201 protein-coding genes (2 of these 201 only partly in view) are annotated in these 225,194 nt (G+C 62.9%); 124 read left to right on the top strand and 77 right to left on the bottom strand.

Features of this window, described 5'->3' with window-relative positions:
• Positions 1–487: the 5' portion of a tRNA uridine-5-carboxymethylaminomethyl(34) synthesis enzyme MnmG gene (mnmG, locus tag F3J24_RS14350; protein WP_167007532.1), read on the bottom strand. It extends 1,478 nt beyond the left edge of the window; only the first 487 of its 1,965 coding nucleotides appear in the window; it begins with the start codon at positions 485–487; its stop codon lies off the left edge, out of view.
• A 255-nt stretch (positions 488–742) separates the two neighbouring features.
• Between mnmG and F3J24_RS14355 the strand changes: the two genes are divergently transcribed.
• The 3 genes from F3J24_RS14355 (at position 743) to F3J24_RS14365 (ending at position 3,222) form a co-directional block, all read left to right on the top strand.
• Positions 743–1,318, top strand: coding sequence for an NADPH-dependent FMN reductase (locus F3J24_RS14355; protein WP_167007534.1), 576 nt, complete (start codon positions 743–745; stop codon positions 1,316–1,318).
• A 108-nt stretch (positions 1,319–1,426) separates the two neighbouring features.
• Complete coding sequence (gstA, locus tag F3J24_RS14360) at positions 1,427–2,035, top strand: glutathione transferase GstA (RefSeq protein ID WP_167007536.1); 609 nt, start codon at positions 1,427–1,429, stop codon at positions 2,033–2,035.
• A 68-nt stretch (positions 2,036–2,103) separates the two neighbouring features.
• Positions 2,104–3,222: an alkene reductase gene (locus tag F3J24_RS14365; protein ID WP_167007538.1), complete on the top strand. Its 1,119-nt coding sequence runs from the start codon at positions 2,104–2,106 to the stop codon at positions 3,220–3,222.
• Between the two features lie 135 nt (positions 3,223–3,357).
• Here the strand turns inward: F3J24_RS14365 and F3J24_RS14370 are convergent, their stop codons facing one another.
• Positions 3,358–5,046, bottom strand: a complete 1,689-nt coding sequence (locus tag F3J24_RS14370; protein ID WP_167007540.1) for a methyl-accepting chemotaxis protein — start codon at positions 5,044–5,046, stop codon at positions 3,358–3,360.
• 273 nt (positions 5,047–5,319) lie between these two features.
• Between F3J24_RS14370 and F3J24_RS14375 the strand changes: the two genes are divergently transcribed.
• The 3 genes from F3J24_RS14375 (at position 5,320) to F3J24_RS14385 (ending at position 7,451) form a co-directional block, all read left to right on the top strand.
• Complete coding sequence (locus tag F3J24_RS14375; RefSeq protein ID WP_003059978.1) at positions 5,320–5,514, top strand: heavy-metal-associated domain-containing protein; 195 nt, start codon at positions 5,320–5,322, stop codon at positions 5,512–5,514.
• A gap of 75 nt (positions 5,515–5,589) precedes the next feature.
• Complete coding sequence (cueR, locus tag F3J24_RS14380; protein ID WP_167007543.1) at positions 5,590–6,084, top strand: Cu(I)-responsive transcriptional regulator; 495 nt, start codon at positions 5,590–5,592, stop codon at positions 6,082–6,084.
• 179 nt (positions 6,085–6,263) lie between these two features.
• Positions 6,264–7,451, top strand: coding sequence for an acetyl-CoA C-acyltransferase family protein (locus tag F3J24_RS14385; RefSeq protein WP_167007545.1), 1,188 nt, complete (start codon positions 6,264–6,266; stop codon positions 7,449–7,451).
• Between the two features lie 163 nt (positions 7,452–7,614).
• Here the strand turns inward: F3J24_RS14385 and F3J24_RS14390 are convergent, their stop codons facing one another.
• A complete protein-coding gene (locus F3J24_RS14390) occupies positions 7,615–8,652 on the bottom strand; it encodes a recombination-associated protein RdgC (protein WP_167007547.1) in 1,038 nt (345 codons plus the stop codon).
• 259 nt (positions 8,653–8,911) lie between these two features.
• Between F3J24_RS14390 and F3J24_RS14395 the strand changes: the two genes are divergently transcribed.
• Together F3J24_RS14395 and F3J24_RS14400 are read left to right on the top strand one after the other, a co-directional pair.
• Positions 8,912–9,457, top strand: a complete 546-nt coding sequence (locus F3J24_RS14395) for a Spy/CpxP family protein refolding chaperone (RefSeq protein ID WP_167007549.1) — start codon at positions 8,912–8,914, stop codon at positions 9,455–9,457.
• A 217-nt stretch (positions 9,458–9,674) separates the two neighbouring features.
• Positions 9,675–10,238 carry an acyloxyacyl hydrolase gene (locus tag F3J24_RS14400; protein ID WP_167007552.1) on the top strand — a complete coding sequence of 188 codons (564 nt, stop codon included), beginning with the start codon at positions 9,675–9,677 and terminating at the stop codon, positions 10,236–10,238.
• 1,471 nt (positions 10,239–11,709) lie between these two features.
• On the opposite strand, the gene dinG is transcribed toward F3J24_RS14400, so the two are convergent.
• Positions 11,710–13,881, bottom strand: a complete 2,172-nt coding sequence (gene dinG / locus F3J24_RS14405) for an ATP-dependent DNA helicase DinG (protein ID WP_167007555.1) — start codon at positions 13,879–13,881, stop codon at positions 11,710–11,712.
• Between the two features lie 681 nt (positions 13,882–14,562).
• Between dinG and F3J24_RS14410 the strand changes: the two genes are divergently transcribed.
• The 6 genes from F3J24_RS14410 (at position 14,563) to F3J24_RS14435 (ending at position 22,714) form a co-directional block, all read left to right on the top strand.
• The gene (locus tag F3J24_RS14410) at positions 14,563–14,709 is read left to right on the top strand and encodes a hypothetical protein (protein WP_167007558.1); all 147 of its coding nucleotides are present in this window, start codon (positions 14,563–14,565) and stop codon (positions 14,707–14,709) included.
• 211 nt (positions 14,710–14,920) lie between these two features.
• Entirely contained in the window at positions 14,921–16,084 is a 1,164-nt protein-coding gene (locus F3J24_RS14415; RefSeq protein WP_370527733.1) for an efflux RND transporter periplasmic adaptor subunit, read from the top strand.
• A 19-nt stretch (positions 16,085–16,103) separates the two neighbouring features.
• The gene (locus tag F3J24_RS14420; RefSeq protein ID WP_167007564.1) at positions 16,104–19,217 is read left to right on the top strand and encodes an efflux RND transporter permease subunit; all 3,114 of its coding nucleotides are present in this window, start codon (positions 16,104–16,106) and stop codon (positions 19,215–19,217) included.
• A complete protein-coding gene (locus F3J24_RS14425; protein WP_019042908.1) occupies positions 19,195–20,490 on the top strand; it encodes a TolC family protein in 1,296 nt (431 codons plus the stop codon). The genes F3J24_RS14420 and F3J24_RS14425 overlap by 23 nt, the downstream gene beginning before the upstream one ends.
• Before the next feature lie 122 nt (positions 20,491–20,612).
• A complete protein-coding gene (locus tag F3J24_RS14430; RefSeq protein WP_167007567.1) occupies positions 20,613–21,317 on the top strand; it encodes a response regulator transcription factor in 705 nt (234 codons plus the stop codon).
• Entirely contained in the window at positions 21,317–22,714 is a 1,398-nt protein-coding gene (locus F3J24_RS14435) for a HAMP domain-containing sensor histidine kinase (protein ID WP_167007570.1), read from the top strand. Before F3J24_RS14430 ends, F3J24_RS14435 begins: the two co-directional genes overlap by 1 nt.
• A gap of 18 nt (positions 22,715–22,732) precedes the next feature.
• Here the strand turns inward: F3J24_RS14435 and F3J24_RS14440 are convergent, their stop codons facing one another.
• Positions 22,733–23,140, bottom strand: coding sequence for a YkgJ family cysteine cluster protein (locus F3J24_RS14440; RefSeq protein WP_167007572.1), 408 nt, complete (start codon positions 23,138–23,140; stop codon positions 22,733–22,735).
• Positions 23,141–23,296: 156 nt separating this feature from the next.
• Between F3J24_RS14440 and F3J24_RS14445 the strand changes: the two genes are divergently transcribed.
• Positions 23,297–23,914 (top strand): glutathione S-transferase family protein, encoded by a 618-nt coding sequence (locus tag F3J24_RS14445; protein ID WP_167007574.1) that lies wholly within the window; start codon positions 23,297–23,299, stop codon positions 23,912–23,914.
• Between the two features lie 2 nt (positions 23,915–23,916).
• Positions 23,917–24,798: a hypothetical protein gene (locus F3J24_RS14450; protein WP_167007576.1), complete on the top strand. Its 882-nt coding sequence runs from the start codon at positions 23,917–23,919 to the stop codon at positions 24,796–24,798.
• Positions 24,799–24,923: 125 nt separating this feature from the next.
• Here F3J24_RS14450 and gyrB read toward each other — a convergent pair whose 3' ends face one another.
• The 3 genes from gyrB to dnaA all read right to left on the bottom strand — a co-directional run bounded on the left by gyrB (position 24,924) and on the right by dnaA (position 30,350).
• A complete protein-coding gene (gene gyrB, locus F3J24_RS14455) occupies positions 24,924–27,491 on the bottom strand; it encodes a DNA topoisomerase (ATP-hydrolyzing) subunit B (protein WP_167007579.1) in 2,568 nt (855 codons plus the stop codon).
• Positions 27,492–27,639: 148 nt separating this feature from the next.
• A complete protein-coding gene (gene dnaN, locus F3J24_RS14460) occupies positions 27,640–28,761 on the bottom strand; it encodes a DNA polymerase III subunit beta (RefSeq protein ID WP_003064798.1) in 1,122 nt (373 codons plus the stop codon).
• 182 nt (positions 28,762–28,943) lie between these two features.
• Positions 28,944–30,350: a chromosomal replication initiator protein DnaA gene (dnaA, locus tag F3J24_RS14465; protein WP_003060009.1), complete on the bottom strand. Its 1,407-nt coding sequence runs from the start codon at positions 30,348–30,350 to the stop codon at positions 28,944–28,946.
• Between the two features lie 516 nt (positions 30,351–30,866).
• Between dnaA and rpmH the strand changes: the two genes are divergently transcribed.
• From rpmH to yidC, 4 genes are all read left to right on the top strand, one after another.
• On the top strand, positions 30,867–31,001 hold the full coding sequence (rpmH, locus tag F3J24_RS14470) for a 50S ribosomal protein L34 (protein WP_003060014.1): 135 nt from the start codon (positions 30,867–30,869) through the stop codon (positions 30,999–31,001).
• 64 nt (positions 31,002–31,065) lie between these two features.
• Positions 31,066–31,623 (top strand): ribonuclease P protein component, encoded by a 558-nt coding sequence (locus F3J24_RS14475; RefSeq protein WP_167007582.1) that lies wholly within the window; start codon positions 31,066–31,068, stop codon positions 31,621–31,623.
• Positions 31,620–31,919: a membrane protein insertion efficiency factor YidD gene (gene yidD, locus F3J24_RS14480; protein ID WP_167007584.1), complete on the top strand. Its 300-nt coding sequence runs from the start codon at positions 31,620–31,622 to the stop codon at positions 31,917–31,919. Before F3J24_RS14475 ends, yidD begins: the two co-directional genes overlap by 4 nt.
• Positions 31,916–33,628 carry a membrane protein insertase YidC gene (yidC, locus tag F3J24_RS14485; RefSeq protein WP_019042631.1) on the top strand — a complete coding sequence of 571 codons (1,713 nt, stop codon included), beginning with the start codon at positions 31,916–31,918 and terminating at the stop codon, positions 33,626–33,628. Before yidD ends, yidC begins: the two co-directional genes overlap by 4 nt.
• A gap of 89 nt (positions 33,629–33,717) precedes the next feature.
• Here yidC and mnmE read toward each other — a convergent pair whose 3' ends face one another.
• Entirely contained in the window at positions 33,718–35,145 is a 1,428-nt protein-coding gene (gene mnmE, locus F3J24_RS14490; protein ID WP_167007587.1) for a tRNA uridine-5-carboxymethylaminomethyl(34) synthesis GTPase MnmE, read from the bottom strand.
• Between the two features lie 281 nt (positions 35,146–35,426).
• Between mnmE and F3J24_RS14495 the strand changes: the two genes are divergently transcribed.
• A complete protein-coding gene (locus tag F3J24_RS14495) occupies positions 35,427–37,736 on the top strand; it encodes an NADP-dependent malic enzyme (RefSeq protein ID WP_167007590.1) in 2,310 nt (769 codons plus the stop codon).
• A 69-nt stretch (positions 37,737–37,805) separates the two neighbouring features.
• Here F3J24_RS14495 and F3J24_RS14500 read toward each other — a convergent pair whose 3' ends face one another.
• The 5 genes from F3J24_RS14500 to F3J24_RS14520 form a co-directional block, all read right to left on the bottom strand.
• Positions 37,806–37,997 carry a hypothetical protein gene (locus tag F3J24_RS14500; protein WP_205244811.1) on the bottom strand — a complete coding sequence of 64 codons (192 nt, stop codon included), beginning with the start codon at positions 37,995–37,997 and terminating at the stop codon, positions 37,806–37,808.
• 95 nt (positions 37,998–38,092) lie between these two features.
• Entirely contained in the window at positions 38,093–38,860 is a 768-nt protein-coding gene (locus tag F3J24_RS14505; protein WP_167007593.1) for a tyrosine-protein phosphatase, read from the bottom strand.
• Between the two features lie 155 nt (positions 38,861–39,015).
• Positions 39,016–40,557 carry a class I adenylate-forming enzyme family protein gene (locus F3J24_RS14510; protein WP_167007596.1) on the bottom strand — a complete coding sequence of 514 codons (1,542 nt, stop codon included), beginning with the start codon at positions 40,555–40,557 and terminating at the stop codon, positions 39,016–39,018.
• A 13-nt stretch (positions 40,558–40,570) separates the two neighbouring features.
• Positions 40,571–42,220: an acyl-CoA dehydrogenase family protein gene (locus F3J24_RS14515; RefSeq protein WP_167007599.1), complete on the bottom strand. Its 1,650-nt coding sequence runs from the start codon at positions 42,218–42,220 to the stop codon at positions 40,571–40,573.
• 84 nt (positions 42,221–42,304) lie between these two features.
• Positions 42,305–43,549 (bottom strand): branched-chain amino acid ABC transporter substrate-binding protein, encoded by a 1,245-nt coding sequence (locus tag F3J24_RS14520; RefSeq protein WP_167007603.1) that lies wholly within the window; start codon positions 43,547–43,549, stop codon positions 42,305–42,307.
• A gap of 168 nt (positions 43,550–43,717) precedes the next feature.
• Between F3J24_RS14520 and F3J24_RS14525 the strand changes: the two genes are divergently transcribed.
• Positions 43,718–44,311 carry a TetR/AcrR family transcriptional regulator gene (locus tag F3J24_RS14525; RefSeq protein WP_167008233.1) on the top strand — a complete coding sequence of 198 codons (594 nt, stop codon included), beginning with the start codon at positions 43,718–43,720 and terminating at the stop codon, positions 44,309–44,311.
• Between the two features lie 64 nt (positions 44,312–44,375).
• Here the strand turns inward: F3J24_RS14525 and F3J24_RS14530 are convergent, their stop codons facing one another.
• A complete protein-coding gene (locus tag F3J24_RS14530) occupies positions 44,376–47,312 on the bottom strand; it encodes a DNA topoisomerase III (protein ID WP_167007606.1) in 2,937 nt (978 codons plus the stop codon).
• 117 nt (positions 47,313–47,429) lie between these two features.
• Between F3J24_RS14530 and F3J24_RS14535 the strand changes: the two genes are divergently transcribed.
• The 3 genes from F3J24_RS14535 to F3J24_RS14545 all read left to right on the top strand — a co-directional run bounded on the left by F3J24_RS14535 (position 47,430) and on the right by F3J24_RS14545 (position 49,880).
• Positions 47,430–47,936, top strand: coding sequence for an SET domain-containing protein (locus F3J24_RS14535; RefSeq protein ID WP_003060037.1), 507 nt, complete (start codon positions 47,430–47,432; stop codon positions 47,934–47,936).
• A 151-nt stretch (positions 47,937–48,087) separates the two neighbouring features.
• Complete coding sequence (locus tag F3J24_RS14540) at positions 48,088–48,921, top strand: biotin--[acetyl-CoA-carboxylase] ligase (RefSeq protein WP_167007609.1); 834 nt, start codon at positions 48,088–48,090, stop codon at positions 48,919–48,921.
• 164 nt (positions 48,922–49,085) lie between these two features.
• Complete coding sequence (locus F3J24_RS14545) at positions 49,086–49,880, top strand: SPOR domain-containing protein (protein ID WP_167007613.1); 795 nt, start codon at positions 49,086–49,088, stop codon at positions 49,878–49,880.
• A gap of 90 nt (positions 49,881–49,970) precedes the next feature.
• Here F3J24_RS14545 and F3J24_RS14550 read toward each other — a convergent pair whose 3' ends face one another.
• The 4 genes from F3J24_RS14550 to F3J24_RS14565 form a co-directional block, all read right to left on the bottom strand.
• Positions 49,971–50,948, bottom strand: coding sequence for a tripartite tricarboxylate transporter substrate-binding protein (locus F3J24_RS14550; protein ID WP_003060043.1), 978 nt, complete (start codon positions 50,946–50,948; stop codon positions 49,971–49,973).
• Positions 50,949–51,168: 220 nt separating this feature from the next.
• Positions 51,169–52,611: a sensor histidine kinase gene (locus F3J24_RS14555; protein WP_167007616.1), complete on the bottom strand. Its 1,443-nt coding sequence runs from the start codon at positions 52,609–52,611 to the stop codon at positions 51,169–51,171.
• A 97-nt stretch (positions 52,612–52,708) separates the two neighbouring features.
• The gene (locus F3J24_RS14560; protein WP_003064757.1) at positions 52,709–53,386 is read right to left on the bottom strand and encodes a response regulator transcription factor; all 678 of its coding nucleotides are present in this window, start codon (positions 53,384–53,386) and stop codon (positions 52,709–52,711) included.
• Between the two features lie 109 nt (positions 53,387–53,495).
• Positions 53,496–53,987, bottom strand: coding sequence for a MarR family winged helix-turn-helix transcriptional regulator (locus F3J24_RS14565; protein WP_167007619.1), 492 nt, complete (start codon positions 53,985–53,987; stop codon positions 53,496–53,498).
• Positions 53,988–54,125: 138 nt separating this feature from the next.
• Between F3J24_RS14565 and recA the strand changes: the two genes are divergently transcribed.
• From recA to F3J24_RS14580, 3 genes are all read left to right on the top strand, one after another.
• Positions 54,126–55,235 carry a recombinase RecA gene (recA, locus tag F3J24_RS14570; RefSeq protein ID WP_167007622.1) on the top strand — a complete coding sequence of 370 codons (1,110 nt, stop codon included), beginning with the start codon at positions 54,126–54,128 and terminating at the stop codon, positions 55,233–55,235.
• Positions 55,236–55,425: 190 nt separating this feature from the next.
• Complete coding sequence (recX, locus tag F3J24_RS14575) at positions 55,426–55,896, top strand: recombination regulator RecX (RefSeq protein ID WP_167007625.1); 471 nt, start codon at positions 55,426–55,428, stop codon at positions 55,894–55,896.
• Between the two features lie 59 nt (positions 55,897–55,955).
• A complete protein-coding gene (locus tag F3J24_RS14580; RefSeq protein ID WP_167007628.1) occupies positions 55,956–56,690 on the top strand; it encodes a hypothetical protein in 735 nt (244 codons plus the stop codon).
• A gap of 25 nt (positions 56,691–56,715) precedes the next feature.
• Here the strand turns inward: F3J24_RS14580 and yddG are convergent, their stop codons facing one another.
• From yddG to argC, 3 genes are all read right to left on the bottom strand, one after another.
• The gene (yddG, locus tag F3J24_RS14585) at positions 56,716–57,636 is read right to left on the bottom strand and encodes an aromatic amino acid DMT transporter YddG (protein WP_167007646.1); all 921 of its coding nucleotides are present in this window, start codon (positions 57,634–57,636) and stop codon (positions 56,716–56,718) included.
• Positions 57,637–57,773: 137 nt separating this feature from the next.
• Positions 57,774–59,186: a D-serine/D-alanine/glycine transporter gene (gene cycA / locus F3J24_RS14590; RefSeq protein ID WP_167007649.1), complete on the bottom strand. Its 1,413-nt coding sequence runs from the start codon at positions 59,184–59,186 to the stop codon at positions 57,774–57,776.
• Between the two features lie 337 nt (positions 59,187–59,523).
• Entirely contained in the window at positions 59,524–60,456 is a 933-nt protein-coding gene (argC, locus tag F3J24_RS14595; protein WP_167007653.1) for an N-acetyl-gamma-glutamyl-phosphate reductase, read from the bottom strand.
• 472 nt (positions 60,457–60,928) lie between these two features.
• Here argC and sucC point away from each other — a divergent pair, with 472 nt between their 5' ends.
• From sucC to F3J24_RS14625, 6 genes are all read left to right on the top strand, one after another.
• Positions 60,929–62,089, top strand: coding sequence for an ADP-forming succinate--CoA ligase subunit beta (gene sucC / locus F3J24_RS14600; RefSeq protein WP_003060063.1), 1,161 nt, complete (start codon positions 60,929–60,931; stop codon positions 62,087–62,089).
• 20 nt (positions 62,090–62,109) lie between these two features.
• Positions 62,110–63,009, top strand: coding sequence for a succinate--CoA ligase subunit alpha (gene sucD, locus F3J24_RS14605; RefSeq protein ID WP_167007656.1), 900 nt, complete (start codon positions 62,110–62,112; stop codon positions 63,007–63,009).
• A gap of 141 nt (positions 63,010–63,150) precedes the next feature.
• A complete protein-coding gene (locus F3J24_RS14610; RefSeq protein ID WP_087085599.1) occupies positions 63,151–63,843 on the top strand; it encodes a TerC family protein in 693 nt (230 codons plus the stop codon).
• A gap of 138 nt (positions 63,844–63,981) precedes the next feature.
• Positions 63,982–64,416, top strand: coding sequence for a MerR family transcriptional regulator (locus tag F3J24_RS14615; RefSeq protein WP_167007660.1), 435 nt, complete (start codon positions 63,982–63,984; stop codon positions 64,414–64,416).
• The gene (locus F3J24_RS14620) at positions 64,416–64,856 is read left to right on the top strand and encodes a PaaI family thioesterase (protein WP_167007663.1); all 441 of its coding nucleotides are present in this window, start codon (positions 64,416–64,418) and stop codon (positions 64,854–64,856) included. Before F3J24_RS14615 ends, F3J24_RS14620 begins: the two co-directional genes overlap by 1 nt.
• A gap of 89 nt (positions 64,857–64,945) precedes the next feature.
• A complete protein-coding gene (locus F3J24_RS14625; protein ID WP_167007666.1) occupies positions 64,946–65,515 on the top strand; it encodes a dihydrofolate reductase family protein in 570 nt (189 codons plus the stop codon).
• Here the strand turns inward: F3J24_RS14625 and F3J24_RS14630 are convergent.
• A complete protein-coding gene (locus F3J24_RS14630; RefSeq protein WP_167007669.1) occupies positions 65,512–66,396 on the bottom strand; it encodes a DMT family transporter in 885 nt (294 codons plus the stop codon). The genes F3J24_RS14625 and F3J24_RS14630 overlap by 4 nt on opposite strands.
• A 211-nt stretch (positions 66,397–66,607) precedes the next feature.
• On the opposite strand from F3J24_RS14630, the gene pyrF reads away from it, so the two are divergent.
• The 3 genes from pyrF to F3J24_RS14645 all read left to right on the top strand — a co-directional run bounded on the left by pyrF (position 66,608) and on the right by F3J24_RS14645 (position 69,550).
• Positions 66,608–67,435 (top strand): orotidine-5'-phosphate decarboxylase, encoded by an 828-nt coding sequence (gene pyrF / locus F3J24_RS14635; protein ID WP_167007672.1) that lies wholly within the window; start codon positions 66,608–66,610, stop codon positions 67,433–67,435.
• A gap of 17 nt (positions 67,436–67,452) precedes the next feature.
• On the top strand, positions 67,453–68,361 hold the full coding sequence (locus F3J24_RS14640; RefSeq protein ID WP_167007675.1) for a LysR family transcriptional regulator: 909 nt from the start codon (positions 67,453–67,455) through the stop codon (positions 68,359–68,361).
• Positions 68,362–68,566: 205 nt separating this feature from the next.
• Positions 68,567–69,550 carry a tripartite tricarboxylate transporter substrate binding protein gene (locus F3J24_RS14645; RefSeq protein ID WP_003060082.1) on the top strand — a complete coding sequence of 328 codons (984 nt, stop codon included), beginning with the start codon at positions 68,567–68,569 and terminating at the stop codon, positions 69,548–69,550.
• Between the two features lie 506 nt (positions 69,551–70,056).
• Here F3J24_RS14645 and F3J24_RS14650 read toward each other — a convergent pair.
• Positions 70,057–71,229 carry an FAD-binding oxidoreductase gene (locus F3J24_RS14650; RefSeq protein ID WP_167007678.1) on the bottom strand — a complete coding sequence of 391 codons (1,173 nt, stop codon included), beginning with the start codon at positions 71,227–71,229 and terminating at the stop codon, positions 70,057–70,059.
• Between the two features lie 53 nt (positions 71,230–71,282).
• The gene (uvrA, locus tag F3J24_RS14655) at positions 71,283–74,351 is read right to left on the bottom strand and encodes an excinuclease ABC subunit UvrA (RefSeq protein ID WP_167007681.1); all 3,069 of its coding nucleotides are present in this window, start codon (positions 74,349–74,351) and stop codon (positions 71,283–71,285) included.
• Between the two features lie 226 nt (positions 74,352–74,577).
• Here uvrA and F3J24_RS14660 point away from each other — a divergent pair, with 226 nt between their 5' ends.
• The 5 genes from F3J24_RS14660 (at position 74,578) to F3J24_RS14680 (ending at position 80,009) form a co-directional block, all read left to right on the top strand.
• The gene (locus F3J24_RS14660) at positions 74,578–75,750 is read left to right on the top strand and encodes an MFS transporter (protein ID WP_167008236.1); all 1,173 of its coding nucleotides are present in this window, start codon (positions 74,578–74,580) and stop codon (positions 75,748–75,750) included.
• Positions 75,751–76,022: 272 nt separating this feature from the next.
• Complete coding sequence (gene ssb / locus F3J24_RS14665; RefSeq protein ID WP_167007684.1) at positions 76,023–76,571, top strand: single-stranded DNA-binding protein; 549 nt, start codon at positions 76,023–76,025, stop codon at positions 76,569–76,571.
• Positions 76,572–76,884: 313 nt separating this feature from the next.
• Complete coding sequence (locus F3J24_RS14670; protein ID WP_167007687.1) at positions 76,885–77,604, top strand: FHA domain-containing protein; 720 nt, start codon at positions 76,885–76,887, stop codon at positions 77,602–77,604.
• Between the two features lie 188 nt (positions 77,605–77,792).
• Positions 77,793–78,299 (top strand): pilin, encoded by a 507-nt coding sequence (locus tag F3J24_RS14675; protein ID WP_167007690.1) that lies wholly within the window; start codon positions 77,793–77,795, stop codon positions 78,297–78,299.
• A 324-nt stretch (positions 78,300–78,623) separates the two neighbouring features.
• Complete coding sequence (locus F3J24_RS14680) at positions 78,624–80,009, top strand: PglL family O-oligosaccharyltransferase (protein WP_167007693.1); 1,386 nt, start codon at positions 78,624–78,626, stop codon at positions 80,007–80,009.
• Between the two features lie 9 nt (positions 80,010–80,018).
• On the opposite strand, the gene moaC is transcribed toward F3J24_RS14680, so the two are convergent.
• Positions 80,019–80,489 carry a cyclic pyranopterin monophosphate synthase MoaC gene (gene moaC, locus F3J24_RS14685; protein ID WP_167007696.1) on the bottom strand — a complete coding sequence of 157 codons (471 nt, stop codon included), beginning with the start codon at positions 80,487–80,489 and terminating at the stop codon, positions 80,019–80,021.
• Between the two features lie 199 nt (positions 80,490–80,688).
• Between moaC and F3J24_RS14690 the strand changes: the two genes are divergently transcribed.
• Positions 80,689–82,350 (top strand): M48 family metalloprotease, encoded by a 1,662-nt coding sequence (locus tag F3J24_RS14690; RefSeq protein WP_167007699.1) that lies wholly within the window; start codon positions 80,689–80,691, stop codon positions 82,348–82,350.
• On the opposite strand, the gene F3J24_RS14695 is transcribed toward F3J24_RS14690, so the two are convergent.
• The 3 genes from F3J24_RS14695 to F3J24_RS14705 form a co-directional block, all read right to left on the bottom strand.
• Positions 82,309–82,659, bottom strand: a complete 351-nt coding sequence (locus F3J24_RS14695; RefSeq protein ID WP_167007702.1) for a phage holin family protein — start codon at positions 82,657–82,659, stop codon at positions 82,309–82,311. The genes F3J24_RS14690 and F3J24_RS14695 overlap by 42 nt on opposite strands.
• A gap of 112 nt (positions 82,660–82,771) precedes the next feature.
• Positions 82,772–83,239, bottom strand: coding sequence for a hypothetical protein (locus F3J24_RS14700; protein WP_167007705.1), 468 nt, complete (start codon positions 83,237–83,239; stop codon positions 82,772–82,774).
• Between the two features lie 133 nt (positions 83,240–83,372).
• Positions 83,373–84,128: a TerC family protein gene (locus F3J24_RS14705; RefSeq protein ID WP_003060114.1), complete on the bottom strand. Its 756-nt coding sequence runs from the start codon at positions 84,126–84,128 to the stop codon at positions 83,373–83,375.
• Positions 84,129–84,553: 425 nt separating this feature from the next.
• Here F3J24_RS14705 and F3J24_RS14710 point away from each other — a divergent pair, with 425 nt between their 5' ends.
• On the top strand, positions 84,554–85,003 hold the full coding sequence (locus F3J24_RS14710; protein WP_003060116.1) for a DUF3717 domain-containing protein: 450 nt from the start codon (positions 84,554–84,556) through the stop codon (positions 85,001–85,003).
• 3 nt (positions 85,004–85,006) lie between these two features.
• On the opposite strand, the gene F3J24_RS14715 is transcribed toward F3J24_RS14710, so the two are convergent.
• Together F3J24_RS14715 and purB are read right to left on the bottom strand one after the other, a co-directional pair.
• Positions 85,007–85,567 (bottom strand): YaeQ family protein, encoded by a 561-nt coding sequence (locus F3J24_RS14715; protein WP_003066781.1) that lies wholly within the window; start codon positions 85,565–85,567, stop codon positions 85,007–85,009.
• A gap of 152 nt (positions 85,568–85,719) precedes the next feature.
• Positions 85,720–87,099, bottom strand: a complete 1,380-nt coding sequence (gene purB, locus F3J24_RS14720) for an adenylosuccinate lyase (RefSeq protein ID WP_167007708.1) — start codon at positions 87,097–87,099, stop codon at positions 85,720–85,722.
• A gap of 170 nt (positions 87,100–87,269) precedes the next feature.
• Between purB and F3J24_RS14725 the strand changes: the two genes are divergently transcribed.
• Positions 87,270–87,887, top strand: a complete 618-nt coding sequence (locus F3J24_RS14725; RefSeq protein WP_167007711.1) for a glutathione S-transferase C-terminal domain-containing protein — start codon at positions 87,270–87,272, stop codon at positions 87,885–87,887.
• Between the two features lie 351 nt (positions 87,888–88,238).
• Here F3J24_RS14725 and glnE read toward each other — a convergent pair whose 3' ends face one another.
• Positions 88,239–91,022: a bifunctional [glutamate--ammonia ligase]-adenylyl-L-tyrosine phosphorylase/[glutamate--ammonia-ligase] adenylyltransferase gene (glnE, locus tag F3J24_RS14730; protein ID WP_167007714.1), complete on the bottom strand. Its 2,784-nt coding sequence runs from the start codon at positions 91,020–91,022 to the stop codon at positions 88,239–88,241.
• Between the two features lie 183 nt (positions 91,023–91,205).
• Here glnE and F3J24_RS14735 point away from each other — a divergent pair, with 183 nt between their 5' ends.
• The 4 genes from F3J24_RS14735 to F3J24_RS14750 are packed head-to-tail and all read left to right on the top strand — an operon-like array spanning position 91,206 to position 98,783.
• The gene (locus tag F3J24_RS14735) at positions 91,206–95,264 is read left to right on the top strand and encodes a YhdP family protein (RefSeq protein ID WP_167007717.1); all 4,059 of its coding nucleotides are present in this window, start codon (positions 91,206–91,208) and stop codon (positions 95,262–95,264) included.
• Entirely contained in the window at positions 95,261–96,076 is an 816-nt protein-coding gene (locus tag F3J24_RS14740) for a carbon-nitrogen hydrolase family protein (protein ID WP_167007720.1), read from the top strand. The genes F3J24_RS14735 and F3J24_RS14740 overlap by 4 nt, the downstream gene beginning before the upstream one ends.
• Positions 96,073–98,148: a PAS domain S-box protein gene (locus F3J24_RS14745; protein WP_167007722.1), complete on the top strand. Its 2,076-nt coding sequence runs from the start codon at positions 96,073–96,075 to the stop codon at positions 98,146–98,148. The genes F3J24_RS14740 and F3J24_RS14745 overlap by 4 nt, the downstream gene beginning before the upstream one ends.
• A gap of 5 nt (positions 98,149–98,153) precedes the next feature.
• A complete protein-coding gene (locus tag F3J24_RS14750) occupies positions 98,154–98,783 on the top strand; it encodes a response regulator transcription factor (RefSeq protein WP_167007725.1) in 630 nt (209 codons plus the stop codon).
• A gap of 76 nt (positions 98,784–98,859) precedes the next feature.
• On the opposite strand, the gene F3J24_RS14755 is transcribed toward F3J24_RS14750, so the two are convergent.
• Together F3J24_RS14755 and F3J24_RS14760 are read right to left on the bottom strand one after the other, a co-directional pair.
• Positions 98,860–99,519: an OmpA family protein gene (locus F3J24_RS14755; RefSeq protein WP_167007728.1), complete on the bottom strand. Its 660-nt coding sequence runs from the start codon at positions 99,517–99,519 to the stop codon at positions 98,860–98,862.
• A gap of 184 nt (positions 99,520–99,703) precedes the next feature.
• Positions 99,704–99,874: a hypothetical protein gene (locus F3J24_RS14760; protein WP_167007731.1), complete on the bottom strand. Its 171-nt coding sequence runs from the start codon at positions 99,872–99,874 to the stop codon at positions 99,704–99,706.
• Between F3J24_RS14760 and F3J24_RS14765 the strand changes: the two genes are divergently transcribed.
• Positions 99,873–101,048, top strand: coding sequence for a murein transglycosylase A (locus tag F3J24_RS14765; RefSeq protein WP_167007734.1), 1,176 nt, complete (start codon positions 99,873–99,875; stop codon positions 101,046–101,048). The two genes, F3J24_RS14760 and F3J24_RS14765, sit on opposite strands and share 2 nt — an antisense overlap.
• 93 nt (positions 101,049–101,141) lie before the next feature.
• Here F3J24_RS14765 and F3J24_RS14770 read toward each other — a convergent pair whose 3' ends face one another.
• Together F3J24_RS14770 and F3J24_RS14775 are read right to left on the bottom strand one after the other, a co-directional pair.
• Positions 101,142–102,848 carry an MFS transporter gene (locus F3J24_RS14770; protein WP_167007737.1) on the bottom strand — a complete coding sequence of 569 codons (1,707 nt, stop codon included), beginning with the start codon at positions 102,846–102,848 and terminating at the stop codon, positions 101,142–101,144.
• A gap of 211 nt (positions 102,849–103,059) precedes the next feature.
• Positions 103,060–103,542 carry an Lrp/AsnC family transcriptional regulator gene (locus tag F3J24_RS14775; RefSeq protein ID WP_003072240.1) on the bottom strand — a complete coding sequence of 161 codons (483 nt, stop codon included), beginning with the start codon at positions 103,540–103,542 and terminating at the stop codon, positions 103,060–103,062.
• 198 nt (positions 103,543–103,740) lie between these two features.
• Between F3J24_RS14775 and F3J24_RS14780 the strand changes: the two genes are divergently transcribed.
• From F3J24_RS14780 to F3J24_RS14800, 5 genes are all read left to right on the top strand, one after another.
• Entirely contained in the window at positions 103,741–107,319 is a 3,579-nt protein-coding gene (locus F3J24_RS14780; RefSeq protein WP_167007740.1) for an indolepyruvate ferredoxin oxidoreductase family protein, read from the top strand.
• Positions 107,320–107,685: 366 nt separating this feature from the next.
• Positions 107,686–108,018, top strand: coding sequence for a preprotein translocase subunit YajC (yajC, locus tag F3J24_RS14785; protein WP_003066810.1), 333 nt, complete (start codon positions 107,686–107,688; stop codon positions 108,016–108,018).
• Between the two features lie 88 nt (positions 108,019–108,106).
• Entirely contained in the window at positions 108,107–110,005 is a 1,899-nt protein-coding gene (gene secD, locus F3J24_RS14790; protein ID WP_167007743.1) for a protein translocase subunit SecD, read from the top strand.
• A gap of 11 nt (positions 110,006–110,016) precedes the next feature.
• Positions 110,017–110,973 (top strand): protein translocase subunit SecF, encoded by a 957-nt coding sequence (gene secF / locus F3J24_RS14795; protein ID WP_003060159.1) that lies wholly within the window; start codon positions 110,017–110,019, stop codon positions 110,971–110,973.
• Between the two features lie 55 nt (positions 110,974–111,028).
• Positions 111,029–113,419: a DUF1631 domain-containing protein gene (locus F3J24_RS14800; protein WP_167007745.1), complete on the top strand. Its 2,391-nt coding sequence runs from the start codon at positions 111,029–111,031 to the stop codon at positions 113,417–113,419.
• Positions 113,420–113,481: 62 nt separating this feature from the next.
• Here the strand turns inward: F3J24_RS14800 and dprA are convergent, their stop codons facing one another.
• Positions 113,482–114,675, bottom strand: coding sequence for a DNA-processing protein DprA (dprA, locus tag F3J24_RS14805; RefSeq protein ID WP_167007747.1), 1,194 nt, complete (start codon positions 114,673–114,675; stop codon positions 113,482–113,484).
• A 14-nt stretch (positions 114,676–114,689) separates the two neighbouring features.
• On the bottom strand, positions 114,690–115,877 hold the full coding sequence (locus tag F3J24_RS14810; RefSeq protein ID WP_167007749.1) for a LysM peptidoglycan-binding domain-containing protein: 1,188 nt from the start codon (positions 115,875–115,877) through the stop codon (positions 114,690–114,692).
• A gap of 203 nt (positions 115,878–116,080) precedes the next feature.
• Here F3J24_RS14810 and def point away from each other — a divergent pair, with 203 nt between their 5' ends.
• From def to F3J24_RS14850, 8 genes are all read left to right on the top strand, one after another.
• Entirely contained in the window at positions 116,081–116,593 is a 513-nt protein-coding gene (gene def, locus F3J24_RS14815) for a peptide deformylase (protein WP_003060164.1), read from the top strand.
• Between the two features lie 11 nt (positions 116,594–116,604).
• On the top strand, positions 116,605–117,102 hold the full coding sequence (locus F3J24_RS14820; RefSeq protein ID WP_167007752.1) for a hypothetical protein: 498 nt from the start codon (positions 116,605–116,607) through the stop codon (positions 117,100–117,102).
• Between the two features lie 42 nt (positions 117,103–117,144).
• A complete protein-coding gene (fmt, locus tag F3J24_RS14825; protein ID WP_167007755.1) occupies positions 117,145–118,110 on the top strand; it encodes a methionyl-tRNA formyltransferase in 966 nt (321 codons plus the stop codon).
• Positions 118,107–118,877: an AzlC family ABC transporter permease gene (locus F3J24_RS14830; protein WP_167007758.1), complete on the top strand. Its 771-nt coding sequence runs from the start codon at positions 118,107–118,109 to the stop codon at positions 118,875–118,877. Before fmt ends, F3J24_RS14830 begins: the two co-directional genes overlap by 4 nt.
• Positions 118,874–119,206: an AzlD domain-containing protein gene (locus tag F3J24_RS14835; protein WP_003060173.1), complete on the top strand. Its 333-nt coding sequence runs from the start codon at positions 118,874–118,876 to the stop codon at positions 119,204–119,206. Before F3J24_RS14830 ends, F3J24_RS14835 begins: the two co-directional genes overlap by 4 nt.
• Before the next feature lie 222 nt (positions 119,207–119,428).
• On the top strand, positions 119,429–120,622 hold the full coding sequence (locus F3J24_RS14840; protein WP_167007761.1) for a phosphoglycerate kinase: 1,194 nt from the start codon (positions 119,429–119,431) through the stop codon (positions 120,620–120,622).
• 294 nt (positions 120,623–120,916) lie between these two features.
• Positions 120,917–121,396, top strand: a complete 480-nt coding sequence (locus F3J24_RS14845) for a Crp/Fnr family transcriptional regulator (protein WP_167007764.1) — start codon at positions 120,917–120,919, stop codon at positions 121,394–121,396.
• Positions 121,397–121,539: 143 nt separating this feature from the next.
• Positions 121,540–122,214 (top strand): hypothetical protein, encoded by a 675-nt coding sequence (locus tag F3J24_RS14850; protein ID WP_167007767.1) that lies wholly within the window; start codon positions 121,540–121,542, stop codon positions 122,212–122,214.
• A gap of 6 nt (positions 122,215–122,220) precedes the next feature.
• On the opposite strand, the gene F3J24_RS14855 is transcribed toward F3J24_RS14850, so the two are convergent.
• Positions 122,221–122,778, bottom strand: coding sequence for an adenine phosphoribosyltransferase (locus F3J24_RS14855; protein WP_003060181.1), 558 nt, complete (start codon positions 122,776–122,778; stop codon positions 122,221–122,223).
• Positions 122,779–122,889: 111 nt separating this feature from the next.
• Here F3J24_RS14855 and F3J24_RS14860 point away from each other — a divergent pair, with 111 nt between their 5' ends.
• The 4 genes from F3J24_RS14860 to F3J24_RS14875 are packed head-to-tail and all read left to right on the top strand — an operon-like array spanning position 122,890 to position 125,863.
• Positions 122,890–123,891 carry an SIS domain-containing protein gene (locus F3J24_RS14860; RefSeq protein WP_167007770.1) on the top strand — a complete coding sequence of 334 codons (1,002 nt, stop codon included), beginning with the start codon at positions 122,890–122,892 and terminating at the stop codon, positions 123,889–123,891.
• Positions 123,891–124,451, top strand: a complete 561-nt coding sequence (locus F3J24_RS14865; protein ID WP_167007773.1) for an HAD family hydrolase — start codon at positions 123,891–123,893, stop codon at positions 124,449–124,451. The genes F3J24_RS14860 and F3J24_RS14865 overlap by 1 nt, the downstream gene beginning before the upstream one ends.
• Positions 124,448–125,068 carry an LPS export ABC transporter periplasmic protein LptC gene (lptC, locus tag F3J24_RS14870; RefSeq protein ID WP_167007776.1) on the top strand — a complete coding sequence of 207 codons (621 nt, stop codon included), beginning with the start codon at positions 124,448–124,450 and terminating at the stop codon, positions 125,066–125,068. Before F3J24_RS14865 ends, lptC begins: the two co-directional genes overlap by 4 nt.
• A gap of 3 nt (positions 125,069–125,071) precedes the next feature.
• On the top strand, positions 125,072–125,863 hold the full coding sequence (locus F3J24_RS14875; protein WP_167007779.1) for an SDR family oxidoreductase: 792 nt from the start codon (positions 125,072–125,074) through the stop codon (positions 125,861–125,863).
• Between the two features lie 102 nt (positions 125,864–125,965).
• Here the strand turns inward: F3J24_RS14875 and F3J24_RS14880 are convergent, their stop codons facing one another.
• Together F3J24_RS14880 and F3J24_RS14885 are read right to left on the bottom strand one after the other, a co-directional pair.
• Positions 125,966–126,457, bottom strand: coding sequence for an RNA-binding protein (locus tag F3J24_RS14880; RefSeq protein ID WP_167007782.1), 492 nt, complete (start codon positions 126,455–126,457; stop codon positions 125,966–125,968).
• Between the two features lie 242 nt (positions 126,458–126,699).
• Complete coding sequence (locus tag F3J24_RS14885; RefSeq protein WP_003072279.1) at positions 126,700–127,092, bottom strand: RNA-binding protein; 393 nt, start codon at positions 127,090–127,092, stop codon at positions 126,700–126,702.
• Positions 127,093–127,588: 496 nt separating this feature from the next.
• Here F3J24_RS14885 and F3J24_RS14890 point away from each other — a divergent pair, with 496 nt between their 5' ends.
• The 5 genes from F3J24_RS14890 to F3J24_RS14910 all read left to right on the top strand — a co-directional run bounded on the left by F3J24_RS14890 (position 127,589) and on the right by F3J24_RS14910 (position 133,018).
• Positions 127,589–128,158, top strand: coding sequence for a TMEM165/GDT1 family protein (locus tag F3J24_RS14890; RefSeq protein ID WP_167007785.1), 570 nt, complete (start codon positions 127,589–127,591; stop codon positions 128,156–128,158).
• Between the two features lie 218 nt (positions 128,159–128,376).
• A complete protein-coding gene (locus F3J24_RS14895; protein WP_167007787.1) occupies positions 128,377–129,531 on the top strand; it encodes a homoserine O-acetyltransferase in 1,155 nt (384 codons plus the stop codon).
• Complete coding sequence (metW, locus tag F3J24_RS14900) at positions 129,528–130,112, top strand: methionine biosynthesis protein MetW (protein ID WP_043004586.1); 585 nt, start codon at positions 129,528–129,530, stop codon at positions 130,110–130,112. The genes F3J24_RS14895 and metW overlap by 4 nt, the downstream gene beginning before the upstream one ends.
• A gap of 367 nt (positions 130,113–130,479) precedes the next feature.
• Positions 130,480–131,973, top strand: a complete 1,494-nt coding sequence (locus tag F3J24_RS14905) for a M20 family metallopeptidase (protein WP_167007790.1) — start codon at positions 130,480–130,482, stop codon at positions 131,971–131,973.
• 169 nt (positions 131,974–132,142) lie between these two features.
• Positions 132,143–133,018 carry an alpha/beta hydrolase gene (locus tag F3J24_RS14910; RefSeq protein WP_167007794.1) on the top strand — a complete coding sequence of 292 codons (876 nt, stop codon included), beginning with the start codon at positions 132,143–132,145 and terminating at the stop codon, positions 133,016–133,018.
• On the opposite strand, the gene F3J24_RS14915 is transcribed toward F3J24_RS14910, so the two are convergent.
• The 3 genes from F3J24_RS14915 to F3J24_RS14925 all read right to left on the bottom strand — a co-directional run bounded on the left by F3J24_RS14915 (position 133,019) and on the right by F3J24_RS14925 (position 135,800).
• On the bottom strand, positions 133,019–133,753 hold the full coding sequence (locus F3J24_RS14915; protein ID WP_167007798.1) for an SOS response-associated peptidase: 735 nt from the start codon (positions 133,751–133,753) through the stop codon (positions 133,019–133,021). It lies immediately after the preceding gene.
• Positions 133,754–133,757: 4 nt separating this feature from the next.
• A complete protein-coding gene (locus F3J24_RS14920) occupies positions 133,758–134,498 on the bottom strand; it encodes a 16S rRNA (uracil(1498)-N(3))-methyltransferase (protein ID WP_167007801.1) in 741 nt (246 codons plus the stop codon).
• A gap of 195 nt (positions 134,499–134,693) precedes the next feature.
• On the bottom strand, positions 134,694–135,800 hold the full coding sequence (locus F3J24_RS14925; RefSeq protein WP_167007804.1) for an aminoglycoside phosphotransferase family protein: 1,107 nt from the start codon (positions 135,798–135,800) through the stop codon (positions 134,694–134,696).
• Positions 135,801–135,968: 168 nt separating this feature from the next.
• Between F3J24_RS14925 and F3J24_RS14930 the strand changes: the two genes are divergently transcribed.
• The 3 genes from F3J24_RS14930 to rsmA all read left to right on the top strand — a co-directional run bounded on the left by F3J24_RS14930 (position 135,969) and on the right by rsmA (position 140,693).
• Complete coding sequence (locus F3J24_RS14930; RefSeq protein ID WP_205244788.1) at positions 135,969–138,389, top strand: LPS-assembly protein LptD; 2,421 nt, start codon at positions 135,969–135,971, stop codon at positions 138,387–138,389.
• A 14-nt stretch (positions 138,390–138,403) separates the two neighbouring features.
• Complete coding sequence (locus tag F3J24_RS14935; RefSeq protein ID WP_167007807.1) at positions 138,404–139,831, top strand: peptidylprolyl isomerase; 1,428 nt, start codon at positions 138,404–138,406, stop codon at positions 139,829–139,831.
• Positions 139,832–139,931: 100 nt separating this feature from the next.
• Entirely contained in the window at positions 139,932–140,693 is a 762-nt protein-coding gene (rsmA, locus tag F3J24_RS14940; protein WP_167007810.1) for a 16S rRNA (adenine(1518)-N(6)/adenine(1519)-N(6))-dimethyltransferase RsmA, read from the top strand.
• Between the two features lie 62 nt (positions 140,694–140,755).
• Here the strand turns inward: rsmA and F3J24_RS14945 are convergent, their stop codons facing one another.
• Positions 140,756–142,111, bottom strand: coding sequence for an aspartate aminotransferase family protein (locus F3J24_RS14945; RefSeq protein ID WP_167007812.1), 1,356 nt, complete (start codon positions 142,109–142,111; stop codon positions 140,756–140,758).
• Between the two features lie 337 nt (positions 142,112–142,448).
• Positions 142,449–142,703: a DUF2061 domain-containing protein gene (locus F3J24_RS14950; protein WP_167007815.1), complete on the bottom strand. Its 255-nt coding sequence runs from the start codon at positions 142,701–142,703 to the stop codon at positions 142,449–142,451.
• 197 nt (positions 142,704–142,900) lie between these two features.
• On the opposite strand from F3J24_RS14950, the gene F3J24_RS14955 reads away from it, so the two are divergent.
• Genes F3J24_RS14955 through F3J24_RS14965 form a run of 3 tightly spaced genes read left to right on the top strand, consistent with a single transcriptional unit; the run spans position 142,901 to position 144,952 of the window.
• Positions 142,901–143,413, top strand: coding sequence for a GNAT family N-acetyltransferase (locus F3J24_RS14955; RefSeq protein ID WP_167007818.1), 513 nt, complete (start codon positions 142,901–142,903; stop codon positions 143,411–143,413).
• A 26-nt stretch (positions 143,414–143,439) separates the two neighbouring features.
• A complete protein-coding gene (locus F3J24_RS14960) occupies positions 143,440–143,997 on the top strand; it encodes an NUDIX hydrolase (protein WP_059440011.1) in 558 nt (185 codons plus the stop codon).
• 58 nt (positions 143,998–144,055) lie between these two features.
• Positions 144,056–144,952: a DMT family transporter gene (locus tag F3J24_RS14965; protein WP_167007821.1), complete on the top strand. Its 897-nt coding sequence runs from the start codon at positions 144,056–144,058 to the stop codon at positions 144,950–144,952.
• Positions 144,953–144,974: 22 nt separating this feature from the next.
• Here the strand turns inward: F3J24_RS14965 and F3J24_RS14970 are convergent, their stop codons facing one another.
• On the bottom strand, positions 144,975–145,895 hold the full coding sequence (locus tag F3J24_RS14970; RefSeq protein WP_167007824.1) for a LysR family transcriptional regulator: 921 nt from the start codon (positions 145,893–145,895) through the stop codon (positions 144,975–144,977).
• A 171-nt stretch (positions 145,896–146,066) separates the two neighbouring features.
• Between F3J24_RS14970 and F3J24_RS14975 the strand changes: the two genes are divergently transcribed.
• From F3J24_RS14975 to F3J24_RS14990, 4 genes are all read left to right on the top strand, one after another.
• Positions 146,067–147,077, top strand: coding sequence for a tripartite tricarboxylate transporter substrate binding protein (locus F3J24_RS14975; RefSeq protein WP_167007827.1), 1,011 nt, complete (start codon positions 146,067–146,069; stop codon positions 147,075–147,077).
• A 178-nt stretch (positions 147,078–147,255) separates the two neighbouring features.
• Positions 147,256–148,872 carry a gamma-glutamyltransferase family protein gene (locus F3J24_RS14980; protein ID WP_167007830.1) on the top strand — a complete coding sequence of 539 codons (1,617 nt, stop codon included), beginning with the start codon at positions 147,256–147,258 and terminating at the stop codon, positions 148,870–148,872.
• A gap of 187 nt (positions 148,873–149,059) precedes the next feature.
• Positions 149,060–149,983, top strand: coding sequence for an RNA polymerase sigma-70 factor (locus F3J24_RS14985; RefSeq protein ID WP_167007833.1), 924 nt, complete (start codon positions 149,060–149,062; stop codon positions 149,981–149,983).
• Positions 149,984–150,226: 243 nt separating this feature from the next.
• Positions 150,227–150,724, top strand: a complete 498-nt coding sequence (locus F3J24_RS14990; protein WP_167007836.1) for a carboxymuconolactone decarboxylase family protein — start codon at positions 150,227–150,229, stop codon at positions 150,722–150,724.
• Positions 150,725–150,832: 108 nt separating this feature from the next.
• Here the strand turns inward: F3J24_RS14990 and F3J24_RS14995 are convergent, their stop codons facing one another.
• The 5 genes from F3J24_RS14995 to F3J24_RS15015 all read right to left on the bottom strand — a co-directional run bounded on the left by F3J24_RS14995 (position 150,833) and on the right by F3J24_RS15015 (position 157,544).
• Complete coding sequence (locus tag F3J24_RS14995; RefSeq protein WP_205244789.1) at positions 150,833–151,816, bottom strand: tripartite tricarboxylate transporter substrate binding protein; 984 nt, start codon at positions 151,814–151,816, stop codon at positions 150,833–150,835.
• 133 nt (positions 151,817–151,949) lie between these two features.
• A complete protein-coding gene (tcuB, locus tag F3J24_RS15000; RefSeq protein WP_205244790.1) occupies positions 151,950–153,158 on the bottom strand; it encodes a tricarballylate utilization 4Fe-4S protein TcuB in 1,209 nt (402 codons plus the stop codon).
• A gap of 3 nt (positions 153,159–153,161) precedes the next feature.
• On the bottom strand, positions 153,162–154,613 hold the full coding sequence (gene tcuA, locus F3J24_RS15005; RefSeq protein WP_167007838.1) for an FAD-dependent tricarballylate dehydrogenase TcuA: 1,452 nt from the start codon (positions 154,611–154,613) through the stop codon (positions 153,162–153,164).
• Between the two features lie 292 nt (positions 154,614–154,905).
• Positions 154,906–156,291: a GntP family permease gene (locus F3J24_RS15010; protein WP_167007841.1), complete on the bottom strand. Its 1,386-nt coding sequence runs from the start codon at positions 156,289–156,291 to the stop codon at positions 154,906–154,908.
• Between the two features lie 314 nt (positions 156,292–156,605).
• Complete coding sequence (locus F3J24_RS15015; protein ID WP_167007843.1) at positions 156,606–157,544, bottom strand: LysR substrate-binding domain-containing protein; 939 nt, start codon at positions 157,542–157,544, stop codon at positions 156,606–156,608.
• Positions 157,545–157,597: 53 nt separating this feature from the next.
• Here F3J24_RS15015 and mnmA point away from each other — a divergent pair, with 53 nt between their 5' ends.
• Positions 157,598–158,728, top strand: a complete 1,131-nt coding sequence (gene mnmA, locus F3J24_RS15020) for a tRNA 2-thiouridine(34) synthase MnmA (RefSeq protein ID WP_167007846.1) — start codon at positions 157,598–157,600, stop codon at positions 158,726–158,728.
• Between the two features lie 3 nt (positions 158,729–158,731).
• Here mnmA and F3J24_RS15025 read toward each other — a convergent pair whose 3' ends face one another.
• From F3J24_RS15025 to F3J24_RS15035, 3 genes are read right to left on the bottom strand one after another with little or no spacing between them, the layout of a single operon-like run.
• Positions 158,732–159,928: a transcriptional regulator gene (locus F3J24_RS15025; protein ID WP_167007848.1), complete on the bottom strand. Its 1,197-nt coding sequence runs from the start codon at positions 159,926–159,928 to the stop codon at positions 158,732–158,734.
• A gap of 18 nt (positions 159,929–159,946) precedes the next feature.
• Positions 159,947–161,887: an ATP-binding protein gene (locus F3J24_RS15030; protein WP_167007850.1), complete on the bottom strand. Its 1,941-nt coding sequence runs from the start codon at positions 161,885–161,887 to the stop codon at positions 159,947–159,949.
• Positions 161,888–162,580 (bottom strand): response regulator transcription factor, encoded by a 693-nt coding sequence (locus tag F3J24_RS15035; RefSeq protein WP_043004610.1) that lies wholly within the window; start codon positions 162,578–162,580, stop codon positions 161,888–161,890. It lies immediately after the preceding gene.
• A 258-nt stretch (positions 162,581–162,838) separates the two neighbouring features.
• On the opposite strand from F3J24_RS15035, the gene F3J24_RS15040 reads away from it, so the two are divergent.
• A complete protein-coding gene (locus F3J24_RS15040; RefSeq protein WP_167007853.1) occupies positions 162,839–163,531 on the top strand; it encodes a TerC family protein in 693 nt (230 codons plus the stop codon).
• Positions 163,532–163,603: 72 nt separating this feature from the next.
• On the opposite strand, the gene F3J24_RS15045 is transcribed toward F3J24_RS15040, so the two are convergent.
• From F3J24_RS15045 to F3J24_RS15060, 4 genes are all read right to left on the bottom strand, one after another.
• Positions 163,604–164,029: a barstar family protein gene (locus F3J24_RS15045; protein ID WP_029158432.1), complete on the bottom strand. Its 426-nt coding sequence runs from the start codon at positions 164,027–164,029 to the stop codon at positions 163,604–163,606.
• Between the two features lie 142 nt (positions 164,030–164,171).
• The gene (locus F3J24_RS15050; protein WP_167007855.1) at positions 164,172–164,591 is read right to left on the bottom strand and encodes a ribonuclease domain-containing protein; all 420 of its coding nucleotides are present in this window, start codon (positions 164,589–164,591) and stop codon (positions 164,172–164,174) included.
• Between the two features lie 213 nt (positions 164,592–164,804).
• The gene (gene putP, locus F3J24_RS15055; protein WP_167007859.1) at positions 164,805–166,328 is read right to left on the bottom strand and encodes a sodium/proline symporter PutP; all 1,524 of its coding nucleotides are present in this window, start codon (positions 166,326–166,328) and stop codon (positions 164,805–164,807) included.
• A 131-nt stretch (positions 166,329–166,459) separates the two neighbouring features.
• Complete coding sequence (locus tag F3J24_RS15060) at positions 166,460–168,976, bottom strand: penicillin-binding protein 1A (protein WP_370527734.1); 2,517 nt, start codon at positions 168,974–168,976, stop codon at positions 166,460–166,462.
• A 206-nt stretch (positions 168,977–169,182) separates the two neighbouring features.
• Between F3J24_RS15060 and F3J24_RS15065 the strand changes: the two genes are divergently transcribed.
• The gene (locus F3J24_RS15065; RefSeq protein ID WP_043004613.1) at positions 169,183–169,668 is read left to right on the top strand and encodes a glutathione peroxidase; all 486 of its coding nucleotides are present in this window, start codon (positions 169,183–169,185) and stop codon (positions 169,666–169,668) included.
• Positions 169,669–169,734: 66 nt separating this feature from the next.
• Here F3J24_RS15065 and F3J24_RS15070 read toward each other — a convergent pair whose 3' ends face one another.
• Positions 169,735–170,646, bottom strand: coding sequence for a LysR family transcriptional regulator (locus tag F3J24_RS15070; protein WP_167007864.1), 912 nt, complete (start codon positions 170,644–170,646; stop codon positions 169,735–169,737).
• Positions 170,647–170,777: 131 nt separating this feature from the next.
• Between F3J24_RS15070 and F3J24_RS15075 the strand changes: the two genes are divergently transcribed.
• Together F3J24_RS15075 and ycaC are read left to right on the top strand one after the other, a co-directional pair.
• Positions 170,778–171,686: a pirin family protein gene (locus tag F3J24_RS15075; protein ID WP_167007866.1), complete on the top strand. Its 909-nt coding sequence runs from the start codon at positions 170,778–170,780 to the stop codon at positions 171,684–171,686.
• Between the two features lie 85 nt (positions 171,687–171,771).
• Complete coding sequence (ycaC, locus tag F3J24_RS15080; protein WP_167007868.1) at positions 171,772–172,401, top strand: isochorismate family cysteine hydrolase YcaC; 630 nt, start codon at positions 171,772–171,774, stop codon at positions 172,399–172,401.
• Positions 172,402–172,504: 103 nt separating this feature from the next.
• Here the strand turns inward: ycaC and F3J24_RS15085 are convergent, their stop codons facing one another.
• On the bottom strand, positions 172,505–172,903 hold the full coding sequence (locus F3J24_RS15085) for a helix-turn-helix domain-containing protein (protein WP_167007870.1): 399 nt from the start codon (positions 172,901–172,903) through the stop codon (positions 172,505–172,507).
• Positions 172,904–173,065: 162 nt separating this feature from the next.
• On the opposite strand from F3J24_RS15085, the gene F3J24_RS15090 reads away from it, so the two are divergent.
• From F3J24_RS15090 to F3J24_RS15145, 12 genes are all read left to right on the top strand, one after another.
• On the top strand, positions 173,066–174,073 hold the full coding sequence (locus F3J24_RS15090) for an NAD(P)-dependent alcohol dehydrogenase (RefSeq protein ID WP_167007872.1): 1,008 nt from the start codon (positions 173,066–173,068) through the stop codon (positions 174,071–174,073).
• A 1,173-nt stretch (positions 174,074–175,246) separates the two neighbouring features.
• Positions 175,247–176,506 carry a nitrate/nitrite transporter gene (locus F3J24_RS15095; protein WP_050873325.1) on the top strand — a complete coding sequence of 420 codons (1,260 nt, stop codon included), beginning with the start codon at positions 175,247–175,249 and terminating at the stop codon, positions 176,504–176,506.
• 27 nt (positions 176,507–176,533) lie between these two features.
• Positions 176,534–177,919, top strand: coding sequence for a NarK family nitrate/nitrite MFS transporter (locus F3J24_RS15100; protein ID WP_167007874.1), 1,386 nt, complete (start codon positions 176,534–176,536; stop codon positions 177,917–177,919).
• Positions 177,920–178,066: 147 nt separating this feature from the next.
• Positions 178,067–181,813 (top strand): nitrate reductase subunit alpha, encoded by a 3,747-nt coding sequence (locus tag F3J24_RS15105; RefSeq protein ID WP_167007877.1) that lies wholly within the window; start codon positions 178,067–178,069, stop codon positions 181,811–181,813.
• Complete coding sequence (narH, locus tag F3J24_RS15110; protein WP_167007880.1) at positions 181,810–183,378, top strand: nitrate reductase subunit beta; 1,569 nt, start codon at positions 181,810–181,812, stop codon at positions 183,376–183,378. Before F3J24_RS15105 ends, narH begins: the two co-directional genes overlap by 4 nt.
• 14 nt (positions 183,379–183,392) lie before the next feature.
• Complete coding sequence (gene narJ, locus F3J24_RS15115) at positions 183,393–184,043, top strand: nitrate reductase molybdenum cofactor assembly chaperone (protein WP_167007883.1); 651 nt, start codon at positions 183,393–183,395, stop codon at positions 184,041–184,043.
• An 18-nt stretch (positions 184,044–184,061) separates the two neighbouring features.
• The gene (narI, locus tag F3J24_RS15120) at positions 184,062–184,745 is read left to right on the top strand and encodes a respiratory nitrate reductase subunit gamma (protein WP_167007886.1); all 684 of its coding nucleotides are present in this window, start codon (positions 184,062–184,064) and stop codon (positions 184,743–184,745) included.
• A 38-nt stretch (positions 184,746–184,783) separates the two neighbouring features.
• Complete coding sequence (locus F3J24_RS15125) at positions 184,784–185,545, top strand: peptidylprolyl isomerase (RefSeq protein ID WP_167007889.1); 762 nt, start codon at positions 184,784–184,786, stop codon at positions 185,543–185,545.
• On the top strand, positions 185,542–186,540 hold the full coding sequence (gene moaA, locus F3J24_RS15130) for a GTP 3',8-cyclase MoaA (protein ID WP_167007892.1): 999 nt from the start codon (positions 185,542–185,544) through the stop codon (positions 186,538–186,540). The genes F3J24_RS15125 and moaA overlap by 4 nt, the downstream gene beginning before the upstream one ends.
• A 1-nt stretch (position 186,541) precedes the next feature.
• Positions 186,542–187,201 (top strand): carbonic anhydrase, encoded by a 660-nt coding sequence (locus tag F3J24_RS15135; RefSeq protein WP_050873235.1) that lies wholly within the window; start codon positions 186,542–186,544, stop codon positions 187,199–187,201.
• A gap of 235 nt (positions 187,202–187,436) precedes the next feature.
• Positions 187,437–189,398, top strand: coding sequence for a type IV pili methyl-accepting chemotaxis transducer N-terminal domain-containing protein (locus F3J24_RS15140; protein ID WP_167007896.1), 1,962 nt, complete (start codon positions 187,437–187,439; stop codon positions 189,396–189,398).
• A 12-nt stretch (positions 189,399–189,410) separates the two neighbouring features.
• Complete coding sequence (locus tag F3J24_RS15145; RefSeq protein WP_050873236.1) at positions 189,411–190,076, top strand: response regulator transcription factor; 666 nt, start codon at positions 189,411–189,413, stop codon at positions 190,074–190,076.
• Positions 190,077–190,168: 92 nt separating this feature from the next.
• Here F3J24_RS15145 and F3J24_RS15150 read toward each other — a convergent pair whose 3' ends face one another.
• The 3 genes from F3J24_RS15150 to F3J24_RS15160 all read right to left on the bottom strand — a co-directional run bounded on the left by F3J24_RS15150 (position 190,169) and on the right by F3J24_RS15160 (position 192,857).
• Positions 190,169–191,233 (bottom strand): PAS domain-containing protein, encoded by a 1,065-nt coding sequence (locus F3J24_RS15150; protein ID WP_167007899.1) that lies wholly within the window; start codon positions 191,231–191,233, stop codon positions 190,169–190,171.
• Entirely contained in the window at positions 191,226–192,044 is an 819-nt protein-coding gene (locus F3J24_RS15155) for a hypothetical protein (RefSeq protein ID WP_167007902.1), read from the bottom strand. Before F3J24_RS15155 ends, F3J24_RS15150 begins: the two co-directional genes overlap by 8 nt.
• Positions 192,045–192,281: 237 nt before the next feature.
• On the bottom strand, positions 192,282–192,857 hold the full coding sequence (locus F3J24_RS15160) for a flavin reductase family protein (protein ID WP_167007905.1): 576 nt from the start codon (positions 192,855–192,857) through the stop codon (positions 192,282–192,284).
• A gap of 103 nt (positions 192,858–192,960) precedes the next feature.
• On the opposite strand from F3J24_RS15160, the gene F3J24_RS15165 reads away from it, so the two are divergent.
• Positions 192,961–193,335 carry a VOC family protein gene (locus F3J24_RS15165; RefSeq protein WP_167007922.1) on the top strand — a complete coding sequence of 125 codons (375 nt, stop codon included), beginning with the start codon at positions 192,961–192,963 and terminating at the stop codon, positions 193,333–193,335.
• Here the strand turns inward: F3J24_RS15165 and F3J24_RS15170 are convergent.
• A complete protein-coding gene (locus F3J24_RS15170; protein ID WP_167007926.1) occupies positions 193,314–193,589 on the bottom strand; it encodes a hypothetical protein in 276 nt (91 codons plus the stop codon). The genes F3J24_RS15165 and F3J24_RS15170 overlap by 22 nt on opposite strands.
• Here F3J24_RS15170 and F3J24_RS15175 point away from each other — a divergent pair.
• From F3J24_RS15175 to F3J24_RS15205, 7 genes are all read left to right on the top strand, one after another.
• On the top strand, positions 193,588–193,830 hold the full coding sequence (locus F3J24_RS15175; protein ID WP_019042688.1) for a hypothetical protein: 243 nt from the start codon (positions 193,588–193,590) through the stop codon (positions 193,828–193,830). The two genes, F3J24_RS15170 and F3J24_RS15175, sit on opposite strands and share 2 nt — an antisense overlap.
• A 134-nt stretch (positions 193,831–193,964) precedes the next feature.
• Positions 193,965–194,576, top strand: coding sequence for a class I SAM-dependent methyltransferase (locus F3J24_RS15180; RefSeq protein WP_167007929.1), 612 nt, complete (start codon positions 193,965–193,967; stop codon positions 194,574–194,576).
• A 72-nt stretch (positions 194,577–194,648) separates the two neighbouring features.
• A complete protein-coding gene (locus F3J24_RS15185) occupies positions 194,649–195,431 on the top strand; it encodes a hypothetical protein (RefSeq protein ID WP_167007932.1) in 783 nt (260 codons plus the stop codon).
• Positions 195,432–195,512: 81 nt separating this feature from the next.
• Complete coding sequence (locus F3J24_RS15190; protein ID WP_167008248.1) at positions 195,513–196,349, top strand: tRNA-uridine aminocarboxypropyltransferase; 837 nt, start codon at positions 195,513–195,515, stop codon at positions 196,347–196,349.
• A gap of 156 nt (positions 196,350–196,505) precedes the next feature.
• Entirely contained in the window at positions 196,506–197,468 is a 963-nt protein-coding gene (locus F3J24_RS15195; RefSeq protein ID WP_167007935.1) for a transporter substrate-binding domain-containing protein, read from the top strand.
• Between the two features lie 59 nt (positions 197,469–197,527).
• A complete protein-coding gene (locus tag F3J24_RS15200; protein ID WP_370527735.1) occupies positions 197,528–198,289 on the top strand; it encodes a sterol desaturase family protein in 762 nt (253 codons plus the stop codon).
• A 436-nt stretch (positions 198,290–198,725) separates the two neighbouring features.
• Positions 198,726–199,829, top strand: coding sequence for an acyltransferase (locus F3J24_RS15205; protein WP_167007941.1), 1,104 nt, complete (start codon positions 198,726–198,728; stop codon positions 199,827–199,829).
• A gap of 5 nt (positions 199,830–199,834) precedes the next feature.
• Here the strand turns inward: F3J24_RS15205 and F3J24_RS15210 are convergent, their stop codons facing one another.
• A complete protein-coding gene (locus F3J24_RS15210) occupies positions 199,835–200,497 on the bottom strand; it encodes a DUF924 family protein (protein ID WP_167007944.1) in 663 nt (220 codons plus the stop codon).
• Positions 200,498–200,784: 287 nt separating this feature from the next.
• Between F3J24_RS15210 and F3J24_RS15215 the strand changes: the two genes are divergently transcribed.
• Positions 200,785–201,315, top strand: coding sequence for a DUF1439 domain-containing protein (locus F3J24_RS15215; RefSeq protein WP_114863766.1), 531 nt, complete (start codon positions 200,785–200,787; stop codon positions 201,313–201,315).
• Positions 201,316–201,382: 67 nt separating this feature from the next.
• On the opposite strand, the gene F3J24_RS15220 is transcribed toward F3J24_RS15215, so the two are convergent.
• Complete coding sequence (locus F3J24_RS15220) at positions 201,383–202,192, bottom strand: substrate-binding domain-containing protein (protein ID WP_167007948.1); 810 nt, start codon at positions 202,190–202,192, stop codon at positions 201,383–201,385.
• Between the two features lie 164 nt (positions 202,193–202,356).
• Between F3J24_RS15220 and F3J24_RS15225 the strand changes: the two genes are divergently transcribed.
• Complete coding sequence (locus tag F3J24_RS15225; RefSeq protein WP_167007951.1) at positions 202,357–203,241, top strand: LysR family transcriptional regulator; 885 nt, start codon at positions 202,357–202,359, stop codon at positions 203,239–203,241.
• Between the two features lie 16 nt (positions 203,242–203,257).
• Here the strand turns inward: F3J24_RS15225 and F3J24_RS15230 are convergent, their stop codons facing one another.
• Positions 203,258–204,295, bottom strand: a complete 1,038-nt coding sequence (locus F3J24_RS15230; protein ID WP_167007954.1) for a tripartite tricarboxylate transporter substrate binding protein — start codon at positions 204,293–204,295, stop codon at positions 203,258–203,260.
• Positions 204,296–204,530: 235 nt separating this feature from the next.
• Between F3J24_RS15230 and F3J24_RS15235 the strand changes: the two genes are divergently transcribed.
• Together F3J24_RS15235 and F3J24_RS15240 are read left to right on the top strand one after the other, a co-directional pair.
• Positions 204,531–205,253 (top strand): glutathione binding-like protein, encoded by a 723-nt coding sequence (locus F3J24_RS15235; RefSeq protein ID WP_167007956.1) that lies wholly within the window; start codon positions 204,531–204,533, stop codon positions 205,251–205,253.
• 146 nt (positions 205,254–205,399) lie between these two features.
• On the top strand, positions 205,400–206,449 hold the full coding sequence (locus tag F3J24_RS15240; protein ID WP_167007958.1) for a pirin family protein: 1,050 nt from the start codon (positions 205,400–205,402) through the stop codon (positions 206,447–206,449).
• Positions 206,450–206,457: 8 nt separating this feature from the next.
• Here the strand turns inward: F3J24_RS15240 and F3J24_RS15245 are convergent, their stop codons facing one another.
• The 3 genes from F3J24_RS15245 to F3J24_RS15255 are packed head-to-tail and all read right to left on the bottom strand — an operon-like array spanning position 206,458 to position 209,297.
• Positions 206,458–206,913, bottom strand: a complete 456-nt coding sequence (locus F3J24_RS15245; RefSeq protein ID WP_167007960.1) for a carboxymuconolactone decarboxylase family protein — start codon at positions 206,911–206,913, stop codon at positions 206,458–206,460.
• A complete protein-coding gene (locus F3J24_RS15250; RefSeq protein WP_167007963.1) occupies positions 206,885–208,294 on the bottom strand; it encodes a lyase family protein in 1,410 nt (469 codons plus the stop codon). Before F3J24_RS15250 ends, F3J24_RS15245 begins: the two co-directional genes overlap by 29 nt.
• Before the next feature lie 16 nt (positions 208,295–208,310).
• Positions 208,311–209,297 (bottom strand): tripartite tricarboxylate transporter substrate binding protein, encoded by a 987-nt coding sequence (locus F3J24_RS15255; protein WP_167007966.1) that lies wholly within the window; start codon positions 209,295–209,297, stop codon positions 208,311–208,313.
• 89 nt (positions 209,298–209,386) lie between these two features.
• Between F3J24_RS15255 and F3J24_RS15260 the strand changes: the two genes are divergently transcribed.
• Positions 209,387–210,298 (top strand): LysR family transcriptional regulator, encoded by a 912-nt coding sequence (locus F3J24_RS15260; protein ID WP_167007969.1) that lies wholly within the window; start codon positions 209,387–209,389, stop codon positions 210,296–210,298.
• A 7-nt stretch (positions 210,299–210,305) separates the two neighbouring features.
• Here F3J24_RS15260 and F3J24_RS15265 read toward each other — a convergent pair whose 3' ends face one another.
• Entirely contained in the window at positions 210,306–211,193 is an 888-nt protein-coding gene (locus F3J24_RS15265) for a LysR family transcriptional regulator (RefSeq protein ID WP_167007972.1), read from the bottom strand.
• 126 nt (positions 211,194–211,319) lie between these two features.
• On the opposite strand from F3J24_RS15265, the gene F3J24_RS15270 reads away from it, so the two are divergent.
• From F3J24_RS15270 to F3J24_RS15285, 4 genes are all read left to right on the top strand, one after another.
• The gene (locus tag F3J24_RS15270; protein ID WP_167007975.1) at positions 211,320–212,681 is read left to right on the top strand and encodes an acyclic terpene utilization AtuA family protein; all 1,362 of its coding nucleotides are present in this window, start codon (positions 211,320–211,322) and stop codon (positions 212,679–212,681) included.
• A gap of 16 nt (positions 212,682–212,697) precedes the next feature.
• A complete protein-coding gene (locus F3J24_RS15275) occupies positions 212,698–213,072 on the top strand; it encodes a hypothetical protein (protein ID WP_167007979.1) in 375 nt (124 codons plus the stop codon).
• A gap of 68 nt (positions 213,073–213,140) precedes the next feature.
• Positions 213,141–214,124, top strand: coding sequence for a tripartite tricarboxylate transporter substrate binding protein (locus tag F3J24_RS15280; protein WP_167007982.1), 984 nt, complete (start codon positions 213,141–213,143; stop codon positions 214,122–214,124).
• 77 nt (positions 214,125–214,201) lie between these two features.
• On the top strand, positions 214,202–214,687 hold the full coding sequence (locus tag F3J24_RS15285) for a peptidylprolyl isomerase (RefSeq protein WP_043004638.1): 486 nt from the start codon (positions 214,202–214,204) through the stop codon (positions 214,685–214,687).
• A gap of 146 nt (positions 214,688–214,833) precedes the next feature.
• Here F3J24_RS15285 and F3J24_RS15290 read toward each other — a convergent pair whose 3' ends face one another.
• Complete coding sequence (locus tag F3J24_RS15290; RefSeq protein ID WP_167007986.1) at positions 214,834–215,751, bottom strand: phosphoribosylaminoimidazolesuccinocarboxamide synthase; 918 nt, start codon at positions 215,749–215,751, stop codon at positions 214,834–214,836.
• Positions 215,752–216,193: 442 nt separating this feature from the next.
• On the opposite strand from F3J24_RS15290, the gene hpf reads away from it, so the two are divergent.
• The 3 genes from hpf (at position 216,194) to hprK (ending at position 218,177) form a co-directional block, all read left to right on the top strand.
• The gene (gene hpf, locus F3J24_RS15295) at positions 216,194–216,553 is read left to right on the top strand and encodes a ribosome hibernation-promoting factor, HPF/YfiA family (RefSeq protein WP_034374682.1); all 360 of its coding nucleotides are present in this window, start codon (positions 216,194–216,196) and stop codon (positions 216,551–216,553) included.
• 156 nt (positions 216,554–216,709) lie between these two features.
• Positions 216,710–217,183 (top strand): PTS sugar transporter subunit IIA, encoded by a 474-nt coding sequence (locus tag F3J24_RS15300; RefSeq protein ID WP_003060344.1) that lies wholly within the window; start codon positions 216,710–216,712, stop codon positions 217,181–217,183.
• Between the two features lie 34 nt (positions 217,184–217,217).
• Positions 217,218–218,177 (top strand): HPr(Ser) kinase/phosphatase, encoded by a 960-nt coding sequence (gene hprK, locus F3J24_RS15305; RefSeq protein WP_003060345.1) that lies wholly within the window; start codon positions 217,218–217,220, stop codon positions 218,175–218,177.
• Here hprK and F3J24_RS15310 read toward each other — a convergent pair.
• From F3J24_RS15310 to fur, 3 genes are all read right to left on the bottom strand, one after another.
• Positions 218,174–219,394 carry a DUF1501 domain-containing protein gene (locus F3J24_RS15310; RefSeq protein ID WP_167007989.1) on the bottom strand — a complete coding sequence of 407 codons (1,221 nt, stop codon included), beginning with the start codon at positions 219,392–219,394 and terminating at the stop codon, positions 218,174–218,176. The two genes, hprK and F3J24_RS15310, sit on opposite strands and share 4 nt — an antisense overlap.
• A gap of 11 nt (positions 219,395–219,405) precedes the next feature.
• On the bottom strand, positions 219,406–221,001 hold the full coding sequence (locus F3J24_RS15315; protein WP_167007992.1) for a DUF1800 domain-containing protein: 1,596 nt from the start codon (positions 220,999–221,001) through the stop codon (positions 219,406–219,408).
• Between the two features lie 154 nt (positions 221,002–221,155).
• Positions 221,156–221,581 (bottom strand): ferric iron uptake transcriptional regulator, encoded by a 426-nt coding sequence (fur, locus tag F3J24_RS15320; protein ID WP_003060349.1) that lies wholly within the window; start codon positions 221,579–221,581, stop codon positions 221,156–221,158.
• A 145-nt stretch (positions 221,582–221,726) separates the two neighbouring features.
• On the opposite strand from fur, the gene F3J24_RS15325 reads away from it, so the two are divergent.
• The 5 genes from F3J24_RS15325 (at position 221,727) to F3J24_RS15345 (ending at position 225,046) form a co-directional block, all read left to right on the top strand.
• The gene (locus F3J24_RS15325) at positions 221,727–222,272 is read left to right on the top strand and encodes an outer membrane protein assembly factor BamE (protein WP_167007996.1); all 546 of its coding nucleotides are present in this window, start codon (positions 221,727–221,729) and stop codon (positions 222,270–222,272) included.
• Between the two features lie 107 nt (positions 222,273–222,379).
• On the top strand, positions 222,380–223,213 hold the full coding sequence (gene dapB, locus F3J24_RS15330; RefSeq protein ID WP_167007999.1) for a 4-hydroxy-tetrahydrodipicolinate reductase: 834 nt from the start codon (positions 222,380–222,382) through the stop codon (positions 223,211–223,213).
• Between the two features lie 60 nt (positions 223,214–223,273).
• On the top strand, positions 223,274–223,933 hold the full coding sequence (locus F3J24_RS15335; protein ID WP_167008002.1) for a MotA/TolQ/ExbB proton channel family protein: 660 nt from the start codon (positions 223,274–223,276) through the stop codon (positions 223,931–223,933).
• A gap of 11 nt (positions 223,934–223,944) precedes the next feature.
• Positions 223,945–224,388: a biopolymer transporter ExbD gene (locus F3J24_RS15340; protein WP_167008005.1), complete on the top strand. Its 444-nt coding sequence runs from the start codon at positions 223,945–223,947 to the stop codon at positions 224,386–224,388.
• Positions 224,389–224,668: 280 nt separating this feature from the next.
• Positions 224,669–225,046, top strand: a complete 378-nt coding sequence (locus F3J24_RS15345) for an HPF/RaiA family ribosome-associated protein (protein ID WP_003060358.1) — start codon at positions 224,669–224,671, stop codon at positions 225,044–225,046.
• A gap of 119 nt (positions 225,047–225,165) precedes the next feature.
• Here F3J24_RS15345 and F3J24_RS15350 read toward each other — a convergent pair whose 3' ends face one another.
• Positions 225,166–225,194, bottom strand: partial view of an aspartate ammonia-lyase gene (locus tag F3J24_RS15350; RefSeq protein ID WP_167008008.1) — the 3' end only. 1,372 nt of this gene lie beyond the right edge of the window; the window shows 29 of its 1,401 coding nt (coding positions 1,373–1,401); its start codon lies off the right edge, out of view; it ends in the stop codon at positions 225,166–225,168.

Below are 225,194 nucleotides of genomic sequence, written 5' to 3' on the forward strand. Positions count from 1 at the left end.
TTTTTCCGTCGAGGAAAGTGCCCGCGGTCAGCACCACGGTGCGGCTGCGGAACTTGAGGCCCACCTGGGTGACGGCACCGACCACGCGGTCGCCCTCCACCATCAGATCATCCACGGCCTGCTGGAAGAGCCAGAGATTGGGCTGGTTTTCCAGCATCTCGCGAATCGCGGCCTTGTACAGAATGCGGTCGGCCTGGGCACGCGTGGCACGCACGGCCGGGCCCTTGGAGCTGTTCAGGATGCGGAACTGGATGCCGCCCTTGTCGGTCGCCAAGGCCATGGCACCGCCCAGGGCATCAACCTCCTTGACCAGGTGGCCCTTGCCGATGCCGCCGATGCTGGGATTGCAGCTCATCTGCCCCAGGGTTTCGATATTGTGGGTCAGCAGCAATGTCTTGCTGCCCATGCGTGCAGCGGCCAACGCGGCCTCGGTGCCGGCGTGGCCGCCACCGACCACGATCACGTCAAATTCCTGTGGGTACAACATATTTCTGCTCCGGGCCAAGCCCGGCCCTTGCCCCTGCACGAGGCAACCATGCCTCGGCTCTCATGGCAGGCGGACATGTTTTCGCGCCATGTCCAGCCCTGCGGGGAACCTGCAATTTTCCCACCATTGGCGCAACAATGCCTTGACAGGGGGGTTTCACGTGAAACATGGCAGCCAGAGCCAGGGCCTAGATGTTTGCCCTGATGGCCCTGCCTACGCATGAAAAATGCAATCGCTCTGTGCTGCAATGACTGCATGCAAATCCTCATTTTTGCGGGCAGCACCCGCCAAGACTCCTACAACCGCAAGCTGGCCACGGTGGCCGCCTCCATCACCCGGCAGCAAGGTGCAGAGCCCAGCCTGCTGGAGTTGTCGGACTACGACATCCCGCTCTACAACGCCGACCTCGAAGCGCAGGGCACACCTGCCGATGTCATTCGCCTCAAGCAGGCCATGCACAGCCATGCAGCCTGGATTGTCTGCAGCCCCGAGTACAACGGCAGCTACCCTGCCCTGCTCAAGAACGCGATCGACTGGGCCTCCAGCCCGGTCAAGGGCGACGCGCAGTGGTCCGATGGCGTCCTGCCCTTTCGCAACAAGGTCGTCGGCATGGCCAGTGCCTCGCCTGGCGGTCTTGGCGGACTGAGAGCGCAGTCACACCTCGCTGCGCTGCTATTGAATCTGGAATGCTGGGTGGCACCGCGCAGCCATGCCGTGAGCCATGCGGGCGAGGCCTTCGATGCCCAGGGTCATCTGGTGCGCGCACAGAACCAGCAAGGCATGGAGGCATTGGTGCAGCAGGTGCTGTGGGCTGCGGGGCGCCTGGGCTGAGCAATCCCCCACGGATACGGACTACTTGCTGTCGACTGCGTATGCATATGACATGCAACCGGTTTAGCATGGGCGCTTGTCTTTTCATTGCATAGAGAGCCACTCACCATGAAGCTTTACTACAGCCCCGGCGCCTGCTCCCTGTCTCCGCACATCGTGCTGCACGAAGCAGAGCTGCAGCATGAAACCGTGATGGTCAGCACCAAGAGCCACAAGCTCCAGGATGGAACGGATTACTACGGCATCAATCCGTTGGGCTATGTGCCCTTTCTGGTGCTGGACAGCGGCGACACCTTGCGCGAAGGTCCTGCCATTGTTCAATACCTGGCCGACCTGGCCCCGGAGAAAAACCTGGCGCCTGCCAACGGCACCGTGGCCCGCTACCACCTGCAGGAATGGCTGAACTTCATCGGCACCGAGGTGCACAAGGGCTTCGGCCCCTTGTTCAACCCGGCAACGCCGGAAGACTACAAGCCCTTGGCGCGCGCCAATCTGATCAAGCGCCTGAGCTGGGTCAATGAACAGCTCGCCAACAAGACCTATCTGATGGGCGACCAGTTCACCGTGGCCGATGCCTACTTTTTCACGGTCACGGGCTGGGCCCAGTTTGTGGGCCTGGACATCTCCGAACTCCAGCATATTCAGGCCTACCGCGAGCGCATTCTGGCGCGTCCCGCCGTGCAGGCCGCCATGAAGGCAGAAGGCTTGCTGAAGTAAGTTTTTTGACACCCATGCAAACTCAAAAGCTCGGTACCCGCCGAGCTTTTTTTCATCTGGAGTTCTGCATGACCTCATTGTTCGACCCGATTGAAGCGGGCAGCCTGCACCTGCCCAACCGCATTGCCATGGCCCCGCTGACGCGCAACCGTGCACCCGACGCGGTCCCCACGCCGCTGATGCAGACCTACTACGTCCAGCGCGCCTCTGCCGGGCTGCTGATCAGCGAAGGCACGGCCATCAGCCACCAGGGACAAGGCTATGCCGATGTACCCGGTCTCTATGGACAGGAGCAGTTGCAGGCCTGGAAGAAAGTCACCGATGCCGTGCATGCCAAGGGCGGGCGAATCGTCACGCAGCTCTGGCATGTGGGCCGCATCTCCCATACCGTGCTGCAGCCCGACCTGCAGGCGCCCGTCGCACCCTCGGCACTGACGGCCCGCTCCAAGACCTTTGTGATCGACCGCGAGACGGGACAAGGCCAGTTCGTCGCCACCTCGGCGCCGCGTGCACTCGAGCAGCAGGAGCTGCCGGATATCGTTCGCAGCTTCGCCACCGCAGCGCGCGAGGCCGTACAGTCGGCAGGTTTCGATGGCGTGGAACTGCATGCTGCCAATGGCTATCTGCTCGATCAGTTCCTCAAGACCGGCACCAACCAGCGCAGCGACGACTACGGCGGCAGCATCGAGAACCGTGCCCGTCTGGTGCTGGAATGCGTGCGCTCCGTGGCCGATGCCATCGGTGCCAGCAAGGTCGGCATCCGCATCTCTCCGGTCACGCCAGCCAACGACATCGTGGACGCAGACCCGCAGGCGCTGTTCGAGTATCTGGTGCGCCAGCTCGCGCAGTTGGGCCTGTCCTATATCCATGTGATCGAAGGCGCAACGGGCGGTCCGCGCGAGCTTGCAGATCGCCCCTTCGACTATCAGGCACTCAAGCAGGCCTATCGCTCTGCGGGCGGCAAGGGCGCCTGGATGGTCAACAACGGCTATGACCGCGAGCTGGCCATGCGCGCCGTGGAAAGCGGCTATGCCGATGTCGTGGCCTTCGGCAAGGCCTATATCTCCAACCCCGACCTGGTGCACCGCCTGCACGACGACCTGCCGCTCAATGCCTGGAACAGCGAACGCTTCTACGGGGGCGGTGCCGACGGCTATACCGACTACCCTGCACTCGCCAGCCAGTAAGCAATCCATCCGGCTGCGGCCCGTCTCCGATCGCGCCTGCAGCCATTGCGTGAAAAACAAAAAGCCCGGTGCATCGCTGCAACCGGGCTTTTTTGACGGAGCAAGCCGCTTAGAACGCGCTTACGCTCTGAAGGCTCAGGCCTGTTCGAGCAACTGCTGCTTCTGGCCGGGCAAGGCCGCCTGAGCGGAAGCCAGTGCCGCCGGCGCCATGCCGGGATGAGCCGCAGCCCTGGGGCTGCGCTGGGCGGCATGCAGCGCGCCGCCGGCCAGCTTGAACTGGCTGACCAGCTGGGCCAGCCGCGCCGCCTGCTCGCGTAGCGACTCGGCGGCGGCAGCCGACTCTTCCACCAGGGCCGCGTTCTGCTGGGTCATGCGGTCGATGTCGCCCACCGCCTGGTTGACCTGGCTGATGCCCAGCGACTGCTCGCTGGATGCCGCCGTGATCTCACCGATGATGTCACCCACACGCTGTGCGCTGTCCACGGTCTCCTGCATGGCCTTGCCGGCACTTTCCACCTGACGCGCGCCCACATCCACGGTCTGCACGCTGGTGTTGATCAGCGATTTGATCTCGTTGGCGGCCTGGGCCGAACGTTGGGCCAGGCTGCGCACCTCCGCCGCCACCACGGCAAAACCACGTCCCTGCTCGCCCGCACGGGCCGCTTCCACGGCCGCATTCAGCGCCAGGATATTGGTCTGGAAAGCGATGGAATCGATCAGGCCGATGATGTCGCCGATCTTGCGGCTGGAGGCCGAGATCTCCTGCATGCTGTTGACGGCCTGGCCGACGATCTCGCCGCCCTGCACGGCCGTCGAAGAGGCCGAGGCTGCCAGCTGGTTGGCCAGCTGCGACGACGATGCGGTCTGCTGCACCGTGGCCGTCAGCTGGGCCAGCGACGCGACGGTTTCCTGCAGATTGCTGGCCGTCTGTTCGGTACGCGCAGACAGGTCCTGGTTGCCCGTGGCAATTTCCTGGCTGGCCGTGGCGATGTTGCCGCTGGCATCGCGCACCTGGGCCACCGTGGTGCCCAGCGACTGCTGCATCTGATCCAGCGCGCGCTGCAGATCCGTCAGCTCGTCCTTGCCGCTGACCTCGGCCTTGAGCGACAGATCGCCGCCAGCAATCGTCAGTGCCATCTGGCGGGCCACTTCAAGCGGGCGGCAGATGGACAGCATATTGAGCAAGGTCAGCGGAATCACCACCACCAGCGCCAGGATCACGGCCACCACAAACATCCAGCGTGTCTGGTCGGCCACGTCGCGCTCGGCCGCAGCCAGTGCGTCGGCCTGCTCGCGCAGCAGCTTGTCCAGTTGCGCCAGCAGCTTGTCGACTTCAATGATTTCGGCCAGGGCCTTTCCGCTCATGCGGTTGGCCGTGGTCGCCGAGTCATAGCCGCCGGCTTCCAGCTGACGCGCAACGGGCTCGAACAGCTTTCGATAGCTGTCGAGGTGGCCAATGATGCTCTTGGCCAGCTGCGCATCCTGCGCGTTCTGGTCGGTCACGAACTTGCCCAGCGTTGCCTTGGACTTGTCGATGTTCGTGACCCATTGCTGATAGGCCTTGCGCACCTCTTCAGGCTTTTCGTACTGGATGACCATGTCCTTCTCGCTGGAGCGGACGCCACCCAGCTCGGTGCGCAGTTGCGCCATATGGCCCGATTTGACAAAGGCGTTGCTCAGAAACTCCTGGCTCATGTCCTGGATGCGGAACATGCCCAGCATCCCTGCGCCCCCCAGCAAACCCAGCAGCACCATCACCACACCAATGGCGCCCATCATGCGCGTGCGGATGGTGAAGCCCCGCATCATTTCCAACAGACTCATGAATCTCTCTCCACTTTGAACGACTGGCATTGTCGGGCCAGAACTTGCAAATTGTTTCAGATTGTCACCGACGCCGAGAAAAACCCGCGACTGCGATGCCCAAGCCATGGCGATCTGCAAGATGACAACGTCTTATCGGCAGACTTTGCGGCTTTTCAACCCTGCCCGGACCCAAGTCTTGTCAAAGGCTTGACCTTGTCATGATGTTAGGGTTGACCATTCAAGGCATCGAGTCCGCCAGCCCGGTCGACTCACTTTCTGAAGGAGCCATCCATGCAACAAGTTTTTGAAGTTCAAGGCATGACCTGCGGCCACTGCGAGCGTGCCGTCAGCAACGCCATCCAGGGCGTCGATGCCCAGGCACAGATCAAGATCGACCGCGCCGCCAACCGCGTGGAAGTCGAAACCGGCGCCAGCCGCGAAGCCGTGGCGGCGGCCATTGCCGAAGAAGGCTACAAGGTCGCCTGAACGCTGCCCACCCACCGCGCCAGCACCTCACGCAAGGCATCAGAAGGCCGCTGGCGCGTTTTTTCAGGACTAGCCATGCCAACCCACCCACCGACACAAAAAATCGCTCAGAACTGGCCTGTCGTCATCGGCGAGGCCGCGCGCCGCGCCGGGGTCTCTGCGCGCATGGTGCGTCACTACGAAGCGCTGGGCCTGCTACCGCCCGTGCACCGCACCGACAGCGGCTATCGTCAGTACACCGAAGCCGATGTGCATGCGCTGCGCTTCATCCGTCGTGGGCGCGATCTGGGCTTTTCCATGGACGAGATCGCCACCCTGCTCGGCCTGTGGCAGGACCAGGGCCGCGCCAGCAGCCAGGTCAAGGCCATTGCGCAAAAGCACATCGCCACGCTGACCGAGCGCATTGCCGCCATGCAGTCCATGCAGCGCACGCTGCAGACGCTGGTGCATTGCTGCCACGGCGACGACAGGCCGGACTGCCCCATCCTCGACGACCTGGCCAGCGCCGACACCGACCTGACGCCGACGCACCATGAACCCACGGCGCCCAGGCGCAGGACAGCGGCCTGAGACGGTTTGCGGGTTTCACGTGAAACCCTCGTGGCCCCATGAGGACAGCGTCAACAACGAGACATGTTGCACTGCAGCAAATACTGCAGAATACTCTGTGCGATGAATGCGGTTGCTCTCATTCATCCTTTCAAATCATTCAAGCACAAGCATTGCCGACGCGATGCAGGAGACAAACCATGAGCACCAGAGACATCTTCGTTGTCAGCGCCGCGCGCACGGCCATCGGCACTTTTGGCGGCAGCCTCAAGGACGTTCCCAACGCCCAGTTGGCCACCACCGTGGTCAAGGCCGCCATTGCGCGTGCTGGTATCGCCGCCGACACAGTGGGCCATGTGGTGATGGGCAACGTGATCCCCACCGACACACGCGATGCCTACCTGTCACGCGTGGCGGCCGTGGACGCTGGTTGTTCCATCGAAACCCCCGCCTACAACGTCAACCGCCTGTGCGGCTCGGGCCTGCAAGCCATCGTCTCGGCGGCGCAATCCATTGCGCTGGGCGACTGCGAAGTGGCGATCGGCGCCGGCTCCGAATCCATGAGCCGCGGCCCCTACTTCGACATGGCCTCGCGCTGGGGCGCACGCATGGGCGACGCGAAAAGCATCGACTATATGCTGGGCATCCTGCACGATCCCTGGCAAAAAATGCATATGGGCATCACCGCTGAAAACGTGGCCGAGCGCTACAAGATCAGCCGCGTGATGCAGGACGAGCTGGCGGTCATCAGCCAGCAGCGCGCCGCTGCCGCCATCGAGGCCGGCCGCTTCAAGGAACAGATCGTTCCCGTGGAAATTGCCAGCCGCAAGGGCGTGGTGCTGTTCGACACCGACGAACATGTGCGCGCCGCCACCACGCTGGACACCCTGGCCGGCATGAAGCCCGCTTTCAAGAAAGATGGCGGCACGGTCACTGCCGGCAACGCCTCCGGCATCAACGACGGCGCGGCTGCCGTGCTGATGATGAGCGAGCAGGCGCTGAAGTCTTCCGGTGCCAAGCCCATTGCCCGCCTGGTCGACTACGCCCACGCCGGCGTCGATCCCGCATACATGGGCATCGGCCCGGTACCCGCCACGCAGAAGGTGCTGGCACGCACCGGTCTGAAGATCGAGCAGATGGACGTGATCGAAGCCAACGAAGCCTTCGCCGCCCAGGCCTGCGCCGTGATTCAGGAGCTCGCTCTGGACCCTGCCAAGGTCAACCCCAACGGCTCCGGCATCTCCCTGGGTCACCCCGTGGGTGCCACCGGCGCCATCATCACCACCAAGGCCTTGTACGAGTTGCAGCGCACCGGCGGCCGCTATGCGCTGGTGACCATGTGCATCGGCGGCGGCCAGGGTATCGCCGCGATTTTCGAGCGCGTCTGATATCGCGTTTCAGGGCACCTGAAGCGCCCATGCAAAAGGCCTGCCGGATCACTCTGGCAGGCCTTTTTTGATAGCTTCTAGCGCTTGCTGTCAGTTGATTTCAGCATCAATAAATACTGAAATCCTGGATTGAAAAGCGCAAGCAGCTACATCATCCATAGCATCAGAACGGCGCCTCTTCAGGGGCGCTATCGGCGGGTGCCGTGGCCGGGCCGGTGAACGTGCCCTGACCGCGTCCCTGTGCCAGACGCACGGGCAGAGTCTCTGCCGCAGGCGCCGACGACAGCGATGCCGGCAGGCCGTCGCCCAGACCCGTGCGCCCTTCCCCACCCAGCGCCTCGATCAGATCGGGAATCAGGCGCGACAGCTCGCCCGTGGCAATCGTCACATCGGTATCGAAACCGCCGTCATCCTGGGACTGGCCATCCATCACCGCATCGAGCAGCGCGATCTTCTTGATCTGCAAACCTTCGCTGAGCACAAAGCTCACGCGGTCATCCCAGGTCATGGCCAGCTTGGTCGGCAGCTTGCCATGCTCGATATGCTGGCGCACCTCGTCGATATCGAGCGGATGGCGTGCATAACGCACCACGGCCTTGGACTCATCGGCGGCCTTGAGCTCGCACTCGCGGTCGATGGAAAAACCAGCGGGCGGCTCCTGCGTCATCAGCCAGTGCGCCATGGCTGCCTGCGGACTGGTCTGCGTATCCAGCAGCGCTAACGCAAAGCCCGGCAGACCTTCGACCAGCAGCGTCACGATCTCGTCGGCACGACCTTGCGCACTGGTATCAAGCACCAGCGTGCGCGCCTGCGGATCGATCCAGACCCACATGCTGCCCTGCTTGGTGAAGGCCATGGGCAACAGGTCCAGCTTGGCCTCGTCCTTGAGCTCCTTCTTCTCCTTCTTGCCGGGCTTGCGGCCCTCGGTCTTTTCGATGTGCTCAGCCTTCTCGTTGACCTTGCGGTTGAGCACGCTGGCCGGCAGCATCTTGGACTCGCTCATGAAGCGCATCACCCATTGACCGGCCACGCTTTCCGCCAGCGGGCCATGGGGCTCGCCGCGCGGCGGCACCCAGCCCACAGAGCGCTCCTGGGTCGCGCCGCACTCCTCAAACACCGTCTTTTGCAGTGCATCTTCCAGCAGCTGCAGATCGCCCTGCCAGCTCTCGGCAATGCGATAAACAATCATGTTCTTGAACATCAAAAACCTTTGCTAAACCTTCAATCGTCGCCAGCTCCTGCAGCTGGATCTCGCGGAAAAAAATCGGCCGCCAACGCAGCCCATGCATCCATTGTTGCGCAGTCGCAGCCACTCAAACTTATCAATACTTTACAGAGCGGCTGCAAAACCTCACGTCTCAGAAACATGGGGGGTCCACACTTCAGTCATCCGCTACCGAATGCCCATTCAGGAGCAAGACCAGGCGGCCTCTTCCACTTTCACAGAAAAGGAAACAGACATGACCCGCTTTCGCCAGACACTGACCGGCGCCGCCGTGGCAACCGCCCTGCTCGCCTCGCTGAGCCTGCCCAGCTTTGCCCAGACAGGCCCCGCAGAGCAGCCTGCAGCCGCCCAGAAAGCACCCGACTCGCACAAACACCAGCGTGGTGACAAGCGCGGCGACCGCATGGAGCATATGAAGCAGCGCATGGAAAAACTCAAGGCCGACCTGAAGCTGACGCCTGCACAGGAAGCCGCCTGGACCACCTACACCCAGGCCATGAAGCCCGGCGAACGCCCTGCCCGCGGCGACCGCGAAGCCTTTGCCAAGCTGACCACACCCGAGCGCATCGACAAGATGCGTGAAATGCGCGGCAAGCACATGGCCGAGATGGACCGCCGCGCCGAAGCCACCAAGGCCTTCTACGCCCAGCTTAATGCCGAGCAGAAAAAGACCTTCGATGCAGCCACCCTGCGCATGCATCATCCGCATGGCCCCCATGGTCACCATGGCGGCAAACCCGGTCAGGATCGCCCTGCAGCCCCTGCCCCGGCAGCCAAATAAGCCGGCTTCCATCACCATCCCATCCAAGCCCCCGGTCATGATGACCGGGGGCTTTTTTACATTTCGATGTCAATTGGCTGACTACCAACGCAAGCGCTTGCCGACAGCGCATCTATTCACAAGCTTTTAGATTCATATCCACAGAGGGAGCGAAATCAAGGCATTGTCATAGCATCGATATCGCGACCAGATTCCAAGCATTTAGATGGCAATTGACATGAAAAAACTGCAATTAGCAACAAATCTTGTAGTCCCTATGCTGATCAGCCTGGCAAGTCCCATGCTTCATGCACAGCCTGTGCAATCCTCGACCAGCGCCCTCTATCTGCAATACGGCTCGGCAGAGCACGGCACCGACAGCTGGGCGGGCGGCATCATGCTCCCCTGGAACTGGAGCTACGCCCTGGGCCCGGGACGGATGACGGGTTACTGGGATCTCTCGGTCAGCCGCTGGTCCTCCGACTACCAGGGCGGCAATCGCTCGACCTGGGTTCTGGGAGCACAACCCACATTGCGCTGGCGCCCCGCACAAGGCCTGTCGCCCTGGTTCCTGCAAGCCGGACTGGGTCTGAGCTATGCCACCAATCACCGCTACATCAGCGACCACAAGGAATTCTCGACCCGTTACAACTTTGCCAGCCATATCGGCATCGGCTACCTGTTTGGCGAGCAACTGAAAAACGAAATCAGTCTGCGCTTTGAGCACCACTCCAATGCAGGCATCAAGCGCCCCAACCCGGGAGAGAACTTTCTTCAGCTGCGATACGCACGCCACTTCTGAATTTTTGAGCCCGCGATATCGGGACCGACCAGGCCGCCCAACGGGCGGCTTTTTTCATGTTTTGCAGCGACCACGAAAGCTGTGAATAAACATGGTGATAAAGCGCGATGAATTTTTCTGTTTTCCACAACCATGAAAGCTTCTGAAAAGTTGTTCCCAAATCCAGGACATCGGCAGCCCGTGTCGGGACACAGACTTTGCCAAAGTTCAAGTAGTTGATTTTTAAGTAAATTAATTACTTATCAACAATTAAGTGGGCTACTTACTATTACTACTAAGTAAAAAGATAGGACTAGAAATAACAACTTTGCCCGAAGTTTACACAGCAATCCTGGATGGTCTGGATAAAAAAAATGTCGATCAGATCAGTTGGCAAGCAGTTCTTGCGACATCACACCCATGGAATGCAATGTGCCCAATCCTGTTCTCCACAGTTATTAACTATGAAAAACATAGCTAAGAATTCTTATATATCAATGGGTACAGGCAATTTATAAAGAATTAATGCGCATATGAATTTCTGTGGATAAGCCAATATCAACTTCCATGTTTTCCACAAAAATGCGCAGAAGAGCAAAGTTGTTCATGGATAGCGGACAGCAGCAACCGTCATTTGTCTCCATGTTTGTCATTCCTGAAGATGCTTGATTTGTCTTGGCTTTTGGAAGTTATCAACAGAAGATGCCAAGTCTTACTACTACGACTATATTTTTATAAGACTTCTAAAGAACAACTGAAGCAGAAGTCGCAAGCAAGATCTGGGAGCACACAAAATCGAGGCTGATCAGGTGCGTCAATCCCTTTGCTTCAGAGGGAAGTACAGAAAAAAATGGCTTTGGGAAGATTGACGCGCCAGGTTCCGAAAAATTGGCGTAAGATGCGCCTCCTCAGTGACAGGAGGTGGGGATAAATTCCCATTCAAGAGTCTTTGAAGTTCATGTTATCCACAGAATGTTATGAACAGCTGGGGGAAACTCTTGAGGAATGCAGGCTAGCGGTATCAGCCAGCATTGCGCTTTCTTCGTTCAAAAAAATTCAATGATTCGTAGGACATTGTTTTCAAAGAACTTTTAACTTCTGTCTGGAGCAGAACTTGGCTGCGAATGCGCAGGCTCCGGGAAAGTACAGCCCATCCGTCGGTGGAACGGAAACCAGGAATGCAGGCAGTTGGCCACCAGCCACGGTGGTCATCGGTGCACAAGCCCGGCTGTGTTGCTTCGGGCAAGGCCTTGCGGGTCGGCAGCCAGACAAGGCTGAATGCTGCTCGCAGTGCCAGGCAACTGTTAGAAAAATTACAAATGCGCGGAGTGTGCCTCGGCAGGTTCGAGAGCCGCGAAGAGGGCGCAGCAGCAGGGCAGAAAACCACCTTGCCGCGCGCTTGAGAACAGCGAAAGAACGGTCTCTGGAATGGCGCGAAACAGCGGAAAGTGGCCTTGAATCACCTGGGCAAGGCCATGTTTCGCACCGGAACTCAGGACCCTCGGACCGGTCGCCGCTGCAGCGTGAAAGGCGGCAGGCCCTTGATGAGCAGTTGGCCGTAGCTGGTGCCCGTCAGGCGGCGGTCATAGCAGTACACATGGGCCTGGTCTTCCTCGGTCCGGATGGCGCGGCCTACCCACTGGGCCAGGCGAATGGCCGTTGCCGGCACCACCAGTTCGTTGAAAGGGTTGCGGCCGCTGCTGCGCAGCCATTCGGCTCTGGCTTCGCCAACGGGGTCGTCGGGCGGCGCAAAAGGCAGCTTGGTGATGAACAGCGACTCGCAGAGGGCTCCCGGCAGGTCCAGTCCTTCGCCAAAGGATTGCATGCCGAAGATGATGGAAGGCTCGCCCATCGCCACGGCCTCGCGGTGGCGGGCCAGCAGGGTCTGACGGGGCAGGGCGGTCTGCACCAGCACCTGGTTGCGCATGCTGGTCGACAGCGCGTCAACGGCCTGGCGCATCTGCTCGCGGGATGTGAACAGCACCAGTGCGCCGGCCTGAATGCGGCTCAGATCGTTCAACAGGGCCTCGACCATCTCCTCGGTAAAGCGGGCGGCTTCGCGCGGGTCTGAGGCCGTTTCACGGGCCACCAGCGTGCCCTGGCGCGCATAGTCGAAGGGACTTGGCACTTCCAGCGTGGTGACAGAGGCGTCATTGGCCAGCCCCGCTTCGCGCAGAAAGAAGTCGAAATGGCCGCAACTGGTCAGCGTGGCGGATGTCAGTACCGCACCACGCACCTGCGACCAGAGATGCTGGCGCAGGGTGGAGCCGGGCTGTATCGGGCTGGCATGGGCCTTGACCACGATGAACTCGCCGTCCATCTCCAGCGTGAACCATTTAGCATGGGGCACCATCTTGCCGTCGCCATCGCTCTCGTTGTTTTGCAGCAGCAATTGCGTGGTGTTGAAAATGGCTTCCAGCCTGGGCGCCAGGGCGCCGACCTGCGCATAGACGGTGGACAGGCGCTGCGCTTCCTCGGGTTGTTCCTTGATTTCGGCACGCAGGGCCTTGGAGACGGCGCGCAGCGCATCCAGAAAGCCGTCTGCATGGTGCGCAATCTGTCCCAGAGGCTCCAGAAGCGCCTCTGGCAGCATTCCGCGGGGTGCCCGTACCCTGGCTGGCCCATAGCTGTCTTTCTGCGATTTGAGCGTCTCTCCGTAGTGCTCCATGACCAGTCGCGCCAGCTCCTGCATCTGCTGGCGCAGCTGACCCGCATGCTTGGGCACGTCGGCCAGTTCCTCGACTTCGGCGACCTGGTTCACGCGCAGCGCACGGCTGGCCAGCTTGTCGATCCAGCCCAGACGGCTCAGATCCATCTCGCCGGCAAACTGGTCCAGAGCCGTGGAGGGCAGGTGGTGGGCTTCATCGAGCACCAGCAGACAGTTGTCCAGCTCGGGCAGCAGCTTGGAGCCCAGCGAGGAAAGCAACAAATCATGATTGGCGACAATGACTTGTGCCGCCACCAGGTCCTTTCGACGCTCGTAATAGACGCAGCTGCCGAAGGCCGGGCAGTGCTTTCCGGTGCATGAAGAGGACTCGGCTGCCACGGGGCTCCAAGCCTCGGCTTCGGGCGGGGTTTCCAGCGAGTCGCGGTCGCCGTTCCAGGCTTCTGTGGCCAGTGCATCGGCCATGGATTTGTAGAACTGCATGCGGGCCTGCAACTCGTGCTGAGGGCGGCTGAACTTGGTTTGACCCTGTTCGTCGCCAAACAGATCGTCCATCTCGTCCTGTGCTTCCCCCGTACTCGCCAGACGCTCCAGCTTGAGTTTGCAGACAAAGCGTCCACGCCCCTTGGCCAGGGCGAATTTGAAAGGCTGGTCCAGCTTTTGCGCCAGGGCCGGTAAATCCTTGTTCACCAGCTGTTCCTGCAAGGCCACGGTGGCTGTGGAGATCAGCACCCGCGTTCCGCGCGACAGCGCCATGCGGATGGCCGGGATGCTGTAGGCCAGAGATTTTCCGACCCCGGTGCCAGCCTGCACGACGGCGATGGCGCGACGTGGTTCGGGCTCGCCTTCATCGACTTTTCCGAGCTGGGCCTGGCTCAGCGTCTGTGCGATCTGGGCCGCCATTTTTCGCTGTCCTTCACGACTGCGAAATCCCGGCATGGCCCCGACCACGGCATCAAAGGAATTCAGGGCCTCTTCAGCCCACTTTTTTTCATGCATTTCAGCGTTTTTCGAGGCGCAAAGATGCTGTGCTCTTGCGACTTATAAGTATTCGTACAGAGATATGTATTAAATAAGATTGAATTTCTTATGCAATACAGCATACAAATCAGGGGAGTTTGTATGTTCTACAGCTGTATCCGATGGAGTCAGTGGGTAGAACTTTTCCACTGCTTGTATATGACTTGTTCATTGTAGTTGTGGATTTCGCCGGGTGCAGTTACCAAGAAACTTATCCACAGAATGGGTTGAAAATCAGCCTGTACATATCCTGGAGACAACCATGTATCAATTCCTGTGGATATGGTTGTTAAATTTTTATGAACAAAAAGCTTTTTCTATATTTCATGTTTGCTGAAATTGTGCAGAAATAGCATGGTTTTCAAGTGCTGTGGGTAAGGTTGTTCATGGCTTTTATCGCTCTTGCAGGCGGCGAAGCAGAAAATTTATCCACAAGTTTGGTGAAGGCCATGGCGCGCGGTGGGAGGTAGAGGATTACCCGCCGGCAATTCTCGTCTCACTGCTTTGTATGCAAGAGCACCTGTTTCTGTTGAAATCTGGATGCGAAGAAGGAAGAGAGCAAAAGCTATCCACCGCGTGGATAACTTCAAAGCTCATCTTTTGATAGTAGATATCCATTGACCATCAATGGATTGATCCTGTTTTCCTTGAAATTCAGGGATGAGCCGTGGTTCGGCCTTTGATCACGAAGTAATGATACTTTTGATACTCATGTATGAAAAAATACATGAAAAATGCATGTTTTTTGAGCAAATGGCAGAGGGTATGCGTGAGTTGCCTGAAAAATGGGCAATGCAGCCTGTCTGAAGGCTGATTTACTGGTTTCAGACCATCAGCGGAGCAGGGCCTGCTCTGTGGCCCTGTTTCAGTCCGTCAGTCCGTGCTCGGCCTTACCAAACCGTAATGCGTGTGTCATCCACGCCGCGGGGTGCTCTTCCTAGCATGGCGTCATCACTGCAGGTGAAGTCGTGGACGCGCCCGTCACTCCGTCACTTGCCGGACTTGGGAAAGAGTGAACATGTACAAGAGCCTTGTGAGACAGCCGGGAGCGGCACATTTACCAAACTGGACATTGGCAAGACTGCCTGTGATGGCTGCGGCCATTGCCGTGGCGGGCCTGCTGCTCGGCTGTGATGCCTCCAGAGCCACCGAGGAGGTGCAGAAGCCGGTTGCGCAACTGCCCAAGGGCTTTATCCAGGTCAAGCCAGCCTCCGTGAAGATGCTGGAGATCGCGCCCGTGGCCAATCCGCAGGGGTTGCAGATGGCCTGGGCTCCTGCGCATGTGGCCTTCGTCGAGGATCGCGTGGCCTCCGTCTCGGTGCCGGTTTCGGCGCGTGTCCTGTCGGTCAATGCGCATGTGGGCGATATGGTCAAGGCCGGCGATCTGCTGGCAACCCTGGTCAGTCCCGATGCGCTACGCACCCGCTATGACGTGGCTGCGGCCAAGACCGCACATGATGTGGCCGTGGTGGAAGCCCAGCGCCAGCAGACCATGGTGGACAAGGGCGTGGGTGTGGAAGTCGATCTGCGCGCTGCGCAGGCCAAGCTGCGTGAGACCTCGCAGGAGCTGGGCCGTGCACAGGGCACGGCTGCGCTGCTGGGCTCGGGCGGTGGCGATCGCATCGAGCTGCGCGCACCGCGTGCAGGCATCGTGGCCGAGCGCAAGGCCGTGGTGGGGACTGCCGCTGAACCGGGAGCCGCGCTGTTCATGATTGGCGATCCCCAGGCCATGAATGTGGTCGCAGAGGTGTTCGAGTCCGATCTGCCCGGCATTCGCCTGGGCAGTGCCGTGCAGGTCGAGGTGCCGCAGTTGCCCAAACCGATCAAGGGTACTGTCCGCCATCTCGGCGCCACGCTGGACAAGGAGTCGCGACGCGCTGCCGTGGTGGTGGAGTTGAGCGAGCAGAACCCGGTGCTGCGTCCCGGCATGCAGGCCAAGGTGGGCGTGCAGTTGTCGAATCAGCAGGAGATGCTGATTCCTGTCACCGCCGTGCTCATCAAGGATGAAAGCCATAGCGTGGTCTATGTGCAGCATGAGAACAACCAGTTCGAGGCGCGCGTGGTGACGCTGGGACGTCCATCGCGAGGCATGGTGCCGGTGATCAGCGGCCTCAAGGTCGGTGAGAAGATTGTGGTGCGTGGTGGTCTGCTGCTCGACGGCGCGGCCAGTCAGCTGCTCTAGTCTGGCAGGAGCCTGAACCATGCTGAGTTCATTTATTTCATTTGTGGTCCATCGTCGGCTGCTGGCGGTGTGCGCCACGCTGGCGATTGCCGTCTACGGCGTCTACGCCTATCTGCAGACCGCCATCGAAGCCTATCCCGACGTGACCAATGTGCAGGTCGGGGTGATCACCCAGGCGCCGGGCCTGGCTCCCGAAGAGGTGGAGCGCCAGATCACCCAGCCGCTGGAGCGTGAGCTCAACGGAACGCCGGGTCTGATATCGCTGCGCTCGGAGAGCTATTTCGGTCTCTCCATGATCAATCTGGTCTTCAACGACGACGCGAAGAGCTTTACGTCGCGCGCCGAGGTGTCGCAGCGTCTGCCGCAGGCGGATCTTCCCAGTGGCGTGACGCCTGAAATGGCGCCTGACTACACGCCGCTGGGCAAAATCTTCTACTACCGCCTGCAGAGCGACAGACACAATCTGGCGCAGTTGCGCACCGAGCAGGAATGGCATGTGGTGCGGGTGCTCAAGCAGGTGCAGGGCGTGGCCGACGTGGTGAGCATTGGCGGCTTCGTCAAGGAGTTCCACGTTGAAGTCGACCCCGAGAAGCTCTACAGCCTGGGCCTGTCGCTGGACGATGTGAGCGATGCGCTCTCCAAGTCCAACCGCAACGTAGGTGGCGGCCTGATGCGCCGTGGCGAGCAGTCCTTCATCATTCGCGGTATCGGCCTGCTGCGTAATCCGCAGGAGATTCAGGACGTGGTCGTTGCCATGCGTGGCAAGGCTCCCGTGACCATCGGCGACGTGGCGCGTGTCGCGCAGTCGCATACGCCGCGCCAGGGCTCGGTGGGCATGGACGACCAGAACGATGTGGTGCAGGGCATTGTGCTGCTCAAGCGCGGCGCCAACCCCTCCATCGTGCTCGATGACATTCATGCCAAGGTCGATGAGCTCAACAGCGGCGGCCTGCCCGAAGGCATGCACATGGTCACCAACTATGATCGCTCCGATCTGGTGGGTCACACGCTCAAGACCGTGCAGCACAACCTGCTGTTCGGTGCCACGCTGATCATTGCCGTGCTGTGGCTATTCCTGCGCAGCCTGCGTGGCTCGCTGATCGTGGCCACGGTGATTCCGCTGTCGCTGCTGGTGGCCTTCATCGGCCTGCACTGGCTGGGCATGCCTGCCAATCTGATCTCCATGGGCGCCATCGACTTCGGCATCATGGTGGACGGTGCCGTGGTGCTGGCCGAGAACATCATCCGCAACGCACGGCAGCGCAAGCCGCAGACGGCCAACGACATGCGCCACATCATTGTGGATTCGGCCGTGGCCGTGGCCAAGCCCACGCTGTTCGCCATGGCCATTGTGATTGCGGCGCTGATTCCCGTGTTCTCGCTGCAGAGCATCGAAGGCCGCATCTTCCGTCCGCTGGCCATGACCTACAGCTTTGCCCTGCTGGGTGCGCTGGTGTTCGCCATGGGTCTGGTGCCGGCGCTGTGCGCCTTGCTGCTCAAGCCCAAGCATGTGATGGTGGAAGAGCCCAAGATCTTCGACCGCGCGCACCACGGCTACCAGCACTGGATCGCCAAGGTACTGGGCGCCGCCAAGCGCCGCACTGCAGTGATCGCCGTGTTCGTGAGCGTACTGGTGGTGGCCGGGGTTTCGGCGAAATGGCTCGGCACCGAGTTCCTGCCGGAGCTCGATGAGGGCGATGCCTATGTGCTGGTGCAGATGCCGGCTTCCATCTCGCTGGAAAAAGGCCAGGAAGTGCTGCGCGATGTGCGTCTGCGCCTCAAGGTCTTCCCCGAGGTGATCACCGTCACCACGGAGCAGGGACGCCCCGAATCAGGCACCGACAACGAGACGCTGAATCTGGCCAAGGTGCTGGTGCGCCTCAAGCCCCATGGCGAATGGCGCAAGGGCCTGACCAAGCCCGCGCTGATCGAGGAAATGCGGGCGACACTGGGTGAGATTCCCGGCGTGGCCTTCAACTTCGCGCAGCCTATTCGCGACAGCGTGGAAGAGTCCACCTCGGGCGCGCGCGGCCAGGTCGTGCTCAAGCTGTTCGGCCCTGATATTCCCACGCTGCGCAGCATTCTTCAGCAGACCAAATCGCTGGTGAAGGACATCGATGGTGTGGTCGATCTGGATCTGTACCGCGATGCCCCGGCACCCCAGGTGCATGTGCAGTTCGACCGCCAGGCGCTGGCGCGCCAGGGCATTGCCATGGAGGACGCGCAAAAGACCCTGGAAGTAGCCCTGGCCGGCAATGTGGCCACCACTTTGTGGGAAGGCGAGTTCCCCGTGCCGGTGCGCGTGCGCCTGCCCTATGTGGACCGCATGGACGAAGAGCGCATTCGCAACATCGCCATACCGCTGCCCGATGGTGGCTCTGTGCCTCTGGGCTCGGTCGGTACGGTCAGCATGAAGGTCGGCAACTCCTCCATCTTCCGCGAAGGCAATGCGCGCTACATGGCGCTCAAGTTCAATGTGGAAGGCCGTGACATCGGCTCAGTGGTGAAGGACACGCTGGCCACCTTCAAGCAGAACGTGAAATTGCCTGAAGGCTACCAGGCCGTCTGGGGCGGTGAATGGGAGAACCAGCAACGTGCGGCTGCACGCCTGAAGGTGGTGGTGCCACTGTCGCTGGTGATCGTCTACGCCCTGCTGTTCGGTGCGCTGGGCCAGGCCCGCAGCGCCGGCATCATCCTGCTGTGCGCGCCGTTTGCCATGGTGGGCGGCATTGCGGCCCTGCATCTGGCGCATATCGAGCTCTCCATCAGCGCGGCCATCGGTTTTATTGCCTTGCTGGGCCAGGTGGCCCTGGCGGGGTTGCTGGTGGTCTCTGCGGTCGAGGATTTGCGCCGTCAGGGCATGCCCTTGATGCAGGCCCTGATCGAAGGTGCGGCCGAGCGCATGCGCTCCATCATTCTGGTGGCGTTGCTGGCGCTGCTGGGCCTGCTGCCCATGGCACTGTCCACTGGCGTGGGTAGCGAAACCCAGCGCCCGTTTGCCTCCGTCATCGTCGGCGGCATGGTGGTGCTGCCATTGGTGGCACTGGTGCTGCTGCCCGTGCTGTATGCCTTGCTGGGCCCCAAGAACATGTTGACGCAGGAAGAACGTGATGAAAGCGCTCAAGATGAATAAATGGCACTCGCTGGCCATGGCTGCGGCACTGTGCTGCGGTGCTTTCAGCGGCCTGGCCCATGCTGCCGATGCGATGGACGCACCTGCGCAGAACAGTGCAGCCGCGGGCCGTATGGCGGCCCCTGTGCAGCCTGTGACCCTGCAGGAATATCTGCGCATCGTCGTGCAGAACCAGCCCAACCTGGCGGCCGATCGCATGCAGCTGGATCTGGCCAGGGCCGACAGCAAGACGGCGGCCACCATCTCCAATCCCGCCATGCATTACTCCAGCAAGCGCGGCGAAAAGGAATGGGGTGTGGAGCAGGCCATTCCCATCTTCGGTCAGCGCGGCATGCGCATCGAGAATGCCAGGCTGGGCGAGAAGGCCGCGGCGGCCAATGCCGACGTGGCGGTCGCCGTCACCATGAGCGATGCCGCCCATGCCTTCAACGAGCTGCTGGTGGCGCAGCAGCGCTATCAGGTGTGGCTGGCTGCACGCGACGAGCTGGAGAGGGCGGGCAACATCGTCAAGGGCCAGATCGAAGCCGGTACGCGCAGCCGCTATGACGGCGCGCGTCTGAACCTGCAGCAGGCCCAGATGAGCATGCAGGTCAGCAAGGCCCAGGCCGCCTTGCGGGATGCTGCATCGCGCGTGGCTGCCATTGCGGCCCTGCCGCAATGGCAGGTGCGTGTCGAAGGCAGCCTGCAGGCTTCCGACCTGCGCAAGGCCCCTGGCTACGAGCTGCTGTGGAATCAGGCGCAGATCCAGTTGCCGAGCCTGCGTGCCGCGCAGGCCGAGCTGGACAGGGCGCGCCAGAAGATCCAGCTCGAGCAGCGTGAGGCATTGCCCACGCCATCCTTTGGTCTGGCCCGCATCCGCAACAGCGTGGATGGCAGTTTCAACCAGGTGGGCGTGAGCGTGGAGATCCCGCTTTTCGACCGTCGCCAGGGCCCTATCGAGCGCGCCAAGGTCGAGGCCGACCAGGCCGAGCTGCGCCGCGATGCGGCCCTGTTGGCCGCTCAGTCCGAACTGCAGCGTGCGTTGCAGCAACTGTCTCTGCGCCGCACGGCCGTGCGTGACTACGAGAAGGAAGGGCTGGCGCAGATTGCGCCGCTGCACCAGATGGCTCAGGACGCCTACAAGCTGGGCAAGGGCACGATTCTCGAGCTGATCGATGCACTGGGCTCGATCACCGAGCACCGGCTGGAGCATCTGGAGCTGGTCAAGGACATGCTGGACGCCGAGTGGGAAGTGCGTCTGGCCAGCGGCGACCTGCCACAGGTGCAGCCTTGAGCGAGGCAAGGGAGATGGCACAAACCCCTGTACCACCTCCTGATGCTTCCCTGCCGCCCGCTGCGAAGGAGGAGGCGACGGCTTATAGTGTCTGTCCACCAACGGCCAGAGACAGACTCCGCATGTATCGCTACCTCATCATCGAAGACGATGCGCTCAACGCGCGTTACATCGCTGAAGGGTTGCGCCAGCAAGGCGCGCATGTCAGTGTCTGCGGTGACGGTGTGCAAGGCATTGCGCAGGCCGTGGGCGAGAACTGGGATGTCATCATCCTCGACCGCATGCTGCCCAATGGCTTTGACGGACTGCAGATCCTGCAGGCCTTGCGCTCCATGGGAAAGCAGACGCCGGTGCTGGTTCTCAGCGCCCTGTCTGCCACGGACGAGAGAGTGCGCGGGCTCAAGGCCGGCTGCGATGACTATCTGACCAAGCCCTTTGCCTTCTCCGAGCTCTCGGCCAGGCTCGAAGCCCTGGTGCGCCGTGCCCAGATCCCGGCTCCCACTCGCGAGATGCAGGTGGCCGATCTGCGCGTCAACCTGATTTCGCGCAGTGCCGAGCGTGCCGGCCAGCCGTTGTCGCTGCAGCCGCGCGAATTCCGTCTGCTCGCGTTTCTCATGCAGCATGCGCACCAGATCGTCACGCGCACCATGCTGCTGGAGTCGGTCTGGGATTACCGCTTCGATCCGCAGACCAATGTGATCGACGTGCACATCAGCCGCTTGCGCAGCAAGGTGGACAAAGGCTTTGCCACGCCTCTGATCCACACCGTGCGCGGTGTGGGCTACAGCCTCTCGGACCAGCCGCAAGACCTGCCCGAGGTGGTCTGATGATGCGCTCCAGACCCTGGAGTTCGCTGGCCTTCAGGCTGGCACTCAGCTATGGCGGCCTCATGGTCCTGACCATGGCCATTGTGCTGGCCGTCTTCTATGTGCAGACCGTGGGCGTGGTGCGGGTAAGGCTCGACAAGCAGGCCGAAAACCATGTGCGCAGACTGACCGAGCACTCGGCCAAATACGGCCCGGGGGCACTGGAAAACGAGATTCTGCAGACCATTCGTGACGGTGTGAACACCGACACGGAAATCGTCATTCTCATGAACCCGCAAGGTGAGACCATTGTCAGCAATGCCGAGGTCTATCCTCCGCGCAAGCTCAGCATCATGGGCGTGCGCGAGCTGACCGTGAAGCGCAACGGGCGGCTGATGGTAGGTCGGGTGGCCGTCGTGGAAATGCCCAATGGCAATCTGCTGGCCGTAGGCAGCGACATGCAGTTGCAGCGCGACATGGAGGAGCTGTTCGGTCAGGCTAGCTTGTTGGCAGCCGTCGCGGCCTGCATCATGGCCCTGATCGGTGCCATGGTCTTCAGGCGTGTGGTGGATGAGCGCGCGGCCGCCATTCGCAACACCATGTCGCGCGTTGCGGCGGGCGATTTGCGCCAGCGCATTCCGGTCGATCAGCGCGGTGATGAATTCACGCTGCTCAACCGTGATATCAACACCATGCTCGATCGGCTCGAGCAGTTGATGGAAGGCATACGCCATGTCTCCAACAGCATTGCGCACAACCTCAGAACGCCGTTGACGCGCATATTGCTGCGCCTGCGCAACGCACAGCAGGCCAGCCCAGAAATGCAGTCTGCCACGCTGGCGCTGGTGGCCGAAGAAGTCGCTGAACTCGGTGTGGTGTTCGAGAAGCTCTTGCAGATTGCCGAAGTGGAAAGCGGAGCCAGTCGCAAGAGCTTTGCGCCGGTTGACCTGCAGGCCTTGCTGGTTGATGTGGTGGACTTCTACGAGCCGCTGGTGGAAGACGCCGGCGGCATTCTCAGGCTGGATGTGCAGGAAGGTGTGCAGGCCCTGGGCGATGGTGACCTGCTGGCCAGCGCCGTTTCCAATCTTGTCGATAATGCTATTAAATACGGAGCTTCACCCGACGATATCCACGGGGCTGACGTGCTGCTGCGCGCCGCGCCAGCGCAGGAGCATGGCAGCGATGGCGTCTGGGGTGTGGAGATCACCGTGCAGGATCAGGGGCCGGGTGCAGATCCTCAGACCCTGGAGAAAATGACCACCCGTTTCTACCGCGCGGAATCGGATCGCCCGGGCTACGGACTGGGTCTGGCCAGTGTGCTGGCCATTGTCCAGCTGCATGGCGGCAAGCTCAGTTTTCATAACGCCCATCCAGGACTGGTGGCGCGCATCTGGTTGCCTGCCGTGGCCGATGTCTGAAGCGCTGCCGCGACGTTTTCAGATCTGCGAAAGCGCCTTGTTGCCATAGGCACAGAAGCCTGGTTTGGGCCCCTTCTTAGGGTGCAGTCTGCAGGTTTCCGGGCGCTTTTCATAGACCGTGCAGCGGCGCGTGTTCTTGTCCAGGAAATTGCAGTCGCCACCCGCTCGGCGGGCCATGGTGAAGATCTCGTGCTTGGGGTTGAAGTGGTCGATCAGGCGCATCTTCATCAGCCGCTTGGCGATCAGCTTGGGCTCGATGTTTTCGACCTCGAACGGGTCCACCAGCTCCAGGCGCACCAGATCCGGCAGGCGTACCTCCAGCGGCATGGTGCAGCAATTGGCCGCGCAGCTGTCGCACATGCCGGCCTTGTACTTGCTCCAGGTTTCCAGGCGGTCGACGTCAACAATGCGGATGGAGGATTTCATTTCGGGTGGGGCACTTCTGGGAGAAGCGCGATGCTGCCATGAGATGTCGATGTCTGCCTTGCGCCATTGCTATGAGCAGACCCGTTTCATGGGATTGAGCGGGCTGCGGGGCAGCCTACACTGCACAGGCATATCACCATCCACGGGAGAACGATTTTGGCAAGCCAAACCACGCTTTACTACGCAGCTGGCACCTGCGCGCAGGCCGTACTGATTGCGCTTTATGAGGCCGACGCCCAGTTCACGCTCAAGACGCTGAGCTTTGCCGACAACGAGCAGCGCAGCCCCGAATACCTGAGCATCAATCCCAAGGGCAGAGTGCCCGCGCTGGCCACGGAACGCGGCGTGCTGACCGAGACTCCCGCGCTGCTGCTGTATGTGGCGCAGACCCATCCGCAGGCCAGACTGGCACCGCTGGATGACCCCTTTGCGCTGGCGCAGATGCAGGAGTTCAATGCCTATCTGGCATCGACCGCACACATCGCTCACGCCCACCGTCCACGCGCCTCGCGCTGGGCCGACGACGAGGCTGCCCAGACCGCCATGCGCGCCAAGGTGCCGCAGAACATGCGCGAATGCTTTGCGGTGATCGAACAGCACTATCTGGGCGACAAGACCTGGGTGATGGGTGAGCAGTTCACCGTGGCCGACGGCTATCTCTACACCGTGGCGGGCTGGCTCAAGGGCGACGGCGTGGACATCACCGAATTCCCGCGCGTGGCAGCCCATTTCGAGCGCGTGAAGACCAGGGCTTCGGTGCAGAGGTTGGGCTGACCATGTCCTGGGTGGGTGAAGTCACGAGCCTTTGGGGCGTAATCAGCAAAAGCTGGGAATGGTGGCGAGGTCGGCGTGATCCTGCTCGGCGCTCGGCCCAGCGGCTGATCCGCGCTTTTGAGGCGCATGGTTTGGCGCGGCAGCAGATCATTCGCTTGGTGCCGGCTGCCATCGCCCAGGCCAAGCCTGAGTTGGCCATGGCCGATTGCTCGTCACCTGATCTGCTTAAGCCCAAGTTGACCCCTGCGCTGCTGGATTGGGCGGCTGGCTATTTGAACCTACGTCGCGATTGGTTGGACGGCCTAGAGGACGCAGTGCCACACTTTATAGAGGATCACTACAAAGAGCCTGCACGCTATGGCGAATGGTTGCATGCACGTGAGGCCGCAGCACCGAACGTGCATAGATATCTTGCTGTTTGGAAGGCTTTGGGCGTTCCGGTGGGGCCGGGGGTGTATGGCCCGGTATGTGTGGTGTACGAGGAGGTGAGCGAAGGGCTGGATGGTATTGAATGGTCGCGCTATTGGTTGCTCTGTGACCATTGGCGCATGGACCATGCCCCTTGTGTGGAAAACCTAGCTGCACTGGTGCATGTGGCACAGCAGACGGGTGTGCTGGTCGTTGGTAAAGAATTGGATACGCGCGATTTACAGCGGTTGCAAGAAGGTCAGGTGCTTGTGCCAGAGCTGCAGCAACGCATAAGGGGTGGTTGGTATCCTGCCGACTTGGTGGATCCACCGCCTCAGCATGACTCACCATGGCGCCGAGCTGTTTGGTTAGGTGCACAGGGGTGGCTTCCAGAGCTTGATATCGATAGCGAATCGATGAGATGCAAAGGCCAACGTAGTCAAGCAGTAAGAACGACAGCAAGCGCTGAACAATAGCCATAGACTTCATATCAGCCCCCATAACAAAGAGCCCGGGATGACCCGGGCTCTTTGTTAGTAACTATGTCAAAGCTTTTTCACCAACTTGGCACAGTTTTCACCAATGGTGGCATTCGACAAAATCAAACGTCGATATTCCCCGCCCGCAACGCGTTGTCTTCGATGAAGTTGCGGCGCGGTTCGACCTCGTCACCCATAAGCATGGTGAAGACGCGGTCGGCTTCGATGGCGTCGCCGATCTTGACTTGCAGCAGGCTGCGAACATTGGGGTCCATGGTGGTTTCCCAGAGCTGCTCGGGGTTCATTTCGCCCAGACCCTTGTAGCGCTGGCGGCCTGTGGTGCGCTCGGCTTCGGAGATCAGCCAGGCCATGGCCTGACGGAAGTCGCCGACCTTTTCGGTCTTGGCCTTTTCGCCTTCGCCGCGCGTGACCTTGGCACCTTCGCCCAGCAGGCCGACGAAGTTCTGCGCTTCGTCGGACAGGGCGGCGTAGTCATGGCTGCGCACGAACTCCTGGGTCAGGATGGAGCTCTTGATATTGCCGTGGTGATGGCGGCTGATGCGCAGGACGGGGTGCTCGCTGTTGGGGTCGATCTCGGCCGTCACATCGGCGGGCACGCCGGTGGTGGTCAGCTCGCGCAGCTTGGCTTCGAGAATTGGGGCGCATTCCTGGGCTTCCTCGAAGGTGTCGAGCTTGATCTGCACGCCGTCGGCAATGGCGCGCAGGGCTTCGGCATCCATGAAGTTGGACAGGCGCTCGATGACGGTTTCGGCGGCCAGGTGCATGTTGGCCAGCTTGGCCAGCTCTTCACCTTCGACGGTGCGCGGAGTGTCGCCGCCGGTGTTCACGCTGGCATGGTTCAGCGCGATCTTGAGCAGGTATTTGTTGAGGGCCGGGCCGTCCTTGAGGTAGAGCTCTTCCTTGCCGTTCTTGACCTTGTACAGCGGCGGCTGGGCGATGTAGATATGGCCGCGCTCGACCAGGTCGGGCATCTGGCGGTAGAAGAAGGTCAGCAGCAGGGTACGGATGTGGGCGCCGTCCACGTCCGCGTCGGTCATGATGATGATGCGGTGGTAGCGTAGCTTGTCGGGGTTGTAGTCGTCGCTGCTGCTCTTGCCCGAGTCTTCGCTGACCTTGCCGATGCCGGTGCCCAGGGCAGTGATCAGGGTGATGATTTCCTGGCTGGACAGCAGCTTTTCGTAGCGGGCCTTTTCCACGTTCAGGATCTTGCCGCGCAGCGGCAGGATGGCCTGGAACTTGCGGTCGCGACCCTGCTTCGCGGAGCCGCCGGCGGAGTCACCCTCGACGATGTAGATTTCGCACAGCGCAGGATCTTTTTCCTGGCAGTCGGCCAGCTTGCCGGGCAGGCCCATGCCGTCGAGCACGCCCTTGCGGCGCGTCATTTCGCGGGCCTTGCGCGCGGCTTCACGGGCGCGGGCCGCCTCGATGATCTTGCCGCAGAGGATCTTGGCGTCGTTGGGGTTTTCTTCGAGGAAGTCGGTCAGGCTCTTGGCCACGATGTCTTCCACGGGCGCGCGCACTTCCGAGCTGACCAGCTTGTCCTTGGTCTGGCTGGAGAACTTGGGCTCGGGCACCTTCACGCTGAGCACGGCGCACAGACCTTCGCGCATGTCGTCGCCTGAGACTTCGACCTTGGCCTTCTTGGCCATTTCGTTGTCGGCGATGTATTTGCCGATCACGCGGGTCATGGCGGCGCGCAGGCCGGTCAGGTGGGTGCCACCGTCACGCTGGGGAATGTTGTTGGTGAAGCACAGCACCTGTTCGGCATAGCTGTCGTTCCACTGCATGGACACCTCGACACCGATTTCGGTGCCGGGAATGCCGCCATAGGTTTCCGCAGGGCGCGAGCCGTTGGCATGGAAGGTGGTGGGGTGCAGCACCTTCTTGGTGCCGTTGATGAACTGCACAAAGCCCTTGACGCCTCCGGCGCCCGAGAAATCGTCTTCCTTGCCGTCGCGCTCGTCCTTCAAGCGAATGCGCACGCCGTTGTTCAGGAAGGACAGCTCGCGCAGGCGCTTGGCCAGGATTTCATAGCGGAACTCGAAGTTCTCCTTGAAGATTTCCTGGTCGGGCAGAAAGTGCACCTTGGTGCCGCGCTTGTCGCTGGCACCGACCACGCGCATGGGCGAGACTTCGGCACCGTCCACGACTTCGATCAGGCGGTTTTGCACAAAGCCGCGCGAGAAGTCGATTTCGTGGCGTCGGCCGTCGCGGCTGACGGTGAGCTTGAGCCAGACGGACAGCGCGTTCACGCAGGACACGCCCACGCCGTGCAGACCGCCCGAGACCTTGTAGCTGTTCTGGTTGAACTTGCCGCCGGCGTGCAGCTCGGTCAGCGCGATTTCGGCGGCCGAGCGCTTGGGCTCGTGCTTGTCGTCCATCTTCACGCCGGTGGGAATGCCGCGGCCGTTGTCGATGACGGACAGCGAGCCGTCGGCATGGATGGTGACCAGAATGTCGTCGCAGTAGCCGGCCAGCGCTTCGTCGATGGAGTTGTCCACGACCTCGAAGACCAGATGGTGCAGACCGGTGCCGTCCGAGGTGTCACCGATGTACATGCCCGGGCGCTTGCGCACGGCTTCCAGGCCTTCCAGGATCTGGATTGCGCCTTCGCCATAGCCGCCTGCATCTGCGGCGCTCTGGGTGTCTGGCTTGTTCTCTTCGGTCATGAAATTACCTTGCTGCTACAAGGTCAGGAGCTGTTGGCGCCTGACCTGCATAACTTTCAAATGAATACTTGCCTGAAATCATTACAGGACGAGCGGTAGCTGCTCCTGTTATTTCAGGCAATGAAATGGCTGGCTGCGTTCGGTCCACTCAGATGCGCATGGGCATCACGACGTACTTGAAGCTTTCGTTCTCGGGGATGGTGACCAGTGCCGAGCTGTTGCCGTCCTGCAGATCGATCTTGACCATGTCCTGGCTCATATTGGTGAGCACGTCGATCAGATAGGTCACGTTGAAGCCGATCTCGATGGTGTCGCCACCGTAGTCGATGTCGAGTTCGTCCATGGCCTCTTCCTGCTCGGCGTTGTTGGACGCCACGCGCAGCGTGCCGGGCTCCACCGACAGGCGCACGCCCTTGAACTTGTCGCTGGTCATGATGGCCGTACGCTGCAGCGATGCCAGCAGCGGGGCGCGGCCCAGGGTCACGCTGTTGGTGTGGTTGCGCGGGATGACGCGGTTGTAGTCGGGGAACTTGCCTTCGACCAGCTTGGTCACGAACTCCATGCCGCCAAAGGTGAACTTGGCCTGGTTGTTGGCGAACTGCATCTCGATGACGGGCTGGTTCTCGCCGCTGGCATCCGACAGCAGGCGCTGCAGCTCCAGCACGGTCTTGCGCGGCAGAATCACTTCCTGCTTGATGGGCACTTCCACGTCCAGCGTGGCGCTGGCCCAGGCCAGGCGGTGGCCGTCGGTGGCCACCAGGCTCAGGGTGTTGCCTTCGGCGACGAACAGAATGCCGTTCAGGTAGTAGCGGATGTCCTGCACGGCCATGGCAAAGGAGACCTGGCCCAGCAGGTCCTTGAGCACCTTCTGCGGCACGCTGAAGGCAGGGCCGAAGGCGGCCGATTCCTGCACCAGCGGGAAGTCTTCGGCGGGCAGGGTCTGCAGCGTGAAGCGGCTCTTGCCGCCCTTGAGAATCATCTTGGACTGCTGCGTCTCCAGGCTCACGGTCTGGTCGCCGGGCATGGTCTTCAGGATGTCGATCAGCTTGCGGGCACCGATGGTGGTGGTGAAGTCGCCGGCGTCGCCGCCCAGCTCGGCCGTGGTGCGGATCTGGATTTCCAGGTCGCTGGTTGTCAGCTGCAGCGCATTGCCGGTCTTCTTGATCAGCACATTGGCCAGAATGGGCAGCGTGTGGCGGCGCTCGACAATGCCGGCCACCGATTGCAGGACCGCGAGAACTTTGTCTTGTGTGGCTTTCAGGACGATCATGTCAACCTCAGTGATTTAAGTGCGCATATGTTTTGACGCGGCGGCGCCCGCAGGGCGATGCAGACGCTCCCTCATGCCGCGTTAATTCCCCATTTTGCCCTGTGTGAGTGACATTCATGGGGGAGTTTTTTAGAGCCTCGTCATGATCTCTACGTCGGCGCGAGCAGATCGTGAACACGCTCTTAACCCTTGAGCGTTTGTTCCAGCACATGCAACTGCTGGTTCAACTCGGTGTTGGTCTGGCGCTCGCCTGCAATCTTGCGTACGGCGTGCAGCACGGTGGTGTGGTCGCGGCCGCCGAATAGCTCGCCGATCTCGGGCAGGCTTTTCTGCGTCAGCTCCTTGGCCAGGTACATGGCAATCTGGCGCGGCCGGGCAATGCTGGCCGGGCGCTTCTTGCTGTACATGTCGGCGACCTTGATCTTGTAGTAGTCAGCCACCGTCTTCTGGATGTTTTCCACAGAGATCTGGCGGTTCTGAATGCTGAGCAGATCGCGCAGCGCCTCGCGGGCCAGCTGGATCGACACTTCCTTCTGGTTGAAGCGCGAATAGGCCAGGATCTTGCGCAGCGCGCCTTCGAGCTCACGCACGTTGGAGCGCACGTTCTTGGCCACGAAGAAGGCGACTTCCTCGGGCATGTCGGCGTTCTCGGCGCGGGCCTTGTTGATCAGAATCGCCACGCGCATTTCCAGCTCGGGCGGCTCGATGGCCACCGTCAGGCCCGAGTCGAAACGCGAGACCAGGCGCTCGTGAATATTGGCCAGACCCTTGGGATAGGTGTCGGACGTCATCACGATATGGCTCTTCTTGGCCAGCAGGGCCTCGAAGGCGTTGAAGAACTCTTCCTGCGTGCGGTCCTTGTTGGCGAAGAACTGCACATCGTCGATCAGCAGCAGATCGAGCGAGTGGTAGCGTTCCTTGAACTCGTCAAAGGTGCGGCGCTGGTAGGCCTTGACCACATCCGACACAAACTGCTCGGCATGGATGTAGAGAATCTTGGCGTCGGGCTTGTCCTTGAGCAGCTGGTTACCCACAGCATGCACCAGGTGGGTCTTACCGAGGCCGACACCACCATAGATGAACAGCGGGTTGTAGAGATGACCGGGCGAGCCTGCCACATGCATGGCGGCCGAGCGCGCCATGCGGTTGGCCGTACCTTCGACCAGGGTCTCGAAGGTGAGAGCCGGGTTCAGGCGGGTGCGGAAAACCGGCGCACTGGCCTCTTCGCTGGTGACGGTGGGTACGGCGACATTGAGCGTCTGCGCAGCTGTCTGCTGCGTTGCAGATGGTGGGCGCACGTATGTACGCACAACGCTTTCACGCTGAGCAAGTGCTAACTCAAGGGTGACGGGCTGACCGTAGAGCGACTCCAGCATGGCCGAGATGCGGCCTGCATACTGGGCACGGATCCAGTCCAGCTTGAAGCGGTTGGCCACATAGACGGTGACCTTAGAAAAATCTTCTGCAACGAGTGCCGTCAGCGGCTTGATCCAGGTGTTGAATTGCTGCTCCGGCAGCTCCTGACCCAGTTGCTCAACGCAGACCTGCCACAGGGCCTGGCCTGCATCATTGGTTGGTTCCTCTGTCATTGTCAAAAGTCTAATTGTGGATAGGAGGAACAGTTACGGGGTTGGTATTGTAGCTTTTGCGGAAGTTATCCACAAAATATCAGGAGGCTGTCCCCGACTCCGGTGCGTAATAGGCTGCACATCCTAATAGATTAGGCAGCCTGTGGTTTGTAAAGAATCTCCGACCTCGGTGCAGGCTTGACGGTATCCTCATGAGTCCATAGCAAATTCAAGGGTCATTGCATCAAAAGCGCAACGCTGTGATAATCCCCGGTTTCCCTGAATGTGTTCAGGGTGATATGAGCCGGGCGCCTTTTTTGTGCGCGCGCGCCCAGCTGCTTTAGAACATGCAGAACATGTTTGCGGGCGCTGTGGCGGGTGCTTTGTTCCGTTTGTTGCCTTCTGGTCCGATGACATGCTTGGCATGTGAAAAAATATCGGGTTTGGCGGTGACAGTGTGCGGCGCAAAACCGGAATGGTCGGGCGCAAACATGGCGCCTTGCCGACGCAAATACTGAACCTTCTCAAGGAACCAACATGAAACGTACTTATCAACCTTCCAAGATCCGCCGCGCCCGTACCCACGGTTTCCTGGTCCGCATGAAGACCAAGGGTGGCCGTGCCGTGATCAACGCACGTCGCGCCAAGGGCCGCAAGCGTCTGGCCGTCTAAGGCCGGCGTTGGCTAGCGGTCTGCTCCTTCGCTGCGCTGAAGGCCTCTGAACGGAGGCTCTCCTATGCAAAGGCTGAAAACGCGTCCGCAATTCCAGGCCACCATGTCCGCGGGCACCATTGCCCGTACCCCGCACTTCGCCCTGCACCGTATGGAGCTGGCGGCCGAGGTTGCCGACATGGTTGCCAACCCCAGGACAGGGCCCGGATCGAGTGATCCGCAGGCCCTGTTTGGCATTGGTGCCGTGCGCAAGCAGGCCTGGCTGGGTGCCATGGTGCCCAAGCGCTGGGCACGCCGCTCGGTCACGCGCCACACCATCAAGCGCCAGATCTATGCGGTGTCCTCGGAGTACGAGGACGCCCTGCTGTGTGCTTCCTATGTGGTGCGCCTGCGCTCGGGGTTTGACCGTAAGCAATTCGTCAGTGCAACCTCGGATCAGCTCAAGGCAGCGGTCCGCACGGAACTGCAACAGCTTTTTGCGACCGGGGCACGCCGCCTGACGCAGGCCCGTCAGGCCGCTGCGGCGGAGGTGGATTTGAAGAAGAATTCGCCTCAAGCCCTTGATGGAAGAGCGCAAGAAGCTACTGATTCAATAGCTAATCAGCCGGAGAACCAGCCATGATGCAGCGACTGCTCATGACTGTGGTGCGTGGCTACAGGCTGCTGCTCAGTCCCTGGCTGGGGTCGGCCTGTCGTTTCGAGCCGACCTGCTCGGCCTATTCCCTTCAAGCGCTGGAGCAACACGGCGCTGCGGTAGGCTCTTATCTGACGGTGCGCCGGCTGGCGCGCTGTCATCCGTGGTGTGACGGAGGGCATGATCCCGTGCCACAGCAAAAGCCCAGGCTGTTTTCCTTTCTGGACAATGCCTCGGACTCTTCCGCGACCACCCAACCTTCCTCACCTAAGAAGTCTTCATGAACGATATTCGCCGCACCATACTGTGGGTGATATTTGGCTTTTCCATGGTTTTGCTCTGGGACAAGTGGCAAATCCATAACGGCAAAAAGCCCACCTTCTTCCCATCGCCGCAGACGGTCAGTGCACCTGCTGCGGCCGATGCCAAGCCTGCCGATGTCAGTGTTCCCCAGCCCGCCGCAGCCGCTTCTGCCGGCGATGTGCCCGGTGCTGCCAATGCTGCAGGCCAGCCCGCAGCAGCCGTGACGCCCCGTCAGGACGTGACCGTGGGCAGCGATGTCATGCGTCTGACCTTCGACAGCGAAGGCGGCACGCTCAAGCATTCCGAGCTGCTCAAGTACTCCGACACCGCGGATGACAAGAAGCTCATGCAGGTGTTCGAGGAAAACGCCAAGCGCGTCTACCTGGGACAGACCGGCCTGATCGGCGGCAACTTCCCCACGCACAAGACTCCCATGACCGTGATGCCCGGTGAGCGCGAGCTCAAGGACGGTCAGGACAGCGTGCAAGTGCGCTTCGAGTCCGCCGACCAGGGTGGCGTGAAGCTGGTCAAGACCTTCACGCTCAAGCGCGGCTCCTATGCCGTCGATGTGCAGCACGATGTGGTCAACACCGGCTCGACCGCCGTGAACCCCCAGCTGTACATGCAGCTGGTGCGCGACGGCAACAAGCCCGAGCATGAGTCCAGCTTCTATTCCACCTTCACCGGTCCTGCCGTCTATACCGACGCCAAGAAGTACCACAAGGTCGAGTTCAAGGACATCGAAAGCGGCAAGGCCGAGGTCGACAAGGCCTCTCCCAATGGCTTTGTGGCCATGGTGCAGCATTACTTCGCCAGCGCCTGGCTGCTGGCCGACGGCATCCAGCGCGACAACTTCGTGCGCAAGGTGGGTGACAACCTCTATGCCGTGGGCATGATCACGCCTGTGGGCACGGTGGAACCCGGCCAGACCAAGACCGTGAGCTCGCGCCTGTTCTCCGGTCCTCAGATCGAGCCCATGCTGGAAAAGCTCTCGCCCGGTCTGGAACTGGTCAAGGACTATGGCTGGTTGACGATTCTGGCCAAGCCGCTGTACTGGCTGCTGTCCGAGCTGCACAAGTTCATCGGCAACTGGGGCTGGTCCATCGTGGCCCTGGTGGTGCTGCTGAAGATCGCCTTCTACTGGCTCAACGCCAAGGCCTACTCCTCGATGGCCAAGATGAAGGCCATCAACCCCCGCATTCAGGAAATGCGCGAGCGTCTGAAGGACAAGCCCCAGCAGATGCAGCAGGAGATGATGCGCATCTACCGCGAGGAGAAGGTCAACCCCATGGGCGGCTGCCTGCCCATCATCATCCAGATCCCTGTCTTCATGGCTCTGTACTGGGTGCTGCAGTCCAGCGTGGAAATTCGCAACGCGCCCTGGATCGGCTGGATTCACGACCTTTCGGTGCCGGATCCCTTCTTCATCCTGCCACTGCTGATGACTCTGTCCTCGCTGCTGCAGACCGCCCTGAACCCCGCTCCTCCTGACCCCATGCAGGCCAAGATGATGTGGATCATGCCGCTGATGTTCAGCGTGATGTTCTTCTTCTTCCCCTCGGGTCTGGTGCTGTACTGGCTGACGAACAACATCTTGTCGATCGCTCAGCAGTGGATCATCAACAAGCGCATGGGCGTGCCGCCTCAGTTCAACCTGCCCAAGTTTGGCAAGGCTGCCGAAGGCAAGTAAGCACGGCGCCAGCGCCAACAAAAACGCCACCTGAAAAGGTGGCGTTTTTTCATGCCCGCTCGAACAAGGCGTCGGGCCGGCCTGCTGCCTTACTTGCCGATGCAGAAGCTGGAGAAGATGACCCCCAGCAGGTCGTCGGAGCTGAATTCGCCGGTGATTGAGTTCAGCGACAGCTGGGCCAGGCGCAGTTCCTCGGCCAGCAGATCCAGATGGGCGGATTGCGCCGCCAGCTGCTCGTCGGCCATCTCCAGGTGGGCATCCACGGCCTGCAGGGCCTCCACATGGCGGGCACGGGCCAGATACAGGCCCTCGGGCGCGGATTGCCAGCCCGCCACCTCCAGCAACCGCTTGCGCAGCGCATCCAGGCCGTCGCCAGTGCGGGCGGACAAGGCGATCTGCTGCGCATCCAGCTGGGCGGTGTGGCGGCTCTGTACGTCGGCAGCCGCCATATCGGTCTTGTTCCAGACATGGATGACAGGCACCTGGGCGGGCAGCCTGTCCTGCAGGGTGCGGGCGATATCGGCATCGGCTGCCGCATAGTCGGCCTGTTCCACGCGGGTCAGATCGTGCAGGAAGAGCACGGCATCGGCCGCTGCAATTTCGTCCCAGGCACGCGCAATGCCGATGCGCTCCACCTCGTCGTCGCTGTCACGCAGGCCTGCGGTGTCGATCACATGCAGGGGCACGCCCTCGATCTGGATCGTCTGCTGCACCTTGTCGCGCGTGGTTCCGGCAATCGGGGTGACGATGGCCAGCTCGGCACCTGCCAGCGCGTTGAGCAGCGAGCTTTTGCCCGCATTGGGCTGGCCGGCGATCACCACCTTGATGCCTTCGCGCAGCAGTGCGCCCTGGTGGGCGCGCGCCAGCACGGCAGTGACCTGGGCGCGCAGGCGCTCGAGTTGGCCAAAGGCATCGGCCTTCTGCAGAAAGTCGATTTCTTCCTCAGGGAAGTCCAGCGTGGCTTCCACCAGCATGCGCAGATGTACCAGGGCGTCGCGCAGCACATGGATTTCCTGCGAGAACGCGCCAGACAGAGAACGGCTGGCACTGCGCGCGGCGGCTTCTGTGCTGGCATCGATGAGGTCGGCAATCGCCTCGGCCTGGGCCAGGTCGATCTTGTCGTTGAGAAAGGCGCGCTCGGTGAACTCGCCGGGCTGGGCCAGACGCAGCCCTGTCAGCACCGGCTTGCCGTCCTCGCTGCCGCTCTGGGCGGCTTCCAGGCAGCGCGCCAGCAGCAGCTGCAGCACCACGGGACCGCCGTGGGCCTGCAGTTCCAGCACGTCTTCGCCGGTATAGCTGTGGGGGCCGGGAAAGTAGATGGCTAGGCCGTGGTCTATGGGCGAGCCGCCCGCATCCCTGAAGGGCAGATAAGTCGCTTCGCGCGGTTTCAGCTCCTTGCCGCAAAGCGTTCGCACCAGGGCCGCAAGACCTTTGCCTGAGACTCGAACAATGCCAACGGCTCCACGCCCGGGAGCGGTGGCGATGGCGGCAATCGGGTCGTTGTGGCGGGGCAGCATGGGCAGAAGCTTTCAGAGAGGCAGGCAAACAAAGGTCAACAAGAATCATATCTCCGCGCATCATGCAATATTTGCATAATGCTATGATTTCGTTTGCATCGCTATTGAACAGTCATGGCTGTTTGACCTTAAACGCCGAGCTGCAACCCCTCTTTTTTTGATAGCGCTCGGCCTACAATCCAAAATCCGATTTCATCGTCCGCAAGAACACAGGGGCCGGGTAATGTGCCCATAGAGAGTCCTTACTGCGGATGACTTACTTTGCGAGCTGGAGACCGCTGATGTCCGACACCAAGCCCATTACCTCGATTGATAAACGTGCGTTGCTGCGTCAGGCGGCACTGGAGTATCACGAGTTCCCCAAGCCCGGCAAGGTGGCCATCGCGGCAACCAAGCCCATGGCCAATCAGCATGATCTGGCGCTGGCCTACTCGCCCGGCGTGGCTGCGCCTTGCGAGGAAATCGTCAAGGACCCGGCTGCGGCCTTCAAATACACCAGCCGCGGCAACCTGGTGGGCGTGATCTCCAACGGCACGGCAGTGCTGGGCCTGGGCGACATCGGCGCGCTGGCCTCCAAGCCCGTGATGGAGGGCAAGGGCGTGCTGTTCAAGAAGTTCGCCGGCGTCGATGTGTTCGACATCGAAATCGACGAGAAGGACCCGCAAAAGCTGGTCGACGTGATTGCTGCGCTGGAGCCCACCTTCGGCGCCATCAACCTCGAAGACATCAAGGCGCCCGAGTGCTTCTTCGTGGAGCGCGAGCTGCGCAAGCGCATGAACATTCCCGTCTTCCACGACGACCAGCACGGCACGGCCATCACCGTGGCAGCGGCCATGGTCAATGCGCTCAAGGTCGCCGGCAAGAAGATCGAAGAGGTCAAGCTGGTGGCGTCGGGTGCCGGCGCCGCGGCGCTGGCCTGCCTGAACCTGCTGCTGGAAGTGGGTCTGAAGCGCGAGAACGTGTTCGTGACCGATATCGCCGGCGTGGTCTACGAGGGCCGTACCGAGCTGATGGACCCGGACAAGGCGCTGTTTGCCCAGAAGACCGAGCTGCGCACGCTGGGCGAAGTGATCGAGGGCGCTGACGCCTTCCTGGGCTTGTCCGCCGGCAATGTGCTCAAGCAGGACATGGTCAGGAAGATGGCGGCCAGGCCCATCATCTTCGCGCTGGCCAACCCCAACCCGGAAATCATTCCCGAAGATGTGAAGGCGGTGCGCGACGACGCCATCATCGCCACGGGCCGCACGGACTACCCCAACCAGGTCAACAACGTCCTGTGCTTCCCCTATATCTTCCGTGGTGCGCTGGACTGCGGTGCGACCACCATCACCACCTCGATGGAGATCGCCTGCGTGCACGCGATTGCCGAGCTGGCCCAGGCCGAGCAGTCCGAAGAAGTGGCCGCCGCCTATGTGGGCGAGGTGCTGAGCTTCGGTCCCGAATACCTGATTCCCAAGCCCTTCGATCCGCGCCTGATGCTGATCGTGGCGCCCGCCGTGGCGCAGGCTGCGGCCGAAGCCGGTGTGGCCAAGCGCCCCATCCAGGACATGGATGCCTACCGCGAGCATCTGAAGACCTTTGTCTACGCCTCCGGCACCATGATGAAGCCCATCGTGCATGCCGCCAAGAAGGCCACCAAGAAGCGCGTGGCCTATGCCGAGGGCGAGGAAGAGCGCATCCTGCGCGCAGCCCAGATCGTGGTGGACGAACGCATTGCGCGCCCGACACTGATCGGCCGTCCCGCCATCATCGCCCAGCGCATCGAGAAGTTCGGCCTGCGCATGAAGGAAGGTGCCGACTACGACGTGGTCAACGTCGAGCATGACGAGCGCTACCGCGACTTCTGGCAGAGCTACCACCGCATGACGGAGCGCAAGGGCATCACAGCGCCCATCGCCAAGATCGAAATGCGCCGCCGCCTGACGCTGATCGGCTCCATGCTGCTGCACAAGGGCGAGGTCGATGGCCTGATCTGCGGCACCTGGAACAACACCAATGTGCACCTGAACTACATCGACCAGGTCATCGGCAAGCGCAGCGGCGTCAACACCTATGCCTGCATGAACGGTTTGCTGCTGCCTGAGCGCCAGGTGTTCCTGGTCGACACCCACGTCAACTACGACCCCACGGCCGAGCAGCTGGCCGAGATCACCATCATGGCCGCCGAGGAAATGATGCGCTTCGGCATCAAGCCCAAGGCTGCGCTGCTGAGCCACTCCAACTTCGGCTCCAGCAACCAGCCCAGCGCCGTCAAGATGCGCCAGACCCTGGAGCTGCTGCGCGAGCAGGCGCCCTGGCTGGAAGTGGATGGCGAAATGCACGGCGATGTGGCCCTGGACGGCAAGGCCCGCGCCAAGCTCATGCCCAATAGCACGCTGCTGGGTGATGCCAACCTGCTGGTCTCGCCCAATATCGATGCTGCCAACATCAGCTACAACCTGCTCAAGCAGGCGGCCGGCGGCGGCATTGCCGTGGGCCCGGTGCTGCTGGGTGCGGCCAAGCCCGTGCACGTGCTGACGCCCAGCACCACGGTGCGCCGTATCGTGAACATGACGGCGCTGACCGTGGCCGACGCCAACGTCAGCCGTTAATTACGCGGCAAAAACAAAAGCCCGCCGTGCTTGGAGCACGGCGGGCTTTTTTGTGCCTTGCGGCGGGGCTTACCAGGTACGGCTGACGCCTGCGTCCACGGTGCCAAAGATTTCCACGCCGCCGGAGCTGCTGGAGCTGGAGGAGGCCGGCATGGTGCCGGAGCAGGCCGTCAGCACCAGCGTGGCGGCGGCTGCGGCCAGGGAGAGCCATTTGCGCATCTGCATTTCCTTGTCCGCATCCATTGCGGCTTGTGGTCCCATCGTAGCGGGCCCGGGATACCCTGCCGTAACAGCTTGTTATGCCTGAAATTGGGTTTAGCCTAGACAGAGAAAGCGTTAGCAGCTATCAAAGTTGATCAGGTCTCCAGATACAGCTCGGCCAGCCGCTCGCGCGCGGCGCCATCCACACCCAGCACCTCGCTCAGATAGCGGTCCACGCTGCCATGCTGGGCGCGCACCACATCGACCGAGGCCATCAGATAGGACGGCTGCACGCGCCACAGTGCATCCAGGGCCTCTTCGGACAGCTGGCCGTACATCTGGGTCGGGCGAACGAAGTACTGATTGGTCAGCAGATAGTCCTCCATGATCTGCTCCTCGTCCACGCCCAGCGCCGTCAGAAGCAGGGCCGCAGCCCAGCCCGTGCGGTCCTTGCCGGCAGTGCAGTGAAAGACCAGCGGCGCATCGCTGAGCTGCAGCAGTGCGAGGAACTGCGCAAAGCGATTGCCGTACACGTTCACAAAGCTGCGGTAGGTGTCGTGCATCAGCTCCTCGGTATCGCGGCTGCTGAGGTGGCGACCCTGCTCCATCATGGACTGGGCGCGCTGCACCACGGTGGGCTCGACCACCAGTGCATGGCGCTCGATCAGAGGCCAGGCATAGGAGAGATGTGCGCTTTCGCCTTCGCCGCGAAAGTCTGCGCTGCGGTGTATGCCCAGCTTTTGCAGCTGGTCCAGGTCCTGCTGTGTCAGATGCGCCAGATGCGCGGAGCGGTACAGCTTGCCCCATTGCAGGCGGCGGCCGTCCAGGCCCTGATATCCGCCCAGATCACGGAAGTTGGAGGCTCCCGAGAGGGAGACTTGGCGCGCGGGGCGCTCCGTCAGCAGGTCATGGTTCAGTTGCATACCAATGCTTATAGCGGATTGCAAAGACCCATCCATGTCATCCGTGTTACCCGGGTGCGGCACCAGGATCGCCGGTCCGAACGGAAAGCGCTGCATGGCCAATACATGCGGCGCCGAACCTGCCCGAGAGCCATCTTGCGACAGTGCCTTCGCGTTTAATGGCTGCTTGCACTGCCCCGCAGCATATGCTTGAGCAGCTTGCCGGTAGCGGTGCGCGGCAGTGTGTCACGGAACTCGAAGAGGCGTGGAATCTTGTAGCGCGCCAGCTGCGGGGCCATGAACTCGCGCAGAGTCTCCTGGTCCAGCAACTTGCCGGTCTTCAGGGTCAGCACGGCCACCACGGTCTCGCCCCATTCGGGATGGGGCCGGCCGATGACAGCAACGTCCTGCACGTCGGGGTGGGTACAGAGCACGTCTTCCACTTCCTTGGAATAGACGTTTTCGCCGCCCGTAACAATCATGTCCTTGAGCCTGTCCACGATATAGAGATAGCCGTCCGCATCCCTGCGCGCCAGATCGCCGCTGCGATACCAGCCCTGGTCGTTCAGTACCGCGGCCGTGGCCTCGGGGCTGTTCAGATAGCCCTGCATCATGGCGGCGGAGCGCAGGCAGATCTCGCCCACCTCGTCGGGGCCGCACGGGCTGCTATCCTGGCGGCGCAGTTCCAGTTCCACGCCGGGTATGGGGCTGCGACCGATGGAGCCTGGCTTGGTCAAGGCTTCTTCGGGATAGAGCACGGTGCCCAGCGGACCGGATTCGGTCATGCCATAGACCTGCATGAAGCGGTCGCTGCGATAGACCTGGGCCAGCTTGCGAACCATCTCCGCACCCAAGGGCCCGCCGCCATAGGCCCACAGACGCATGGCGCTGAAGTCGTAGCTGGCCACATCCGGCACCACGGCCAGCGGGGCCAGAAAGGCAATCGGCGCACCAAAGGTGAAGCTGATGCATTCGCGCTCCAGCGTCTCCAGAAACTCCCTGGGAGCGTATTCACGCATCAGCACCACGGTGCCGCCCATGAGCAAGGTGCCCAGGAACCAGTTGTTTAGCGGCGACGAGTGCCAGATGGGCATGGCGATCAGCGTGCGCTCCTTGGGCGACAGCGAGGTGGCTGCCGCTGCACAAAGCGCCGAATGGAAGACATTGGCATGGCTGTGCAGGCAGCCTTTTGGCTGGCCTGTGGTGCCCGAGGTATAGAGGATTTCGGCCAGTGCGTCCGGTGCCGGATGGCCGTGCTCGTCGCTGCAGGGTGTGACCTGCGCCAGCAACTCGTCGAAAGAGTCCACGCCTTCGGCGGCAGAAGCCGTGCTCAGCCACCGCAGTTCTGCTGCCGGCTGCAGTTCGGTCTGGACCACTGCGATCAGCGATGCGCGCGTTCCATCCACAATGCACAGCCGTGCGCCACAGTGGCGCAGGATGTAGGCGACTTCCGGGGCCTGCAGCTTGTGGTTGATGGGCACGACGGCGGCGCCCAGCCGCCAGGCACCGAATAGGGCGAACACAAAACCCGGGGTGTTGAAGCACAGCAGACCTAGCTTGTCGCCCCGGCGAATGCCTTGCGCGCGGAGCACGGCAGCGGCGCGATGGCTGGCCTCGGCCAGTGCGGCATAGCTCCAGTCCTGGCCGTCGGCGCGCAGTGCCAGTTTTTCGGGGCGCGTGCGCGCCTGCTGGTCGAGCAGGGAAATGAAATTCATCATGGCTGACGTTCCCTCAACCTGTCCATGCATTGCGCAGCAGGGCAGTCGGGTCGCTGCTGCCGCAGGCAACACCGGCCACCGGGCCCCAGTCCGGGTCGAAGCGGCTACCGAGGAAGGCCGCAGCACTGTCGTTGTCCGCATGTTGGAGCATCAGCGTGGCCTGCACCGTGAGGGCCAGGCGCTGGGTGAAGCGGCGCGCTTCGCGCTCCAGATCCTGAGGCGGCAGCATGATGGCCTGGCGCAGCTTGTCCACCTGTGCGCGCAGCACGGCTTCCTCTGCACCCACTTGCTGCAGATGGTCCAGCAGCAAATGGGCGTCGTCGGGGTTGCGGGCAATGGCGCGCAGCACATCCAGGCACATGACGTTGCCCGAACCTTCCCAGATGGAGTTGACGGGGGCTTCGCGGAACAAGCGCCCCATGGGACCGGTCTCCACATAGCCATTACCTCCGAAGACTTCCATGGCTTCGCCGGTATAGCCCACGGCGCGCTTGCAGTTCCAGAACTTGGCGGCAGGCGTGACGATGCGGCGCCAGGCCTGATCCAGCGGGTCTTCGGAGCCAAAGCGTGCGGCCAGATCCATGGCCAGCCAGGTAGCGGCTTCGGATTCCAGTGCCATATCGGCCAGCAGGCCGGTCATCACCGGCTGCTCGGCCAGCGGCAGACCGAAGGCATGGCGGTTGCGGGTGTAGTGAAGGGCCTGCACCAGGGCCTGACGCATAAAGCCGGCACTGGACAGCGCGCAGTCCAGACGGGTGTAGGTGGCCATTTCGATGATGGTGGAAATGCCCCGGCCTTCCTGGCCGATAAGCACGCCCCAGGCGTTGTCGAACTCCACTTCGCTGCTGCTGTTGGAGCGGTTGCCCACCTTGTCCTTGAGGCGCTGGATGTGAATGGCGTTCTTGCTGCCGTCGGGCCGCCAGCGCGGCACGAAAAAGCAGGTGGGACCGCGCTCCTCGGTCTTGGCCAGCACCAGATGTCCGTCGCACATGGGGGCCGAAAAGAACCATTTGTGGCCGGTGATCAGAAATTCCTCGCCCCAGGGGCCGTTGCTGCCCGATGGGTTCAGCGCTACGGCACGTGTGGTGTTGCTGCGCACATCGCTGCCGCCCTGGCGCTCCGTCATGCCCATGCCCACGGTGATGGAGCGCTTGTCATGGGCGGGGATGTCGCGTGCGTCGTAGTCGGTGGACTCCAGCAGCGGCCCCAGCACAGCGTTGAGTTGCGGGTTGATGCGCACCAGCGGAATGCTGGCCTTGGTCATGGTGGTCGGGCAGGTCGAGCCGGACTCGATCTGGCTGTGCATGAACAGCGACGCGCCATAGGCTGGCCAGGCCGTCTGCCGCTGGTCGGTGAAGGGCAGGTTGGAGATGCCGTTGTGCCGTGCAATCGTCATCATCTGATGCCATGCGGGGTGAAAGCGCACCTGGTCGATACGGTCGCCTGTGGGGGAGTGCGTGTGCAACTCGGGTTCGAAGTGGTTGGCGTCTTGCGCAGCGCGCAGCGTGGCTTCGGCGCCATATTCCGCACCCTGGCGTTGCAGCTCCGGATCGCGCCACTGTGCGCCTGCGCGCCTTACTGCACGCTGCAGCACCGGGTCGCTGGCATAGACGTTGTAGTCCTTGAGCTCCGGAACCTGGTTATGAGGATGAATGCCGGTCATGATGTCTCTTCCTTCGGAGGTGGGTGGCCCTGTTCGCAGAGGGCGCAGGGCGTTGTGATTTCTAGGGTGCGCCAGGCAGGCGGTTCAGGAGGGCCGCTTCATGTTGCAGCTGGTGTCCAGGCTGGATGCCTGCGCGGAAACCGTGCTGACGGGCTTCCATCCCAGGCCCGTTCCTTCCTGGTCATGCACCACGGTCTTGCCGTCCACTTTTTCCCAGCTCAGCACATGGATGGGTTGCTGTGCCTGGTGATCGCCTCTGCGCATTTCTACAGGGCCGTTGAGGCCTTCGAAGCGCATGCCCGACATCCTGGCCGCCACGGCGGCAGGTTCCACGGACTTGGCCTCGCGCATGGCCTGGGCCAGCATCAGCATAGCGTTGTGACCCAGGCCGTTGATGAAGTCCTCGTTGAACTGGCGCTTGAAGCCCGGCAGCAGCGAATCGCTGGCCAGAGGCTGGGAGTTGGGGCTGAAGGCGGAGATCAGCTTGACCCGGCCCTGTCCTGCTGCGCCCATGGCGCTGGGCACGCCAAAGTTGTTGCCGTTGAGGGTGTAGAAGTCCGTGTTCAGACCCGCTTCGCGCGCAGCCCGCACGATCAGCGCCAGATCGGCACCGAAGTCCGCAGTGATGACGGCATCGGCTCCGGATTGCTTGATCTTGGCGATATAGGGCGAGTAATCCTTGACCTGTCCTAGAGGGTGAAAGTCATCGCCAACGATCTTCAGGTCGGGGCGCTTGGCCGCCAGCATGCTGCGCGCGGCACGCGAGACTTCCTGGCCATAGGCATAGTTGGGGTTGAGCAGAAAGACCTGTTTCACCTGCTTTTGCCCGGCCAGGTAGGAGGTCAGCGCGGCCACCTTCATGTCCGAATTCGCATCGGTGCGGAAATGCCAGTAGCTGCACTTGGCATTGGTCATCTGCGGCGCCTGGGCTGCATAGTTCAGGTAGATGATTTCCTTGCCGGGGTTGCGGCTGTTGTGCTTTTCGATGGCCTCTTGCAGCGCCAGGCCCACGGCCGAGGAGCTGGCGCCCTGCACCACGTAGCGGATGTTCTGTCCGATGATGGAGTTGAGCTGGCTCAGCGCCTCCTGCGCGGAAAGGCGGTTGTCGAAGGGCACGATTTCGAACCTGGTGGCACCGGCCCAGCCTTGCTCGTTGGCAAGCTTGGCGCTGTACTGAAAGCTCTTGAGCACGTTCAGGCCCAGCCCCGCCATGGGGCCGCTCATGGCATCCAGCGAGGCAATCTTCACGACCGTGGCGGGCTGTGCGTGAGCGAACGAGGCGCAGGCCAGCGCTACTGCCGCCAAGGGGAAGGAAATACGAGGGTGCATGCTTGTCTCCGTTCTCTCATCAGAATTTTTTATTCACCAGGCCGCAATGCACAATGGCATCGAAGTACCTGTCAAAAATTCTAGGAACCCGTGCAAAAAAGGTGTTCGGATTTGGCCAGCATGAAATCACGCACCCCTTCCGCCGCGACAGCAGGGCGTCGCCGCCCTCTGCAGTCACGTGCACGGCATACGTTTCAGGCCTTGCAGGACGCCTTTGTTCGGCTTTTGCTTGAGCGCAGCTACGCGGAAATCACCATGCGCGAGATCGCCCTGGTGGCAGGCACCGGGCTGGGCAGCTTTTACGAGTACTTCTCGGGCAAGGAAGACCTGGCCAGGGTTTGCCTGCATCTGCGCTCCAAGTCACTGCTGCTGGGCATTCGCGGCGTGACCAGCAGCCATGCAGGCCAGCCGCTGATGCAGATTGCCGAGGCAGTCGTGGAGTCACAGCTGCAGGCGCACCGCGAGCGGGCAGATGAATGGGGTGCCCACTATCTGTTGGAGCGCCACTACTCCACTTCTGCGGCCTACCGGAAGATGTTCGAGCGCTTTGTGGACGCCTGGGCAGCAGCCATGGAGCAGGCCGCCGATCTGCCCCCGGACTACCCGGTGCGCGATGCAGCACGGGTGTGCCAGTGCATTCTGTACGGCCTGTTCAACCACAGCTATCTGGCCACCGATGTCCCGCCTGATCTGGACTTGCTGCGCCTGCGCGCCAACACGGCCATATCTGCGTATCTGAGCGCCTTGCGCGGCGCTGCCTGAAAAGAAAAGACCGCCAGCGGCAAGCCGTGGCGGTCTTTTTGTGCGGGGGAGGCAGGGCTGTCGATCAGCTCACATGCTTGCCCACAATGCCGGCCAGCTCGAACATGCTGATCTGCTCCTTGCCGAACACCGGCTTGAGCTTGGCGTCGGCGTTGATGGCGCGCTTGTCCTTGGCATCCTGCAGGCCGTTGGCCTTGATGTAGTCCCAGAGCTTCTTGATCACGTCGGGGCGCGAGGTGGGTTCGCTGCCGATCACGGCGGCCAGATCGGCGCTGGGCTTGAGCGTGGCGCTCACGGTGCGGGGCTTCTTCACCGCAGCGGTCTTGGTCGTCGCCTTGGTCGCTGTCTTGGCGGCGGTCTTCTTGGCTGCCGTGCCTGTCTTCTTGGCGGCAGCCGTCGTGGTCTTGGCCGCCGCTGCGCCAGCCGTCTTGCGCGCCGGGTATTTGCCTTCGCGCTGCTCGAACTCGAAGTTCACCTTGCCCGCAGCGCCGTCCCAGACCAGGAAGGCCTTGAAGTTACGGCGCGTGCGGTTGGAGACAAACTTCTCCAGCAGATCGGTCTTGCCGGTCTGCAGCAGCTTGGTCATCTGCTCGCGCTCGATGGGCTGCTGCAGAATGATCTGGCCGCTCTTGAAGTCACAGCTGGGCGTGGCCTGGGCCAGCGTGGGCACGGCCTTGGAGCAGACATAGTTGGCGCCATGCTCGAAGACGGGCGAGCCGCACTTGGGGCAGGGGCCCAGGCTTTGCTGGTGGGCAAAGTCCACGATCTCGCCCGTGTCCTCGGAGTCCTTGTCGTCGCCGAAGTCGAATTCCAGCTTGAAGTTGCTGTTTTCCTCGTCACGCACGATGGCGACTTCGGCCACAAACGGCCAGCCGGCCTTGGAGCGGAAGCCTTCCAGCGGGCCGATACGGCGCTCGCGCAGCAGCTGCTCGGCCTCGGCTGTCTCGAAGGTGCGGCCGGCAGGGGACTTGGTGAACGAGAAGCCGCAGCCTTCGCTGGCACCATTGGCGCCCGTGCAGGCGTAGCGGCGGTAGTTTTCCTTGACCACGCCGCCGCAGTTGGGGCAGGGCGTGGAAAGGGTCGCGTAGTCACCGGGAATGGTGTCGCGGTCGTATTCCTTGGCCTTCTTGACCAGCTTCTCGGTCATGGCCTGGATCTGCTGCATGAAGGCTTCGCGCGAGAGCTGGCCTTTTTCCATCTGCGACAGCTTGAATTCCCATTCGCCGGTCAGGTCGGCGCGGCACAGTTCCTCGACTTCCAGACCGCGCAGCAGCGTCATCAGCTGGAAGGCCTTGGCCGTGGGGATCAGCTCGCGGCCTTCGCGCAGCATGTATTTTTCCGTCAGCAGGCCCTCGATGATGGCTGCGCGCGTGGCTGGCGTGCCCAGGCCTTTTTCCTGCATGGCTTCGCGCAGCTCGTCGTCGTCGATCTGCTTGCCAGCGCTTTCCATGGCGCCCAGCAGCGTGGCTTCGGAGTAGCGTGCCGGCGGCTTGGTCTTGAGGCCCTTGACATCGGCGTGGTGGGTGCGCGGCTGCTCGCCGGGCTTCACGGCCACCAGGGGCTGGCCCTTGTCGCCTTCCTTGGCATCCTCCACCTCGTTGGCGGCTTCCTTGCCGTAGATGGCCAGCCAGCCCGGCTTGACCAGCACCTTGCCCTCGGTCTTGAAGCTGTGCTGCTCCACCTTGCTGATGCGCGTGGTGACCTGGTATTCGGCGCTGGGGAAGAACACGGCCATGAAGCGGCGCACGACCAGGTCGTACAGCTTCTGTTCGGCTTCCGACAGGCCGGAAGGGGCCTGTGTGGTCGGAATGATGGCAAAGTGATCCGACACCTTGCTGTTATCGAACACGCGCTTGGTGGGGCGGATGTAGTTGTCGTTGATGGCCTGCTGGGCAAAGGGCGCCAGATGGCGCATGCCGCTGGTGGCCAGCATGTCGAAGGTCTGGCGCGCCACGGGCAGATAGTCCTCGGGCAGGGCGCGCGAGTCGGTACGCGGGTAGGTCAGGGCCTTGTGGCGTTCGTACAGGCTTTGCGCCAGCGCCAGCGTGGTCTTGGCCGAGAAGCCGAACTTGCCGTTGGCCTCGCGCTGCAGGCTGGTCAGGTCGAACAGCAGGGGCGAGGCCTGCGTGGTGGGCTTGCTTTCCTCGGTGACGGTGGCCGGCTTGCCCTGGACGGCGGCGGCAATCGCTTCGGCCTCGGCCTTGTTCCACAGGCGGTCGGCCTTGGCCTCGGCATCGTCCGATTTCTTCCACTGCGGGTTGAACCACTTGCCCAGGTACTGGCCGGCCTGGGCGTCGAAAGTGCCATGCACTTCCCAGTAGTCGCGGCTCACGAACTGGCGGATCTTTTCCTCGCGCTCCACCACCAGGGACAGGGTGGGCGTCTGCACACGACCCACGGTGGTCAGGAAGAAGCCGCCGTCGCGCGAGTTGAAGGCCGTCATGGCACGCGTGCCGTTGATGCCCACCAGCCAGTCGGCTTCGGAGCGGCTGCGCGCGGCGCTGGCCAGGCCTTGCATCTGGGCATCGCTGCGCAGATTGTTGAAGCCGTCACGAATCGCCTGCGGCGTCATGGATTGCAGCCACAGTCGCTTGACGGGCTTGCCCAGACCGCCCTTGGCACCGCCCGCGTACTGCTCGATCAGGCGGAAGATCAGCTCGCCCTCGCGGCCCGCGTCACAGGCGTTGATGAGTTCGGTCACATCCTTGCGCTTGGCCTGCTTGACCACGGCGTTCAGGCGGGTCTTGGTCTTGTCCACGGGCTTGAGGTCGAAGCGCGGGGGGATGACCGGCAGGTTGGCGAAACTCCATTTGCCGCGCTTGACGTCGAATTCTTCGGGCGCCTGAATTTCCACCAGGTGGCCGACCGCACTGGTCACCACATAGCTGTCGGATTCGAAATAGTCATCGTGTTTTTCAAACTTGCCTGCCACCGGGGTCAGCGCACGGACGATGTCCTGTGCGACAGAAGGCTTTTCTGCAATCACCAGGGTTTTAGTCATTGTGTGTTCTCGTCGTCATTAACCACCTGAACCCGAATCGAAACTCAGGCTCATACAATTCGCTTCTCACGCGCGCGCATGCGCACATGTGTGCATATTCAAAGTATCAGAGAAAACATGCCCCGCACATCACTGGCCTCTTCAACAGGCCGCCGTATCCAGACCCGGCGCTCCGGCGTGCACGGCAAAGGCGTTTTCGCCGCGCAGGATATTGCGCAAGGCGAAACCCTTATTGAGTACGTGGGTGAGGTGATCGACTGGCAGGAGGCGCAGGACCGTCATCCGCATGATCCCAGCCAGCCCAATCACACTTTTTATTTTCAGGTCGATGATGAGCGTGTGATTGACGCCACGCACAAGGGCAACTCCTCGCGCTGGATCAATCACAGCTGCGATCCCAACTGCTACACCGACGAGATCGACGGCCGCATCTACATCATTGCACTGCGCAATATTGCCGCGGGCGAGGAACTGAACTACGACTATGGCCTGATGGTGGAGGAGCGCTATACGGCCAAGCTCAAGGCCGAATATGCCTGCTACTGTGGCGCGGCGAACTGCCGCGGCACCATGCTGGCGCCGAAAAGGGGCTGGAAGCCGCCGATGCCTCACGGCACCCCCTGAGCGGCTTTGCCGCTTCCCCCTCTCTCGCGTTGCTTCGCAATGCGGGAGGGGGACGACGCCATCGCCGCGAGGCGGCTCTTGCTCGGCGTCTCTGAGTTGGAACATGCTTGTTCAAGGCGTGCTCGCTGCATAGAAATTTTGGATAAAGAAAATGACTCAGCCGATTCACTGGAATGCCGAAGCCTTGTGGGAAGCCATTGCACCGCAGTTGCCGGGCTTCACGGTCGAGGTGCTGCCGACCATCGGCTCCAGCAACACCGAACTCATGCGCCGCGCGCGCGACGGGCTGACGGAGCCGGTGCTGCTGATTGCCGAGCAGCAGACGCAGGGCCGTGGCCGGCTGGGACGCAACTGGGTCAGCGGCGTCGGTGATTCGCTGATGTTCTCGCTGGGCCTGCCGCTGGCGCCGCGCGACTGGTCGGGGCTGTCGCTGGCCGTGGGCGTGAGCGTGGCCGAAAGCCTGCAGCCCCATCTGCCGGCTGCCGGCAGCGCCACGCCGCGCATCGGCATCAAATGGCCCAACGATCTGTGGCTGGAAGGCGACCGCAAGCTAGCTGGCATTCTGATCGAGACTGCGAGTTTCGTCGGCACGCAGCAGCACGATATGACCGCGCCGCGCTACGTGGTGATCGGCATCGGCATCAATGTCCGTCCCCGCCCCGGTGACGGCATGCGCACGGCCCCGGCCTGCCTGCAGGAGCTCGATGCCGCGCTGGACGCGCCCACGGCCCTGGCCTGCATATTGCCCAATCTGGTGGCCGAGGTGCAGAGCTTTGCCCGACACGGTTTTGCGCCGCTGATGCAGCGCTTTGCCCAGCGCGATCTGCTGGCCGGGCGCGAAGTGAACCTGAGCGACGGCACGAGCGGCATGGCCCAGGGTGTGGCGGCCGATGGAGGCTTTCTGGTGCGCACCGCTGCGGGGCTGCAGGCTGTGACCAGCTCGGAAATCAGCGTGCGTCCGGCCAGCAGCCCGTTGCAGACTTGAAATGAAGCACCTCCTGAGGCGCTTTGCGCCTTCCTACTCTCTCTACGCGCTGCGCGCCAGGGGAGAAGGACGCAGCCCTCGCTGCGGGGCGGCGGGGCCGCCCAGGCCCTCGCTCGGCTGCCCGCGAGCGGTTGCAGCCCATGGATAACTGATGTGAGAAACCTATGCTGAGAATCGTTTTCCTGCTCTTGCTGCTGGGCAACGCGGGCTACTACCTGTGGAGCCACGGCTATCTGGCCGGCATGGGGCTGGCGCCGGAGCTGCAGTCCGAGCCGCAGCGCCTGCAGGAGCAGATCAAGCCCGATGCGCTGGTATTGCAGCAGCCCGAAGCCGCGCCGGCTCCGGCTCCCGAACCCGCAAAGACCGAGTCATCCGAGCCGTCCGAGGCACCCGCGGTGGACGATGGTGCGCCCGCATCCAGGCCCGATGCGCAGGCGGACAGCAAGCCCGAGGCCAAGACCGAGGACGCCAAGCCTGCAAAGGACGCCAAAACAGCTGTCAAGGAGCCCGAGACCTGCTATCAGGCCAACGGCATCGAAGAGGCGCAGGCCGACAGCATTCGCCGCGCGCTGGCGGGCAAGCCCAAGAGCGACTGGGAGCTGGTGGCCAATCACCAGGGCGGGCGCTGGATGGTCTATATGGGCAAGTTCCCCGATACCGAATTCCTGGACCGCAAGCGCGGCGAACTGCGCCTGATGAATATCGACTTTGACCGAGCGGGTGGCAATCTGGAGCCGGGCTTGTCTCTGGGCCGTTTCTCTACCGAAGAAGCTGCGCAGCGCCAGCTGGCCACGTTTGCGCGCCAGGGCGTGCGTACTGCGCGCGTAGTGCAGGAGCGCCCCGATGTGACGACCTATGCGCTGCGTCTGCCCAAGGCCACACCCACCTTCCGCAGCGAAGTGGCCGCGCTGGCTGGCAAGAACCTGGTGCCCAAGGCATTGCAGGCCTGCTCCAAGTAATTTCTGTAGCTTCTATCGCAAGAAAGGCCTGCATTTGCAGGCCTTTTGTATTGGAAAACCACTTGCGACAAGCGCAAGCAGCTCCTGTTTTTAGTCCAGATGAATATTGGCGGCTGCGGCCAGCTTCTTCATCTTGGCCACTTCGCTGGAGATCTGCTTGGTGAAGTCAGCGCTCGATGTGCCCGAGGGATACAGGCCTTGAGCAGCCATGCGCTGCTTGACGGCGGGGTCCTTCAGCGCGGCAACGATGGCCTTTTGCACGCGTTCCACTTGCGCGGCAGGCGTGTTCTTGGGGGCCACCAGGCCGAACCAGGAAGGCTCGTTCAGGTCGGGGTGACCGGCCTGGGCATAGGTCTGCACATCGGGCAGCACGTCCAGGCGCTCGTGCCAGGACACGGCCAGGGCGCGCACCTTGCCGGACTTGATATGGGGCAGCGAAGAGTTCACCTGGTCGAAGTAGACCGGCACCTGGTTGCCCAGCACGTCGTTGATGGCTGGAGCCGAGCCGCGGTAGGGGATGTGGTGCATTTCGGTGCCCGTGCTCTTGAGGAACTGGGCGCCCCACATGTGACCGATGGTGCCGTTGCCGGGAGTGGCAAAGGACACCTTGCCGGGGTTGGCCTTGAGGTAGGCCACGAACTCGGCAAAAGTCTTCACGGGGATCAGCTTGGGGTTGATCACCAGCACGCCGGGAGCCTTGACGATCTCGGTCACGCCCACGAAGTCGTTGGTCGCGTCGTAGGGCAGCTTCTTGAACACGGCGGGGTTCACGCCATGGGTGGACAGCGTGGCGATACCGAAGGTCACGCCGTCGGTGGCGCGGGCCACTTCGGCCATGCCGATGGAGCCGCCGGCTCCGGCCTTGTTTTCAATCACCACGGCCTGGCCGCCCAGCAGCTTGATCAGCACGTCCTGCATGTTGCGGGGCACCATGTCGGTGGGGCCGCCGGCAGGGAAGGGCACGACGATGCGCAGAGGACGCGAGGTGTCCTGCGCCATGCTCATGCCGGAGAAGGAAGAAGCGGCTGCGGCAGCAGCGGCGGTGTAGATGAATTGACGACGTTGCATCAAAAAGCTCCCAGGATCCGTTGATTCCAAATTGCTGTCTTGCGGTGGCACAAAAAGCGACTCCTCAGACAACCCATGATCGAATTGATTCTAGGGTAAGCGAGAGGTTGTCAGATACGCAGTTTCCGTTATGCGAATCGGGGCAAAGGAGCGCAAAGCCAAGCCTGGCGCGGTTTTTCATACTGAACTGGCACCAAGTTGGTGCGCTTGCGGCACGGTTTCACTGCTGTCCCGGCATGGCCTTGAAGCGCACGGTGAACAGCGCTCCCGGCGGCACATGGCCGGGCCTGGCGTCCTGCAGCAGCACTTGCGCGCCATGCTGGCGTGCGATTTCCATGACGATGGGCAGGCCCAGGCCGGAGCCGTCGGCTTCGGAGCCCAGTGCGCGGTAAAAGGGCTGGAAGATCAGCTCACGCTCGGACAGCGGCACGCCGGGGCCGGAGTCTTCGACCTGCAGCAGCAGGATCTGGCCGAAATGATCGGCCTGCACGCGCACGGTGACCATGCCCGGCTGGGCGCTGGTCGAGGGCGTGTAGTTGATGGCGTTGTCCACCAGATTGCGCACCAGCTCGGTCAGCAGCGTGGCATTGCCGTTGAGCCAGACGCCGGGCGTGCTGGCGCCGGCGCCCTCGTAGCCCAGGTCAATGTGCTTGTCCATGGCGCGCGGCAGACAGTCCTGCACCACCTCGGTGACGATGCGCACGAGGTTGCAGCCCTGCATGGCGGGTACGGCGCTCTCGGCCCGCGCCAGCGCCAGCAACTGGTTGACGGTATGCGTGGCGCGCATGCTGGAGCGGCCGATCTGCGCCAGCGAGCGCTTCAGATCTTCGGTATTCGTGCCCTCGCGCTGGGCCAGGTCGGCCTGCATGCGCAGCCCTGCCAGCGGGGTCTTGAGCTGGTGGGCGGCGTCGGCCAGAAAGCGCTTTTGCGTGGCGATGGAGTCATGCAGACGCTGCAGCAGATCGTTGACCGAGTCGACCAGCGGCACCACTTCCAGCGGCACATCCTTGTGGTTGATGGGCGAGAGATCTTCGGGCTTGCGCGCGCGGATGCGCTCCTCCAGCCGGTGCAGCGGCTTGATGCCGCGCGCCAGCGCCAGCCACACCAGCAGCGCGGCCAGCGGCAGGATGACGAACTGCGGCAGCATCACGCCTTTGATGATTTCCGTGGCCAGCACGCTGCGCTTTTCACGCGTTTCGGCGACTTGCACCAGGGCGCTGGGCTCGCCGGGCAGCGGCATGCGCACCCAGATATAGGCCACGCGCAGGTCTATGCCCTTGTATTCCTCGTCGCGCAGCAGCACCGTGCCCGCGGGCGGGTCTTCATCGGTGGTGGGCGGGCGCGGCAGATCGCGTTCTCCGGCCAGATATTCGCCCCTGGTGCCGCGGACCTGGAAGAACACGGTGTCCGACTCATCGGCGCGCAGGATCTCGCTGGCGGACTGCGGCAGATTGAACTGCACCTTGCCGCGCTGCACGATGACCAACTGGGCCAGGGCCTGGGCGTTGTACTCCAGCGCCCGATCGAAGGGCTTGTTGGCCAGGCCCTGGGCCACCAGCCAGGTCAGCGCCAGGCTCACGGGCCAGAGCAGCAGCAGCGGCGTGAGCATCCAGTCGAGGATCTCGCCAAAGAGGGATCGCTGCTCACGCTGAAAAATTTTCATGCTTGTAAAACTGGCGTGTTCCAACTCAGGGATGGCCAGCAAGGGCCGCCCCGCAGCAAAGGCCATCGTCCCCCTCGGGGGGAAGTGGCGCAGCCGCTCAGGGGGGGGCTATCTTTTCCAGGCAGTAGCCGAGGCCACGCACGGTGGCGATGCGGATCGGCCCTTTCTCGATCTTCTTGCGTAGCCGGTGGATATAGACCTCGATGGCATTGTTGCTCACCTCCTCGCCCCATTCGCACAGGCGCTCCACCAACTGGTCCTTGCTGACCAGACGGCCTGCGCGCTGCAGCAGCACCTCGAGCAGGCCCAGCTCGCGCGCCGACAGCTCCACCATCTTGCCGTCGATAGTGGCGACCCGGCCAGTCTGGTCATAGACCAGCGGGCCGTGCTTGATGGTGGAGCTGGCGCCGCCCATGCCGCGCCGCGTGAGGGCGCGCACGCGCGCTTCCAGCTCGGACAGCGCAAACGGCTTGGCCATGTAGTCGTCGGCCCCATAGTCCAGGCCTTGCACCCGCTCCTCGATGGAGTCGGCGGCCGTGAGAATCAGCACCGGCAGTGCGTCGCCGCGCCCGCGCAGGCGCTTGAGCACTTCCAGGCCGTGCACCTTGGGCAGGCCCAGATCGAGAATCAGCAAATCGAATTCGCTGCTGGTCAGCAAGGCGGTATCGGCCTCGCTGCCGTTGGCCACATGGCTGACGACGGCGCCCGAGCTGCGCAGTGTGCGCAGCAGGCCGTCTGCCAGCACCTGGTCGTCTTCGGCAATCAGTATGCGCATGGGAGTCTCCTGCTTGTTATGTGTGCCTGTTTGCACTTTTGCTGCCATTGTAGGGACGGGCCATCGCCGTCCGGCGCAATTGTCGACAGGCACTCGCAGGCGTCAGGCCTCAGTAGCCTTCGGCATAGGCTTCCAGGCCCAGCGCCACCACGGTGGCCACATCCTCGCCCACGGCCTCGCGGAACTCGGCCTCGGCTTGGCTCACTGCGTCGTGAAAAGCCCGCAGCCAGACCAGGCCCGCATCGGTGAAGCGCACGCGCTTGGCGCGTGCATCGTGCGGGTCGATCGTGCGCGTGACCAGGCCCCAGGCCTCGCACTGCGTCACCAGGTCGGCCATGGCCTGTTTGCTCATGCCGGCCCTGTCGGCCAGATCGGTGAGCCGGTCGCCGGCCAGGGACAGATGGCGCGTGATGTGGATATGGGCTGCCCCCACCTTGTCGCGCGCCGCCAGGTTGGACAGGGCCAGCGGCACTTCCACATCGCGTGCCATGAACTGCAGCACGCGTGCATCGAAGCGGCGCATGGCATGGCCGAGCAGGCGGCCCAGATGGGTCTGGCGCCAGGCATCTTCGGCGGGGGTGACAGGTGCAATTTCGGACATGGGTAAATAGTAAGGCAAACTGACTAAATATTTGAACACACAGCCGGTACAAGCTCATAAACTACTGTTCAAGCATCCAGCCTGAATGTAAAGACAGGGCTGGCCACAGACAGTCATTCACCTACTTCGGAGCCTGATATGAACGCCATCGCCAAGACCAACGACGCCAACAGCGAAAAAGCCAAAGCCCTGGCAGCCGCCCTGGCCCAGATCGAAAAGCAGTTCGGCAAGGGCACCATCATGAAGCTCGGCGAAGGTGAAGCCATTGAAGACATCCAGGTCGTCTCCACCGGCTCCCTGGGCCTGGATATCGCACTGGGCGTGGGTGGTCTGCCGCGTGGCCGCGTGATTGAAATCTACGGTCCAGAATCCTCGGGCAAGACCACGCTGACGCTGCAGGTCATTGCCGAGATGCAAAAGCAGGGCGGCACCTGCGCCTTCATCGACGCCGAGCATGCGCTAGACACCAGCTATGCCCAGAAGCTGGGCGTGAACCTCAGCGACGTGCTGATCAGCCAGCCCGACACCGGTGAGCAGGCCCTTGAAATCTGCGACAGCCTGGTGCGCTCGGGTGCCGTGGACCTGATCGTCATCGACTCGGTGGCCGCATTGACGCCCAAGGCCGAAATCGAAGGCGAGATGGGCGACGCCCTGCCCGGCCTGCAGGCCCGTCTGATGAGCCAGGCCCTGCGCAAGCTGACGGCCACCATCAAGAAGACCAACTGCATGGTCATCTTCATCAACCAGATCCGCATGAAGATCGGCGTGATGTTCGGCTCGCCCGAGACCACCACCGGCGGCAATGCGCTGAAGTTCTATGCCTCCGTGCGTCTGGATATCCGCCGCACCGGCACTATCAAGAAGGGCGATGAGGCCATCGGCAACGAAACCAAGGTCAAGGTCGTGAAGAACAAGGTCTCGCCCCCCTTCAAGACGGCCGAGTTCGACATCCTGTTTGGCGAAGGCATCAGCCGCGAAGGCGAGATTCTGGACATGGGCGTGAACGCCAAGATCCTGGAAAAAAGCGGTGCCTGGTATGCCTACAACGGCGAAAAAATCGGCCAGGGCCGCGACAACTCGCGTGAGTTCCTGCGCGAGAACCCCGCGCTGGCCATCGAAATCGAAAACAAGGTGCGCGATAGCCTGGGCATCAAGTTGCTGCCCGTGGACGGGGCTGCCGTCGCCGAAGCCAAGCCTGCCAAGGGCGGCAAGGGCAAGGTAGACAAGGACGGGGTGATCGAGGCCTGAGCCTCCTGAGCGACCAGGTCGCGTTCCCTTGCCGAATGCCTGGCATCGGCAGGGACTGAGATTCCCGCTGCAGGGCGGCGGGGTCCTGGCCCGGTGCTCGCTGCTATCGATGTGAAAGCCTGGCGGGGCCAAAAGTTAGCCATCTTTGCGCAGGCGGCCCCTGCGCATTTTTTATGGGAGAGATCCGAGCATGAGCTTTGCCAAGCTCTCACTCAAGGGCCGCGCCCTGAAGCTGCTGGCGCAGCGCGAGCATTCGCGGCTGGAGTTGCAGCGCAAGCTGGCGCCTTATGTGGAAGAGGGTGATGACCTGCAGACCACTCTCGATGAACTGGAAAAGCGCGGCTTCATCAGCGTGCAGCGGGTGGTTGATTCCGTCATTCACAGCAAGTCCAGCCGCTTCGGCACGGCGCGGCTGGTGCAGGAGTTGCGCAGCAAAGGGCTGGGCGATGAAGTGGTGCGCAACGCGAGCGAGCAACTGCGCGATACCGAGCTGGAACGCGCCCGTGAGCTGTGGCGTAAGCGCTTTGGTACGCCGCCTGCCGATATCAAGGAAAAGGCTAAACAGCTGCGCTTCATGGCCTCGCGCGGCTTTTCGGCAGATGTGGCTTCACGCGTGCTGCGCGATGCTCCATACTGCGCAGCACCCGACAGCGCGGACTGAGCTGCAGCCTGCTCCCTCCTGCTGGACCAGGAACCGCTTCTTACACCGGAGGGACCCACGTGCTGACTGCTTCGCAACCCCCTGACGCCCCATCCGCTCTGCGCGTGGGCCTGAGTGCCGGCAAATCGCTGCTGGGCGGCCTGATGCTGGGTGCCTTGCTGGCCCTGGTGCTGGGCTGCGGCGCGGCCGTGTTCTATTTTTCGCTCCTGATGGCCGATCCCGGCCAGGGCATTCATGCCTCGGCCCATACCGGCATCTACGGCGCCGTGATCAGCCTGCTGATGTCGCCGCCGCTGCTGGTGGCCGTGGTGCTGATCTTCATCATTCCCGCCTACCTCATGGTCGGTCTGCAACTGGGCCGCGCCCGTGCGGCAGGCAAGCTGGTGGCGCGCTACGGCCAGGGCCTGGCCGAGCGCCTCGCGGCCATGCTGGCACAGCGTATCGAGGCCCTGCCCAGCGCTCACAAGGCCATGCACAAGGCGGCCGACCTGCTCACCGTGGACGCGGCGATGGAGCATCTGCAGCCCTGGGTCGGCAACGGGCGTGCCGTGCAGTTCGTGGTGCGCAGCGTGCTCAATCGTCTGCCGCTGGCCGACCTGCTCGAGGAATGGGGCCACACGCGCGAACAGTGGGGCAGCGAAGGCGGCAAGGACGATCCGGCGCTGCGTGCCTTTCTGGGCGCCCGCATCCAGGAGATGCTGCAGGGCCTGACCGAGCCGCCCTGGACGCTGTTTTGGATCTTGCTGGCCGGACATGCCGCCGTGCTCGGCTTTGGCATCTGGCTGACTGCCTGAGGGCCCGGGCGGGCGCGTTGCTGGCCTAGTCCCGGCTGCTGCGTGTTGCCCACCAGCAGATCAGCGAGCCCAGCGTGACCAGGGCCACGCCCTGCCAGAAACTCCAGCCCGGCAGCACCTGCAGCAGGGCGCTGGCCATCAGCGCCGAGAGCACGGGCGTGAAGTAGGACGCCGCGGCCAGCAGGGCCAGCTTGCCATGTTGGATGCCATGTTCCCAGCAGCTATAGCCCAGCGCCGTGAGTGCGCCGACCAGAACCACCTGGCCGGCCGTGAGCCAGGTCCAGTGCATGGGCTGTGGGTCGCCCAGCATTAGCCATTTGAGCCACAGCGCCAGGGCTGTCCAGGTCACGAACAGGCCTACGGCGTTGAAGCCCGCACCATGGCGGCGCGCCAGCAGCGAATAGGCCGGCCAGAGCAGGGCGGCGGCAAAACCCATGCCATAGGCCAGCGGGTTGCTCTGTACATGGCTCCACATGACCGGCAGGCTGAAGCTTTCGCCGCCCAGCACGCGCGCCAGGCCCCACAGGCAGATCAGTACGCCGGGCCACAGCCACCAGCGTGCCGCCTGCTGGCCGCAGAGCACGGCCAGCACGATGGTGAGGCTGGGCCAGAGGTAGTTGATGAGCCCGATTTCCATGGCCTGGTTGCGGTCGTGAGCCAGGCCCACAGCCACGGACAGGCAGATCTCGTAGACCACGAACAGCAGGCCGCAGCCCCAGAGATAGGCCGGATGCATGCTGCGCCAGCGGGCCAGCTCGCGCCAGCCCTTGCGTCCGCGCGCCACGGCAATGCACAGCGCGGCCATGGTGTAGAGGCAGGCTGCGCCGCCGACGGCGCCCAGCGGCTCGGCCACGGCGCGCATCAGACCCACGGTGCAGCTCCAGCAGAGCACGGCCAGCAGGCCTATCAGGGTGGCGCGGTGCTGAAGGTTGGGATTCTGGGACATGGGACCGGCCGGTTTATCAAAACAATAGCTGCTTGCGCCCATCAGATAAGAAATTTCAGGTGAAACACCTGAAATTCCATGCTGGGAAAGCGCCAGCTGCTATCCAAAACAAGAATGCCGCGCATTGTGCGCCGAGCTTACTGAATGGCCACCACGCCGGCTGCAGCGCGCTTGCGCACGAACTGGTAGGCCACGCCCAGCAGCACAAACCACAGCGGGGTGACGATCAACGCCTGGCGCGTATCGTCCTTGAGCGTGAGCAGCACCAGAATACCCGCGAAGAAGGCCAGGCAGGCCACGCACATGGGAACGCCGCCGGGCATCCTGAAACGGGAGGCCAGGTGCAGCGCGGCACGCTGGCGGCGGTAGGCGATGTAGGACAGCAGAATCAGAGACCAGACAAACATGAACAGAATGGCCGATACCGTGGTCACCAGGGTGAAGGCTTCCATCAGGTCGGGAATCATCCACATCAGGAAAGCGCCTGCTAGCAGGCAGATGCACGAAAACATGAGGCCGCGCGAAGGCACGCTGCGCGAGGACAGGGTGCCGAAGGACTTGGGCGCATCGCCCTTGAGCGACAGGCCGTAGAGCATGCGGCTGGTGGAGAACACCCCGCTGTTGGCCGAGGAAGCGGCCGAGGTCAGCACCACGAAATTGATGATGCCGGCGGCGGCGGGCAGACCGGCCAGCACGAACAGTTCCACAAACGGGCTCTTGCCCGGCACCACGTCGCGCCAGGGCGTGACGGTCATGATGGCCACCAGCGCCAGCACGTAGAAGACGATGATGCGCACGGGAATCGAGTTGATGGCGCGCGGCAGCGTGCGCTCCGGATCCTTGGCCTCGGCGGCAGTGGTGCCCACCAGTTCGATGCCGACAAAGGCGAACACCGCAATCTGGAAGCCCGCGAAGAAGCCCATCAGGCCGTTGGGGAACATGCCGCCGTCATTCCAGAGATTGGCCAGCGCAGCCTGGCGGCCTGCAGGAGATACAAAGCCCGAGAACACCATCCACAGGCCCACGCCGATCAGCGTCACGATGGCCACGATCTTGATCATGGCGAACCAGAATTCGGTCTCGCCGAACAGCTTCACCGTCAGCAGGTTCAGGCCCAGCAGCAGCAGCACGCAGGCAATGGCAGGCAGCCACTGCGGGATGTCGGGGAACCAGAACTGTGCGTAGCCGGTGATGGCAACCACATCCGCGATACCGGTGACGATCCAGCAGAACCAGTAGGTCCAGCCCGTGAAAAAGCCTGCCCAGGGGCCCAGCAGATCGGCAGAGAAATCGATGAAGGAGCGGTACTGAAGATTGGACAGCAGCAGCTCGCCCATGGCCCGCATCACGAAGAACAGCATGATGCCGATGGCCATGTACACAAAGACGATGGACGGCCCGGCCAGGCTGATGGTTTTGCCCGAGCCCATGAACAGGCCCGTGCCTATGGCGCCGCCGATGGCGATCAGCTGTATGTGGCGGTTGGTGAGATTGCGTTGCAGGTGGTCATGGCCATCCTGGCCCGGCGCGTCTGATGCCTTGCGAGTCATCTGAGGGAAACCTTTGCAAAAGCTGCCGTTGCCACGAACGGCAACGCCGCCGCTGCGGCGCCGGACCGCAATGGCTGGCAGGAAACCTGAAATCCTAGGAGTCGGCAAGGATAAACCAAGCCGGCCTATGGCATCCGGGGTACTGGAATCCGGACTCGGGCGGCAGCCCTGCCGCCACAGGAGTTCGGCTGCCGGCCGGCGCAGGGCAGGCGCATTAGAAATGCCCGCCGAGGCGGGCATCAGCCGATGTGGAACGCATGCAGGCGTCAGGGCCCGTCGGGCAAGCGCGTGCAGCTATCGCAACCATAGCGAGTGGGAGCGCCGACCGAGCCCGCGCTTACAGGCCCAGCATGAGCTGCAGGTTCTGCACGGCGGCGCCGCTGGCACCTTTGCCCAGATTGTCCAGACGTGCGATCAGCACGGCCTGGCGATATTGCTCGTTGGCAAACACGCGTAGTTCCAGCTTGTTGGTATTGGCCAGAGTGTCGGCGGCCAGCTTGTTGTCGTCCGTGGGCGGCAGCACGCTGACCCAGTTGGCGCTGGTGTTGGTCTTGGCGTAATGGCTGGCCAGAGCGTCGTGCAGGTCGGCGGCCTTGGGCGAGCCGGGCAGCAGATCGAGGTGCAGCGGCAGCTGCACCAGCATGCCCTGGGCAAAGTTGCTCACGGCGGGGATGAACACGGGGCGGCGGGTCATGCCGGTGTAGTGCAGGATTTCGGGAATGTGCTTGTGCGACAGACCCAGTGCATAGGCCTCGTAAGGTGCGGCATCGCCGCCTTCGTAGGCTTCGATCATGGTGCGGCCGCCGCCGGTGTAGCCGGACACGGAGGGCAGGCTCACGGGGTAGTCGGCGGGAATCAGGCCGGCAGCCACCAGCGGTGCCAGCAGGGCGATGGCGCCCGTGGCATAGCAGCCGGGGTTGGAGACGCGGGTGGCGTTCTTCACGGCCTCGAGCTGGCCGGCGCGCAGTTCGGGGAAGCCGTAGACCCAGCCTGCGGCCGTGCGATGGGCGGTGGAGGCGTCGATGATCTTGATGGCGCGGCCGGTCTCGGCGGTGATGGAGTCCACCATGGCAGCGGTTTCGCGGGCGGCATCGTCGTGCAGGCAGAGGATGACCAGATCCACGCCGGCAATCAGAGAGCGTTTGGCGGCCGGGTCCTTGCGCAGTGCGGGGTCGATGCTGACCAGCTCCACACCTGCAAAATCGACCAGACGATCACGGATCTGCAGACCCGTGGTTCCTGCTTCTCCGTCAATAAAGACTTTTGCCATTGCATTTTCTCCTGCACCGGCGCGCGCATTTCTTGGTTTATATGCCGCTGCCTGCGGCACCATTGCCGCTTTCCGAGCGGTGATTGTCCTTGAATCTCGTCAGGAATGTGCATTGCCTGTCTTTTAGGCAAGTCTTGTGCGAATGGCCCAGTAGACGTAGCAGCTATTCGCAGTTGTCAGCACATTGCCAGCCGCTGCCCCAATGTCCTTGACTCGTATATAAGACATAAGAAAGTTGCGGGAAAAAAAGATATCGTGTAGGAATAATTTCCCTAAGAAATTCAAGGCATTGCAGCTGTTTCCGGAACACGACAAAGTTGCGTGAAATTGTGGATTTTGCGCATGTTCAGGTGTCGTTTTGCGCGGTGCAGCATGGTACATTCCTGCTCGCCATGTCATATGAACCCGATGGCCAGGCTCCCCCGAGTCGGTGGCAAGCGGGTATTTCCCCTCAGTTCAGAGAGACAAAGTCATGAAGATTCATGAATACCAAGGCAAGGAAATCTTGCGCCAATTTGGTGTGCCCGTTCCCCGTGGCATTCCTGCGTTTACCGTGCAAGAGGCTGTCGAAGCAGCCCAGAAGCTGGGTGGACCCGTGTGGGTGGTGAAGGCCCAGATCCACGCTGGTGGCCGCGGTAAGGGCGGCGGCGTGAAGGTTGCCAAGTCCATCGAGGACGTGCAAAAGCTGTCCGAGCAGATCCTGGGCATGCAGCTGGTGACTCACCAGACCGGCCCCGAAGGTCAGAAGGTCCGTCGCCTGTACATCGAAGACGGCGCCGACATCAAGAACGAACTGTATGTGTCGCTGGTGACTGACCGCGCCACACAGAAGGTTGCCCTGATCGCTTCCAGCGAAGGCGGCATGGACATCGAGGAAGTGGCCCACTCCACTCCCGAAAAGATCATCACCGAGATGATCGACCCCCTGACCGGCATCACCGAAGCGCAATCGCGCAAGGTGGCAGCTGCCATCGGTCTGGAAGGCAAGTCCGTGGATCAGGCCGTGGATCTGTTCGCCAAGATCTACAAGTGCTACATGGACACCGACGCGTCGCTGGTGGAAATCAACCCCCTGAACTGCGACTCCAAGGGCGACCTGATGGCCCTGGACGCCAAGTTCAACTTCGACCCCAACGCGCTGTTCCGCCACCCCGAAATCGTGGCTTTCCGCGATCTGGACGAAGAAGACGCTGCCGAAATCGAAGCCTCCAAGTTCGATCTGGCCTACATCTCCCTGGACGGCAACATCGGCTGTCTGGTGAACGGCGCCGGTCTGGCCATGGCCACCATGGACACCATCAAGCTGTTCGGCGGCGAACCTGCCAACTTCCTGGACGTGGGCGGCGGCGCTACGGCCGAAAAGGTGACAGAAGCCTTCAAGATCATGCTCAAGAACCCTGAAGTCAAGGGTATTTTGGTCAATATCTTCGGCGGCATCATGAAGTGCGACACCATTGCCAACGGCGTGGTCACCGCCTGCAAGGCCGTGAACCTGAGCGTGCCTCTGGTCGTGCGCATGAAGGGCACCAACGAAGAGCTGGGCAAGCAAATCCTCAAGGATTCCGGTCTGCCCATCATCGCTGCTGACACCATGGCTGAAGCAGCGACCAAGATCGTTGCTGCCGTTAAGTAATACGCCCCGGAGATAGAAATATGTCGATCTTTATCAACAAAGACACCAAGGTCATCACCCAGGGCATTACTGGCAAGACCGGTCAGTTCCACACTGAAAAGTGCCAGGAATACGCGAACGGCAAGAACTGCTTCGTGGCAGGCGTGAACCCCAAGAAGGCTGGCGAAAAGATTTTCGACATCCCAATCTTTGGTTCCGTCAAGGATGCTGCCAAGGAAACCGGCGCTACCGTGTCGGTGATCTACGTGCCTCCAGCAGGCGCTGCTGCTGCCATCTGGGAAGCGGTTGAAGCCGATCTGGACCTGGCCATCTGCATTACCGAAGGCATCCCCGTTCGCGACATGCTGGAAGTGCGCAACAAGATGAAGGCCAAGGAAGCTGCCGGCGGCAAGAAGACCCTGCTGCTGGGCCCCAACTGCCCCGGCCTGATCACGCCTGACGAAATCAAGATCGGCATCATGCCCGGTCATATCCACAAGAAGGGTCGCGTGGGCGTGGTGTCCCGTTCCGGTACGCTGACCTACGAAGCCGTGGCTCAGCTGACCGAACTGGGCATTGGCCAGTCCACTGCTGTCGGTATCGGTGGCGACCCCATCAACGGTCTGAAGCACATCGACGTGATGCGCGCCTTCAACGACGATCCCGACACCGATGCCGTGATCATGATCGGTGAAATCGGTGGCCCCGACGAAGCCGAAGCTGCCCAGTGGTGCAAGGCCAACATGAAGAAGCCTATCGTGGGCTTCATCGCTGGCGTGACTGCGCCTCCCGGCAAGCGCATGGGCCACGCAGGTGCCCTGATCTCCGGTGGCGCCGACACGGCTGACGCCAAGCTGGCCATCATGGAAGAGTGCGGCTTCACCATCACCCGCAACCCTTCCGAAATGGGTCGTTTGCTGCAAGGTCTGCTGAAGAAGTAAGCCGGAAGTTTCGTAATACCGCGTTGAATTTACGCAGTATTACGAACTGGCAAAACGGGCTTCGCGCCCTACACTGCCTCCACTCTTAAAAGAAAGCGCCGCGCAATGCGGCGCTTTCGTATTCAAAACAGTGGAGTCATCATGGAAATGCTCAATAGCGCCGATTTCTGGATCGGCCTGGTGAAGATCATCTGGATCAACATCATCCTCTCCGGCGACAACGCCGTGGTTATCGCGCTGGCCGCGCGCTCCCTCCCCCCTGAACAGCAGAAGAAAGCCATCATGTTCGGCTCCGGCGCCGCCGTGGTGCTGCGTATCGTGCTGACCGTGGTCGCTGCCAAGCTGCTCGAACTCTCCTTCCTGCAAGTCGTGGGCGGCTGCCTGCTGCTGTGGATCGGCTATCAGCTGCTGACGGGCGACGAAGATGGCGAAGGCGAGTCCAAGGGCCATGGCTCCATGATGACTGCCATCCGCACCATCCTGATCGCCGACCTGGTGATGAGCCTGGATAACGTGATTGCCGTGGCCGCCACCGCTCAGGGCAATATGGTTCTGCTGATCCTGGGTCTGGCCATTTCCATTCCCCTGGTGATCTTCGGCTCCACGCTGATGATCAAGCTCATGGAGCGTTTCCCCGTCATCGTCACGCTGGGTGCGGCGCTGATCGGCTGGGTGGGCGGCGAGACCATCGTCAACGACAACCTGCTGCATGGCTACACCATGGCTCACCCCTGGCTGCACTATGCTGCTGCTGCAGCGGGTGCCGTGTTGGTGGTCGGACTGGGCAAGTTCATGCAGGCACGCTCTGCCAAGAAGGAAGTCGCCGCGGCCTGATCGCCCCGACAAGCTCCTCCTCAAAAAAACGCACCGTGGAAGCACGGTGCGTTTTTTTATGGCCGCAGCGTGGGCGACAAACTGTGTGAACATGGCTTCCAACCTTCGTGTAACCCCAGGCTTGTTAGCCTTGTCGCCATGCAGATATCGGAACTTGCCAGCCTGTCGGGTGTGTCCGTGCACGCCATTCGCCACTATGAGAGTCTGGGCCTGATTGCCGCCGCCCGGCGCCCTTCTGGCTACCGCGAGTTCGATGACAGCGTGATCCGCGAGCTGCGATTCATCGCCATGTCGCGGCAATGTGGTTTCTCCCTGGCGCAGATCGCTGAAGTGCTGCCGGCCTATCGTCGCAAGACGCTGACGGCGGCCCAGATGATTGCCAGGCTGCAGGAGCGCATTGCCGAACTGGATGCGGAGATTGCCCAGCGGCGCGCACTGCGCAAGCACCTGGTTTCACACATCGCATGGTTTGGCGAGCGCGAGCCGCAGCCAGCCACGAAGCCAGGATTTCCGCGTGTTCGTGCGCGCGGCAGGGACGAGGCCGGTTCATCCGGCAGGAGCAGGAGAGAGTGATGACACCTCAGAACGAGAATTTCGCCCGTGACGTACAGGCCCTGGTGCTTTCCATGCCGGTGGCGCAGCTGCTGCAGCTGCGCTTTGAACGCATAGGGCCAGGCGAGGTCGATCTCTGCCTGCCCTACCAGGAAAGCCTGAGCTTCAGACCCGGCCAGTTGCAGGCCATGCCTGTCTTTGCCATCGCAGACTTCGCAGCCGTATCGGCTGCGGGGACGCTTCTGCCACCGGGCTGGTTCAATGCCACCGTGGACTGCAGCATCAAATACCTGGCGGCCGCCAATGGCGCGAGCCTGCTGGCCCGTGGCCGCGTCATCCAGGCCAGCAAGCTGCTGACAGTGGCCCGGGCGGATGTGTTTTCCTGCCGCGAAGGCCAGGAGCTGCTTTGCGCCACCATGCTGGCCACGGCACGGAATCTGGCTCCCGCACCCCAGGACTGACTTTGGGGCGCAGCGCCCGAGGTTTTTTGCCTTGATGGCGGGTTTGCAGCGGTCCGAGCCAGCGCCGCCAGGGCAAACTACGCTCCATCATGAAAACCCAGTACTACACCGCTTCCAGCCTGGATGGATTTCTCGCCACCGAAGACGACTCCCTGGACTGGCTGTTTCCGTTGGGCAGCCTGACGGAGTCCAGCTATCCGGGCTTTATTGCGCAGGTCGGTGCGCTGGCCATGGGATCGGCGACCTATGAATGGATGGTCCGCAACGCCGATGCGGTGAAGCAGGAGACTGGAGCGGCCTGGCCTTATGCGCAGCCTGCCTGGGTGTTTTCCAGCCGCCAGCTGCCGCGGATTGAGGGCGCCGATGTGCGCTTTGTCAGCGGCGATGTGCAGCCCGTACTGGCAAGCATGAGGGCTGCAGCCGGTGACAGGAACATCTGGATTGTGGGTGGCGGGGATCTGGCCGGTCAGTTCCATGACGCGGGCCTGCTGGACGAGGTGATCGTGCAGATCGGTTCGGCCACTCTGGGCCAGGGCAAGCCTCTGCTGCCGCGCCGGCTGCTGAGCCCCGTGCTGCAGCTGCAGTCCGTGCAGCAGATGGGCACGGGCATGGCGGAGCTGCGCTACACCGTGTGCAAGACACAGCAGCCCGGAAATTAAGCGCTGTTTTTGGCGGGCCAGAGCACCGAGGCAATCGCCACCACCATCAGGCAGACGGCGGTCCAGTCCTGCCAGTGCAAGACTTCGCCCAGCCACCAGGCGCCCACAAACACGCCCAGCACCGGAATCATCATCACGCTCAGCGTGGAGGCCACGGGCGGCAGGCTGCGGGCCAGGTAGAACCATACTGCCTGGGCGAAGCCCAGCACCAGGATGCCATTGAAAGCGATAGCAGCCAGCGCAGTCTGGTCGGGAATTTGCCATTGTTTTCGCTCGAAAACAAAGGCCAGCACGGTCAGTACCGCGGTGGTGATGGCCACCATCCACAGAGACAGTGTCATCAGCGGCACGGGCGCCTCGGTGCGGCGCAGCAACTGCGTGCCCCAGGCCCAGCCGGCGGCGGCAATCAGCATCAGCATCACGCCCAGGGGCTTGCTGCCCAGGGCGCCAACCTCATGCCACAGCAGCAGCAGCACGCCGGCGAAGGCTGCTCCCACGCCCGCCCAGGCGCGTGCGCCCAGCCTGTCCTTGAAGAACAGGCTGCCGAACACGGCCGAGAAGATGGGCATGGTGTAGCCCAGAATCGCCGCACGCCCGCTGGACAGCGTGGGGATGGCGATGATGATCAGGCAGTGCCAGAGCACCATGTTGAACAGCGTGAGCTTGGCCAGCTGGCCCCAGTAGCTGCGCGGTATGGTTAGCGGCAAGCCCTTGCTGGCGACGAAGAGGGCCAGAATGGGCAGGCCTACCCACATGCTGGCCATGCGGAAGCTCAGAGGCGGGAAATGCTGCACGCCAAGCTTCATCACCGGCCAGTTCAGGCCCCAGACGATGGTGAGCAAGACGAGGAGGATGAGCTGTTTGGGCGTGAACGAAGGCATGGGGCTGGATTATCTCCCCTGGAATGATTTTCTCCCCCTGAGCGGCTGCGCCGCTGCTTCCCTCTCACTCGCTTCGCGGGAGGGGGACGACATCGTCGGTGCGTGGCGGCGTTTCCTCGGTGTCACTGAGTTGGTGTGTGCGTCTGTTTTGCGGCTTGGCGCAAGACCTGTAGCGGGGCTCGGAAGGGGCGAACAATTAAAATCACGCTTTATGACTTTTATCGACATGCTGCGCGACGCGTCCACGCGCAATGACTCCATGCTGTGCGTGGGTCTGGACCCTGAACCCAGCCGCTTTCCTGGCGCCATGCAGGGCGATGCGTCCAAGATCTACGACTTCTGTGCAGCCATCGTCGATGCCACCCATGATCTGGTCAACAGCTTCAAGCCCCAGATCGCCTACTTTGCCGCCCACCGCGCCGAGGACCAGCTCGAAAAGCTGATGGTGCACATGCGCCGCGTGGCACCCCATGTGCCCGTGATTCTGGACGCCAAGCGCGGCGATATCGGCTCCACCGCCGAGCAATACGCCAAGGAAGCCTTCGAGCGCTATGGCGCCGATGCCGTGACGCTCTCGCCCTTCATGGGCTTCGACTCCATCACGCCCTATCTCAAGTACGAAGGCAAGGGCGCTTTTCTGCTGTGCCGCACCTCCAATCCCGGTGGTGACGACTTGCAGGCCCAGACCCTGGCCGATGTGCCCGGTAACCCCCATATGTTTGAGCATGTGGCCAAGCTGGCCCAGGGGCCGTGGAACACCAATGGCCAGCTGGGCCTGGTGGTGGGTGCAACCCGTCCCAACGAGATCGAGCGCGTGCGTGCCGTGGCTCCCACGCTGCCGCTGCTGATTCCCGGTGTGGGTGCACAGGGCGGCGATGCCGTGGCGACCGTCAAGGCCGCCCGCATTGGCGGCGGGCCCATCATCATCAACTCCTCGCGCGCCATTCTGTACGCGGGGCAGGGTGATGACTTTGCCAAGGCCGCACGCGCGGCAGCCATCGCCACGCGCGCCACGCTGCAGGCAGCAGCGCAGAGCTGAGTCAGGGCGCTTTGGCCATGCAAAGCAAATGGCTGGAAGACTTTCTGCTTCTGGCGCAGGAGCGCAGCTTCACCCGCGCGGCGGAGCTGCGCCATGTCACCCATCCGGCTTTCGGTCGGCGCATCCGTGCGCTGGAGGAATGGGCTGGAACCCCGCTGATCGAGGCGGGCGGTGGGCCGGTTCGTCTCACTGCGGCCGGCGAGGCCTTTCGCGACACCGCCGAGCAGATGGTGCGCACCCTGGCCCAGTCGCACGACGAGCTGCAGGCCGTGGCCGGCCGGCAAGCCCATGTAATCACGCTGGCCACGGGGCGCACGCTGGCGCGCACCATCGTGGCCGACTGGCTGGCGCGCTATGGCAGCGTGCTGCAGACGGCGGAGATGCGCATCGTCACCCGCACACTCGATGAAACCGTGCACATATTGCAGCGCGGCGAGGTCAGCTTTGCCCTGCTCTACCACCATGCGGCCATTGCCGTGCGGCTGGATGGCCGCCAGTTTAGCTATCTGACGGTGATGAGCGACAAGCTGGTGCCCGTGGCCCGGGCCGATGCCGAAGGCAAGCCCCTGTTCGCACTGGCACAGGCTCTGCTGCCCGGTGCCAGCCCCATGCCTTATCTGGCTTTTTCGCACAGCATGGCGTTGGGGCGACTGGTCGAAGACCATCTGGCAACCCATCCACTGTGGCCGCGCCTGCGCCGCTGCATTGAATGCGATTCGGCGGATGCCAATTACGAGTACGTGCTCAAGGGTCTGGGCGTGGCCTGGATGCCCTGGTCCATGGTGCAGCGCGATTGCCAGGACGGTCGTCTGGCGCTGGCAGGCGACGGCAGTCTGGATGTGCATTTCGATGTGCGGCTCTATCGGCCCAAACGCCGCCTGGGCACTGCTGCGGAGCAGTTCTGGACCGATATCACCGGTCAGTAACTGAGCAGTCACTCCTTTTTTGCATAAGGCCATACCTGACGCTGGAAAAACAACAGCGGATATCGGGTTCCTGACGGCGTTGCCCCCTCTCGATTGGCCCGAAAACATCTTGATGTGCTGAAATGGCACGAAAATGTGCCAGATCGGCACTGAAAGGTTTTCTCCGTATTCGGACAATTGCCCCATACAGATTCGGAATAGTTTCATGCAGAACACAAACATCCTCCGCCGTACCGCCATCGCTGCGGGCCTGCTGCTGGGCGCTGCCGTGGCAGTCCCTGCCATCGCCGCCGACAACTATCCCAGCAAGGCCATCACCATGGTCGTGGGCTACCCGGCCGGCGGCAGCACCGACCTGGTGGGTCGTCTGGTGGCCGACGGCCTGGCCAAGCAGCTGGGCCAGCCCGTGGTGGTGGAAAACCTGGGCGGTGCCGGTGGCGCCATCGGTGCGCAAAAGGTGGCCAAGGCTCCGGCCGACGGCTACACCATCATGGTGGGTGCCAACAATGAGCTGGCCATTGCAAGGCTCATCAACAAGGCCGTGAAGTACAACATCGGCGATTTCACTCCCATCGGTCTGGTGGGTTCCCAGCCCATGGTGCTGGTCGCATCGCACAAGGCCGGCGTGAAGAACGCTGCCGAGTTCGTGAGCCTGGTGTCCAAGAACCCCGACAAGTTCAGCTACGGCAGCTCCGGCGTGGGCACGGCGCTGCACCTGGCCGGCGAGCTGGTCAAGGAGCAGGGCAAGCTGCAGATGACCCATGTGCCTTACAAGGGCGTGGCTCCGCTGACCACGGACCTGGTGGGCAACAACATCGAGTTCGGTGTGTTCGTGCTGTCCTCGGGTCTGCCCCATATCAAGGCCGGCAAGGTTGTGGCCCTGGGTACGACCGAAGCCAAGCGTTCGGCCATCACCCCCGATATTCCTGCCCTGTCCGAACTGCCCCAGTTCAAGAACGTGGACATCAACAGCTGGTTTGCGCTGATGGCCCCCAAGGGCCTGCCCGCTCCCATCGCCGCCAAGCTGAAGAAGGCGCTGGAAGAAACCATGGCTTCGCCCGAGTTCCGCAAGAAGATGGAAGAGACCGGCAATGTGGTGGCCGATCCCAAGGTGGATGCCGGCAAGTACATCAACACCGAAATTGCCAAGTACGCAAAGATTGTTCAGTTCGCGCATATCGAGAACTGATCTTGCTTGGGCTTATGGTGACCTGAGGTCGCCTAGGTTTGAAAACGGCTTGTGCCTCCGGGGCGCAGGCCGTTTTTGCGTTTGAGCTTTTGAGGTCTCGCCTAGGCGAGCGAACTGAAGGCAATGTGAAGAAATTGGCTTCTGACGCTTATCTAGATTACGGTAGCGGCTATCAATTTTCAAAGAAGCTATCCGGTATTGCCCCTTGTGCCCACGCATGCGACGGCGGCCTCTTGTGGAGAGCAACTGCATCGTCAGCACTATTACGGCAACCTGTTTGAGCGAAGCGCTGCAAGCGCACAGTGAGTTTTGCCGTACAGCTACAAGAGGTTGACGACGCAGGTTGCCCGCAGCGTAGCGGAGGGACGTGGGCAGTAGGGGCGGTGTTCTTTGCCTACTTTCTGGTGGCATAAAGTAGGTCGCCCGCCAGGGCGAAATCCTGGTCTCTGTCCTGAAATAAAATAAAAATCAGGCTATGGCGCAGACCCACAAGGCGCAATCAGCTATTAATTTTGAATCGCCAGTTGACAACGCGCAGGCGAAACCGCCCCCACATTCACCTTCTGCGCGACCAGCGCCGCATCCAGCGTTTCCCCTAGCAGCAGATTGCGCGCCAGCAGGCTGTAGCCGGCGGCGCTCTGGATGCCATAGCCGCCCTGGGCGGCGACCCAGAAAAAGCCTGGCACGGGAGTGGGCGAGGCATCCCAGCCGATCACAAGCTCGCCATCGGCGACAAAGCTGCGCAGGCCGGCCCAGGTATGCGAGGGGCGGCGGATTTGCAGCGTGGTGGCTTCCTCGATGTGATAGATGCCGGTGGCAATGTCCAACTCTTCGGGAACGACATCGTGCGGTGCCACGGGGTCTGCATTGGCGGGTGAGCCCAGCAGCTGGCCGGCATCGGGCTTGATGTACCAGTTTTCATCGGCGCTGATGATGGCGGGCCAGTGCGTGGCATCCATGTTTTCGGGGGCCGGGAAGGTGAAGGCGCTGCGGCGTTTCGGGGTGATGCCGATGGGAGCCGCGCCCGCCATGGCGGCTACGACATCCACCCAGGCCCCGGCGGCATTGACGATGACCTTGGCACGAAGGCTGCGGCCCTGAGGCAGGGCAATGTGCCAGAAGTCGTTGACCCGGGTGATGGCCTGGACCTCGGCGTTGCACCACAGGTCGCCGCCGCGCTGGCGCAGGCCGCGGATATAGCCCTGGTGAAGTGCGTGCACGTCGATGTCGCGCGCACCGGTATCGAGAAAGCCGTCCACCAGAACCTCGGTGTCGAGCACGGGAACCAGGGCCTTGAGCTGTGCGGCGCTCAGGCGCTGGGCCGCCGGGGAGTGAACCTGGGCTTCGGCGTAGGCGGCATCCACCAGATCCCGCTGATCAGCCGTGCCCACATAGAGCACGCCACGGGGTGTGAGGATGGGGGCTTCGGCAAAACCGGCTGGCGGCGCATCGTAGAAGGCTCGGCTGGCGCGGGTCAGGGCCTGGACCTGGGCGGGACCGTAATGCTCTTCAAACAGTGCGGCCGAACGGCCGGTGGTGTGATAGCCGGGCTGGGATTCGCGCTCCAGCATCAGCACCGAGGGCGGGTTCTCGCCACCCGACTGCGCCAGCTGCCAGGCGGCAGAGGCTCCGGCCATGCCCGCGCCCACGATGACGAAATCCCAGACATCTTTCTGCATTGTTTTTCTCCCCGGCGCAACGAGCTATGTTTTGCATAGCTTGTTGCGCTTGATCAGTCTTGTTTTGATGACGATTTGGCTTTGGACTTGACAGGGGCCTTGTCCAGATAGGGCTTGAGGTAGCGTCCTGTCACGCTGGCTGGGTTGGCTGCGATGTCTTCGGGCGTGCCCTGGGCTACTACCTGGCCGCCGCCCGAGCCACCCTCGGGGCCCATGTCGATCAGCCAGTCGGCGGTCTTGATGACGTCGAGGTTGTGCTCGATCACGACGATGGTGTTGCCTGCATCGCGCAGCTGGTGCAGCACTTTCAGGAGCAGGGCAATGTCGGCGAAGTGCAGGCCGGTGGTGGGCTCGTCGAGTATGTAAAGCGTGCGGCCGGTGTCGCGCTTGGACAGTTCCTGCGCGAGCTTGACGCGCTGGGCCTCGCCGCCCGACAGCGTGGTCGCGCTCTGACCCAGGCGGATATAGGACAGGCCCACGTCCAGCAGGGTCTGCAGCTTGCGCGCAATGCTGGGCACATCCTTGAAGAAGGCATGTGCGTCTTCGACCGTCATCTCCAGAATCTGCGAGATGTTCCTGCCCTTCCACTGCACTTCCAGAGTCTCGCGGTTGTAGCGCTGGCCGTGGCAGAGGTCGCAGGGCACGTAGACATCGGGCAGAAAGTGCATTTCCACCTTGACCACGCCATCGCCCTGGCAGGCTTCGCAGCGGCCGCCCGAGACATTGAACGAGAAACGTCCGGGGCCGTAGCCGCGCTCCTTGGCGGTATTGGTTTCGGCCATCAGCTCGCGGATCGGCGTGAACAGGCCGGTATAGGTTGCCGGGTTGCTGCGCGGCGTGCGGCCGATGGGTGACTGGTCGACGTTGATGACCTTGTCGAAATAGTCGATGCCGGCGATATCGTCATGCGCCGCCGGCTCGGTGCCGGCGCGGTGTATCTGGCGTGCTGCTTCGGCATACAGCGTGTCGTTGACCAGGGTGGATTTGCCCGATCCCGAGACGCCGGTCACGCAGGTGAACAGGCCGACGGGGAAATCCACCGTCACGTTCCTGAGGTTGTGGCCGCGCGCGCCTTCCACGGTCAGCGCCTGCAGGTCGGTGCGCACCTTGCTGGCAGTCTCCCGCTTTTTCGCGGCCGTGACGGGAAAGCGTGATGCGCTTTGGCTGGTTTCGGCTTCACTTTCCTTGCGCAGCACAGGCAGCCAGGCGGTGCGCTGCCTGGGCACGGGAATGCTTTGTGCGCCGCTCAGATAGCGTCCTGTGGGCGAATCGAGGCTGGCCTTGATGTCCTCATAGCTGCCCTGGGCCATGATGCGGCCGCCATGCACGCCGGCGCCCGGGCCCATGTCGATGATCTGGTCGGCCGCCCGCATCATGTCTTCGTCATGCTCGACCACGATCACGCTGTTGCCGATGTCGCGCAGGTGCTCGAGTGTCGCAATCAGCTTGTCGTTGTCGCGCTGGTGCAGGCCGATGGAGGGCTCGTCCAGCACATACATCACGCCCGTCAGTCCCGAGCCGATCTGAGATGCCAGGCGAATGCGCTGAGCTTCGCCACCCGAGAGCGTGTCGGCGCTGCGGTCCAGGCTCAGATACGAGAGGCCAACGTCGTTGAGAAAGAGCAGGCGCGAGGCGATCTCCCGCACGATCTTGTCTGCAATCTCGGCCTTGGCTCCGGCCATGCTCAACTGCTTGAACCAGCCCAGCGCATCGGCCAGCGTGGCATGGCTGACTTCATAGATGGAGCGGGCCTGCTCGCCATCGCCCACGCGCACAAAGCGCGCTTCGCGGCGCAGGCGCGTGCCTTCACACTCGGGGCATTTGCGAATGCTGCGCAGCTTGGCCAGATCGTCGCGCACGACCTGGGATTCGGTTTCGCGAAAGCGGCGCTGAATATTGGGGATGATGCCTTCGAACGGATGCGACTTGATGAAGGCTTCGCCCTTGCGTTCGCCGCTCTCGAAAACATAGTTGAACTCCATGGACTCGTCGCCCGAGCCAAAGAGAATCACGTTGCGCACCTTCTCAGGCAGCTCCTCGAATGCCGTCTCGGTGCTCACGCCATAGTGTTTGGCCACGCTCTCCAGCATCGAGAAGTAGTAGTTGTTGCGCTTGTCCCAGCCCTTGATGGCACCGCTGGCCAGACTCAGCGACGGGAAGGGCACGACGCGGTCGGGGTCGAAGGCTTCGCTGTTGCCCAGACCGTCGCAGGCCTGGCAGGCCCCCATGGGCGAGTTGAAGGAGAACAGGCGTGGCTCCAGCTCGGGCAGGGAGTAGTCGCATAGGGGGCAGGCGAACTTGGCGCTGAACAGATGTTCCTTGCCACCGTCCATCTCCAGCGCGATGACACGGCCACCGGCATCGGCACCGCCGGCGCGCAAGGCGGCCTCAAAGCTTTCGGCCAGGCGCTGCTTGATGTCTTCGCGCACCTTGACGCGGTCTATCACCACATCGATGTTGTGGCGCTCGTTCTTCTCCAGCTTGGGCAGGGACTGGGCGTCGTAGATCTGCCCGTCGACGCGAAAGCGCACATAGCCCTGGGCCTGGAGCTGCACGAAAAGCTCGGCGAACTCGCCCTTTTTCTCGCGCGCCAGGGGGCCAAGGATCATCAGCCTGGTGTCTTCGGGCAGCTGCAGCACGCTGTCCACCATCTGGCTGATGGTCTGGGCCTGCAGCGGCAGATTGTGGTCGGGACAGAACGGCGTGCCGGCACGGGCGTAAAGCAGGCGCAGATAGTCGTTGATCTCGGTCACCGTGCCCACGGTGGAGCGCGGGTTGTGGCTGGTGGCCTTCTGCTCGATGGAAATGGCCGGCGACAGGCCCTCGATCAGATCGACATCGGGTTTGTCCAGGCGGCCCAGAAACTGGCGTGCATAGGCCGAGAGGCTCTCCACATAGCGGCGTTGGCCTTCGGCGTACAAGGTGTCGAAGGCCAGACTGGACTTGCCCGAGCCCGACAGGCCGGTGATCACCACCAGCTGGTTGCGGGGAATGTCCAGGTCGATGTTCTTGAGGTTGTGCGTGCGTGCGCCGCGAATGGCGATGCGTGTCTGCGCCAGAGAGCGGCCCAGATAGAGGCTGTCATCATGGACTTCAGAGGGCGAATCAGGCTTCAGGGACACGGGCGCTCCAGACGGGGAAAACTCTCCATGATAGTCAGACGGGCTTGCGCGTGACTAGATGATTCAGGTTCACGGACAATCTACGGTTTTATTTCCTCTCTTTTGCCCGGCAGTGATTTAGTTAACCTGGGCATAAGACTTTGACTCTTGGCAAAATCTGAGCGTGAAAAAAATCAATACCTCCCCCAGCGCGGGCACGCAGGGCACGGACAAATCCTCCACCACCATGACCTCCCAGGAACGCCGCTCCAGCGGCGCCCTGGCGCTGATCTTTGCGCTGCGCATGCTGGGCCTGTTCCTGGTGCTGCCCGTCTTCATGCTGGAGGCGCGCAAATACCCGGGTGGTGACGACCCGGCCATGATTGGCCTGGTCATGGGGCTGTATGGTCTGACCCAGGCCCTGTTCCAACTGCCCATCGGTCTGGCCTCCGACCGTATCGGCCGCAAGCCTGTCATTGTCGCCGGCCTGCTGGTGTTTGCGGCGGGCAGTCTGATTGCGGCCATGGCCGACTCGCTGACCGGCCTGATGGCGGGGCGTGCCATTCAGGGCGCGGGCGCCGTGTCTGCGGCGGTCACGGCCTTGCTGGCCGACTTGACGCGCGATGGCGTGCGTACCAAGGCCATGGCCCTGGTGGGCGGCAGCATCGGTCTGATGTTTGCGCTGGCGCTGGTGCTGGCACCGCTGCTCAACGCCTGGATAGGGCTGTCCGGCATCTTCGGCCTGACCTGCGCGCTGGCGCTGGCCGGTATTGCCGTGGTTCTGTGGGTGGTGCCACCCGAGCCGAGGCAGCATGCCAATGCGCCCAAGGGGCGGTTCAGCGAGCTGCTGGGCCAGTCCGATCTGCTGCGGCTGAACTTCGGCGTATTCATTCTGCATACCGTGCAGATGTCCATGTGGGTTGCCGTGCCGGCCATGCTGGTACAGGCCGGTCTGGCCAAGGAGCAGCATTGGCACATCTATCTGCCGGCCGTGCTGCTGTCCTTTGTGGCCATGGGCCTGCTGTTTTCCATGGAGCGCAAGGGCAGGCTGCGCACCGCCTTGCTGGGGGCCATTGGTCTGGTGCTGGTCGTGCAGATCGGTCTGGGCATGCTGGCCGCCAGCGGCACCATTCCTACGGTCTGGTGCATGGCGCTGCTGATGTTTCTGTTCTTCTGCGGCTTCAACGCGCTTGAGGCCACCCAGCCAAGCCTGGTCTCGCGCATGGCACCGGCGCCGCTGCGCGGTGCGGCCTTGGGTGCCTACAACACCTTGCAGTCGCTGGGACTGTTTGCCGGCGGTGCTGTCGGTGGTGCTGTCGCCAAATTTGCGGGTGTGCCGGGCCTGTTCATCATGACGGGGGTGCTGGTTGCCCTGTGGCTGGCCGTGACCTGGCCGCTGCGCCCGGTGGGCCGTCACTGACTTACAGCAACACCCCCTGAGGCGCTGTGCGCCTAGGCGGCCCCGCCTTCCCCCTCTCTGCTACGCGGAGGGGGACGCAGCCCTCGCAGCGGGGCTGCCCTTGCTCGGCTGCTCGCGTGCAGTGGCCCCTTTCCTGCTGGGGCACCATGTATCGCCGAGATGGGATATCGGGAAATCCCGTGCTCTCCATGGCTGGCTTGGGGCAGAATACGAGGCTCATTGGTTCGGGACCTCTCACAATTGCCCGGGCCACTTTTTGAAAAGGTATCTCTATGGCATCCGTCAACAAAGTCATCATCGTCGGCAATCTGGGTCGTGACCCCGAAATGCGCACCTTCCCCAGCGGCGATCAGGTGGCCAATGTGACCATCGCCACCACGGACCGCTGGCGCGACAAGAACTCCGGTGAAAACCGCGAAGCCACCGAATGGCACCGCGTGGTCTTCAACGGCAAGCTGGCCGAAATCGTGGGGCAGTATCTGCGCAAGGGTAGCCAGGTCTATGTGGAAGGCAGTCTGCGCACCCGCAAGTGGACCGACCAGGCCTCCGGCCAGGAGCGCTACGCCACCGAAATCCGCGCCGACACCATGCAGATGCTGGGAAGCCGCCAGGGCGGTGGTCAGCAGCAAGGCGGCTACGGCGGCGACGATGGTTATGGTGAAAGCAGCTATCAGGCGCCCAGCCGTCCGGCTTCCGCGCCCATGCAGCAGCGCCCCGCACCGGCACCGATGCAACAGCGTTCTGCTCCCGCACCCATGGCTCCTCCTCCCCAGCGTGCTGCGTCGGGGTTTGACGACATGGACGACGATATCCCGTTCTAATTCAGGGACAGGCGGCTGGTGTCGCTTTCCAAGAATCTGCAAAAGCCCGCGCTCCCATCAGCGCGGGCTTTTCTCATGCGGTGAACGGAGACGATGCAGGAGCAATTCCATAGATGTTGCAGGCGGATGGCAGCAGCGTTGAAAATTTCAATCGGATCGCTGGCTTCATCGAATTAGTGAAATAAGATGCTGCATCCAGGCGCGTTTCATCTAGTTACGATTAGGGGTCGAGCGCTGAATCACACACTCAAGTGTGAGGGATCTCTGCCAGTGCAGCCAAGCGGGACTTGGCGTTTCCTCAGGAGCTTCGAGCATGCCGACTTTGGTCATCTCAATCGACGGCGCAGTTATCAAGGAAGTGCAGCTCACCAAGGAGCGCACGACCGTGGGTCGTCGTCCTTATAACGACATCGTGATCGAGAATCTGGCGGTCAGCGGCGAGCATGCCGTGCTCACCATCACTGGCGGCAAGGTCAGCATCGAGGACTTGCGCAGCACCAACGGCACCTATGTCAATGGCCGTGCCATCCAGAAGCAGTATCTGCTCAACGGCGACCTGCTGGACATCGGGCGTTACAAAATCCGCTTTCTCGACACCGTGATCCCCGATACCAATATTGCGTCTGCCCAGAGCGGCAAAAAGGCGGCGCTGGCGCACATTTCCGAAGAAGCAGACAGCGGCCATGCCAAACTGGCCAGCCCTTCCGGGTTTGGCGAAATCTCAAGCTTTAGTTCCACCATTCAGGGCTCGCTTGCCGCACTGCCGGAGCGTCACGCCGTGATTCGCATGCTCACCGGCAGCTTGGCAGGCAAGGAAATAGCGCTTTTCAAAGTCGTCACCACCCTGGGTAAGCCTGGAGTAGCCATTGCTTCCATCACTCAGAAGCCTCATGGCTTTGTGCTTACCCAACTGGAAGGTGCCAGTGAAGATCTGAAGCTCAATGGTCAGGTAGTCGGACCTCTTTCCGTGCCCCTGCTCAATGGCGATACGGTGGACCTGGCGGGAAGCACCATGCGCTTTGTCGTGGAGTGACAGGCCGACTTGATAGGTGTTAAGCGCCTGACAAATTTGTCATTGTTTTCGACTGTGCCGCCAAAATTGTTACTCAAGCTCGCGTGAATGTTGCCAAACGTGTCGTTTTGAATGAGGTCTGCGTTTGCCAAATTGTTGGCATGCAGCTTGCTTCTTAGGTTGGGTCTCATCCAACTAGGGAGTTTGAAATGAAGCGTTCCATTCAAAAGGGTTTCACCCTGATCGAACTGATGATCGTTGTGGCGATCATCGGTATTCTGGCTGCCGTGGCTCTGCCTGCTTACAAGGACTACACAGTAAAGGCTCGCATGGCCGAAGTGGTGCTGGCTGCCTCTCAGTGCCGTACCTCGATTAGCGAGCAGGTGCAATCGATGAATACAACTTCTACAGGTTCAGCCAATGGATGGGGCTGTGAGGCCAACCCTACTGGTGCAGGTTCCAATCCTTCTAAGATGGTGAAATCTGTGGCGACAACTGCCAATGGAGTTATTACTGTCACTCCTGATACGTCTGCACTGGGTGTTTCGCTCGGCTCCAGCGATACGGTCAAGCTGGAACCATTCATGGATACAGCTAACACAACGGCACTGAAGGTTGATGCAGCTTCGAATCACCAAGGCTCGCAAATTGTGAGCTGGAAGTGCAGTGGCGGTTCCACGACTATTAGCAAATACCTGCCCGGATCCTGCAAGTAATATCTATTCAGTCAGAGAAGCCTCCGCCAGGGGGCTTTTTTTATGTCTTACTTCAAGAAATATAGTCAATTAACTGCTGGTGTTTTTTTAGTGCTGATGTGGGTAATTCCGGACCACATATCACCCTGGAACACTTTTTTGCAGGAAGCATTTGCTTGCGCTGGATTTTTCTTGCTATGGGGGGGATGTGGCTTCACACTTATACCGATACGTATCTATATTTGCTTGTCTCTGTTAGCCGTTATCTCTATAGTTCAGTATTTCCTTGGATTGATTGGTCTCGGAGATCTTGTATTTTTGATATTATTGTCAGCATACTGCTGCATGTCTTCTTCTCTCGGAGTTTTATCTTTAATAGGGCAGAGAGACTGTGTGAATTATGAAAATATTTCAAAGATAGATATCGTATTCTTGACGATTCTCCTCGGCGCTTTGATAAACAGTGTTGTGGGCCTTGCTCAATGGCAAGGCGTAGAGCAAGGGATGTTTATGTACCCCAGCAAGGGCCGAGTTTATGGCAATATTGCACAGCCTAATCAGTTGGCTACATTATTGCTAATGGCACTTGTATCATTACTTTATTTCGATATAAACAAGAAGATACGGGGTTTATGGTTGTATAGTGCTTCTGTAATTCTTGTTTTTACATTAGTCGCAACCCAGTCTAGAACCGGGGCATTATCAATTACGATTATGGCGGCTGTGGTATTTTTTATTAAGAATTTCAGGAAGTCCCTACATTGGGTATCAATCTCCTTGTTGCTCTATTGGGTAATTTTCATTAAATGGGCGGATATATCCAATTTATTGGGTGGAAGTGCTGCGCGGGAATTTTCAGGATTAAGTACAACGCGTTATAAGTTATGGGAGCAGATGTATGCGGCGATATTTGAAAAACCATTTATTGGTTGGGGGTGGTTGAATCTAGGGGCGGCTCAGCAAAACTTTACCGTGAGAATTGGCGGTGCAGAGAACATGGATCATGCCCACAATTTATTTTTGGATCTGATGATATGGTTTGGAGTTCCTGTTGGTGGAGTAATTGCAATAGCGCTGATATTTTGGATGGTAAGATCCTTGCACGGTAATTTAATTGTTAAAGGCAATGATAAATCTGCAATTACTTCTCAATGTGCAATTTTATTGATTTTACCAATTGCATTACATAGTATGCTAGAGTATCCATTTGCATATATGTATTTTATGCTGCCGTGTGTATTTTTTATGGGGGTAGTCGAAGGAGATACAAAATTTTTGAAATTTATTTCACCAAACTTAAAAAAATTAATTTGGATATTTATCTTTCTCTCATTAGTGCTGTCTGTTGTTGTTGGTAGGGACTATTTACAAATAGAAAATGATTTTAGGGCTTCCTTGTTGGAGGAGCAATTCCATACAAAAGAAGATGAATTGCACAATTACGGCTCTTTGCCTTTAATTCTGAGCCAGTACCAGGGGCTTGTGAAAGTATTAAGAACTACTCCGTCCTCCGATATAGATGAGGAGGACTTAGAGGCTGCTAGGTTTATTTCTAAACGCTTTCCATGGCTCATAACAATGCGCCAGTATTACTTATTTTTATTGAAAATGGGTAGATGTGATGAAGCAAAGAATCAAGAATTGATCATAGAGTCTTTCTTTGGCCATTTTGGTGTACTTAAAGCCGAAGAATATTCAATTAAATATAATCTGACGGGTGTCTGTAATTGACGGTTGCTTTTAAACTAAGTGACCCGACTTCCCGCCCCGCTTCTCCAGCACTCTGACACCCCCCATTACCATCCCCTTATCCACTGCCTTGCACATATCGTAGATGGTCAGCAAGCCGACTTGTACGGCGGTCAGGGCTTCCATTTCCACGCCGGTCTGGCCTTTTAGCTCAACGGTGGCGGTGCAACGGATGGAATTGGATTCCGGCTCCAGCTCAAACTCCACGGCAACACGGGTCAGAGCCAGGGGGTGGCACAAGGGGATGAGGTCGCTGGTTTTTTTGGCGGCCATGATGGCGGCGATGCGGGCCACGCTCAGCACGTCGCCTTTTTTGGCTGTACCGGCCTGCACAATGGCCAGGGTCTCGGGCTTCATGGTGATGCGGCCTTCGGCCACCGCGATGCGGTGGGTGCTGAGTTTGGCACCGACGTCCACCATATGGGCCTGGCCCTGGGCGTCGAAGTGGGTAAGAGAGGACATGGTGGTTCTTTCCGGCGGCAGATGAGTTGGGTTCTGGCGCCCATCAAGGTTGAGCGGGGATGGACTGGCGGCTTTACCTGGGCATCCCAGGCGGGCATGTCGCCGTCTCCATCAATCAAGGCATCATAGTGGGGTGTTGAACGGTCGGCATATGGAAGATCTGTATGCCGGCAATGCTGTGATTGCCATGCCATTTTTGATGCCAAAACTGCGTACAGTTCATATTCTAAAAGCGCTGACAGCTTCTGTTTTGATAGCTATTCAGACAGTCTCACCCTTGGCACCTGGTGTCCAGGCGGCGGGTTTGCCGACCCTTGGCGACGGTGCCTCGTCGCTGACCACGGGCGAGGAGCGGCGTCTGGGTGACTCCATTGCCCGCGAGCTGTACCGCGATCCGGACTATCTGGATGACCCGGTGCTGCAGGAGTATGTGGAAGGCATCTGGCTGCATCTTCAGGATGCGGCGCGCAAGAATGGCGAGCTGTCGCCCGAGCTGGAGGAGCGCTTTGCCTGGACGCTGCTGCTGGGCAAGGATCGCCAGGTCAATGCGTTTGCGTTGCCCGGCGGCTATATGGGCGTCTACCTGGGACTGATTGGCGTGGTCAGCAGCGGCGATGAACTGGCCTCGGTCATTGCCCATGAAACCAGCCACATCACCCAGCGCCACATTGCCCGCATGATGGCGCAGCAAGGCAAGCAGACGCCGCTGATGCTGGCGTCCATGCTGCTGGGTGCTCTGGCGGCCACGCGCAGCCCCGATGCGGCCATGGCCATCATGATGGGCGGTCCGGCGGCCGTGATGCAGAACCAGCTGAATTTCTCGCGCGCCATGGAGAGCGAGGCGGACCGCATGGGCTACAGCCTGATGTCTCCTGCCGGCTTTGCTCCCCAGGGTTTTGTGAGCATGTTCGGCAAGCTGCAGCAGGCCAGCCGGCTCAATGACAACGGCAGCTGGCCCTATCTGCGCAGCCACCCCTTGACCACCCAGCGTATCGCGGACATGGATTCGCGCATTCCGCCCGGCAAGCGCGCGGCCGACCCCGTGCCTACGCTGGAGCATGTGATGATGTCGGCCCGCGCGCGTGTGATTTCCAACCCTGGTGTCGAGGTGCGCCGCCAGTGGGCCACGTTGCCGCGTTCCGGCAGTTTTTCCGGTCTGAGTCAGTTCGAGCAGGTCGCTCAGCTCTATGCGGCCACGCTCAGCGCCATGTATCTGCGCGACTGGCCGTTGGCGCGCGAGATGGTGCAGCGGCTGCTCACGGCGACGGCAGGCAATGCGCCAGCGAATATTCAAGCCAAATGGCTGAATGCCGAGCTCGAGTTCAAGGCCGACAATCCACAGGCGGCCCTGGCGGCCTTGCCCTTGCAGTCGGTGATGGCTCCCCAGGCAGCTCCCAAGGTGACGGTCAGCGGCAATCTGGCCGGGCCACGTGAGGCCGCGCCGCGCGAGGCCGGGCCCAGTCTGGCCACGATCGATGTGGTGGAGCGGGTTGCGCCGCGCAGACCGGAATTGTTGCTCAAGACGGAGATCCTGCTCAGGCTCAACCAGGCAGGCTCCATGGCCAGTCCCTTGCAGACCTGGGTGACGGACCATCCCCGCGATGGTTCGGCCTGGCAGACGCTGGCGCGCGTATGGCGCAGCCAGGGCCAGGAAATGCGAGCCCTGCGGGCCGAGGCCGAGGCACAGGTGGCTCACTATGACTATGCAGCAGCAGTGGATCGCTTCAAGGCAGCCCAGGATCTGGCCCGCAAGGCCGGGGCCAGGGCTGATTACTTCGAGGCCTCCATCATCGACACGCGTCTGCGTGCCGTCGAAGAGCTACTCCGGGAACAGCTGCGCGACAAGGCGGTCAATAAGTAGGCCCAGCACTGAATAAATCAGCGCGCCCAGCATGGCGGCCCAGAAGCCGGCGACGTGGAAGCCGCCCAGCAGGCCCGAGGCCATCCAGAACATCAGGCCGTTGACCACCAGCAGGAACAGGCCCACGGTGATGATGGTCACGGGCAGGGTCAGCACCACGAGTATGGGCCGGATGATGGTGTTGAGCAGACCGATGACGAGGGCCGCAATCATGGCCGAGCCAAAGCTTTGCACCTGAACGCCGCTGTAGACATAGGCGACCCCGAGCAGAGCCGCCGCGCAAAGAAGCCATTTGACGAGGATTTTCATGCCGCCCAGCATAGCAGCAGGCTTTGTCGGCGGACTATCGCAGCAGTGGCCATGAAAAAAGCCTTGTGCGGCTTTCACCACACAAGGCTTGTCTGGATAGCGAATGCTGCTCTTAAATCGAGAGCGAGTCGTCGAGCACAAAGCCCATCATGGCGGCAATCGCGGCCATGGTGCCGGGCAGATTCCAGCGGCCGCCGTTGGCATTGGTCTTGGCCTTGACGGGGGCGGCTTGTACAGCCTCCTGCTTGGGGCGGCGGGCGTCGATGATCTGCGCGGCGCCATGCTCCTGCTGCAGCTCGGTGACCAGCTCGGTCAGCGGGCCCTTGGCCAGCACGGGCGTGACCTTGCCGCCGCTCGTCGCCATGACGGGCATCAAGGCCGTAAACAGCTTGTCGGCCCATTTGCCGCGCCAGTTCTCGCGAGCGCGATGGCTGACCCATTTGCTCACACGGTGGGTCATGCGCGGAGCACAGGCCACCAGCAACCAGTGGGAGGAAGCCGCCTGGCTTGATCCCGCCAGTGCCTCGAGCATAGGCTGGGCGTATGTGGCGTCATCCACGTAAACAATGATGGGGTTCAAAGTGCGTCCTAACTGGAACGAAGGTTGAAGAATGCGGCACCTCTGTAGGAATGTGCCGACTTGTTTTTATTGTGAGTCGTGAAGGCTGCGGTCAGTTCCCGCATTCCTTCACGAATTGCTGGGTTTTCCAGACTTAGTGGGCTGCAACCGCGGGACGGCGGCTGGCAATGAACTTGCCCAGGGCCAGAACCAGCAGCGCGCCGCCGATATGGGCTGCCCAGTACAGGGTCTTGGAGATCTCGGCCAGACCTTGTGCATCGGTGGTGCCCAGCTTGGGCATCCACAGCCACTTCTCGGTGTTCACGAACACGGGGTCGGTCACGAACATGCCGCCCGCGATCCAGCCCAGCAGCATGCCGCCGGCCACGATGATCATGGGGAAGCGCTCCATCAGCTTGATGACCAGTTGCGAGCCCCAGACGATGATGGGCACGGAAATCAGCAGACCCAGCACGATCAGCAGCATCTGGTGGTCGCCCGAGCTCTGGGCGGCGCCGGCGATGGCGATCACGTTGTCCACGGACATCACCAGGTCGGCGACGATGATGGTCTTGATGGCGGCAAACAGCTTGTCGCTGCCTTCGATGTTGTCGTGACCTTCGTCATCGGGAGCAATCAGCTTGATACCGATCCAGATCAGCAGGACGGCACCCACGACCTTCAGGAAGGGCAGCTGCAGCAGCACCATGGCAAAGGCGATCAGGATGATGCGCAGGATGATGGCACCGGCCGTGCCGTAGATGATGCCCTTGCGTCGCTGCTCAGGTGGCAGCTTGCGGCAGGCCAGTGCGATCACGACCGCATTGTCGCCGCCCAGCAGGATGTCGATGATGATGATTTGGCCCAGCGCAATCCAGAAGGGCGTGTGGGTCAGAAAGTCCAGATCCATGTGATTTTTCCTCGTTGTGGAATGCCGCTGGTGCAGTCTGCATAGGTTTGGCACTTGACGCCAGCGGGTGGAGACCAAGGTGACGTAAGTCGAAGCGCAAACCCGCGCGAGGAATCGTGCAGGGGAAGTCACTTTGATTGACCGTCATCGGCCTATCAAAGGTCTTGCTCGATTGCAGTCAGTCTGCAAACCGCATGGCCGGAAGCTTGCGCTTCGTATTGACGACCATCCGCTCATGACGCACAAGATGCGTCCGATAAGCTACTCCCCTTCGAAGCTGCGCATTTCAACACAGCAGGCATGGGATTTCAAGCTTCAAAACCCATCTAGTTCACAGGTTTTATATTGAGCAGCAGTCTTGCGACGCTTTTGCACAAAGCGCGGGTAGCTACCAAAAATGCAGCAACCTTGTTGGCGCAGGCCTCATGGCAGCGGCTTATGATGCCTGCTCCATGACTGCTATCCACATCACCGACATCGAAGCGGCCATCAATTACTGGCGAGGCCGTGCCCCATCGCCCGACGGCGTGCTGCTGGCACCCGAGGTCAAGGCTCTGGCCGAGGTGTATGCGCTGATGATTTATGAATGCGAGCCCGACGTGGCCGTGGAGGGCTTTCCCTCACACGCCATGGCGGCCTGGCTGGCCTGGTTCGACACCATGCCCGATACGCCCTGCATTGCCATCTGCTCCACCAGCCAGGGCGATGAAAAATGCAAGGGCTGCGGCCGCAGCTTTGACGAGGTGCAGTACTGGACGGCCATGGAGCCCGCCGAGAAGCGGGCCGTATGGCGCCGCATCACGGTCGAGGGCGATTCCTGGCGCTTCAACCGCTATGCGGAGCGCGCGGCGGAGCGACGCGGGCAGAGTTTCTGAAGCTTATTTCCAGCGCGTGGGCTCGACAAACACCGTGCCCAGATTGCTGGACAGGGTGAGCTGGCCTTCCTGAATCGTGGCTTGCAGCTGCATGCTGCGCTCGGCCAGCGAACCCAGTTGCTGGGCCACTTCCGAGTCGATGTAATGCACTTCCAGCTTGCTCTGGCGGGCCAGCTTGCCTTCCAGACCCTTCCACCAGATATGGGCGGCGTGGTTGAAGGGGTAGACCAGCATGTGATCTGACTTGTTGCAGGCCTTGGTGATGGGCTTTTCGTCGGGCTGGCCGACTTCGATCCACAGACGCTTCTGGCCGGTGTAATCGGTGATGTGCACGTCCGGATCGTCAGGGTCGGACAAGCCAATGCCAAAGCCCAGCGTGCCGTCACCGTTGCACAGGTCTTGCAGCTTCCAGGCGTTCAGCGCCAGGGCCACCAGGCGCACCATCATGCGGTCATCTGTTTCGCTGGGATGGCGCGCCAGCGTCAGATTGTGGTCGGCGTAGTAGTTATGGTCGATGTCGGCAATCGACAGATTGGCTTTGAAGATGGTGGACTTGATGGCCATGGCGGTGCTGCCCGCAGGCAGTCCTTTTTGAAAACTATCAAAAACAAGAGCTGCCAGCGCCAATCAATATTGGCTTTGGCAGCTCTTTGATGCTGAAAAGCTTGAGTATCAAGCGCTAGCAGCTATCCTTTTTTGCGGATCAAACTTGCGAATCAAACGCGCTTGGCCAGCTCGGCAGCCTTGCCGATGTAGGAGGCAGGCGTCATGGCCAGCAGACGGTCCTTGTCGGCCTGGGGGATTTCCAGACCGTTGATCAGGCGGTGCAGGTCTTCGGCCAACACGGCTTTGCCGCGCGTGACTTCCTTGAGCTTTTCGTAGGCGCCCTGCACGCCATAGCGGCGCATCACGGTCTGGATGGGCTCGGCCAGCACTTCCCAGGCGTTGTTCAGGTCTTCCTGCAGGCGCTCTTCGTTGAGCTCCAGCTTGTTCAGGCCGGTCATCAGCGAGGCGTAGGCCAGCGTGGTGTAGCCAAAGGCGACGCCGATGTTGCGCAGCACGGTGGAGTCGGTCAGGTCACGCTGCCAGCGGCTGATGGGCAGCTTCTCGGCCAGGTGCTTGAGCATGGCGTTGGCCATGCCCAGATTGCCTTCACAGTTCTCGAAGTCGATGGGGTTGACCTTGTGGGGCATGGTGGACGAGCCGATCTCGCCGGCCTTCAGGCGCTGCTTGAAGAAGCCCAGGGACACATAACCCCAGATGTCGCGCGACAGGTCGATCAGGATGGTGTTGGTGCGAGCCATGGCATCGAACAGCTCGGCCATGTAGTCATGGGGCTCGATCTGGATGGAGTAGGGCTGGAAGCTGATGCCCAGACCCTTGGGCTCGGAGGATTCCACCACGTTCTGGCTGAAGGCTTCCCAGTCGAACTCGGGCCAGGCCGACAGGTGGGCGTTGTAGTTGCCCACGGCGCCGTTCATCTTGCCCAGGATCTTCACGCCGGCGATGTTGGCCGCGGCCTTTTGCAGGCGCACGACCACGTTGGCCAGTTCCTTGCCCACGGTGGTGGGAGAGGCGGTCTGGCCGTGCGTGCGGCTGAGCATGGGCACTTCTGCGTAGAGGTGGGCCATCTCGCGCAGCTTGGCGATGATGCCGTCGATGGCGGGCATCAGCACGGTGTCGCGGCCGACGCGGATCTGCAGGGCGTGGCTGGTGTTGTTGATGTCTTCGCTGGTGCAGGCAAAGTGCACGAACTCGGCAGCCTTCTGCAGCTCGGTGCGACCGTCGAACTTGGACTTGATCCAGTACTCCACGGCCTTCACGTCGTGGTTGGTGGTCTTCTCGATGGCCTTGATGGCGTCGGCATCGGCTTCGGAGAAGTTGGCGACCAGCGCATGCAGATAGTCACGCGATTCGGCCGACAGTGAGGGGAATTCGGCAAAGCCGGCATCGGACAGGGCGATGAACCAGGTCACCTCGACCTGAACACGGCGGTGCATATAGCCGTATTCGCTCATGATGGGGCGCAGTGCGGACAGCTTGGCGGCGTAGCGGCCGTCCAAGGGAGAGATGGCGGTGAGGGAGGACAGGTTCATGGTGGCGCAATTGTAGGTGCGCTGCATCAGTCGCACGCAGCGCTGGGTTGCTCGGCGGCCGTGGCTGGCGCGCATGCAGACCCGGTGCGGCGGCCGCCGGGCCGCCATGGCAGCGCATAGAATCATTGCACCGGCCCGTCGCCGGTGACTCGTGTCATGGAACCGCTGCTATGAAACTAATAGGCTCCACCACCAGCCCCTATGTGCGCAAAGTCCGCGTCGTGCTGGCCGAAAAGAAGCTGGACTATCAATTTGTCGAAGAAAACCCCTGGGAGGACGCGCTTTCACCGGGTACGGGCAATCCTCTGGGCAAGGTGCCGCGTCTGGTGATGGATGGCACGGAGGCCATGTTCGATTCGCGCGTCATCGTCGAATATCTGGACACACTTTCGCCGGTTGGCAAGCTGATTCCGGGCACGGGTCGCGAGCGCGCCGAGGTCAAGACCTGGGAGGCCCTGGCCGACGGCATGCTTGACGCCGCCGTTCTGGTGCGGCTGGAGGCCACCTGGCCAGGCCGTAGCGCAGAGCAGCGTAGCCAGGCCTGGATTGATCGCCAGATGGGCAAGGTCCGGGCCGCGCTCAAGGTCATGTCGCAGGGATTGGGCGAGAAGCCGTTCTGCTGCGGCGGCACGCATCTGACGCTGGCCGATATCAGCGTCGGCTGCGCCCTGGCCTGGCTGGATTTCCGCTTTCCCGAGATGGACTGGCGTGCCGAGCATCCGAATCTGGCCGCCTTGCTGACCAAGCTGGCGGTGCGCCCGAGCTTCGTGAACACCGTGCCCCACTAAGTGGCGGCATGTCAGCCAAGAAAAAGGCCACTCAAAAGTGGCCTTTTTTTGGGGCATAAAAAAGTTGCGAAGCATCCCGAAACGAATTAAGAGAGGGAGGGAGGAGAAGCGCTCCGGGGATTATTCAATGGGCGTACCCAAAGGCTTCGCAACTGGAAATTGGTGGATGCAGACTTGTCAGTTCATTGCACTTGACTATCAGATAAGACACTGTTGCAGAAGTTCCAGCCCTAGTGGGTTTCATTTTTGTAACAGTTTGGCAATGCCTGTAGGCAAATCTTGATGGATGCTGCCAGCGCCCTGAAAAGCGGGCGCTCACAAATCTTCAATCCCGTGACATGATTGCCTGTCCTAGGTTGCGGTGCCAGGCACGAACACCGCAGTCCAGAGCTTGAGTACCGCTTCGCGCTGGACTTGGGCCTGTTCCGGCTCCAGTTGTCCGGAGCGCTCGTCCAGTCTTGCCACGTGTTGCAGGCGACGCAGCTCGCGGTAGGCCTTGGCCGCTTCATAGCCCACGCCTTTGGGTAGCAGGCCCGCGTCTTCGGCGCGCTGCAGCAAGGCGATATTGCCCACGTTGGCGATCAGCTCGCGGTGTGCTCCGGATTCAGCCAGCACCAGGTACTGCACGGCAAATTCCACATCCACCATGCCGCCGGGGCTGTGCTTGACATCGAACAGGCCTCCGCGCACCGGATGGGCGCCGCGTACCCGCTCACGCATGGTTTCAATCTCGTTGCGCAGCGCAGCGGCATCGCGCGGTGCAGTGATGACGGCTTCGCGCACCGCATCAAAGCGCTGATGCAGGTGCAGATCGGTTGCGGGCGCGCCTGCTGGCGAGGGAAAGTCGCGGCTGCCCAGCACAAAGCGGGCACGCGTCATGGCCTGGTGCTCCCAGGTCCAGGCGGTATTGCTGCCGCGCTGCTGCTGGTAGTTGGCGTAGGACTCGAAGCTGGTCACCAGCAGGCCCGAGTTGCCGTTGGGGCGCAGCGCGGTGTCGATCTCGAACAGATCGCCTTCGCCGGTCTTGACGGTCAGCCAGTTGATGAGCTTGCGCACATAGGCCGCGTAGATCTCGGGAGCGCGGTCATCATCGTCATCGAAGACGAAGACGATGTCCAGATCGCTGCCGTAGCCCAGCTCCTTGCCGCCCAGCTTGCCGTAGCCCACGATGCCGAAGCGCGGCGTATCGCGATGGCGGCTCTTGAGCCGGCTCCAGCACCATTGGGCCGTGATGCGCAGCACGCTGTCGGCCAGCGCGCTCAGGTCGTCAGCCACCTGCTCCACGCTGATGCGGCCTTCGATGTCGCGCGCCAGGGTGCGGAAGACCTCGGCATGGTGGGCGCGGCGCAGCAGATTGAGCAGGGTTTCGTCGTCGTCTTCGCCCGTGGATTGCAGGGCGGCCAGACGCATGGCCAGCTCATGCTCGAAGTCTGCTGCGACAAAGCGTTCCTTGAGAATGGCATCGCTGGCCAGTTCGTCGATCACGCCGGGGTGTTGCTGCAGGTAGCGTGCAGGCCAGCGCGCCGCTCCGAGCAGATGCAGCAGTCTTTCATGAACCGCCGGCCGTTCAAGCAGCAGCGCGAGGTAGCTTTCGCGGCGCAGCAGGGGCTCCAGCCATTGCAGAAAACGCTTGGCTGCCTCCTCGCCGGACTGGCCGCTCTCCACCCATTGCGCGGTGCGTTCCACCAATCTGAACAAGCGCGCACGGGCCTCGTCGCGCAGGCCGTTGATGCGGGTGTTGCTGCGCCAGTCGGCAACCTGGCCGGCTAGTGATGGCGGCAGGGCCTCGATCAGCTCCTCGATGTCGCGTGGCGTGGGCGGCCCACCTGCCGCCGCCTTGGCTGCATTGCAATGGCCGTTGCTGCATTGCTGGGAGTCACCGCCCAGCAAGGTGTCGAACTCCTGCGCCACCAGTTCGCGGTGCTCGTCCAGCTGGTGCAGAAAGCCGCAGGCATCGGCATAGCCCAGGGTGCGGGCAATCCACAGCAGATCATCGTCGCGCGTGGGCAGCACATGGGTCTGCTGGTCGTCCAGGTACTGGATGCGGTGTTCCACCTGGCGCAAGAAGATGTAGGCGCGGCTCAGGGCATCGGCAATCTCGGCGCTCATCAGATTGGCCTGAACCAGGCGCTGCAGGGCTTCCAGCGTAGGGCGGCGGCGCAGCTCGGGGAACTGGCCGCCGCGCACCACCTGCAGCAGTTGCACGATGAATTCGATTTCGCGGATGCCACCGCGAGAGAGCTTGACGTCGTTGGCGCGTTCGGGGTGGCCCGCGCTGCGCTTGGACGCATGGTCGCGAATCTGGCGGTGCAGGCTGCGCAGCGAGTCGAACACCGCATAGTCGAGATAGCGGCGGAACACAAAAGGCAGCACCACGCTGCGCAGGGCCTGGACGTTGGGCGTCTGGATATCGGCCAGCGGCGCCACGATGCGGCTCTTGAGCCAGGCAAAGCGCTCCCACTCGCGGCCATGAATCTGCAGATATTCCTCCAGCGAAGACAGCGAGACGGCGGGGGCGCCGGAATTGCCGTTGGGCCGCAAGGCCAGGTCGACGCGAAAGACAAAGCCGTGTTCGGTGGTGTCCCCGATCAGGCTGAAGATGCCTTTGACGGCACGGCCGAAGTACTCGTGGTTGGAGATCACGCCGCGGCCGTCGGGCTTGCCCTGAGTGTCGCCGTCATGCTCGTAGACGTAGATCAGGTCGATGTCGCTGGAGACATTAAGCTCGCGGGCGCCGAGCTTGCCCATGCCTATGACCCAGAACTGGACTTCCTGGCCGGCTGGGCCTTGGGGTGCACCATGCCGACTGTCGAGTTCGGTTCTCACCTGGGTGCAGGCACGGTCCAGGGCCAGCTCGGCCAGCTCGGTGACGGCCTTGGTCACCACGGCGAGAGGTGCCTGCTGTTCGCAGTCCAGCACGATGATGCGCTCCATCACCAGCTGGCGCAGCACGCGTAGCGCCGCAGAGAGGTCCAGGCCACGCGACTGCAGCGTGCCCAGGGCCTGCTCCATCAGGGCCCGGTCGGGGGCTCCCGGCGGCAAGGCGTCAAACCAGTTCTCGTAACGGCGGTGAAGGCGCTGCACAAAGCGCGAGTACTGGGCCGGGGAAGGAACATTGAGGGCGTTTTCTGCCATTGCTTGCTCTGGGGACTGCATGCGGACCGTAAAAAATGGTGTCAGGCAGGCAGGTAATCAGCTCGGCAACGTGTGGTTACCGAAACGCGCACGGGGGCGCCGGTCATAATTCCTGCCATTGCTAGGCCACCGATGATCGAACCGAAACCACTCCCAACTCGCCAAATTCATAGGCTGGCCAGCTTGGCACGGTGGTCTCTGGGACTGGTCCTGAGCCTGTGGCTTTTGCTGGCCACCGTGTGGGGGGTGCTCCATTTCTGGATTGTGCCGCGAATCGAACAGTGGCGCCCCGAGCTGGAATCCCTGGCCTCACGCAGCCTGGGTGTACCGGTTTCCATAGGCCGGCTGCGTGCGTACCGATCGGGTCTGGTGCCGACTTTCGAGCTGGGCGACGTAGTCCTGCATGACCCCACAAACAAGAGTGAGGCCTTGCTGCTGCCCAAGGTGGTGGTGGCGGTCTCTGCCCATTCGCTGATGACCCTGGGCGTGGAGCAGATATACCTTGAAGGGCCGGATCTGACGGTTCGACGCGATGCCGACGGCCAGATCTTTGTGGCCGGCATTGCCGTGTCATCCGACCCGGGGCAGGGGGGTGACTCCGACTGGATCTTCTCCCAGCCCGAAATCGCCATCCGCGGCGGCAAGCTGCAGTGGGTGGACGAGCTGCGCGATGCCGCACCCTTGCAGCTGCAGGATGTAGATCTGGTGCTGCGCAACAAGCGCTGGCATCACTCCCTGCGGCTGGATGCCACGCCGCCAGAGGACTGGGGGCAGCGCTTCACGGTCATGGGCAACTTCAAGGAGCCTTTGCTGTCGGTGCATGAGGGGCGTCTGGAGCGCTGGAGCGGACAGGCCTATCTGGACTTCACACATATCGACCTGTCGCATCTGGGCCAGTATCTGGGCCCGCAGGATTGGAAGCTGCAGCAGGGCAAGGGCTCGATCAGGGCCTGGCTGGATGTGGAGCGCGGCCAGCCCGTGGGCGTGGTGGCCGATGTCGCCGTGCAGGCCCTGCAGCTGCAATGGCGGGACCGACCCGAGCCCCTGGCTCTGCAGGCCTTGCGGGGGCGTTTGCGGGCCAAGAATCAGAACGGTTACCAGTTTTCCGTCCAGGGACTGCAGTTCACGGCCGACGACGGGCTGAACTGGCCAAGAGGCGACTTCAGCCTGCGCTATGTGCCGACCGGTGCTTCCGAGCAAGGTAGCCAGGGCGAGCATGGTGATGTCCAGGCCGACGGCATCGACCTGGCCATTGCGGCGCAGATGCTGCAGCGCCTGCCCGTGCCGCCAACCGTTCAAAGCCAACTCAGGGCGCTGGCGCCGGCAGGACAGCTGAGCGATCTCAAGCTGTCCTGGCGCGGACCTTTGCAGCAGCTGGCACAGTACAAGGCCTCGGGGCGGTTCGAGCATCTGGGCTTGCGTTCCCAGGCCTCGGAGGAGGGCCCCCACAGCATAGGCATTCCCGGCGTACGGGGCTTGAGCGGCAAGTTCGCCCTGGACCAGGACAGCGGCGAGGTCACGTTGACCAAGACGCCGGGAGCCAGTCAGGCCATGCTGAGCTTCCCCGGGGTGTTTGAAGACCCCGACATCCCGTTCGATCAGTTCGACAGCCTGGTGCGCTGGCAGTTGCTGGACAAGGGCCAGACCATCAAGGTGCAGGTGCCCCGGCTGCGCTTTGCCAATGAAGACACGGCCGGCCAGGCCCAGGCCAGCTGGCAGTCCGGTGCAGGGACCAAGGAGCAGCCGCGTTTTCCGGGGTTGCTGGATCTGCAGGGGCAGCTTAGCCGTGCCAAGGGCGAGCGCATTTATCGCTATCTGCCTCAGGACCTTGGCAGCGATGCACTGCGCTATGTGCGCGAGGCCATCACCACGGGCCAGGCCAGTGCGGTGAACTTCCGTGTCAAGGGTGAACTCGAGCATGTGCCGTTTGAAAAGCCGGGCAAGGGCGAGTTCCACATCAGCGCCCAGGTGCAGGACGTGAACTACCAGTTCGTGCCCGGTTATCTGCTCGGCCCTGGCGAAAAGCCCTGGCCGCCGCTGACCAGGCTTTCGGGCGAGCTGGTTTTCGACGGCAACTCCATGCAGGTGCGCAAGGCCAAGGGCTTCCTGGGTCATACCGCCATCGTGGTCGATGAAGCACAGGCCGGTGTGGCCGACTGGAATCAGACCGAGGTGGAGGTCAACGCCAAGGCCCATGGCGCCCTGGGCGATATGCTGAACCTGGTGCAAGGCTCCGCCCTGTCCGCGCTGACGGCCCATGTGCTCGATAGCAGCCGGGCCACGGGCAATGCCAAGCTCAGCCTCAAGCTGCATCTGCCCACCCTGCACATGGAGCGCAGCAAGGTACAGGGCGAAGTGGCGCTGTCGGGCAATTCGCTGCAGCTGATGCCCGAGGTGCCCGCGCTCAGCCAGTTGCGCGGCAATGTGCAGTTCTCGGAGACCGGCTTTCAGCTCTCGGGCGTGCAGGCCAGAGCGCTGGGAGGTGACGTGCGCATCGAGGGTGGCATGAAGCCCGGTGCCGATGCCGCCACGGCTCCGGTCCAGCTGCGTGTGGACGGCGTGGCCACGGCCCAGGGCCTGCGTGACGCCAAGGAGATGAGCGAGCTGGCGGCTCTGGGCAAGCATCTGCAGGGCCAGGCCCGCTATGGCCTGCAGATCAAGGTGTTGCACAGCGTGCCGGAAATCAGCCTGCAGTCCGAGCTGCAGGGCATGGCGGTCATGCTGCCGGCGCCCTTGGGCAAGGCGGCCGACAGCTCCCTGGCCTTGCGCGTCAACCGCACGGTGCCCGCTGTGGCCAAGCCGCTGACCGACCAGCTCAGCGTGCAATGGGGCAATCAGGCCGCAGCCCTGCTGGAGCGCGATATCAGCGGGGCACAGGCCCGCATCACGCGCGGTAGCCTGGAGCTGGTGGAGTCGGGCAAGGCGGAAGCCGCATTGCCGCCTGCGGGTCTGCAGGCCAGGGTGCAGCTGCCGGTGCTGGATCTGGATGCCTGGGGGCGGTTGTGGCCCGAGGGCGAAGCGGGCGCTGACGACGGCCCTGTTGCCGAGGAAGAGAGCTGGCGTCAGTTTGTGCCTCAGCAACTGGCGCTCAAGGCACGCGAGGTCAAGCTCCATGGCCGCTCGCTGCACGATGTCTCCCTGCAGCTCAGCCATGCCAACAAGGTCTGGACCAACCAGATCCAGGCGCGTGAGCTGGCCGGGCGCATTGAATATCGCGAGGCCAATGCGCAGGAGCCTGGCGGCCTGGTCATCGCCAAGCTCTCGCGCCTGAGCATTCCCGACGGCCCGGACGAGAGCGTGGAGGCGGCGGCACAGAGCAGCGATCTGCGCGAGCTGCCGGCCCTGCAGGTCAGTGTGGACGACTTCCAGCTGGGCAAGCGTTCGCTGGGCAAGCTGGATGTGGTGGCGCGCAATCACGGGCTGTCTCTGGGCGTGGGCAAGCGCGAATGGCAGCTGTCGCGCTTCAATATCAGCACACCCGAGGCGACCTTGACGGCGCAGGGCTCCTGGGCGCTGCGCTCCGGCGACCAGAAGCACCCGGGCCAGACCCAGCTGCAGTTCCAGCTCCATCTGCGCGATGTGGGCAAGCTGCTCAATCGCTTCGACATGCCCGGCGTGGTCGCCAATGGCCAGGGCGAGCTGCAGGGGGAGATCGGCTGGATCGGATCGCCCGTGACGCCGGGGTTCAAGACCATGTCAGGCGTCGTGCACCTGGAGGTGCAAAAAGGCCAGTTTCTCAAGGCCGAGCCGGGCCTGGCCAAGCTGCTGGGCGTGCTCAGCCTGCAGTCCCTGCCCAGGCGCTTGACGCTGGATTTCCGCGACGTGTTCCGCAACGGCTTCTCGTTCGACTTCATGCGAGGCGATGTCACCATAGAGCGCGGCATTGCCAAGACGAATAACATGCAGATGAAGGGCGTGAACGCAGCCGTGCTGATGGAGGGCTCTGCCGACATCGACAACGAAACCCAGGACCTGCATGTGGTGGTGGTGCCGGAGATCAACGCCCTGTCGGCCTCCCTGGTCGCCACGGCCATCAACCCCGTGGTGGGGCTGAGCAGCTTTCTGGCCCAGATGATTCTGCGTGGCCCGCTGATTGCGGCCACGACCAAGGAGTTCCATATCCACGGCAGCTGGGAAGATCCGCAAGTGACTGAGCTGCCCAGACGCAACGTGCCCAAGACCGGTGCCGGCGATCCCGGCAAGCAGCCCGCTGGCGCTACAGGCTCACAGGAGAAACCATGAAGATTGCCGCTCTACAAATGGTCTCGAGTCAGGATATTGCCGCCAATCTGGCGCAGGCGCGTAGCCTGATGCAACAGGCTGCCGCCCTGGGTGCGGAGCTGGTGGTGCTGCCCGAGTATTTCTGCGCCATGGGCGCCAGGGACACCGACAAGCTGGCCTACCGCGAGGCCTTTGGCCGAGGGCCGATCCAGGACTTCATGGCCGGAGCTGCCAGGCGGCTCCAGCTGTGGGTGGTGGCCGGCACGCTGCCGCTGCAGGCGGCTGACGACAGCCATGTGCTCAACACCAGTCTGGTCTATTCCCCCGACGGCGAGTGCGTGGCCCGCTACGACAAGATCCACCTCTTTCAGTTCGACAACGGGCGCGAGAGCTATACCGAGGCCGCCGTGGTGCAGCCGGGCAGCCAGCCCGTGGTCTGCGACATACAGGCCAGAGACGGCGCCCGCTGGCGCCTGGGCCTGAGCGTCTGCTACGACCTTCGCTTTCCCGAGCTGTACCGAGCGCTCAGTGCCCAGGGCGCCGACCTGCTGCTGGTGCCCAGTGCCTTCACCTACACCACGGGCCAGGCGCACTGGGAGGTGCTGCTGCGGGCGCGTGCGATAGAGAACCTGGCCTATGTGCTGGCGCCCGGCCAGGGCGGCGTGCATGAAAACGGCCGCCGCACCTGGGGCCACAGCCTGCTGATCGACCCCTGGGGCGAGGTGCAGGGCCTGCAGGCCAGCGGCACCGGCGTGGTGGCGGGTGAGCTAAACCGTGACCGCTTGCTGCAGGTGCGCCAGCAATTGCCGGCCTTGACCCATCGTGTGCTGTGACTGAACCGCTGAATACTGCTCTTGACGAACTGCCCGAGGACCATCCTGCCCATTGGCCCTGGCGGCGCTGGCGCATGGCCTGGAAGCGCTGGTCCCTGTGGACCTTGCTGGTGGCACTGGTGGTCAGCATGCTGGTCACCATGGTCTGGCTGGCCGGACGCTATGAGGCATCGCAGGTGCAGGAAAAGCTGGAGCGCGATACCGCCAATGCGGTCGGCGATATCCGTGCGGCGCTGGGCCGCAATCTGCAGGATCTGCTGGCGCTGAGCGCCTACAGCGGCAAGCACCCGGCCTGGCGCGAGCATGCGACCGAGCTGCTGCAGCAGCGCCGTGACCTGATGCGCATCGAGTGGCGGGGCGAAAACATGCGCCTCATCGAGCATGCCGAGACGCCTTATCGCACCCTGCTGGTCGAAGACGAAAGCCATTTGCCCGAGCTGCATTCGGGTGAGGCCCTGACCTGTACCCAGGCCAGGCGCGTCAACGGGCCGTCGTATTCGCCCAGCCGTTTCCAGCTGCTGGGCGAGGGCCTGGGCACGGAGACCATGCAGGTCTGCATGCCGCTGACGGAGAATGGCCATGTGGTGGGCTATGTGCTGGGCACCTACAGCCTGCAGGGCATTCTGATGGCCCAGGTGGGCAAGTCCCTGCCGCGTACCCAGGAGGTGTCGTTCACCGAGCCGGATGGCACGCGCCTGGCCATGGTGGGGGCGGCCTGGCGCGGCTCGCGCATGTTCACGGCCCAGCAGCTGCTGGACCTGCCCGGCAACACCCTGGTGCTGCGCATGGACAGCTGGCATCACGCGCCCAGCGTCTTTCCCAATGTGATGACGGCGCTGGTGACCGGCATGTCGATCGCGCTGGTGACCGTGGTGGTGGTGCTGGTGCGCGACAACCGCCGCCGCCTGCGCGCGGAACGCGATCTGGGCGATGCGCTGGCCTTTCGCAAGGCCATGGAAGATTCCCTGGTCACAGGCATGCGTGCCCGCGATCTCCAGGGGCGCATCACCTATGTGAACCCGGCCTTCTGCAATATGGTGGGCTTCAGCGCGCAGGAGCTGCTGGGCCTCAATGTGGCGCCTTACTGGCCGCCCGAGCTGGCCCAGGAATATGTGAGCCGGCGCGATCAGCGCCTTGCCGGCCTGCTTCCCACGCCGCGCCAGGGTCACGAGAGCGTGTTCATGCGCAAGGACGGCTCGCGCTTTCCGGTGCTGATCTTCGAGGCGCCGCTGATCACCGCCCAGGGCCAGCACACGGGCTGGATGAGCGCCTTCATCGACATCAGCGAGCAGCGCCGCATGGAGGAGATGTCGCGCGCCTCGCTGGAGCGTCTGCAGGCCACGGCGCGTCTGGCGACGGTGGGTGAGATGGCCTCCATGCTCAGCCATGAGCTGACCCAGCCGCTGGCCGCCATCTCCAGCTACGCCACGGGTTCGCTCAATCTGTTGGAGCATGAGCCTACCGACCCTCATGCCTCGCATCTCAAGGACTTGCGCATGGCTCTGGAGCGCATCAGCTTTCAGGCCGACCGCGCGGGCAAGGTCATCAAGAGCGTGCGCGACTTCGTGCGCCGGCGCGACAAGTCCCGGCAGGTGGTGCAGCCCGCGGAGCTGATCGATGCCGTCATGCCCCTGGTCTATCTGCAGGCGCACAAGCTCAATGCCACGGTGCAACTGGAGCTGGAAGCCGATCTGCCGGGGGTGCTCTGCGATGTCACCATGGTCGAGCAGGTGCTGCTCAATCTGGCTCGCAACGGCATGCAGGCCATGGACCAGCCCGCGCTCAAGGACAGGGTGCTGACCCTGACGGTCAGGCGCAGTTCTGAGGGTCATGGCGCGCGTTGGGTAGAATTTTCCATCATGGACTGCGGCGCCGGCATTTCTGCGGAAGTCGCCGAGCAGCTGTTCACCCCCTTCTTCACCACGCGCACCGAAGGCATGGGCCTGGGTCTGAGCCTGTGCCGCACGGTGGTGGAGCAACATGGTGGTCATCTTGATTACCGCCCGCACCTCCCGCAGGGCACGGAGTTTGTCTTCACGCTGCCGGCCCACTGGGAACCCAGAGAGAACTAGGCTTCATGGAACCTGTAACCGACGCTACCGTCTACGTGGTGGACGACGATGCCGATGTCCGAGAGGCATTGGCATGGCTGCTGCGTTCGCGCAGATTGCTGAGCGAGTGCTATCGCAACGCCGAAGAATTCGAGCAGGCGGTGCTGCAGACCAGCCCCGTGACGCGCCGCCCCTGCTGCCTGCTGCTCGATATGCGCATGACGGGCATGAGCGGCCTGTCGCTGTTCAATCGCATGCTGGAGCGCGGCCAGATCGAGGCCATGCCCGTGATCTTTCTGACCGGCCATGCCGACGTCCCCACGGCCGTGGATACGGTCAAGCGCGGTGCCTTCGATTTCTGCGAGAAGCCGTTTTCCGACAATGCGCTGGTGGACCGTGTGGAGCAGGCGCTGGCGCTGTCTGCCGAGCATCTGGCCGCCTTGCAGGCGCGCGAAGAGGTGCGCAGCCGCTTGGGCGAGCTGACCGATCGTGAAAAAGACGTGATGAAGCTGGTCGTCGAGGGCGTGCCGAACAAGCTCATCGCCGATCAGCTCGACATCAGCGTGCGCACCGTGGAAGTGCACCGGGCGCGGGTCTTCGACAAGATGCAGGTCAAGTCGGCCGTGGAACTGGCCAATCTGCTGCGCAACGCCTGAGCCGCAGCCTGCGCACTGCGCAATCGCCATGAAAAAAGCCCCGCTTTGCGGGGCTTTTTGCTGGCTGGTGCCTGTCTTACTGAGGAGCGCGTTCACCCACGAAGATTTCCACGCGGCGGTTGCGCGCACGGCCTTCGTTGGTGGCATTGGAAGCCACGGGCTGATGCGAGCCCATGCCCTGCACCTGGATGCGGGCGCCATTGACGCCACGCGAGGTCAGATAGTTGCGGGTGCTCTCGGCGCGTTGCAGCGACAGCGGATTGTTGATGGCATCGGAGCCGGTGCTGTCGGTGTGACCGATGATGCGCACTTCTGCGTTGGGATTGTTGCGCAGACCTTCGGCAAAGCGGTCCAGGATGGGGGCGAAGTTGCTCTTGATGTCGGCGCGGCCGGTATCAAAGGAGATGTCGCTGGGGATGTCCAGCTTGAGCTGGTTGTCCGCGGTCTGTGTCACGCCCACGCCTGTGCCCTGGGTCGCGGCTTCCATTTCGCGCTTTTGCTTTTCGAGGTTCTGCGACCAGATATAGGTGCCAAGTGCACCTACGCCTGCGCCGATCAGGGCGCCCGTGCCGGCGTTGTGGCCGGTCAGTGCACCGATGGCCGCGCCGCCCAGCGCGCCCACGCCTGCGCCGGTGGCGGTGCGACGCGTGGTGTCCGACATGCCGCCGGTATTGGCACAGCCGGTGATCAACAGAGCAGAGGCCAGAGCGGCCGTCACAGCCAATTGCTTGCGCATAGAAAACTCCTTAGTTTGATGAACGACCCGGAGGGTCCTGCAAACCAGCTTCGCGTAAAAGCTGCAAGGCCTTGAGCGTACTGCCAAGAGAAACCGAAAAAAGTAGGACGCATGCCAGCGCGCGGTTTCTGATGCAAAAGATTGTCACAATCAGCCCGCGCTGCAATGGCTGCAGCGCCATGGGCTAAGCTCGATCGGGGCCATCCTGGCCGGCGTCGGCCAGCGTTTCCTGGCGCGGCGTTGGCTCGGCCGGGGCCGGCAACTCACCCTTTTTCCGACCCGAGAACATGGTCCACCACACAATAGCGACCAGAATGGCCAATGCCAGCAGTGCTTCAAGCAAAATCAGACCCATGAATTTCCATCTCCTGCGCCGTTTTTCACTGGCGCTGATTGTAGGAACCCTGGTGGCCTGCACCACCACCAAGCAGCAAAACGATCCGGCACCGGTGCCCGAGATGGCGCCGCATGGCGGGCCAGCCTCCACGGCCAAGCCGCCGTTCACCGCCAATGTACCGACAAAAAGCCGCTGGGTGGCGGTGGACTGGGGCGAGCTGCCCGGCGTGCCCCAGGATTCCCTGAACGAGGCCTGGAATGCCTGGATCAAGAACTGTGAGCGGCCCAGCACCGTGTTTGCCAATCTGTGCGGCGAGGTGCGCCGCCTGAGCATTGCCTCGGAAGACGAGCAGCGCAGCTGGATGATGAACACGCTGCAGCCCTATCGCATCGAAGCGACCACGGGCAGCCCCGACGGCATGCTGACCGCCTATTACGAGCCCTTGTACGAGGCGCGCCGGGTGCAGGGCAGCGGCTTCAACGTGCCCATCTATCAGGTCCCGCAGGGCTTTGGCAAGCGCAAGCCCTGGTTCACGCGCCAGCAGATCGACACCAACTCCGAGGCTCAGGCCGCCCTGGCTGGCCGTGCCATTGCCTGGCTGCGTGACCCGGTGGACATGCTGGTGCTGCATATCCAGGGCTCGGGCCGGCTGATGCTGACCGAGGCCGATGGCCGTCAGCGCATGATCCGCGTGGCCTATGCTGGTACCAACGATCAGCCCTACAAGAGCGTGGGCCGCTGGCTGCTTGACCAGAACCTGGTACGCGATGCCACCTGGCCCGGCATCAGCGCCTGGATTGCCGCCAATCCCTCGCGTGTCAACGAGATGCTCTGGAGCAATCCGCGCTATGTGTTCTTCCGCGAGGAGGCGCTCAACGACTTCGATGCCCAGTTCGGTCCCAAGGGCGCGCAGGGCGTGGCGCTGACGCCGGGCCGCTCCATTGCCGTGGACCGCAACAGCATTCCCTATGGCACGCCGGTCTGGCTTTCCACGCCTGGCCCTACGGTCTCGCTCAACCGCCTGGTGTTCGCGCAGGATACGGGCAGCGCGATTCTGGGCGCCGTGCGCGCTGACTATTTCATGGGCTGGGGGGCCGAGGCCGGTGATGTGGCGGGCCGCATCAAGCAGCCGCTCAAGCTCTGGGCCTTCTGGCCCAAGGCCCTTGCCGGATCGGCGCCGCATCTGCGCTGATGCAGAAACAGGAGCTTCCAGCGCTTGTCAGTCAAGGGATTTGGATAAATGACTCTCTGAAATCATTTAAATGAAAGCGCTGGCAGCTCTCTTTTAAAGAGCGTCGGTGAAGTAGCGCTGCACCACGGGCGGCTCCTTGCCCTTGTGAAAGCTCAGCTTGCGGTCACGCAGCGCCACATCGGCGGTCGTCACGCGCTCGAAGCGGCGCAGGTGCTCGGTCCAGGACTCGTCGGTGATCTGCTCCACGAAGCGTTCTGGCTGGCTCATGCTGTGCAGCAGGCTCCAGGACAGCGCGCCCTGGCGCAGGCGGCTGCGCCGGCTCAGCTGCATCAGATCGCGGAAGGCGCCGGTCCTGGCCGGGTCGATCAGGTACTCGATGGTCACCACCACGCGGCCGGCTTCGGGCGTCAGCGCCGTCGGCGGCGTGAAGGCGCGCGAAGGGCTGAGGTCTTCCTCGATGTCACGGTCCGGGTTCAGGCGCTGCACGATCAGCAGCGCCGTCAGCCCGCTGACGGCGGCCACGGCCATGCTGATCTGCACCGAGCCCAGGCTGGCGACCTTGCCCCAGATGGCGGCGCCAATGGCCGTGCTGCCCATGATGGACATCTGGTAGATGGACATGCCGCGCGCCCGCACCCAGTTGGGCAGGGCCATCTGCGCGGCCACGCCCAGCGTGTTGGCCGTGGCCAGCAGGGCCAGGCCCGAGAGCATCATGCCCGGCACGGCCACGGCGATATGCGGGGCGAATGCCACGGTCAGCGTGGCCAGGCTTTGCGCGGCCACGCCAGCCAGCACCGTGCGCTCGCCCGACAGCATCTGGCGTATGCGCGGCAGCAGCATGGCGCCCAGGATGGCGCCCGCGCCCATGGACGCCAGCAGCAGCGTAAAGGTACCGGCACTGCCGCTGCTGGCCGTGCCGTGGTCCAGGCGCTGGGCCGTCAGCGGCAGCAGCGCCATGATGGCGGCGGCCTGCAGAAAGTAGCAGACGGTGCGCAGCAGCACGGCATGCATGCGCGGCGACTCCTGGATGAACTGCAGGCCCACGCGCATGGCCGAGCCCAGGCGCTCGCGGCCCAGCGGGTTGGCGGGCTGCTGGCGCTTCCAGCGCAGCAGCACAAAGCCCGAGACGATGGACAGCACGGCATTGAGCACAAACACCCAGGCGCTGCCCAGGCTGGCAATCAGGGCGCCCGCCACCAGCGGGCCGATGATGCGCGAGGCATTCATGGCCACGCCGTTGAGGGCCATCGCGAAAGGCAGATGGTGCTTGGGCACCAGCTCCGGGATCAGCGCCGAGAACACCGGCCAGCGCATGGCCAGGCCGATGCCGTTGGCAAACACCAGGGCCAGCAGCAGATAGGGCGTCAGCTGGCCCGAGAGCACGGCCAGGCACAGCAGCAGCGCCACGGCAGCCACCCAGAACTGGGTGACGATGAAATAGCGGCGCCGGTCCAGGATATCGGCTAGCGCGCCACTGGGAAGGGCCAGCAGCATGACCGGCATGGTGGAGGCCGACTGCACCAGCGCCACCAGCACGGGCGAGGTGGTCAGCGATGTCATTAGCCAGGCGGCCGCCACATCGTTCATCCACATGCAGATATTGGCTGTCATCCAGATCATCCACAGCATGCGGAAGGTGGGTGTGGCCAGCGGTGTCCAGACGCCCGGGGCTGCGGCCGGCGGCGCGCCGCCGTCATGCATGGCCGAGGGATCTTCCAGCAGCTTGCCTGCAGGGACCTGGCCGGAGTCTGAAATTATTGGATTGTGGGAAGCGCGTGCTGCGGAATCATCGTGGGCCATGGTGCACGATTCTGTAGCAGGAAAGTTGTGCTGACAAATACGTAGTTCCTCACAGCGACAGGCTGCGGCGGCCATCTGTCGCAGCGGTGACGGGCGCTATTGATCAGTGAGCTTGCAGCGCATGCCAATCAATGATTTCAATGTCGATACGGCAGGTATTGCCCATGGATAAAGCGGTAGGCGCTTCACTTTTGAAGTGCGCTGGCCGGGCTCAGGCGTGCGTCAGCGTGCTGGGCAGCGGCAGCGCGCTGCTGGACTTCACTTCGCCCAGCGAAAAAATCGTGTGCACGTCTTTGACGTTGGGTAGGCGCAGCAGCACATTGCGCACAAAGCCGGAAAAGCTCTCCAGATCCCTGGCCACGACCTGCAGCTCAAAGGTGCCCGCACCGCTGATGTAGTGGCAGGTGGTGACCTCGGGCAGCAGGCGAATGGCTTCCTCCATGCGCAGCGTGATGTCGGCCGTGTTCTGTGCGGCATCCACGCGCACAAAGGCCAGCACGCCCAGGCCCAGCTTGTGGCGGTCCAGCGTGGCGTGATAGCCGGTGATGTAGCCCGACTCCTCCAGCGCACGCACGCGCCGCCAGCAGGGCGCAGCGGACAGACCTACGCGCTGGGCCAGCTCGGCATTGGTGAGGCGGCCATCCATCTGCAGCTCATTCAGGATGGCCCAGTCGAAGCGATCAAGTTGATTCATAAGATGCAATTTACAGCAAGATTCTTTCAAAAACTAGGTTAATCCCGGCAATAAAAAGAAAGCTCTATTCAAGGCGTTTTCCGTAAACTTTGCTCAAACAACTTGCGTTCCGTGCCTCTGGCGCAGGAATGCCCAAAGCAATATGCTGCTCTGGTAGCCAACAGCTGCCACGGGTGGTCACCCACATGGAGACAAACCATGAATGCCCCTTTGCCCGATGAAGTCCGTCGTGCCCTGGAGTCTGTGACTCTGGACGACAAATATTCCCTGGCCCGCGGCCGCGCCTTTATGAGCGGCGTGCAGGCCCTGGTCCGGCTGCCCATGCTGCAGCGCCTGCGCGATGCGCAGGCCGGGCTCAATACCGCCGGCTTCATCAGCGGCTATCGCGGCTCGCCCCTGGGCACCTACGACCAGTCCCTGTGGGCCGCCAAAAAACATATGGAGGCGAATCACATCGTCTTTCAGCCCGGTGTGAACGAAGAGCTGGGAGCCACGGCCGTCTGGGGCACGCAGCAGCTCGATCTCTATCCTGAAACCAAGAAGTTCGACGGTGTCTTCGGCATCTGGTATGGCAAGGGGCCGGGCGTGGACCGCTGCTCCGACGTGTTCAAGCATGCCAATATGGCGGGCACGGCCAGGCATGGCGGCGTGATTGCGATCGCGGGTGACGACCACATCAGCAAGTCCTCCACAGCTGCGCACCAGAGCGACCACATCTTCAAGGCCTGCGGCACGCCGGTGTTCTTTCCCAGCAATGTGCAAGACATCCTGGACATGGGCCTGCATGCCTTTGCCATGAGCCGTTTCTCGGGTTTGTGGTCGGGCATGAAGACGATTCAGGAGGTGGTGGAGTCCTCCTCCTCGGTCCTGGTGGACCCGGATCGCGTCAACATCATCCTGCCCGAAGACTTTCAGATGCCGGACGGCGGCCTGCATATCCGCTGGCCCGATCCGCCGCTGGAGCAGGAAGCGCGGCTGATGAACTACAAGTGGTATGCGGCCCTGGCCTATGTGCGCGCCAACAAGCTCAACCACAACGTGATCGAGGGCCCCAACGACCGCTTCGGCATCATCGCCAGCGGCAAGGCTTATAACGACACGCGTCAGGCCATGGCCGACCTGGGGCTGGACGAAGACACCTGCCACCAACTGGGCATCAGGCTGCACAAGGTGAATGTGGTCTGGCCGCTGGAGGCCACGATTACGCGCGATTTCGCGCGCGGCCTGCAGGAGATTCTGGTGGTCGAGGAAAAGCGCCAGGTCATCGAATACCAGATCAAGGAAGAGCTTTACAACTGGCGCGACGACGTGCGCCCCAATGTGGTGGGCAAGTTCAGCGACGAGCATGGCGGCGAATGGTCGCTGCCCAACCCCAGCACCGACTGGCTGCTGCGTCCCACGGCCGATCTGACCCCCGCCATCATTGCGCGCGCCATTGCCCAGCGCCTGAAGAAGCTGGGTGTGCCCGAGCATGTGCAAACGCGCATGCAGCAGCGTCTGGCCGTGCTCGACGCCCGCGAAGCGGCGATCAAGGCGGCCAAGGAGGTCTCGACCGGCGACCGTACGCCCTGGTTCTGCAGCGGCTGCCCGCACAACACCTCGACACGCGTGCCCGAAGGCTCGCGCGCCGTGGCCGGCATCGGCTGCCACTACATGACCACCTGGATGCCCGACCGTCGCACCAGCACCTTCACGCAGATGGGCGGCGAGGGCGTGACCTGGGTGGGGCAGGCGCCTTTCACCAAGGAAGCCCATGTCTTCGCCAACCTGGGCGACGGCACCTACTTCCACAGCGGGCTGCTGGCGATACGCCAGAGCATTGCGGCCGGCACCAACATCACCTACAAGGTGCTCTACAACGACGCCGTGGCCATGACGGGCGGTCAGCGCGTGGGCGAGCGGCCCGAAGGCCATTCGGTGCTGCAGATCATGAACAGCCTGCTCTCCGAAGGCGTGGGCAAACTGGTCATCGTCACCGACGAGCCCGAAAAATACGATGGCGTGAAGCTGGGCGAGGGCGTGACCGTGCACCACCGCGACGAGCTGGATGCGATCCAGCGCCAGTTCCGCGAGCTCAAGGGCTGCACGGCCATCATCTACGACCAGACCTGCGCCACGGAAAAGCGCCGCCGCCGCAAACGCGGCACGCTGAGCACGCCCGACAAGACCGTGGTCATCAACGAGCTGGTCTGCGAGGGCTGTGGCGATTGCTCGGTGCAGTCCAACTGCCTGTCGGTGGAACCCGTGGAGACCGAGTTCGGCCGCAAGCGCCGCATCAACCAGAACAGCTGCAACAAGGACTACTCCTGCGTCAAGGGCTTCTGCCCCAGCTTCGTCACCGTCGAGGGCGGTCAGCTCAAGAAGCCCAAGCAGGAGAAGAAGGGCAGCCTGGAAGCCCTGCCCAACATCCCCGAGCCCGTGCTACCCGTGGCCGAGCAGGCCTGGGGCATCGTGGTGGCCGGTGTCGGCGGCACAGGCGTGATCACCATCGGCTCGCTGCTGGGCATGGCCGCACACCTGGAAGGCAAGGGCGTGGTCACCCAGGATGCGGCGGGCCTGGCGCAAAAAGGCGGCTCGACCTGGAGCCATATCCAGATCGCCAACCGCGCCGATGCCATCTACACCACCAAGGTGGACATGGCCAAGGCCGATCTGGTCATCGGCTGCGACCCCATCGTGGCGGCCACGCCCACCACCTTGTCGGTAATGCAGCCGGGGCGCACCTACGTGGCGCTCAACAGCCATGCCGCGCCCACGGCCACCTTCGTGGGCAACCCGGACTGGCAGTCGCCAGCCGCACGCTGCGCCACGGCGCTGGCTGAGGCCGTGGGTCATGGCGCCCTGGGCAGCTTCGATGCCGAGAAGGCATCCACGGCCCTGCTGGGCGACAGCATCTACGCCAATCCCATGATGCTGGGCTACGCCTGGCAAAAGGGCAAGGTGCCGCTGAGCCATGCCTCGCTGATGCGCGCCATGGAGCTCAACGGCGTGCAGGTGGCGCGCAATCAGGAGGCCTTTGAATGGGGCCGCCGCTGCGCCCATGATCTGGAGGCCGTGCGCGCTCTGTATCAGGCATCGCAGGTGATCCAGTTCGTCAAGAAGCCGTCGCTCGAGGAAATGCTGGACAAGCGTGTGGAGTTCCTCACGGCTTACCAGAACGCGGCCTATGCCCAGCAGTACCGCGAATTCGTGGCCAAGGTGCGCGCGGCGGAAGAGCCGCTGCAGCAAGGCACGCGCCTGTCCCAGGCCGTGGCGCGCTATCTGTTCAAGCTGATGGCGTACAAGGACGAGTACGAGGTGGCGCGTCTGCACACCGAGGCGGCGTTCACCCAGAAGATCAGCGACATGTTCGAGGGCGACTACAAGCTCGTGCATCACCTCGCGCCCCCCGGCTTTGCGAAGAAGGACGAGCAGGGCCATCTGCTCAAAAAATCCTATGGCCCCTGGATGCGCAAGGCCATGGGCTGGCTGGCCGGTATGAAGGGACTGCGCGGAACGGCGCTCGATCCCTTCGGTCGCACCGAGGAGCGCCGTACCGAGCGCGCCCTGATCGTCGAATACCGCCAGTGCATCGACACCCTGCTGACGGGCCTCACGGCCGACAAGCTGGCGCTGGCTGTGGAGATCGCCTCCATCCCCGAGGACATTCGCGGTTACGGCCATGTGAAGGAGCACCATCTGGCGGCGGCGCGCATCAAGTGGCAGGCGCTGATGACGCGCTGGAACGGCGTTGCGGCACCTGCGGCTGCAGCGGTCCGGCGGATGGCAGTGAACTAATTGCGCCGAAGCGCATCAGAACAAGGCCGGGGTGACCCGGCCTTTGTATTCATGGCCAGAGGCGTGGTGCTGGCGGTGGTTTATCGGAAATTGATAGCTGCCAGCGCTTGTATTGACTGAGATTCAAATATAAAACAGTCAGAAAACAATGCAATTGATGCGCTGATAGCTATGATTTTTGTGGGCTTTGTTGATGTGGGAAGGGAGGCCTCCATCGCATCAGGGAATGCCTGTGCTGCGCGGCTGCCCATGCAAATCTTGGGCGCAAGCCAGCCGAATACAATGTCCCGCTGACCTGGCTAGACGCGCAACCGTGCGCCTGCCGGGACCTGTTCCTGACAAATTCACTCTTTCGGAGTCTTTTTCGTGTTCATTTCTTCTGCTTTCGCCCAGACCGCTCCTGCTGCCGCTGCTGAAGGCGGCTTCATGGGTTCGCTCACCGGCATGCTGCCTCTGGTGCTGATGTTCGTGGTGCTGTACTTCGTGATGATTCGTCCCCAGATGAAGCGCCAGAAGGAACACCGTTCCATGATCGACGCGCTGGCCAAGGGTGACGAAGTGGCTACCGCCGGCGGCATCATCGGCACCGTGACCCGCATGGCCGAGCAATTCATCTACATCGAAGTGGCTTCCGGCGTGGAAGTCCAGATCCAGCGCTCGGCTGTGGTGCAAGTGCTGCCCAAGGGCACGGCCAAGTAAGCCTGTCCGCTGTGGATTTTGAGGGGTACGGCGCTCGAACAGAGTGTGCGTACCCGTTGTGCGTTGCTGTAAAAAAAAGAGCGCGATCATGAACCGATACCCGGTCTGGAAGTACGCGATCATCGTGATCGCGCTGCTGGTGGGGGTGCTCTACACCCTGCCCAATTTCTTTGGTGAAGCGCCTGCGGTGCAGGTGTCCTCGGCCAAGTCCACCGTGAAGGTGGACAACGCAGTGCTGCAAAAGGTGGAATCCGCCTTGAGCGCGGCTAGCGTCAAAGCCACTTCGCTGTCGCTGGAGGGCACTTCGGTGCGCGCCCGCTTCGATACGCCCGACGAGCAGCTCAAGGCCAAGGACGTCATCCAGAAGGCCCTGGTTGCCGACCCCTCCGATCCCGCCTACATCGTGGCGCTGAACCTGGTGTCGCGCTCGCCCGACTGGCTGACGGCCATCGGTGCCAAGCCCATGTATCTGGGTCTGGACCTGCGCGGCGGCGTGCACTTCATGCTGCAGGTGGACATGGCCGCGGCCCTGACCAAGAAGGCCGAGAGCTATGCGGGCGATCTGCGCTCCACCATGCGCGACAAGAACATTCGCCACGGCGGTGTCAGCCGCGACGGCAACAACGTCACCATCCGCGTGCGCGACGAAGCCACGCTGACGGCGGCGAGCAACCTGATCGCGGACCAGTTTCCCGATCTGACGGCCACTTCCTCACCTGATGGCACCGGCTTCAAGCTGGTGGCATCGATCAAGCCCGAGGCCCTGCGCAAGGTGCAGGAGCAGGCGCTCAAGCAGAACATCGTCACGCTGCACAACCGTATCAACGAGCTGGGCGTGGCCGAGCCCGTGATCCAGCAGCAGGGCCTGGACCGCATCGTGGTGCAACTGCCCGGTGTGCAGGACACGGCCAAGGCCAAGGACATTCTGGGCCGTACCGCCACGCTGGAAGTGCGCATGGTGGACGAGTCCGCCGAGGCGCGTTCGGCCGAGATGGGCTCTGGCCCCGTGCCCTTCGGCTCCGAGAAGTATCTGGACCGCAACGGCCAGAGCATCATCGTGCAAAAGCAGGTGACGCTGACCGGCGAGAATCTGACGGACGCCCAGCCCGGCTTTGACAGCCAGACCCAGGAGCCCACCGTCAACCTGACGCTGGACGCCAAGGGCGCGCGTATCTTCAAGGACGTGACGCGCGAGAACGTGGGCAAGCGCATGGCCATCATCCTGTTCGAAAAGGGCAAGGGCGAGGTGGTGACGGCTCCCGTGATCCGTGGCGAGATCGGCGGCGGCCGCGTACAGATCTCCGGACGCATGACCACGGCGGAAGCCAACGACACCTCGCTGCTGTTGCGCGCTGGTTCGCTGGCCGCACCCATGGAGATCATCGAGGAATACACCATCGGCCCGAGCCTGGGCGCTGACAACATCAACCGCGGTATCCACTCCGTGGTCTGGGGCATGGTGGCGATTGCAGCCTTTATGTGCATGTACTACATGCTGTTTGGCGTGTTCTCCACAATTGCCTTGTCGGTGAACGTGCTGCTGCTGCTGGCCATTCTGTCCATGCTGCAGGCCACGCTGACCCTGCCCGGTATTGCCGCCATGGCCCTGGCGCTGGGCGTGGCCATTGACTCGAACGTGCTGATCAACGAGCGTATTCGTGAAGAACTGCGTGCCGGTGCCTCGCCCCAGGCGGCCATCCATGCCGGCTACGAGAATGCCTGGCACACGATTCTGGACTCCAACGTGACCACGCTGATTGCCGGCCTGGCCCTGCTGGCCTTCGGTTCGGGCGTGGTGCGCGGCTTTGCCGTGGTGCACTGCATCGGCATTCTGACCAGCATGTTCTCGGCCGTGTTCTTCTCTCGCGGCCTGGTCAACCTCTGGTATGGCGGCAAGAAGAAGCTCAAGAGCGTCTCCATCGGTCAGGTCTGGAAGCCTGAGGGTGAGGGTCTTCGTTCCGTGGCCGGTCGCGGCAGCAACAACTAAGGAGGAAGATCATGGAGTTCTTCCGCATCAAAAAAGACATTCCGTTCATGAGGTACGCGTTGGTCTTCAACGCGATTTCCTTCATCACCTTTGCGCTGGCCGTCTTCTTCCTGTTCTCGCGCGGCCTGCATCTGTCGGTGGAGTTCACGGGCGGTACGGTCATGGAAGTGGCCTACACCCAGCCGGCCGATATCGGCAAGGTGCGTGAAACCGTTTCCAAGCTCGGCTATGCCGATGTGATCGTGCAGAATTTCGGCACATCCAAGGATGTGATGATCCGTCTGCCCGTGCAAAAAGGCGTGACGACTGCCCAGCAAAGCGAGCAGGTGATCACAGCGCTGAAGGCCGAGGATGCAGAGGTCACGCTGCGCCGTACCGAGTTTGTCGGCCCCCAGGTGGGTGATGAGCTGATGCACAACGGCCTGATGGCGCTGGGCATGGTGGTGCTGGGCATCATCATCTATCTGGCCTTCCGCTTCGAGTGGAAGTTCGGTGTGGCGGCCATCATTGCCAACTTGCACGATGTGATCATCATCCTGGGCTTCTTCGCCTTCTTCCAGTGGGAGTTCTCGCTCTCCGTGCTGGCGGGCGTGCTGGCCGTGCTGGGCTACTCGGTCAATGAGTCCGTGGTGATCTTTGACCGTATCCGCGAAGCCTTCCGCAAGTTCCGCAAGCTCAGCACGCACGAGGTGATCGATCACGCCATCACGTCGACCATGAGCCGAACCATCATCACCCACGCTTCGACCGAAGCCATGGTGCTGTCCATGTTCTTCTTCGGCGGCCCTAGCCTGCACTACTTTGCGTTGGCTCTGACGATCGGCATCTTGTTCGGTATCTATTCCTCGGTGTTCGTGGCGGCTGCCATTGCCATGTGGCTGGGCGTCAAGCGCGAGGATCTGGTCAAGGCTCCGACCAAGCCCGGCTCGCAAGACCCCAACGATCCCAACGCGGGAGCCGTGGTCTGACGCTTTGACCATTACGGCGGGCGCATAACCGCTCCCGCCGACTTACACTTACGGAATGGCTCCATCGCAGTCTTCCTCCACCGCGCCTGCGGCCCCGCAACAGCTGGGCTGGCAGGCGCGTTTGCGTTGGGTCCATGGCATTTGCCAGGGCCTGCCCAAGGTCGCCCAGCAGCTGGATGAATTTCTTGCCAACCAGACCGGCGTCGTCTCCACGGCCAGGGAGATGCAGGAGTGGCGCGAAGCCTGGGTCGGCTTTCAGCAGCACAAGGACGCCTGGGTACAGGCTTGTTCGCAGGCGCTGCAGCAGGCTGCGCGCAAGCCACCTTCCCAAGCAGGGGAGAGCAGCGCTTCGGGATCGGCTCCGCTGAACTTCGAGCTGCTCAGCGACGATGTCGTCGAAAACAGGATTCTGGCCTCCCGCATGGCCCTGGCCATGGGGGAGACGCTGCAGCCCGGTTTCGAGGCCATGCGCCTGCGCATGCAGGCACTGGAAGGGCATGAGCTGCCTTCCCGGGACATGTTCCGAGCTGAGACCGTTTGCCTGCATCTGGTCGAGCAATGGCTGAGCTGCGGCATGGAACGCAAGCATTTGCTGCGGGCCGTGGAACCTTTGCAGAATGCGCTGGCGCCGTTGATGGAGTCCGAATACGGCATTTTGCACAAGCTGCTGGATGCCAAGGGTGTCAGCAAGGCCCAGGATGCTCCGCTGCGGGTGAAGCGCACGGAGGGCGGCCCATCTACCGGCGCCATGCCTCTGGGCGGCGCCAGCGGCTTTGGCCATGCTGCCGAGACCGGCTGGAGCAACTCTGCCATGCAGCAGTTCATGCCCGCAGGCATGGCGGCAGGCTTCGGCGCCGAGCCGGGTATTGCCCTGCCGCCAGGTGCCAGCGCTGGTCTCGGCATGCTGGCGCGGGCGCGCCATCGCGCGCTGGATGCCATGAATCAGCTGCGCCAGGTGCTGAGCCAGCCGGCGGTCGGCATTCCAGGCCTGATGCCCGGCGCCCCGCTGGTTCCCATGCCTCCTGCCTCTGCCGCCTTGGCGCAGGCGCTGCAGGAGCAGCAACAGCTGATGGCGGCCGAGCTCCAGGCCCGGTATCCGGCCGCGGCCGGTTCGGCGATGACCATGCCTGCCATGGACTACAGCCCGGCAGCGATCGGCCAGTTGGTCAATCAGGTGCGCGAGCGCTCGGCCGACTGGAAGCAAAAGGCCCAGACTACGGGGGAGAAAGCGACCATCGAGGTGGTGGCGCTGATGTTCCAGAGCATTCTTTCGGAAGACCGGCTGCCGCCGTCCATTCGTGTCTGGTTCGCGCGCCTGCAGGTGCCGGTGTTGCGCGTGGCCCTGGCCGAGCCACAGTTCTTCAGCGACCTGAATCACCCGGCGCGCAAGTTGATCGACCGCATGGGCTCCTGCGTCATGGGCTTCGATGCCAGCAGCATCAACGGCAATGCGCTGGAGACAGAGATTCGCCGCGTGGTCCAGGTGATAGAGCAGTATCCCGAGACCGGGCAGAAGGTCTTCGCCCTGGTGCTGCGCGAGTTCGAGGCCTTTCTCACCAAGCACTTTGCCCAGAACCGGTCCACAGCCAAGATCACCAGCGTGGCCCAGCAGGTGGAGCAGAAGGAAACGCTGGCCATCCAGTACACCATCGAGCTGCGCAATATGCTCACCGATATGCCGGTGCGCGAAGAGGTGCGCGACTTTCTCTTCAAGTCCTGGGCTGATGTGCTGGCCATGGCCACCGTGCGCTATGGCGCCAAGGATGCGCGGGCCATGCGCTTCAAGCAGGCGGCCAGCGAGCTGGTCTGGTCGGCCAGTGCCAAGCCGTCGCGTCAGGAGCGCGCGCGCGTCATCCAGGGCCTGCCGACCTTGCTGCAGACCTTGCGCGAAGGGCTGGAGCTGGTGAGCGTGACGGGCGATGCGCAGTCGACCGCGATCAAGGTATTGACCGATACGCTGGCGCAGGCCTTCATGTCCAAGACGGCGGCCATTCCGGCCGAGCGTATCGAGGCCATGGCCAAGCGTCTGTCGGAGCTGGAAAAATACATCAGCGAGGATGGCAAGCTCGACGATATGCCGCTGTCCAGCGAGAGCATAGAGCTGATGCTGGGCGTGGATGCGGGCGACCTGAACGTCATCCCCAACACGGACAGCCCGGTGGAGCCGGCGATGCTGGAGTGGGCCCGATCGCTGGAAAGCGGCCGCTGGTTCACGCTGGACCACAACGGCAGCCGCGTACAGGTGCAATATGTCTGGCACAGCCGTCGCCGGCATCTGCATCTGTTCGCCTCGCTGGATGGCCATTGCTATCTGCTGCAGGCGCAGCGCATGGCCACCTATCTGCAGTCCGGCCTGCTGGCCGTGCATGACGCCGAGGCGCTGACGGTGCGCGCCACACGCGATGCGCTGCAGAAAATTCAGGCGAATCCGGAGAGGCTGGTCTGATCCACAGGCGTCAGGTGTCCTCCTGCTGTCTCTTTGCGCAGGGGCGCGAGTTCCGGGGCGTTTCAGCCTTGTGTGAGTCGCTGGTACAGGCCGCCCGGCAGGCGTGCGACCAGGCCATCGAGTTCCAGCTCCATCAGCTGCGCCTGAAGATGGGCGGCATCCCAGCCCGTGCGATCGCTCAAGGACTCCAGCGTCATGGGATCATGGCCCAGCACCTGCAGCAGCGGGTGTTCGGATATGGATGTCTTATTTCCGATGGCTTCTTGCGCCTGTTCAGCTTGGATTGGAGGAGGCTCCAGCCCCTGAAGCTCTTCGAGCACGTTGTCGGCGGTTTCCACCAGCTTGGCACCCTGGCGTATCAGCGCATGGCAGCCCTTGGCCTGCGGTGCGTGGATGGAGCCGGGAATGGCAAAGACCTCACGCCCTTGTTCGTTGGCCAGGCGGGCCGTTATCAGCGAGCCCGACTGCAAGGCGGCCTCCACTACCAGCGTGCCTTGTGACAGGCCCGAAATGATGCGGTTGCGCTGCGGAAAATGCTGTGGCAGGGGACCGCTGCCCAGCGGGTATTCGCTGATGACCATTCCGTGGAGCGCAATTTGCTGCGCCAGCCTGGCGTGAGCGCGCGGATAGACCTGATCCAGTCCGGTGCCGACTACGGCAATCGTGCAGGGATGTGTCCCTGAATGGGCTTGAAGCGCTCCCTCATGGGCGGCTGCATCGATGCCGCGTGCCAGACCCGAGACGATGCACAGACCTTGTTCGGCCAGTGCCTGCGCCATGCTGCGTGCATTGATGAGGCCCTGGGCCGAGGGATTGCGGCTGCCCACCATGGCCAGGGTTGCGGGATAGGGGAACCAGGGCCGGGCAGATGCCAGCAAGGACGCCGAGCCCTGGACAAACAGCAGCAGGGGCGGATCTTCAGTCTGCAGCAGGCAGTCAGGATATTGGGGGTGGCCCAGATGGATCACGGTGTGCAGCAGCCCCTGCGCGGGGAAGGTTAGCCAGCTGGCCAGTGCGCTGCAATGCTGTTCCCAGTCGGCGGGAGGCTTGGATCCGGCCTTGATCTGGGCCTGGGTGGCGCATTCCGCCCAGATGGACGGCGGCAGCCGCCAGACCGCCTCGGCACTGCCGGCCCGGGTCAGCAGCCGGCGCGCCGTGGTGCGCCCCAGGCCGGGCGTTAAGAGCAGGCGCAGCCAGGCCAGGGTCTCGGCATCGGGCCAGGCATGGTGCGTATCTTGGGGGATGGAGGGCACCATGCTTTGGCTCCATGTCAGGGCAGGGGCGACTGCAGGCCGTCGCCCACATTCACACCGCGTTGGGCCGTGGTGATGAGCGCGTAGGAAACCCGGTCAAACACCTTGAAGACCATGGCATAGCCATTGGCCTCGTCGGGCAGCTTAACGCGGTCACGGCTGGGGCTGGTCTTGTCCACGATGACATTGCCCTTGCTGACGAGTTCCAGCACCGCGCCGATGTCCATGCCGTCCCGGGCCCCTTTGTTGATGGCAATGACCTGGTTCTGTGCCGCGTTATAGCCCACCGAGTCGCCGTAGATGGAGACCACGGCGGCGTCCACCGCCTGGCGCGGTGCATGGGGCACATAGCTCAGGTATTGCTGCTCGGGGGAGGGCAGCAGACGGTCGCCGGCACGGATCTCGTTCTTGGAGCGGATGATGTCCACCGTGCCGGGCGCCGTCTGTGCGGGCTGGCCTGGCTCGGATGCCAGCAAGGTCTCGCCACGCGCCACGGTGGCACTGCCCAGGTACTTGGCTTCGTAGCCCAGGATTTCCCCGGTGACGGGGTCCTTGAGAGGCGTGGCATCGCGGAAGATGCGGTAGCTCGCGGGCTGCCCTTTGCCGGTGGTGATCAGCGCACCGCCGGAGTTGCGCACGTAGGCGCGATCGCCATTGGCCATCAGCACTCGCTTGTCCTGGGTGGCGATGATGCGCGGCGCCTGTGCCAGTGCCTGGCTGTCCACGACCAGTGGCTCGGCCAGGAAGGGCTCGATCAGGTGCGGCGGCAGCGTGGGCAGGGCCAGATCGTTCAGTGAGGATTCACGTGTCTGTGGTGACACGCGCACCACTTCAGGGTCGCCGTTGGGGGCCGTGGTCGACAGACGGGCATAGCCGTTGCTGCGCACCAGATACAGCACCTGGCCGGGGTAGATCAGATGCGGGTTGGCGATGCTGGAGAGGTTCATGCCCCAGAGTTCTGGCCAGCGCCAGGGCTGGCGCAGATACAGACCCGAAATACCCCAGAGCGTGTCGCCGCGCTTGACGGTGTATTGCGCGGGAGCGTTGGGCGCCAGTTCGTTCTCGGGGATGCCTTGCTGAGCGACTTGCTGTGCGGTGGAGCGCTGGGTGGCGGTCACAGGGTAGCTCTGGGCGTGGACCGAAGTCAGGGCTGCAAGCAATGTGGCACCGATGCTCAGGGCGCGTGCAGTGGCAAATGCGGTCATGAAATTCCTTCTGGCGGGATTCGTTTGCTGCAGCGTCCCTCGCGTCGCTGCACTGTGGCCGATCTTGGCATAGCCAGCCTACAAGTCTTACAAATGTGTCGAAATTCTCGATGCAAGGCCTCGATAGATCAATGTTTATTGAGGGCGTGACAAGCGTTTGGCGTCAAATGTTGGGACAATAACGACAGATTTACCGATACACCATGGCCATTCTTCCCATCCTCTGCTATCCCGATCCCCGTCTTCACAAGGTCGCCAAGCCCGTGGCGCAGGTGGATGAGCGCATCCAGACCCTGGTGAAGGACATGCTCGAGACCATGTATGACGCCCAGGGCATCGGCCTGGCCGCGACACAGATCGATGTGCATGAGCGGGTCATCGTGATCGATGTGTCTGAGGAACGCAACGAGCCCATGGCGCTGATCAATCCCGAGATCCTCTGGGCCAGCGACGAAACACAGCTGGGCGAAGAAGGCTGCCTGTCCGTGCCCGGCATCTACGACGGGGTGGAGCGCTCCATTGCCGTCAAGGTCAAGGCCCTCGACGAGAACGGCAACAGCCGCGAGATCGACGCAGAAGGCATGCTGGCCATCTGTATCCAGCACGAGATGGATCACCTGCTGGGCAAGGTGTTTGTCGAATACCTCTCTCCGCTGAAACGCAACCGCATCAAGACCAAGCTGGTCAAGGCCCAGAAGCAGGCCCTGCGGGCCTGATCGGAGCTTCCATGTCCCTGCCCCGCCTGCAAACACTGTTGACTGCAAGTCTGCTGGCAGTGGGGCTGGCGGGCTGCATGGTGCCCCAGTGGCAAAAGCCCGGCATGCCGCAGGCCGAGGTGGAAAAAGGCATGGGCAAGCCCACTCTGGTCGTGGCCTTGCCCGACGGCGGTCAGCGTCTGGTCTACAGCCAGCAGCCGGCCGGCCAGCAGGTCTATCACATGGATTTCGATGCCCAGCGCAAGCTGGTGCGCGTGGACCAGGTGCTGGATACGGCGCACTTTTTTGCGCTGCGTAATGGCGTGGACACCCGCGACGATGTCTATCGCATGTTCGGCCCGCCCGCCATAGTCGAGGGGGTCTACAGCTTCAAAGGCGACATCTGGACCTACCGTTTTCTGGACAATACCTTTGGTCGGCGTGCCCATGTGCACATAGACCCGCAAGGTGTGGTGCAGAAGGTCATGTTCACCGATGAGAGCATGTACCTCAGAGAGCCGCACCGTTGAAGATCTGGCAGCCGGCGGCTGCCTTTTTAATTTGTGAGTTCCATGAAAGTCATTTTTGCCGGTACGCCCGAATTTGCGCGCGTGGCCCTGGAGAGTCTGCTGGCTGCAGGTTTTGAAGTTCCGCTGGTGCTGACCCAGCCGGACCGTCCCGCCGGGCGCGGCATGAAGCTGCAAGCCTCTCCCGTCAAGCAGTGCGCTTTGGAGCATGGCATTACCGTAGCTCAGCCGTTGAGTCTGCGTTTGGACGGCAAATATCCCGAAGACGCCGCTGCCGCCAAGGCCGCGATCGAGGCCGCTCAGGCCGATGTGATGGTGGTGGCGGCCTATGGACTGATCCTGCCGCAATGGGTGCTCGATACACCGCGCCTGGGCTGCCTGAACATCCATGCCAGCCTGCTGCCGCGCTGGCGCGGTGCAGCGCCGATTCATCGTGCCATCGAGGCAGGGGATGCCGAGACCGGCGTCACCATCATGCAGATGGATGCCGGTCTGGATACCGGCGATATGTGCGTGATCGAGCGTCTGCCGATAGCTGCGCACGACACCACGGCCAGCCTGCACGACAAGCTGGCTACGCTGGGTGGTCGCCTGATCGTGGAAGCACTGGAAATGGCGGCCTGCGGCGGCCTGCCGCGCACGCCCCAGCCTGCCGCTGGCGTGACCTATGCCCACAAGATCGAGAAGTCGGAGAGCCTGATCGACTGGAGCGAAAGCGCCGATGTCATTGCGCGCCGCCTGCGTGCCTTCAACCCCTTCCCAGGCGGCGCCACCAGCCTGGGCGGCGAAGCCATCAAGGTCTGGGAGGCCAGGGCCGAGGAAGGCTCCGGTGCACCCGGCATGGTGCTGTCGGCTGATGCTCAGGGGGTGCGCGTGGCCTGCGGCAGTGGCGTGCTCAATATGACGCTGTTGCAGCGCGCGGGTGGCAAGCGCCTGGCCGCTGGTGATTTCCTGCGCGGTTTCGAGCTCCCGGCTGGGGCGCAGTTGGGAGAGGGCGCTGGCGAGGTATGACGGATATGGCGATCACGCTGGGTCAGCGTGCGAAATCGATAGTCAGGGATCCGTTTTTCTGGGTCGGCTCCAAAGAAATGGGAGGTACAGCCCTGGGCATCGCCGCTTGGGGCCTGGTGACCGGTGTGGCCATGGTCAAGAGCGGTCTTTCCGTGCCTCTGGCGCTGTTCATGGGCCTGAGCGTCTATGCGGGCAGCGCCCAGCTGGCCGTGCTGCCGCTGATGGCCGTGGGGGCGCCGCTGTGGGTGGTCTGGTTCACCGCCATCTGCGTGAACCTGCGTTTCGTGATCCTGTCCAGCATGTGGCGCAGCTATTTCGCCCATCTGAGTCTGCGTCACCGCCTGGCGGTCGCCTATTTCAGCGGCGATGTGATTTTCGTGAACTTCATGCGCCGCTACCCCGAGGCCAAGCCGCAGGCCGAGCAGTTGCCCTATTTCTGGGGCGCAGCGCTGACCAACTGGCTGGCTTGGCAGATCCCGTCCACGCTGGGTATTTTTCTGGCCGACCAGATTCCCCTGTCCTGGGGTCTGGGCTTTGCCGGCGTGCTGGCACTGTTGGGCGTGCTGCTGTCCATGCTCAAGGATCGCGCGACCTGGGTGGCGTCCATCGTGGCCTGCACGGCCGCCGTGGCGGCTTTTGCGCTGCCACTCAAGCTCAACATTCTCGTGGCGATTGCCGCCGCTGTGGCTGCAGGCCTGATGGCCGAGCAGCTGCAAAAGCAGGCCGGCCAGCTGTCGGTGGCAAAGAATGAGGAGGAGCGGTCATGATGAGCAGTTTCTGGGTCATCGTCGCCTGTATCGGCCTGGCCCTCATCACGCTGATCACGCGTGCCTTCTTCATGATTCCCGAGCGTGAGCTGCCGCTACCCAACTGGCTCAAGCGCGGGCTCAAATACGCGCCGCTGGCGGCCTTGGCTGCAGTGATTGCGCCCGAGATCGTCATGAGCAATGGTCAGCTGATAGGCAGCCTGGCCGATGCGCGACTGCCTGCGCTGGCCGCTTCTGTGGTGTATTTTTTTTACAAGCGCAGTATTCTCGGAACCATCGCACTGGGCATGGCGATCTACCTGCCGCTGCATATCGGCATGGGCTGGTAGCCCCAGGGCCAGAGAAAACAGGAGCTGAGTGCTCCTGTTTTCATATGAGCTTCCGCTGAAAAGGTCTGAAACCCAGTTACAGCGTGCGCAAGATGCTCCTGTTTTTGAGTCGAGTAAGCAGGTAAAAACGATGGCTGCAAAGGGTGAACGACCTAAAATGCAGACAGATTTTTTGTTTTCCAACCTTTGTATGGGCGACTTTCGGAGTCGCTTTTTTGCTGCATGAACATCATCCGCTTCTCCGATCTGTGCGCTCAGGGCAAGGCCCAGGGTCAACGTGTTTTTATCCGTGCCGACCTGAATGTGCCGCTGAACGACGCTGGTGAAATCACCGAAGACACGCGTGTGCGCGCTTCCGTGCCGGCCATCGAGATGGCGCTGAAGGCTGGCGCTGCAGTGATGGTCACCAGCCACCTGGGCCGCCCCACCGAAGGTGAATTCAAGCCTCAGGATTCGCTGGCTCCCGTGGCCAAGCGTCTGTCCGAGCTGCTGGGCCGCGATGTGCCCCTGGTGGCCAACTGGGTGGACGGCGTGCAGATTGCGCCCGGCCAGGTCGTGCTGCTGGAGAACTGCCGTGTCAATGTGGGCGAGAAGAAGAACAAGCCCGAGCTGGCCCAGAAGCTGGCCAAGCTCTGCGACATCTTTGTGAACGATGCCTTCGGCACCGCTCACCGCGCCGAAGGCACGACCTACGGCATCGCCGAATACGCTCCCATTGCCTGCGCCGGCCCGCTGCTGTCGGCCGAGATCGATGCGCTGAACAAGGCTCTGGCCGCGCCTGCACGCCCCCTGGCCGCCATCGTCGCCGGCTCCAAGGTGTCCACCAAGCTGACCATCCTCAAGAGCTTGGCCGACAAGGTGGATCAGCTCATCGTGGGCGGCGGCATTGCCAACACCTTCATGCTGGCTGCGGGCCTGAAGATCGGCAAGTCGCTGGCCGAACCTGATCTGGTGGCCGATGCCAAGGCAGTGATCGACTCCATGGCTGCCCGTGGCGCCAATGTGCCCGTGCCCACCGATGTGGTCACCGCCAAGACCTTTGCTGCCGACGCCGTGGCCACCGTCAAGAAAGCCTCCGAAGTGGCGGATGACGACATGATTCTGGACATCGGTCCGGAAACTGCAGCGCTGCTGGCCGAGCAGCTCAAGAAGGCCGGCACCATCGTCTGGAACGGCCCCGTGGGCGTGTTCGAGTTCGACCAGTTTGCCAACGGCACCAAGGTCATCGCCCAGGCGATTGCCGAGTCCCCTGCCTTCAGCATTGCCGGCGGTGGCGACACCCTGGCCGCCATTGCCAAGTACGGCATTGAAAAGGACGTGGGCTACATCTCCACCGGCGGCGGTGCGTTCCTGGAAGTGCTGGAAGGCAAGAAGCTGCCCGCCTTCGAGATCCTGGAAAAGCGCGCCAACGGCTGATTTGATTGAAATAGGGCGCTAACCTATATGGTTAGGGCGGTATCAGCTATCAAAAAAGGATCGACTAGTCGATCCTTTTCTGTTGGAGCAGATCAGAATGCAGACATCTGGAGTGTGCAAAAGTAACTCAGCGGCGCAAGTGATTGGCGGGACTGTCGGAGTCGCTTAGCATTCAGCCTGCGTTGATGGTGAACCATGGCGCGCTACGAATTTCTTTTGCCCTGAGCGGCCGGGATGTGAATCCGGAGTTGTCCACCCGGATGGCATGCGGCGTTCGCGTTCTACTCACTGCTTATGTTCGCTTCCACACCTCAGGATTTGTCGGCGCTGGTCCAGGCGATGACAACCTCGGTTGCCACCGATACCGCCCAAAACGTGCTCAGTGCCGCGCAATGGGAGTTGTTGGCGTCGTATCTGCAGCCGATCAACCTGGCGGCCAGCGAAGTGTTGTTTGCCGAAGGGGCGCTGGACCGCAATCTGTACATGGTGGAATACGGCTCGCTGAGCGTGCATTACCAGGATTCGAAGGAAAGAATCCGTCTGGCCTTGGTGGGGCCGGGGGCGATTGTGGGGGAGGGCGCCTTCTTCGCCCATAGACCACGCAAGGCCACGGTGCAGGCCGCAGCGCCCAGCCGTCTATGGTGTCTGACAGCGCTGCGTTATTCGGAAATAGCCAATCGTCAGCCTGCGCTGGCCCTGGCGCTGCTGACCATGGCAGGTCAGGTACTGGCCCGCCGTGCAGGGGACAGTCGCCGCCGGGTGGCGAGCACCTGAGCGAAGATTTTTTTGTATCTGGCGCGGGTTGGGCGCTTGATCCACGTCGGACAAAGGCTAATATTTCAGCCAATGTCACGAGCTGCTTCAGACCAAGAGGCAGAATGTGTCCTATTGTAAATACAGTCTGATCGAGTGTGCTCATGTCCCTGTTTCGATGGTTTTCTCGCGCGCCTCGCCAAGACGCTGGCACGCCAGCATCGCGCCACGAGGATGATCCGGGGGCGCGTCAGTCGCAGCGCCGTGAGCGCTCCGCTAGGCGCGAGCAGCTGTACGTCATCGTGCGCGAAGCCATGGTCAGGGTCGGCATTCTCTCTGCCGGGTACAAGTTCAAGGTGCTCTCGTTGGACAACGTCGGCCAGCGCTTTGTCGTGATGGTGGACCTGGCACCTGCCTATGCGGCAGATGCCTCGCAACAAAGACGTATCGAGGCCTTGATTGCAGAGCTCGCCAGAACCCGCATGGATGCCGGGGTTCACGCCGTCTACTGGCGCGTGAATGGGCAGCTGCAAGCCGCTGCTACCCCAGACTTTGCGCAGACGCAGTTTGACGGCTTTGCCCCAACAATGACCGCGCCGCGCCAGGCGCCGCTTGCCGCTGCGGTACAAGCGGGCCGCTCCTTCGAGCCCATTGACGCGCAGGAGATGGATGCTTTCAAGCAGGCAGTGGCCATGGCCGCTGCCTCCTCTGCGCCAAGCGCGCGCCACTCCCGCCAGGCACCCTTGCTGGGTCCTGGCTCAGGCCACGAGGAAGGTGGTGAATTTGCCGTCTCCGGCCTGGGCTCTCTGGGTGCGACGCAGTATGGGGAGCTGCGCTGAGCTCGGTCAGTGTCCGGCGAAATCCACCAGGGTGAATAGCGGCAGGCCGCTGTCCTTGAGATGCTTGGAGCCGCCCAGTTCCGGCAGGTCCACAATCGCCGCGCCTTCCACCACCGTCGCCCCCAGCTTTTCCAGCAGCTTCTTGCCGGCCATCATGGTGCCGCCGGTGGCGATCAGATCGTCAATCAGCAGCACGCGGTCTCCCGATTTGACGGCATCGGTATGCAGTTCCACTGTGGCGCTACCGTATTCGAGTTCATAGGTTTCTTCGACCGTGGTGAAGGGCAGCTTGCCTTTTTTGCGGATGGGCACAAAGCCGATATTGAGCTCGTGTGCGATCACTGCGCCCAGAATGAACCCGCGGGCATCCAGACCTGCGACCACGTCGGGACGAAGCTTGGGATCCATGTAACGGTGCACAAAGGCGTCAGTCATGACGCGAAAGACCTTGGGGTCCTGCAGCAGGGGCGTGATGTCGCGGAACTGCACGCCCGGCGCAGGCCAGTCCGGCACGGTGCGAATATGGTCGCGCAGATAGTCGTTGACGCTGGTGGAGGTTTGCATGGCTAGCCCGAGTTCTTTGAATGCTCGTCAGTGTATGGGCTCAGGCCTGAAATGCGGGCCAAAGGGGTGTTGCCCGCTGCCCGTCAGGCAGGGGCTGGCTAAAATCCGGGCATGAATTCTGATGCTGCCAATTCACGTCTGATCGACGCACCGCGAGCCTTGAACCTGGCCCGCGAGGCCCTGGATATCGAGGCCACCGCCCTGCGTTCCATGTCCGAGCGCCTCAATGAGGCGTTCACGGCCGTGGTGCAGCGCATTTTGCAGCTGCCGGGCCGGGTGGTGGTCATGGGCATGGGCAAAAGCGGGCATGTGGGCCGCAAGGTGGCCGCAACCCTGGCGTCCACAGGGACTCCCGCCTTTTTCGTTCACCCTGCGGAGGCCAGCCATGGCGACCTGGGCATGCTGACGCAGGATGATCTGGTGCTGGCCTTGTCCAATAGCGGCGAGACCGACGAGCTGACCGGCGTGTTGCCCGCCATCAAGCGCATGGGCGTTCCGCTGGTGGCCGTGACCGGCGGGCTGAGCTCGACACTGGCCAAGCATGCGGACTGGGTGCTGGATACCCGTGTCGACAAGGAAGCCTGTCCTTTGAATCTGGCACCCACTGCGAGCACGACTGCCCAACTGGCCATGGGAGACGCGCTGGCCGTGGCCTTGCTCGATGCCAGGGGCTTTGGCGCAGAGGATTTTGCGCGCTCGCATCCCGGTGGAGCGTTGGGTCGGCGCCTGCTGACCCATGTACGCGACGTGATGCGCCGCGGTGCAGATGTGCCCCAGGTGGCCCAGGATGTGAGCAGTGTGGAGCTGATGCGCGAGATGAGCGCCAAGGGCCTGGGCTGCTCTGCTGTGGTCAACGCCGGTGGTGAGCTGGTGGGCATTTTCACCGACGGAGACTTGCGCCGCTGCGTGGAAGCCGGCGTGGATCTGCGCAGCCGTTTGGCCAGCGATGTCATGCACGCCAGGCCTCTGACGATCAAGCCTGATCTGCTGGCGGTGGCCGCGGCCCGCATGATGGAAGAGCATGGCGTTACCGCCGTGCTGGTAACCGATGACAGCCAGCACCTGCAGGGTGTGGTGCATATCCGCGACCTGATGCGCGCCAAGGTGATTTGATGAACCGACCTGCTATGACACCCAGCCAGCAATGGGATCCGCAGCTGTTGCTCAAGGCCCAGGGAATCCGCGTGGTCTTCTTCGATGTGGACGGCGTTCTGACCGATGGCGGCCTTTACTTCTCGGGCGAGGGTGAAGTCCTCAAGCGTTTCCACACGCTGGATGGCCATGGCCTGAAAATGCTGCAAAAAGCCGGGATCACGCCGGCCGTGGTTACAGGGCGCGACTCCGCACCGCTGCGTTTGCGCCTGAAGCAGCTGGGTATCGAGCACGTACGCTTTGGCACCGAGGACAAGGTGCCTGCTGCCGAGTCCATCCTGGCGGAATTGGGGCTGCACTGGGAGCAGGCGGGCGCCATGGGGGACGACTGGCCCGACCTGCCCGTCATGCGTCGCAGCCACTTTGCCTGCGCCCCGGCCAATGCGCATGACGAGGCATTGCATGTGGCGGACTGGGTCAGTGCCAGACATGGCGGGGAGGGTGCGGTGCGGCAGTTTTGCGATCTGCTGCTGGCCGCCAATGGCGCTTATGCCGCGCTGCTCGCGGGGTATGGCTCATGAGCGGGCAATGGCGCCGTGTCGGCGATAAGGCCTCGATGTACCTGCCGGTGCTCATCATGGGCCTGCTGGCATTGGGAACCTGGTGGCTGGTGCGCAATGCCCCCAAGCCGCTTTCCAGTGGCACCGAGAGAGCCGTACGGCACGATCCGGACTATTTCCTCAAGGACTTTGTCATCAAGAACTTCGAGGCGTCGGGGCGTCTCAAAAGTCGTCTGAATGGCACGACGGGTGAACATTTTCCTGATACCGATACGCTGGAAATCCAGGATGCACGCATGCTGAGCTTCACGCCGGACGGGCGCAAGACTATTGGCAGGTCCAACCGGGCCCTGAGCAATGGCGATGGCTCGGAAATCCAGATGTTCGGGCAGGCCGTCATCACGCGTGAGCCCGTGCCTGCCACTGCGACCCAGAAGGCCTTGCCGGCCATGCAGCTGGAGAGCGAGTTTCTGCAGCTCTGGCCCAATCAGGAGCGCGCCAGCACCAACAAGCCGGTGGTCATGACCCGTGGCAGCGACAAATTTACCGGTGACAGCATGCAGTACGGGCATCTTGATCAGATTTTGCAGATGCATGGACGGGTCAAGGGCGTCATCCAGCCCAGCCAGAAGCCATAAGCCATGGCAGGACATGGAGCGGGACTCGTCTACATCACCGGTGCTTCCAGTGGCATAGGCCAGGCCCTGGCCTGGCACTATTACCAGCAGGGCTGGTCGATCGCCCTGGTGGCAAGACGCACCGCAGTCATGGAGCAATGGGCGCAGTCCAGGCGCATGGACGCATCCCGCTACGCCGTCTATGGCGCGGATGTCACGGACATCGACAGCATCTGCAGTGCCGCGAAGGCCTGCCTGGAGCGCCAGGGCCTGCCCGATGTCGTGATTGCCAACGCGGGCATCAGCTGGGGAGTGGACACTTCCTTGCGCGAGGATCTCGAGGTCATGCAGCAGGTGCTGGCCAGCAATGCCATGGGGCTGGCTGCAAGCTTTCAGCCATTTATTGCCCCCATGGTGAAGCGCGGCAGCGGTCGTCTGGTGGGTATTTGCAGTGTGGCTGGTATTCGCGGATTGCCGGGCCATGCCGCATATTCGGCGAGTAAGGCGGCTGCTATTGCCTATTGCGAAAGTCTGCGCGTGGAATTGCAAAAAACCGGTGTCTCGGTGACCAGCTTATTGCCGGGTTATGTTGACACCCCGTTGACCCGGCATAACCCGTATTCCATGCCTTTTCTGCTGACGCCCGAAGAATTCGCAAGGCGTGCCGTTCGCGTCATCGACCGCAAAGCCCGATATGCAATTATTCCTTGGCAGATGCGGGTTGTCGGCGGCGTAATGCGGGTATTGCCCGCTTATCTATGGGATAGATTGACCCTGGGGAAAACCAGAAAGCCCAGGCATCTCCAAAAGGATTGAGCGAGAAAGTGCAGAGGCATTGAAAATGACTATGCATTTGAATGCCTTGGCAAATAAATAAAGGCACGATGGCGTGCCTTTATTTACAGAGGTGAAAGAGGCTTATTCGCCGTGGTTATTGCCACCACCGTAGCCGCCGCGGCCACCGTGACGCGGACCAGAGCCATAGGGGCTGCGGAAGCCGCCCTCACCGCGGCCGCCACCGCCGTAGCCGCCACCGTCGCCGCGGCCATAGCCACCGCCTTCATTACGGCCACCACCATAACCGCCATCGCGATTACCGCCGCCAAAGCCGCCTTCACTGCGGAAACCACCGCCATAACCGCCAGTGCGAGGAGGACGGGGTTCCATGGGACGCGCTTCATTCACGACGAGGCTGCGGCCACCCAGGGGTTGGCCATTCATGCCTTGAATGGCTGCCTGTGCTTCCGCCTCACTGGCCATTTCCACAAAACCAAAGCCTTTGGAGCGGCCGGTGTCTCGTTCCATCATGACGCGCGCACTTGCGACGGCTCCAAACTGGCCGAACGCCTGCTCCAGATCGTTGTCGCGCACACCATAGGGAAGGTTGCCGACATACAGCTTATTGCCCATTAATAACTCCTAGCTCCTCAATGCTTCAATGGCGCGATTGAATTCAGGATGGTCGCCGCATTCCCATGGAAAAACGCGCGAAGAAACCCTGAACACTTATTCGCTTGTGAACGGGAAATGCCCCGAGAAAGGAATTATGACGGAGAACAAGGAAAAAAATAAATGCTCGAAAACCGCGTTGCTAACGTTTAGCAACAAAAAAAGGATCCGAAGATCCTTTTTTTGTTATTGGCAATAACTGCTTAGTAGCTATTGCGACGGCCGTAGCCGCCATCGCCACGGCCGCCGCCGAAGCCGCCGTCACCACGGCCACCGCCGAAGCCGCCACCGCCTTCACGGCCGCCACCGAAACCGCCGCCAAAGCCGCCGGAACGGGGAGGACGGGGTTCCATGGGACGTGCTTCGTTCACGACCAGGTCACGGCCGCCACGGTTTTGGCCGTGCAGGCCCTGGATAGCGGCTTGCGCCTCGGCATCGCTGCCCATTTCCACAAAGCCGAAGCCCTTGGAACGGCCGGTGTCGCGCTCCATCATCACCTTGGCGCTGTTCACAGTGCCGAATTCGCTGAAGCTGTCTTGCAGATCTTGGTCGCGGAAAGAGTAAGGCAGATTGCCTACGTAAAGCTTGTTGCCCATGCTGGACTCCTGAAAAAACTTGAAAACGCGATGGAGCCCTAGGGAGTCAGCCTTGGATGACAACATTAGAGACGCTAACGCACTTGCCCCCACCCAGAAATTGCTTTCCAGACAAAGACTCATGCATTATGAATCACAAGAGAAGCCGTAGTATTTCGAAAAGATCAAATTTCGTGCTTGTAACAACATTGTCCTGATGGGAGTTACCCTGAAATACAAAATTTTGAATATTCAAATAAGCAGTTGTCTTACAGGGTTAAACAGATAGAATGACGGCTTACTTTCTTTGGGGAGTAGGCCGTTCGGCAGCCAGCTGCCGGATGCATGCGTCAACAGACTTGGGTCCTCGTGACCTATGGCGCATGCGGCACAGCGTGCAATGCGCAGTGCGACTGGCCGAGACCATTGATTGCGTACCGAGAAAACCTATGAAGAGATAGGCCGGAGTCGGTGCGTGATCAATGCGTTCTGGCAACTCCGGCCGTCTTTCCCCATCATGGAAGCTTTCCTCATATCCACCTCCATCGTCGCCCTGGCCGAGATGGGGGATAAGACCCAACTCCTCTCATTGGTACTGGCGGCCAAGTTCCGCAAACCCCTGCCCATCGTTGCGGGCATTTTTGTGGCGACCCTGGTCAACCATGCCCTGGCCGGTGCCGTGGGCAACTGGATCACCACGGTGCTCGGTCCCGATGTGCTGCGCTGGATACTGGGGGTTTCATTCATCCTCATGGCAGGCTGGATGCTGATTCCCGACAAGCTCGACGATGACGACACCGGCGATAGTGCAGGGCGCTGGGGTGTCTTTGGCACCACGCTGCTGCTGTTCTTCCTGGCCGAGATGGGTGACAAGACCCAGCTGGCCACGGTGGGCCTGGCCGCCAAGTACCCGCTGGCCTACTACTGGGTGGTGGCCGGCACCACGCTGGGCATGATGCTGGCCAATGCGCCGGTGGTGTGGTTTGGCGAGAAGATCACCAAGAAGCTGCCCATCAAGACGATTCACCGGGTGTGCGCGGTGATCTTCCTGGTCCTGGGTATCGCTGCGCTTCTGACCAAGGTATGACGCTACAGGAGATGTAGCTTTCTGCGCTGGCCCGATAGGGGGTGCGGTGTTGTGACATCTGCAGCCCTCGGGCAGGCTCAGCGAATGCAGTACACTGCACTTTTCACGCGCCGATTTGCCAAAGCTTGCGGGCGCTTTATAAATCCAGCTAAAGACCCGTCCGCGAAGTGACAGTACACTGACCCGGCCTCGTTTTTAGCGATGCCGGGTTTTTTCATATGTCCTTCATCGCGACACCTCAGTTCATGCATTTTGATGAGCCGCTGCCCCTGCAAAGCGGTGGCTCCATCGCCGATTACGACCTTGCCTTCGAGACCTATGGCCAGCTCAATGCCGACAAGAGCAATGCCATCGTGGTCTGTCATGCGCTCAATGCCTCCCACCATGTAGCCGGCAGCTACGAGGGCCAGCCCAAGAGCGAGGGCTGGTGGGACAACATGATCGGCCCGGGCAAGCCTGTCGATACCGACAAGTTCTTTGTCATCGGCATCAACAATCTGGGCTCCTGCTTCGGCTCTACTGGCCCCATGCACACCAACCCGGCCACGGGCAAGCCTTATGGCGCGGATTTCCCCGTGGTGACGGTGGAAGACTGGGTGGATGCGCAGGCGCGTCTGCTGGACCGGCTGGGGATTCAGACACTGGCCGCCGTGCTGGGCGGCAGCCTGGGCGGCATGCAGGCCCTGTCCTGGTCGCTGCGCTATCCCGAGCGCATGCGCCATGCCGTGGTGGTGGCCAGCGCGCCCAATCTGAACGCCGAGAACATTGCCTTCAACGAGGTGGCGCGTCGCGCCATCGTCACCGACCCGGATTTCAACGGCGGTCATTTCTACGAGCATGGCGTGGTGCCCGCGCGCGGCCTACGCATCGCGCGCATGGTCGGTCACATCACCTATCTGAGCGATGACGTGATGAACCAGAAGTTCGGCCGTCAGCTGCGCGACGGGCTGAAGCTCAAGTACAGCACCCAGGATGTGGAGTTCCAGATCGAGAGCTATCTGCGCTACCAGGGCGAGAAGTTCAGCGGCTACTTCGATGCCAACACCTATCTGCTCATCACGCGAGCGCTGGACTATTTCGATCCGGCGCGTTCCCATGACGGCGATCTGACCCGGGCACTGGCCGTGGCCAAGGCCCACTTCCTGCTGGTGAGCTTCACGACGGACTGGCGCTTTGCGCCGGCGCGCAGCCGTGAGATCGTCAAGTCGCTGCTGGAGAACAACCGCGACGTCAGCTATGCCGAGATCGACGCACCCCATGGTCATGACGCGTTTTTGCTCGACGACCCGCGCTATATGAGCGTCATGCGCTCCTATTTCGAGGGCATTGCCAAAGAACTGAAGACCACCGAACGCGCAGGAGACGCCGCATGACCGAGTTGACCACCATGAAAGCCATTGCCCAGCTGGTGCCGCAGGGCGCGCGCGTGCTGGACCTGGGTTGTGGCGACGGCGCGTTGCTCGAGCATCTGGTGCGCGAGCGCGGCTGCACGGGCTATGGCGTGGAACTGGACGACGCCAATGTGCTGGCCTGTACGCGCCGCGGCGTGAACGTGCTCCAGCTCAATCTGGAGGACGGCCTGGCCATCTTCGGCGACAACAGCTTTGACGTGGTGCTGCAGATCGACACGCTGCAGCATCTGCGCAATGCCGAGGTGATGCTGCGGGAGACGGCTCGTATCGGCAAGCAGGGCGTGGTTGCCTTCCCCAATTTCGCGCACTGGCAAAACCGTCTGTCCGTGCTGCGCGGGCGCATGCCGGTCACGCGCCGTCTGCCCTATCAGTGGTATGACACGCCGAATATCCGCGTGGGTACCTACAAGGACTTTGAAGTGCTGGCTACCAAGAACCGCTTGCGCATTCGCGACTCCTTCGGCCTGCAGAACGGCCAGGTGGTGCGCAGCCTGCCCAATCTGCTGGCAACGACGGCGGTGTTTCACTTCGAGCATGCATGATTTGCTATTGAAAAAATAGCTTGTAGCGCTATATCTGTAATGAATTTGATATCAATTGATATTGAATTTATTGGTGGACAAGCGCAATGGGCTATTAAATATGAAGTGATGACCTGGCCAGAATGAATTGGCGCAGGGGCCTCGGCTGTCGACCAGGCACTGCGCTGGCCAGTGCGCTGATCATCGTCAGCGTGAATGACCCAGAAGCGATAGAGTGCCGGCCGACCGGGCTGGCAGCCCAATGGGGGAGGTTGGCGTCGGCACTGCCATGCCAATGCCTGCGGTGCAGCCACCGGCAATGGCGCACAATCATGGACATGGCGCGGGCCTGTCATGGCTCGTCGCCCCGTCACAGAAGGAGCCGACCATGAACGCACGTACTCCCGCCAATCTGCTGCAGCCCCAGGATGCGCTGCAGCACATCACCCAGCAGTGGGACCAGAGCATCGTCCCCGAGCTGACGAACTACATCACCATCCCCGCCAAGTCGCCCATGTTTGCGCCCGATTGGGAGCAGCAAGGCCATATCGCCACCGTGCTGCGCAACGCTGCGGCCTGGGTGGAGGCGCAGAAGGTGGCCGGGCTGAAGCTGGAAGTGATTCAGCAACCGGGTCGCACGCCGCTCATCTTCTTCGAGGTGGAAGGCACGGCCGAGAAGGCCTCGACCAGCCCCACGGTGCTGATGTACGGCCACCTTGACAAGCAGCCCGAGTTCGAAGGCTGGCGCAACGATCTGGGTCCCTGGACACCCAAGTACGAGGACGGAAAGCTCTATGGCCGTGGCGGAGCCGATGACGGCTATGCGGTCTATGCCAGCGTGGCTGCGATTCAGGAACTCAAGCGCCAGAACGTGCCCCATCCGCGCATCGTGGCCATCATCGAGACCTGCGAGGAAAGCGGCTCGGCCGATCTGCTTCCCTATGTGGATGCCTTGCGCCCGCGTCTGGGCGATGTGGGGCTGGTGATCTGTCTGGACAGCGGTGCTGGCAACTACGACCAGCTGTGGCTGACCACCAGCCTGCGCGGCATGGCCAGCGGCACGCTCAAGGTGCAGATCCTTACCGAGGGCGTGCACTCGGGCGATGCCTCGGGCGTGGTGCCCTCGTCCTTTCGCATCATGCGCCAGGTGCTGGATCGTCTCGAAGACTGCAAGAACGGCCGCGTGCTGCCGCAGAGCTTTCACTGCGAGGTGCCAGACGAGCGTATGGCACAGATCCGCGCCACGGCGGAGATCCTCGGCGAGGATGCCTATGCGCGCTTTCCCTGGGCGCATTACGACTGCGGCGGCTCGGCCCGTGTGTCCCTGCCCACGACCACCGATCCGGTCCAGGCTCTGGTGCGCCGCACCTGGGAGCCCACGTTGAGCGTGACCGGTGTGGAGGGCATGCCCAATCTGCAAAATGCCGGTAATGTGCTGCGCCCCTATACGGCCTTCAAGCTCAGCCTGCGCCTGCCGCCGCTGGTCGATGCTGCAGCCTGCGTGCAGGAGATGAAGGCCCTGCTGGAGGACAACGCGCCCTATGAGGCCAAGGTGACCTGGGAAGGCCTGTCCAGCTCCAGCGGCTGGAATGCGCCGGGCATGGACGGCTGGTTCGAGAATGCGCTCAATGCCGCCAGCCGGGCCCACTTCGGCGCCGGTTGCGGCTATATCGGCCAGGGCGGCACGATTCCGCTGATGAACATGCTGAGCAAGGGCTTCCCCAAGGCGCAGATGATGGTCTGCGGCGTGCTGGGCCCCAAGAGCAATGCCCATGGTCCCAACGAGTTCCTCCATGTGCCCTATGCCAAGAAGCTCACGGCTTCGGTGGCCGAGGTGATTGCCGCCATGGCCCGTCATCAGACCGAGGCTGCGCAGGCCTGATGCAAGTATCGAGAGCACTGCCGCTAGCGATGGTCACCAAAGCTTCCGGCGCTCTCTTCCTTGATAACACCATGACCGGTCGCCATGGCCGGACCGGGGACTGCCACGGTTGACGTGCGCTGGCGGCGGCTGCATCCTGCAAGCTCTTGCCAGCCTGAAGAGATCGTGCATGACGCCCACCGATTCCAGTACCCATCCGCCCCGGCTGCTGCATATGGCCGCATCGGACGCCACCCAGCTTGCGCTGCGCGACTGGCCGCTGGCGCCGGGCGTCAAGCCCCGTGCCCAGGTGCTGCTGGTGCATGGCCTGGGCGAGCACAGCGGCCGCTATGCCGCACTGGCGCAGTGGCTCAACGGGCTTGGCTTTGCGGTGCGGGCCTATGACCAGTACGGCCACGGCCTGTCGGGCGGGCCGCAGGGAGGCCTGACCAGCGATATGCGCTTGCTTGACGATCTGGCGGTGGTGCTGGACGCTACCCGTGCAGCCATGCCCAAGCATCAGCCCCTGGTGCTGCTGGGGCACAGTCTGGGTGGACTGGTGGCGGCGGATTTTGTCGCGTCAGGCCTGCGCCATGTGGATGGACTGGTGCTGTCCTCTCCGGCGCTGGCCCTGCATCTGTCGGGAGTGCAGAAGGTGCTGGTAGCGAGCCTGCCCAGGCTGCTGCCCAATTTGCGCGTGGCCAATGGAGTGCAATCCGCGCATCTCTCGCATGATCCCGAAGTGGCAAAGGCCTATGACGCCGATGCACTGCAGCACAGACGCATCAGCGCCCGGCTGGCACGCTATATGGCTGAGACCGGCCGCCATGTGTTGTCCAAGGCGCCGGCCTGGTGCGTGCCCACGCTGCTGCTATGGGCCGGACAGGACAAGCTGGTCAATCCGGCCGGCAGTGCGGCCTTTGCCGCCCAGGCACCACGCGATTTGGTGCAGGCCCAGTGCTTCGAGGCGGCCTATCACGAGATCTTCAACGAGAGCCCCGAGCTGGCAGCTCCCGTGTTTGCGCGGTTGGAGCAGTGGCTGGAGCAGCAGTTTCCAGCCTCCTGATTACCACTGCTGTGGCGGTTGCTTGCGGCCTTTTTCCACGGGGTTGGCACGCAGTTTTTCTGCCGGGTAGGGGCGCAGAAATTCCTTGGCCTTGTTGACCCTGGCATTGAGCCAGGCGTCGTATGCGCCTTCGTTGAGGATGGCCGGCATGGCCTTGTCGTTGCCGGGCTGGCCGTAGCGATTCATCAGCGCATGGGCATTGGCATTGATGGTGATGAGGGCATAGCTGACGATGACCTCTCCGTCCTCGCCTACCCAGCGTGCCCAGACACCGGCGGCGCCCATGGGCTGGTTGTCCACCCGGGTGATGCGTGTGGGCAGGGGCTTGCCGGGGCGCAGGTCGTCGACCTGAAAGGACTGCAGCGGCACGATGCAGCGCTGGCCTGCCAGCCAGGCATCGCGGAACGCCGTTCCCGTGGTCAGATTGTCTATTTTTGCATTCACCAGCTTGAGCGCGCGCAGGCGGCCGTCAGACGCCGACTTCACCCAGTGCGGCACCAGACCGAAGCTGGCGGGCACCAGCACCCGCTCCACAGGCAGTGCAGGCGCTCCTTCTTCGGGAGCTGTAAACGCTCGGCTCAGCAGAGTTGCAGAGGATTCTGCGGCTGCATTGACGATGATGAGACCCATGCGCCTGGGGGTCAGCACGGCCTCGGGCAGAGACTCGGGGGCCTCCACGCGAAAGTTCTGCGTATAGAACTCGGGCTTGGCCAGAGAGAGGTGACAGCTGCTCATTGATTTACTCCAGGGCCAGCAGGGATAGGGCGGCAACCGATGCCGTTTCAGCGCGCAGCACGCGGGAGCCGAGGCTGGCAGGTTTCCAGCCCTGCTCCAGGGCCCAGTCTTCTTCCTGGGCGGTCAGGCCCCCTTCGGGGCCATGCAGCACCCAGACTGCCTGGGCATCGCCGGCGGCGGCGCGCAGCGGCTGATTGCCTTCGCGCAGCGACAGCACCAGACGCGCCGCATCGGCCGCTGCTGCCTGCTTGCTGCGCAGCCAGTCGGCCAGCGACAGTGGGGCATGAATCACGGGTACCTGGTTGCGCCCGCATTGCTCGCAGGCCGAGACGGCAATCGACTGCCAGCGTTCGATCTTCTTGTCGGCGCGGTCGCCCTTGAGCTTGAGCACGCTGCGAGCCGCCATCACGGGCTGGATGCTGGCCACCCCCAGCTCGGTGGCTTTTTCCACCAGCCAGTCCATGCGCTCGTTGGCTGGCATGCCCACCACCAGATGCACGGCACGTGCGGCTTCGCGTTCGGCGGGGCTGTGGCTGTCCACGCGCACGCCAACATCGCTGCGCCCCATGTGGGTGATGGTGGCCTGAAACTCGCCACCGGTAAAACCGTTGCCGGTCTGGCCCTCAAACAGGGTGATGACATCGCCGGGCTGATGGCGCAGCACCTGCACATGGCGGGCAGCACCTGCAGGCAGGTCCAGCTCATTGCCGATGTGCAGTGGAATAGGGCAGTGATAGCGCGGCATAGGGAAAAATTCGGGGTTCGTGATTCATGGTGCCACGCAGAGTCCGTAGCTCGCAAAACTGGCGCTGAATCACCTCAGGGACGCCAAGCAAGGGCCTAGGTGGCCCCACCGCCCCGCAGCGAGGGCGTCGTCCCCCTCCCGCATTGCGAAGCAAGGCGAGAGAGGGGGGAAGCGGCAAAGCCGCTCAGGGGGGCTTTACATCCTTCCGTAGGCGTAACCGACCTGCGTCTGGATACCCTCGATTTCGTCGATCAATTTGAGGAACGGGCCCAACGCGCGGTAGCGGTTGCAAGTGGAGCGGATGTAGTGGATGAAGCGTGGCGCATCGGCCAGGTATTTGGGCTTGCCGTCGCGCAGCGTCAGGCGCGCAAAGATACCCGCAACCTTGAGGTGGCGCTGCAGACCCATCCATTCAACCCCACGGTAGAACTCGCCGAAGTCATCACCCCAGCCGCTGGCGCTGTTGGCACCCACCAGGCCGGCCTTGCGGGCCTTTTCCCAGTAACGAATGGTGATGTCGATGATGAAGTCTTCTTCCCAGCTGATGAAGGCATCGCGCAGCAGGCTGGCGATGTCATAGGTGATGGGGCCGTAGACGGCATCCTGAAAATCCAGCACGCCCAGGGGAGCGCCATTGACCACAGGCTGCATCAGGTTGCGCATCATGAAGTCACGGTGCACATAGACGCAGGGAGCCTGCAGATTGTGGGCGACGATCTGATCGAAGGTCTTGCTGAGCAGGGCCTGCTGCTTGTCGTCCAGCGTGAACTGACGGTGCTTGGCGATGTACCAGTCGGGAAACAGCTGTAGCTCGCGGCGCAGCAGGGCTTCGTCATAGAGCGGCAAGGCCCCGGCATTGCCGGCCTTGGAGGCCAGCTGCCAGTCCAGCAGGACCTCGACGGCGGAGCGGTACCAGGCTTCGGCATCCTGGGGTTTTTCGGGGTTCAGAGCTTCGATGACGGTCTGGCCGCCCAGATCGCTCAGCAGCATGAATCCATGGCCGGCGTCCCAGTCCAGAATCTGCGGCACGCACAGGCCGGCCTGGCTCATCAGGCCCTGAACCTTGGCAAAAGGCGCGCAATCTTCCTTGTCGGGCGGCGCGTCCATGACGATCAGGCTGCTGCCATCGCTGCGACCCAGGCGCAGATAGCGGCGAAAGCTGGCATCGGCCGACGCGGGGCGCAGGGTTGCGGGAAGCAGCTGGTGCTTTTCAGCCAGCGGTGCCAGCCAGGCGTCGAATGCGGCGTGGCGGGCAGAATCTGCCCAGGCAACGCCAACTGTGGGGGTGATAGGAGCGGTCATGGATAATCGGATTTTACAAACCGATGCCGCCGCATCTGTGGACAGTGGTGCTAGGCTCTCGGTTTTCTGTTGACGTGTGCCCGGGCACGCGCGCTTTTGACGTTCAAGATCATCGTGCAATCCCCATCCCATCCGCGAGATTTCCTACCTGTCCGCTCTGCCCGTCCGATGCGGGCGGGAACCGCCCGGCCGGTGATTCGTCCTCTGGCATGGGCTGTGGCACTGGCATGGGCGGGTGCTGGCATGCAGGTCCATGCCCAGTCTGCCGAAACGAGCGGATCGTCCTCCTCCAGCGTTGCGGGCGAGTTGCCCGCACTGGAGCTCAAGTCCAGCAGTCTGTTGCAAGAAAGCTACCCGCAGGAGGTGCGCGACCAGCAGCCCATCTATATCAAGGGTGACAGCCTCTCCGGACAGCCCGATATCAAGGCTTCGGTCCATGGCGAGGCTGAGCTGCGCCGTGGCGACACCATGATCCGTGCGGACAAGCTGGACTACGCGGTTCCGGACGACAGGATCAACGCCGTGGGCTCGGTGCATATCAACCAGGCCGGTAATGTCTACGAGGGCACAGCGCTGGATTTGCAGATGGATGCCTTCAAGGGCCAGTTCGACAATGCCAACTATCGCTTTCTGGCCACCGGCGGCCATGGCGAGTCGTCGCGCGTGGATTTCATCGACAAGAGCCGCTCGGTGGTCCATGACGCCACCTACACCACCTGCCAGCGCGATGATGAGGCCAGCTGGGAGCCGGCCTGGGTGCTGGAGGCTAAGACCATTCATCTGGACATGGCCGAAGAGGTGGGCGTGGCCGAGGGCGCATCCCTGAAGTTCAAGGGGGTGACCGTCCTGCCCGTGCCGCGCATGAGCTTTCCGCTCTCGGACAAGCGCAAATCGGGTCTGCTGCCACCCATGATAGGCATGGACAAGCTCGGCGGCATCGAGTATTCGCAGCCTTACTACTGGAATATCGCCCCCAACCGCGATATGACCATCACGCCCACGCTGATGACCAAGCGCGGAGTGAACCTGACGGGACAGTTCCGCTATCTGGAGCCCCTCTACTCGGGCGAGACCTATGCCAGCTACATGCCGGGCGACAATCTGCGCAGCCGGGATCGCTGGGGCTATTCCTGGCAGCATCGTGCGAACTTCGATACGCCTATTGGCGGTTTGGGGCTGAACCTCAACCTGAACCGCGTCAGCGACGGTGACTACTGGCGCGACTTCCGCTTGGCGCCCGTGGCGTTGCGCCAGCGCCTGCTGCCCAGCACGGCCAACCTGAGCTGGGCCAAGGGCGATGGGGTGCTGAGCCTCAATGTGCTGCGCTATCAGGTGCAGCAGGATGTGACTTCGCCGATTGCGCCGCCCTACAGCATGGTGCCGCAGCTGCAGTACCGCTACACGCCGGCGGATCTGCCGCATGGGCTGGACTTCTCGGTGGTGGCCGACACCACGCGTTTCGAGCTGATTCGCCCCATCACGGGGCAGGTGGGCAACAACGGCCAGCGCAGCTATGTGCAGGCGCAGCTGAGCCGGCCATTCCTGTCGCCCGGGGCCTTCATCACGCCCAAGCTGATGCTGCATACGGCCATGTACCAGACCGATCAGCTGATGAGCAACGGCAGTAAGAGCGCCAACCGTACTCTGCCCACCTTCAGTCTGGACAGCGGCCTGATCTTCGAGCGCGACACCTCGTGGTTCGGCAAGAACCTGCTGCAGACCTTCGAGCCCCGGGCCTTCTATACCTATACGCCTTATCGCGACCAGAGCATGCTGCCGCTCTATGACACGGGGCGCAGCGACTTCAACTTCGCGAGTATTTTTTCCGAGAACGACTATGTCGGTCAGGACCGTATTGCCGACAACCATCTGGTGACCCTGGGTGCCACTTCGCGCTTCATCGACCCCGAAAGCGGTGCCGAGAAGCTCAAGTTCGCCGTGGCCCAGCGTGTGCGCCTTTCCGACCAGCGCGTGCTGCTGCCCGGAGAGGTGGCCGCCACCAGCCGCTTTTCCGATATCTTGCTGGGGGCAGCCGTTCACTGGACCGACAAATGGTCCACTGAAGCCACCACTCAATACAATCAGGACTTGAACCGTACGGTGCGTACCACGGCAACGGCCCGCTACAGTCCCAGCAACTATCGCACTTTCAACATCGGTTATCGCACCCAATACGACACGGTGGCCCGTGCCGACGCCAGCAAGCTGGTCGATGTAGGCTGGCAATGGCCCATCAACGACCTCTGGGGTGACAAGGGCAAGGAGCTGGGCGCCGGCCGCGGTCAGGGCGGCGGCCGCTGGTATGCGGTGGGTCGTCTCAACTACTCCATCAAGGATCGCAAGCTGGTCGATACCGTGATCGGCTTCGAATACGACGGTTGCTGCTGGATTGGCCGCGTGGTGCTGGAGCGTCTGCAAAGCTCGGTCATCCAGTCCAATCTGCGTCTGCTGTTCCAGATGGAGTTCGTGGGCTTCTCGCGCCTGAGCTTTGGTGCCGACCCCACCTCCAGTCTCAAGCAGAATGTGCCGCGCTACCAATATTTGCGTGAGGCGGTGACTCCGCCCAGCCGCTTTACCAATTACGATTAATCAAGGCTTTTTTCATGCGTTTTTTCTCCAAGACATCCAATGCATGTGCTGTTGCCGTAGCACTGGCTGTAATGGCTGCCGGTGTGCAGGCCCAGGGTCTAAAGAGCCCCGGCAGCAAGGCCAAGGCCGGCAATGACTCCTCCATCTCGCGCGCATTGGAGGCCACGGCACAGCCCTCGGGACGCCAGGCTCCGGCAGCCGCGCAGGGAGTTCGCTCGGCCGACTACATCGTGGCCGTGGTCAATTCCGAGCCCATCACCAACAATGAGGTGCGTGCGCGCATGGCACGCGTGGCGCAGAACGTGACCGAGCAGGGCGGCCAGCTTCCGTCCCAGAGCGAGCTGGCCCGACAGGTGCTGGAGCGCCTGATTGTCGAGCGCGTGCAGTTGCAGGAAGCCAAGGACACGGGCATCAATGTCGACAACCTGGCCGTGGATCAGGCCGTGGCCAATGTGGCTCGCCAGAACAGTACCGACAAGGCCGGTCTGCTGTCGCGCCTGAAGGCAGAAGGTATTTCCGAAGCGCAGTTCCGTGCGGAAATCCGCAGTCAGATGCTGATGCAGCGCGTGCGCGAGCGTGACGTGGACGGCCGCGTCAAGGTCACGGAAGCCGATATCGACCGCTATCTCAAGGAGCAGAAGCGCCCCGGCGAGGCGGCTGCGGGTGCTGCGGCCAATCTCGGCCATATCCTGATCACCGTGCCTGAAAACGCCAGCCCTGCCGTAGTGGCGGAGCGCGAGGCCAAGGCCAAGCAGGCCGCAGAAGCGGCGCGCAAGAATCCCGACTTCATCGCTGCCGTGCGCGAGTTCTCGGATGTGCCCAATGGCCAGGGCGGCGGCGCCATGGGCATGCGCGCCATGAGCGACTACCCCGAGCTGTTCGTCCAGCAGGTGGGCAATGCCGCGGTCGGCGCCATCGTCGGTCCGTTCCGCTCGGGTGCCGGTTTCCACGTGCTCAAGGTGCTGGAGAAGTCCCAGTCCGGTGCGCCCGTGTATATCACACAGAATCACGCCCGCCATATCCTGCTGACCGTGGGTGAGGGCATGACCGAAGCGCAGGCGGCCAAGCGTCTGGAGGACTACAAGCGTCGCGTGGAAGCCGGTCAGGCCACTTTCCAGCAACTGGCTCAGGAGTTCTCCAAGGACGGTAGCGCCCGCAATGGCGGTGATCTGGGCTGGTCCTCGCCGGGCCAGTTCGTGCCCGAGTTCGAGCGCGTGCTCGACAGCCTCCAGCCCGGCCAGATCAGCAACCCCGTGGTGTCGCGTTTCGGCGTGCACCTGATTCAGCTGATCGAGCGTCGCCAGGAAAAGCTCACCGAACGCGAACAGCGTGAAATGGTGCGCAACGTGGTGCGCGAGCGCAAGGCCGAGCAGGACTACGAAACCTGGCTCAAGGAGCTGCGCGGAAAGGCCTTCGTGGAATACCGCGAGCCACCCCAATAAGCCCATTCAATCCGCTTGAGCGCCCGGTAGTGTCATCATTGCGCACCGGGCATCGGAGCTCCCCCATTCCAAGCGGTGCCCTGGCACCGCTTTCGCATTCATGAAACATATTCCCCGCAAGCGCTTCGGCCAGAACTTCCTGACCGACGGCGCCATCATCGACAACATCGTCCAGGCCATCGATCCCAAGGCGGGCGAACCCATGGTCGAGATCGGCCCCGGCCTGATGGCGCTGTCCCAGCCCCTGGTCGAGCGCCTGGGCAAGCTCACCGTGATCGAGCTGGACCGCGATCTGGCGGCCCGTCTGCGTCTGCGCGACGATCTCGATGTGGTCGAGTCCGATGTGCTCAAGGTGGACTTCCGCGCGCTGGCTGCGCGACTGGGCGTGGCCAAGCTGCGCGTGGTCGGCAATCTGCCCTACAACATCTCCAGCCCCATTCTTTTTCATCTGCTGGAGCAGGTGGATGTGGTGCAGGACCAGCATTTCATGCTGCAAAAGGAAGTCATCGACCGCATGGTGGCCGATGCCGGCACCTCGGCCTACGGCCGCCTGTCGGTGATGCTGCAGTGGCGCTACGCCATGGAAGATGTGCTGTTCGTGCCGCCGGGCAGCTTCAATCCGCCTCCCAAGGTGGACAGTGCCGTGGTGCGCATGATTCCGCGCGAGCAGCCTGCGGATCTTGATCCCAAGCTGCTGGAAGAGATGGTGCAGGTCGCTTTCAGCCAGCGCCGCAAGATCTTGCGCAACACGCTGGGCAAGTGGCTGGAAGCCAAGGGCTTTGCCGGCGAGTTCGATCTGCAGCGCCGTGCGGAGGAGGTGCCGGTCGCCGAATTCGAAGCCCTGGCAGCACAGTTTTCCTGAATTAGGATGAAAGTGCTTCAATCGTTTACTGGGTAAGCGATTGAAGCTATTGATTTAATAGTTCAATCGGTGGCCTGCAGCGCAGCGCCCAGTGCGTTGATCAGCCGCTCGATCTCAGCCTGCTCGCTGATAAAGGGCGGCGCCAGCTGAATCGTGTCGCCGCCGTAGCGCACATAAAAGCCGGCCTCCCAGCATTTCATGGCGATCTCGTAAGGGCGTCTGGCGGGCTCGCCGGGCAGGGGGGCGATCGTGAGGCCCGCTGCCAGGCCGATATTGCGGATGTCCAGCACATGTCTGGCGCCCTTGAGACTGTGCACGGCCTGCTCGAAGAAGGGGGCCAGCGCGCGCACGCGGCCCGGGCCGTCCTCCCGCTCCAGCAGATCCAGTGCCGCAATGCCTGCCGCGCAGGCTACGGGATGGGCCGAATAGGTATAGCCGTGGGCAAATTCCAGCATGTACTGAGGCCCTCCTGCCGCCATGAACTGCTCATAGATGGCGGGCGAGACCACGCAGGCTCCCAGCGGCTGGGCGCCATTGCTGACCTGCTTGGCGATATTCATGATGTCCGGCGTCACGCCAAAGGCCTCGGCCGCCGTCATCGCTCCGAGGCGGCCAAAGCCCGTGATGACCTCGTCGAAGATCAGCAGGATGTCGTGCTGGGTGCAGATTTCGCGCAAACGCTGCAGATAGCCGGCGGGAGGAATCACCACCCCGCCCGAGCCCGACATGGGCTCCACGATCACGGCGGCGATATTGCTGGCGTCATGCAGGGCGATCAGATCGAGCAGCCGGTCTGCCAGGGCGCGACCATCGGTCTGGGGTTGGCCCTTGAAGAACGAACCTGCTGGTGGCTGGGTGTGCGGCAGATGGTCGGCTTCGATCCCTTGGCCGAACATCTTGCGGTTGCCCCCCATGCCGCCTACCGAGATGCCGCCAAAGTTCACGCCGTGATAGCCCTTCTCACGCCCGATCAGCCGGGTCTTGGAACCCTGGCCCCTGGCACGCCAGTAGGCGCGCGCCATCTTCAGCGAGGTGTCGGCGGCTTCCGAGCCCGAACCGGTGAAGAACACATGCTCAAGCCCCTGGGGCATCAGTGCCACGATGCGGTTGGCAAGCGCGAACGAAGCCGGGTGGCCGAACTGGAAGGCGGGAGCGTAATCGAGCTGCAGCGCGGCCTGTCCAATGGCCTCGGCGATCTCGCGGCGGCCATGGCCCAGACCCGAGCACCACAGGCCCGAGAGACCGTCGAAAATGCGCCGGCCTTCGGCATCACTGTAGTAGGCGCCCTGTGCGCCGGTGATGATGCGGGGCCTGGCCTTGAAGTTGCGGTTGCCGGTGAACGGCATCCAGTGGGCGCTCAGCCATTGTTCGTCGTGGCGGGAGAGGTCTGCGGATGTCTGGCGGTCTGCAAGCTGCATGGGAACTCCTTGAATTCCCGACCATTGTTGGCCTTGGGCCTGGTTTGGCAAATAGCCGCAAACCCATGGGCGCGAGGTCGAACTGGCATGTTTCTCATAACTTATCCACAGACACCGCTGGTGTTGGAGAGCCGGTCCTGGATGGTTTTCAGGCGTTCATGATCAAAAAATCAGACAAGGCCTGGGGTATTTGATATCTATCAACGGTTTATCACAAGGCTTGTTCACAAGATTTCTACAGATCTTGGAGATGACCGTTGCAGTCGCCCAGCGTGGCCAGGGAGCGCAGCAGCCATTGCCCAAAAGTGGCAGGATGGTCGGTGTTCATAGGCGGCTCTCAGGCGCTCAGCGCTTGTCCATTAAGCACTTGTTGCTCACGCTTCTTCAGGCGGCGCTCCCAGACTTTTTCATGGAAGAAGAAGGCAAAGGCCTGGACCGTGGGCTCCAGCAGGCTCAGCGTCAGCGAGGCAATCAGATTGCCGGTCACGGCATAGGCGACGCAGGCGGCCACGGTGATGTGAATCACGTAATAGCTGGCGGTCTTGGTCAGCGTGAGCTGGTTCTGGCGCAATGTCTTGATCAAGCGTGTCATCTGTTTCTCCCTGTGCGATGAATGAATGGTAGGGAGGATGGCGCCGAGTTTCCAATTGAGAATCATTACCATTGCGATAGCGCCTACAGACTACTGCGGGATGAATGGCTTGCTAAGCTATGTGCCGGATTTTGATTGAAATCGGCAACCAGCCCTTTTCGGATAAGCGTTGGTAGCTATTGATTTGAGAGTTTTTGATGCCGGAGTTGATGCCAATCCAGCTGCGCGCGTTGGGAGCGGACGATGTGGATGCCCTGCTGCGTATTCAGGAGCATTGCTATGGTGCGGACTTTGCCGAGCCGCGCGAGGTGTTTGTGCGCCGCTTGCAGACGGCCGGGCATTGTTCCTGGGCGGCCGAGCAAGGGGGTGAGCTGGTGGCCTATCTGGCGGCCTACTGGTCGCGCCCCGGGGCCATCACGCCGCTCAACGGCGACTTTGCCGAATATGACGACGCCAGCGTGCTCTATCTGCACGATATGGCCGTGTCCGAGGCTGCAGCCGGCCAGGGCCTGGCGCGGCGCATGGTGCAGGCCCTGAAGGCGCAGGCCAGAGCACGCGGCGTGCAGCGCACGGCACTGGTTTCGGTGCAGGGCTCACGGCTTTACTGGGAGCGTCAAGGCTATGTGGTCGAATCCGTGACAAATGCTGCGCAACAACAACATTTGGACAGTTACGGCGAAGGAGCGCTCTATATGGTGGGATTTATCTGACACATCGTCGGGTTGGGACAAGGATAATGCCCGCCATGCCCAATCGCTGGAAACCCAATGTGACTGTCTCGGCCATCATCGAACGCGATGGCCGTTTTTTGCTGGTGGAAGAACAAACGGCGGATGGACTGCGTCTGAACACGCCGGCCGGTCATCTGGACCCTTCCGAAAGCCCTGTCGATGCCTGTGTGCGCGAAGTCATGGAAGAGACGGCCTACAGCTTCACGCCCACGGCCCTGGTCGGCATCTACATGAACCGTTTTGTGCGCACGCGCACGGGATCGGACATCACCTATCTGCGCTTTGCCTTCACGGGCGATCTGGGCATGCACCATGCCCAGCGCCATCTGGACGACGGCATCGTGCGCAGCGTCTGGCTCTCTCTCGACGAGCTGCGGGCCACCGAGCATCTGCACCGCAGCCCTATCGTGCTGGAGTCGGTGGGCGATTATCTGGCCGGCCAGCGCTATGACATTGGACTGATCCATGCCGATGCCAGCATCTACAAGGTGCCGCAGCTGACGCGCCCAGTGCCCGAAGAGGCCGGTGCCACGCTGGACGATGTGCTGGTGCAGATTCACTGATCCTGGCATTCGGCAGTTGTGACAGGCGTGAAGGCCGGGGCTGTGCACAATGCCCTGTATGTCTGTAGCCAGCCTGATCCGACTCATGACACTGGCCGCCCTCTGGGGCGGCAGTTTTTTATTCATGCGCGTGGCCGTGCCCCATCTCGGGGCCGTGCCCACTGCCGTGGGGCGCGGCCTGTTTTCGGCGCTGGGCCTTGGCGCGGCGCTGTTTGCCATGGGCTACCGGCCCAGGATCGGGTGCCATCTGTGGCCCTTGCTGGGGCTGGGCGTCATCAATTCCGGCATCCCCTTTCTCATGTACGCGCTGGCAGCCCAGGTGCTGCCATCGGGCTATAGCGCGATCTTCAATGCCACCACGCCGCTGGTGGCCACGGTGGTGGGAGCGCTGGTGTTTGCCGAGGCGATCACGCCCGCGCGCGTGGCTGCAGTGCTGCTGGGGATTGGCGGCGTGGCGGTGCTGGCCCAGGCCGGGCCACTGGATCTCGGCAGCGCCGTGCTGGGCGGCATGGCGGCCTGTTTTGTGGCCACCGTCTGCTATGCGTTTTCCAGCTATCTGACCCTCAGGATTGCGGGCGCCAATGCGTCCGTGGACACGCGCGCTGCCGTTTTCATCAGCCAGCTCGGCGCGCTGATGGTGCTGATACCGGCGCTGCTCATCGACATCGCGCTGGAGCCCGGCATGCTGGCCAGGCTGCAGGCCGCGCCGCTGCTGGCATGGGGCAATGTGGCGCTGCTGGGCCTGTTGAGCACGGCTCTGGCCTATGTGCTGTACTTCAGGCTGATTGCCGACGAGGGGCCGCAGAAGGCGCTGACCGTGACCTTCATCGTGCCCGTGTTTGCCGTGCTCTGGGGCTGGGCCCTGCTCGATGAGTCCCTGACCATCGCACATGCCATGGGGGGCGGGCTGATTGCGCTGTCGCTCTGGCTGGTACTGCGCCCCAAGGCGGATTGAGCCGGCGCGAGCGGTTGCCGTGTCACCAGGCTGCGGGCAGGCGCAGCTGCAAAAGCTCCAGAAAGGACTGCGCCGCATGCGGCAGCGTGCGGCCGGCCAGGGTCTGCACCTCAATATCGCGCAGATCCATGCCGCGGTCGCTGAGCGGCACGGCTACGAGCGCCCCTGTGGCCACCATGTCGCGGGCGGCGATTTCGCTGGCCACGGCAACCGCCGTGCCCTGGGCCGCAAAGTTCAGCAGCGTCTTGCCGTGATTGCTCTCCAGGGCCGGTGCCAGCATCAGCCCCTGGCGGCTGCAGGCTGCGTCCAGCAGCTGGCGCACGGCCGTGCTGGGCGGCGTCAGTGCCAGCGGATAGCGCACCAGCCTGGCCAGTGCCACGCTGCGCTCCTGCGCCAGTTCATGGCCGGATGCCACCAGCGCCAGCACGGGCGCGGCCACGCGGCAGGCGACGGCGATACCGGGCTCGGGGGCCCGGCTGAAACACAGGCCTATATCGGCCATGCCGGTGCGCACGGCACCGGGAACTTCGTGCGTGGGAAGCACCGTCACCTCGAAGACGATACCGCTGTGCTGGCGCTGGAAGGCCGCGCACAGGCGCGGCAGGAATTCGCTGGCGAAGGCGTCGGAGCTGGCGATACGCACCTTGCCGCTGCGCAGGCCCTGCAAGGCCTTGATCTCGTCCAGCGCGCGCTCCGCGTCCAGCCCCGCACGGCGCGCATGATCTGCCAGGATCTCGCCGGCAGCGTTGAGCACCATGCCGCGCGGGCGGCGCTCGAACAGCGGCGTGCCCAGGCGCGCCTCCAATGCTGCAATCTGGCGGCTGATGGCCGAGGCCGCCACATGCAGCCTTGCCGAAGCCTCGGTCAGCGAGCCGCATTGCGCGACTTCGTGGAAGTAGCGCAATGCGGTGTCTTGGAGCAGCAAATGGCGGGACTCGGGCATGGCAGTCGGTGAAAGCAAACCCCCATTGTGCTTGGTTTGCTGTTTTGGCAATGACGGCTTGCAAATTTGCCGATAGCGGCAAATGCCTCGGCTTTCTAAGATGTCCCGTTCGATGGTTGCCGGGCAGCGGCGCCCCCTTTCGAACAAGCTGCCATTTCACCGGGAGTTGCCATGCGGGCACGGTTTACTGTTTCAACGACGCGCCGCCAGTGGCTCCATGCCGCAGCGGCGGTGGCCGGCGGCCTGCTGGCCTTGCCGGCACTGGCCCAGGGCGAGGCCGCCTGGCCCAGCCGACCGGTGCGGGTGATCGTGCCGTTTCCGGCCAGCGGCGCGACCGATCTGGTGGCACGTGTGATCGCGCAGCGCGTATCGCAGGAGCTGGGCCAGCAACTGGTCATCGACAACCGGCCCGGCGCCGGCGGCACCATAGGCACGGCCGAGGCCGCCAAGGCGGCGGCCGACGGCTACACGCTGCTGTTCACCACCAGCAGCACACATGCGATCTCGCCGCATCTGATGCCCAGGCTGGCCTACAAGGCGGACAAGGACTTCAGTCCCATCGCGCACACGGCGGACGCGGCCAGCGTACTGCTGGTCACGCCCTCGCTGCCGGTCAAGAGCGTGCAGGAGCTGATTGCCTATGCCAAGGCCAATCCTGGCAAGCTCAACTATGCCACCAGCGGCAACGGCACCATCGTGCACCTGAACACCGCTGCCTTTGCTGCGCAGGCCGGCATACAGCTCGCCCATGTGCCCTACAAGGGCACCGCGCAATCGATCACCGATCTGGCGGCAGGCCAGGTGCATCTGCTGTTCGACTCCATTCCCACGGGCATGCCCCATGTGGCCAGCGGCCGCCTGCGTGCCCTGGCCGTGACCGGCGACAGGCGCAGCACGCTGGCTCCGAATCTGCCCACGGTGGCCGAATCGGGCCTGCCAGGCTATTCCTCGGTCACCTGGTTCGGTGTCTATGGCCCGGCCGGCATGAAGCCCGAGCTGGTCGGCCGGATCAACCAGGCCTTCAACCGCGCCATCCAGAATCCCGAGGTGATCGCCAGCCTGGCCAAGCAGGGCGTGGAGCCCGCCAAGCCGCAGACGCCAGGACAGTTCTCCGCCATGGTGCAGGCCGACAGCGCGCGCTGGGCCAAGGTCATCAGGGACAACCACATCACTTTGGAATAAAACACCCCCTGAGTCGCTTCGCCTGGGCGGTCCCGCGCCTTCCCCCTGACTGGGCGTCTTCTCTCGCTGCGCGGGAGGGGGAGCACGCCATCGCTGCAGGGCGACCCTTGCTCGGCGTGCGCCGTTGGAGGTGCCAGCCTTATGCGCGGCGCCCATGAATCACTGATCGGACTTAGATATGACCAACCTCGTCAAGGACTGGACGCTTCCCTATGCCTCGAACCGCTCGCCTGTGCTGGGGCGCAATGTGGTCAGCACTTCGCAGCCGCTGGCCGCGCAGGCCGGCCTGTCCATGCTGCTGGCCGGCGGCAACGCCGTGGACGCGGCGCTGGCCGCGGCGATGACGCTCACCGTGGTCGAACCCACGGGCTGCGGCATCGGCAGTGACGGCTTTGCCATCGTCTGGGACGGCAAGGAGCTGCACGGCCTCAACGCCTCGGGGCGCTCGCCTGCGGGTTGGACGCCCGACTACTTTGCCCAGCTCGGCGGCATACCCGAGAAGGGCTGGAATGCCGTGACCGTACCAGGTGCCGTGTCGGCCTGGGTGGCGCTGTCCAAGCGTTTCGGCAAGCTGCCCTTTGCGCAGGTGGCCCAGCCCGCCATAGCCTATGCGCGCAACGGTTTCGCGGTCTCGCCCACGATTGCCACGCTGTGGGAGCTGGGCGGCAAGAAACTGGGCGACCAGCCAGGCTTTGCCGAGTGCTTTCTGCCAGGCGGCCGCGCACCCCGGGCCGGTGAGGTATTCAGGAGCGAAGCCCATGCGCGCACGCTCGAGGAGATTGCCGAAACCATGGGCGAGTCCTTCTACCGTGGCGCGCTGGCCAGAAAGATGGTCGAGCATGCGCGCGCCTGTGGCGGCGTGATGAGCGAGCAAGACCTGGCCGCGCACCAGGCCGATTGGGTGGGCACGGTGTCGCAGAAGTTCGGCGATTCGGTGATCCATGAGATTCCGCCCAACGGCCAGGGCATTGCGGCGCTGATGGCGCTGGGCATGCTCGACGAGTTGGGTGCGGGTGGCGAGCCGATCGGATCGCAGCCGCTGGACGGCGTGGACAGCGTGCACCTGCAGATCGAGGCCATGAAGCTGGCCTTTGCCGACCTGCACCAGTACAACGCTGACCTTGACCATATGCGCGTCACCCCAGTGCAGTTGCTGGACCGCGACTACCTGCGCGAACGCGCGCAGCTGATCGATCGCGAAAAGGCGAGCGACCCTCGCTGCGGCGCGCCCCGGCCCGGCGGCACGGTCTACCTGGCGGCGGCCGATGCCAGCGGCATGATGGTCTCCTTCATCCAGTCCAACTACATGGGCTTCGGCTCGGGCGTGGTCGTGCCGGGCACGGGCATCAGCCTGCAGAACCGCGGCCACGGCTTTACCACCGAGGCCGGACATGCCAACCAGGTCGGCCCGCGCAAGCGCCCCTCGCACACTATCATTCCGGCCTTTGCCATGCATGCCGACGGCACGCCGCAAATGGCGTTCGGCGTCATGGGCGGCCCGATGCAGAGCCAGGGCCATCTGCAGATGGCGCTGCGCGTGCTGCGCTACGGCCAGAACCCGCAGGCTGCGGCCGATGCACCGCGCTGGCGCGTGACCGGCGGCAAGGGCGTGGCCGTGGAACCATCCTTCGATGCCGCCGTGGTTGAGCAACTGCGCGCACGCGGCCATGAGGTCAGCGTCGAGACCGGCCACGGCGTGTTCGCCTTTGGCGGCGCCCAGCTGGTGCTGCGCGACGGCGAGCACTACATCGCGGGCTCCGATCCGCGCAAGGATGGGTGCGCGGTGGGGTATTGAGGTCCCCCCTGAGCGGCTGCGCCGGGACGACACCTTCGGTGCGGGGCGGCCCTTCCTCGGTGTCTCTAGCTTGGGGCGCGCCGGTTTTAAGCTTGGCGCGTTGTCACAAAAGCTGCGACTTCTGCGTCTAAGGCTTGGTGCCTGACACACTGGGTGGCTGGCCCGGCCTATTTGCAGGAGACCTCACGTGAGCCCCACTTCCCACACTGCGCCGCCCGCCGATGCGGGACTGCAGGATTTCGAGCGCCATCGCCCGCGCCTGTTCGGGCTGGCCTATCGCATGCTGGGCCAGCGGGCCGAGGCTGAGGATCTGGTGCAGGATGTCTGGCTGCGCTGGCAGGACAGCGAGCGCACCTCCATTGCCCAGCCCGAGGCCTGGTTGGTGACCACGGCCACGCGGCTGGCCATAGACCGGCTGCGGCGCCTGCGTGTGGAGCGCGAGCACTATGCGGGTTTCTGGCTGCCCGAGCCGCTGGTCCAGCCCTGGACCGAGGCCGCTCCCTCGGCCGAGGAGCTGCTGGAGCAGGCCCATGATGTCTCCACGGCGCTGCTGTTCGTGCTGGAGCAACTGACGCCCGAGGAGCGCGCGGCCTTTTTGCTGCGTGAGGTCTTCGATGCCGACTACGCCGAAGTGGCCCAGGCGCTGGGTCGCAGCGAGGCCGCCTGCCGCCAGTTGGTTCACCGCGCGCGTGCCCATGTGAAGGCCGGGCGGCCGCGCTTTGAGGCGCCCGCACAAGCCCATGCCGAGCTGCTGCGCCGCTTTGCCCAGGCGGCGCGGGGCGGCGATCTGGCGCAGATCCAGGCGCTCTTCGCGCCCGACGCCGCGCTGATCAGCGACGGCGGCGGCAAGGTGGCATCCTTTGGCCGCGTGCTGGAAACCGGGCGCCGCCTGGCGCTGCTGTACTTCGCCATGGCCCGGCGCCTGCGCCGCGACGGGCAGGAGCAGACCCTGCATCTGGCGCGGGTCAACGGCCTGCCGGGTCTGGTGCGCTGCGTGGATGGCCAGGTGGAGTCGGTGCAGACGCTGCTGGTCGAGGACGGACTGATCCGGCGCATCTACACGCTGCGCAATCCGGACAAGCTGACCCGCGTGCTGGTGCCGGCTGCCTGATTGCCTGCGGCCTGATGGGCGATGCGTCGTAGAAGGCAAAAAAACAATAGCTGCTACCGCCATTCAATCAAAAGCTTCAGATGGTTTTATTGCTGAATTTGTTTTGCAGCAGGCGATAGCAGCTATGTTTATTGATGGTCCGGTGATGGATGACGAGGCCTGTCACAAACCGCGCCGCTGCCGCGTCTAAGAGGCATGGGCCGGCCGCAGGGGCGGGCCTGCAATGCCTCAAGGAGTATTCACATGGCCGACATCGCCAATCCCACCGCGAACCCTATTGCCATCCCCACGCCGCGCCTGGATTTCCGTGCGCTGGCTCCCGAGCTCTACAAGGCGCAGGCCGGCCTCAACGCCCAGATCGCGCACTCCAGTCTCGGTGTGCAGCTGCTGGAGCTGGTCTATCTGCGCGTCTCGCAGATCAACGGCTGCGCTTTCTGCGTGGACATGCATGTGCGCGAGCTGCTGTCGCGCGGTGAGGACCTGCAGCGCATCAACAGCGTGGTGGTCTGGCGTGAGGTGGACTTGTTCGAGATGCGCGAGCGCGCCGCACTGAACTGGGCCGAGCGCTGCACGCAGCTGAGCCAGGCCCACCCCGGGCAGCAGGACTTCGAGGCCCTGCGTCCCTACTTCAGCGAGCGCGAAATCGTGGAGCTCAGCTACGCCATCGGCTGCATCAATGTCTGGAACCGTCTGTGCGTGGGCTTTGCGGCTCCCGTGGAAAAAAAGCCCATCACAGTCTGAGCGGCTGCCCTGCGGCACGGCGCTGTCGGCGAGGCCCTTGCTCGCCGCCCTGACCTGGATTGCGTCCCAACTCATGCCTTATGCATCGGCGCGAGCTGGGTTGTGCGCTCAGTTCTGGGTGATCTTGCGTTCCTTGACCACCTTGCCCCATTGCTCGTATTCCTTCTTCATGAAGGCCGCGAACTCGGCGCGGGTCGTGGGCTGGGGTGTCAGGCCGTGGACCTTGAGCGCCTCGGCCACTGCCGGGTCCTTGAGCACCTTGACGATCTCCAGGTTCCAGCGGTCCAGCACGGGCGTGGGGGTCTTGCCGGGGGCGACGAAGGCATACCAGTTCAGCGCCTCGAAGCCCGGATAGCCGGCTTCGGCCACGGTGGGAATATTGGGCATATAGGCGGGGCGGGTCAGACCGGTGGTGGCCAGCGGAATCAGCTTGCCGGTCTCGACATGCGGCAGGGCCGTCGGGGGCGCGGCAAAGTAGGAGGTGACACGCTCGCCCAGCAGGTCCTGTAGGGCCGGTGCACCGCCCTTGTAGGGCACATGAACCATCTCCACGCCGGCGCGCTGGTTGAACAGCTCGCCCGCCAGATGCGAGGCCGAGCCCGCGCCGGTCGATGCATAGTCCACGCTGCCGGGGCTCTTCTTGGCCTTGGCCACGAACTCGGCCAGGTTCTTCACGCCGGCGCCCTTGTGCACCACCAGCACATTGGGGAAGTTCACGCCGCCCGAGATGGGCGCCAGGTCGGTGAAGGGGTTGTAGCCCACCTTCATGATGTGGGGCGCAATCGTCAGCGGGCCGATGGAGCCGAAGAGCAGCACCGAGCCGTCGGTCGGGGCCTTGGCCACGAACTGGTGGGCGATATTGCCGCCCGCGCCGCCCTTGTTGTCCACCACTACGGTCTGGCCGATGTTCTCGCCCAGCTTCTTGGCAATCATGCGCGCTGCCGCGTCGGCAGCTCCGCCAGCGGCAAAGCCCACGACCAGCGTCACGGGCTTGTTGGGCAGCCAGTCAGGTGCGGCCTGTGCTGCCGAGCCCAGGCTCAGCAGGGAGGCGGCCACGGCCGTGGCGCGCAGGAAATGGCGTTTGTTCATCATGGGATGTCTCCTTGGTCGGGGGAAGGAATGCCGGTGGTACGGCTCGCCGGTGATCCGGCTGGCCCGTAATCCGGCTGATTTTTTTGAAGTGACCGGCATGAGAGGCCATGCCGGCCCGTGGCTTTTCAGACCTTCAATCAGCGCCCAGGCCGATGGGGCTGGGCTCGCGCTTTTCGGTGTTGTGGCGCAGCAGCGCAGCCGTGCGGAACACGCCGTGGGCAAACTTGCCGTAGGGCAGGGTGGCAAACAGCGCAATCACGGCGCCCAGGTGCAGGCACAGCAGCAGTGCCAGCGCCGGCGTGGCGCGGCCCAGCCATAGCGCGAGGCCGCTTGCGGCCACCAGGAACAGCAGGGCGATGAAGCCGAGGTCCATGGGCTTTTGCTTGGCATCGCCATGCAGCGGGTGACGGGCGCGGTTCAGCATCCAGAGGCCGGCCGTGCCGATCATCAGGCTCACGCCACCCAGGGTGCCCAGAATCTTGGGCAGGCTGGGCAGCTCGTAGGGAGCGGGCAGATCGAAGACATAGTGATAGACCGTGGCCAGGCCCGTGGCTGCAAAGCACAGCATGAAGCCGTAGAAGGTCAGGTGGTGGAAGCGGCGACGCTTGAGCGTGTACTCGTCGTCCTCGTTGTGGCAGCCGTCACCGTGGCCGCCGTCCAGGTATTTCAGGCGCAGCACGTCGTGTGTGGCTTCGGCTGCGGCGGGGCCGCTGACATCCACATTGCTGGTGGCGGGCTTCACATCCTTCCAGAAGCGGCGCACGCCCATGAACAGCGCGAAGACCACGAACAGGAAGACCGGCGCAAAGATGCCGACCAGCAGATTGTGCGGGAACAGGTTGTAGAAGTTGTTGCCCAGATTGCCGTTCCACAGTTGGCCAATGCCACCTTGCGCCGCGACGGCCAGCGCCAGGAACAGGAAGAGGCCGGCGACCAGTGCCAAGGACAGGGTCAGACCGCTCTTCTGGTACAGCTTGCCCATGGCGGGCGGCCAGGCATAGTCGGCATAGGTCTGGCCGCGCACTTCGGCCATGGCCTTGGGAATGTTGATGCCGAATTCGTGCGGCGGCGCGTACTGGCAGGCGTGCAAGCAGGCGCCGCAGTTGTGGCAGAGATTGGCCAGGTAATGCACATCGGCCTTGCCGAACTCCAGACGGCGCGTCATGGCCGGGAATACGGCGCAGAAACCTTCGCAATAGCGGCAGGCATTGCAGATCTGCATCACGCGCGCCACTTCGCTTTCGGCAGCGGTTTCCGTTGGGGCGGGGAGGATGGGAATCACCTTGCCGGTGGCCAGGGTCTGGGCTTCCTTGCCCAGTTCTTGCAGGGATTGGATGCTCATGACTCAGACCTCATCTTTCACAGCGCCGTGCACGGCGTCTTTGCCTTGTGCTGCCAGGGCGGCGTTGCGCCCGGCGATACGGCCAAAGGCCGTGCCGATCGACATGCCCACGCCGGCCGTGTAGCCCTTGCCCAGCACATTGCCTGCCATCATTTCGCCGGCCACGAACAGGTTCTGGCTGGGTTGATCCTTGAAGCGCACGGCGGATGTGTCGTCCACCTTCAGGCCCAGATAGGTGAAGGTCACGCCGGGGCGCAGCGCGTAGCCGTAGTAGGGGCCGGTATCGAGCGGGCGAGCCCAGTGCGTCTTGGCGGGAGCCAGGCCTTCGGTGTGGCAGTCGTCCAGCGCGGTATGGTCGAAATGGCCGACCTTGCAGCTGCTGTTGTAGGCGTCGAGGGTGGCCATGAAGGTGTCCACATCCAGACCCAGCTTCTGTGCCAGCTCGGGCAGGGAGTCGGCCTTTACGCCAGGGAACACCGGTGGCATGAAGCGGCCTATGGCCTTGCTGTCGATGATGGAGTAGGCGATCTGGCCAGGCTGCTGGGCCACCAGACGGCCCCAGATCGCATAGCGCTTGGGCCAGAAGTCCTCGCCCTCGTCATAAAAGCGCTGGGCATCGCGGTTCACCACCACGCCCAGCGAGACGCAGTCGATACGCGTGCAGATGCCGCCGTCGTACAGCGGAGCGCGGGCATCAATGGCCACCATGTGTGCCTGGGTGGGATCGCCCAGGCCGTCGGCCTGCTGCTCTTGCAGCATGTGCTTGAGCAGCACGCCCTGGTTGAAGGCCGTGCCGCGGATGATGAAGTTGTCGGCCGGCCACTCGCCGCGCTCGTTCTGGCCCCAGGCCTCGCGCAGCCATTCGCGGTTGGACTCGAAGCCGCCCGCCGCCAGCACGCAGCTCTTGGCCGTGATGCGCTGGCTCCCATCCTTGGTCTTGACCCAGGCAGCCTGGAACCGGCCGTTCTCGATTTCGAGCTTGTCCACGGGCGACTCGTAGCGGATTTCCACGCCCAGCTTTTCGGCGCTGCGGAAATAGGCGTTCACCAGTGCCTTGCCGCCGCCCATGAAGAAGGCATTGGTGCGCGCCACATGCAGCGCGCCCGAGAGCGGCGGCTGAAAGTGCACGCCATGCTTGCGCATCCAGCTGCGGCAGGTCGAGGAGGCCCGGATCACCATGCGCGCCAGATGCTCGTTGGTGATGCCGCCCGTGACCTTGAGCAAGTCCTGCCAGTACTCTTCTTCGGGATAGGCCTCGACCAGCACGTCCTGGGGAGCGTCGTGCATGCAGCGCAGATTGCGGGTGTGGCCGGAGTTGCCGCCGCGCCAGGCGCGCGGAGCGGATTCAAGCAGCAGCACGCGGCTGCCGGCTTCGCGCGCCATCAGCGCGGCGCACAGGGCGGCATTGCCACCACCGATGACGAGTACATCGGTGTCAAAGGCTTCAGTTTTCATGATGGGCTGCCACGGGGCGATGCCTGCAGCGGTTCAACGTGGGTGGATGTCCTCTGTCATTTCCGCTGCCGGAGCGCGGTTGACAGGGTCAGATTGGAGTTGAACGCCACTGTAGTGAGCACCGCCTCACCCGTGCAGCGGGGCTAGGGGATGGGGGTATCACCAATCGTGATGGATTGGTTGTGCCGTGGGCGGAAGCCGGCGTGATGCGGCCATGCGCCACAGGCTGCTGCACGGTGGCAGGCACCGGGGCCGCTGCGCTGCAGCCCCGGTGTGGCCTGGATGGCCAGCCTCAATGCACGGTGACGAGCGCGTTGAAGAGCAGCACCATGATCAGGCCCACCACGGCCACGATGGACTGCACGACCGAGATGGTCTTGGTGGCTTCGCCCATGGTCATGCCGAAGGACTCCTTGACCATCCAGAAACCGGCGTGGTTGGCATAGTTGAAGAACAGCGAGCCGCAGCCGATGGACAGGGCCAGCAGAGGCAGGTTCAGGCTGGGGTCGGCCCCCGCCAGCGGCGCCAGCAGGCCGGCAGCGCCCACGATGCCCACGGTGGCCGAGCCGGTGGAGACGGACAGCAGCATGGCGATCAGCCAGCCCAGGATCAGCGGCGGGAAGGCGAACTGCTGGGTCAGATGGACGATGGCATCACCGACCTTGGCGCTGGTCAGCATCTGCTGGAAGGCGCCGCCGCCGGCAATGATCATGATGATGGAGGCAATCGGCTTGAGGCTCTTGCCCAGCGCGTCGCGCAGCTTTTCGGTATCGCCGCCACGGGCCATCACCAGGGCCACGATGGCGAACAGCACGCCCAGCAGCATGGCGATCAGGGGATTGCCCAGGAAGCTGGCCACATGCATGGCTGCCGCATCCTTGGGCAGCAGCATCTCGGCGACGGCGTGGATCAGCATCAGAATGGCGGGCAGCAGGGCCGCCAGCACGCCCAGGGCGATGCTGGGCTGCTGGCCGGCAATGGCTTTTTCGGTGATGGTGAACTGGTCCAGCAAGGCCTGGTCGGGCTTGGTGCTCATGCGCGGGGCGATGAAGGCGCCATACAGCGGGCCGCCGAGAACCATGGCTGGAATCGCCGCCAGAAAACCGTACAGCATGGTCGGGCCGACCGTGGTCTTGAGGGTGGCGATGGCGGTCAGGGGGCCGGGATGGGGCGGAACCATGCCGTGCATGGCCGCCAGTGCCGAGATCACGGGCACGCCGACGTAGACATAGGCCGAGCCCTTGAATCGGGCCTGGCCTTCCAGCTTGCGCGCCACGCTGAAGATCAGCGGCAGCATGACCACCAGGCCGACCTCGAAGAACATGGGGATGCCGACGATGAAGGCCACCAGGGTCATGGCCCAGGGGATCATGCGATCTGAGGAGTGCCTGAGAATGGCTTCGGCGATCTGCTCGGTGATGCCTGCATCGGCCAGGATCTTGCCCAGCATGGCGCCCAGCGCGATCACGACGCCTACGGCGCCCAGCGTTTTGCCTGCGCCGTTGGTCAGCTGCTTGACGATGGTTTCCGGATCCATGCCAGTGGCAAAGCCGACGCCTAGCGAGACGATGAGCAGGGCCAGCAGCGGGTGCAGCTTGATGCGTGAAACGATCAATGCGACCAACACCAGCACGCTGACCAGGGCGGTCAGCAGCAACTGAATATCGAGAGATGTCATAAATGAACCTTGGTTTTGGCTGGCTGTCCTGAAGCGCACTTCACATCCAGCACGAGGCAAGGCTCATATTAAAAAAGCGCACTCGCACGCGCTGTAGGCTGGCGCCGTCGGCGTGATGCAAGATGGATGTCGAGATGCGGCCCAGGGGGCGCAACAGCAATGTTGTAATGAAGATCTAGGTTTGCCACCAGGTATGAGCTTCACATGGCAACAAAGTTGCTGTGGAAATTACGTAAGCCCGTGCCCGGCTTTTTCCTGCTCTATCCTGAGTTCCTGATTCCACCGTCGGCAGGCCGGCCTATCGCTTCGTGGGCTCAGTCCGTCAGCGACGCGCCCCGCCAGACTCCCGAATGCACCAGCTGGCGCGCGCAGTCCGTCAACACGACGCGTGCCGCCAGGGCGGCGGGTGACAGCTCATCGTCAGACAGGCTGCACAGGGCGGCCTTGCGCCGCACCGAGTCATCGGCGATCTGCGACCACTGAAAGCGCTCGGCCGCATCACGGTACATGCCCACGGCCGACCAGGGCTGGACCGTGGCGCCCATGCCGGCATCGACTGCTTCCATCAGCAGGGTGAGCGAGTCGATCTCCATGGCCATCTGCGACTGAAAGCCGGCACTGGTGAACGAAGCCATGATGGAGCTGCGCAGGCCGTGGCTGCCCGAGGGCAGGATCAGCGGCACCTGCTGCAGCTGCTCCAGGCTGATAGGCACTTCATGCTGAATCTGCGGCGCTACCAGTTGCTGGCGCGACTGGATCAGAAACAGCTGCTCTTCCAGCAGAGGCATCACGCTCCATCGCCTGGCGCTCTGAGTATCGAAAAGGATGGCCAGATCCAGCTGCCTGGCGTTGAGAAGACTCGTCAGATGCCCCGAGAGGGCTGACACCATGTGCAGACGCACCTCGGGGTAGCGCTCGCGCATGGCGCGCATCAGTGGCAGGCCCAGCACATTCGCAATCGTGGGCGACAGGCCCATGCTGACGGCGCCCGACAGCCGCGCCTGCTGGGCCGCGTGAATGGCCTGCTGGGCATGGCGCAGGGTCAGCTGGGCTTGGTGGAAAAAGGCCTGGCCGGCTTCGGTAGGAATCACTCCGCGCGGCGTGCGCTGCAGCAGCCGGGTCGAGAGTTCTGACTCCAGGCGGCTGATCTGCTGGCTCAGCGCCGACTGCACCATGTCCAGATCCAGCGCTGCCCGGCTCATGGAGCCCAGTTCAACAATTCGTACAAAGTAGCGCAGCTGGCGCAGTTCCATGGCAAATCCTCACGCCCGCAGCAGTTGACGGGCGCTGGGATAATCGCATACCTATGAGCAACAAGCAGCGTGTCGTGGTGGGTTTGTCGGGTGGTGTGGATTCCGCCGTCACCGCCTATCTTCTCAAAAAGCAGGGCCATGAGGTCGTCGGCATCTTCATGAAGAACTGGGAAGATGACGACGACAGCGAGTACTGCTCGTCGAATATCGACTTTGTCGATGCGGCGGCGGTGGCCGACGTGATCGGCATCGAGATCGAGCACGTGAACTTTGCCGCCGACTACAAGGACCGCGTGTTTGCCGAGTTCCTGCGCGAGTACCAGGCTGGTCGCACGCCCAATCCAGACGTGCTGTGCAATGCGGAGATCAAGTTCAAGGCCTTTCTCGACCACGCCATGCGCCTGGGAGCAGAAAAGATAGCCACCGGCCACTATGCACGCGTGCGCCAGAACCCCTCCACCGAGCTGTTCGAGCTGCTCAAGGGCCTGGATAACAGCAAGGATCAGAGCTATTTCCTGCACCGCCTGAACCAGGCCCAGCTGTCCAAGGCCATGTTCCCCGTGGGCGAGCTGCACAAGACCGAGGTGCGCCGCATTGCCGAAGAGATCGGCCTGCCTAACGCCAGGAAGAAGGACTCGACAGGCATCTGCTTCATCGGCGAGCGCCCGTTCCGCGACTTTCTGAACCGCTACATCAGCAAGGAACCGGGGCCTATCCTGGACGACCGCAACCGCAAGCTGGGCAATCATGTGGGCCTGTCCTTCTACACACTGGGGCAGCGTTCGGGTCTGGGCATTGGCGGGGTCAAGGAAAAGGGTGCCGCCCGTGGTGCAGGCGATCATGCGCCCTGGTTTGTGGCGCGCAAGGAAATGGACAAGAACATTCTGCGTGTAGTGCAGGGCCATGACCATCCGCTGCTGCTGTCGCATGCGCTGCTGGCCGATCAGGTCAGCTGGGTGGCCGGCCATGCCCCGGCAGAGGGCAAGGCCTACGGCTCCAAGACCCGCTATCGCCAGCCGGATTCTCCGGCGCTGATTTCCCAGGCTTCCGAAGCGGGCTTCCGCCTGGACTTCCCCGAAGCGCAATGGGCTGTGACCCCCGGTCAGTCTGCCGTGCTCTATGACGGCGATGTCTGCTTGGGCGGTGGCATCATTGCGCAGGTCGACCCTGCAGCCGCTCGGTAATCGCTAGTAGTCGCGGTTCTCGTCAAACCACTGTTGGGCCTGTTCATGCGTCAGCTTCAGGGCCAGCGCCGCAGGCAGTTGTGCCAGCTGCTGCACGGCCAGTCCCAGGTCTTCACGTTCGCTGGTCTCAATGCCTTTGACCGTGTTGAAGCGGGAGGTAAAGGTCGTCAGTGCAGCTTGTACGTGTCCAAGGCTGCTGGCCGCGCCGATCTCCTGTTCGGCCAGGTCGTAAGCCGCATGTGCAATCCTGGCGCGGGCTGCGGCCCAGCCTGCAAATGGCCGCCCATATTCCTTGTCCCACCATTCGGGCTTGCGTAGCTGGCTGACAGATGTGTAGCCGGCCCAGGATCGTGCCTTGGTGCGCTCCTTGAGCTGCTGGCGCAGGCGGTTTCCGGCGGCTTCTTCCACGTTGTAGGCGATGAAGGAGTCCAGTTGCGGCCAGGCTTGCAGTGCTGGAAGCTCCGACAGATGGCGCATAAAACGCAGTGATAGCGCCCTGAGCTGCGTACATGAAGAAAGCTGGGCCAGATCACTGTGACTCCCCCACAGGGAAAGCGAATCCAGCTTCGAAAATTGCAGCAGATTCTGCAGCGAAACAGCTTGCTTGCCCGCACCGTTGCGCAGCTCCAGCGCGCCAACCTGTTTCAGGCTTCCCATGTCGGGCAGCTGGAAGGCTTTGTCGGCCGGGTTCTTGCTGGTAGCCGGGCTCAAGCTCAGGCTTTCAGGCAGGCCTGCGGTGACGGTGATTTGCTCCAGATTGCCATGCAGATGAAGGTGCATGCCCTGCTGCGGCAGCTTCAGGTAGATATGGCCTTGATGGCCGGCCTGCAGATGAATGCTCAGCTCGCGAATCTGTGACTGACTGGCGTCGATATGCACGTCTTGCTGTAGCTGCGGGTACCAGCTGAAGTTTTCGATAGGGCGCAACTGCGCCCATGTGAAAAAACCGTGGTCATTGCCCGTGTAGTAAAAGCTGCGTGGCCAGGGTGAGCCGGCGGGCGTGGCAAAGGGGTTGAAGCAGTGCCAGAGCACGCAGGCGTCGACAGGCAGCCGCAGGTCGGCGGTTTTCAGCAGCTTCTCGGGACCCAGGCTCAGACTGCCTTGACCGGGGCTGGTTTTGAGTCTGTGCGGTGCACCCGACGTCAGTTGAACGGTGAAGATGCCGTCTTCATGCGGTGTTCCGTCGATAAGCAGGGGCATGCAGAAAGCTTAGCGCAGTTACAGCACGCTCTGTGTCGACGGCATGGCACTCTGTACCTCTGTGTGGCGTTGCACCTTGCCGAGCAGCGGCAGGCTGGCGCGCAGCTCGGTGCGGCCGGGGCGGGACTGTATGACGAGAGTGCCCTGCAGGCGCTCTAAACGCGCCAGCATGCTGCGCATGCCTACGCCCATGCTGTTGATCTGGGTGCTGTCGAGGTCAAAGCCTGTGCCGTTGTCCTCGATCTGCAACTGCAACTCCCTGGAGTCAGGAATCGCCAGCCGAACTTCTACCTGGCTGGCGCGGCTGTGCTTGACGACATTGGTCAAAGCCTCTTCCAGCACGCGGGTCAGCGTCAGGCACTGGATGGGGCTGGGCGCGTGAGTCCAGTAGGTGGGCAGGCTCCATTTCACCTGAATGTCCAGCTCCTCGAACAGCCGTGCAAAGCGGTGGCGCAGCGGTGCAAGCCATTGCATGGGTGTCTCGGGAACCTGGATGGCGGCGCTGGTGCCGGTATCGATCATCTGGCGCAGGTCGTCACGCATCAGCTTGAGCATGGATAGCACCTGGGCATTGGGCAAAGGAGTGCTGCTTTGCTCGACCAGCGCAATGGAGCGCACCAGAGAGCCTCCCAGCCCATCGTGCAGATCCTGGGAGATGCGCAGCCGCTCCTGCAGGCGGGAGTGGCTCAGAGCCAGGTGGTGCTCTCTCTCCAGAGTCTGGCTCAGGTCATCGCAGGCCTGGGTGACCGTGAGGCTGAGCTCGTGATTGAAGCGCTCGATGTGGCGCATGTTCTTGACGATCTGTCGCCCCAGCAACCAGGCGATCACCAGCATGCTCATCAAGGTGGTGTAGGGAATCAGCGTCAGATTGTGATCCAGGGCCTTGGTCAACAGCAACAGGTCGTGGACGCCGATGGCCAGGTAGAGCACGAAGCAGAGACTGAAAATGATGTGGGCCGGCGTGCGCGTCTGCAGCGCACGCAGCGGAAACAGCAGGCAGACCAGAGCGCAAAGACAGAACATCAGCAGCCAGATGGCCTGGCTCAGCGCCATCTGTGCCTCTGGCAAGGTCAGGGCGAACACGGCGCACAGGCTGCACAGACCGGTCAGCGTGCGCTCCAGCTTTTTCAGGCTTAAATCGGCAAAACGCAGCGCAAAAATGCAGAGCGTGTAGGTAAAGGCTATGAAAATCAGCAAATTGCCTCTGGCGAAGGCCTGCGTGCTGGCAAAGGGCCAGGGATCCGTCATGACGATGAAGCACAGCATCAGTGCCCAGCACAGCAGATTGAATGCGTACCAGCCATAGAGTTTCTGGTGGCGATGGTGGAGCCAGGCGAAAGCGAACAGCAGGCACAGCACCAGGCTGACCGTGATGCAGACCACATAGATGGTGCGCAGGCTCCAGGTGGCCTGTGCCGTCCATTGCTCCAGCTCCGCGGGGTCTCCCAGGCGCAGCCGTCCCAGACCCGGCGTCTGGCTGCTGATTCCATGGATGCGCACCCAGATGCTATTGCCTTGCTCCTTGAGCAGTGCCTTGGGCAGCAACCAGTAGCGCGGCATGTTCCAGCTGCGGCTCAGGGGCTCCACCAGTGACTGGTCGCGCCAGATCAGCTCCGAATTCACGAACACCTCGCCCGCCATCACCATATTGATGACGGCCAGAGCTACGGGCTGGTCGTGCCCGCAGCGGCTCTCCCAGTCGATGCGGTACCAGGCAGCGCCGTCATAGCCGGGCCAGCGCTGGCTCCAGTCGTCCAACGGCGGCACATCCACCCACTGCAGCAGGGCTGCATCGGGCGGAGGGCCTTCGGGAAAGGCCTTGGCCGATTGGCGGGCCACGATGCGGGGCTCGCAGCGTAGGTCCTGAGGCTTGGCCTCCTGTGCCCAGGCCATGCTGCAGCTCCATCCCAGGATGAGCGCAAATATCAGGCGGAGCATGAGAGCCGTCCGCTCGGGCATTCAGATCAGCAAACCGCGCGCACGGGCCTCGCTGACCGCCTTGGTTCGGGACGGCACGGCCAGCTTGCGGTAGATGTTTTTCACATGGCATTCCACCGTGTAGCGCGAGAGAAAGAGAGACTCGGCGATCTCCCTGTTGGTCATGCCATCGGCCACCAGCTTGAGGATCTGGATTTCACGGGCGCTGAGTGCGGCCTCGGGCGGCATCGCCTTGTGCGCTTCCGTGGGCTGGGCCGGCTGCAGCTCGGCAATGATGCGCCGTGCAATGAAAGGGTCGATGGGGGCACCGCCGCGCAGCACGCTGCGGATGGACAGCGTGACTTCCAGGTCGTCGCGTTCCTTGAGCACATAGCCGTTGGCCCCGGCGCGCAGCGCCGAAAGAATGGCGTCCTCGGTGCTCCAGGCCGAGATGACCAGAATGCCCATGCCGGGGTCGGCCGCGCGCAGCTGGCTGATCAGGTCGATGCCGCTGCCGTCGGGAAGTCCAAGGTCCACCAGCGCCATGGCCACCGGATGCTCTGCCAGCTGCGCTCGTGCCTGTTTCAGGGTTCCGCAAAAAATGAGAGCATCATCCGCATACCCGAGGCCGCGCAAAATGCTTTCCAGCCTGTTGCGGATCAGCGGCTCATCCTCCACCACGAGCAAGGGGCTGGGGAGGATGGACTCGGTGGGTAGGGAGAATGTCTCTGCCATATTGTGTGGGGTACCGCTGATATTGTGGCGTACTGTCACCGAGATCCGGTGGTTTGCCTATCACTGAAAACTGGTAATTTGAAGCGCTTGCAGGGCCTTGTCAGGTCCGCAATTCCCATGACGCCAGAAGCAATACGCCGGCAACGGCCGCCAGAGCCAGTTGGCTAAACTTTCCCGCATGGATAGCTCCCGGCTGTGCAGCGCGGGGCGTTCGTCCGTTCAAGTAGCAACGGACAAAGAACTCAGGAAGCTCTGCCCATGGATGTCATGCTCGGTGCCGATTTCTGGATCGGCTTGTTCAAAATTGTCTGGATCAACATCATTCTCTCGGGCGACAACGCGGTGGTCATCGCCCTGGCCGCACGTGGACTGCCGCCCGAGCAGCAGAGAAAAGCGGTCATGCTCGGCTCTGGCGCTGCCGTTGTGCTGCGGATTGCCCTGACGGTGGTCGCGGCCAAGCTGATGCAGCTGCCGTTTGTGGAAGTCATCGGCGGCCTGCTGCTGCTGTGGATCGGTGTGGGCCTGCTCAAGGGCGAGGATGAAGCGGAGGATTCCGGCAGCGTGGCCAGGCAGGGCATGATGGCTGCTGTTCGCACCATCTTGCTCGCCGATCTGGTCATGAGCCTGGACAATGTGATCGCCGTGGCGGCGGCGGCGGGGGGCGACATGCTGCTGCTGGTCCTGGGCCTGGCCATCAGCATTCCGCTGGTCATCTTCGGCTCCACGCTGATGATCAAGCTGATGGAGCGCTTCCCGGTGATCGTCACTCTGGGCGCGGCGCTGATCGGCTGGGTGGCTGGCGAAACCATCACCAGCGACCATCTGCTCGAAGGCTTTGTGGAGGTCAATCCCTGGGCGCATTACGCAGCGGCGGCCTGTGGCGCCGTGCTGGTGATTGCGATGGGCAAGTGGATGCAGCAGAAGGCTGCAGCCCAGGGCAGCACGGCCTGAGCCGCTGGCGCTGAAAGCAAAAACGCCCGTAACCAAGACGGGCGCTTTGTGCAGGGCGTGAGCCGCCGGGGCTTACAGGAAGGAGTAGAAGCAGCGGAAGGAGATCTTGCGCTCCGCCCAGAAGTCTGCGGTGTCGCGGAACACATCCAGCAGCTGCTCGCGCACTTCCTTGTCGAATTTAGGAGTGGTCGGGATCTGGTCGAGCACCACCACAAAACCGGGCTGGGGGCCCGATTTGTTGATCGGCTCGGTCATGCAGTCATACAGAGCATCCCAGTTTTTGCCAAAGTGCGCCGGCAGGTAGAACTGGGTGGACAGCAGCTCGAACACATCGGCCTTGGTTTGGGCATGGGCCAGATTGGCATACAGGAAATGGGAGCCCAGCGCCTCTGCTGCGGCCTGAAGATCAGGTATGCGGAAGGCACGAATGGATTGCACGATGTTCGGGCGAACATTGCGCAACGGTGTTTCCGAGGGCTTACGAAGTGGCGTGTCCATCTCCGTGATTCTTTCTAAAAACATCAAAACTGGTGGCAGAGGCGGTACTGACAGCGCTGTAGGCTATCTGCGCAAACCGCCGCTGCGGAATTTAAGAGGTCAAGAGCCGCTGTATGGCGGGCCTGCAGAGCGTTTTTGAATGTCATTGAACGATCTGCTGAAAGCTGTTGTAGTGGTCGCCCGTGTAGAAGCAGGCATCGGGCACCTGGGGCTGCAAGCCGCCGCAGACGATGCGCCGCGCACCCCGGTTTCTCGCGCCCGGCGTGCGCACCGTGTATTCACGGTAGTAGCCTCTGGCCTGGCGCGGAAGTATGCGCTCACGGTTGCCGAATACCGAGCCGTCCTTGTCGTTCGAGAACGGCCCACCTTGCAGGATGCGACCATAGGTGGTGCGGCCTTCGCGGGGCAGGTCGGCCAAGCTTACGGTCTCAAAACCGGAAACGGCGACACTGGCCTCGGGCGCTTTGCGCGCCAAAGCCGCAGGGGATGCCAGCGCAAAAGTGGCACCCAGCATCAACGCTAAACCCGTCTGATATACCTTGGCTGCAGCGGCCTTGAGCATTCACTAAACCTTTCAGAATCTCAGGTAATCCCTGAAATTTCGACCCGTAAGTGTGACGGATAGGCCCTGAAAATGCAAGTTGCGCCTATTTTTTGTGCAGTTGCTGGGGGCGGCTGCCTGGGCTCTTTCGACTCCCTCGTCCCGGATGTCTTGGCAAGAAAAAAGCCCTGCCGGCATGGCCGGGCAGGGCCTTAGCGCAGCAGCCCAGGCTGCTTATTCGCCGTGGGCAGCGATTTCGGCTTCCACCTCGCGGTGCTTGGCTGCCATCGTGGCCGAAGGCGCTTTGTCCAGCAGGCTGACTACTACGATAGCGATAGCAGACAAGGCAAACCCGGGAACGATTTCATAGAGCTTGAACCACTGGTAATGCTGCCAGACCAGAACTGTGACCGCCCCTACGACCATACCGGCCAGGGCGCCGCTGCGCGTCATGCGGGCCCAGAGCAGCGAAATCAGCACCAGCGGGCCGAAGGCGGCGCCGAAGCCGGCCCAGGCATTGCTGACCATGCCCAGCACCTTGGCCTTGGGGTCCTGCGCAATGAGGATGGCAATCACGGCAATCGCGAACACCATGGCGCGACCAAACCAGACCAGCTGCTTCTGGCTGGCGTTCCTGTGTAGAAAGGTCTTGTAGATATCCTGGGTGAGGGCGCTGGAGCAGACCAGCAGCTGGCAGGACAGGGTGCTCATCACGGCGGCCAGCACGGCGGCCAGCAGCACGCCGCTGATCCAGGGGTTGAACAGCAGCTTGGCGACCTCCAGGAACACCAGTTCGTGGTTGCCATTGACGTTCACCGCGATATCAGGGCGGCTGGCAAAGAAGGCAATGCCGAAGAAGCCCACGGCCACGGCGCCGCCCAGGCACAGCACCATCCAGGTCATGCCGATGCGGCGTGCGTTGGGAATGGTCTTGATCGACTCGGCCGCCATGAAGCGCACCAGAATATGGGGCTGGCCGAAGTAGCCCAGACCCCAGGCCAGCAAGGAGATGATGGCAATCGCCCCCTGGCCCTTGAACATGTCGAAGGCGCCGCTGCGGGCGGTGTCGATGATGGCCGCGCTGGCACCCACGCCGCCGTCGGCATAGATCACCATCAGGGGCGCCAGAATCAGTGCGGTGATCATCAGCGAGGCCTGGATGGTGTCGGTCCAGCTCACGGCCAGAAAGCCGCCGATGAACACATAGGCCATGGTGGCTACTGCACCCACCCACAGGGCGGTCTGGTAGTCCATGCCGAACATGGATTCAAACAAGCGGGCACCAGCGACCACGCCGGAGGCGCAGTAGACGGTGAAGAACACCAGGATCACTAGTGCGGTGACGATGCGCAGCAGGCTGCTGCCATCCTCGAAACGGTTGGTGAAGTAATCGGGCAATGTCAGCGCATTGCCGACCTTCTCGGTATAGACGCGCAGGCGTGCCGCGACAAAGCGCCAGTTGAGCCAGGCACCGACGCACAGGCCGATGGCAATCCACGAGGCCGACAGGCCGGTGGCAAACACGGCCCCGGGCAGGCCCATGAGCAGCCAGCCGCTCATGTCCGATGCCCCGGCCGACAGGGCCGTGACCACCGAGCCCAGACTGCGCCCGCCCAGAATGTAGTCGGACAGGTTGGACGTGGCTTTGTATCCCGCCCAGCCTATGAGCAGCATGCCCAGCAGGTAGATGGCAAAGGTGACGAAGGTTGGCGTATTGGCGGTCATGTCGGCTCCGGGTCGGCGCAGCGCTTTCGGCATGTGGGTTTCATGCCCGGCGAAAACAAATCCGCCAGCGGCCTCCTGGTGGGAGACCTGCTGGCGGGTGTCGGTCTGCAATTGGACCAGTTATTCGACAGCCCAGTGGGGCATGTGGCTGAAAATCGCGCTATTTATTGGCTGTCCTGCGGCGCATTCAGTGGCGCCGCTGGCGGCAGCGGTGTGCCTATATCGCTCCAGCTTGAAGGCGCGGGGGGGCTGGCCGGTGCCGGCATCATCTCGCCGGGTGCCAGCCCGGGGCTGCTGTCCAGGTCAGGCGGCTGGGCGCTGCTGTCGGCAGGCGCAGGCTGGACGGCGGTCGATGGCGGCGCTGCGGGCGTGCTTTCGATGATGTCTACCTCGCTGCCATTGCTTCTGTTGGTTGCCGGATGTACGGGAGTCGTCGGCGCTGCATGGTCCTCGTCTGCCGGCCCACTCCATTCCTGCAGCCTGTCGCGCAGACGGCCCACCAGATCGCTCCACCAGTGACTGGTGTTGGGCTCGGTGAACCGGGCTTTGGCATTGAGCAACGGGCTGCGCAGGGCGCGCGACATGAAGTCGCCCACCATGGGCAGGGCGCTGCGCGAGCCCTGGCCCCACTGGTCGCTCTTGAGCGTGATGCGCGCATCGTTGAAGCCGGCCCAGGCACCGGCGACGATCTGCGGGTGCATGAGGATGAACCAGCCGTCGGCATTGCCCTGGGTGGTGCCGGTCTTGCCGGCCACATCGGCGCGAATGCCATATTGCTTGCGAATCGCGCGGCCCGTGCCCTTGTCGATCACGGCGCGCATCATCTCCAGCAGACCGTAGTTCTCTTCCTCGTCCCAGACCTGATCGGGCTTGGGCGGGGTGAATTCGGCCAGCAGCTCGCCGTCGGCATTCTCGATACGGGTGACCAGCTGGGGCGGAGTGTAGTGGCCGGAGTTGGCAATGCTGCCGTAGGCGTTGACCATCTCCAGCAGCGTGACGGGGCTGGAGCCCAGCGCCAGCGAAGGCACGGGCTCCAGCGGGCTCTGGCGCACGCCCAGGGCGCGTGCCAGCTTGATGACGCGGTCCATGCCCACTTCCTGACCCAGCTCGGCCGTGATGGTGTTCTTGGAATAGGCCAGCGCATCGCTGAGCTTCATGGGCACGCCGGTGGGCTCGACGGCATCGCTGGGACGCCATACCTCGCCGCCGGGCAGCTGGATTTCCACGGCTTCGTCCTTGCGCGTGTCGTCGGGCCTGGCCCCGCGCTGCAGGGCTGCGCCATAAACAAAGGGCTTGAAGGTGGAGCCGGGCTGGCGACGCGCCTGGGCCACATGGTCAAACGCATCCTGGGCATAGTCGCGGCTGCCCACCCATGCCAGCACGGCCGAGGTGCGCGGGTCTATGGCCAGAAAGCCGGCCTGCACGCGGGTCTTGTCCTCGCGCAGTTGCCTCATGAAGGTCTTGTCGGCCAGCAGCTTCTTGAGCGCTTCTTCTTCGCTGATATCGGAAGGCTTGCCGCTTCTGGCGAGCTTGCGGAATGCCTCCGTCTCGCGCACCAGTTGCAGTACCAGGGCGTTCTCGGCGCTCCAGCCGTCGCGGTGGCTCCAGTTGTTGTTGGCAATGCCCTGCAGCGTTTGCATCTGGCGGTTCACGGCCTGCTGCGCCCAGTTCTGCAGGCGCGAATCCAGGGTGGTGCGCACCACCAGACCGTCGGTATAGATGTTGTAGTCGTTCTTGTCGGCCCAGGCGATCAGCCATTTGCGCAGCTGCTGGGAAAAATGCGGCGCCATGCCCGTGGGTTCTTCCTGGCGCTCGAAGTCCAGACGCATGGGGCGCTTCTTGAGGCGCTCGAACTCATCGTCCTTGAGCTCGCCGCGCTTGACCATCTGGCTCAGCACGGTGTTGCGCCGGGCAATCGCGCGGTCGGGGTTGATCACCGGGTTGTAATAGGCATTGCCCTTGAGCATGCCCACCAGCGTGGCGCTTTCCAGCACCGTGAGCTTGGCCGCCGGCTTGTCGAAATAGGTGCGCGCCGCCATCTCTATGCCATAGGCGTTGTAGAGAAAGGGAACGGTGTTCAGATAGGTCTCGAGAATCTCGTCCTTGGTGTAGAGCGCTTCGATCTTGAAGGCCGTGATCGCCTCCTTGAGCTTGCGGTTCACATTGCGGGCGCGACCGATTTCCGTGGGATAGAGATTGCGCGCCAGCTGCTGGGTGATGGTGGAGCCGCCCTGGGGGTTGCCGCCCAGCGTATGGATGGCTGAACCCACGGTGCGCGTGAAGTCCATGCCATGGTGCTCGTAGAAGCGGTGGTCTTCGGTGGCCACGAGGGCCTTGACCACGGCGGGCGAAATCTGCTCCAGCGGCACCCACTGGCGGTTGCTGCGTTTGAACTCTCCGATCAGCTTGCCGTCGGCGCTCAGGATTTGCGCAGGCTGCTCTAGCTTGGCCTTGCGGATGTCGCTGATGCTGGGCGTGAACGGAATCAGCAGCAGCACATAGGCGACAAACAGTGCCGGCAAGGCCGCGGCCAACCACAGCCATTCACGCCGCGTCGGCCAGCGACGCCACCAGGGCAGGGCCGCAATGCGCTGGCCCGCAGTGCTGGCGCGAGCGCGCGACCACAGAGCCGTGGCCTGAGCTACCCATTTTTCTTTCAATTCGTTCAAGGACAAACGCACGTTGCAAGGCAGCCCGCCAAGGGCCGCAAGAAGGCAAGACTGCGAAGAATGCCCAAAAAACAGGCGCTCTGCTTGCGGGGATCGGTTTTTCTATGGTCGCAGCCCCGGTATTGTCTCCGTGGCGCGGTTATGCAGGGTTGTTTCTAGCTGTGAGACTGGTTGCCGACTGCCTTAAGCTTGCGGCTTCGCATTGGCGGGAGAGCAGCATGGCAAACAGTGTTTATGACTTTGAAGCCACCGACATCCAGGGGCGCAGCGTTCCTCTGTCGCAGTACCAGGGCAAGGTATTGCTGATCGTGAATACCGCCAGTGCCTGTGGCTTCACGCCTCAGTACAAGGGCTTGCAGGCACTGCACGAGCAGTATGCGGACCGGGGCCTGGTGGTGCTGGGCTTTCCCTGCAACCAGTTTGGCGCCCAGGAAAAAGGCTCGGATGACGAGATAGCGAGCTTTTGCGAGCTGAACTTCGGCGTCAGCTTCCCGCTCATGCACAAGATCGAGGTCAACGGCGACGGTGCACATCCGCTATACCGCTGGCTCACGTCCGAAGCACCGGGCGTGCTGGGCACAAAGTCGATCAAATGGAATTTCACCAAGTTCCTCGTGGGCCGCGACGGGCAGGTGATACGCCGCTACGCGCCCCAGGACAAGCCCGAGAAGCTGGCGGACGATATCCAGGCGGCTCTGGGCTGATGTGGCTGTTATCGTTTCGATAGCTGACAGCGATTGACCAGCAAGTGCAGGAGGCGGTTTTGATGCTCAGTCTTCCGACAAGGTCCTGAAGGATTGGGCCAGATGGTCAAGCAGCGCGCGCACAGCGGGCAGCTGACCGCGGCGCGAAGCGTAGACGGCGTGGATGATCTCAGGCCGCGGCTGCCAGCCCGGCAGCACCTGCACCAGCGTGCCGCTGCGCAGGTCCTCGCGCACGAACATATTGGGCAGCTGCACCACGCCGGCACCCAGCACGGCAGCGTCGCGCAGGGCCAGCATGGACTGCGTCACCAGCCTTGGCTGGTGCCTGACCTCGGCGCGCACGGCGTCGGGGCCGTAAAGTACCCAGCGGTGGGTTTCCTGCACGCCGCCCATGTCCAGACTGGGCCAGGCCGACAGATCCATGGGCCCGCCGGGCTGACCCAGGCGCTGCAGCAGCTCGGGGGCGGCCACCAGGCATTGGCGGCGCTCGGCCAGCGTGCGTAGCACCAGATCGCTGTCCTGCAGTGGCGGTGGGCGCACGCGCAGGGCCAGATCCAGTCCTTCGCCGACCACGTCCACGCGCCGGTTGGTCTCGTCCACCTGCAGTTCCACGCGTGGGTACTGACGCATGAATTCGCCCAGCATGCGGCCCACGCGTGAGGCCAGCAGCGCCACGGGGCAGCTCATGCGCACCTTGCCGCAGGGCTCGGAATGCACCAGCGCCACCGATTCTTCGGCGGCCTCGGCTTCGGTCAGCATGGCGCGGCAGTGCTGGTAATAGCGCTTGCCCACCTCGGTCACGGCAAAGCTGCGTGTGGAGCGCAGCAGCAACTGCGCGCCCAGGCGCTCCTCAAGCAGTGCCACGCGGCGGCTGAGCTTGGACTTGGGCAGCCCCAGGGCGCGGCCGGCGGGTGCAAATCCGCCGTGCTCCACCACTTGGGCGAAGTAGTAGAGCTCATTGAGATCGGGCAGCTTCATCGTTTTAAAAATAGAACTCTGAGGCTGAATATTGTGGACTACTCAATTCATCGTTCCAAATTCATACTTTCTCCATGTTCAACGCCTGCGGCATCCACTGGGACTGCAGGCCAGCCGCAAGGAGAAGCGTCATGCTCAAGAAAATCCTGGGTGTCTACGAAGCCCCCCGTCCACACTGGGTGGGCAATGGCTTTCCCGTGCGTTCGCTGTTCAGCTATGGCGACCACGGCAAGGCCCTGAGCCCCTTTCTGTTGCTGGACCATGCCGGCCCGCAGAACTTCACGCCCACCACGGCACGGCGCGGCGTGGGCACGCACCCGCACCGCGGTTTCGAGACCGTGACCATCGTCTATGAGGGCGAAGTGGCACACCGTGACTCCACAGGGGCCGGCGGCACCATCGGCCCTGGCGACGTGCAGTGGATGACGGCGGCCTCGGGCATCCTGCACGAGGAGTACCACTCCGAAGCCTTTGCCAAGAGCGGCGGCCCGCTGGAGATGGTGCAGCTGTGGGTCAATCTGCCGGCCAGGGACAAGATGTCCGCCCCCGGCTACCAGACCCTGCTGAACGCCGACATCCCGCAGGTTGCGCTGCCGGACGGTGCGGGTCATCTGCGTGTCATTGCCGGCGACTACCTTGGCAGCAAGGGCTCCGCCTATCGCGGCCCGGCGAAGACCTTCACGCCCATCGATGTCTGGGATGTGAGGCTGAACGCCGGAGCCACCACCGAGCTGCAAGCCAGGGCCGGCTACACGCTGGCGCTGGTGGTGCTGCACGGCACGCTGCTGGTCAACGGGCAGGAGATTGCCCGCGCTGGCCAGCTGGTGCATATGGATCGCGCTGCGGACAGCGTGCATCTGGAAGCCAACAGCGACGTCACGCTGCTGTGGCTGTCAGGCGAGCCGATTGACGAGCCCGTGGTCGGCTACGGCCCCTTCGTCATGAACAGCGACGAGGAAATCCAGCAGGCGCTGGAGGATTTCCGCAGCGGCCAGTTCGGCCGCATTCCGGCAGCCGGGCGCCCTGGCGCAACCGCCTGAGCAGGGCGCACGGTATCGATTTTTCCCGTCGGCGGGCAAGTCCGCCGACTTTTTGTTCCCTCCACTACCTCTGAAGGAGTTCGTCATGAGCAACAAGCCCTATATCCGCCTCGACAAGGACAATGCCGCCGTGCTGCTGGTGGATCACCAGACCGGCCTGCTGTCCCTGGTGCGTGACATCGACCCCGACAAGTTCAAGAACAATGTGCTGGCCCTGGCCGACATGGCCGAATACTTCAAGCTGCCCACGATTTTGACCACCAGCTTCGAGACCGGCCCCAACGGCCCGCTGGTGCCCGAGCTCAAGGCGAAATTTCCCACGGCTCCCTATATCGCCCGCCCCGGCCAGATCAATGCCTGGGACAACGAGGACTTCGTCAAGGCCGTCAAGGCCACGGGCAAGAAGCAGCTCATCCTGGCCGGCGTGGTGACCGAGGTCTGCGTGGCCTTTCCGGTGTTGTCGGCCCTGGCTGAAGGCTTCGAGGTGTTCGTGATTGCCGATGCCTCGGGCACCTTCAACAGCATGACCCAGCAGGCTGCCTGGAGCCGCATGGAGCAGGCCGGCGCCCAGCTCATGACCTGGTTCGGCGCGGCCTGCGAGCTGCACCGCGACTGGCGCAACGATATCGAGGGGCTGGGAACGCTGTTCTCCAACCATATCCCCGACTATCGCAACCTGATCAACAGCTACACCACGCTGACCGCCGGCAAATAAGCCCTGCGGCTTCAGACCCAAGCCCGCAGGCTTTTGCAGCCTGCGGGATTTTTGCTGTCAACTTATTGAAACTGATAGCTTTAGACGCTTGATGGGTAAGCGCTCAAGCCTGTTTTTGCTTCAAGTTTGGCAGGCAGCTTGCGCTGTTCTGATCCGCGTCGTGTATGGGCTCGGCCTGAGCAAAGTTCTTGCTGTAGGCGATGCCCCAGTTGCGCATGGCGATCAGCACCGGCTGCAGGCTGCGGCCCAGTTCGGTCAGCGCATAGTCCACGCGCGGCGGCACTTCGGCATACACCGTGCGCTCGACGATGCCGGCCTCTTCCAGCTCGCGCAGCTGCAGCGTCAGCATGCGCTGGGTGATGCCGGGGATGATGCGGCCCAGCTCGCCAAAGCGCTTTTTGCCGGGCAGCAGATGGAACAGGACGACGGGCTTCCAGGTGCCGCCCATGACGGACAGCGTCACCTCCACGGCGCAGCCGCTCTTGCTGTTCAATCGTTTCATGGGCACCTCGCTGCAGTTCTGGACGCCATCATCGTAGCGCCGGCCTGCATTCATGCATTGCTTACATTTTTAATACTACCCAACAAATATGTTGGTACTGGTGGAGGCTGCGCATTGACGGCACCATGCGCAGCATCTGTTTCACCTCTTGAGGAGCACTCCATGAAAGTCATGCAACTGGCCGCGCCCGGCGGTTTCGAAAACCTGAAGCTTGTCGAGCTGCCCGCACCTGCGGCGCCTGCTGCGGGCGAGATCCAGGTGCGCATTCACGCCAGCTCGCTCAACTACCACGACCTGGGCGTGGTGCGCCGTCCCGGTGCGGCGGCCGACGGCCGCATTCCCATGGCTGACGGCGCAGGCCTGGTCACGGCTGTGGGCGCAGGCGTGAAGGAATTTGCCGTGGGCGATGCCGTGGTCTCCACCTTCTTCCCGCAATGGCTGTCGGGCCGCCATGTGCCCTCCGACTTCCAGCTCGTGCCCGGTGACGGCGTGGACGGTTTTGCACGCGAATTCGTGAACCTGCCCGCCACCAGCTTTACCCATGCCCCCAAGGGCTGGAGCCATGCCGAGGCCGCCACGCTGACCACGGCCGGCCTCACGGCCTGGCGTGCGCTGGTGGTGGACGGGCATCTCAAGGCCGGCGACACCGTGCTGGTACTGGGCACGGGCGGCGTCTCCATCTTTGCGCTGCAGATGGCCAAGAGCATGGGCGCCACCGTCATCGCCACCACCTCCAGCGCGGCCAAGGCCGAGCAGCTCAAGGCATTGGGGGCCGATCTGGTGATCAACTACAAGGAGCAGCCCGAATGGGGCGATGCCGTGCTGGCTGCCACCGGCGGTCGCGGTGCCGACATCGTGGTCGAGGTCGGCGGGCCGGGCACCTTGCCCCAGTCGATTCGCGCCTGCGCCGTCGGCGGTCATATCGCGCTGATCGGTGTGCTGACCGGTTTTGCGGGCGCCGTGCCCACAGTGGAGATGATGCGCAAGCAGCAAACTCTCAAGGGCCTGATCGTCGGCAGCCGCGAGCAGCAACAGGACATGGTGCGCGCGTTGGAGAACTTTGGCTGGAAGCCCGTGATCGACAGCCGCTATCCGCTGGAGCAGATGGTGGCGGCCTTCGAACACCAGGCCGCTGGCAAGCATTTCGGCAAGATTTGCCTCGAATATTGATGGCCGATGGCGCTTTGTGCGCCTGAGTTTGAGGCTGATGGGGCATGCGGTTCTTGTTGGGTCACATGCCCTTTCTGTTTTGATAGCCGTCAGCGCTTGATTTTCCTTGCGCTAAGGTCGATTTGGCTTGATTTTTTTGTTTCGGGGACATGCCTTGTCGGCGGACAGAAGGCGGGACTCGGCCCGCCAGCCGACCTACTTTCTTCCGCAAGAAAGTAGGCAAAGAGCCGGCCCCTGCTGCCCACGTCCCCTTCGCTGCGCTTCGGGGCAACCCGCGCCGTCAACCTCTTGTGGCTGTGCGGCAAAACTCGCTGCTTGCTTGCAGCACTCCGCTCAAACAGGTTGCCGCAAGTCAGAGCACGATGCGGCTGCACTCTGCGGTGCAGCCGCGCGCCACAAGAGGCCGCCGTTGCAGGCGTGGGCACAAGGGGCGATACCGGATACGGGATAGCTTCTTTATCAAACTGATAGCTATTACTGCAATCTGTGATTGGGCTGGAAGCCAATTTCGCCACAAATCTCGCAGGCTACCCGTATCCGCCCCGTGTGTCTGAGCCTGCGGCACGTGGTTCGGGCTGCGGGCATTGGCACCGTAGAGTGCCAATGCATCGTGAACAAATTTGCGGCAACCTGTCTGAGCGGCGCGCGTAGCGCAAAGCGAGTTTTTGCCGCACCGCAGCCTGAAATGCGTGACGCAGGTTTGCCCGTAGCGAAGCGCAAGGACGCAGACAGTCGGGTCGCATTCTTTGGGTTACGTTTCTTGTGCGAGCAAGAAAGGTAACTCGCCTGCCGGGGCGAGACCCGGCCTCTGTTGCCAGCAACAAAACCAGAATCAGTTTTGATAGCTGCAACCGCTTGCCATACAAGCGCTACAGCCCACAAACCTCAACCCTCAGACCCCAACACTACCCTCGCCGTCAAAGCAGTCCTCCCCGGCGACGACCCAACCGCCAGCGAGCCACCACTCACGCGCCGTGCACCGCGATGCTGCGGCTGCGAGTGCCCCGGCATGGGCAGGCCGCCAGTGCTTTCTTTTGATACAGCACAAACCTGGCTGCAAATCGGCGGTGACTAGTCACATTGATGGGGGGCGATGGTCGGTCGGCGAATGGCCGCCAGGGCCGCCGATGCCTAGTCTGACGCCATGTCTTCGTGAGTAAAGCGAGAGTGGCCATGACTACAACAAGCCCCCCGTCCGGCAAACCGATGCGGGTCCTGATTTCCAGCACGTTTGCCTTCACCATCTGTTTCGCGGTGTGGATGATCTTCGCGGTGCTGGGTATCCCCATCAAGACGCAGCTGGGATTGTCTGAAACGCAGTTCGGCCTGCTGGCCGCCATGCCGGTGCTGACCGGATCCCTGGTGCGCGTGCCGCTGGGTATCTGGACCGACCGCTATGGCGGTCGGCCCGTGTTCTTCCTGCTGATGCTGGTGGCGGTGGTGCCGATCTGGCTGCTGTCCTATGCCACCGAGTACTGGCAATTTCTGGTGCTGGCGCTGTTTGTCGGTTTGACCGGCGGTTCGTTCTCGGTCGGCACGCCCTATGTGGCGCGCTGGTTCCCGCGACATAAGCAGGGGCTGGCCATGGGCGTGTTTGGCGCAGGCAATTCCGGCTCGGCCATCACCAAGTTCGTGGCCCCGGCCCTGATCGCCGCAGCCGGCGGTGCCTGGGTCATCGTGCCCCAGGTGTACGCCGTGGCGCTGCTGGTGACCGCCATCCTGTTCTGGCTGTTCTCGGCCTCCGATCCGGCGCACCGTGTGACCCAGGGCGCCACCTGGTCGGCGCAGATGGCCATGCTCAAGGACCCCAGGGTGTGGCGCTACTGCCAGTACTACTCGGTGGTGTTCGGTGGCTATGTGGCGCTGGCCTTGTGGATGACCAAGTACTACATCGGCGAGTACGGCTTCGACATGAAGCTGGCGGCCTTGCTGGCCGCATGCTTCTCCCTGCCAGGCGGCGTGCTGCGCGCGTTGGGGGGCTGGATTTCCGACCGCTACGGCGCCTACAAGACCACATGGTGGGTGATGTGGGTGTGCTGGGTGGCGTTCTTCCTGCTCAGCTATCCGCAGACCGAGTTCACCATCGCGACCGCCAACGGACCGCGCAGTTTCGGCATTGCGCTGGGGCCCTTCGCTTTCACGGCCTTGTTGTTCGTGGTCGGCATCGCGATGGCCATAGGCAAGGCTTCCGTCTTCAAGTTCATCTCCGATGAGTTCGGCGAAAACATCGGCGCCGTGTCCGGCATCGTCGGGCTGGCCGGCGGGCTGGGCGGCTTCGTGCTGCCCATCATGTTCGGCCTGCTGCTGGACCTGACCGGCGTGCGCTCCAGCGCTTTCATGCTGCTCTACGGCACGGTCTGCGTCTCCCTGATCTTCATGCACTTCAGCTTCCGCGGCACAAGCGCGGCCCTGGCCGGCAAGCAAGCGGCCTGACTCCCTCAACCAACCAAGAGGCCCATCATGAGCACTCAAGTACTGTCGCGCTGGGAGCCGGACAATCCCGGCTTCTGGAAGCAGACCGGCGCGCGCGTCGCCAATCGCAACCTGTGGATTTCCATTCCCGCACTGATGCTGGCATTCAGCATCTGGATGCTGTGGAGCGTGGTGGTCGTCAACCTGGATCGTGCCGGCTTCATGCTGTCCAAGAACCAGATGTTCTGGCTGACCGCCTTGCCCGCGCTGTCGGGCGCCACCTTGCGCATCTTCTATTCCTTTCTGGTGCCCGTCTTCGGTGGTCGCAAATGGACGGCCATTTCCACCGCCTCGCTGCTGATCCCGGCGCTGGGCATGGGCTTCGCGCTGCGCGATCCGAGCACTTCATTTCCCACCTTGCTGATCCTGGCGCTGCTGTGCGGGCTGGGCGGCGGCAATTTCAGCTCCAGCATGGCCAATATCAGCTTCTTCTTTCCCAAGGAGAAGAAGGGGCTGGCTACGGGCCTGAATGCCGGCATCGGCAACCTGGGCGTGTCGGTGGTGCAGTTCGTCGTGCCGCTGGTGATCTCCATGGGCGTGTTCGGCATCGCTGGCGGCGCGCCGCAGACGGTCACGGTCAATGGCGAGCAGCAGAGCCTGTGGCTGCAGAACGCCGGCTTCATCTGGGTGATCCCCATCGCCATCGCCTCGATCGCCGCCTGGTTCGGCATGAACGATATTGCCGACGCACGTGCTTCCTTTGCTGACCAGGCCGTGATCTTCAAGCGCAAGCACAACTGGCTGATGTGCTGGCTGTATGTGGGCACCTTTGGTTCCTTCATCGGCTTTTCGGCCGGCTTCGCCATGCTGACCAAGACCTTGTTCCCGCAGGTCGATCCCATGACCTATGCCTTCCTGGGGCCGCTGGTCGGCTCGCTGACGCGGCCCTTGGGCGGCTGGGTGTCCGACAAGCTGGGCGGCGCACGCGTCACGCTGCTGACGTTTGTCGCAATGATCGCGGCGGTGCTGGGCGTGGTGACCTTCCTGCCCGTGGGCGGCATCGGTGGCAATTTCCAGGGCTTTCTGGCCATGTTCATCGTGCTGTTTGCGCTGACCGGGCTGGGCAATGGATCGACGTTCCGCATGATCCCCGTGATCTTTCTGCGCGAACGCACCCAGGCCGTCGCCGGGCAGGGCGCAGATGCGCAAAAGCGCGCCAGCGCCGAGGCGGCCAAGGAATCGGCTGCGGTGCTGGGCTTTTCCGGCGCCATCGGCGCCTATGGCGGCTTCTTCATTCCACGCAGCTTCGGCACCTCGCTGGAGATGACCGGCGGCGTGCAGGCTGCGCTCTATTGCTTCATCGGCTTCTACGCCACATGCGTGCTGATTACCTGGTGGTACTACGCGCGGCGCAATGCTCCCGTCCCCTGCTGACGTGGGGCGGCGTCGGGAGTGACTAGTCATTCTGCCGTGCCCGGCTGTGCCATTGGGCAATAGCCCGGGCGCGCAGCGACACCTACAGTGGTTTCAACGGCATTGATTGCGGTACGCGCCGGCCAGCCGGCGCTTTTGGAGAAAACAATGAGTCATTTTCTGGACCGGCTGAAGTTCATGGCGCGGGTGCAATCCACCTTCGCGGATGGCCACGGCGAGACGGTCAACGAAGATCGTTCCTGGGAAAACGCCTATCGTGGCCGGTGGCAGCACGACAAGGTCGTGCGCTCGACCCACGGGGTGAACTGCACGGGATCGTGCTCCTGGAAGGTCTATGTCAAGAACGGGCTGATCACCTGGGAGACGCAGCAGACCGACTATCCGCGCACGCGCCCCGATCTGCCCAACCATGAGCCTCGCGGCTGCCCGCGCGGCGCATCCTACAGCTGGTACGTGTACTCCGCGCAGCGCGTGAAGTACCCCATGATCCGTGGCCGCCTGATGGAGATGTGGCGTGAAGCGCGCAAGACCATGGACCCGATCGCTGCCTGGGAATGGATCAGCCAGGACCCGGTGCGCGCCAAGCGCTACAAGTCGGTTCGCGGCCTGGGCGGTTTTGTCCGCGCAGACTGGGATACGGCCACCGAAATCATCGCCGCCGCGAATGCGCTGACCATCAAGAAGTTCGGCCCGGACCGCCTGATCGGCTTTTCGCCGATTCCGGCCATGTCCATGGTCAGCTACGCCGCCGGCGCGCGCTACCTGAGCCTGCTGGGCGGCGCCTGCCTGAGCTTCTACGACTGGTATTGCGACCTGCCGCCCGCAAGCCCCCAGATCTGGGGCGAACAGACCGACGTGCCGGAATCGGCCGACTGGTACAACTCGACCTATCTGATGGTCTGGGGCTCGAACGTCCCGCAGACCCGCACGCCCGACGCCCACTTCTACACCGAGGTCCGCTACAAAGGCACCAAGACCGTGGCCGTGTCCAGCGACTTCGGCGAAATGGTCAAGTTCGGCGATATCTGGCTGGCGCCCAAGCAGGGCACCGATGCGGCGCTGGCGATGGCCATGGGCCATGTGATCCTGAAGGAATTCCACCTGTCGGCCAGCCCGTCGTCGTACTTCCAGGACTATGTGCGGCGCTATACCGACATGCCGATGCTGGTATTGCTCAAGGAGCGCGACGGCTTTCATGCGCCCGATCACTTTCTGCGAGCCTCGCAACTCGACGGCTCGCTGGGCGAACAGAACAACCCCGACTGGAAGACGCTGGTGCTGGACGCCAAGAGCGGCGACCTGGTCGCACCCAACGGCAGCATCGGCTTTCGCTGGGGCGAAGACGCGGTCAACGGCGGCGAGAAGGTTGGCCGCTGGAACCTGGAGTCCAGGGACGGCGGCAATGGCCGCGAGATCGAGCCGACCCTGAGCCTGCTGGGCGAGGGCAGCGAAGTCGTCGGCGTGGGCTTCCCGTACTTCGGCAGCGAGCATGACGAAGTGCTGGTGCGCAATGTGCCGGCCCGCCGCATCCGGCTGGCCGACGGCACGGACGCGCTGATCGCCACCGTGTACGACCTGCAGATGGCCAACTACGGCCTGGATCGTGGCCTGGGCGGCGGCAACGTCGCCACATCCTATGACGACGACGTACCCTATACGCCGGCCTGGCAGGAAAAGCACACCACCGTGCCGCGCGCGCAAGTGATCCAGGTGGCTCGCGAGTTCGCGCAGAACGCCCACGACACCGAAGGCAAGTCCATGGTGATCGTCGGCGCCGGCCTGAATCACTGGTACCACATGGACATGATCTACCGCGGCATCATCAACATGCTGATGATGTGCGGCTGCGTGGGCAAGAGCGGCGGCGGCTGGGCGCATTACGTGGGTCAGGAAAAGCTGCGTCCGCAGTTCGGCTGGGCGCCGCTGGCCTTTGCTTCGGACTGGATCCGTCCGCCGCGCCAGATGAACGGCACATCCTTTTTCTACGCGCACACCAGTCAGTGGCGTCATGAAAAGCTGGGCGTCCAGGAAGTGCTCGGCCCCACGGCCGACCGCGCCAAGTATGGCGATCTGAGCATGATCGACCTCAACGCCCGCGCCGAACGCATGGGCTGGTTGCCCTCGGCGCCGCAGCTGCGCACCAATCCGCTGGACCTGACGGACCAGGCCGAGGCTCAGGGCAAGGATCCGGTCGCCCACGCGGTCGAGCAGCTCAAGTCCGGCGCCTTGCGCATGTCCTGCGAAGATCCGGACGATCCGGCCAACTTCCCGCGCAATATGTTCGTCTGGCGCTCCAACATTCTGGGCTCCAGCGGCAAGGGCCACGAGTACTTCCTGAAGTACCTGCTGGGCACGCAGAACGCCGTGTTCGGTGACGAGGACGAGGCCATCAAGCCCACCGAAGTCACGTTCGAGGAGGACGCGGCAGAAGGCAAGCTGGACCTGCTGACCGTGCTGGACTTCCGCATGAGCACCACCTGTCTGTACGGCGACATCGTGCTGCCCACGGCCACCTGGTACGAAAAGGACGATCTGAACACGTCCGACATGCACCCCTTCATCCATCCGCTCAGCGAGGCCGTGCAGCCACTGTGGGAGAGCAAGACCGACTGGGAGATCTACAAGCTGCTGGCCAGGAAGTTCAGCGAGATCGGCGGCCCCTATCTGGGCAAGCGCCGCGACATCGTGCTGACGCCGCTGATGCACGACACCCCGGGAGAGCTCGGCCAGGCCTTCGAGCCACGCGACTGGAAGCTGGGAGAGTGCGATCTGATCCCGGGCAAGACCGCACCGTCGATGACGGTGGTGGAGCGCGACTACAACGACATCTACCGCAAGTTCACCTCGGTCGGTCCGCTGCTGGACAAACTGGGCAACGGCGGCAAGGGTATCAGCTGGAACACAGAGCATGAAGTGCACGAGCTGGCCGGCATCAACGACAGCGTGGGCGAGGCCGGCGTCAGCCAGGGCCGTCCACGCCTGGACACTGCCATCGATGCGGCCGAGATGATCCTGACCTTTGCACCCGAGACCAACGGCCATGTGTCCGTCAAGGCCTGGCAGGCGCTGGGCAAGATCACCGGGCGCGATCACACCCATCTGGCCGTGGGCCGCGAGCACGACAAGATCCGCTTTCGCGACATCCAGGCACAGCCGCGCAAGATCATCTCGGCACCCACCTGGTCGGGCCTGGAAAGCGAGGAGGTCAGCTACAACGCCGGCTATACCAATGTGCATGAGCTGATCCCATGGCGCACGCTGACCGGCCGCCAGCAGTTCTACCAGGACCACCGCTGGATGCTGGATTTCGGTGAAGGCTCCTGCGTGTACAAGCCGGCCATCGACACGAGGACGGTAGCGCCCATGCTGGGCCGCTACCCGAACGGCGAAAAGGAGCTGGTGCTGAACTGGCTGACGCCGCACCAGAAGTGGGGCATCCACAGCACGTACTCGGACAACCTGCGCATGCTCACGCTGAGCCGTGGCGGCCCCCATGTGTGGGTGTCGGAAGCCGAGGCCAAGCAGGCCGGCCTGGTCGATAACGACTGGGTCGAGGTCTTCAACGTCAACGGCACCTTGACCGCGCGAGTGGTGGTGAGCCAGCGCGTGCCGGTCGGCATGTGCCTGATGTACCACGCCCAGGAAAAGATCGTGAACGTGCCGGGGGCGGAAACCAGCGGCAAGCGCGGCGGCATCCACAACTCGGTGACGCGCACGGTGCTCAAGCCCACCCACATGATCGGCGGCTATGCCCAGCAGGCCTATGGCTTCAACTACTACGGCACCGTCGGCGCCAACCGCGACGAATTCGTGGTGCTGCGCAAGATGAGCAAGGTCGACTGGCTGGAAGGCCCGCTCGGTGAAGAACTGCAACAGGAAGAGAAGCAATCATGAGGATACGCGCCCAAATTGGCATGGTGCTGAACCTGGACAAGTGCATCGGCTGTCACACTTGCTCGGTGACCTGCAAGAACGTCTGGACCAGCCGCGACGGCGTCGAGTACGCCTGGTTCAACAACGTGGAAACCAAGCCCGGCATCGGCTATCCCAAGGAATGGGAGAACCAGGGCAAGTGGAAGGGCGGATGGAAGCGCACCGCCGCCGGCAAGCTGGAGCCCCGCCAGGGCGGCAAGCTGCGCATCCTGGCCAATCTGTTCGCCAACCCGAATCTGCCGGCCATCGACGACTACTACGAACCTTTCACCTTCGATTACGAGCATCTGCAGAAAGCGCCGCTGTCGCAGACCCCGCCTACCGCGCGCCCGGTGTCGGTGCTGACCGGCCAGAAGATGGAGAAGATCGAATGGGGTCCGAACTGGGAAGACGATCTGGGCGGCGAATTCAGCTCGCGCAGCCGTGACGCCCTGTTCGAAGGCGTCCAGAAGGAGATGTACTCGACCTTCGAGAACACCTTCATGATGTACCTGCCACGCCTGTGCGAGCACTGCCTGAACCCGGCCTGTGTCGCCAGTTGCCCCTCCGGCTCGATCTACAAGCGCGAGGACGACGGTATTGTGCTGGTGGACCAGGACAAGTGCCGTGGCTGGCGCATGTGCATCTCGGGCTGCCCGTACAAGAAGATCTACTACAACTGGAGCAGCGGCAAGGCCGAGAAATGCACCTTCTGCTATCCGCGCATCGAAGCCGGGCAGCCCACGGTCTGCTCGGAAACATGCGTGGGACGGATCCGCTATCTGGGCGTGATGCTGTATGACGCCGACCAGATCGAAAACGCCGCCGCTACGGCCAGCGAGCAGGATCTGTACGAGGCGCAACTGGCCATGCTCCTGGATCCGCATGCGCCCGAGGTGATAGCCGCCGCACGTGAGCAAGGCATACCCGAGTCGTGGCTGGAAGCCGCTCGCCGCTCGCCCGTCTACAAGATGGCGGTGGACTGGCGCGTCGCCTTCCCGCTGCATCCGGAATACCGCACCTTGCCCATGGTCTGGTACATCCCCCCGCTGTCGCCCATCCAGACGGCCGCCGAGGCCGGCAAGATGCCGCAGCGTACCCTGGGCAAGAGCAGCATGATCCCGGATGTATCCGCGCTGCGCATTCCGGTGCGTTACCTGGCCAATCTGCTGACAGCGGGCAAGGAGGCGCCCGTGCTGCAGGCGCTGGAGCGCATGCTGGCCATGCGCGCCTTCAAGCGCTCGGAGACGGTACATGGCGAAAAGGACAGCGCGCTGCTGGAGCAGGTCGGTCTGAGCGAAGCGACCGTGCAGGACATGTACAAGACCATGGCCATTGCCGACTACGAAGACCGCTTCGTGGTGCCCAGCAGCCACAAGGAAGTGGTCGAGGACAGCTTCAACGAAAAAGGCAGTTGCGGTTTCACCTTCGGCAACGGCTGCTCCGGCGGCATGTCCGAGGGCACGCTGTTCGGTCGCAAGCCGCAGGGCAGCGAAATCTTCATCGAAATGCCCAAGTCCCGCAAAAAGGCCGCAGCGGCCAGTTAGCCAAGGAGAACACCATGAATCTGTACCGACTGCTGTCTGCTTTGCTCAGCTACCCCGAGCCCGAGCTGCTCGATGCCCTGGGCGATGTCGAGACCGCTCTGCGCCCTTATCCGAAAGCCAACGAAACCTTGAGGCCGCTGATCGGTTATCTGACCGCCAACGACCTGATCAGCGTGCAGGAAAACTACGTCGCTACCTTCGACCGCAACCGTTCGCATTCGCTGCATCTGTTCGAGCATGTGCACGGCGAAAGCCGCGACCGCGGCCAGGCCATGGTCGATTTGCTGCAGACCTATCGCCAGCATGGCTTCGAGCCGGTGGCCGCCGAGCTGCCGGACCATGTACCGCTGTTCCTGGAGTTTCTGGGCGTCATCGACGAGGCCCAGGCGCTGGATCTGCTGGACGAGGCCATCCATGTGGTCGCCGCCATCGGTGCTCGTCTGGCCAAGGCCGACAGTCCCTATGCCTGCGTTTTCATCGTGCTGCGCTCGCTGGCGCGCGTGATCCCGCGCGTACAGACCGAAGCGCCGGTGCGCGACATGGACGAGGCCATGGAAACCTTCGGCGTCAGCCCGGACGGCCTGGAGCCGTTGCTGCGCCCGTTCTCGGGCGACGGTGCGCAGCCGGTGCGTTTCTATTCGCGGCCGCCCGCCACCATTGGTTAATGCGGAGGACTACGCATCATGAACACTCTGAATCAGTTCTTCTTCGGGATCTATCCCTATATTGCGTTGACGGTCTTCCTGCTGGGAAGTCTGGCGCGCTTCGAACGTGAGCAATACACCTGGAAGACCGACAGCTCGCAACTGCTCCACCGCGGTCAGCTGCGCCTGGGCAACATCCTGTTCCACATCGGCATCCTGGGGCTGTTCTTCGGCCATCTGGTGGGCTTGCTGACGCCGGTGGCGGTGTGGGACATGCTGGGCGTGTCCCATACGCTCAAGCAGACGGTCGCCATGGTGGCGGGCGGCGTGATGGGCGGCCTGTGCCTGATCGGTCTCGTGATCTTGCTGCACCGCCGCCTGAGCGACCCGCGCATTGCGCGCGTCACGCGTGCTGGTGACAAGTTGCTGCTGGCATGGATCCTGGTCACGCTGCTGCTGGGGCTGTCCACCATCGCGCTGTCGGCTGGCCACATGGATGGCGAAATGATGGTGCTTCTGATGACCTGGGCGCAGCATATCGTCACCTTCCAGGGCGATGCCGCCAGCTACATTGCGGACGTTCCCATGCTGTTCAAGGCACATCTGTTCATGGGCCTGAGCCTGTTCGTGATCTTCCCTTTTACGCGACTGGTCCACGTCTGGAGCGGCTTCGGCTCGCTGGGCTATCTGGGCCGCGCCTGGCAGCTGGTGCGACCACGCTGACGCGGCAAGCTCGAATCCAAGGAATCAAGGAGGCGAACATGCCAGTCATCGTCAATGGCGTCGAACTGAGCGACGCGGACCTGAAGCGTGAACTTCCGCTGCATGCAGCTGCCGGAAACCCCATGCGGCAGGCGATCACCGCCCTGGTGCTGCGCAGGGTGCTGCTGGACGAGGCCGAGCGTCAGGGCCTGGTTGCGGGCGAAGAGGAGGCCGCCATCAGTGCCTTGCTGGCTTCGCAGGCATCGGCCCCCGAGGCCGACGAGGCGGCCTGCCGCCGCTTCTACGAGATGCATCCGCAGCGTTTCATGGTGGGAGAGCTGGTCGAAGCCGACCATATCCTGTTCCAGGTCACGCCCGATGTGAATCTGGACCTGCTGCGTGCCCATGCGGAGCTGATCCTGAAGGAACTCCTGGCCGATCCGTCGCGCTTTGCCGAGGTGGCGCGTGAGCAGTCCAATTGTCCCTCGGCGGCCGTGGGCGGCAGCCTGGGCCAGCTGGGCCGCGGCGATACCTTGCCGGAGTTCGAGCGTCCGGTGTTCGCACTGCCGGCCGGCTGCCTGGCGCCGCAGCTGGTGCAGACGCGACAAGGGTTGCACATCGTGCGTGTGCTGCGGCACATCGAGGGACGGTTGCTGCCTTATGAGAAGGTGGCGCGGCAGATCGCTGCGGCGCTCTCCTCCATGAGCCGCGACACTGCCTGGCGCCAGTACGTCAGGTTGCTGGTCGGTCGCGCGCGGATCGAAGGCATCGACCTGTCGGACGGAGAGCCCGAGCGAGTCTTCAGCGGAGGTGTCTCATGAGCAAGGAGCCTGCCACCGGATCGCTGATAGACGGCTTTTCCCGTCGCATCGACTACCTGCGCGTTTCCGTCACCGATCGCTGCGACCTGCGTTGCAGCTACTGCCTGCCCAAGGACTTCAAGGGCTTTGAAACTCCCGCGAACTGGCTGCGGCATGAGGAAATGCTGCGCCTGGTTGGACTGTTCGTGCGCCTTGGCGTGAGCAAGGTCAGGCTGACCGGCGGCGAGCCGCTGCTGCGACGCGGCGTGATCGGGCTGGCGGCGCAGATTGCCGCCATGCCGGGCCTGAGGGACCTGTCCGTGTCCACCAACGGCACCCAGCTTGCGCGGCATGCGCGCGAATTGCGCGCTGCCGGCGTGACGCGGCTGAACATCAGCCTGGACACGCTGGATGCGGCCGCCTTCAGCCGGATCACCGGGCGCGATTGCCTGGAGTCGGTGCTGGCGGGCCTGGCCGCCGCGCGTGAGGCTGGCTTCGCGCCGATCAAGCTCAACAGCGTGGTTCATGCCGCTACGCCCGAGGGCGAGGTGCGGCGACTGCTGGACTACGCCATGGTCCAGGGCTTTGTGCTGCGCCTGATCGAGCCCATGCCCATGGGCGAATGCGGGCGCGGTTTCGCCCATACGGACCTGAATGTTCTGGGCGCGCGGCTGGCGTCCCAGGCCGGCCTGATACCCGCGCTTGCTGCCTCGGGCTCAGGGCCCGCGCGCTATTGGTCCGGAGGGCATGGTGCGCCGGTGCTGGGCGTGATCACGCCCATGTCGCAGCATTTCTGCGCCACCTGCAACCGTGTACGCCTGGGCGTGGACGGCACGCTGTATCTGTGCCTGGGCCAGGAAGACCGTGTGCCGCTGGGGCAATGGCTGCGCGATGGCGCCAGCGACGCCGAGCTGACACAGGCCATTCTTGCCGGCATCGCTGCCAAGCCCGAGCGCCACGAGTTCGTTACCCGGCCCGAGCGCATCATCCGCTTCATGGCGCAGACGGGAGGCTAGGATGGACGACATCGAACGCTTCGTCGACGGCTTTCAGCGGTTCCAGCAGCAATACTACGAGGACGCGCCTGCGCTCTACCGCGATCTGCGCGACGGTCAGCATCCCAGCACCCTGCTGGTGGGCTGCTGCGATTCGCGCGTCGATCCGGCCATGCTGCTGGGCTGCGACCCGGGCGATATCTTCGCCGTGCGCAATGTCGCCAATCTGGTGCCGCCCACCAGTACCGACCGGGGGCTGCAGGGTGTGCTGGCGGCCATACAGTTTGCCGTCGAACAACTGCGTGTCAGCCGCATCATCGTGCTTGGCCATGCCCAGTGCGGCGGCATCCGCGCGCTGATGGAGCGGCGCACACGCAGCGACGGCGAAACCAATTATCTCGACCGCTGGATGGATATTGCCGAGCCGGCGCGTCAGCGGGTGCTGCGGCAGATGCCCGGGGCCTCTGACGCCGAATGCCGACGTGCCTGCGAACAGGCGTCCATCCTGATATCGCTGCGCAACCTGGAAGAGCTGCCGTTCGTGCGGCGTGCCTGCGACAGCGGCAGCCTGAGCCTGCACGGCTGGTATTTCGATCTGGTGGCGGGGGCCTTGCTGGCATACTCGCCCAGGGCAGACGCGTTTTTGCCCATGGTCTGTCCCTTGCTCACGGAGCACGCATGACCCCAGTTCTAGCAAACCTTGGCCGCTGTGGCGGCAAGACCAGGGCGATCAAGGTTCCGCCCCGTCGCGATGCGATCGTGCAGGGGCTGCGCGGCGCGCCCAGATCGGGGCTGACGCTTGAATTCCCATCCGGCGCACTCGGACTGGACAGTGCGACCACAGCGGTATGTGGTCTGTTGCGCGCAAACTTGGCCTGCACCATCAACCGCTTTCGGCCTTGCAGGCCATGTTTGCCATGACGCCTTCCCCTCCCTCTGATGCCGGAGCCGATGCCCTGCCATCGCCGCGGCATCGCTTGTCCACGCGCATCGTCGTCAGCTCGCTGGTAGCGCTGGTGGTGGTGCTGTCCATGGTCTGCTGGACTCTGTGGCTGTCGTGGCAGCTGGAAGGGGCGGGTGCCGCCATCAACGACACCGGCAGCCTGCGCATGCGGGCCAACCGTGTGGCGGTCGAGCTGATGCGGCCACAGCCAGGGGAGGAGGCCCGTACCCGTGAGCAGATCGCCCTGATGGACGACACCATTTCGCGCCTCGCACGAGGCAATCCGGCGCGGCCTCTGTTCATTCCCGACGACGAGGCGATATTGGCCCAGTGGCATGACGTGTCCAGCTACTGGCAGGACATCATGAAGCCCACCGCGCTGCAGGCCTTGCAGTCACGGGACGCCAGCACCTATCTGGAGACCCTGCCCGAATTCGTGGCGCGGGCGGATACGCTGGTGCGGATGATCGAACAGGACAATGCCGGCAAGACCACCGCGCTGCGTCTGTCGCAGGGCGTGCTGGGAGCGATTGCCAGCGCGGGCACGGTGGCCATGATCTACATGCTGTATCTCTGGATCATCGCGCCCGTGCTGCGCCTGCGCGACGGGCTGCAGCGCATGGCCGAGCGCGAGTTCAGCACGCGTCTGCCAGTCGAGAGCCAGGACGAATTCGGCGTTCTGGCGCGCGGTTTCAACCGCATGGCCGACGAACTCCAGGACCTGTACACAAGCCTGGAGCAGCGGGTCGAGCAGAAGACCGCGCAGTTGGCCGCACAGAATCGCGACATCGGTGCGCTATACGATATGGCGGCCTTTCTGAATCAGCCCAATGAGATCGAGGCGTTGTGCGAAGGTTTTCTGCAACGCGTCATGACCCAGTTCGACGCCGACGGCGGCAGCATCCGGGCGCTGGACCCCGACCACGAGAAGCTCAATCTGCTAGTGTCCGTGGGGCTGTCCGAAGAGCTGGTGGAGTCAGAGCATTGCATGAAGGTCGGCGACTGCTATTGCGGCACCGCCACCCGCGAGACCGGCGTGATCGTGATCCAGGACCTCAGAGCCAGCGCGGCGCGGCCCGACCTGACGCGGCGCGACCTGGACCTGAACTGCGTGCGCGATGGCTTCGCCAGCGTGGCCGTATTCCGCATCGTCACGCGTGACGAGGTGCTGGGCTCGTATTCGCTGCATTTTCGCGAGCATCGCAGCCTGGCGCCGTCGGACTCCCAGTTGCTGGAAACTCTGGGCCGGCATCTGGGCGTGGCGCTGGACAACCGGCGCCTGAGCGCCCAGGCGCGGCAACTGGCGGTGGTGCAGGAGCGCGGATTGGTGGCACAGGGCCTGCACGACAGCCTGGCCCAGGGCTTGAACTTCTTGAACTTGCAGCTTCAGATGCTGGACGCGGCCGTCAAGCGCGGCGATGAGGATGAGGTCGCGGAAATCCTGCCGCTGCTGCGCACGGGCGTGGACGAAAGCTACAAGGACGTGCGCGAGCTGCTGACCAATTTCCGCAGCAAGCTGGGACATGGCGATCTGCAGCAAGCCATGGAGACCACGATCGAGCGCTTCCGGCGCCAGACCGGCATCACCACCGAGCTGCACATCCTCCCCGGCGAGGGGGCGCCCTTGCCGCCCGAGCAGCAGCTGCAGGTGCTGTTCATACTGCAGGAAGCGCTGTCCAATGTGCGCAAGCATTCGGAAGCCAGCCTGGTCCAGGTCAGCGTCGGCAACGACCGCGACTTCACCCTGCTGATATCCGATAACGGCCAGGGCTACGATGCGGCCGATGTGGCTGCGCGCGGAGAGGCCCATGTAGGGCTGCACATCATGCGCGAGCGTGCCGCGCGCATGCACGCCGTGATAAAACTGGAATCCCAGCCCGGCGCCGGCACCCGCGTCGCGCTGACCTTGCCCGGCAGCGAACGCCAGGCTGCCTGACCCATCTTGACTATGCCCATCCGGATACTTCTCGTCGACGACCACACCCTGTTTCGCTCCGGCGTGCGGCTGTTGCTGCAGCGCCAACCCGACTTCGAGGTGGTGGCCGAGGCGGGCGACGGCGTCGAAGGCATCAAGCGCGCCAAGGAACTCAAGCCCGATGTGGTGCTTCTGGATCTGAACCTGCCAGGCCTGTCCGGACTGGAGACACTGCAATTGCTGACCCAGGACCTGCCGTCCTGCGCGGTCATCATCCTGACGGTCTCTGAAGAGGCTGACGAGCTGGGCCAGGCGCTGCGCGATGGCGCGCGAGGCTATCTGGTCAAGAACATCGACGCCGAGGTGCTGACCTCGGCCATCCGGCGTGCAGCGGCGGGCGAGTCGGTGATCGCTGAAAGCATGACCGCCAAGCTGGTCGATCAGTTTCGCGACCAGGCCTCGCAGGCCGTGCAGGCAGGCCAGGGGACGGGGGAGCGCCATCGCCTGACGGCACGCGAGATCCAGATCGTCCAGTACCTGGCGCGTGGCGCCAGCAACAAGGTCATTGCGCGTGAACTCGACGTCAGCGAAAGCACCGTCAAGATCCATGTGCAGAACGTGCTGAAAAAGCTCAATCTGACCAGCCGGGTGCAGGTTGCCGTGTACGCCGTCGAGCACGGACTGCATGTGGACGAATAGCGTCGCGCAGGCGCTTGCGCGGGCCAGCAGTCAGCGTAGAAATTGATAGCTGCCTGCGCTTGCTGCACAGGCGCTAAAGCCTTAGGTTGCTCTTAGATTTCGGCTGCAAGAACCACTTTTGCCGCCAGCGCCGTCCGCCCAGGTTGCGACTCGATTCCCAGCAGTCCGCCGACTCGTGCAATGCGCACCGCCATGGAGCGCATGCCGACGCCTAGGCCCGATGCCTCCACGGCCTGCACATCAAAGCCCACGCCGTCATCCTCGATCTCCAGCAGCAATTCCTGCGCTTGAGGCTGGACCAGAGACAGGCGTACATGACGTGCCTGGCTGTGCTTGATGACGTTGGTCAGCGCCTCTTCGATCAGCCGGGTCAGCGCCAGGTATTGCAGCGCGTTGGGCGGTTGCCTCCAGTTCTGCGGAAATTGCCAGTCGCAGCGTATTCCCAAGGCCTCGAACAGATCGTTGAAGCGGCGGCGCAAGGGGGCCAGCCATTCCTGAGGCGTGGCGGGCACGCGCACCTGGGCCGAGGCATTGCTGTCTATGCTCTGGCGCAGGTCGTTGCGGATGAGCTTGAGCATGGAAAGCACCTGGGGCCGGGTCAGGGCTTCGCTGCCCTGCTCGACAGAAGCAATCATGTGGACCAGCTCGCCGCCCAGGCCGTCGTGCAGATCATGGGTCAGGCGCAGGCGCTCCTGCAGTCTGGCGTTGGAGAGCTTCTGGGCCTCCAGCTCGGCGCGCAGGTGCTCGGATTTCTTCTGCTCGGTGATGTCGAAGGTGAAACCGATCAGCGCCGTGGGCTGGCCCTGTTCGTCGCACATCACATGCACCACTTCCTTGACCCAGACAAAGCGGTTGTCGCTGGTCAGAGCCCGGTATTCGGCCTCGTGGTCCACACCGGCCAGGCAGAGCTCCACGCAGCGCGAGACGGTTTGCTCGCGTTCGTCGGGGTGGATGCGTTCGGCCCAGTCGTTCACGGTCTCCCAGCTCTCGGGGCTCCAGCCCAGCAGGTCCGCGATCTGCGGGCCGATATAGCGGTACTTCTGGCTGGCCCAGTCAATCTTGAAGGGGATCGCCAGGGTGGACTCCAGCAGCGTCTGGTAGAGGCCATTGTCCGTATCGGGTTCAAGTGTGCGCAGGCGGGGGCGGGCTTCAATCATGAGGCACTCCTGTCATGTCCAGAAGGGGGTGGGTGGTGGGCAGCTCGTTCCAGAACCAGTAGAAGTAGCCGCCTTCGGTCTGCAGCAGGGTCTGGGTTCTGACGCTGGATCGCTCTATCCCGCGCCAGCAGGCCAGGGCCGAATTGCGGTTGCCGTGCAGATCCAGGCAGGTCTGGCCGGGCAGGCTGGGCCGGGGCGGCACATACAAGGCCTTGCCCCGTGGCAGCCAGAGGTCGGCCAGACAGATTTTCCGCTGCTGCGGCCAGTACTTGCCAACCGAGATCACCAGAGGCAGGTGCGGGTCCACCGAGGTGAAGACATGCGGGAAATCGTGATGTTCAAGGTCGGTACAGACCTTGCCCAGCAAGCGGTAGCCGGTGCCCTCATAGGGCGAGCGATGCCCGGCAAACATGCCGTACTCGTAGTCGACCAGCGAAAGCCGTGGTTGCGGGCTGGTGATGCGAATGCCCTGTCCGGGCTCGATCAGCGTCATCCCGAACGCCGCCGCCGTTTCAGGGGTGGCGGCTAGGGCTTGGTACTCGATCCGGTCGGCCTGGAACACGAGCTGGGTCTGGCTGCCGTATTCGGGCTGCGGATGCGTGGTGGTTGACGAAAGGACGCGGTATGCGTTGCCGATGGCGACCTCGGGATTGCTGATGGCAGGCTCCAGCACCTTCAAGCCCGTGGGCGGTTCTGCGCAGTAGTGAGGATAGCCGTGGATATTGCAGAAAAACGGTGTCTGCGACAGATCGACGGAAGTCGGCGCATCCTCCTTGATGAACAGCACGGGATCAAAAAACTCTTGCGCCATGGCCTGTCACTTCGCGGTGATTGATCGCTGCCCTGTGCGCTGGTACTGCACTGGCAGTCATGGGTTGATTGATATGTCAGTCAGTGTGGCAGTCTAAATCAAGGCGGTTACATAGGCCTGGGTGCACAGGCTCTGCGGCCCGCAGGCCCGGGAGTCGCAGTGGCCGTCATGGCAAGGTGCATATTATTTTGATAGCTGTCATCGCTTTATAGGTAAGCGATGCAGCCATGAAAACTGCTATTTCACGAGCACCGATTCGCCAATCGCGAAGAACTGCCCGCCCGCTACATAGTGCAGGGTGCGCAGCTCGGCAGGCGCAGAGTCGAATTCCCAGTGCCCGTTGCGGAATACCCGTTCGTCGGCCCAGGCGGCCGCGACTTCGGCGATGAACAGGTCATAGCTCTGCTGGTTGTGCGGCTCGGGAATCAGCCTGCAGACCAGCCAGGCGGCGCAGCCCGCCACCAGCGGTACAGCCAAGCCCGGTGCGTCGAACAGTTGAACGCCATGTTTGGCGAGCTTGTGGGGCTCGGTCACGGCGCTGTCCGTACCTATGCCCACCGTCAGCGCTGCCTGGGGCACGGTGGGCAGCTGCAGGGCGAAGAGGCCGCTGCCCTCGACCAGGGTGCGCGTGTGTGTGGCCTTGTCGAGCACCACGCTGATCTTGGGCGGAGAGAAATCGAGCGCGCAGGCCCAGGCCGCGCTCATGGCGTTGCGCTCGCCTGCGTGCTGGGCCGAGACGATGACCGTGGGGCCGTGATTGAGCAGGCGGTAGGACTTGTCCAGGGGAACCGGGGTGAAATGGTCTGGCAGCATGGTGGGCTGAATATGGGTGACAGAAGAGGATGGCAAGCTCCCGTTACGATGGCTTGCTGATTTCCCATCTTCGCCCGAAACAGGGCCTTTCCAGGAGACAACCATGTTTAGCCACATCATGCTGGGTGTAAATGATCTGGAGTCCAGCAAGCGCTTTTACGACGCGCTGCTGGGTCAACTGGGTATTGCGCCCGGCGTTGCCAACAAGAACCGCTTCTTCTACCGCAGCCCCACGGGCGTGTTTGCCATCTCCACGCCCATCAACGGCGAATCGGCAAGCTCGGGCAATGGCGCGACCACGGGCTTTCTGGCTCAGTCCACCGATCAGGTGAACGCGGCCCACGCGGCGGGCCTGGCAGCGGGTGGCGTCTCGATCGAGGACGCGCCGGGCTGGCGCGGCGATTCCATTTATCTGGCCTATCTGCGCGACCCCGACGGCAACAAGATCTGTCTGGCCTATCGCCCCGCGAAGGCCTGATCGAGGCTGACTGAACCAGGGCCGCGCAAGCGGCCTTTTTTGGTTTCGGCGGCGGCGATCATAAACAGGAGCTGTCTGCGCTTGCCGGACAAGGCCTTGAGCTCCAAGCGGCAACATGGAACGCGGTCATGCCCGACCTGCAAGCGGTGATGCTGTGCCCACCGCCGGTGCAAAACCGGGGCAGGCGGCACAATGGCTGCTTTGCAGCGCGGGCAGATGTCCGTGGCCTGCACCACATTCAGTAGTTTTTTCATGACCAACACCACCACTCCTGCCGAAGACCATCTGTGCGACGCCTGCGCCGGCATTCAGCGCAACTGGCGCAAAGCCCCCGGCCATGCCGAACTGATGCAGCGCGGCAATCGCAAGGAGGAGCGTGGCTCGACCACGGCGACGGTGACCCGCTATGTCTGCGAGCGCTGCGGCACGGTGTGGGACTACGAGAACAACAAGCAGGACCAGCGCAAGGGCTGGTCCGTGGTCGGCAGAATTTAACCCCCCTGAGGCGCTGCGCGCCTTGCCTCGGCGGGGCCTCCCAGGCCCTTGCTGGCTGTCTCTTTCCTGAGTCAGCGTCGGTTTTTGAAGTTTCGGCGTCTTCGGGCGCCGTTTGTTTTTTTGAAGGAGGCTGCGTGCAATCAGCAAGCAACGAGTGGTTTGACGAGGCGTATTACCAGCGCTTTTATTTTGACAAAAAGACCAGCGTGATCGATCCCGAGCACGCGCGGCGGCTGGGTGCGTTTGTCTGCTCGTATCTTGCGTATCTGCGCGTGCCCGTGCAGCGGGTGCTTGATGTGGGCTGCGGCATAGGCCTGTGGCGCGAGGCGGTGCAAAAGCACTTTCCGGGTGTGCAGTATCAGGGCGTGGAGTTCAGTCCCTATCTCTGCGAGCGCTATGGCTGGGAGCAGGGCTCGGTGGTGGATTGGCAGCCCAAAGATGGCCAGCCTTTCGATCTGGTGATCTGCCAGGGCGTGCTGCCCTATCTGAGTCCGGCAGACCTGAAAAAGGCGCTGACCAACCTGGGCCGGCTGTCGCGCGGCGGTCTCTACATCGAGGCCGTGGCACGCGAGGACTACGAGCGCGACATCATCGACGAGGAGCTGACCGACCCTCGCCTGTACCGCCATCGTGCCGAGCTGTACCGCCGCGGCCTGCAGCCTCACTTCAAGGAACTGGGCGGCGGTGTCTGGCTTAGCCGAAGCGCAGATATGCCGCTGTTCGAGCTGGAGTGCCTGGGAGGCTGAAACCAGCGGTTCTTGGTGATTTCGAGGCCAGCACCTATATTGCGGGGCTTGTGAACTCGCAAGGATATGGAGATGTCTCATCGCTGGATCAAACGCTGCGCAGCCTGGACCACTGCCATGGCTGGCGCAGCCCTGCTTCTGGCCTGCTCGGATTCCAAGACCGAAGCCACTGCGCCCCCGGCACAGGCGCCGGCCGCTGTGCCGGCCCCCGCGCCTGCACAGCCAACTGCCGAAGCCAGACGTGTGATTGACCAGCTGTTCAGCACCGAGACCATAGGCATGAATCTGGCCTATGTGGAAAAGATTGCCGGCCCGGCTATGCGCTCGGAATTTCACCGTCATCAGCTCCGCACCGACGGCTGCGATATCACCCTGGTCAGCGACGAGGCCGATAAGGTGATCGAGTCTGTCGAGGTCGATATCGCACCCAGCTGCAATCTCTCGCTCAAGAGCGTGCTCAATGTGTCCGAGGGCCAGCCCGATATCAAGCTCGGTGACCTGACCTTTGGCAGCTTCGAGCCTCTGCTGGACAGCCGCTACTACGCTGACTGCCTGACGCTGTGCGGCAATGCCGCCGACCCCGTGATCTATCTGGAGGCCAAGGGCTCGCGCCTGACCAACTTCATCAATTACTCGGTGCAGGCCCCCATGGTGGACGGCAAGGTGCTGGATGCGACGGCAGCCTGGCGCGATGCCATGGTCAAGGCCGAGTCCGACGACTATGTGCTGGACACACGCTTCAACTGCGAGCCGAACCGCTTCAGGAACGTGATCTCTGCCGGACTCAGGAATGCCAAGCCCACGGTGTTCAGCTTCGGCCGCGGGCCGACCTTCGAGCAGGGCGACTGCGACTAAGCGGCGCTCCGGGAGCGCCAGCACTGGAATTGGCAAACGCGGGACAATCCGGGCATCTGTCCGAATCCGCTGGTGTCCGTTTTGCCCGCTTCCACGCCTTTGTCTCCTGCCGCTCTGACTGCGCAGAAAGCCCTTGCCTCCACGCTGCCCCCGCATGCCGTCTCGCGCTTGCGCCATGCGCGGCTGGCGCGCAGCACGCGGCCTTTTCTGGCGCGTGGCGGCCCCAAGGGCGAGCGCTGCGAGGGCTGCCGCTTGCGCCCCTCCCACTGCATGTGCGCGCTGCGGCCCGAGCTGGCCACGCGCGCGGCCTTCTGCCTGCTGATGCATGATGCCGAGCCGCTCAAGCCCAGCAACACGGGCTGGCTGATTGCCGATGTGGTGCAGGACACCCATGCCTTCGGCTGGTCGCGCACCGAGCTGGGCCCGCAGCTGCAGGCCTTGCTGGCCGATCCGCAATGGCAGCCCTATGTGGTCTTCCCTGGCGAATATGCGGAGCCTGCAGAGCGTGTGGTGGAGACGCTTGACGGCGGCGACAGCAGCGCACTGCAGCCCGGCAGGCGTCCGCTGTTCATACTGCTGGACGCGACCTGGTCCGAGGCGCGCAAGATGTTCCGCAAAAGTCCGTATCTCGATGGCTTTCCCGTGCTCAGCCTGAACCCGGACCTGATCTCCCGCTATCAGCTGCGCAGGTCTAAGCGCGACGACCATTTCTGCACCAGCGAGGTGGCGGCGCTGTGTCTGGAGCTGGTGGGCGATGCCGGTGATATGCAGGCCGGCCGCGTGCTGGAGAGCTATCTGGGCGTGTTCACCGAGCGCTATCTGCGGGCCAAGCACCAGCAGCCGGTCGATGAGGCCAGCAGCATCCACCAGCGCCTGCGTGAACTGATGGGGGCCGTCACCGCCAAACGCGAGGCATGAGGCTACGTGCAGGCATAAGCATTCCACTCAAAGCGATAAGCGAGCAACGACAATCGGCTCAGGGCCTCATGTGTACATGAGGTATGTGCCGTATCGGGTGGTTGATGAGCGCCGATGACCAGGGGTCTCGGCGCTTTTGTTTTTCGGGAGTGGATGATGGGCAAGTCGTTGAAATGGGCTGGGCTGGCAGCAGCGCTGGTATGTGCGGTTTCGGCCATGGCTGCGGGCAAGACCGAAGCGGCGAGCTCCAATGTCGGCTCAGGTATCGATACGGCGGTGGACCTGTCCGCATCGCCCACGCTGCAGCGCTGGCAGGCCGGCGGCACCGTGGTGCTGGGGGTGCGGGAGGCGGCGGTTCCCATGTCCTACGCGATCGGTGCGAACGAGAAGTTTGTCGGCTATCACATGGACCTCTGCGAGCGCGTGGTGCATGCGATTGCGCCCAAGGCCCAGCTCAAATACATGGTGCTGACGCCGCAGAACACCATGCCGCTGATCAACAACGGCACGGCCGATTTCAACTGCGCCAGCATGACCAACAACCTCACGCGCCAGAAGCAGGTAGCGTTTGGTTTGACCACCTATGTCAGCGAGGTGCGCATGGCCGTGCGTGCCGACTCGGGCATCACCTCCTTCAAGCAGTTGCAGGGGCGCAATGTGGGCGCCATCACGGGCACGACGGCGGTGCAGATTCTGCGCAAGTACGCCAGTGACAACGAGCTGAACTTCAAGACGCTGATGAGCAAGGACCAGTTCGAGAGCTTTCTGATGCTGGAGTCGGGTCGCGTCGATGCCTTTGTGCTGGACGACAACATGCTGGCCGGCGTGATCGGCCAGAGCAAGAACCCGCAGGGCTACAAGATTGTGGGCGAGGTGATCGGTGCCGAGCCGATTGCCATCCAGTTCAGCAAGAACGACCCGCAGATCAAGAAGGCCGTGGACGGCGCCATTTTGCAGATGATCCGCTCGGGCGAGCTGCACAAGCTCTACAACAAATGGTTTATGCAGCCCATTGCGCCCAAGAACGTGAACCTGAACCTGCCCATGGGCGAGGTGCTCAAGAAGCAGTTGGCCGCGCCCAACGACACGCCGCTGGAACAGTTCGTATTGCCCCAATAAAGCGGCAGGCCCACATCAGCCGATAGACTGCAAGGCAAACCGCAAGGGGAGTGTCTGCCGTGCTGGAGTACCTGGTCTATCCGCTGATTGCGCTGCTGTTTGTGGCGGTCTTCACGCGCGAGGTGATTGCGCCCGCCTCGCGCAATCTCTGCGACCGGCGCTGGCTGATCTACAGCAGCGCCCTGGGCGCGCTGACGCTGGTCTGCACGCTGGCGCTGGGCTGGTTGCTGGAAGACCGGATTCGCCAGCATGCGCTGCTGGATGTGGGCGCGCGCTGGAACCCGCTGTTGGTGGGGCTGCTGAGCTTTTTCATCACCAGCTTTGTCTTTTACTGGTGGCACCGCGCCACCCATGCCTCGGATCTGCTGTGGCGCGTGTTCCACCAGCTGCATCACAGCGCGCGGCGCATCGAGGTGCTGACCTCGTTCTATGCCCATCCGCTGGACTCCTGCGCCGCCATGCTGCTGAGCGTGATCTCCAGCTACTGGGTGCTGGGCGCCAGCCCTGCGGCGGCAGCCGTGGCCCTGGGGCTGACGGCGGCCTTCGATCTGTTCACTCACGCCGATCTGCGCACGCCGCGCTGGCTCGGCTATGTGCTGCAGCGCCCGGAAATGCATACCGTGCACCATCAGCATGGCCACCATGCGCAGAACTACGGCCTGCCGCTGTGGGACATCTTGTTCGGCACCTGGACCAACCCCGCCGAGCGTGCGCAGCAGCTGGGCTTTGATGACGACAAGTCCGAGCGCGTGGCCGAGATGCTGCTGTGGCGCGATGTGCACCAGAGTGCGCCCGCCTGCGGCCGCCGCAAGTCATCCTGAAGCTTCGAAATTGATAGCTGATGGTGCCGATGGGTGGAGCGCGGCCTGCTGTTTTTGTTCTTAATTGTTAACACGGCCTGCCAAGACCCTGCCAGAGTTCGGCAAGCTCCGTCCCCTGCTTGGGCCGGAGGCAAAAATCTGTTCAAATTGCCCCGGTCTGTTCACCTGTCAACAGACGCCAAGCCGTCTGGCTGCGGGCATTCATAACATTCTGTGGCCTCCCCCCCCGGTGAGATGCAACAGACAAATCGCCTGCCAGGTTCCGGCACCCCTGAGCGTGTTTTCATGCGCTCTGTGACCCCCGGGTCGCTGCAAAGAGCTGTTACTGCCTCTTTGCTCAAATTCTGAATACTGCTTCAGCCATGCCTCATGCGTGGCTGTGATCGTTTGTCTGCAAGCCCGGCCCGTGCCTGGGCGAAAGGAAAGGTGTCCGGTTTTGGTGGAGTCGGCGTTCAAGCTGCGCTACAACCCAGCGCTCGATGGATTGAGAGGCATAGCCATTGTGCTGGTGCTGCTCTCGCACGCACATGCCCCGATGTTCGACGGCGCCTTCTTCGGCGTCGATCTGTTCTTCGTGCTCAGCGGCTTTTTGATCACCTCGCTGCTGCTGATGGAATATCGGCAGCATGGCAAGCTCGATTACTGGCGCTTTTACCGCCGCCGCTTCTTCCGGCTCATGCCTGCACTGGCGCTGTTTCTGCTCGCGTACTGCGTGTTCGCGCCGTTCATCTGGCCAGACCTTACGGATATTTATTCGGACGCCCTGGTCTCCATCCTCTACCTGGCTGACTACGGCATTGCCTTCTTCGACAGCCCTGACACGCTGCTGCATATGTGGTCGCTGTCGGTGGAGGAACATTTCTATCTGATCTGGCCGCCGCTGCTGGTCCTGCTGCTGCGCAAGGCCACACCGGGCCGGGTCTGGGCGCCGCTTGCGGCGCTGTGGCTGCTGAGCACGCTGTGGCGCATCTTCTGGGTGGTGCAAGGCCAGCAGTTCTACGAAATCTTCTTCCGATTCGATACGCGGGCCTCGGGTTTGCTGGCCGGTGCCTTGCTGGCGGCACTGATGATGGAGCGCCCCCAATGGATAGAGCGTCTGCAGTCGTTGCGCGCCTACACCATGTGGTTTGTGCTGGCCGTGCCCTTGATCATGGAGCTGGAATGGGACAACCAGCACGCCATGGTCTGGGGTGTCACGGTGGTGGAGTGCGCTGCCCTGGTCGTGCTGCTGGCCGTGCAAAAGCCCACGGGTCTGGTCTATGAAATGCTGACGGCGCCGCTGCTCATCAAGCTGGGCCAGCTGTCCTACGGCATCTACCTCTGGCATTACCCGGTGGTGCGCTATCTGCGTGCCGATTACTCCTGGCCCGTGACTGTGGTCGCGGGTTTGCTGATCTCGACTGCCCTGTCGGCACTATCGTTCTACACGGTAGAGCGCTGGGCCATGCGCCACCGCGACCTGGGGGCGGGCAAAAAGCCCGTGCGCCAGCCCCCGGCGCGCCAGGAGCCCGCGCTGCGCGAGGCTACGCGCGGATTGTGACCGCCCTAGAAGCCTGAGCCGGGCTGGGCCAGGTACTCGGCCTCTTCGGCGGTGCTGGCGCGGCCCAGAATGTGGTTGCGGTGCGGGAAGCGGCAAAAACGCTCTATCACCACCTGATGGCGATGGGCGTAGTCCAGCGTTCCGGCCAGATATTCGCGCAGTTCGGCGTCCGTGGCGTTCTCCAGCAAGTCCTTGAAGGAGGCCACACTGCGTTGCTGCATGGCCGGGTCTTCGGAATGTTCCAGTGGCAGGTACATGAAGACGCGGGCCACCTCGGGCAGTAGTCGGTCGCTGCCGGAGTCCATCGCCTGCAGTGCCAGTGCCAGGGCCTGTGCGTCACCGGCAAAGCTCCTGGGGGTGTTGCGGTGGATATTGCGCGTGAACTGGTCGAGCAGGATCACCAATGCCAGCTGCTGCCATGGACCCTGGGTTGTCCAGTGCTGCAGCGCACCGCCCAGAGCGGCCTCCACCGCAGTGCCAAAGCGCTGGCGCAGCTCCTCGTCGAAAGCTGCCGATTTGGTGAACCACTGCGCCTTGTGCTTGAGGGCATCGGAATTGCTGGGCCTGGCGCTGCCGAACCACAGGGTCAGGATCTGGTCGGGCAGGCTGGCGTCCTGAGCGGCGGCTGTCAGTGCCTCATGGCTGAGGGAAGAAGGATATGCAGTCATGCAAATCATTGTGCATGCACTGCTGCCATGTGCCGACGGTCAACCCCTGCTGGCGTCGGACGTTAGATAACAGTCTTTTACCTGCAGATTGCATCAGATAGGGAACTGCCAACATCCATCGAGACTCTGTGGAATAGCAGGCTCGGAGACAATGGAGTACTCAAAAACCATAGCTGATAGCGTTGGTTTATCAAGCGTTTGCACGGGTTTTGAATCAGGTTTTACGGAGTTCGGTGGTCGTGATGAATCGGCGCTCATGGTTGGCGGTGACAGTATTGGGATTGGGAATGGCTGCCACGGGCTGCTCGGGCAAGTCCGTGCCCAGCAGCGTGAGCGTGAGCCAGCAGAAGCTGCAGGAGATGCTGGCCAGGCGTTTCCCCAGGCAGTTCCCGGTGGCGGGTTTGCTGCAACTGGATCTGAAGGCACCGCAGCTGAGCATGGTGCCCGAGCGCAATATGCTCAACGCCGTGATTCCGGCCGAGCTCAGCGGCAAGGTGCTCAAGGAGCAGTACAGCGGCCTGCTCAATGTCGATTTCGCGCTGCGCTATGAACCCACCGACCGCACCTTGCGCGCCTACCAGATCAAGGTCAACCAGCTCAGTATGGACGGGCTGTCGCCCGCGCTCAGCGATATGCTGGGCACTTATGCCACGGCTTTGGCCGAGCAGGCCATGGGCCAGGTCGTGCTCTATCAGCTGCAGGACCAGGATCTGGCCCTGGTCGATGCGCTGGCGATGGAGCCTGGCGCCATTACCGTCACCGCCCAGGGGCTGACCGTGGCCCTGGTGCAGAAAGCAGGCCCGGGCAGCAAGCGCTGAGCTGCCAGGCGACAAAAAAGCCCGCAGGCTCTGCCTGGCGGGCTTTTTTTGCGGGTCCGTGCGATGCTCAGCGCGGCTTGGCGACGGGCTCCAGGCCGGTTTCACGAATCGTCTTGGCGGCGGCGGGCGAGGTGTAGTACTTGAGCAACTGCTCCAGCCCCTGGGGGTTGGTGGAAGTGCTGGCCGTGCCGGCCGAGAAGATGGTGTAGTGCTGCACCGAATCGGGCAGGGTGCCGACATAGCTGATGCCGTCGATGGGCAGCAGCTCGCTGACCTGCTGCAGGCCGATTTCGGCCTCGCCCCGCGCCACGATGGTGCCCACACGCTCGGTCACGATCTTCCTGCTCTTGGGCATGACCTGGTCGTGAATGCCCAGCTTCTTGAGCATCTGGGTTTCGTAGTAGGTACCGCTGGCGCTGGCCGAGTAGGCAATGCTCTTGGCATTGAGCAGCACCTGGCGCAGCTTGTCCTCGCTGCTGATGTCGGGGATGGGGGCACCCTTCTTCACGGCCACGCCCACGGCAGAGCGAACCAGGTCGATCTGGGTGCCGTTGCGCACCAGGCCCTTGGCGGCCAGATCGTCGAGGGCGCCACGCGCCAGAATCACCACGTCGGCCTTTTCGCCCTTGCTCAGGCGATTGGGAATCGAGGTGGGCGAGGCTCCCATGGACGAGCCATAGGCCGACTCCACTGTCAGGCCGGTCTGGGCCGTGAACTGCGGTGCCAGCAGCTTGTGTGCTTCAGTGAAGCCGCCCGAGGTCATGAGGCGCACAGGCTCCTTGGGCGTGCTGCCCGGTTGCTGGGCGCAGCCTGCAGCCAGGGCCACGGCGCTGATCAGGAGGGCTCGGCGGACGGTGAAAAAAGGAAACGGCTTCATCAATGTCTCTCTGTATTGGGCTGGTCTGGATAGGCCTTGAACCCTTATTGAATCGACGCAGACAGCTACGGTTGTCGTAGCTTTTGCGGCTGAGCGGATTGTGAAAAGCCGCGGCCTTTGCGTCCAATACCGTTTGCGTCTGGACTTGATACGAAAATCGTCCTATGGATTTGCGCCGTCTGACCTGTTTTCTGGCTGTGGCCGAGGAGCTGAATTTCAGCCGTGCGGCCCAGCGTTTGCATATGAGCCAGCCCCCGCTGAGCCAGCAGATCCGTCTGCTGGAGCAGGAGATGGGGGCGCAGTTGTTCGAACGCTCACGCCGCGCCGTGGCGCTGACGCCAGCGGGCCTGCTGCTGCAGGACAAGGCGAGGCAGATCGTGGAGCTGCACCAGCAGGCGGGCGAGCTGGTGCGCATGGCGGCCCATGGCCTGGCGGGGCGGTTGCGCATCGCCTTCACGGCATCGGTGCCGCTGTTTGACGAGTTCTCCACCATGCTGCGCGACTTTCGCAGTCGCCACCCGCAGGTGGAGCTGGATCTGCAGCATATGACCACGGGCGAGCAGATAGCGGCATTGACGGCCGGGCAGATCGACATCGGCTTCATGCGGCCTTCGCCGACGTTTCGCATCCCCGTGCCGATCCGGGAGCAGACACTGTGGCGCGACGAGCTGAAGCTGGCCCTGCCTGCGGCACATGCCAGGGCTGCGGCGAGCGAAGCATTGGAACTGAGCAGTCTGGCCGATCAGCCTTTTGTGCTGCATCCGGCCGTGCTGGGTGGCGGTCTGCACGAACATATTCTTGCGCTGTGCAGCGAGGCCGGTTTTGTGCCGCGCATCGCCCAGCCGGCGCGTGAGACTTCGACCATGCTGGCACTGGTGGCCGCCGGCCTGGGGCTGTCCATCGTGCCGAGCGTCTATGAGCGCATCTGCCCGCCCGGCGTGGTGCTGCAGCCGCTGGCCGACGCCGCGCGCCATTCACGCATCGCGCTGGTCAGCATGCAGCAGGCGCCGTCACCCTGTGTGCAGATGTTCTGGCAGTTGCTGCGCTGAGCGGCCTTCGCCGATATCAGTCCGCGCGAATATCGGCGGCTCGGATGACGTCGCCGAGTTCCCGGGTTTCGGCCTGGATGAAGCTGCCGAACTGAGCCGGTGTGCCACCCAGGGGCGTGGCCCCCATATCGGCCAGCGTCTGGGTGACAGCAGGCGTGGTCAGTGCCTTGTTGAGTGCGGCGTTCAGCGTCTGGATCACGGTCTCGGGCGTTCCCTTGGGGGCTACCAGGCCCCACCATACGGTGGCCTGTACATCCACACCCAGGGAGCGTGCGGTAGGCACCTGGGGCAGCAGGCGCGAGCCATTCTTGTTGAGCACAGCCAGTGCCCGCAGGTTGCCGCTATTCACGTGGCCCGCGACTTCCAGTGGATTGATCGCCATGAAGTCCAGACGCCCGCCCAGCAGGTCCGTCACTGCGGTGGAGCCTCCCTTGTAGGGAATATGGACGCCCTTGAACTGTCCTGCCTTTTCCAGCAAGGCGCTTGCCATATGGCCCGAACTGCCAACGCCTGCCGTGCCATAGGACAGGGCGCCGGGCTTGGCCTTGCCCGCTGCGATCAGTTCGGCCAGGCTTTTGTACGGTGACTTGGCGTTGACCACGACCACCAGTGGCGCTTCGCCGATGCGCCCTACCGGAATCAGGTCGGTCGCGGGGTCGAAGCTGAGCTTGGAGTACAGCGCCTTGTTGGTGGTCAGCGTATTCGAGGCCGTCAGCAGCGTATAGCCATTGGGCGCGGAGCGTGCCACTGCCGCCATGCCGATATTCGTGCCGCCTCCGGGCTTGTTTTCCACCACGATGGACTGACCCAGAAACTCCGCCATGGGCGTGGTGACCAGCCTGGTCACGATGTCCACGCCTCCGGCCGGCGCATACGGCACGACGACCGTGACGGCGCGCTCTGGGAAACCTGCGGCGGAGGCCGCACCGCCAGCCAGCAGCACTGCACCTAGCGCGGCGGCCAGGCCCAGGGCGCGCCGCCGGCTTGGCAAAGCGCAGGCAGGCGTCGTTGTGTCGGCGAAGAAGTAATCGGGCTTGCAAGCTAGCTGATGCATGTGATGTCTCCGTGGTTCACTTTTGTCAAACACCCAATATCACCGGCTCAGGCACTGGCTTCGATGAGGGAATCTGCGTACCCGCATCTGGCCATCCCAGCCATCGGCAGCGCTGCCTGCAAGGCCGTATGACAACCGTTAGGATGCTCGGGCGCTCTGTGTCGTGGCTTGCCAGGCCACGTCGACAGCCCCTTGCGGGGCCGCAGAGATTGCCAACATGCTCCGAAGGAAACCCATGACGCAACCCCAAGTCCTCGCCGATTTTTCCGTGACCCGCAAATGGCCCGCGCAGCACCCCGAGCGCATCCAGCTGTACTCGCTGCCCACCCCCAACGGCGTGAAGGTATCGATTGCGCTGGAGGAAATGCAGCTGCCCTACGAGGCGCACCTGGTCAGCTTCCAGACCAATGACCAGCTCACACCAGAGTTTGTCGGCACCTTCCCCAACAACAAGATTCCCGCCGTCATCGATCCGCAAGGCCCGGGCGGAAAGCCGCTGGCGCTGTTTGAGTCGGCGGCCATCCTGATCTATCTGGCCGAGAAGAGTGGCAGCCCGCTGCTGCCCGCAGACCCTGCAGCGCGCTACGAGACGCTTCAGTGGCTGATGTTCCAGATGGGCGGCGTTGGGCCCATGTTCGGTCAGGTCGGCTTCTTCCACAAGTTCGCGGGCAAGGACTTCGAGGACAAGCGCCCGCGTGACCGCTATGTCAATGAATCGAAGCGCCTGCTGGGCGTGCTGGAGCAGCGCATGCAGGGCCGCGAGTGGATCATGGGCGAGCAGATCACCATTGCCGATATCGCCATCTGGCCCTGGGTGCGCAATATGGTCGACGAGAACGGCTACAACGCGGCTGAGCTGGTGGGCTGGAGCGAGTTTCCCGAGCTGCAGCGTGTGCTCAAGGCTTTCGTGGCCCGCCCGGCGACGCAAAAAGGCCTGAACGTTCCGCCGCGCGGCTGAGCGCCGGCCCGGGCGGCACAGGCTTGCCGTTGTTGCAAAAGCGGCAAGTACTGTCCCAGCGGTGATGTCTTTCAAACCCGTGGGCTGGCCTTATCTTCGAGACTTCAGGCCCTGCAGCTGGCAGCGGCCCTCAAGAGGAGAACTCCATGACCACGAATCGCCCCCCCATTCTGGAAAGCGCCCCCTTGGGGCCGCGCTGGCCCTGCCTGGATCCATTTCTGTTCTGCGCTCACCACGATGACAGCTATCCGGCCAGCAACGGCAAGATGGGCGTGCAGGCCGTGGAGTTCGAGGGCCGCGAGATGGGCAGCGACTTCAGCGCGCAGAATGGCTTTTCGATGTACCACGGCGAGCCGATTCCGGGCTTCCCGGGCCATCCGCATCGCGGCTTCGAGACCGTGACCCTGGTGCGCAAGGGCCGCATCGACCATGCAGACTCGCTGGGCGCGGCAGCGCGCTTCGGCGGCGGCGATGTGCAGTGGCTCACGGCCGGCAAGGGCATCCAGCACTCGGAGATGTTTCCACTGCTGAACAGCGACCAGCCCAATCCGCTGGAGCTGTTCCAGATCTGGCTGAACCTGCCTGCGAGGAACAAGATGGTGGAGCCCCACTTCACCATGTTCTGGAACGAGCAGATTCCGCGCCTGAGCTTCAGCGACGCGGCAGGACGCAAAACCACCGTCACCGTGGTGGCTGGAGCGCTGGACGGCGCGGACCAGGCCCTGCCGCCACCGCCTGAATCCTGGGCTTCCCAGGCCGACAGCGATGTGGCCATCTGGACGCTGGAGCTGGAGCCCGGCGCCCGCTGGACCATGCCCAGGGCTGCAGGCCCAGATACCCATCGCATGCTCTACTTCTTTGTGGGCAAGAGCATGACCTTGGGGGGCGAAGCCGTGAACGGGCATCTGGCCATGCATATCGATGCGCAGAGCGATCTGGAGTTGGTCAATACCGGCGATGTCAGCGCAGAGCTGCTGCTGCTACAGGGCAAGCCGATTGGCGAGAAGGTGGCGCAGTACGGCCCCTTTGTGATGAACACGCAGGAGGAGATCATGCAGGCCATGCAGGACTACCGCCGCACCCAGTTCGGCGGCTGGCCCTGGAAGGACAACGACCCGGTGCATGGCGCCGAGAACCGCCGCTTTGCACGCTACCCGGGCTCGGACATCGACGAGCAGCCGCCCCTGGCCCGATAAGACCAGACTCAGGGGGCGAAGCTCGCGGCCTCAGGCATGCGCCCCAGCTCCCCGAGCACCTTGAGCGTGACCGCCATGCCGGTGTTGCCCGCAGGCACGCCGGCATAGACGGCGGTCTGCAACAGCACCTCGCGGATAGTGTCCAGGTCCAATGGCGCGGCCTCGCTGTCGGCAGGGTCGGCCTGCAGTCCCGTGCGTATGTGTAGCTCGAACTCCTCCCAGCGCCCCATGGCCGCCGTGATGGCCAGCACCATGATGCGGCGCGTTCGGCGTTCCAGGCCCGGGCGGCTCCAGATGCCGTCCCAGGCATAGGCGGTGATCATGCGCTGGAACTCCACATTGAGCACATTCGCGTTTTTCACGGAGCGCTCCACCCAGGCATCGCCCAGCACGCGGCGGCGATTGATCAGGCCGCGCTGCAGGCTGTCGGCGGCTTCAGAGGCAGGGTTGGGCTTGTTCTGCATGGGCAGGGCTTTCTTCCATTGGGGTTGGCGAACGGCTGGCCAGAAGGGCCAGGCATTCGCGTTGCGAAGCCTGTACGGCCTGCTGAGGGTCGCAGGCCAGGGACAACGCACGGCGCAGCGCTGGTAACTGTTCGGGGGGGAGTTCGGGTGCGGTGCGGCTGGCAGCCCATTGCATGAGCAGCTCCTGCAACTCGCGGTGCTGCTCCAGCGCCAGGGGGGCGAGCTGCTCCACGGCGGCCAGGGCCTCTTGCTTGCCGGTGAAGGGCGCCAGCGCATGCACGCAGGCTTCCGAAAACACCAGGCCCCGCAGACTGGCCACATGCGCGAGCATGCGCTGCGGGTGGACCTGCAGCGTCTGCGCGGCCTGGCGCAGTGCAGCGGCCGCGCCATGGGCGTGGCGCCACAGCTCGGGCCAGTGGGCGACTTCCGCCTGCCATTCACCCAGTGCGCGCTCATGGGCCTGAGCCATGCAGCCCAGCAGCAGGGCTGCCAGCGGCGGCACAGCCTGGGTCTGGGCCACGGCCTGCATGCAGTGCACGGGATTGCGCTTGTGCGGCATGGCGCTGGAAGTGCTGCCGCGCGCGGCCTCGCTGATCTCTGCGACCTCGTACTGCGACATCAGCGACCAGTCGCGCGCGAGCTTGGACAGGCTGCCGCTGCACACGGCCACTTCCATGGCCAGGCGCATCCAGCTGTCGCGCTGCGTATGCCAGCTGTGGCCACGGGCCTTGAGGCCCAGGTGCTGCGCCAGCGCCTGCTCCACAGCCAGCCTGTGCGTGCCCAGGGTCGCGCCATTGCCCACGGCGCCGCCCAGCTGCACGCACAAGGCCTGGGGTGCCAGCTGCGCGAGCTGGTCGATGCTGCGTTGCAGGGCAGCGGCCGACTGTGCGCATTTGAGGCCGAAGCTCGTGATCTGCGCGGGCTGCAGCAGGCTGCGCGCCAGCATGGGCGTGGCCGCATGCCGCGCGGCCAGCTCAAGCAATGCGTCGACCAGGGCCTGCAACTCACCCAGCAGGGCCTGCAGCGCCTGCTGGGTGAGCAGGGCGCTGGCCGTGTCCACGGCATCCTGCGTGGTCGCACCCCAGTGCAGCCAGGGCAGGCCCTCGGGGGCATTCGCTTGCAGCCACTGCTGCAGCGGCTTGACCAGGGCCAGACCCAGCGCACCGCTGGCGCGAGCTTGCTCGGCAATGCGGTCGCGGTCCAGGGGCGCCTGCGCGCAGGCGCTGACAATGGCCTGGGCCGCGGGCTCCGGAATCAGTCCGCAATCGGCTTGTGCCCGGGCCAGGCCGGACTCGAAGCGCAGCAATGCCTGCAGCCACTGTGCATCGGAGAACCAGGCGCCGCCGCCGGCTGGTCCCAGATAGTCGTTCACCAGAGTCATGATGTTCGCGCCGGCCTCAGGCCGTGGCTCCCGATGCCTTGATCACTGCCGCCCACTTGCTGCTTTCCTGGCGGATGCGGGCTGCGTACTGCCTGCTGTCGCCCAACAGCGGCACGGCGCCTTCCACCTCCAGGCGGGACTGGAAGCTGCTGGAGGCCGCCACCTTGAGGATGTCGCGTCCCAGCGTGCCGACGGTCTCCTGCGTCGTGCCCTTGGGGGCCAGCACGCCATAGGTCAGCGAGCTCTCGAAATCCGCCAGGGCCGGCACGCCGGACTCGGCCACCGTGGGTACGTCGGGTAACTGGGGCTGGCGCCTGGCGCCGGTCACGGCCAGGGCGCGCAGCTTGCCGGCCTTGACCAGGGCCATGGCCGCCGGGATCACGCCGAAGCTGAAGTCCACATTGCCGCCCACCAGATCGGTCAGCGATGGCGCGGTGCCCTTGTACGGCACGTGGATGGCTTTGGCCCCCAGGGCATGGGCGAACATCTCGCCCGTGAGGTGGCCGCCCGTGCCCGAGCCGCTGGAAGCGTAGTTGAGCTCGCCGCTGCGGCGGCGCAGCAGCTCGGCCAGCTGGGCCACGTTCCGGGCAGGGGACGAGGCCGGCACCACCAGCAGCAAGGCCGAGGAGGCGAACATGGCCACCGGCTGCAGATCGGTGGAGGCATTGAACTTGAGGCCCGGGTAGAGCGAGGGATTGATGGACACCGTGCCCGTATGGCCGAGCAGGAAGATGCTGCCGTCGGCGGGAGCGCGCACCACCATCTCCGTGCCCAGATTGCCGCCCGCGCCGGCTTTGTTCTCCACGATCATGCCGTAGCCCAGGGAGTCGTTGAGTCCGTACGCCATCTGCCGCGCCAGCACATCGTTGCCGCCGCCGGGCGCAAAAGGCACGACGATGCGCGTGCTGCGACGCTGGGCGAAGGCGGGCAGGGTAGCAGCGCCCAGGCCGGCCGCTGCGATGGACAGCCACTGGCGGCGGCTGAGGAAATCGGACTCGCGCATTTTTTGTCTCCTTGTCAGTTCGTTGTCCGCAGTGTGGTCCAGGCGCGCTCTCGAAAACAGGGCTTGCGGCTGGCATTTGTTTGAAGAAAATGTGTGAAATGGACGTTAAGTACATACACAATTTCTTGCGCGTCGTGCAGACCGGCTCTATGTCCGAAGCCGCGCGCCAGCTCGACCTCAGTCCTTCAGCCGTCGCCCAGCAGATGCGCGTGCTGGAAGCCGCGTTGGGCGCCCCTTTGCTGGTGCGCCATGGCCGCAGCGTGCGCGCCACTGCGGCCGGCGAGCGCCTGTTCGAGCGCGGGCAGCGGCTGCTGCAGGACTTTGACGGCCTGCGCGAATGGGTGCTGGGCGACGCCGACGGCGGCGAGCTGCGCCTGGGCACGGTGAACACGGCCCTGCACGGTTTTCTGCCCGCTGTCCTGCAGGCCTTTGTGGCCCGCCATGAGCAGGTGCGCATCAGCGTGCGTGCCGGGCTCACGCCCGAGCTGTACACCGCCCTGGTGCAGTCCGAGCTCGACGTGCTGATCTGCCTCAAGCCTTCCTTCGACCTGCCCAAGACCGTCTGCTGGGCCGAGCTTCGTGAGGAGCCCCTGGTCGTGCTGTGCCGCCGAGAGGACGCGCATCAGGACCCGCTGGAGTTGCTGCGCAGCCGTCCCCTGGTGCGCTATGACCGTGCGCTGGCCGGCGGGCGCCTGGCTGACCGCTACCTCAAGGCCCAGGGCATAGTCCCCGTGGAGCGCATGGAACTCAACTCCGTGCTGGCCGTGGCTATGATGGTCGACCAGGGTCTGGGCGTAGGCCTGGTGCCCGACATCGGCAGCGTGCTGGCCCAGGGGCGCGAGGTGTGTGCGCTGGCGCTGCTGGGAGCGGGCAACGGGTCTGGCGGCACCGGCGACCGTGCCCCGGACGCACGCAAGGTCGGCCTGCTGTGGCTCAATACCTCGGCCCGCGCGCGCTGGGCGCGCAGCCTGCTCGACTGCGCGCGGCAATGTCTGGGGTGATGTCCGCTCAGCCGAACTCTGCCGCGAGGAAATCCACCACGGCGCGCACGCGCGGCGCCAGGGATCTGCCGCGCGGATACAGCAGGTAGAAGCGGTCGTCCTCGCTGCGCTCCTGGAACTGCGGCAGCAGCGGCACCAGGGTTCCGCGCTCCAGGTCGGCGGCGATATGGAAGTGCGCCAGCCGCACCACGCCGTGGCCCAGCAACGCCAGGCTGCGCAACAGCTCGCCCTGGTTGGCGCCGATGTGGCTGGGAATGTCTATGGTCTTGAGCCCGCCTTCCTCATGGAAGGTCCAGCGGTTCCACTGCGTGCGTATGGTGAAGTTCAGGCAGCGGTGCTGCAGCAGATCCTCGGGCTGCTCGGGATGGCCGAAACGCTGGAGGTACTGCGGTGATGCGGCTATCACCCAGGGCCTGAGCATCAGAGGGCGGCCGATCAGCGTCTGCTCCGTAGGTCTGCCGCTGTGGATGGCGACGTCTATGCCCTGACGCACGAAGTCGCCGCGCTCCGTGCCGAGGACGAAGTCCAGGTGCAGGCGTGGGTGTCGGTCCAGCAGCAGGTGCAGGCGCGGCGCCACCAGGTATTTGGCCGTGGTCAGCGCAGTATGGATGCGCACCGTGCCCGAGATTTCGGCATCGGCCACGCGCACACAGGCCTCTGCCTGCTCCATGGCCTGCACCACGCGCTGGCTGGCGATGCGAAAGCGCTCGCCTTCCTGGGTCAGGCGTATGGCTGCGGCAACCCGCTCGAACAGCCGCACGCCAAGGCGTGCCTCCATGCGAGCGATGAGCTTGCTCACCGCCGAAGGCGATAGCTCGAGCCTTCTGCCGGCACCGGAAAAACTACCTTCCTCGATCACGCGCAGGAATACCGTCATCTCGCCGAACTGGTCCATCTAAGGTCTTCGCCCCCTGTGAAATTGATTCACATGCGCTGTGCGCGCGCATGCGTTGTCTCTTGAAAATCGACTGTACAGAATGGCCTCAGCCCCGGGTCTGGGGGAACAACGGAGACAAGCGCAATGAATGACAGCAAGATCCTGCGCATAGGCGCGGGAGCCGCCTGGTGGGGCGACCGCATCGAGCCCGCCGCCCTCAATGCCGAGCGTGGCCGGCTCGACTACCTGTGCTTCGAGACCATGGCCGAGGCCACGGTCTCCGCCGCGCAGGTCAGGGCAAGACGGGACCCGTCCTTCCCAGGCTACGACACCTATCTCGACGACCGCATGCGTGCCGTGCTGCCTGCCTGCATGCGCCAGGGCACGCGCATCATCTCCAACCAGGGCTGGATCAACCCGCAGGGCGCAGCCCGGCGCATCGTAGAGCTGCTGCGCGAGCTGGACATCACCGGCGTCAAGGTGGCGGCCGTGGGCGGCAGCCTGATCACCGACCGCGTGCTGTCTCTGGCCCCCACCATTCTGGAGACTGGTGCGCCCACGCAGAGCATTGCCCACTCGCTGATCTCGGCCGAAGCCTATCTCGGGGCCGCTCCCATCGTTGACGCTCTCGCGGAAGGGGCGCAGATCGTGGTCACGGGCCGCGTCGCCGACCCTTCGCTGTTCCTGGCTCCCATGGTGCATGAGTTCGGCTGGGACCTGCTGGACCACGAGCGCGTAGGTGCCGGCAGTGCGATAGGCCATCTGATGGAGTGCGGGGCCCAGGTCACCGGGGGATATTTTGCAGACCCGGGCCTCAAGGATGTGGCCGAGCCCTGGAACCTGGCCTTTCCCATCGCCGAGGTCGATGCCGAAGGCTGCGTGACCCTGTCCAAGGTGGACGGTACGGGCGGCATGATCAGCCTGCAGACGGTCAAGGAGCAGATGCTCTACGAGGTGCACGATCCGGCGAACTACATCACGCCCGATGTGGTGGTCGATTTCACACAGGCCCGCATCGAGCAGCTGGCGCCCGATCGCGTGCGCGTGACGGGTCTTACAGGCAAGCCGCGTACACCCACGCTCAAGGTCTCCATGGGATGCACCGAGGGCTTCATCGGCGAGGACATGTTCTTCTATGCCGGCCCCGGCGCGCTGCGCCGCGCCCAATTGGCCAGGCGCATCCTGGAGGAGCGATTGCGCATCGTGAAGCTCGATGCCGAGGAGGTACGCATCGACTTCCTGGGCCTGAATGCCGTGCATGGCGCTGCCACGCCGGCGAATGCGCCCGAGCCCTATGAGGTGGCCGTGCGCGTGGCGGCACGCACCCGTTCGCGCGAGGAGGCGGTCAAGGTGGGGCGCGAAGTGGACGGCATGGCGGTCTCGGGGATTGCCCACACCGGCAAGCGCGTGCCGCACCAGGAACGCACGCGCGAGGTGATAGGCGTGTGGTCCTCGCTGGTGCCGCGCGAGCAGGTGACGGCGCATATCGACTACTTCACGAGCTGAGCAGGGAGGGCAAAGCATGCAGGACATGAACCAGGACATCCGGGTGCCGCTGGAGCAGGTGGCGCATACGCGCTCGGGCGACAAGGGCAATACCTCCAACATCGCCGTGTTTGCCTATGAGCCCGAGCTCTATGCGCTGCTCAAGCAGCAGCTGAGCGCCGAACGCTTCAAGGCCTTTCATGGCCGCGCCATCACCGGTGAGGTGCTGCGCTACGAAGCCGATAACCTGCACGCGCTGAACTTCGTGGCGCACGGTGCACTGGGCGGCGGCGTCTCGCGCAGCCTGTCGGTGGACAACTACGGCAAGGCGCTGTCGGCGGCCATCCTGGGCTTCGAGCTGCTCGTGCCCGCTGCGCTGGTGCCGCTGCTGCACCGCCGTGCGCCGGGCTGAACTGGTACTGACAGCCAGCGCGGGCATCCACCGCATATTCGAAAAAAACACCACCAGGAGACACCACAATGACCTCGCATCTGTTTCGCGCCCTGGCTACAGCCGCCGCGCTGGCCATGGCGGCCTGCACGGCCGCGGCCTTCGCGCAGGGCCCGGCTTATCCCACCAAGCCCGTGCGCATCATCGTGCCCTATCCGGCAGGAGGCACTACGGACATCATCGCGCGGCTGGCGGCGGCACAGCTGTCCGAGCGGCTGCGCCAGCCCTTCGTCGTCGAGAATCGGGCCGGCGCCAGCGGTGCCATAGGCTCGGTGGCCGTGGCCCAGGCCGCTGCTGACGGCTATACCCTGGTCATGGGAACGGCCAGCTCGCACGGCATCAACTCGGCGCTGCAGAAAAATCTGCCCTATGACGCCGTCAAGGACTTCGCGCCCGTCACCGTGGTGGCCAGCACGCCCAACATCATCGTGGTCCATCCCAGCGTCCCCGCGCGTACCCTGGGCGAGTTGCTGGCGCTGGCCAAGGCCAGGCCCGGGCAGATCAACTTCGGCTCGACCAGCCCCGGCGGCTCTCCGCACATGAGCGCCGAGCTGCTCAAGATGATGGCCGGCGTGGACATGACCCATGTGCCTTACAAGGGTGCATCGCCCATGCTCACCGATCTCATGGGCGGGCAGATACAGGCCGGCTTCGACAACCTGCCGTCCACCATCGCCTTCGTGCGCAGCGGCAAGCTGCGGGCGCTGGCCGTGACCACACCGCAGCGCTGGCCCGGGGCAGCAGACATTCCCACCGTCGCCGAAAGCGTGCCCGGCTACGAGGTCTCGGGCTGGTTCGGCCTGCTGGCGCCGGCGGGAACGCCCAGGGCGGTGCTCGACACGCTGCAGACCGCAGTTGCCCAGGCCGTGCGCGACCCCGAGGTGACCCGGCAGCTGCGCAGCCTGGGCGCCGAGCCCGTGGCCAGCAGGCCCGAGGCCTTCGCGCAGCAGATCCGCGCCGACGTGGACAAATGGCGCGGCGTGGTTAAGGCCACGGGCGTGACACTGGAATAGCCCGAGTCACCGACAATGACAGCTTTGCACGGTGCCTGACTCAGGATCAGACACCGCTCCACTCGAAATCCATTGTCATGAACATCACCAAAGACACTGCCGTCACCATCAACTACAAGATTCACGAGCTGCTCGCGGGCGGCGTGGCCGTCAAACTGCTGGACAAGGGCGATGTGGCCTATCTGCACGGCGGCTATGACAACATCTTCGCCAAGGTCGAAGCCGCTCTGGACGGCAAGCAAAAAGGCGATACCGTGACGGTGGACCTGGCCGTGGCCGACGCCTTCGGCGAGCGCGACGAAAGCCTCCAGCGCACCATTCCCAAGGGTGAATTCCCTGCGGGCGTGAAGGTGGGCGGCCAGCTGCGCGGCACCAATGACCAGGGCCTGCCCCAGATCTACAACGTGGTGAAGATCAAGGGCCCCGTGGTGCTGCTGGACGGCAACCACCCTCTGGCCGGCCTCGCGCTGCGCTTCAGCGCGGTGGTCAACGAGGTTCGTGAGGCCTCCGAAGAAGAAATTGCCCACAAGCACGTGCATGGCGGCCACGGTCACCACCACTAAAAACATAGCTGCAAGCGTATGTAAATAAAGGATTTCAGCATTATTTCTAGCTGAAATCCTTTGTGTGAAAGCGCAAGCAGCTATCAAAACAAAAAGGCCCCCGGATTCGGTTCCGGGGGCCTTTTTGTTTGCTTGGGGCTGATCGCTCAGGCGGTCAGGCGATCCAGCGCTTCGCGATACTTGGCCGCCGTCCTGTCGATCACTTCCTTGGGCAGGCGGGGCGCGGGAGCCTTCTTGTCCCAGGCCTTGCCGTTGACCTGTGCCTGCTCCAGCCAGTCACGCACGAACTGCTTGTCGTAGCTGGGGGGGTTCTCGCCCTTGGCCAGCGCGTCCTCGTAGCCTTCCACGGGCCAGTAGCGCGAGCTGTCGGGGGTCAGCACCTCGTCCATCAGCACCAGGGTCCCGTCTTCGGTCAGGCCGAACTCGAACTTGGTGTCGGCAATGATCATGCCCTTGGTCAGCGCGATCTCGGCCGCTTCCTTGTAGATGCGGATGGCGGTGTCGCGAATCTGGGCTGCCAGCTGCTCGCCCACCATTTCCACGGTGCGCTCGTAGGTGATGTTTTCGTCGTGGTCACCCATTTCGGCCTTGGCTGCGGGGGTGTAGATGGGCTCGGGCAGCTTGGCCGCGTTGGTCAGGTCGGCGGGCAGCTTCACGCCGCAGACCGATTGCGATTCCTGGTATTCCTTCCAGCCGCTGCCGGCCAGATAGCCGCGCACCACGGCTTCGATCAGCACGGGCTTGAGGCGCTTGACCAGCATGGAGCGGCCTTCGACCTGCTTGACTTCCTCGGGCTTGACCACGGATTCGGGCGCTTCGCCGGTCAGGTGGTTGGGGCAGATATGGCCCAGCTTGTCGAACCAGAACAGCGCCATCTGCGTCAGCAGCACGCCCTTGCCGGGGATGGGCTCGCCCATGATCACGTCAAAGGCGGACAGGCGGTCCGAGGCCACCATCAGGATGCGGTCATCGCCCACGGCGTAGTTGTCGCGGACCTTGCCACGTGCGAGCAGGGGCAGCGAGGCAATGTTGGAGGTATGCAGGGCGGAGGGCTGGGTGGTCATGGTCGAGATAGGGGCTGTCAGGCAATTCAGGCGTGCAGTCGGTCAGCAGGCGCCTGAAAGCCCAAGGGGCTGCCAGCGTCGCAGGCCCGAGAGGCGGCTGCGTAAAAACGCGATTTTAATGGCGCAGGCAGGGGTTTGGACGGTCACGGTCTTTGCCAGTGCGCGCCTGCTGCGATCGAGGCCCTGGGGCATGCATGCGTATTCCTTGCATGCGGGCCAAAGCCACTCATTGTGGCGTCAAAACCGGCTGTCATCAAACCGACAAACAAGGCCCCTGGCGAGCCTGCGCTATCCCGGTCATTTCGTTGCCTTTGGCGTGGGGCGGGCGCATAGTGGATTCACAGCAAAGACGAATGCGCATTCCGAACTGCCAGGCTGCGGCACAGCCATCAGGTGCTGTGAAACCGCAGTGATTTCACCGAGAGCTAAGGAGTGTTTTGTTATGAATTTGACGATTAGCGGGCATCACCTGGAGGTCACTCCCTCGCTGCGCAGCTATGTCATGGCCAAGCTGGAACGCATTCTCAGGCACTTCGATCAGGTCGTGGACGTGAAGGTGCTGCTCACAGTCCACAAGCAAAAGGAAAAAGACAAACGACAGCGCGCCGGTTGCACAGTGCGCGTGAAAGGGCAAGACTTGTTCGTGGAGACGCAGCATTTCGACCTCTATGCCGCCGTGGACGCCCTGGCCGACAAACTCGACCGTGTGGTGATGCGCTACAAGACTCGTCAACAAGGCCCGCGTGCCACAGCCAAGCGACTGGATTCCGGCGGCTTGCAGCTGGCGCAGGTGTCAGGTTGATGAAAGCGAGGCGCAAGCCCAGCGTTTGCGCCGGTTTGTTGCAGGGCTGTCGCCTTGTTACAACGCTAAAAGTGCCGCCCTACGGGGCGGTTTTTGATGGTGATCAGGGTTTCCCCACGGTTTTCAGCGCTGCGGTGCATAATTGTTGATCACACCATGAATCGCCTAGCTTCTATCCTTCCCGCCGCTCAAGTGCTTGTGAGCGTTGATGTCACCAGCAAGAAACGCGCTTTCGAGGAAGCGGGTTTGCTCTTTGAGAGCTTGCATGGTCTGTCTCGTGCCCTGATCACCGATAGCCTGTTCGCACGCGAACGCCTGGGCTCTACCGGTCTGGGGCATGGAGTTGCCATTCCCCATGGCCGCATCAAGGGCCTTACGGCTCCCATGGCGGCAGTGTTCCAGCTGGCCAGCCCGATCGGCTTCGACGCACCCGACGAGCAGCCGGTCGGCCTGCTGATCTTCCTGCTGGTGCCCGAAGCGGCGACGCAAAAGCATCTGGAAATCCTGTCCGAGATCGCCGAGCTGCTCAGCGACAGCCAGTTGCGCGAGCGCCTGAAGTCGTCCACCGATGCGCAGCAGCTGCACGGCATGATCGACAGCTGGCAGTCGTCCATCACCTCCCAGGCCTGAGTTCTGGCTTCTTTTTGACTGACAGGGCCTTGCCATGAGACCCAGCGCCATCAGTGCCGACGTATTGTTCGAGGCATTTCGAAACTCCAGCCTGCGCTGGCAGTGGATAGCGGGGCTGGGTGCTTCCGAGCGCCGCTTCGACGAGATGGCCGTGCGCTCGGCCCGCTCAGGCGCCGATCTGGTGGGCTACCTCAACTACATCCACCCCTACCGTCTGCAGGTGCTGGGCGAGCGTGAAATCGCCTACCTGACCAATGCCACTTCGCAGGACTGCCTGCGCCGCATTGCCCGCATCGTCACGCTGGAGCCGCCGGTGCTGGTGCTGGCCGATGGTCAGGATGCGCCCGACGAACTGATCTCCATGTGCGAACGCGCGCACATCCCTCTGTTCTCCACCAAGGAGCAGTCGGCTTTCGTCATCGACGTGCTGCGTGCCTATCTGTCCAAGCATTTCGCCGATCGCATCACCATGCACGGCGTGTTCATGGATATCTTGGGCATGGGCGTGCTGATCACGGGCGAATCGGGCCTGGGCAAGAGCGAGCTGGGCCTGGAGCTGGTCACGCGCGGAAATGGCCTGGTGGCCGACGATGCGGTGGATCTGTACCGCATCAACCAGACCACGGTCGAAGGCAAATGCCCCGAGCTGCTGCAGAACCTGCTCGAGGTGCGCGGCATCGGCCTGCTCGATATTCGCGCCATCTTTGGCGAGACGGCGGTGCGCCGCAAGATGCGGCTCAAGCTCATCGTGCATCTGGTGCGCAAGGAAACCATGGAGCGCGAATACGAGCGCCTGCCCGCCGAGCCGCTGACCCAGGATGTGCTGGGCGTGCCCGTGCGCAAGGTGGTGATTCAGGTGGTGGCGGGCCGAAACATCGCCGTGTTGGTTGAAGCTGCGGTGCGCAATGCCATCCTGCAGCTGCGCGGCATCGACACCTACCAGGAGTTCGTGATGCGCCACCGCCGCGCCATGGAGAGCGGCGAGTCGTTCTAGACCAGCTGCAGCCTGCCGGGCTGCGAGGCCGGAAAGATCTGCTGCAGCTGCGCTGCGTTCAGACCGTACATGCGCGCGAACAGGCCGCCCAGCAGGGCGCGGTATTCGTTGAGCACGGGGTAGTCGCGGTTCTGGAACAGCGCTTTTTCGGTGACTTCGATCTGCTCGCCAAGCACCTTGCCGCCGGCCTGGGCCGACAGGCCGCCGCCGAGAAACCAGTAAGCCGTGCCATGGCCGTGATCCGTGCCCTTGTTGCCGTTTTCGCGGAAGGTGCGGCCGAACTCGCTGATCACCGCCACCACGGTATGGCGCCAGGCCTCGGCTCCCATGGAGTCGGCGAACGTCGCCAGGCCCTGGCTCAGATCGCTGAGCCGGTTGGCCAGATTGCCGCTGGTGGCGCCCTGGTTGACATGGGTGTCCCAGCCTCCGATATCGACAAAGCCCAGGTCGAACTGCTCGCGCATCAGGTGGGCCATGCGCTGGGCTACCAGGCTGAAACCCTTGGCGCTGATGGCATTGCGCCCGGCCTGGTCCATTTCCTCCTGCATGCTGCGCTGCACGGCACGCTGTACCGCAAAGCCTTCGCGCACCGGGCCTTCCAGGCTCGAGCCCTGGTACATGGAGGCAATGATCTGGCTGCGCTGCTCGTCCACGGCCGTCTTGCGCACGGAAGCCAGCGCCATATTCGCCACCTGGGCGCTGCCGCGCAGACATAGCGGCAACTGGGCAGTAAACGCCATGGGGCTGAGGCTTGTCCGGCTCTGGCTGTCGGCTTGCAACACCCGGGTCAGTCGGTTCAGAAAGCCGCTCTGAAAGCTCTTGCCGCCTTCTTGCGGCTGGCCCAGCTCGATTGAGTCCTGGGTTTCGAAATGGCTGCGGGAGAGGTCGTTGCTGCCCGCAAATGGCACAAAGCAGGCCTGGCCCTGCTGATACAAAGGCAGCAGACTGCTTTGCAATGCAGGGTGTAGCCCCCATTGAGGGTTCAGGGCCAGGGCGCCGTCGGCCGATCCTGGGCGCGCTATGGCGATGCTGGGCCTGGCCTGATAGTAGAAGTCGCTATGAGTAGGCACCAGCAGGCTGTTGCAGTCGTAGGCGCCGCGCAGGAAGACCAGCAGAAAGCGGGGCGAGCTGCTTTGCAAGGGTGTGGTCAGGCCCTGGCTCAGATGACAGACCAGCGGCAGGGTCGCGCCGAGGCTGAGAAATTGACGTCTTTGCATGGCTGCCCTCCTTAGCGATACATCATTTCTGGGGCGGAGAGGAAAAAACTGTTCCAGTCTGCCGGGTTCCTGGCCTGGGCCAGCGCGGTGCGTGTGGTTGTGCCAAGCGCGGGTACGCGAGCCTGGACGCTGCTGCGTTTGTCGAGTTCCGGGTAAGGCGGTTTTTCCAGGGGCTGCTGGGGGCCGCTGCGAAACAGCAGGGCACCCCGGCTGCCGATCTGTCTGGCCACATCGAAGCGGGCATTCATCTGGCCGGAGCTGGACCAATCCGACTGGGTCAGGGGGTAGCCGTCCGGCGTTTCGTGGCCGTACAGCGGCTGTCCCAACTGGTTCAGCCAGTTCTGTACCGGGGACACATCGCTGGCCACGCGCTGGTCATAGGCCAGGCGTGTGGCACCCAGCACATAGTGGACCGGGTCCTTGAAGCGTTGGCCGAATTGCTGAGCCTGCGGGTCGCTCAGCAGGGTCGCCAGGGTGGCGGCAATATCGCCATGGCTGCGCTCGAAGGCCTGTGCCGCGCGGTCGACCACGGCAGGGGCCGGGTTGTCTCCCAGAAAATAGACGGACAGCTTGCGCGCTATGAACTTTGCGGTGACTGGCGAAGCCACTATGCGGTCTATCGCCTCGTTGACCTGGGCCAGGCCGCTTTTTTCCAGCGGTCTGCCGAGCAAGACCTGGGGTGTGTAGTCGTGGCGGTTGGGGTTGAATTCGAAGAAGCCATGGCGCATATAGTCACCCTGGCGTTCGGGGCGCAGCTTGGGCGGCGGAGCGTCGGCCTCGCGGGTGCTGAAACCCACACCGGTCAGCACACGGGCCATGGCCTGCACATCGGCCTGGGTGTAGCCGCTGCCCACGCCCATGGTGTGCAGCTCCAGCAGTTCGCGCGCGTAGTTTTCGTTGATGCGGCCGGCGGCATTGCTGGCATTGTCCAGATACAGCAGCATGGCCGGATGACGCATGCTGGCGGCCAGCAGCTCGCGGAACTTGCCCAGCGCATGGGGGCGAATGGCCTGTTCCTCATAGTCGCCCACCCACATGCGTACATCGCCCTTGCGGGTACTGACATTGAAGTGATTCATCCAGAACCAGGTCATTTGCTCCTGCAACTGGTGGGGCGAGTAAAGCGCGCGCCAGATCTGGCGTTTCTGGGCTTCTGCACCCAGCTGATTGAGCTGGCGCTGCAGCTCGCTGCGCAGTTTGGCGGCCTCTTCGGGATCCTGGCTGTTGCGAATGGCCAGGCGCTGGTCGGCAATCTCGCGCTGGATCTGCGCCATGGGCTTCTGACTGATGCTCAAGGCATCAATGTGCTGCTGCACCTCGGCCGGCATGGGCGCGGTGGAGGGGCTGAGCTGAGCGGCCAGCCAGCGCTTCAGACCTTGCTGCTGCAACTGGGCGGCATCATGGTCGGTTGCACCCCAGGTGACCCGGTCCAGCCATTGCTGGCTTTGCAGCGCGCTGGTCCTGTCGGGCAAGGAGCTGCTGCTCAGCACCTGCAGTACCTCAGGACTGGCGCTGCCTGATGACGGGGACAGCGGTGCGCAGGCGGTCAGGACGACGGCAGCCAGACAGAGCAGGGTCTTGGTGGGTGAAAAGTGCGGCAGCCGCATGGACAGGCCTCCTCAAATGCGCGAATGACTGCAGCATAAGCAGTCCGGCTCGATATTGGTTTGAGGCCTGGTGGAGCTATGTAAAGAAGTCCTCTCCAAATGTAAAAAGGGCAAGACATCTGCATGTCTTGCCCCGGGATGCATGGTCGCGTCCTTACTTGGCGGCACGCGTGGCGCACTCGGCGCACTGGCCATAGAGGGCCATGGAGTGATCCTGAATCACCCAGCCCTTTTCCTTGGCGATCAGGTTCTGGCGCTTCTCGATCTCGGCGTCATAGAACTCCTCGACCTTGCCGCAGCTGGTGCAGACGAAGTGGTCGTGGTGCTGGCCTTCGTTGAGCTCATAGACGGCCTTGCCGCTTTCGAAATTGCTGCGGATCAGGATGCCGGCCTGCTCGAACTGGGTCAGCACGCGGTAAACGGTGGCCAGGCCAATATCCGAGCGCTCGTCCAGCAGCACCCGGAACACGTCTTCGGCCGTCATGTGGCGCTGCGCACCCTTCTGGAAGATTTCCAGGATCTTCAGACGTGGCAAAGTGGCTTTGAGGCCCGTGCTTTTGAGTTCATCAATATTTTTCATGTCGGTATCTCTTGGTGGACTACGGGCACATGGAAGGCTGGAATCACTTGTTGGAAGAAGCTTTACACGCGGATAAAGGGAATCTCCAAGTGCCTCCGGGGCCTGCCGCTACAATGAACCCGATCATATCCCTATGCCTTTACCCATGCATGTTCAAGCCCGTAGCCGCGCAGGTCTGGCCCTGACGTTGGCAATCGCAGCGGCACTGGCCGGCTGCAACAGTATCGACGGCGCCGCGCACCGTGTCGCCAATGCCGTCACTCCCTACAAGGTCGATGTCGTGCAGGGCAACTTCGTGTCCAAGGAGCAGGTCGAGGCCTTGCAGCCCGGCATGAGCCGTCAGCAGATTCGCGACATTCTGGGCACACCCCTCGTGACCAGCGTGTTCCACGGCGATCGCTGGGAATACGTGTTCACCATCAATCGCCCCGGCGTGGAGTCGCAGATCCGCAAGCTCACCGTCTTCTTCAATGGCGATGCCTTTGCGCGCGCCGAAGGTGACGAGATGCCTTCCGAGGCCGACTTCGTGGCCAGCCTCAAAGGCATGAAAGGCACGCCCAAGGTTCCGCAGCTGGAAGCCAGCGAAGCCCAGCTGGCCAAATATCCTGCCCGCAACAACAGCGAAGCCGAGCAGGCTGCGGCCAATCTGCCGCCTGCTGCCACCAGCTATCCACCGCTGGAATCGCGTTAAGCACCAAAACAGGCTGTTCCCCGCTTGCACAAAGCGGTGGATGCTCTCTTTTTATGACGGCCCGGACGCAATCCTGCCGTCTGTTCATTTGACAGAGTGATAGCGCCATGACCGCATCCACCACCCATTCCTCCACTCCCCAGCGCGTTGCCGTGGCGGGAGCCTCCGGCCGCATGGGCCATATGCTGATCGAAGCGATTCTGAACAGCAGCGACTGTGTGCTGGCTGCGGCGCTGGACCGTGCGGACAGCCCTGCCATCGGCACCGATCCCTCGGCCTTTCTGGGCAAGCCCAGCGGCCTGAAGATCGAAAGCGATGTGCGCGAGGCCCTGTCCAAGGCCGATTGCCTGATCGACTTCACGCGCCCCGAAGGCACGCTGGAGCATCTGGCCGTTGCGGCCGATCTGGGCGTGGGCGTGGTCATCGGCACCACCGGCTTCAGCGATGAACAGAAGGCGCAGATCGCCGAGTTTGCGAAGCAGACCTCCGTCGTGCTGTCGGCCAATATGAGCGCTGGTGTGAACGTCACCTTCAAGCTGCTGGAAATGGCCGCCAAGGCGCTGAAGGAAGGTGGCTACGACATCGAAATCGTCGAAGCTCACCATAAGCACAAGGTCGATGCCCCTTCTGGAACGGCCCTGAAGATGGGCGAGGTGATTGCCGAAGCCCAGGGCACCAGGCTGGCAGACCGTGCCGTGTATGAGCGCTTCGGCCACACCGGTGAACGCAAGGCCGACAGCATCGGCTTTGCCACCGTGCGCGGCGGCGATATCGTGGGCGATCACACCGTGCTGTTTGCCGGTACGGGCGAGCGTATCGAGATCTCGCACAAATCCAGCAGCCGTGCCGGCTATGCCACTGGCAGCCTGCGTGCCGTGGCCTATCTGGCCGACAAGAAGACCGGCCAGTACGATATGTACGATGTGCTGAAGCTGCGCTGATCGCGCAATTTGCAAAGGGGCCGTGACGGCCCCTTGCCGTTTCTGGGAGCGAGGTGCGAGATGTCTGCAGGAATGTGGCAATGGCTGGCAGAGGGCGATGCGGTCACATGGGCCACGGCGGCCCTGATGCTGCTGATGTCCGTGCTCAGCTGGGTGGTCATTCTCTACAAGCTCTGGTTCATGGCGGCGGCCCGCCGCAGCGTGCCGCAGGCTGTGGCCGCGTTCTGGCAGATGCCTGATCTGGCCCAGGCACTGGCACAGGTCAGGGCGCGCGACAGGCAAGGTCTGGTGCAGCCCATGGCGGTGGCCGTGGAGCAGGGCAGCGGTGCCGATCAAGGCTCTCTGGAGCAGCGCGCTGCTCCGGGCCAGCGCCTGATGCGCAGGCTGCGCGAGGCCCTGGGTCAGGCATCGACCCAGTTGCAATGGGGACAGACCTTGCTGGCCACCATCGGCGCGACAGCGCCGTTCGTGGGCCTGCTGGGTACGGTATGGGGCATTCATCATGCGCTGGGCACGCTGGCGGGCAGCGGACAGGTCGATATTGCCCAGCTCGCCGGGCCCGTGGGTGAAGCCCTGGTCATGACGGCTGCCGGCCTGGCCGTCGCCTTGCCGGCCGTGCTGGCCTATAACCTGCTGGGCCGCTCGGCCAGTCAGCTGGAGGCTGTCCTGGAAGGGTTTGCCCATGACCTGCATGCCCAGTTCGGGGCGCAGGCTTCCTGAGGGACCGCGCCATGGCATTCGGTCGCATGAGCCACCGTGAGGGGGCACAAACCCCGATCAACACCATCAACGTCACGCCACTGGTCGATGTGATGCTGGTGCTGGTCGTGATCTTCATTCTGGCCGCCCCCATGCTGGCCGCCAGCTTGCGCGTGCAACTGCCCAAGGCACAGGCAGCAGTGAAGCCGCCTGCGCTGAGCAAGAGCGATGCCTTGATGGTCGAGGTCAGCCTTGCCGGCGAAATCTGGATTCGGGGAGCCGTGGCGGATGATGCTACAGTGCAGCAGCAACTCGAGGAGTTGGGACGCCGCAATCCCCAGGCCGAGGTGCAGCTGCGCGCAGACACTAGCGTGCCCTATGGTCGCGTGGTGCAGGTCATGGGCTGGGCCCATGCGGCAGGCCTGACGCGCATCGGCTTTGTGGCAGAGCCTGAATCGAAGGCTGGCAGTAACTGACGACCCAAGGCGTAAAAACGCCTACTTTTTGCAAGTCACGGGTCAGGATTTTTTTGCTCTGGCGCAAGGGCAAAGCTCGCCGAACCTACCCTTGTTGCTATCTCTTTCAAATCGCTGCGGAGCTGCCTCCACAATGGTCAAAGCCCCTGTCCATGGCTGGCGTAAAAAGCCCGGATGGGCAGAACAAGGTTCTGGCGTTACGATGTTTTCGCCTGCCTTTAGGGCACCCCTACAGATTTCGCCGCAGCGGTTGCGGCATTTGGTGACTAGGAGGATTTGCATGCAAGTACAGGTTCATGCCGACGATTCCATCCAGGGTGGAGAGTCTCTGGCTCAATGGGCGCAGGAGGAGATCAATGCCAAGCTGGCCCGCCTGAAGGAGTATGTGGTGCGTGTGGAGGTCTTTCTCACGGGCGTTGATGCCCTGAAGACCACGGGCGGCCCAGGCAAACGCTGTGTGCTCGAGACCCGGGCCACAGGTCGCCCCCCCATCGCCGTGAACGCGGAAGCCGAAAAGGTCAAGGAAGCTTTCAGCGCCGCGATTGAAAAGCTCAAACGCGCGGTGGAAACCGATCTGGGCAAGCTCAAGGACAAGAATCTGCGGGAAAGCGTGCGCGGCGTGGATGACCCCAGTGACGAGAATGCCGCCGTGGCTTGAATGAGGTGTTTTGGGCTTGGCGCGCCTTGAGTGCAGGCGCCCCAAGCACGTGAAACCCTGCCAATCAAAAAGGGCATGTTCATGGCGAACATGCCCTTTTTTGCTGTTCGGTCGCCTGGTTATGCGGCAGTCAAGGCGCCAGCCCGGG

This window comes from Comamonas sp. Tr-654 (assembly GCF_011752915.1).
Lineage (GTDB): Bacteria > Pseudomonadota > Gammaproteobacteria > Burkholderiales > Burkholderiaceae_C > Comamonas.

Excerpts from the sequence above, each read along its gene's own strand:
- yidC (WP_019042631.1), top strand. The coding sequence starts at position 31,916 with ATGAACGATATTCGCCGCACCATACTGTGGGTGATATTTGGCTTTTCC.
- cycA (WP_167007649.1), bottom strand. The coding sequence starts at position 59,186 with ATGACTCGCAAGGCATCAGACGCGCCGGGCCAGGATGGCCATGACCAC.
- F3J24_RS14535 (WP_003060037.1), top strand. The coding sequence starts at position 47,430 with ATGCCCCGCACATCACTGGCCTCTTCAACAGGCCGCCGTATCCAGACC.
- F3J24_RS14945 (WP_167007812.1), bottom strand. The coding sequence starts at position 142,111 with ATGCAGCTTGCAGACCGCCAGACATCCGCAGACCTCTCCCGCCACGAC.
- F3J24_RS14370 (WP_167007540.1), bottom strand. The coding sequence starts at position 5,046 with ATGAGTCTGTTGGAAATGATGCGGGGCTTCACCATCCGCACGCGCATG.
- secD (WP_167007743.1), top strand. The coding sequence starts at position 108,107 with ATGAACCGATACCCGGTCTGGAAGTACGCGATCATCGTGATCGCGCTG.
- F3J24_RS14810 (WP_167007749.1), bottom strand. The coding sequence starts at position 115,877 with ATGACCGCATTTGCCACTGCACGCGCCCTGAGCATCGGTGCCACATTG.
- F3J24_RS14625 (WP_167007666.1), top strand. The coding sequence starts at position 64,946 with ATGAAAACCCAGTACTACACCGCTTCCAGCCTGGATGGATTTCTCGCC.
- F3J24_RS14670 (WP_167007687.1), top strand. The coding sequence starts at position 76,885 with ATGCCGACTTTGGTCATCTCAATCGACGGCGCAGTTATCAAGGAAGTG.
- F3J24_RS14390 (WP_167007547.1), bottom strand. The coding sequence starts at position 8,652 with ATGTTCAAGAACATGATTGTTTATCGCATTGCCGAGAGCTGGCAGGGC.
- F3J24_RS14845 (WP_167007764.1), top strand. The coding sequence starts at position 120,917 with ATGTTCGCTTCCACACCTCAGGATTTGTCGGCGCTGGTCCAGGCGATG.
- secF (WP_003060159.1), top strand. The coding sequence starts at position 110,017 with ATGGAGTTCTTCCGCATCAAAAAAGACATTCCGTTCATGAGGTACGCG.
- lptC (WP_167007776.1), top strand. The coding sequence starts at position 124,448 with ATGAGCGGGCAATGGCGCCGTGTCGGCGATAAGGCCTCGATGTACCTG.
- glnE (WP_167007714.1), bottom strand. The coding sequence starts at position 91,022 with ATGGCAGAAAACGCCCTCAATGTTCCTTCCCCGGCCCAGTACTCGCGC.
- F3J24_RS15230 (WP_167007954.1), bottom strand. The coding sequence starts at position 204,295 with ATGCATCAGCTAGCTTGCAAGCCCGATTACTTCTTCGCCGACACAACG.
- F3J24_RS14680 (WP_167007693.1), top strand. The coding sequence starts at position 78,624 with ATGTCTTCTTCTCTCGGAGTTTTATCTTTAATAGGGCAGAGAGACTGT.
- F3J24_RS14710 (WP_003060116.1), top strand. The coding sequence starts at position 84,554 with ATGGCAGCGGCTTATGATGCCTGCTCCATGACTGCTATCCACATCACC.
- tcuB (WP_205244790.1), bottom strand. The coding sequence starts at position 153,158 with ATGAGCATCCAATCCCTGCAAGAACTGGGCAAGGAAGCCCAGACCCTG.
- def (WP_003060164.1), top strand. The coding sequence starts at position 116,081 with ATGGCCATTCTTCCCATCCTCTGCTATCCCGATCCCCGTCTTCACAAG.
- F3J24_RS14995 (WP_205244789.1), bottom strand. The coding sequence starts at position 151,816 with ATGATGAACAAACGCCATTTCCTGCGCGCCACGGCCGTGGCCGCCTCC.
- F3J24_RS14965 (WP_167007821.1), top strand. The coding sequence starts at position 144,056 with ATGTCTGTAGCCAGCCTGATCCGACTCATGACACTGGCCGCCCTCTGG.
- F3J24_RS14690 (WP_167007699.1), top strand. The coding sequence starts at position 80,689 with ATGCCAAAACTGCGTACAGTTCATATTCTAAAAGCGCTGACAGCTTCT.
- F3J24_RS15035 (WP_043004610.1), bottom strand. The coding sequence starts at position 162,580 with ATGGCAGAGACATTCTCCCTACCCACCGAGTCCATCCTCCCCAGCCCC.
- hpf (WP_034374682.1), top strand. The coding sequence starts at position 216,194 with ATGAATTTGACGATTAGCGGGCATCACCTGGAGGTCACTCCCTCGCTG.
- F3J24_RS14915 (WP_167007798.1), bottom strand. The coding sequence starts at position 133,753 with ATGAGCAGCTGTCACCTCTCTCTGGCCAAGCCCGAGTTCTATACGCAG.
- F3J24_RS14475 (WP_167007582.1), top strand. The coding sequence starts at position 31,066 with ATGCAAAGGCTGAAAACGCGTCCGCAATTCCAGGCCACCATGTCCGCG.
- dinG (WP_167007555.1), bottom strand. The coding sequence starts at position 13,881 with ATGCATGAAAAAAAGTGGGCTGAAGAGGCCCTGAATTCCTTTGATGCC.
- F3J24_RS14850 (WP_167007767.1), top strand. The coding sequence starts at position 121,540 with ATGTCCCTGTTTCGATGGTTTTCTCGCGCGCCTCGCCAAGACGCTGGC.
- F3J24_RS15250 (WP_167007963.1), bottom strand. The coding sequence starts at position 208,294 with ATGACTCTGGTGAACGACTATCTGGGACCAGCCGGCGGCGGCGCCTGG.
- F3J24_RS15135 (WP_050873235.1), top strand. The coding sequence starts at position 186,542 with ATGGACGACATCGAACGCTTCGTCGACGGCTTTCAGCGGTTCCAGCAG.
- F3J24_RS15025 (WP_167007848.1), bottom strand. The coding sequence starts at position 159,928 with ATGCCCCTGCTTATCGACGGAACACCGCATGAAGACGGCATCTTCACC.
- F3J24_RS14610 (WP_087085599.1), top strand. The coding sequence starts at position 63,151 with ATGGAAATGCTCAATAGCGCCGATTTCTGGATCGGCCTGGTGAAGATC.
- ssb (WP_167007684.1), top strand. The coding sequence starts at position 76,023 with ATGGCATCCGTCAACAAAGTCATCATCGTCGGCAATCTGGGTCGTGAC.
- F3J24_RS14970 (WP_167007824.1), bottom strand. The coding sequence starts at position 145,895 with ATGCCCGAGTCCCGCCATTTGCTGCTCCAAGACACCGCATTGCGCTAC.
- F3J24_RS14450 (WP_167007576.1), top strand. The coding sequence starts at position 23,917 with ATGTCCTGGGTGGGTGAAGTCACGAGCCTTTGGGGCGTAATCAGCAAA.
- F3J24_RS14520 (WP_167007603.1), bottom strand. The coding sequence starts at position 43,549 with ATGCACCCTCGTATTTCCTTCCCCTTGGCGGCAGTAGCGCTGGCCTGC.
- F3J24_RS15270 (WP_167007975.1), top strand. The coding sequence starts at position 211,320 with ATGAATGACAGCAAGATCCTGCGCATAGGCGCGGGAGCCGCCTGGTGG.
- F3J24_RS14925 (WP_167007804.1), bottom strand. The coding sequence starts at position 135,800 with ATGACCGCTCCTATCACCCCCACAGTTGGCGTTGCCTGGGCAGATTCT.
- F3J24_RS15290 (WP_167007986.1), bottom strand. The coding sequence starts at position 215,751 with ATGACCACCCAGCCCTCCGCCCTGCATACCTCCAACATTGCCTCGCTG.
- F3J24_RS15065 (WP_043004613.1), top strand. The coding sequence starts at position 169,183 with ATGGCAAACAGTGTTTATGACTTTGAAGCCACCGACATCCAGGGGCGC.
- F3J24_RS14910 (WP_167007794.1), top strand. The coding sequence starts at position 132,143 with ATGACGCCCACCGATTCCAGTACCCATCCGCCCCGGCTGCTGCATATG.
- F3J24_RS14430 (WP_167007567.1), top strand. The coding sequence starts at position 20,613 with ATGTATCGCTACCTCATCATCGAAGACGATGCGCTCAACGCGCGTTAC.
- F3J24_RS15070 (WP_167007864.1), bottom strand. The coding sequence starts at position 170,646 with ATGAAGCTGCCCGATCTCAATGAGCTCTACTACTTCGCCCAAGTGGTG.
- F3J24_RS15255 (WP_167007966.1), bottom strand. The coding sequence starts at position 209,297 with ATGCGCGAGTCCGATTTCCTCAGCCGCCGCCAGTGGCTGTCCATCGCA.
- F3J24_RS14865 (WP_167007773.1), top strand. The coding sequence starts at position 123,891 with ATGAACCGACCTGCTATGACACCCAGCCAGCAATGGGATCCGCAGCTG.
- F3J24_RS14425 (WP_019042908.1), top strand. The coding sequence starts at position 19,195 with ATGAAAGCGCTCAAGATGAATAAATGGCACTCGCTGGCCATGGCTGCG.
- F3J24_RS14705 (WP_003060114.1), bottom strand. The coding sequence starts at position 84,128 with ATGGATCTGGACTTTCTGACCCACACGCCCTTCTGGATTGCGCTGGGC.
- recA (WP_167007622.1), top strand. The coding sequence starts at position 54,126 with ATGAACGCCATCGCCAAGACCAACGACGCCAACAGCGAAAAAGCCAAA.
- F3J24_RS14765 (WP_167007734.1), top strand. The coding sequence starts at position 99,873 with ATGAATTTCCATCTCCTGCGCCGTTTTTCACTGGCGCTGATTGTAGGA.
- F3J24_RS14835 (WP_003060173.1), top strand. The coding sequence starts at position 118,874 with ATGATGAGCAGTTTCTGGGTCATCGTCGCCTGTATCGGCCTGGCCCTC.
- F3J24_RS14740 (WP_167007720.1), top strand. The coding sequence starts at position 95,261 with ATGAAGATTGCCGCTCTACAAATGGTCTCGAGTCAGGATATTGCCGCC.
- F3J24_RS15240 (WP_167007958.1), top strand. The coding sequence starts at position 205,400 with ATGACCACGAATCGCCCCCCCATTCTGGAAAGCGCCCCCTTGGGGCCG.
- F3J24_RS15040 (WP_167007853.1), top strand. The coding sequence starts at position 162,839 with ATGGATGTCATGCTCGGTGCCGATTTCTGGATCGGCTTGTTCAAAATT.
- F3J24_RS14755 (WP_167007728.1), bottom strand. The coding sequence starts at position 99,519 with ATGCGCAAGCAATTGGCTGTGACGGCCGCTCTGGCCTCTGCTCTGTTG.
- F3J24_RS14385 (WP_167007545.1), top strand. The coding sequence starts at position 6,264 with ATGAGCACCAGAGACATCTTCGTTGTCAGCGCCGCGCGCACGGCCATC.
- purB (WP_167007708.1), bottom strand. The coding sequence starts at position 87,099 with ATGAACCTGTCCTCCCTCACCGCCATCTCTCCCTTGGACGGCCGCTAC.
- F3J24_RS15195 (WP_167007935.1), top strand. The coding sequence starts at position 196,506 with ATGGGCAAGTCGTTGAAATGGGCTGGGCTGGCAGCAGCGCTGGTATGT.
- F3J24_RS15140 (WP_167007896.1), top strand. The coding sequence starts at position 187,437 with ATGACGCCTTCCCCTCCCTCTGATGCCGGAGCCGATGCCCTGCCATCG.
- F3J24_RS15280 (WP_167007982.1), top strand. The coding sequence starts at position 213,141 with ATGACCTCGCATCTGTTTCGCGCCCTGGCTACAGCCGCCGCGCTGGCC.
- F3J24_RS14435 (WP_167007570.1), top strand. The coding sequence starts at position 21,317 with ATGATGCGCTCCAGACCCTGGAGTTCGCTGGCCTTCAGGCTGGCACTC.
- sucC (WP_003060063.1), top strand. The coding sequence starts at position 60,929 with ATGAAGATTCATGAATACCAAGGCAAGGAAATCTTGCGCCAATTTGGT.
- hprK (WP_003060345.1), top strand. The coding sequence starts at position 217,218 with ATGAGACCCAGCGCCATCAGTGCCGACGTATTGTTCGAGGCATTTCGA.
- F3J24_RS15185 (WP_167007932.1), top strand. The coding sequence starts at position 194,649 with ATGTCTCATCGCTGGATCAAACGCTGCGCAGCCTGGACCACTGCCATG.
- F3J24_RS15105 (WP_167007877.1), top strand. The coding sequence starts at position 178,067 with ATGAGTCATTTTCTGGACCGGCTGAAGTTCATGGCGCGGGTGCAATCC.
- argC (WP_167007653.1), bottom strand. The coding sequence starts at position 60,456 with ATGGCAAAAGTCTTTATTGACGGAGAAGCAGGAACCACGGGTCTGCAG.
- F3J24_RS14780 (WP_167007740.1), top strand. The coding sequence starts at position 103,741 with ATGAATGCCCCTTTGCCCGATGAAGTCCGTCGTGCCCTGGAGTCTGTG.
- F3J24_RS15155 (WP_167007902.1), bottom strand. The coding sequence starts at position 192,044 with ATGGCGCAAGAGTTTTTTGATCCCGTGCTGTTCATCAAGGAGGATGCG.
- ycaC (WP_167007868.1), top strand. The coding sequence starts at position 171,772 with ATGAGCAACAAGCCCTATATCCGCCTCGACAAGGACAATGCCGCCGTG.
- F3J24_RS14895 (WP_167007787.1), top strand. The coding sequence starts at position 128,377 with ATGTCCTTCATCGCGACACCTCAGTTCATGCATTTTGATGAGCCGCTG.
- F3J24_RS14440 (WP_167007572.1), bottom strand. The coding sequence starts at position 23,140 with ATGAAATCCTCCATCCGCATTGTTGACGTCGACCGCCTGGAAACCTGG.
- F3J24_RS14515 (WP_167007599.1), bottom strand. The coding sequence starts at position 42,220 with ATGACCGGCATTCATCCTCATAACCAGGTTCCGGAGCTCAAGGACTAC.
- F3J24_RS15285 (WP_043004638.1), top strand. The coding sequence starts at position 214,202 with ATGAACATCACCAAAGACACTGCCGTCACCATCAACTACAAGATTCAC.
- F3J24_RS14410 (WP_167007558.1), top strand. The coding sequence starts at position 14,563 with ATGAGCCGTGGTTCGGCCTTTGATCACGAAGTAATGATACTTTTGATA.
- F3J24_RS15100 (WP_167007874.1), top strand. The coding sequence starts at position 176,534 with ATGAGCACTCAAGTACTGTCGCGCTGGGAGCCGGACAATCCCGGCTTC.
- F3J24_RS15335 (WP_167008002.1), top strand. The coding sequence starts at position 223,274 with ATGTCTGCAGGAATGTGGCAATGGCTGGCAGAGGGCGATGCGGTCACA.
- tcuA (WP_167007838.1), bottom strand. The coding sequence starts at position 154,613 with ATGAAAACTGAAGCCTTTGACACCGATGTACTCGTCATCGGTGGTGGC.
- F3J24_RS15275 (WP_167007979.1), top strand. The coding sequence starts at position 212,698 with ATGCAGGACATGAACCAGGACATCCGGGTGCCGCTGGAGCAGGTGGCG.
- F3J24_RS14550 (WP_003060043.1), bottom strand. The coding sequence starts at position 50,948 with ATGCAACGTCGTCAATTCATCTACACCGCCGCTGCTGCCGCAGCCGCT.
- F3J24_RS14400 (WP_167007552.1), top strand. The coding sequence starts at position 9,675 with ATGAAAAAACTGCAATTAGCAACAAATCTTGTAGTCCCTATGCTGATC.
- F3J24_RS15030 (WP_167007850.1), bottom strand. The coding sequence starts at position 161,887 with ATGCCCGAGCGGACGGCTCTCATGCTCCGCCTGATATTTGCGCTCATC.
- F3J24_RS15075 (WP_167007866.1), top strand. The coding sequence starts at position 170,778 with ATGCTCAAGAAAATCCTGGGTGTCTACGAAGCCCCCCGTCCACACTGG.
- F3J24_RS14530 (WP_167007606.1), bottom strand. The coding sequence starts at position 47,312 with ATGACTAAAACCCTGGTGATTGCAGAAAAGCCTTCTGTCGCACAGGAC.
- F3J24_RS14695 (WP_167007702.1), bottom strand. The coding sequence starts at position 82,659 with ATGAAAATCCTCGTCAAATGGCTTCTTTGCGCGGCGGCTCTGCTCGGG.
- F3J24_RS15010 (WP_167007841.1), bottom strand. The coding sequence starts at position 156,291 with ATGACATCTCTCGATATTCAGTTGCTGCTGACCGCCCTGGTCAGCGTG.
- F3J24_RS15340 (WP_167008005.1), top strand. The coding sequence starts at position 223,945 with ATGGCATTCGGTCGCATGAGCCACCGTGAGGGGGCACAAACCCCGATC.
- F3J24_RS14975 (WP_167007827.1), top strand. The coding sequence starts at position 146,067 with ATGCGGGCACGGTTTACTGTTTCAACGACGCGCCGCCAGTGGCTCCAT.
- dnaN (WP_003064798.1), bottom strand. The coding sequence starts at position 28,761 with ATGATCGTCCTGAAAGCCACACAAGACAAAGTTCTCGCGGTCCTGCAA.
- F3J24_RS14890 (WP_167007785.1), top strand. The coding sequence starts at position 127,589 with ATGGAAGCTTTCCTCATATCCACCTCCATCGTCGCCCTGGCCGAGATG.
- fur (WP_003060349.1), bottom strand. The coding sequence starts at position 221,581 with ATGAAAAATATTGATGAACTCAAAAGCACGGGCCTCAAAGCCACTTTG.
- gyrB (WP_167007579.1), bottom strand. The coding sequence starts at position 27,491 with ATGACCGAAGAGAACAAGCCAGACACCCAGAGCGCCGCAGATGCAGGC.
- F3J24_RS14960 (WP_059440011.1), top strand. The coding sequence starts at position 143,440 with ATGCCCGCCATGCCCAATCGCTGGAAACCCAATGTGACTGTCTCGGCC.
- yidD (WP_167007584.1), top strand. The coding sequence starts at position 31,620 with ATGATGCAGCGACTGCTCATGACTGTGGTGCGTGGCTACAGGCTGCTG.
- F3J24_RS14640 (WP_167007675.1), top strand. The coding sequence starts at position 67,453 with ATGCAAAGCAAATGGCTGGAAGACTTTCTGCTTCTGGCGCAGGAGCGC.
- F3J24_RS15175 (WP_019042688.1), top strand. The coding sequence starts at position 193,588 with ATGACCAACACCACCACTCCTGCCGAAGACCATCTGTGCGACGCCTGC.
- F3J24_RS14415 (WP_370527733.1), top strand. The coding sequence starts at position 14,921 with ATGTACAAGAGCCTTGTGAGACAGCCGGGAGCGGCACATTTACCAAAC.
- F3J24_RS14495 (WP_167007590.1), top strand. The coding sequence starts at position 35,427 with ATGTCCGACACCAAGCCCATTACCTCGATTGATAAACGTGCGTTGCTG.
- F3J24_RS14395 (WP_167007549.1), top strand. The coding sequence starts at position 8,912 with ATGACCCGCTTTCGCCAGACACTGACCGGCGCCGCCGTGGCAACCGCC.
- F3J24_RS15210 (WP_167007944.1), bottom strand. The coding sequence starts at position 200,497 with ATGACTGCATATCCTTCTTCCCTCAGCCATGAGGCACTGACAGCCGCC.
- cueR (WP_167007543.1), top strand. The coding sequence starts at position 5,590 with ATGCCAACCCACCCACCGACACAAAAAATCGCTCAGAACTGGCCTGTC.
- F3J24_RS14645 (WP_003060082.1), top strand. The coding sequence starts at position 68,567 with ATGCAGAACACAAACATCCTCCGCCGTACCGCCATCGCTGCGGGCCTG.
- F3J24_RS14355 (WP_167007534.1), top strand. The coding sequence starts at position 743 with ATGCAAATCCTCATTTTTGCGGGCAGCACCCGCCAAGACTCCTACAAC.
- F3J24_RS15220 (WP_167007948.1), bottom strand. The coding sequence starts at position 202,192 with ATGAAGCCGTTTCCTTTTTTCACCGTCCGCCGAGCCCTCCTGATCAGC.
- F3J24_RS14885 (WP_003072279.1), bottom strand. The coding sequence starts at position 127,092 with ATGGGCAACAAGCTTTACGTAGGCAATCTGCCTTACTCTTTCCGCGAC.
- F3J24_RS14830 (WP_167007758.1), top strand. The coding sequence starts at position 118,107 with ATGACGGATATGGCGATCACGCTGGGTCAGCGTGCGAAATCGATAGTC.
- rsmA (WP_167007810.1), top strand. The coding sequence starts at position 139,932 with ATGAAACATATTCCCCGCAAGCGCTTCGGCCAGAACTTCCTGACCGAC.
- F3J24_RS15260 (WP_167007969.1), top strand. The coding sequence starts at position 209,387 with ATGTGTGAAATGGACGTTAAGTACATACACAATTTCTTGCGCGTCGTG.
- F3J24_RS14545 (WP_167007613.1), top strand. The coding sequence starts at position 49,086 with ATGCTGAGAATCGTTTTCCTGCTCTTGCTGCTGGGCAACGCGGGCTAC.
- gstA (WP_167007536.1), top strand. The coding sequence starts at position 1,427 with ATGAAGCTTTACTACAGCCCCGGCGCCTGCTCCCTGTCTCCGCACATC.
- F3J24_RS14770 (WP_167007737.1), bottom strand. The coding sequence starts at position 102,848 with ATGGCCCACGATGATTCCGCAGCACGCGCTTCCCACAATCCAATAATT.
- putP (WP_167007859.1), bottom strand. The coding sequence starts at position 166,328 with ATGCCGAAAGCGCTGCGCCGACCCGGAGCCGACATGACCGCCAATACG.
- dapB (WP_167007999.1), top strand. The coding sequence starts at position 222,380 with ATGACCGCATCCACCACCCATTCCTCCACTCCCCAGCGCGTTGCCGTG.
- F3J24_RS14860 (WP_167007770.1), top strand. The coding sequence starts at position 122,890 with ATGAATTCTGATGCTGCCAATTCACGTCTGATCGACGCACCGCGAGCC.
- F3J24_RS14675 (WP_167007690.1), top strand. The coding sequence starts at position 77,793 with ATGAAGCGTTCCATTCAAAAGGGTTTCACCCTGATCGAACTGATGATC.
- F3J24_RS15215 (WP_114863766.1), top strand. The coding sequence starts at position 200,785 with ATGGCTGCCACGGGCTGCTCGGGCAAGTCCGTGCCCAGCAGCGTGAGC.
- F3J24_RS15015 (WP_167007843.1), bottom strand. The coding sequence starts at position 157,544 with ATGGAACTGCGCCAGCTGCGCTACTTTGTACGAATTGTTGAACTGGGC.
- F3J24_RS14560 (WP_003064757.1), bottom strand. The coding sequence starts at position 53,386 with ATGCGCATACTGATTGCCGAAGACGACCAGGTGCTGGCAGACGGCCTG.
- F3J24_RS15315 (WP_167007992.1), bottom strand. The coding sequence starts at position 221,001 with ATGCGGCTGCCGCACTTTTCACCCACCAAGACCCTGCTCTGTCTGGCT.
- moaC (WP_167007696.1), bottom strand. The coding sequence starts at position 80,489 with ATGTCCTCTCTTACCCACTTCGACGCCCAGGGCCAGGCCCATATGGTG.
- F3J24_RS14725 (WP_167007711.1), top strand. The coding sequence starts at position 87,270 with ATGAAACTAATAGGCTCCACCACCAGCCCCTATGTGCGCAAAGTCCGC.
- F3J24_RS14775 (WP_003072240.1), bottom strand. The coding sequence starts at position 103,542 with ATGAATCAACTTGATCGCTTCGACTGGGCCATCCTGAATGAGCTGCAG.
- moaA (WP_167007892.1), top strand. The coding sequence starts at position 185,542 with ATGAGCAAGGAGCCTGCCACCGGATCGCTGATAGACGGCTTTTCCCGT.
- narJ (WP_167007883.1), top strand. The coding sequence starts at position 183,393 with ATGAATCTGTACCGACTGCTGTCTGCTTTGCTCAGCTACCCCGAGCCC.
- F3J24_RS14555 (WP_167007616.1), bottom strand. The coding sequence starts at position 52,611 with ATGAAAATTTTTCAGCGTGAGCAGCGATCCCTCTTTGGCGAGATCCTC.
- F3J24_RS15165 (WP_167007922.1), top strand. The coding sequence starts at position 192,961 with ATGTTTAGCCACATCATGCTGGGTGTAAATGATCTGGAGTCCAGCAAG.
- F3J24_RS15170 (WP_167007926.1), bottom strand. The coding sequence starts at position 193,589 with ATGAAAAAACTACTGAATGTGGTGCAGGCCACGGACATCTGCCCGCGC.
- F3J24_RS15150 (WP_167007899.1), bottom strand. The coding sequence starts at position 191,233 with ATGATTGAAGCCCGCCCCCGCCTGCGCACACTTGAACCCGATACGGAC.
- F3J24_RS14840 (WP_167007761.1), top strand. The coding sequence starts at position 119,429 with ATGAACATCATCCGCTTCTCCGATCTGTGCGCTCAGGGCAAGGCCCAG.
- F3J24_RS15245 (WP_167007960.1), bottom strand. The coding sequence starts at position 206,913 with ATGCAGAACAAGCCCAACCCTGCCTCTGAAGCCGCCGACAGCCTGCAG.
- metW (WP_043004586.1), top strand. The coding sequence starts at position 129,528 with ATGACCGAGTTGACCACCATGAAAGCCATTGCCCAGCTGGTGCCGCAG.
- pyrF (WP_167007672.1), top strand. The coding sequence starts at position 66,608 with ATGACTTTTATCGACATGCTGCGCGACGCGTCCACGCGCAATGACTCC.
- F3J24_RS14905 (WP_167007790.1), top strand. The coding sequence starts at position 130,480 with ATGAACGCACGTACTCCCGCCAATCTGCTGCAGCCCCAGGATGCGCTG.
- F3J24_RS14505 (WP_167007593.1), bottom strand. The coding sequence starts at position 38,860 with ATGCAACTGAACCATGACCTGCTGACGGAGCGCCCCGCGCGCCAAGTC.
- F3J24_RS14375 (WP_003059978.1), top strand. The coding sequence starts at position 5,320 with ATGCAACAAGTTTTTGAAGTTCAAGGCATGACCTGCGGCCACTGCGAG.
- F3J24_RS15095 (WP_050873325.1), top strand. The coding sequence starts at position 175,247 with ATGACTACAACAAGCCCCCCGTCCGGCAAACCGATGCGGGTCCTGATT.
- F3J24_RS14800 (WP_167007745.1), top strand. The coding sequence starts at position 111,029 with ATGGCTCCATCGCAGTCTTCCTCCACCGCGCCTGCGGCCCCGCAACAG.
- F3J24_RS14420 (WP_167007564.1), top strand. The coding sequence starts at position 16,104 with ATGCTGAGTTCATTTATTTCATTTGTGGTCCATCGTCGGCTGCTGGCG.
- fmt (WP_167007755.1), top strand. The coding sequence starts at position 117,145 with ATGAAAGTCATTTTTGCCGGTACGCCCGAATTTGCGCGCGTGGCCCTG.
- F3J24_RS15265 (WP_167007972.1), bottom strand. The coding sequence starts at position 211,193 with ATGGACCAGTTCGGCGAGATGACGGTATTCCTGCGCGTGATCGAGGAA.
- F3J24_RS15310 (WP_167007989.1), bottom strand. The coding sequence starts at position 219,394 with ATGCAAAGACGTCAATTTCTCAGCCTCGGCGCGACCCTGCCGCTGGTC.
- F3J24_RS14920 (WP_167007801.1), bottom strand. The coding sequence starts at position 134,498 with ATGCCGCGCTATCACTGCCCTATTCCACTGCACATCGGCAATGAGCTG.
- F3J24_RS14615 (WP_167007660.1), top strand. The coding sequence starts at position 63,982 with ATGCAGATATCGGAACTTGCCAGCCTGTCGGGTGTGTCCGTGCACGCC.
- F3J24_RS15045 (WP_029158432.1), bottom strand. The coding sequence starts at position 164,029 with ATGGACACGCCACTTCGTAAGCCCTCGGAAACACCGTTGCGCAATGTT.
- F3J24_RS14855 (WP_003060181.1), bottom strand. The coding sequence starts at position 122,778 with ATGCAAACCTCCACCAGCGTCAACGACTATCTGCGCGACCATATTCGC.
- F3J24_RS14510 (WP_167007596.1), bottom strand. The coding sequence starts at position 40,557 with ATGATGAATTTCATTTCCCTGCTCGACCAGCAGGCGCGCACGCGCCCC.
- sucD (WP_167007656.1), top strand. The coding sequence starts at position 62,110 with ATGTCGATCTTTATCAACAAAGACACCAAGGTCATCACCCAGGGCATT.
- F3J24_RS15145 (WP_050873236.1), top strand. The coding sequence starts at position 189,411 with ATGCCCATCCGGATACTTCTCGTCGACGACCACACCCTGTTTCGCTCC.
- narI (WP_167007886.1), top strand. The coding sequence starts at position 184,062 with ATGAACACTCTGAATCAGTTCTTCTTCGGGATCTATCCCTATATTGCG.
- F3J24_RS14540 (WP_167007609.1), top strand. The coding sequence starts at position 48,088 with ATGACTCAGCCGATTCACTGGAATGCCGAAGCCTTGTGGGAAGCCATT.
- F3J24_RS14980 (WP_167007830.1), top strand. The coding sequence starts at position 147,256 with ATGACCAACCTCGTCAAGGACTGGACGCTTCCCTATGCCTCGAACCGC.
- F3J24_RS14365 (WP_167007538.1), top strand. The coding sequence starts at position 2,104 with ATGACCTCATTGTTCGACCCGATTGAAGCGGGCAGCCTGCACCTGCCC.
- mnmE (WP_167007587.1), bottom strand. The coding sequence starts at position 35,145 with ATGCTGCCCCGCCACAACGACCCGATTGCCGCCATCGCCACCGCTCCC.
- F3J24_RS14760 (WP_167007731.1), bottom strand. The coding sequence starts at position 99,874 with ATGGGTCTGATTTTGCTTGAAGCACTGCTGGCATTGGCCATTCTGGTC.
- F3J24_RS14875 (WP_167007779.1), top strand. The coding sequence starts at position 125,072 with ATGGCAGGACATGGAGCGGGACTCGTCTACATCACCGGTGCTTCCAGT.
- F3J24_RS14620 (WP_167007663.1), top strand. The coding sequence starts at position 64,416 with ATGACACCTCAGAACGAGAATTTCGCCCGTGACGTACAGGCCCTGGTG.
- narH (WP_167007880.1), top strand. The coding sequence starts at position 181,810 with ATGAGGATACGCGCCCAAATTGGCATGGTGCTGAACCTGGACAAGTGC.
- F3J24_RS15085 (WP_167007870.1), bottom strand. The coding sequence starts at position 172,903 with ATGAAACGATTGAACAGCAAGAGCGGCTGCGCCGTGGAGGTGACGCTG.
- F3J24_RS14750 (WP_167007725.1), top strand. The coding sequence starts at position 98,154 with ATGGAACCTGTAACCGACGCTACCGTCTACGTGGTGGACGACGATGCC.
- F3J24_RS14990 (WP_167007836.1), top strand. The coding sequence starts at position 150,227 with ATGGCCGACATCGCCAATCCCACCGCGAACCCTATTGCCATCCCCACG.
- rpmH (WP_003060014.1), top strand. The coding sequence starts at position 30,867 with ATGAAACGTACTTATCAACCTTCCAAGATCCGCCGCGCCCGTACCCAC.
- F3J24_RS14930 (WP_205244788.1), top strand. The coding sequence starts at position 135,969 with ATGCGGGCGGGAACCGCCCGGCCGGTGATTCGTCCTCTGGCATGGGCT.
- F3J24_RS14500 (WP_205244811.1), bottom strand. The coding sequence starts at position 37,997 with ATGGGACCACAAGCCGCAATGGATGCGGACAAGGAAATGCAGATGCGC.
- F3J24_RS14650 (WP_167007678.1), bottom strand. The coding sequence starts at position 71,229 with ATGCAGAAAGATGTCTGGGATTTCGTCATCGTGGGCGCGGGCATGGCC.
- mnmA (WP_167007846.1), top strand. The coding sequence starts at position 157,598 with ATGAGCAACAAGCAGCGTGTCGTGGTGGGTTTGTCGGGTGGTGTGGAT.
- F3J24_RS15225 (WP_167007951.1), top strand. The coding sequence starts at position 202,357 with ATGGATTTGCGCCGTCTGACCTGTTTTCTGGCTGTGGCCGAGGAGCTG.
- F3J24_RS14660 (WP_167008236.1), top strand. The coding sequence starts at position 74,578 with ATGACCTCCCAGGAACGCCGCTCCAGCGGCGCCCTGGCGCTGATCTTT.
- F3J24_RS14935 (WP_167007807.1), top strand. The coding sequence starts at position 138,404 with ATGCGTTTTTTCTCCAAGACATCCAATGCATGTGCTGTTGCCGTAGCA.
- yddG (WP_167007646.1), bottom strand. The coding sequence starts at position 57,636 with ATGTCCCAGAATCCCAACCTTCAGCACCGCGCCACCCTGATAGGCCTG.
- F3J24_RS15160 (WP_167007905.1), bottom strand. The coding sequence starts at position 192,857 with ATGCTGCCAGACCATTTCACCCCGGTTCCCCTGGACAAGTCCTACCGC.
- F3J24_RS14565 (WP_167007619.1), bottom strand. The coding sequence starts at position 53,987 with ATGTCCGAAATTGCACCTGTCACCCCCGCCGAAGATGCCTGGCGCCAG.
- F3J24_RS15125 (WP_167007889.1), top strand. The coding sequence starts at position 184,784 with ATGCCAGTCATCGTCAATGGCGTCGAACTGAGCGACGCGGACCTGAAG.
- F3J24_RS14630 (WP_167007669.1), bottom strand. The coding sequence starts at position 66,396 with ATGCCTTCGTTCACGCCCAAACAGCTCATCCTCCTCGTCTTGCTCACC.
- F3J24_RS15300 (WP_003060344.1), top strand. The coding sequence starts at position 216,710 with ATGAATCGCCTAGCTTCTATCCTTCCCGCCGCTCAAGTGCTTGTGAGC.
- F3J24_RS15325 (WP_167007996.1), top strand. The coding sequence starts at position 221,727 with ATGCATGTTCAAGCCCGTAGCCGCGCAGGTCTGGCCCTGACGTTGGCA.
- F3J24_RS15235 (WP_167007956.1), top strand. The coding sequence starts at position 204,531 with ATGACGCAACCCCAAGTCCTCGCCGATTTTTCCGTGACCCGCAAATGG.
- F3J24_RS15090 (WP_167007872.1), top strand. The coding sequence starts at position 173,066 with ATGAAAGTCATGCAACTGGCCGCGCCCGGCGGTTTCGAAAACCTGAAG.
- F3J24_RS14950 (WP_167007815.1), bottom strand. The coding sequence starts at position 142,703 with ATGACACGCTTGATCAAGACATTGCGCCAGAACCAGCTCACGCTGACC.
- F3J24_RS15050 (WP_167007855.1), bottom strand. The coding sequence starts at position 164,591 with ATGCTCAAGGCCGCTGCAGCCAAGGTATATCAGACGGGTTTAGCGTTG.
- F3J24_RS14880 (WP_167007782.1), bottom strand. The coding sequence starts at position 126,457 with ATGGGCAATAAGCTGTATGTCGGCAACCTTCCCTATGGTGTGCGCGAC.
- F3J24_RS14955 (WP_167007818.1), top strand. The coding sequence starts at position 142,901 with ATGCCGGAGTTGATGCCAATCCAGCTGCGCGCGTTGGGAGCGGACGAT.
- F3J24_RS14715 (WP_003066781.1), bottom strand. The coding sequence starts at position 85,567 with ATGGCCATCAAGTCCACCATCTTCAAAGCCAATCTGTCGATTGCCGAC.
- F3J24_RS14820 (WP_167007752.1), top strand. The coding sequence starts at position 116,605 with ATGTCCCTGCCCCGCCTGCAAACACTGTTGACTGCAAGTCTGCTGGCA.
- F3J24_RS15345 (WP_003060358.1), top strand. The coding sequence starts at position 224,669 with ATGCAAGTACAGGTTCATGCCGACGATTCCATCCAGGGTGGAGAGTCT.
- recX (WP_167007625.1), top strand. The coding sequence starts at position 55,426 with ATGAGCTTTGCCAAGCTCTCACTCAAGGGCCGCGCCCTGAAGCTGCTG.
- dprA (WP_167007747.1), bottom strand. The coding sequence starts at position 114,675 with ATGGTGCCCTCCATCCCCCAAGATACGCACCATGCCTGGCCCGATGCC.
- dnaA (WP_003060009.1), bottom strand. The coding sequence starts at position 30,350 with ATGACAGAGGAACCAACCAATGATGCAGGCCAGGCCCTGTGGCAGGTC.